The following is a 214671-nucleotide window of genomic DNA, read 5'->3' on the forward strand; positions in this document are numbered from 1 at the left end:
GCGGGCAAACAGCCATTTCAAGCTGCCATTGGCCAGCGCCGTACCTATCAGCGTAGCGCCGGCAAAAATCGCCGGTCGCCATTGCCGTGCCAACAGCAACAGCCCGGTCAACAGCCCGCCAAGAATGAACTGGGTGCGAAAATCGCCCATGCGCGTAATCAGTACCACGCTGCCGTCGAGGAAGGTGCTGCGATGCTCCTGGATCAGTGTCATCAGGCCCTGGTCGAATTCGTGCAGGTACGGCCAACCGAGAAACAAGGCTGCCAGTGCCGCCAGGCTCAGCCCGGCAATTACCCGGGTGCCGTAGCGCATGCTGCGCAAACTGCAGTTGATACTCACACCCAGCAGCAACGCCAGGCCGGCGGAAATCATCCCGGCATCGAGCCAGAAGCCTTCAGGCAGTGGCAAGCGCATCGCCGCGCCTGTCGCCCAGCCAGGTAGCAGGTAGGCCACCGACCAGCCGGCGCCGGCTAGCAGACTGACGGCAATAAAGCGTGGCAGGGGCATGTCGAACATGCCGGCGACCATCGGCAGCATGGGTCGTAGCGGTCCGATAAAGCGACCAACCAACAAGCTGGCGATGCCATAGCGCTGGAAGTAGCTTTCAGCGCCGCCGATCCATTCCGGGTGATGGCGCAGTAGCGGCAGTCGGCGGATGTTCTGATGAAACTTGCGCCCCAGCGTGTAGGAAATGGCGTCACCCAGCAGGCCGCCAAAGAATCCCAGCAGCAGGGTTTCGCCTAGCGACAGGGCGCCACTGCCGGCCAATACAGCCACAGCGAACAGCAACACCGTGCCGGGCACGATGATGCCGGCAATGGCCAGGCACTCCACGCAGGCCACCAGAAAAATCGCCAATCCAAGCCATTGCGGGTTGGCGCCTAGCCAACCGGTAAGGCTGTCGAGCCATTGGCCCATCGTGTCAGTTTCCTTGTGTCAGTAAAAAATAGTCCCGGCCTTCGACTTGCCCCCGACGCAGCGGGTTCCGTGTGCACTGGCGGGCAAAGTCGGCGTCGACGAAACGAAACAGCAGATGTTCATCGCGGCCCGTGGGAATGCCTAGGCGGGTTGTCTGGATAATGTGTTTCACATTGATACCGCAGTCTTCGACGAACAGCTGTTCAGGATCGAAGCGTTTGGCATCCCAGTTCGGTACCTTCAGGCCCAGAGCCTTGCACAACAGGGTCTGCCCGGCGCACAGGCGTTCGACTGGGCGGGGCTCACCGCTGGCGTCGGGGTTGTTCAGTTGCATTTGTGCCAGGCTGTTGTCGTCGGAGATGGCGTCGACAAATGGAAAGGCTGATTTGATCAACACAGCATTGCCGGGCCCGTGAGCGCTGAAGTTCAGCGAGTCACCGCCGCGGGCATAGTACATGTAGATGTGCCCGCCATTGAGGAACAGTGCCTTGCGCTTCTCGGTGTAGCCAAGCGAGGCGTGGCTGCCTTTGTCGCTGAGGTAGTAGGCCTCGGTTTCAATGATTCGCGCCGACAGCCAGTAAGGGCCATGACGGTGGCGGATAACCTTGCCCAGCAGCGCCTTGGCCAAATCCTGCGGGTCGCGGTCGAAGAAGCTGTCGGGCAAGGCCCGGGGCGGGCAGGGGGCGGAGTCAGGCATGCTGGCGGTTTCGCAGTAGTCAGGGGCCGATAATAGCAATTTCTTCCCGGCTTGGAGCGGGCTTGCCCCGCGATCAACTGCGCAGCGCTCGTACGTCTGACCCCTCGGAGTGATCTCAGGGGCAGGCTGGCTTCTACAGGTTTTGTATAAGTGTTTTCGACCATCCGCCTGTCACCGCTGGGCGTCAGGCGGCGTGACAGTTATACTCAGCCGATTTTCCCCTTCGCCAAGACCACTGAGCCCATGACTGAGTCCGTTCTTGACTACATGACCCGCCTGGGTCGCGCTGCCCGCGAGGCTTCTCGCGTCATTGGCCGTGCCAGCACCGCGCAGAAAAATCGCGCCTTGCAGGCCGCTGCCAATGCGCTGGACGCTGCTCGCGACGAATTGTCCGCTGCCAACGAACTGGATCTGGCCGCTGGTCGCGCCAACGGTTTGGAAGCTGCCATGCTCGAGCGCCTGGCGCTCACCCCTGCGCGTATCGACAGCATGATCGTCGGCTTGCGTCAGGTTGCAAGTCTTCCAGATCCAGTCGGTGCTATTCGTGACATGAGCTACCGGCCATCGGGTATCCAGGTCGGCAAGATGCGCGTACCGCTGGGGGTGATCGGGATCATCTACGAATCACGGCCAAATGTGACCATCGATGCGGCCAGCCTGTGCTTGAAGTCGGGCAATGCCACTATTCTGCGCGGCGGTTCCGAAGCGATTCATTCCAACCGTGCCATTGCTGCCTGCATCCAGCGCGGCCTGGCCGAAGCCGGCCTGCCCGCAGCGGTTGTGCAGGTGGTAGAAACTACCGACCGTGAAGCAGTAGGTGCGCTGATCAGCATGCCTGAGTACATCGATGTGATCGTACCGCGAGGCGGCAAAGGCCTGATCGAGCGGGTCAGCCGTGACGCGCGTGTGCCGGTAATCAAGCATCTGGACGGTATCTGCCACGTCTACGTCGCCGAACATGCCGAGCTGGACAAGGCCCGGCGCATCGCTTTCAACGCCAAGACCTACCGTTATGGTATTTGCGGTGCGATGGAAACCTTGCTGGTCGATCAGCGTGTCGCCGCGAACTTTTTGCCGGAAATGGCGAGTCAATTTCGGGAAAAAGGCGTCGAACTTCGCGGTTGCGAGCGCACGCGCGAAATCATCGAAGCGCTGCCGGCCACTGAAGAAGACTGGAACACTGAATACCTCGCCGCGATCTTGTCGATCCGCGTAGTAGACGGCCTGGACCAGGCGATCGAGCACATCAACCGCTACGGATCGCACCACACCGATTCCATCGTTACCGAACACCAGGGGCAGGCCCGGCGTTTCACTGCCGAGGTCGATTCGTCTTCGGTAATGATCAACACCCCAACCTGCTTTGCAGACGGTTTCGAGTACGGCCTGGGCGCAGAGATCGGTATTTCCACCGATAAACTGCATGCTCGCGGCCCGGTCGGCCTGGAAGGCCTGACTTGCGAAAAATACGTAGTGATCGGAGACGGTCAACTGCGTGGACAGGAGTCGATCTGACTTGGCTGAGCGCAAACCGCTCGCCCCAGTCATGACGATGTCGACCGCCCGGCGCATTGGCGTGCTCGGCGGGACATTCGACCCGGTGCACATCGGTCACCTGCGCAGTGCGCTTGAGGTGGCCGAAGGACTGGCGCTGGACGAGCTGCGGCTGATGCCCAATGCCCGCCCGCCGCACCGCAACACGCCGCAGGTATCGGCGCAGGACCGTTTGGCTATGGTCCGCTGTGCGGTGAAAGGCGTGCCGACATTGTCGGTGGATGCACGCGAACTGGCGCGCGACACGCCGTCGTATACCATCGAGACACTCGAGCTGATGCGTGCTGAACTGGCCGCTACGGATCAACTGTTTCTGCTACTGGGTTGGGATGCATTTTGCGGCCTGCCCAGTTGGCATCGTTGGGAAGAATTGCTGCAACACTGTCACATCCTGGTACTGCAACGCCCGGATGCCGACGTCGAGCCACCGGATGCCCTGCGCAACCTGTTGGCCGCACGCTCAGTCAGTGATCCGCAGGCCCTGGTTGGGCCTGCGGGAAATATTGCATTCGTCTGGCAGACGCCGCTTGCGGTGTCAGCCACGCAGATCCGACAGCTGCTGGCCAGCGGCAAGTCGGTGCGGTTTCTGGTGCCGGACGCAGTACTGGCCTACATCGATGCGCACAACCTGTACCGTGCGCCGAACTGAAGGTGCTGCGAAGCGCCTCACACTATTGAGTTGAAAGAGTTTTATATGACCAAGCAAAAACACAGCGCCGTAAGTGCCGAAGAACTGGTCGAACTGACCAAGGCCGCCCTGGAAGATGTGAAGGCCCAGGATGTTCAGGTTATCGACGTGCGTGACAAGCACAGCCTGACCGACTACATGATCATTGCTACTGGTACCTCCAACCGCCAGATCTCGGCGATGCTGGAAAAGGTCCGCGAGCAGGTCAAGGCCAAGGGCGTCCAGCCGCTGGGCGAAGAAGGCAAGGGCGACAGCGACTGGGTTCTACTCGACCTCAACGACGTTATCGTGCACATGATGACTGCCGCTGCCCGTCAGTTCTATGACCTTGAGCGTCTGTGGATGGGTGCCGAACAAAGCCGCGCCGCCGATGGCAAGCACCACAGCCCGGAAAACACCCACGCCTACTCCGACAATCTCAAAGACCGGGAATAAGGAAGGCTCGTGCGTCTGCGACTTATCGCGGTCGGCTCGCGCATGCCCAAGTGGGTCGAGGACGGTTGGCATGAATATGCCAAGCGCCTGCCCTCGGAGCTTTCGCTTGAGCTGGTGGAAATTGCGCTCAATACCCGGGGCAAAAATGCCGATGTCGCTCGCCTGATTCGTCAGGAGGGTGAGGCTATGCTCGCCAAGGTCCAGCCAGGGGAACGGATTGTCACCCTGGAGGTCCATGGCAAGCCCTGGAGTACCGAGCAACTGGCGGTCGAGCTCGACCGTTGGCGGCTGGACTCACGCACGGTGAACTTTATGGTCGGTGGCCCGGAAGGGCTGGCGCCGGAAGTCTGTGCGCGGGCCGAACAGCGCTGGTCGCTGTCGCCGCTGACCCTGCCGCACCCATTGGTAAGGATACTGATCGGCGAACAGCTGTACCGCGCCTGGACCGTGTTGTCCGGGCACCCTTACCACAAATAGACCTGTAAGCCTTTCAATGACGCAGCCGATTCGCCTCAAGGATCACGAGAAAGACGCCCGTATGGTGCGCAGTCGCGTCGTGGTCGGTGCCGTGGCAATCGTCCTGCTGATCTGCGTACTGATCGCTCGCCTGTATTACCTGCAGGTCATCCAGTACGAGTATCACTCGACCCTGTCGGAAAACAATCGGGTGCATGTGCAGCCGATTCCGCCCACGCGCGGGCTGATTTTCGACCGTAACGGGGTGATCATCGCCGATAACCGACCAAGCTTCAGCTTGAGCATGACCCGCGAGCGTTCCGGCGATTGGCAGCAGGTACTCGATGTGATTGTCGAAGTGCTGGAATTGACCCCGGACGACCGTGCCCTCTTCGAGAAGCGCATGCGTCAGGGGCGTCGGCCGTTCGAGCCGGTACCTATCCTGTTCGAACTCACCGAGGAGCAGATTGCCCGCATTGCGGTCAACCAGTTCCGCCTGCCTGGGGTTGAGGTGGTGGCCCAGTTGGTGCGGCATTACCCTCAGGGTGCGCACTTCGCTCACTCGGTCGGTTATGTCGGGCGAATCAACGAGAAAGAGCTCAAGACCCTTGATCCGGTCAACTACAGCGGCACTCATCACATCGGCAAGACTGGGGTGGAGCGCTTCTACGAGTCTGAGCTGCATGGTCAGGTCGGCTATGAAGAGGTCGAAACCAACGCCCGCGGCCGCGTGTTGCGAGTGCTCAAACGCACGGACCCAATTCCTGGCAAAGACATCGTTCTGAGCCTGGACATCAAGTTGCAGGAAGCCGCCGAAGCTGCACTGGCCGGTCGTCGTGGTGCCATCGTGGCCCTCGATCCGAATACCGGTGAGGTCCTGGCGATGGTCAGCCAGCCAAGCTTCGATCCAAACCTGTTCGTGACTGGCATCAGCTTCAAGGCCTATGCCGAACTGCGCGACTCGATCGATCGACCGCTGTTCAACCGTGTGCTGCGCGGACTGTATCCACCGGGCTCGACGATCAAGCCGGCAGTGGCCATCGCCGGGCTCGACAGCGGCGTGGTCACAGCATCGAGCCGGGTGTTCGACCCTGGCTACTACCAATTGCCCAATTACGATCACAAGTATCGTAACTGGAACCGTAGCGGTGACGGCTGGGTCGATCTCGACACCGCGATCATGCGCTCCAACGACACCTACTTCTACGACCTGGCGCACAAGATGGGCATCGATCGCCTGTCGGCCTACATGAATCGCTTCGGTATTGGTCAGAAGGTCTCGCTGGACATGTTCGAAGAATCACCGGGGCTGATGCCTTCGCGCGAGTGGAAGCGTGCGACCCGTCGTCAGGCCTGGTTCCCGGGCGAAACCCTGATTCTTGGTATCGGCCAGGGCTACATGCAGACCACTCCGTTGCAATTGGCCCAGGCGACTGCGCTGATCGCCAGCAAGGGCAAGTGGCACCGTCCACACCTGGCCAAGACCATCGAGGGTTTGCCGCCTGTGGATGAAAACCCGATGGAAGACATTGTCCTGCGCGACAAGTCCGATTGGAACAAGGTCACCCACGGCATGGAGCAGGTGATGCACGGTGCCCGAGGCACTGCGCGCAAGGCTGCGATCGGTGCGCAGTACCGGATTGCCGGCAAGAGTGGTACCGCCCAGGTGGTAGCGATCAAGCAAGGTGAGAAGTACGACCGCAACAAGCTGCAGGAACGTCACCGCGACCACGCGCTGTTTGTCGGCTTCGCTCCGGCGGAAAACCCCAAGATCGTGGTATCGGTGATGGTTGAGAACGGTGAGTCCGGTTCCGGGGTCGCCGCGCCTGTGGTTCGCCAGGTTCTGGACGCATGGCTGCTTGGCCCCGATGGCCGCCTGAAACCTGAATACGCCAACCCGACCATTGTCCAGGAACCGGCCCCGTGATGAGTAATTTCGATCGCATGCTCTCCAGTGAGGATGTGATGCGCCGTCGCGCCAGCTTCCTTCAGCGCATCCATATCGACGGCCCCTTGCTGATCCTGCTGCTGACCTTGGCGGCTGGCAGCCTGTTCGTCCTTTATTCGGCCAGCGGCAAAAACTGGGATTTGCTACTCAAACAGGCCAGCTCTTTTGGCATCGGCCTGGTCTCGATGTTCGTTATCGCCCAGTTGGAGCCACGATTCATGGCACGTTGGGTGCCGCTGGCGTACATCTGCGGGGTGATCCTGCTGGTGGTTGTCGACGTCATGGGCCATAACGCCATGGGCGCTACGCGCTGGATCAACATTCCCGGGGTAATCCGCTTCCAGCCCTCGGAGTTCATGAAGATCATCATGCCGGCGACCATTGCCTGGTACCTGGCCAAGCGCTCACTGCCGCCGCACCTGAAGCACGTCATGATCAGCCTGATCATGATTGGCGTGCCGTTCATTCTCATCGTGCGTCAGCCTGATCTGGGCACCGCCTTGCTGATTCTCGCTTCAGGCGCTTTTGTACTGTTCATGGGGGGGCTGCGCTGGCGCTGGATTGTCAGCGTAATCGCTGCAGCGGTACCGGTGGCGGTGGCAATGTGGTTTTTCGTCATGCACGACTACCAGAAGCAGCGGGTGCTGACGTTCCTCGATCCGGAAAGCGATCCCCTGGGCACTGGCTGGAACATTATTCAGTCGAAAGCGGCCATCGGCTCGGGTGGGGTGTTTGGCAAAGGTTGGCTGCTGGGTACCCAGTCGCACCTGGACTTTCTCCCGGAAAGCCACACCGACTTCATCATCGCCGTGTTGGGTGAAGAGTTTGGTTTGGTGGGTATCTGTGCGCTGCTGCTCATCTACCTGTTGCTGATCGGTCGTGGCCTGGTTATTACCGCCCAGGCGCAAACCCTCTACGGCAAGCTGCTGGCTGGCAGCTTGACGATGACTTTTTTCGTTTATGTATTCGTCAATATCGGTATGGTCAGTGGCCTGTTGCCGGTTGTGGGCGTGCCGCTGCCCTTCATTAGTTATGGTGGAACTTCGTTGGTGACGCTGCTGTCAGCGTTTGGAGTTTTAATGTCGATCCATACGCATCGCAAATGGATTGCGCAGGTTTGAATAAGGTGAAGAATTAAATGCAAGCAATGCGTGGCTGGGCTGCTCGTTGTATGCCCTGGGTTGGCCTGGTAGGTCTACTCGGTGGTGTCCAGCAAGCGTCGGCCGGGGACTATGACGGATCGCCTCAGGTAGCCGAGTTTGTCGCCCAGATGACTCGCGACTATGGTTTTGCCGATGAACAATTGATCGACGTGTTTCGCGAGGTCAAGCGTAAGCAGTCGATCCTTGATGCCATCTCTCGTCCGGCCGAGCGGGTAAAACCCTGGAAAGACTATCGCCCGATGTTCCTCACCGATGCCCGTGTGGCGCGTGGAGTGGACTTCTGGCGTCAGCACGAGGCGACGCTGGCGCGTGCCGAACAGGAATACGGTGTTCCGGCCCAGGTGATTGTTTCGATTATTGGCGTTGAAACCTTTTTTGGTCGAAACACCGGCAATTACCGCGTAATCGACGCGCTCTCCACCTTGGGCTTCGATTACCCACCGCGTGCCGACTTCTTCCGCAAAGAATTGCGTGAGTACCTGTTGCTGGCCCGTGAAGAGCAGGTCGATCCGCTGACCCTGAAGGGCTCTTACGCCGGTGCCATGGGCTTGCCGCAATTTATGCCGAGCAGCTTTCGCGCCTACGCCGTGGACTTTGATGGCGACGGTCACATTAATATCTGGAACAACCCGGACGACGCCATCGGCAGTGTTGCCAGCTACTTCAAGCGCCATGGATGGGTTGCCGGTGAGCAGGTTGTAAGCCGTGCCACCGCCAGTGGTTCGCGTGTCGATGAGGGGCTGACTCCCGGAATCGAGGCGGTCAAGACAGTTGCAGAGTTGCGGGCACTGGGCTGGTCAAGTCATGATGCGCTGCGCGATGATCTGCCGGTCACCGCTTTCCGGCTTGAAGGTGAGAACGGCCCTGAATACTGGCTGGGCCTGAAAAACTTCTACGCGATCACTCGCTACAACCGCAGCGTAATGTACGCGATGGCGGTACATCAGCTATCGGACCTGCTGGTTCAAGCACGGGGCGCCAAGTAATGCGCGTATTGTTTTCTGATACATCTCTCAAACTGATCGGTTGTGCGGCCCTGGGCCTGATGCTGGCCAGCTGTTCTTCGAGCAAGCCTGCACCGCAAAGCACCAATAATGTGGTGCGCGCCAAGCCGGGCCTGGACATCAACCGTGCCCACAAGGATGGCGCACCGTGGTGGGATGTCGATGTCTCCAAGATCCCGGATGCCACGCCGACTGTGCACACCGGTAACTACAAAGCCAACCCGTACACGGTGCTGGGCAAGACTTACTTCCCGATTCAGGAGTCGCGCAATTACCGCGCCGAAGGTACCGCTTCGTGGTACGGCACCAAGTTCCACGGGCAGAACACCGCCAACGGCGAGGTCTACGACCTCTACGGTATGAGCGCTGCACACAAGACCTTGCCACTGCCTGCATACGTCAAGGTTACCAACCTCGATAACCACCGCAGTGTGGTTTTGCGCGTCAACGATCGTGGGCCGTTCTATTCGGACCGGATCATCGACCTGTCGTATGCCGCCGCGAAAAAGCTCGGTTATGCCGAAACCGGCACAGCGCGAGTGCGCGTCGAGGGCATCGACCCGAAACAATGGTGGGCCCAGCGTGGCCAGCAAGCGCCAATGGTGCTGGACCAGCCGCAGGTTGCGCAAACCCAGGCATTGTCGGCCAGCACGGGCACCGTCGAACAATGGACGCCACCGCCGCAACAACATGCCGCGGCGGTGGTGCCGTTGCAGGTAGCCAGCAACAGCGCCCAGGCCAGTAATGGTCTTTACTTGCAGGTCGGCGCTTTTGCCAACCCGGATGCAGCCGAGTTGTTGCGCTCCAAGTTGAGCGGCATGGTCAGTGCGCCGGTTTTCATCAGCTCGATTGTGCGCAATCAGCAGACCCTGCACCGGGTACGCCTGGGGCCGATCAATAGCCAGGGCGAAGCCCAGCAGATGCAGGACAGTGTGCGTCTGGCCAACCTTGGCCAGCCGAAAGTTGTGACGGCAGACTGACCGGGGGGACTGGTCGGTTTGTCATGCAAGCGGGCAGAACAGCCATGTACAATGGTCGTTTTGCTCGCAAGGCCCAGCGCCTGAAGACATTTTGCCCGTATGGGCATGAGCTCATTAGCCATTTCGAGAGACGGATGAACATAACCAGCTTTGCCAAACGCCTTTGCCTGCTTGTACCGCTGATGATCACACCTGCCGCCTTCGCGGCAGAGCAGATGATGCCGTCGCCGCCGCAACTGGCAGCCAAGTCCTACGTGCTCATGGAAGCTTCCAGCGGTAATATCCTGGTCGAGAACAATGGTGACGAGCGTTTGCCGCCGGCCAGCCTGACCAAGCTGATGACTGCCTACATCGCGACCCTGGATATCCGTCGCGGGCAGATCGGCGAGAACGACCCGGTTACCGTCAGCGAAAACGCTTGGCGTACCGGTGGTTCGCGTATGTTCATCAAGGTCGGCACCCAGGTTAGCGTCAGCGACCTGCTGCACGGCATCATCATTCAGTCGGGTAACGACGCCAGTGTTGCGCTGGCCGAGCACATCGCCGGCAGCGAAGACGCCTTCGCCGACATGATGAACAAGACAGCGGCTGATCTGGGCATGACCAACAGCCACTTCATGAACCCGACTGGCCTGCCAAACCCGGAGCACTACTCGTCGGCACACGACATGGCCGTATTGGCGCGCGCAATCATCCACGAAGACCCAGCCCACTATGCGATCTACTCGCAGAAGGAGTTCTTCTGGAACAACATCAAGCAGCCTAACCGTAACCTGCTGCTGTGGCGCGACAAGACCGTCGACGGCTTGAAAACCGGCCACACCGACGAAGCCGGCTATTGCATGGTGTCTTCGGCGGTACGTGATGGCATGCGTTTGATCGCCGTGGTCTTCGGTACCAACAGCGAGCAGGCTCGTGCTGCCGAAACCCAGAAGCTGCTGACCTATGGCTTCCGTTTCTTCGAAACCCAGACCTTCTACCAGAAGGGCACCGAGCTTGCCCAGGCGCAGGTGTGGAAGGGTGCTGCCAACCAGGTCAAAGCCGGTCTGGCTCAAGACCTGACCATGACTTTGCCTAAAGGCCAATTGAAGAAACTGGCTGCAAGCATGACCATGAACCCACAATTGACCGCGCCCATCGCCAAAGGTGACGTGATCGGTAAAGTGGAAGTCAAACTGGATGACAACGTTGTACACAGCGCTGATCTGATCGCGCTGGACGCTGTTGAGGAAGCTGGTTTCTTCGGCCGTGTGTGGGATAGCATTCGTCTATTCTTCTACGGGCTGTTCAACTGATATCGTGACCTGCCACGCCCCCGCCAACTCACGCGGGGGCGTTGTTGTTGCCACGGCTTACGAGGCCGTTACTGCCATGACTGAAGCTGACAAATCGCACAAAATCGAATTCCCTTGCGCCGATTACCCGATCAAGGTTATCGGTGACACCGTGGTCAATTTCAAAGACACGGTAATTGAAATCCTGAAAAAGTACGCCGAGGTCGATCTCAAGACCCTGGCTGAACGTCAGAGCAAGGAAGGCAAGTACACCACTGTGCAACTGCACATTGTTGCCACTGGCGAAGACCAGTTACACAACATCAATAGCGCCCTGCGTGCCACCGGCATCGTGAAAATGGTGCTCTGATGTCGAAAAGCCTCGGCTTTCGCGATTTGGGATTGTTGCCATACGAGCCGGTGCTTGAGGCCATGCGCCGGTTTACCGATCAGCGTGGCCCGCAAACCGGTGACGAAGTCTGGCTGGTAGAGCATCCGGCGGTGTTTACCCAGGGCCAGGCAGGCAAGTCCGAGCACCTGTTGGTGCCGGGGGATATCCCGGTTGTGCAGACCGATCGTGGTGGCCAGGTGACTTATCATGGCCCTGGCCAGCTGGTGGCTTATTTATTGTTGGATGTTCGCCGGCTCGGGTTTGGCGTGCGTGATCTGGTTTCCCGGATGGAACGCTGCCTGATCGAGTTGCTGGCCAGTTACGACGTCGTGGCAGCGGCCAAGGCCGACGCCCCGGGTGTCTACGTCGATGGAGCCAAGATCGCCTCCCTCGGCCTGCGGATTCGCAATGGCTGTTCTTTTCATGGCCTTGCCTTGAACGTGGACATGGACCTTGCGCCATTCCGCCGGATTAACCCCTGCGGGTATGCGGGGCTGGCAATGACCCAGCTGCGCGACCAGGCAGGCTCGATCGAACTCTCTGAGGTAAGGGCAAGGCTGCGCGGGCAGCTGGTCAAGCACCTCGACTATGCTGAGCAGACGACCCTTACGGGCGGAATCTTCTGAATATGACTACTGTTGTGCAAGAACCAGTGCAAAGCGTGACTCCAGCGCCCCGGCCGAAGGTCGAGGCAGGCGTCAAACTGCGTGGCGCGGAAAAAGTCGCGCGTATCCCGGTAAAGATCATCCCTACTGACGAATTGCCGAAGAAACCTGACTGGATCCGCGTGCGTATCCCGGTTTCGCCGGAAGTCGACCGCATCAAGCAATTGCTTCGCAAGCACAAGCTGCACAGCGTCTGCGAAGAAGCGTCTTGCCCGAACTTGGGTGAGTGTTTCTCCGGCGGCACCGCCACCTTCATGATCATGGGTGACATCTGCACCCGTCGCTGCCCGTTCTGCGACGTTGGCCATGGTCGCCCGAAGCCTTTGGATGTGGATGAGCCGAAAAACCTCGCCGTCGCCATTGCCGACCTGCGCTTGAAGTACGTGGTTATCACTTCGGTGGACCGCGACGACCTGCGTGACGGTGGGGCCCAACACTTTGCCGACTGCATCCGTGAAATTCGCGCGCTGTCGCCGGGTGTCCAGTTGGAAACCCTGGTGCCGGACTATCGTGGTCGCATGGACGTAGCCCTGGCGATCACCGCCGAGACGCCACCGGATGTGTTCAACCACAACCTGGAAACCGTGCCACGTTTGTACAAAGCGGCACGTCCTGGCTCCGACTACCAGTGGTCGCTGACCCTGCTGCAGAAGTTCAAGGAACTGGTACCGCATGTGCCGACCAAGTCTGGCTTGATGCTGGGCCTGGGCGAAACCGACGAAGAAGTGATCGAAGTGATGCAGCGCATGCGCGAGCACAACATCGACATGCTGACGCTGGGCCAGTATCTGCAGCCATCGCGCAGCCACCTGCCGGTACAGCGTTTCGTCCATCCAGACACCTTCGCCTGGTTCGCCGAAGAAGGCCTGAAGATGGGCTTCAAGAACGTCGCTTCCGGTCCTTTGGTACGTTCTTCGTACCATGCCGACCAGCAGGCGCATGAGGCCAAGATCAAGCTCTGATCCCGGCTTTGAACAATGCCGATGCCTGCTTGCGAGCGGCATCGGCATTTTTGTTTGTGGGACTTTTGCGCCTTAAACTCATGAGTGAACCGCGCTAGAGTCGAAGGCCAAATTCAGATAAGGAGCTGTCTGGGTGAACGCTGTTTTAGATCATCAAGCGGATGCGTGTAGGGCTGATTCCAGGCTGCCTGCAGCACTGGCGAGCAATGGCCGTATCGCGATCATTGCCCCGGCGGGGCCGGCCCAGATCGACACGTTGAAAGCCATTCTATGGTTCGAAGCACGCGGCTATCAGTGTCGTATTTATCCCGGCGTGACTGAGGCACAAGGTTATCTTGCCGGCGACGATGCCGTGCGCCTGGCGGACCTGCATGCGGCCTTTGCTGCCGATGATGTCGATGCAATCATCTGCCTGCGCGGTGGCTACGGATGCATGCGCTTGCTCGATAAGCTCGATTACGCATTGCTGCGCAAGCACCCCAAGCCCTTTGTCGGTTATAGCGACATTACTGCATTACACAGTGCAATTGCCCGGCATGCCGGCTTCGTGACCTTTCACGGGGCGATGCTCAAGTCTGAACTGTTGGCAAACAAACAGGCGCCGACGGTGTCCTCACTTTTCGAACAGCTCACCGGGCGTTTGAGGCGGGGTGACAAGCTGGAGCATCCACAGAGCCATCCTTTGACCGCAGTCCTCCCAGGCGCGGCGTCAGGGCGCTTGGTGGGCGGTAATCTGGCGATGCTTAGCGCAACCTTGAACACCCCGGCTGAATTTGATTGCCGGGATGGAATTCTGTTCATCGAGGACGTCAACGAGCCCTTGTACCGCATCGACCGGCTGCTCACCCAATTGCGCCTGGCGGGCAAGTTCGAAGGGCTGCGCGGGGTGCTGGTCGGGGACTTTGCCGGGTTGACCGTGCAGATGCTCACACCGCTATTGCGGGAAATATTCGAGCCTTTGCAGGTTCCTGTGTTGGCGGGATGGCACAGTGGTCATTGCGACCCCAATATCACCCTGCCGCTGGGGGCGCAGGTGTATCTGGACGCGGATCAGCGCTGCTTGCGTCTGAAGCAGGATTTGTTCGCTTGAATGCCATCGCGGGCTAAGCCTGCTCCCGTAGAGGTAGATAACCTCTATAGGAGTGGGCTTGCCCCGCGCTCATGACTCAACGCTGATGCAGGCTTTCCAGCAGCTTATGCGTCGGGTAGCCATCGGCCGGCCAGCCCATTGCCTGCTGAGCGTTGCGGATGGCCTTGCGGGTATTGGCGCCGATGATACCGTCGGCGCTACCGGCGTCGTAGCCTTTGGCGCTAAGCAGCGTCTGTAAGTCGACGCGCTCGCTACGGCTTAGAGGCAGGTCATCCTTGGGCCAACTGCCCGCAATGTAGCCGGAGCCATCGAAGCGCTGGCTAAGCAGGCCGACCGCCATGGCGTACGAAGACGAGTTGTTGTACTTGAGGATGGCGCGGAAGTTATCCAGCACCAGGAACGCCGGGCCGCGATAGCCCGCCGGAAGCAGGAGGGCGGCCGACAACTGTTCGCTACCGGCTGGCAGGGTAGTGCCTACAGGTAGCTTCAGCCCCAGTTGCATCCACTCTGAAACGGTTTTGCGTTGTGCCCCATCGGCCAACCAGTAGTCGAAGCCCGGCGCCAACTGCACTTCAAAGCCCCAGGGCTCACCACGTTTCCAGCCCGAGCTTTGCAGGTAGTGCGCGGTGGAGGCCAGGGCGTCGGCAGAGCTGCTCCAGATATCGCGGCGCCCGTCGCCGTCAAAGTCCACGGCATGGGTGTTATAGGTGGTTGGGATGAACTGGGTTTGTCCCATGGCACCGGCCCATGAGCCTTTCATCGCGTCAGGCTGGATGTCGCCGTTCTGCAGAATCTGCAGTGCGGCAATCAGCTGCGCCTGGGCAAAGGCGGGGCGCCGGCCTTCGTAGGCCAGGGTTGCCAGGGATCGGATCACCGATTTGCTGCCTTGGAACTGGCCGAAGTTGCTTTCCATTCCCCATACCGAGACCAGTACGTTGCGGTCTACGCCATAGCGTTGTTCGATCTGGCCCAGCAGCTCGTCGTTTTTACCCAGCAGGCTTTTGCCGTTGCGTACGCGCAGGGGCGACAACGCGCCGTCGAGGTATTCCCACACGGGCCGGGTAAATTCTGGCTGACTGCGGTCGGCCTTGATCACGTCCATGTCGGGCGTGACGCCGAGGAAGGCGCGGTCAAATGTGCTGGGGTTGATACCCGCCTGCAGGGCTTGCTGACGGAAGCCCGCTTGCCATTGGGCAAAGGTTTGTAACGGTTGAATTTCGGTGCTGGTGTCGACAGCCGGATTCGGCACGGTCACAACCGGTGCCGGCTGGGCAGGGGCCAGCGGTAGCGCATCGGCGGCGGTGGGTTTTTCCGCGCAGGCGACAAGCAGGATGAGGCTGGAGGCAGCAATCAGCTGGCGAGGCTGCCAGCGACGGGAAAGACAAAAGGGCATGCACAGTTCCAGGTATTTCAGGTCAGGTGCCGACCATACCATGCCTGTCGAAATCTTGCTTTTATGCAACCAAAAAGTAAGAAGCCTCCCAATCTCTCGATTGGAAGGCTTCGCGGCGGTAGCTGCCTTTGCCTTTGCCTGGTCGTTCCTGGCGGCTGCGGAACAGAGGCTGGGCGATGATTGATTTGGCCTTGTTGGGCCGGGACTTTTTGCTCATGGCAGAAATCCTTTGGGGGTGGGCTTGGGGGCAATATAGGGGCGAACGTGTTGCGGGGCAAGCCTGCTCCTGCAGGGCAGGAATGATGTCACTCTGCTGGTAGTGGCAAGCGCTGCCCGGCCATCAGTAGCGACAATCGACTCAGGCTGGTCCAGGGGGAGCCTTGGGCCTGGCCTTTGATTTGCGCATCGATGCGCTGGGCATCTTGCAGCAGTTGGCTCCAGCGTTGCGCCGAGTGGCGTTGCAGTGCTTTGCTCATGAGCGGTTTGCGCTTGTCCCAGACCGGCGGTCGAGCCTGGCTGAACGCTTTGTCCAGTGGCACGCCCTGGCTGTATTGCTGGGACAGACCCGCCAGCAGGCGCAGTTCCCGGGCCAGGGCCCAGAGAATCACCGGTGGTTCGACACCTTCGCCGCGCAGGCCTTCGAGCATGCGCAGGGCATGCGCGGCTTCGCCATTGAGAATGGCATCGACAAGACCGAAAACGTCAAAGCGAGCACTGTCGGCCACCGCGGCTTGGACGGTCTCGACGGTGATCTGGTTGCCTTCGGCCAGCAGCTTGAGCTTTTCGATTTCCTGCGCCGCTGCCAGCAGGTTGCCTTCCACCCGCGCCGCAATCAGGTCCACGGCATCACGCTGGGCTGACAGTCCAGCCTGCGCCAGGCGCTGATTGATCCATTGAGGTAACTGCTGGGTGTCTACAGGCCAGATCTGGATGAACTGAACCTGCTGACCCTCGACCAGCGCCTTGCCCCACTTGGTTTTCTGCGCGCTGCCATCAAGCTTGGGCAGGCTGATCAGCAGCAAGGTGTCTTCTGCGGGGCGTGAGCAATACTCGATCAGTGCTGCGGCGCCCTTGTCTCCGGGCTTGCCCGAAGGCAGGCGCAGCTCCAGAAGACGGCGCTGGGCGAACAACGACAAGCTGGCACCGGCCTGGAGCAGGGTGCCCCAGTCGAAGTTGGCGTCGGCACTGAACACCTGGCGCTCATCGAACCCTTGCTGGCGCGCAGCAGCACGCACGGCATCTGCGGCTTCCTGGCACAGCAAAGGATCATCGCCACTGATCACATAGACCGGTGCGAGGTTACCTTGCAGGTGTTTGTTGAGCTGGGCTGGGGCGAGTTTCATGGCGGCAGGCGGGGCACCGAAGTGCCCCGTTCAGACTCAGTTGACGGGCAGTTGCAGTGGCGACTGCTGGGGCGTTTCGTCCTGGGCGCGGCGGGCCGCTTCCAGGGCATCGGCTTCAGCCTTGGCGCGTGCGTCGGCTTCCACTTGCAGTTGGTCCAGCTGGGCTGGGGTCAACAGTTGCAGGCGTACCAGCATGTTCTGCACCAGGTCGCGGCGCATTTCTTCGCGGGTTTGCGAAGCTTCCTGGTCACCACCGGTGATGTTGTTGCCGTCATACACGTAGATCTTGCGCACTTCGAGCTTGTCGTTGAGCAAGTTGGTGTCATTGAGACCATTGATGCTGTAGCTGAGTACTGTTGTCAGCTCATACTCGGCACTTCCCGAACCGCCCGTGTAGGTGGCTGCGCGCTGAGTTTCGGCTTCGTTGGTCAAGACCAGCTTGTACGGTGCGCCAGCGTAGACGTTCACGCCGCTGTTTTTCAGGGCCTGACGCAGTTGGGTCACGGTTTCGCCATAGGCGTTACGCGCGCTTACGTCCAGTTCCTTGATGGTCAGTTCACTGGTGCCAGTACCACGCAGCTGGAAACCGCAGGCGCTGAGCATTACCGCCAGGCCTATTACCAGCAAATTGCGTTTGATCATCTTGTTGCTCCCTTGTGGGCCGATTCTGTGTACCGGCCCGCTGTTCATGCGGGCCGGTTGTCCTGTCAGTTGGCGACGATGTTAACCAGCTTACCCGGTACCACGATGACCTTGCGGATGCTCAGGCCTTCGGTGAAGCGCAGCACGTTTTCGTTGCTGCGGGCAGCGGCTTCGACTTCTTCGCGGCTTGCCGCAGCCGGCATTTCGATTTGACCACGCAGCTTGCCGTTGACCTGGATGACCAGCACGATGCTGTCCTGGACCAAGGCGCTTTCATCCACTGCTGGCCAGCCAGCGTCAATGACTGCACCCTGGTGGCCCAGGCGGTGCCACAGCTCATGGCTGATGTGCGGGGTGATCGGCGCCAGCAGCAAGGCGACGGTTTCCAGACCTTCCTGTACCAGGGCGCGGTCCTGTTCGCTGGCTCGCGGGGCTTTTTCCAGCACGTTCATCAGGGTCATCACCTGGGCGATGGCGGTGTTGAACTTGTGGAATTGACCGACATCGGTGCTGGCCTGCTTGATGGCCGCGTGAATGGCACGGCGAATCACTTTTTGGTCGTCGTCCAGCGCAGCGATATCCAGCTTGTCCGGCAGGCCTTGAGTGACATGGGCCTGAGCCAGGCGCCAGACGCGGCGCAGGAAGCGGTTGGAGCCTTCGACGCCGGAGTCGGACCATTCCAGGCTCATGTCGGGTGGCGACGCGAACATCATGAACAGTCGGCAAGTGTCGGCGCCGTAGGCTTCGATCATCGCCTGCGGGTCAACGCCGTTGTTCTTGGACTTGGACATCTTCTCGGTGCCGCCGATCTCGACAGGCAGGCCGTCGGTTTTCAGGCGGGCGCCGATGATCTTGGCCTTGGCGTCACGTTCTACTTCTACGTCAGCCGGGTTGAACCAGTCCTTGCCGCCGTTGCTGGCGACGCGGTAGTAGGTATCGGCGACGACCATGCCCTGGGTCAACAGGTTCTTGAATGGCTCGTTGGAAGTAACCAGGCCTTCATCACGCATGAGCTTGTGGAAGAAGCGTGCATAGAGCAGGTGCAGGATGGCGTGTTCGATACCACCGATGTACTGGTCTACCGGAAGCCAGTGGTTGGCTGCTTTTGGATCGACCAGGCCGCCCTCGTAGTTTGGCGAGGCGTAGCGAGCGAAGTACCAGGACGACTCGACAAAGGTGTCCATGGTGTCGGTTTCGCGCTTGGCTGGCGTGCCGCATTTCGGGCAGCTGCACTCGTAGAACTCCGGCATGCGTGCCAATGGCGAGCCTGCACCGTCCGGTACCACGTTTTCCGGGAGGATGACCGGCAACTGGTCTTCAGGCACCGGTACATCACCGCAGGATGGGCAGTGGACAATCGGGATCGGGCAGCCCCAGTAGCGCTGGCGGCTGATGCCCCAGTCGCGCAGGCGGAACTGGGTGCGCGACTTGCCCAGCTCTTTCTTGATCAGTGCTACTTCGATGGCGTCGAACGCGCCCGGGAAGTCCAGGCCGTCAAACTCGCCGGAATTGATCAGCACGCCGTGTTCACCACAGGCGGCATCCCACTCGGCAGCCACTTCATCGCCCAGGCTGGTGCGAACCACGGCCTTGAGCGGCAGGTTGTACTTTTTGGCGAACTCGAAATCACGCTCGTCGTGGGCGGGAACAGCCATTACTGCGCCGTCGCCGTAGTGCATGAGTACGTAGTTGGCGACCCATACCGGCAGTTTTTCGCCGGTCAAAGGGTGCTCGACGAACAGCGAAGTGGCCAGGCCCTTCTTCTCTTGGGTGGCGACGTCGGCTTCGGCGACGCTGCCGCTTTTGCATTCATCGATGAAGGCTTGCAACTGCGGGTTGCCCTGAGCAGCTTGGGTAGCCAGAGGGTGCTCGGCGGCAACGGCCACGTAGGTGGCGCCCATCAGGGTGTCCGGACGGGTGGTGAAAACCTTCAGTGCCCCGGCGTGGCCGATGCTGGCCTGATCGTACGGGAACTGTACTTCCATGCCGCGGGACTTGCCGATCCAGTTACGCTGCATGGTCTTGACCTGTTCAGGCCAGCCCGGCAGCTCGTCGAGGCTTTCCAGCAGCTCGTCGGCGTAGTCGGTGATCTTGAAGTAGTACATCGGGATTTCGCGCTTCTCGATCAGCGCGCCCGAACGCCAGCCGCGGCCATCGATTACCTGCTCGTTGGCCAGTACGGTCTGGTCAGCCGGATCCCAGTTCACGGTACCGTTTTTACGGTAGATAACGCCTTTTTCGAACAGGCGGGTGAACAGCCACTGTTCCCAGCGGTAGTAATCAGGTTTGCAGGTGGTGACTTCGCGCGACCAGTCGAAGGCCAGGCCCAGGCTCTTGAGCTGGGTCTTCATGTAGTCGATGTTTTCGTAAGTCCACTTGGCCGGCGCGACGTTGTTTTTCATCGCGGCGTTTTCAGCCGGCATGCCGAAGGCGTCCCAGCCCATTGGTTGCAGGACGTTCTTGCCCAGCATGCGCTGGTAACGGGCAATAACGTCGCCAATGGTGTAGTTGCGCACGTGGCCCATGTGTAGCTTGCCGCTTGGGTACGGGAACATCGATAGGCAGTAGTACGACTCCTTGCCTAGCTGTTCACTGACTTCAAAAGACTTTTGCTCGTCCCAGTACGATTGGGCGGCGGCTTCGATTTCACGGGGCTGATAGAGTTCGTGCATGGCTACTTTGCGCTTAGAGATGGGAGACCTTATCCAGGCAGCGGGAAAACCGCTGCATCGGCAATCCGGTGTCAAAAGGGTGAACGACCTAGCATACATGACCGCCGTCCACCGAGGGAAACCCTGATTGCACTGCCAGAGCCGCTGCGGGCCGTTGGTCGCAGCGATCGGCTGCTTTTGCGAGTGACGCTAAGCTCACTTGTGGGGGGAGATATTTTATCTTCAATGAGGTGAACGGATGGGAGAGTCGCAGTTACAAGCAGCGAAACCTGAGCTTTACGAACGGCTGATCGATCGTTTAGGGCTTGCTCTGGATGTCGCCAGAACCTCCGTTCGGTTACGCGATGAAATGCCTGCTGAATTGGAATTGCGTGGCCTTAGCCGCGCTGAATTCGATGTGATCAAAGCCTATCTGGACTCCCTTCCAGGGGCTAGGCATGGATGCGCTGGCGCACAGCTACCAGCGGAGCCGCCGTCTTCGGCCAGAGTTGTCTGGCTCAAGGACAAGACCCGCTCCACCACGACGGCAAAATCCAGGGCGGCGCAGTTCAAATAGCCGTTCGGATTCCCAGGCGCAATACGGAGTGCGCCCCTTCGAAAACCAGGATGATCGGCATCTGGCTATTGTTGCCAGGTGCCGATCCTCTTAGGCTGCGCACCTCCATGGAGGTGACCTGTGCCTATTCGATACTTGATCAAACAATTGATCCTGCCGCCCGGCGTACTGTTCCTGTTGCTGATCGCAGCCTGGTGGCTGCGCCGGTCCTGGCCGCGGTTGTCTGCGCTGTGCTTTGTTCTGGGGTTGGGTGGCTTGTGGGTCATGAGCCTGCCGATCGTCGTCGAGCGTTCCGCGCGTCTACTGGAAACCGAGCCTGCCTTGAGCCAGGAGCAGTGGGCGAGCCTGGCTGAGCATGCCGATGCCATTGTCGTTCTTGGCGCGGGACGAGAGCGTGGCGATCCCGCCTGGGGCAGTGACCAGCCTACTGGGGTTGCCATGGAGCGTATGCGCTATGCCGCGCAGTTGGCCAAGGCGTCGGGTTTGCCATTGCTGACCAGCGGTGGTTTGCACTACGGCACCCCGCCCAGCGAGGCGCAACTGATGGCCGAGGCGCTGCAGCGCGACCTGGGCGTGAGTGTGCGCTGGAAGGAGGAGGGCAGCCGTACTACGTGGGAGAATGCGCAGATGAGCGCAGGGATTCTGTTGCCCCAAGGTATAAAACGGGTGGTTGTCGTGACCCAGGCCTGGCACATGCAGCGTTCGCGCTGGAGTTTCGAGCAGGCGGGGTTTGCGGTGGTGCCGGCACCGGTCGGCTTCCTGGGGCGCGATCATGCCCGACCATTTGGCGGTTGGCTGCCGGAAAGCAAGGCGATGTGGCAGAACGGCCAACTGCTTAATGAAGCAGTCGGCCTGCTCGGGTATCGGCTGTTCTACTAGACGGTCTTGGCGATCCGGCTGGCCAGCAGGGCCCAGCCCAGCAGCAGCACGCTGACTATCACCAGGGGCCATGAGCGCCACTGCAGATACGGCGTAAGTTGCTGCATTGGAACCACTTCACCGTAGAGGATGCCGCGTTCAAACTGCGGAATCTGCGCGGTGATGCGCCCGAATGGATCGATCAGGCCGGTGACGCCGTTGTTGGTGGCACGAATCATCCAGCGGCCTGCCTCCAGCGCGCGCATCTGCGCCATCTGTAAATGCTGCAGCGGGCCGATCGAGGTGCCGAACCAGGTGTCGTTGCTGATGGTCAGGAGGATATCGCTACGGGCTGCAAGGCTTGCGGCGAACTCCGGGTAGACCACTTCGTAGCAAATGTACGGTGCGATCTGATAACCCTTGGCCTGTAGCAGTGGCTGGTCTTCAGGGCCGCGGGCGAAGTCCGACATGGGCAGGTCGAAGAAAGCGATCACACCACGAAGCATGTCCTGCAGCGGCACGTACTCACCGAACGGCACCAACTTCTGCTTGAGGTAGGTACCGTCGCCTTCACCGGTAACGGTGATGCCGTTGTAGTAGCGGCGCTGCTGATGCACCACTTCCCTTATCGGCACGCCGGTGATCAGCGCTGAGTGACGGTCGGCTGCGAAGCTGCCCATCATGTCCAGGTAGCCCTGGGCCTGGTCCTTGAGAATCGGTACGGCGGTTTCCGGCCAGACCAGCAAATCGACAGGCTTGGAGCTGAAGCTCATGTCCCGGTACAGCGCCAATTGGGCGTTGACGTGCTCGGGGTTCCATTTCAGTTCTTGCTCGACATTACCTTGCAGGGCCGCAACCGTCAGGGGCTTGCCGGCCGGCTGAGTCCAGGCGTGGTCTTTGAGCGCCAGGCCCGCACCCCAAGGTGCTAGCAGCAGAACGATGGCCACCGCCAGGAACGATTTGCGTGCACGCAAGCGCGGCAGGTTGCAAAGCAGTGCAGCGGTCAGCGCCAGGCAGAAGGAAATCAGCCACATGCCACCTACTGGCGCCAGGCCAGACAACGGTCCGTCGAGTTGGCTGTAACCGGAATAGAGCCATGGGAAACCGGTAAGGAACCAGCCGCGAAACGCTTCCTGGCCCACCCACAAAGCGGCGAAGCACAAAGCATCGGCCAGGGGGGCTTCATTGCGGCGCAGCCAGCGCGCCCAGATCCAGGCTGGCAGGGCGAAAAACCAGGCTATTGCAGCAAAGAATGCTACGAGTAGGCCGATCGCCAGAATTGGCGTCGCACCCCCGTAGGTGTTGATGCTGACATAGATCCAGCTGGTTCCGGCGGCGTACAGGCCGAAGCCGAAGCACCAACCACGGCCCAGGGCCTGACGTGGCGTCAGCTCGCGCAAGCCGAGGTAGAAGAGTCCGGCCGCCAGCAGTGCCAGCGCCCAGATATCGAACGGCGCCAAGGCCAGTGTGGTGATTGCACCGGCCGCCACGGCCAGCAGGTTACCGGGCCAGCCGGGGCGGGTGATCCAGCGCATGGTTGTCCTTAACGGGTGATAGGTGTCAGTCGCAGCAGGTGTATCCGGCGGCTATCGGCATTGAGAATGCGGAAGCGGTACGGCCCGATTTCGGTGGTTTCGTTGCGTTTGGGCAAGTGGCCGAAAGCGCTCATCACCAAGCCGCCCACGGTGTCGAACTCATCGTCGGAAAACTGGCTGTCGAAAAACTCGTTGAAGTTCTCGATCGGGGTCAGCGCCTTGATCAGGAAGTCGCCACTGGGCAGCGGCTTGATGTAGCTGTCTTCCTCGACGTCGTGCTCGTCTTCGATGTCGCCGACGATTTGCTCAAGCACGTCTTCGATGGTGACCAGGCCTGCCACACCACCGTATTCGTCGATGACGATGGCCATGTGGTTATGGTTGGCGCGGAACTCGCGCAGCAGCACGTTTAGGCGCTTGGACTCGGGCACGAAGGTGGCCGGGCGCAGGAGATCCTTGATGTTGAAGCTGTCGCCGTTTTCCTTGAGGATCAACGGCAGCAAGTCTTTGGCCAGCAGTACGCCAAGGACGTCATCATGGCTCTCACCCACAACCGGGTAGCGCGAGTGCGCGGCGTCGATGATCGCCGGAAGAAACTCGCGGGGCGACTGAGTGGCCTTGATGCTGATCATCTGCGAGCGCGGAACCATAATGTCGCGAACTTGCAGGTCGGCCACCTGAATGGCGCCCTCAACGATGGTCAGTGCCTCGCTGTCTAGCAGTTTGTTCTGGTGGGCTTCGCGCAGCAGCTCAAGCAGCTCCTGGCGGTTTTTCGGCTCATGGGCAAAAGCCTGGGTCAGTTTGCCCAGCCAGGACTTTTGCCCGTTGCTCGATCGATCTTCGCTCATGGCGGTTACTCGTGATCCTTGCAGATATCAGTGTGGGGTGCGTCGTGTTCGTCGTCGGCGTAGGGGTCCGGATGACCCAATTGCGCAAGCAACTCTCGTTCCAGTGCTTCCATTTCCTCGGCCTCATCGTCATCGATGTGGTCGTAGCCCAGCAGGTGCAGGCAACCATGGATAACCAGGTGCGCCCAGTGGGCCTCGAGGGATTTACCTTGCTCGCTGGCCTCGCGCTCGACCACGGCGATACAGATCACCAGGTCGCCGAGCAGAGGAATGTCGAGCATGTCATCAGGAACATCGGCGGGGAAGGACAGTACGTTAGTGGCGTAGTCCTTATGCCGATAGGTGTGATTAAGCTCACGCGCTTCGGTTTCGTCCACCAGGCGAATGGTCATTTCCGAATCGGCAGTACGCTGGCGCAGGGCCAGTTCGCACCAACGCCGGAACTGTTCTTCGCTCGGGTGTGGAGCATCGCTTGCCAGCTGAAGATCGAGCTCAAGCATCGCGTTTGTTGCCTTCGCTGATGTCCTGTTGACGGCTGTCAAAGCGCTCGTAGGCTTCAACGATACGCTGCACCAATGGGTGGCGAACCACATCTTTGGGCTGGAAGTGGGTGAAACTGATACCCGGAACGCCCTTGAGCACGTCGATTACATGCGACAGGCCCGACTTGGTGCCACGAGGCAGGTCGACTTGGGTGATGTCACCGGTGATTACCGCCGTGGAGCCGAAACCGATACGCGTGAGGAACATTTTCATCTGCTCGACGGTGGTGTTCTGGCTTTCGTCGAGAATGATGAAACTGTTATTCAGGGTGCGGCCGCGCATGTAGGCCAGCGGGGCAATTTCGATTACCTGGCGCTCAATCAACTTGGCGACATGCTCGAAGCCGAGCATTTCGTAGAGTGCATCGTAGAGCGGGCGCAGGTACGGGTCGATTTTTTGCGCCAGATCGCCAGGCAGGAAGCCAAGCTTTTCGCCCGCCTCGACCGCTGGGCGTACCAGCAGGATGCGACGTACTTGCTCGCGCTCCAGGGCATCGACTGCGCAGGCTACTGCCAGGTAGGTTTTGCCGGTACCTGCAGGGCCAATGCCGAAGTTGATGTCGTTGCCGAGAATTTCCTTCACATAGAGCTGCTGATTGAGCCCGCGTGGACGAATCATGCCCTTGCGCGTGCGCAGGGAAACACTGACTTCGTTGACGGCCGGGTTTTCCAGCTCCTGCACCGCAGATTCCTGCAGGAACAGGTGAACCATTTCTGGAGACAGCTCAGTGGCCTTGGTCTCGCGATAGAGACGGCGCAGCAGCTGTTCAGCCGAGGAGGTGTGTTTAGGCTCGCCGATCAATTCAAATTGATTGCCGCGGTTGCGGATCTCGATGGCCAGGCGCTGTTCAATCAAGCGCAAATGCTCGTCGAACTGCCCGCACAAATTGGCGAAGCGATGGGCCTCGAAAGGTTCGAGGATGAAACGATGAGGTTCTATGGGTGCGTTCAAGGTCGTTTTTTAGCCGCCCAACGGCAATGGAGATGAACTCAAGGATAACCTTAGCCGCTGCAGGGCGAAAGCGCTGAAACGATCAAGGGTCACCGGGCCTGTATTCAGGCCCGGCAGGACAGCTTATTGCGCCAGCGAGCCGAACAGCGAATGCGGGCGAGCGTCGTCGATGTGGATGTCAACGAACTGGCCGATCAGCTTGGGATTGTCGCAGCGGAAGTTGACGATGCGGTTATTCTCGGTGCGCCCCTGCAGTTGGCCCGGGTCGCGACGGGAGTAATCGGTAACCAGAATGCGCTGTACGGTGCCGACCATTTGTCGGCTGATTTCGAAGCCTTGGGTGTCGAGGCGATGCTGCAAGGCTTTGAGCCGTTCCTTTTTCACCTCTTCCGGTGTTTCGTCGGGCAAGTCCGATGCCGGGGTTCCTGGGCGCGGGCTGTAGACAAAGGAGTAGGAGAAATCGAAGCCGACATCGGCGACCAGTTTCATGGTCTGCTCGAATTCTTTCTCGGTTTCGCCTGGGAAGCCGACGATGAAGTCGGAGCTGATGCAAATACCGGGTACGGCGGCCTTGAGCTTGCGCAGCTTGGACTTGTACTCAAGCACCGTGTGGTTGCGCTTCATTGCCGCCAATACGCGGTCGGCACCTGATTGCACAGGCAGGTGCAGGTGCTTGACCAGTTCAGGTACTTCGGCGTGGGCCTGGATCAGGCTGTCGGAAAATTCCAGCGGATGGGAGGTGGTGTAGCGGATGCGGTCGATGCCATCGACAGCTGCCACCACCCTGATCAGCTCAGCCAGGTCTGCCAGGCGACCGTCGTGGGTCTGGCCGCGGTAGCCATTGACGTTTTGCCCCAGCAGCGTGACTTCGCGAACGCCGTTCTCGGCCAGGTGAATCACTTCGGACAGTACATCGTCGAATGGTCGGCTGACTTCTTCACCGCGTGTGTACGGCACCACGCAGAAGGTGCAGTACTTGCTGCAGCCTTCCATTACCGAGACATAGGCAGTAGGGCCGTCGATACGGGGCTCGGGCAAATGGTCGAATTTTTCGATCTCTGGGAACGACACGTCAACCTGAGGCAGGCGCGTAGTGCGAGCGGCGTCGATCATTTCTGGCAGGCGATGCAGGGTTTGCGGGCCGAATACCACGTCGACATACGGCGCACGCTTGCGGATCGATTCGCCTTCCTGGCTGGCGACGCAGCCGCCGACGGCAATGACCATGTCCGGCTTTTCTTCTTTCAGTTCGCGCCAGCGGCCCAGCTGAGAGTAGACCCGGTCTTGGGCGCGCTCGCGAATCGAGCAGGTATTGAGCAGGATCACGTCGGCATCTTCGGCGCGTGCAGTGACCTCCAGGGCTTGATGTTCACCCAGCAGGTCGATCATGCGCGAGCTGTCGTACTCGTTCATTTGGCAACCGTGGGTTTCGATATAAAGCTTCTTGGCCATGGGAGATCATCAGGTAATTCGAAGAACCGCACATTATAAGGGGGTAGGGTGGCGGTTCCTAGCATTGTCGGTCTGGGGGCTATGTTATAGTTTGCCCATTCTTTACAACCTATGACTGTTCCCGCCTAAATGACCAAGCGCGAAGCTCCTATCTACAAAGTGATCTTTCTCAACCAGGGCCAGGTATTCGAGATGTATGCCAAGCAGATCTATCAGAGCGATCTGTGGGGTTTCCTGGAAATAGAGGAATTTGTTTTCGGCGAGCGTACTCAGGTCGTGGTCGATCCAAGCGAAGAAAAGCTCAAGGCCCAATTCGAAGGCGTGGTTCGCAGCTTTGTGCCGATGCACTCGATCGTGCGCATTGATGAAGTCGAGCGCCTGGGTACACCGAAGATCAGCGAAGCCCGTGGCGTCAGCAATGTGATGCCGTTTCCGATGCCAATGCCGGAAAAGTAAGACCCGGTTTCAGGGGAGTGGCGAGAAGGGCGTGCGTCCTTCGGCAGTCTGCAGTTCCAGCAGGTACTTGCGGAAAATCTGGCCCAGCACCTGGGTTGCCACTTCCAGATCCTCGCGGGGCATTTGCTCCGAGACTTCGTCGGCCAGGTCCAGTGCATCTTCTGCGCCGTTGACAGCCGCCATCTTCAGCACGATGTACGCCTGTACGTTGTTGGCGGCAACGCCTTCACCTTTGAAAAACATGCTGCCCAAGCGGTACTGGGCCTCGGCATGACCTTGCAATGAGGCTTGCTCGAAGTAGCTCAGGGCTTGCTTGAGGTCGCGCGGCGTGTTGGTGCCCTCGTAATAGAACTCGCCCAGTTCGTATTGAGCTTGAGCATCACCGTCGTGCGCAGCCTGCTGGCAGGTGGCCAGGGCTTGAGGCAGATCTTCAGGCTGGGAATTGAGGGTGCAGCGACCCGTAGCCGGAATCAGCAACGAGTTACCGCCTGCGAAGGCCAGCAGGGGCTGAAGAAGCAACAGGCAGCCCAGGGCGAGGGCGCGGCCGGTGCGGTTCATGGGGATCGACTTACCTCTGCAAAGCTGCGGCCAAAGTGTCTGGTGGCACATTATGGGATAAGCAGCGCCTACCTTACAAAGTCTTTACTCGATTTTCTGCTGAGCAACCCTCGGTAGCAGCGGGCTGGCCCTGCGATTGTGCTCTGTCAGCCACATCAGTTCGCGGGGCCAGCCCAGTCCAACCGATTAGTCCTTGAGCTTGGCGAACGCGCGCTCAGCAGCATCCAGGGTAATTTTCAGCTCTGCTTCGCCATGGGCGATCGAGGTGAAACCGGCCTCAAAGGCGCTTGGCGCCAGGTACACGCCGCCTTCGAGCATCAAGTGGAAGAAGCGCTTGAAACGCTCGGCGTCGCTGGCCATTACATCATCGAAGGTGACGATGTCGTCGGCACCACTGAAATACAGGCCGAACATGCCGCCGGCCTGAGTGGTGACGAACGGAATACCGGCAGCATCGGCACGCTGTTGAAGGCCGTCAAGCAGGCGGCTGGTGTAGTCGCTCAGCTCGGCGTGAAAGCCCGGGCGACTGATCAGTCTCAGGGTGGTCAGGCCAGCAGCCATGGCCAACGGGTTACCCGACAGGGTGCCGGCCTGGTAGACCGGGCCCAGCGGAGCAATCTGCTCCATAATTTTGCGCTTGCCGCCGAAGCAGCCTACAGGCATGCCGCCGCCAACGATCTTGCCGAAGGTCGACAGGTCTGGAGTGACGCCGTAATGCGCTTGGGCGCCGCCCAAGGCAACACGGAAACCGGTCATCACTTCGTCGAAAATCAGTACCACGCCATGTTTGTCACACAGCGTGCGCAGGCCTTCGAGGAAGCCTGGCGCCGGTGGTACGCAATTCATGTTGCCGGCCACGGGCTCAACGATGATGCACGCTACCTCTTCGCCGACGTCGGCGAGCATGGTTTCGACCGCGTCGATATCGTTGAACGGCAGGGTCAGGGTGTGCTTGGCGAAGGCTGCAGGTACGCCAGCGGAGCTTGGCACACCTTGGGTCAGCAGGCCGGAGCCGGCTTTTACCAGCAAGCTGTCGGAGTGCCCGTGGTAGCAGCCTTCGAACTTGATGATGCTGTCGCGGCCGGTGAAGCCACGGGCCAGGCGAATGGCACTCATGGTCGCTTCGGTGCCGGAGCTGACCATGCGCACCATTTCCATCGACGGCACGATCGAGCAGACCAGATCGGCCATCTCGGTTTCCATGGCGGTCGGAGCGCCATAGGACAAGCCGTGCTCCAGTTGCTTGCGCACGGAGTCGAGTACTTCTGGGTGGCTGTGACCGAGGATCATCGGGCCCCAGGAGCCGACATAGTCAACGTAGCGCTTGTCGTCTTCGTCGGTGACGTAGGCACCTTCGGCATGTTTGAAGAACAATGGCGTGCCGCCAACGCTCTTGAACGCCCGCACCGGTGAGTTGACGCCACCGGGGATGTGTTTCTGAGCGTTGGCAAATAGAGTTTCGGAACGAGACATGATGGGCTCTCTCAATCAGGCAGATGCAAACAAAGCGTTGAAGGCACGTGCGCGGCGGGTGACTTCCTGTGTGCTGTCAGCGCCGAACAGGCCATGAATCACTGCCAGCAGGTCGACGCCGTGGGCGATCAACGGGGCAGCGTTGTCCAGGTTGATGCCGCCGATCGCACAGATCGGCAGCTTGAGTCGGGCGTGCGCTTGCTCGAGCAGGGCGCTGTCGGCGGCTGGAACGCCCGGCTTGGTCACAGAATTGAAGAAGCGGCCGAAGGCGACGTAGCTGGCGCCTTCGCGAGCGGCTTGCTCGGCGAGGTCCAGCTGGGCGTGGCAGGTAGAGCCGATGATCGCCTCGCGCCCGAGCAGGGTCCGGGCCGGCGTCAATGGGCCATCGGTTTGGCCCAGGTGTACACCCACCCCAAGGCGCGCTGCAAGTTCAGCATCGTCATTGATGATCAGGTGGGTTTTGTAACGGGCGCAGAGTTCAGCCAAGGCCTCGGCTTCGCGCAGGCGGCGGGCCTCATCCTGGCTTTTGTCGCGGTACTGAAGCAAGGTCACGCCGCCTTCGAGGGCTGCTTCGACATAGGGCAGAAACTTTCCGGCCAACAGCTGACTATCAGTGATTGCATACAGACCGCGTAGCTTCATTTCGAGGCCTCGAGCTCAGGAACAGAAATCCAGGGGTAAGCGGCGCGGCACATATTGGCCCTTGCCCAGTTGTTCGGCGTCACGCAGGGTTCGCCAGGTGTAGTCGAGGGCCGAGCGTACGGCACTTTGCAATTGTTCGCCCAGGGCCAGGCGGCCGGCCAGGGCGCTGGCCAGGGTGCAACCCGAACCGTGATAGCTGCCTGGCAGGCGCTGGCAGGTCCAGGTGTGTTGCTGACCGTCGCGGCTGTACAGGCGGTTATGGATTTCGTGCTCGTCACCGTGACCGCCAGTGATCAGCAGGTGTCTGACGTAGGGCAACAGTTTTTCGGCGCATTCATCCGCCGTGCCCTCAGGCAGTTCGGCAAGGATGCGCGCTTCGGGAAGGTTTGGTGTAGCAATGGTAGCCAGCGGCAACAGTCGTTCGCGCATGGCGTAGCCGACCTCATCCTTGCCCAGGCGGCCACCACCGCCAGCACGCAGTACCGGGTCGCAGACCAGCGGTAGATGCGGGTGGGCACTGAGAAGCTCGACAACAGTGTCGACCATCGCCAGTGAGCCGAGCATACCCAGCTTCACCGCGGCTACCGTTGAGTCGGCAAGCACGGCATTGGCCTGGGCCAGTACCCACTCGCGGTCGAGGACACGAAAGTCTGTGACATTGACGGTATCCTGCACGGTCAAGGCGGTCACGGCGGGAGCGGCGTGACACCCTTGGGCGATCAGGGCTTCGATATCTGCCTGCAAGCCGGCGCCGCCACTGGGGTCGTGGCCGGAAAGACAGAGGACAACGGGGCGGGAGCTGTAGGTAGTATTCATGGTGCGCGAGCTTATCATCAATCGCTTTTGACGGGTCTGCCCCCGTGCCGGGCTTTTTTGACCAGGCGGTCAAAGCTCTAGGGTGTAATGCTCTGAAAGTGCCGTGCTAGAGCCTTTTGTGTGGTTTTTTAAGTGGCATCTGGCAGCTTGGAAAAGCTATGCTAGAGTGCTCGAATATACCGATAACGGTTACTGCCGGATCGCGTCGCCTCAAACGGACAGGAGGCTGCTGCGACATGACCGGGACAGACCATGCTGGGGCTGTATGCGCTATTTGCTGATTGTTGTGCTGGGCTGGTTGCCAATGTTGGCCGCAGCGATCGATTTTGATGACTCAACCCGCAGCCTGCCCTTGGGGAGAGTGATGCAGGTGTTCGAGGACCGCGAGGGTAACGCCAGCATTGCGCAGGTGAGCGCCCCCGCGTTCAGTGAGCATTTTCGTACCCATTACGCCGACGTATTGAATGCCGGTTACTCCAAGTCGGTGTTCTGGATCAAACTCGATCTGCGTTATACCGCCCCGCCCGCTGCCGCGCCGCGAAACTGGTTGCTGGAGCTGGCCTACCCGCCGCTGGACCACCTGGAGCTGTACCTGGCTGATAGCACCGGTGCTTTTCGCCTGGCCCAACGCACGGGTGATGCGCTGGCGTATGACAGCCGGCAGATCAAGCAGAACGACTATCTGTTCGAAGTACCCTTCACGCCGGGGCAGGCCACTACGGTCTATCTGCGCCTGCATAGCCAGGGTTCGGTACAGGCACCACTGACGCTGTGGTCCACCGACGCTTATCTGGAGGCGCAACCCACGCGGCTTTATGTACTCGGCCTGATCTACGGCGTGCTGCTGGGGATGTTGGTCTACAACCTGTTCATCTACCTCAGTGTCCGCGATACCAGTTACCTCTATTACATCCTTTACATTGCGTCGTTCGGTCTCTACCAGGTATCGGTCAATGGTGCCGGCGTCGCCTACTTCTGGCCAGATAATCCCTGGTGGGCGAACGCCGCGACGCCTTTGTTCATTGGTGCAGCCGGATTATTTGGGTGCCAGTTTGCCCGCAGCTTTCTGCAAATGGCCCAGCACAGCAAAGCCTTCGATGGCCTGCTAAAGGTATTGATGGCCGGTGGTGCGTTGGTGATGCTGTTGTCGCTGGTCAGCAGCTACGGCATTGCCTTGCGCCTGGCCACTGCCCTGGCGCTGCTGTTCACCGTGAGCATCTTTGCCGCCGGGCTGTATGCCTGGTGGCGCGGCTTGCGCGTGGCGCGCTACTTCATTATTGCCTGGACGGCGTTCTTGCTCGGCGGCCTGGTCAACACCCTGATGGTGCTGGGCTACCTGCCCAACGTATTCCTGACCATGTATGCCAGCCAGATCGGTTCAGCCCTTGAGGTATGCCTGTTGTCGCTGGCATTGGCCGACCGCATCAACAGTATGCGCGACCAACAGGCCCAAGCGCTGCGTGATACCGGCCGGGCGCTGGAGGTACTGAATCGGCAGTTGTCCGACAGCAACCGCTTGAAGGATGAGTTCCTCGCGACGGTAACCCATGAACTGCGCACGCCGATGAATGGTGTGATCGGGTCGCTTGAGTTGATGCAGACAGAGCCCATGGGGCACGCATTGGCCCAGTACCAGCACACCGCCAGTTCAGCTGCCCAGGACATGATGGGCATGGTGGATGACATCTTGATCCTTACCGAGCTGCAGGCCGGACGCTTGAGTGTGCAGAATGCGCCATTCGGCTTGCGCAACATGTTGCAGGAGCTGCGCGCCAAATATGCCGCGGCGGCGTTGAGCAAGGGCTTGTACCTGAATCTGGATGTACCGGCCGATCTACCTGAAATGTTGGTGGGCGACCGCCACAAACTGGCCCTGTGCATCAGCTATCTTTTGGATAACGGGATCAAGTTCAGCCACCAGGGCGGCGTTATGTTGCAGGTCCGCGGGTGCTTGCAGGGCCCTGAACTGTTGGGCCTGGCCATCAGTGTCAGCGACACCGGTATCGGTTTTGACCGTTTGGCCGAGCCGGGCATCTATCAGCGATTCTTCCAGGTCGATGGCTCGATGAGCCGCCAGTACGGCGGTCTGGGCATCGGTCTGGCGATCTGCCGGCAACTGGCCGAGTTGATCGGCGCGCGCCTGCAGCATGAGTCAAGCCCTGGCGTGGGTAGCCGTTTCGAGTTGGGGTTGAGTGTTGCCTTAAGCCAACCGCAGGCACTGGCCAGGATGGGGTTAAATCGCGGCTAGTTAGGCGTATTTGTCACTTTGACCGCAGGGGAGGGCGTGATTCACTGAAATTTCAGTCACCTCCAGATCCAGGAGCCCCCCTGATGAACCTGCACCAGTACGCTGAAACCCACGAAGTCACCAATCAGCCGCCATCGCTCGATGGCGCCAATCTGTATCGGATCGACCTGCCTTTGCAGCAATGGTCGCGGCACTTCGGGGCAGGCTGGGCGCAGGACCGCATTGATGCATACGGGGCACTGGCCGGTGGGCCTTTGATGGCTGCAGGCTTTCTGGCTAATCAGCACAAGCCGCAATTCCATAGCCACGACCGCTATGGTCATCGTATCGATCTGGTGGAATTTCACCCGGCGTACCATGACCTGATGCGTACCGCCATCGAGCACGGCTTGCCATCGCTACCCTGGACCGAGCCACGCCAGGGCGCTCACGTCGCCCGCGCCTCGATGACCTACCTGCACAGCCAGGCCGAAGCGGGCAGCGGATGCCCGCTCACCATGACCTTCGCCGCCGTACCCGCGCTCAAGCTTCAGCCTGAGCTGGCGCAGTATTGGCTACCCAAGGTGCTGGCCACTGAATACGACCCGCGCAATATCGGCGACCGGCACAAGGTCGGGGTAACGCTGGGCATGGCCATGACCGAGAAGCAGGGGGGGACCGATGTGCGTGCCAACACCACACGTGCCTACCCGGTGGGGGCTCCAGGGCCTGGTCAGGCCTACGAGTTGGTCGGTCATAAGTGGTTTTGTTCAGCGCCGATGTGTGACGCATTTCTGACCCTGGCGCAGACCGAAAAAGGTTTGAGTTGTTTTCTGCTACCGCGTCACCGCCCAGATGACGGTCGTAACCAGTTCTATATTCAACGCTTGAAAAACAAGCTCGGCAACTGCTCCAACGCCTCCAGTGAAGTTGAGTTTCGCGGTGCCCTGGCCTGGATGATTGGTGAGGAAGGGCGCGGGGTGCCAACCATTATCGAAATGGTCGCCATGACCCGCTTCGATTGTATGGTTGGCTCCAGCGCTTTGATGCGTCAGGCCTTGACCCAGGCAGCCCATCATTGCGCTCATCGCCAGGTAGGCGGGCGTTTGCTGGCCGAACAGCCATTGATGCAAAACGTCCTCGCGGACCTGGCCCTGGAAAGCGAAGCGGCCTTGGCCTTGAGCCTGCGCATGGGGCGCGCGCTGGATCAGCCGGATGACCCGCAGCAAGTGCGGTTCTCGCGCCTGGTTACAGCCGTGGGCAAGTATTGGATATGTAAACGTGCGCCATCAATGATCAACGAAGCGGCTGAATGCATGGGCGGTGCCGGTTATGTAGAAGACAGCATCCTGCCACGCTTGTACCGAGAGGCCCCGGTGAACTCCACCTGGGAAGGCTCAGGTAACGTCCAATGCCTGGATGTGCTGCGCGCGTTGTCCAAGGAGCCCGGTGTGCTGGATGCCCTGTTCGATGAGCTTGGCGATGGCCATGGCGACCCACGGCTGGCCGTACACATTGGCAACCTCAAGGCTGCGTTCGCCGATACTGGCGATGTTCAGTACCGCGCTCGCCAGCTTACCGAAGATATTGCCCTGGGCCTGCAGGCCAAGCTGTTGCTTGAAGCCGGCAATGCTACTGTCAGCGATGCATTTATCGGCAGCCGTCTGGGCGGCAGTGGCCGCGTTTACGGGGGGCTGCCACGGGGTGTGGATGTTGGCGAAATAGTGGCGCGCTCGACCCCGAACTGGCCGCTCTAACATGCGTGCCTTTGTAAGAATATAAAGGCAAGATGGACACATGCATGTCAGACAGGAAGTACATTGTGAGCCGTACTGATGAAGCCTTCGTTGTCGTAGAAACCGCCGAGCAGGCCGTCGATCGTTTGGCGGCCCTGCATGAAGAGTCCACAGGGGCCCTGAGTCAGGCGCTCAAGCGCTATCTCAAGGACCGCACCGAGCCAACCGCCCAGGAACGCGCATTGTTCCGCTACCCGGAATTGCGTCTGACCTATGAGTACCACGGTGAGGTTCCGGCGATAACCCGTGCCTACGCCAAGGTCCAGTTGCCTGGCACTTATAGTGTGACCGTGACTCAGCCGGCTGCTTTTCGCAGCTACTTGCTGGAGCAACTGAAGCCGCTGATGCGTGATTTCACCGTCACCGTCGAAGTGGGCATTAGCCAACAGAATATTCCTTACCCCTACGTGGTTGAGCAGGGCGACGAGCTGGCTGGCAGCGGGATCACCGCTGCTGCGCTGGCGCGGGTTTTCCCCAGTACCGACCTGTCGGCGGCGACCGATGGCATTGCCGATGGTCTCTATGATTGGGCCAATGTCGATCCGTTGCCGCTGGCGCTATTCGATGCGGCGCGGGTGGATTTCTCCTTGCGCCGCCTGGTGCATTACACCGGCAGCGACTGGCGCCATGTGCAGCCGTGGATCCTGCTGACCAACTATCACCGCTATGTTGACCAGTTCGTTACCCATGGTCTGGAGCGCCTGCGCGAGGACCCACGTTTTGTGCGCATGGTACTGCCGGGTAACGTGATCATTGAAAAGAGCATGGACAACGGTGAGGCCCAGGCGCTGGTCGCAGGCGTGGTCTGGCACCGCTACCAGATGCCGGCATATCACCTGATTGCTGCTGATGGCGATGGCATTACCCTGGTCAACATTGGCGTCGGCCCCTCCAACGCCAAGAACATTACCGATCACTTGGCGGTGCTGCGTCCGCATTGCTGGTTGATGATTGGCCACTGTGGCGGCCTGCGTCAGTCGCAGACCATCGGCGATTACGTGTTGGCTCATGCCTACATGCGCCGTGACGGGATTCTTGATCGGGTGGTGCCGCCACACATTCCTATTCCGGCCCTGGCCGAGGTGCAACTGGCGTTGCAGGAAGCCGCAGCACAAGTTACCGGTGAACGTGGAGAGGAGCTGAAAAAACGCCTGCGAACCGGCACCGTGTTGACCTATGACGACCGTAACTGGGAGCTGCGCTGGGCGCAGGAGCGACCGTTGATCAACCTGTCGCGGGCGGTGGCAGTGGACATGGAAAGCGGCACCATCGCCGCCCAGGGCTATCGCTTGCGAGTGCCGTACGGCACCTTGCTGTGTGTTTCGGACAAGCCTTTGCACAGTGAGATCAAATTGCCAGGTTCGGCCAACGCCTTCTACAACCGGGCCGTCAGCCAGCACTTGAAGATCGGTATCGCCGCACTGGACCTGCTGCGTACCGAGCTGCATTCGCTGCACTCGCGTAAACTGCGCAGTTTCGACGAGCCGCCGTTCCGCTGAGGCCCCATGCCGTTACCCCCACGCTCCAAGCCGCGTAAACCCGCGGCCAAACCCACCGGCCCGCGTCGCCTGCCCAAGGCGCCGCCGGCCGAGCCGCGGTTGATTCTGTTCAACAAGCCCTTCGACGTGCTGACCCAGTTCAGTGACGGCGAGGGGCGCGCGACCCTCAAGGACTTCATCGATATTCCGGGTGTCTACCCGGCTGGGCGTCTAGACCGCGACAGTGAAGGTTTGCTGTTGCTGACCAATGACGGCCAGCTACAGGCGCGCATAGCCGACCCGAAACACAAGCTGGCGAAAACCTACTGGGTGCAAGTCGAGGGCGAGCCAACAGCAGAACAGCTGCAGCGTTTATGCGAAGGTGTCGAACTCAACGATGGCCCCACCTTGCCCGCCGAGGCCCGCCCGCTCGAAGAGCCGCAGCTGTGGCCGCGCAACCCGCCGGTGCGCTTTCGCAAAAGCGTGCCGACCAGTTGGCTGGAGTTGGTGATCAAGGAAGGACGCAACCGCCAAGTGCGGCGCATGACCGCTGCGGTCGGGCTGCCGACCCTGCGCTTGGTGCGCGTGCGGATCGGCGACTGGACGCTGGACGGTCTGGATCAGGGGCAATGGCGGGAAGTGCCTGCCAGGCGCTAGACGCCTTCGATATAGCCGATCACTACGCTTTTGATGATGAAGGCGAGGATACCCAGGCCAAGCACGAAAAACAGAATGAACGTGCCGAACTTGCCGGCTTTGGATTTTTTCGCCAGGTCCCAGACGATAAAACCCATGAAACCAATCAGGATGGTGACCAGGATGGTCATCATCCACTCTTCGAACAACGCAGGATCCATCGGTACTCTCCGGCAAGTTGAGGCGCGCAATTATACGCCTCGCTCGCCAGTCTGACTAACGCAGGTGCGTTAACGGTAGCTCGGTGCTGGCCAGAACCTGGTTGAGCACGAAACTGGAGCGCACGCTGGTCACGCCTTCAATTCGGGTCAAGTGCCCCAGAAGTAGCTTTTGATAGTGGTCCATGTCGGGGACGACTACTTTGAGTTGGTAGTCGGCGTCCATCCCGGTCACCAGGCTGCACTCCAGCACCTGCGGCAGGCTGCGAATCGCTGTTTCGAAGGCTTCGAAACGTTCTGGCGTGTGGCGGTCCATACCGATCAGCACATAAGCCGTGAGGCTCAAGCCCAGTTTCTTTCGATCGAGCAGGGCTACCTGGCGGGAGATGTAGCCGTCGTCTTCCAATTGCTTGACCCGTCGCGAGCAAGGCGAGGGTGACAGGCCGATACGTTCGGCCAGTTCCTGGTTGGAGATGCGTGCGTCGCGCTGCAATTCGGCAAGAATACTCAGGTCGTAGCGGTCCAGTTTGCTCATGGATCATGCCTTTTCTGTTTCGATTGCGTTGAATTATCAATCCTTAGGTAAAAATTGCGCAAGTGCTATTTGAATGAGCAATCTTCGCAATCCTCTGCCGCCGCGCTAACCCTATGATTACACCCAGAATCACTGCCCGGACATTAGTCCAGTGCAGCTGGCCTTATCGGGGCAGCTGCGGCCAGCAACCCAACAGGGTTGTGCTCGGCCCCCGGGCTACACACTGTTCACAAGACAGCGTGAGGTGAGCCGACGTCACAAGCGTCGAGCACGGACAAAATTCTCAAAGGGAGGCCTCAGGTCTCCCTTTTTTATTGCCTGCAATTTTTCATCTTCCAGCCGATATCTCATGCCAGAGGGACTGATAGATGTGTTCAGGTCCATTTTCAAGGCGTCGCGAGGAACTGTATGAAGTCGTACATCTGGCATCTGGCCGGTATTGGTTTGCTTGGCACGAGCCTGTCTGTGTTGGCTGAAGGGCAAGGCGGATCGCCGCTGCAATCGCGCCCGGACGAGGTGCGGCAAACCCAGGAACCGCGTACCGGGTACTACCAGGACATTCCTCGACGTAACGATAGCAATCGTCACTACCAGGCGGGCGGCCCCGGGCAGCGTCCCCATGATCAAAGCTGGCCAGGGCGACCGGATGGGCAGGGTAACGGTTGGGGCCCAGGGCCGCAGTATCGGCCGGGGCATGTGATTGATCGGTTTCCCGAGCAGTACTGGCAGGTGCCTTATCGCGGCCACGACTATTTCTATTCCGGGGGCTATTGGTATCGCCCCCAAGGGCCGCGTTATGTAGTGGTTACACCGCCGTATGGGGCGCGGGTCAACTACTTGCCGGACTATGCCCGTCAAGTATGGGTAGGCGACGCGCAGTTTTTTCTGGCGGCGGGCACCTACTACCAATATTTGCAGGACAGCAACGAATATGTGGTGGTCAATCCGCCGACGTCGGGTAACGGTAATGGCTACGATGTTATTGCCTATCCGGCTGCCGGTCAGCGCCCGGAGCAGCTCGACCGTGACCGCTATGAGTGTCATCGCTGGGCAGTGCAGCAGACTGGTTTTGACCCGGCAACGGCCAGCTATGCACCCGCGGCCCAGGTTGCCCACGGGTATCGACGGGCGTTGGGCGCTTGCTTGAGCGGGCGTGGGTATAGCGTCAACTGACGCTTGGCAGACAGGTGCAACCTGTGGGCGCTCACGTCACCGGATCAGCATGCACCAACACTTCTGCCTTTGGGTACTTGCCTCGAATGGCTGCAGAGGCTTGGACACACAGTGCATGAGCCTCAGTCAGGGGTAAATCGCCCGGCAACTCCAGGTGCACCTGTACGAACCAATGACTACCCGAAACCCGCGTGCGCAGGTCGTGGGCTCCATGTACACCGGGCACGTTGCAAACCAACGTCAGCATTTGCTCACTGATGTCGCCGGGCAGCTCTTGGTCCATGAGGATTGCCGAACTTTCCCGAGCGATCTGCAATGCGCTCCAGAGAATGTACAGGGCGATGCCGAGTCCGAAAAAGGCATCCAGTTGTGGCCAGCCAAAACGTGCCAGCACCAGGGCGATGAGGATGCTGCCGTTGAGCAGCAAGTCGGAGCGGTAGTGCAGCGAGTCGGCGCGAACTGCGGTTGAGCCGGTTGCGCGAATTACCTTTGCCTGAAGCATCAACAACGCCATGGTCAGGACCAGCGACAGCACCATTACCGCGATGCTGATGGTCGTGTCGCCCAGCGGTTGCGGATTTTGCAGGCGCTCGACCGCCTGTACACCAATGAGCACGGCACTGACGCCGATAAAAAGCGCCTGGGCCATTCCTGCCATCGCTTCGGCCTTGCCATGTCCGTAACGGTGGTCGTCATCGGCCGGGCGCAAGGCATAGTGCACCGCCAGCAGGTTGAGGAAGGAGGCGACGCCGTCCAACGCCGAATCGGTCAAGCCGGCGAGCATGCTCACCGAACCGCTCAGCCACCAGGCCACGGCCTTGGTCAGGATCAAAATACTGGCCACCGCCAGTGATGCACGGGTGGCCAGGCGTAGCAGGCGTTGGTGTTCAGCCGAAGGAATCATGCTGCCGTGGGCATCCTTTGAGTATTCAGGCGGCGGGCTTGAGGCCGTACATCGCCAGTTGTTCAACGCTACCTTTGTGCATGATCAGGCGCGGATCGTTCAGCGGCAGGCGCTGGCCCAGTTCGCTCTCGAGGATAGCCTGCAGCTTGCTGTTGTCGACCTTGCCGTCGGCTGTGACCGCCTCGTGGAGTTTTTCCGGAGCAACCTGTGCGGTACGTCCGTGTGGCAGGTAAATGGCGCCGGTGGCGAAGTCGACACCAAAGGCGATTAGCCCAGGCAACACATAGAAGAGGATACCGATGGCGTCCATGGCGGCGATTACCGGGTCGATCTTGCCTTCGATCTGACCTCGACGGTCGGGGTAGAAGAGCGTGCCGCAGGCTGTCAGTTGAGTCAGCAGGGTGGCGACCAGAACGCCGCCAATGACACGAGAAGGAATACGCATGGAAATCTCCGAATGAGGGCCACAACGATACAGGCAAACAGCCGGCATCTACAGCTAAGACCATGATAAGCCGGGCTCGGTTCGCCGTTATACTCGGCGCATTGTTTGAGGGCCACCATGATTTCGTTACCGATCGATGCCGTACTCCCCGCTTTGCGCCAAGCCTTGAGCCAGCGCCATGAGGCCGTACTCGAGGCGCCACCTGGCGCCGGCAAGACCACGCGTGTGCCGCTGGCGCTGCTTGATGAGGCGTGGTTGAGCGGCCAGACCATTCTTATGCTCGAACCTCGACGCCTGGCGGCGCGGGCAGCGGCCGAGCGACTTGCCAGTGAGTTGGGTGAGCAGGTTGGGCAGACCGTGGGTTATCGGATTCGTCTGGACAGCAAGGTTGGGCCCAACACCCGTATCGAAGTGGTCACCGAGGGTATCCTCACCCGCCGCTTGCAGTCTGATCCGGCACTTGAAGGTGTTGGCCTGCTGATTTTCGACGAGTTTCACGAGCGCAGCCTGGATGCCGATCTGGCCCTCGCCTTGAGTCTCAATGGCCGAGAGCTGTTACGCGACGAGCCACCGCTGAAAATCCTGTTGATGTCGGCGACGCTGGAAGGCGAGCGCTTGTCCAGCCTGCTGGATGATGCGCCGGTGATCAGCAGCGAGGGGCGCATGTACCCGGTGGATGTACGCTGGGGGCGGCCATTTCAGCCAGGCGAGTTCATCGAGCCACGGGTCCTCGATGCTGTATTGCAGGCCATTGCTGATGAACACGGCAGTGTTCTGGTGTTTCTGCCTGGCCAGGCGGAAATTCGCCGGGTACATCAGTCTCTGCACGATGCCTTGGGCGCGCGCGAAGACATACTGCTGTGTCCTTTGTACGGCGAGTTGGACCTCAACGCACAGCGTGCCGCCATTGATGCTGCGCCCGCCGGCAAGCGCAAGATCGTACTGGCGACAAATATTGCCGAAACCAGCCTGACTATCGATGGGGTGCGGGTGGTGGTCGACGCCGGGCTGACACGGGTGCCGCGTTTCGATCCTGGCAGCGGTATGACTCGTCTGGATACCCAACGTATTTCCCGGGCCAGTGCCATCCAGCGCGCCGGTCGTGCCGGGCGGCTTGAACCGGGGGTGTGCTACCCACTGTGGTCCGAAGCCCAGCACGATCAACTGGCCGCCTACGGCAGCGCCGAAATCCTGCAGGCCGACCTTGCAGGGCTCGCCCTGCAACTGGCCCGTTGGGGCGTTACCCCGGAGCAGTTGAGTTGGCTTGATCAGCCGCCGCCTGCCGCTTATGCCCAAGCGCTGGACTTGTTGCAGCGTCTGGGAGCATTCAGGGCCGACAGCCCGGACAGTCTAAGTACTCATGGTCAGGCCATGGCCGAGCTACCTGCGCATCCGCGAATCGCTCATCTGCTACTGCGTGGCCAGGATATGGGCTTGGCGGACATGGCTTGCGACGTGGCCGCCTTGCTTGGCGAGCGCGACATCTTGCGCGGTGGCGGCGCCGACCTGCACAGTCGCCTGGCGTTGCTCAGCGGTGAAACGCGCGCAACAAAGGGTGGGCAGGGCGCAGTCCAGCGTGCTCGGCAGCTGGCGCGTCAATACCGCGGCTACCTGCGCGGCAAACCCGGTTCAGCAGTTGCCGATCCCGAACATTCACGCTGGCTTGGCGCCTTGTTGGCGCTGGCTTACCCGGACCGGGTTGCCCAGCAGCGGCGTGCCGGAGGCGGTGAGTATCGTCTGGCCAACGGCCGTGCGGCACTGTTTGCCGAGCCGGACGCATTGATGAAGTGTGCCTGGTTGGTGATAGCGGATTTGGGCAGTCGTCAGGGGCAGCGCGAAGAGCGAATCTACCTGGCCGCCGAGTTTGATCCGGCATTGTTCGACGGGGTCCTGGCCGAGCAAGTCCGTAGCCTGGATATTCTCGATTGGGATGAGCGCGAAAATGTGCTGCGCGCCGAGCGTCAGCGCAAGGTGGGTGAGCTGGTGCTCAGTCGCGAAGCGCTGACTGGGCTGGATGAGGCTGCCCGCGCCCGGGCGCTGCTCGACCTTGTTCGACGCAAGGGCCTGGAGCTGTTGTCGTGGACCCCGGAACTGCGGCAGTGGCAGGCGCGCATTGCCCTGCTGCGCCAACTGGACATGCAGGCTGGCAATGGCAGCGAGTGGCCGGACTTGAGCGACGCTGCCTTGCTGGCGACGTTGCAGGACTGGTTGCAACCGTACTTGGGCAAAGTTACACGGCTTAGCCATTTTTCCCAGCTCGACTTGTCGTCAATACTGCGTAACCTGCTGCCCTGGCCGTTGCCTCAGCGCCTGGATGAGTGGGCGCCGGTACACTTGAGTGTCCCCTCTGGCTCGAATATCCGCCTGGATTACAGCGCACACCCGCCGATTCTTGCTGTGCGCCTGCAAGAGCTGTTCGGCTTGGCTGACACCCCGCGCATCGCCCAGGGTCGACAGCAGGTGTTGTTGCACCTGTTGTCACCCGCGCGGCGCCCAGTCCAGGTGACTCAAGACCTCGCCAATTTCTGGCGTACAACCTATGCCGAAGTGAAGAAGGACTTGAAAGGGCGCTATCCCAAACACTACTGGCCGGACGATCCCCTGGTGGCAGAGGCTACGGCGCGAGCCAAGCCGCGCAAGTGAGTCTGATCAGTCGATTCGCCTGATCAGAAATCGAGGCCCTCGATGGTCGCGCCATCGGCAAATCAATCCACCGGGATCTGGAAATGTTGAAGTGCAGGCGATTTTCGGTTTGCCAATGAAAATCGAAGGTTAGCAATGGCGGCTCTTGATTGCCGCCTGCTTGGGTTCAGGGCGTAGGGGGCTTGCCCTCAGGTTCGCTAACCAGCATGAACAGGCGGAACATCACCACGGTGCTGAACAGCTGCAGGAAACTGTTGGCGCTATCAAGCACCAGTTCGAGCACGGGCGCAGGTTCCGGAATCAGCATCTGGCTCAAGCCGTCGATCAACCACAACGGGGCGAGAACACCGAGAATGCAGGTGAAGATGCGCCAGAAATTGCCGTTGGCCATTTGAAAGCTTTCGCGCATGGCGGCAATCGGCGGCAGGCCGCGCAATACCAGCAGGTATTCGGCGAACACCAGATTGATCATCACCCAGATGCCCGGAATGATGAACAGCGCCGCGCCGGCCATGATCAACAGTGAGCTGAGCATGACCATCAACGCGAACGACGGCCACAAGCGCAGGGCCATTGCCAGCAGGTTGCGCTTGAGCGGGGTGTAACCGTTACTGCGCGTGTCGAGGTAAAGAATCAGCGCAGCGCTGTACAGTGGATAGAACAACAGGCTGGCGAGCATGCCGTAGGCCTGTGATGCGTCTTTACCCAGTTGCTGGTAGAGCAGCTGGGTGAAGAGTGCTTCGAGCACCACCAGAGGCAAGCAAAGCTGGGCGATGCTCAGCAGGTGGCGGCGGAAGAAATACAGGGAGTCACGCAGAACGCTTAGCGGATTCATCGGTCGATAATCGTGTTGGAAAAAATGCAGGGCGTAACTTTAGCCCACTCGGCACCCAACCTGAAAAAAGTTTAATTGCGCCTTGTGTTGATTCCACGGCCTTGGCACCCCATTTTCAGTGAACTTGAATTCCCCGGCTCTTGCGTGAGGTTGCCCATGAACAGTGAAGAACAAACCCTGATCGACGGCTTGTTTGGCCGACTCAGACAAGCCGAAGACCCGGCCGTCCCACGTGATAGCCAGGCCCAGGCGCGTATTGCTGAACATCTGCAGCAGCAACCGGCGGCACCCTACTACATGGCCCAGGCGATTCTGGTTCAGGAGGCTGCGCTCAAGCGCCTGGATGAGCAGAACAAGCAATTGCAGGCCGAACTGAAGCAGGCCAAGGCGCAGGTGGCCGCCGCGCCAAGCAACAACAGCGGTTTTCTGTCGAATATCTTCGGCAGTGGCACACGCGATCCTCAGCCTCAGCAGTCTCAAGCCCCGGCAAGTAGCTCGGCGGGTGGTGGCTGGCGTGAGCCGTCACGCTCGTTCAACCAACCAGGCGTTGCTCCCCAGCAAGGTTTCAATGCCGCACCCGCCCAGGCGCCGGCTCGTGGCGGGGCCAGCAGTTTTCTCGGCGGGGCATTGCAAACGGCTGCCGGTGTCGCTGGTGGGGTGATGTTGGCGCAGGGAATCAGCAGCCTGTTCAACAGTCACTCGCAGCCACAAGAGGTGGCCGAGGTGATCAAGGAAGAGCCACAACCTGCCAGCGATAGCGGCGGTTGGGGGAGTAACGACGATCAGCGCCTGAGCGCTGACAACGGCAACTATGGCAACGATCAGGGTGGTTTCATGGACACTGATTACGGCAGCGATGAGGGTGGATTCTTCGACGGTGATGACAGCTTCGTCTGACTCTGCATACCCGCACCGCCTCCAGGCTGGCATACTGGGCGCCGAAACGGCCCCGGTGTGCGGAGGCCGGCGATAGCGCCACGGCGCCATGAGGAAGAACGGTGAAGAAGATCGCGGTGTTCGCCGACGTGCAAAACCTCTACTACACCGTGCGCCAGGCCTATGGCTGTCATTTCAACTACGCGGCGCTGTGGGCGGATATCAGCCAGCGTGGGCAGATTGTCGAGGCGGTTGCCTATGCGATCGATCGCGGCGACAGCAAGCAGCAGCAGTTTCAGCAGATTCTGCGCAACCTCGGTTTTACGGTAAAACTCAAACCCTATATTCAACGTAGCGATGGCTCGGCAAAGGGCGATTGGGACGTGGGTATCACCCTGGATGTGATCGACGCTGCGGCACGGGTCGACGAAGTCGTTCTGGCCTCTGGCGACGGGGACTTCGACCTGCTGCTCGAGCGGGTCATCAGCCGCCACGGTATCGAAGCTATTGCCTACGGCGTTCCTGGCCTTACCGCCAACTCATTGATCCGCGCTGCCACCCGCTATGTGCCCATCGAGGGCGGTCTGTTGCTTCGGCACTAGGTTTTACAGAGGTTTTGTTTTGGAACGTATTGCTGTCATCGACTTTGAAACCACCGGGATTTCACCCGGTGCCAATTGCCGCGCCACGGAAGTGGCAGTGGTCATGCTTGAGCGCGGGCGTATTGTAGAGCGCTACCAGAGCTTGATGAATGCAGGGCTCCCGGTTCCCGCCTTTGTTGCCGGGCTGACGGGCATCACCACTGCCATGCTGCGTACCGCGCCACCCATTGCGCGGGTGATGAATGAAGTGGCCGAATTTGTCGGTGACACCCCAATGCTTGCCCACAATGCCTCGTTCGACCAGAAGTTCTGGGAGTACGAGCTTACCCAAGTAGGGCGTCGCAGCAGCCAGCGTTTTGCCTGTTCCATGCTTTTGGCGCGCCGCTTGATGCCCGCTGCGCCCAACCATAAGCTTGGCACGTTGACCCGCTGGGCGGGGCTGCCGGATACCGGCACTGCGCACCGGGCCATGGCGGATGCGGAAATGGCCGCCAACCTGGCCCAGCACCTGGCCGGGCAACTGCGTGAACAAGGGGTGAATGCGGTCTCCCACCAATTGTTCTGCAGCTTGCAGAAGGTTCCGGCAGCAAAGATCGCTGAGGCGCTGAAAACCTACCGTTAGTTTTTTTTGCCGTTGTGCTCAAGATGGCCCAGCGGCAAACGCCGATCTGCCGCACTGGAAAGAATGATCGAGGTCTTGCTGAAGCCGAACTGGGCGATGCGGTCGATCAATGCTTCAAGCTCCGGCATTGAGCCCACGGCCGCCTGCATGATCACGCAGGGGTCGCCGGTTACCCGGTGGCATTCGGTCAGTTGCGGAATCTGGGTAAGTTCTTCATACGTCTTCTGGTTGCCGTGATTGGCCAGGCGCAGCTCGATCACGCAACGGATCGGCAGGCCGATCTTCTCTAAATCCACCTTGGCCTGATAACCCGTGATCACGCCACTGCTCTCCAGTTTGGCAACCCTTTCGGCGACCGCCGGGGCGGACAGATTGACCTTGCGTGCGAGCTCTGCAAACGAGGCACGGCCATTTTCCAGCAAGGCGCTGAGGAGCATTCGATCGTACTTGTCCATGGGTTTCCTGAAACCAATAGCGAATCAAAGGTAGGCGGTTGTAAGAACCGTTGTTTCAAAAGTGTATGGCCCATTTAAACAGCTTTTGTAACTTAAGTTTATTCACGTGCCTTTCTAAACTAATCCCCCCTCTACCAGATTTCGAGTCCCCCATGACTGCCTCTCGTCGCTTTCCCTTGGTCCTAATAGGCGCCTTCCTTGCGCTGTACCTGGTATGGGGCTCGACCTATCTGGTTATCCGAATTGGTGTGGAGTCCTGGCCACCGCTGTTGATGGCGGGTGTACGCTTTGTGATTGCCGGTACCCTGTTGTATGGCTTTCTGCGCTGGCGCGGTGTGCCTGCGCCGACCTGGCCGCAATGGCGCGCAGCAGGGGTGATCGGTTTTCTCTTGCTCAGTTGCGGCAATGGCGGGGTGACCTTGGCTGAACATGCCGGGGTTGCATCCGGCGTTGCAGCGCTGGCGGTGGCCACCGTGCCACTGTTCACCTTGGTGTTCGGCCTGTTCTGGGGGCAACGCAACACGCGTTTGGAGTGGGCTGGAATATTTCTTGGGCTGGTGGGTATTGCCATGCTCAACCTGGGTTCGAACCTGCAGGCCAGCCCCATGGGCGCGGCGCTGATTCTGTTCGCTGCCGCCTCCTGGGCGTTCGGCTCGGTCTGGAGCAAGAGCCTGCCGCTGCCTCAAGGGGCGATGGCCAGTGCTGCCGAAATGCTCGTGGGTGGTGTAGCCCTGCTTCTGGGTAGCGCCTTGAGCGGTGAGCGCATGACCCAAATGCCCACCGCTGCCGGTTGGGGGGCGTTGGCGTATCTGGTGTTCTTCGGTTCGATCCTGGCTTTCAGCGCCTATATGTATCTGCTCAAGCATGTACGTCCGGCGGCCGCTACCAGCTACGCCTACGTCAACCCGGCCGTGGCGGTGTTGCTGGGGATTTTGTTTGCCGGCGAGCAAATCGGCTTTGAGGAGTGTGTGGCTATGGCGGTCATCATCAGTGCAGTGGTGCTGATCGGTCTGCCGCAGTGGCGCAAGCCGAAAATCGCGGTCAGCAAGGCGTCAGAGCAGGTGGACGGCGAGCTGTGCAAGTAACCGAGGTTTGTCAGGAAGGTGTCGGCGGAACAAGGTAAACTTGCGCCATTGCTGAATTTCCCTGACGGTACTGCCATGACATTCGCCAAACTTGGCCTGATTGAACCCTTGCTGCGCGCGCTTGAGCGCCTGGACTACAACACCCCGACGCCCGTCCAGGCCCAGGCCATTCCCGCCGTTTTGGCCGGCCGTGACCTGATGGCTGCGGCCCAGACAGGCACTGGCAAGACTGCAGGCTTCGCCCTGCCGCTGTTGCAGCGCCTGACCCTGGAAGGTGCCAAGGTCAGCAGCAATTCGGTTCGCGCCCTGGTGCTGGTACCCACTCGCGAACTGGCCGAGCAGGTACACAGCAACATCCGCGACTACGCCGAGCATTTGCCGTTGACCACTTATGCGGTGTACGGCGGGGTCAGCATCAACCCGCAAATGATGAAGCTGCGTAAAGGTATCGATCTGCTGGTGGCCACGCCGGGACGTTTGCTCGATCTGTTCCGTCAGAATGCGGTGAAGTTCAACCAGCTCCAGGCGTTGGTCCTGGACGAAGCGGATCGCATGCTTGACCTGGGGTTCGCCGAGGAGCTGCGCGCGGTGTACGCCGCGTTGCCGGCTCGCCGTCAAACCTTGCTGTTTTCGGCCACGTTTTCTGATGAGATCCGCTTGCTGGCGGAGCAAACCCTGAATGATCCGCTGAGCATCGAAGTCAGCCCGCGCAACGTTGCTGCAAGTTCCGTGAAACAGTGGATCGTGCCTGTGGATAAAAAGCGCAAGCCGGAACTGTTCAGCCACTTGCTGCGCAAGCAGCGCTGGAAGCAGGTGCTGGTTTTCGCCAAGACCCGCAATGGCGTCGATCAACTGGTTGAGCGCCTGCGCGGCCAGGGTGTGAACGCTGACGGTATCCATGGTGATAAACCTCAAGCGACTCGCCAGCGTGCCCTCGACAGCTTTAAAGCGCGCGAAATCCAGATTCTTGTGGCGACCGACGTAGCGGCACGTGGGCTGGACATCGAAGACCTGCCGCTGGTGGTCAACTTCGATCTGCCGATCGTGGCTGAAGACTACATCCACCGTATCGGCCGCACGGGGCGGGCGGGCAATACCGGTGAGGCGATCTCATTGGTATGTGCCGATGAAGTGCAAATGCTTTCGGCTATCGAGATGCTCACGCGTAAAACCTTGCCGCGCCACGAAGAGCCGGACTTCATTCCTGATCACAAGGTGCCGATGACTGACGCCAGTGGGCAGGTGTTGAAGAAGCCCAAGAAGCCGAAGAAACCCAAGGAAAGCAGCAGCAAGCGCAGCCTAGGGCGCTGGACGGACAGCGGCGATACACCCGCAGCGGCGCCAGCAGCCAAGCCTGTGCGCAAAGTCCCGACGTTCAATACCGGGCCGCGTAAGCGTAAGCCTTGAGATTGTTATCGCGGGGCATGCCCGCTCCTACAGTTATCGGCTGTGGGGGCGGGTCGTGTTGAGCCAATCCAGCACGCCAAGTCCCGCCTTGCGCCCACTGGCAAAGCACGCCGTCAGCAGATAGCCGCCAGTGGGTGCTTCCCAATCAAGCATCTCACCGGCGCAGAACACCCCCGGCATCGCCTTGAGCATCAGTTGCTCATCCATCGCTGCAAAGACAACGCCGCCAGCCGTGCTGATGGCTTCGTCAAGAGGGCGAGGGCGTACCAGCACGATAGGCAGCGCCTTGATCGCCTGGGCCAGCAGTATCGGATCGGCAAACGTTGGCGCATTGGTCAGTTCACGCAACAACGCTGCCTTGACCCCATCCAGGCCCAACTGGCTGTGCAGATGCTTGGCCATCGAGCGCGAGCCACGGGGTTTGCTCAGGGCCTGGTGAATGTTATCCACAGTGCGATTGGGTAGCAGATCGAGGAGCACGGTGGCACTGCCAGTACGGTTGATCGTTTCGCGTATTTGCGCTGACCACGCGTACACCAGGCTACCTTCCAAGCCTTGGCCGGTGACAATGCACTCGCCCAGGCGAGGAATATGGCCGGCGAGGCTGAGGGCGATGTTTTTCAGCGGAGCGCCCGCAAACTTGCTTTTGAGCAGGTCACTCCAGGCATGCACCTCGAAGCCACTGTTGGCTGCCTGCAAGGGCGCAACCTGCACCCCTTTATCCACAAGCCACGGCAACCAGGCAGCGTCGGAACCCAGGCGTGCCCAACTGCCGCCACCCAGGGCCAGGACGGTGGCGGTAGGGGTGAGCGCCAGCTCTCCCTGTGGATAAGAAATCCGCAAGCTGCCGTCGCCATTCCAGCCAAGCCAGCGATGGCGGGTGTGGATAACTACCCCGCCGTCACGCAGACGCTTGAGCCAGGCGCGCAGTAGCGGCGCGGCTTTCATTTCACGGGGAAAGACCCGGCCAGAGCTGCCAACAAAGGTTTCGATACCCAGGTCGTGAATCCACTGGCGCAGGTTATCGGCGTTGAAACCGTCGAGCAGCGTCGCGATTTCATTGGAGCGTTCGGCGTAACGCGATACAAAGGCCGGGTAGGGCTCGGAGTGAGTGATGTTCATGCCGCCCACTCCGGCCAGGAGAAACTTTCTTCCTACCGATGGCATGGCGTCGTAGACATCCACTGCAACGCCAGCCTGAGCGAGTACCTCGGCGGCCATCAACCCGGCGGGCCCGCCTCCGATAATGGCAACGTGTGGGCGATTGGCGCAGGAAGTGTCGGTCATGGTGGGCTGCAAGCTGGAAAAAAGTGCCGGCATTCTACCTCAGCGCGGCCGAGGGAAGCACTGTTCAAAAAACGTACAGTTGCTTCAAGCCCAAGCTGGCAAGGGGTTCCAGTGGCTTTCACTCAGGTTATCCACAGGCGGTTCCACAGTCATTGTGAGTAACCCAGCACCCGACTTGCACTGTGGTGAAGGATGCCGTGGCGGCGCGCCAAGGCGTGACGGTCTTTGCTGTAGCCACCACCGATGACCCCAACGACCGGAATATCGCGGCCCAGGCACTGGCGCAGTACCTGTTCATCGCGGGCGGCGACACCTTCGTCAGTCAGTTGCAGGTACCCGAGTGCATCGTCCTTATGCACATCGACTCCAGCGTCATACAACACCAGGTCCGGGCGGTACAGCGGCAGCAGGTAGTTCAGGGCGTCTTCCACCACCTTCAAGTAGGCTTGGTCGCCCATGCCTCGCGGCAGCGGAATATCCCAATCACTCTGCGCCTTGCGAGCCGGGAAATTCTGTTCGCAGTGCAGGGACACGGTAATTGCGTCTGGGGTGTCGTGAAGAATGCGGGCGGTGCCGTCGCCTTGGTGCACGTCACAATCGAAGATCAGCACCTTGTGCACGCGACCGGCTTCGAGTAGGTAATGACTGATAACCGCCAGGTCGTTGAAAATGCAAAAGCCGGCAGGGTGGTCGTAATGAGCATGATGAGTGCCCCCGGCCAGATGACAGGCGATGCCATGCTCCAACGCCTGCTCGGCGGCCAGCAAAGAACCACCGACTGCCCTTACGGTACGTTGCGCCAAGGCTTCGCTCCAGGGCAGGCCAAGGCGGCGCTGGTCCTCGCGGGATAACTCGCCATTCATGTAGCGCTCGATGTAACCACGGTCGTGGGCCAGGGCGAGAATATCGTTGGGGCAGATCTGCGGGCGCAGCAGCGCCTGGTCGGTAGTTAGGCCGCTTTCGATCAGGTGATCGCGCAGCAGGCGGAACTTGTCCATCGGAAAGCGATGCTCGGCAGGAAATGCCGGACTGTAGTCGTCGTGGTAGATCAGCGGCAGCGGCATGACAAATTCTTGAGCAGAGTAGAGACCGATCTTGCCAGTTGCGGTTGCCCTTGCGCTACTTTGTAGAAAGCACAACTTTCAACAAAGGGCGCTTGCATGCTGGCTTCCTGGACATTCTGGGCGATTCTCTCCGCTGTTTTTGCGGCGTTGACGGCTATTTTTGCCAAGGTCGGCATCAGCGGCATCAATTCCGATTTCGCCACCCTGCTGCGCACCGTGGTGGTGTTGATCAGCCTGGCATTGATTCTCTACGCCACGGGCCAGTACCAGTCGCTGGGATCGATTTCCCCACGCAGCTACGCGTTTCTGGTGTTGTCGGGGTTAGCGACAGGCGCCTCGTGGATTTGTTATTTCCGAGCCTTGCAGTTGGGGCAGGCCTCGCAGGTTGCCCCTGTGGATAAACTCAGCGTAGTGCTGGTCGCCGTGCTGGGCGTAACCTTGCTCGGTGAGAGGCTCGACCTGCGTCAATGGGCGGGTATCAGCTTGATTACTCTGGGCGTAGTGATGCTGGCATGGCGCTGACGCTGAGGGTCGGCAGTATTTTCGGCGGGCGCAAAGCGGGCGCTTGAAGCGCGAGCCTGCCGTAGAAAAACAGGGCCGTCAGCCATGAGCTGAGCCAAACGAAAATGCCTGCCCAGAAGGTGTGCGACATGTAGTGCCAGCCTTGCAATACGCGGGTGGTGCCGTAGACGAAACCCACCAGCAGAATCGCCACCAGAAGTTTACGAGCCTGCTGCCAGCGGTAACGCAGGGCGACAAAGTACAGCGCCAGCAAGGTAAAGCCGCTGGAAGCATGTCCGCCCGGCCAGCATCGTCCCTCACCGGCCTTGCTGAACCAGGTGAAGTTTTCATACCACTCGGTACGCAACTGCGAACCGCCATACAACGTGGTTTCTACCGGACAGTACACGCTGGTATGGCTTTTGAGGTAATGGATCACTGTGGTGCTCAGCGCAAAGGCCACCACCACATAAAGAAAGTCCCGCCGATGCTTGGCGCTCAAGCGCAGCACAGGGGTGATGCGCAAGCTTTGCAGCGCGCGGCTGTTGGCTGCCCGAGGATATTTGGCCAGCAGTGGCCAGATAAATGACAACAGCGCACCGATAATGGCTGCTTCCCCGGTCCAGTTCGGCAGAATTCGCGGCCACTTGTGAGTAACTTTTTCAAACCACTGATTATGCAGGAGCGGGAACTGACCCGTTGTCGGGTCCAGCAACAGGTTACTGATCAGGCGATCCAGCTGGGTCAGGTCAAACAGAACAAAAACCATCCCGGCGAGTAACAACGGAACGCCCAGGTTTGTCAGGTAGAAGGCTTTTCGCGAGGGGGCGTGCATGGTTACGTCCGTGTGCTGTTCAGGAGTTTTTTCCATTCACTGGCATTCATCTGGCCGAGGATTTTCGGTGTGCCGTTCGCGCTGACCGAGACGAACAGTGCACTGGCGTATTCGCTGGAGCGCAGGCCGCCAGGAACCTTCAGTTGGCGTTGCACGTGGTCGATGCAACCGCTATGGGTCACCAGCACCAGATTGTGATTTGGCGACTTGTGTGCCAACGCTGAGTCGGCGAAGTCCTGGTCGCACGCTTTAACCCAGTCTTCACTGCCAATTGCCTTGCCGAAGATAAAGTGTGCGGTCTGTTGCGTTCTGATCTCTGGGCTACTGAGTACCTCGGCGTCGGCAAGCCCGAGTTGCTTTAGACCCGCGCCAACATCACTGGCTGCCTTGCTGCCGGCCACGGTAATGCCGCTCGGATCACCAAGGCAGGCATCGCTTGAGCGGTCACAGCGCTCGGCGTGTCGAATCAGCACGATCACCGCACCCTTGGACCATTCACGGTAAACACCGCTGCTGCGCATTTGATTGTCACTGCCTAAGTCCACAATAAGCGTTCTCGTTGATGCCCATGTGGTGAGGGTGGCCAGCGCGAGCATGATGCTCAGGCCGATGAACATCGTTTTGACAGTGAGTAAACGTCGTCGCTTGAATGATTTCTGCGCGGTGTCTGACAGCATGCGGCTACTCCGTAATGCGGAACTGAATGGGGTGATAGCCGGGGTAGGGTATGCACCACTGATAGGGCCGCACTGTAGGCGGCAGCCCGTGGTGAGCAGGTGAAGTGGATGTGAAAAAAATCTTGAAGTGATGAACGTTATCAAGGGGTTTGTCGAAGTGCCCAAAGGGGGGGCAAGTTGCCGGCCTGTAACTGAATATATGTAACTAGATATATGTAACTTGGCGGTAAATAGAAATATCCTGTTACTCGGAGTAAATAACGTAAATTTGCTTCATTTGATAATTGCTCGTAAATAGCATTGCGCATCATTTTCTGATGCTGGCAATCCTAATGGCACATAAAGCGGAAACAACACGTCGTTCTGATACAGGTCATCTTTACACTGCACTAGGTTTGGCAGTGGCTTCCTGGTCTTCTGTCAGCTTGGCTGAAACTTCTAACAACGCGAGCAACTCTGCAGCGGTGGAGTTGGAAGCCACTGATATCACCAGTACGCATCATGAAACTTTTAAAGTCGATGAAATGTCATCGCCTAAGTTCACCGCGCCACTTCGAGAAACACCCAAGTCAATCACTATTATTAATGAGGCCTTGATCAAAGAGCGTGCTGCAACGTCGCTGACAGATGTATTGCGCACTACGCCCGGCATCACCTTGGGTGCGGGTGAAGGCGGTACGCCACTTGGGGATCGCCCGTTTATCCGTGGTTTTGAAGCCAGTACCGATATTCAGATTGATGGCGTGCGCGACCTGGGGCGGATGTCCCATGAAGCGTTTAACGTCGATTCTGTAGAAATCGTCAAAGGGCCAGGCTCAGCCTATAGCGGTCGGGGCTCAACCGGTGGCTCGATCAACCTGGTAAGCAAGACGGCCAAGGCTGAAGATTTTGTCGCCGGCAGCATTACTATGGGTACCGACCAACTGTGGCGCAACACGGTTGATATCAACCAGTACCTGCCTGAGCAGGACCTGGCTCTGCGTCTTAATGCAATGAAGCACGAAGCCGATACACCGGGTCGTGATGACGTTGAAGTAAAGCGCTGGGGCATCGCTCCAACCATCACTTGGGGTTTGCAAGGTCCTACTCGCGTCACTGCCAGTTACTATCATCTTGAAACCGATGACATTCCCGATCAGGGCCATCCTATTTCGTTGATCACTAACAAACCGGTTAAGGTTGATCGCGACAACTTCTACGGTTTGGTCGATCGTGATTTCCGAAAAACGTCTGCTGATTTGGCGACGTTAATTGTCGAGCACGACTTTAGTGAGCAACTGACGGTACGAAACACCTTGCGGGGTGGTCGTAGCATGCAGAACTATGTGATGAGCCGTCCGGTTTTTGCCAACGTCGGGCAAGAAGAAAGCGGACTGGTGGGGCGTGGCTTCCGCCCGCGAAACGTGGTCAATACGTCACTGATCAACCAGACGGATCTGTTTGGCACTTTCCAAACGGGCGATATCAAGCACACCTATGCCACGGGCTTGGAACTCAGTCGCGAAACCATCACTGACAAAGACAAACACAAGGGAAATAACGGCATTCCCGCGGATCTGGAAAACCCCAACCCCCATGATGGCGGCTGGACACTGTTGCCTGGCACCGGCGAGGTCACCAGCAAGAACCAGACTGAGGTGAAGTCGCTGTATGTCTTCGACACCTTGGGGCTGCACGAGCAGTGGGACCTGAACCTGGGCCTGCGCTATGACGACTATGACGTAAAAAATCGGGTTGCTGGTGGTGCGGAGTCGTCCAGTGAGCTTTGGAACTATCAAGTTGGCGTGGTGTTCAAGCCGCTGCCTAACGGCAGCATCTACCTGTCTTACGGCACGTCGTCCAATCCATCGGGCGAAAACACCCAGTCTGGCGGTGCTGATGGCGCGGGTGCCGGTAACCTGAACGGTAACAAGGCCAATCTGGACCCGGAAAAAGCTCGCAGTGTAGAACTGGGTACCAAGTGGGATGTGTTCAACGAACAGCTGTCCTTGACCGCAGCAGTGTTCCGCACCGAAAAAACCAACGCTCGCATCACGGACCCAATCACTGGCTTCGTGACGCTTGATGGCGACCAGAAGGTAACGGGTATCGAGCTTGGTGCAACTGGGCGAATTACCGATGCCTGGGCTGTCTGGGCCGGGTATACCTACCTGGATGCCGAAGTGGTGAAGTCGGGCGGTGACGGTAGCAACGATGGCAACCAGTCCAAGTTCATCGCACCCAACAGCTTTAGCGTGTGGAGCTCCTACGACATCACTGACCGGTGGACCGTCGGGGCCGGAGCCAACTACATGGATGAGCGCTACATGAACGATGCCAACACGGTCACCATCGATGACTACTGGCGCTACGATGCTATGGTTGGCTACAAAGTGAACAAAAACCTCGACCTGCAGCTCAACGTCCTTAACCTGACCGACGAAACCATCTACGACGCGTCCCATGTCGGACTATTTGCCACTGTGGCACCCGGTCGGTCAGCGGAGATGACTGCAAACTTCAAGTTCTAATTACTCCCGCCCTGAATGACTCGACAGTGATGGTTCAGGCCATGGCTGTCGAGACTGCGAATTTTTTTCTGCATGATCGCCCTGCTTTTTTGAATCTGCCTACTCTGTAAACTGCAGGTGAAGCATTCAGGAGCTGGCAATGACCCCCATACTCGAACTGGAAAGCGCGCGACTCGTGCTGCGCCAATGGCAGGACGATGACCTCGCCGAGTTCGCCGCCATGTGTGCCGACCCTCAGGTGATGCGCTATTTTCCTGCCCCGCTGACGCGCGTGGAAAGCGCGGCGCTTATTGGGCGTATTCGTGGGCATTTCAATGAGTACGGCTTCGGCTTGTGGGCGTTGGAACGCAAGGACTCGGGGGCCTTCATCGGCATGACGGGCCTGCTCAATGTCAGTTTCGATGCTCACTTCACCCCGGCGGTGGAAATCGGCTGGCGCCTGGCTCGGCGGCATTGGGGCTTGGGGTTTGCCAGTGAGGCAGCCTGGACCAGCTTGCGCTGTGCATTCGCCCAACTGGGGTTGGAGCAGGTGGTGTCGTTCACCACCGAAAGTAACTTGCCATCACAAAAGGTCATGCAAGCCATTGGTATGCAGCAGGACGTCGGCGGCCACTTCCTCCACCCCAAGCTTCCGGAGTTTCATCCACTGCGTCCCCATGTGCTGTACCGCATCAGTCGTGCCCAGTGGCAGCAGACCCTGCGCGGCTGAATTGCACAACATACGGGGCAGCTATGACAAACCCTGTATCATTTGTCGCAGTTGCGCATTGCTTTGGAGAATCTTGAATGAGCCACGTGTTGGACGATCTGGTCGACCTGTTGAGTCTGGAAGCTATCGAGGAAAACCTGTTCCGCGGACGGAGCCAGGACTTGGGCTTTCGTCAGTTGTACGGTGGCCAGGTACTGGGTCAGTCGTTGTCGGCGGCCAGTCAGACGGTCGAAGAAGCACGTCACGTGCACTCGTTGCATGGCTATTTTTTGCGTCCGGGGGATGCGGCGATGCCGGTGGTCTATTCGGTAGATCGCGTGCGTGATGGCGGCAGCTTCAGTACTCGGCGGGTGACGGCTATTCAGAAAGGTCAGCCGATTTTCACCTGCAGCGCTTCGTTCCAGTATGACGAAGAAGGCTTTGAGCATCAGACACCGATGCCGACTGTGGTTGGCCCGGAGAATCTGCCCTCGGAGGTGGAGTTGTTCAAGCGCATGGCCGATCGCCTGCCTGAGTCGATTCGCGACAAGATGCTCTGCGCCAAGCCCATCGAGATGCGTCCGGTTACTGAAGAAGATCCGTTCGATCCCAAACCCGGTGACCCGGTCAAGTACATCTGGTTCCGTGCCGACGGCACGTTGCCGGACGTACCGGCGCTGCACAAATACATGCTCGCCTATGCCTCGGATTTCGGACTGTTGACGACGTCGTTGCTGCCTCATGGCAAATCGGTGTGGCAGAAAGATATGCAGATCGCCAGCCTCGATCATTCGCTGTGGTTCCACGGCAACCTCAGGGCTGACGAGTGGCTGCTGTATGCCATGGACAGTCCCTGGGCGGGCAATGCGCGTGGTTTTTCCCGCGGGAGTATTTTCAATCAGGCTGGGCAACTGGTTGCCTCGTCCTGTCAGGAAGGTTTGATTCGCCATCGCAAGGACTGGGCATGAGCCTGACAGCTATCCGCCATTGGGTATTCGACATGGACGGCACCTTGACCGTTGCCGTGCATGACTTCGCCGCGATTCGCGAGGCCCTGGAGATTCCGCCGAGCGACGATATCCTCACCCACCTGGCGGCGCTGCCTGCCGCCGAAGCTGCGGCCAAGCACGCCTGGTTGCTTGAGCACGAGCGCGATCTGGCCATCGGTTCGCAGGCGGCGGTCGGCGCCGTGGAGCTGGTGCGTGAGCTTGCCGGGCGCGGTTGCCAATTGGGTATTCTCACCCGCAATGCGCGTGAACTGGCCCATGTAACGCTGCAAGCCATTGGCCTGGCTGACTGCTTTGCCGAGCAGTATGTGCTTGGGCGGGACGAAGCGCCGCCCAAGCCAGATCCAGGTGGCCTGCTGAAGCTGGCCGAGGCCTGGAATGTGGCGCCAACCGAGATGGTCATGGTGGGGGATTACCGTTTCGATCTCGATTGCGGTCGGGCTGCGGGTTCGCGAACCATCCTGGTCAACCTGCCGGACAACCCCTGGCCGGAGTTGACCGACTGGCATGCGGCGGATTGCCGGGCGCTGCAGGCCTTGTTGCGTCAGGGCTGAAGCCCGGTCAGAAGTCCCAGCGCGTGGTCAGCATTACATTGCGTGGCTCGCCATAGTAGGTGGTGTCGAAGTTGCCCAGGCCACTCAGGTAGCGCTTGTCAAAGACGTTGTTGGCATTGACGGTAAAGCTCAGGTGTTCGTCGTACTGGTAGCGGGTCATCAGGTCGACAAGGGTGTAGCCACCTTGTTTGATATAGGTGTAGTCCTGGGCCGCATAGCTATAGATCTTGCCGTAGAACGCGCTTTGCCAGTTCACCCCGCCACCCACGGTGACTTTGTCCAATACGCCTGGCAGGCGGTAGGTGCTGAACACGCGCACCAGGTGTTCAGGCTTGCTGGTGCTCATCGGGAAGCCGTAGACGTGTTGCTCGTCCGCGTCCCGGGAGCGGGCATAGGTGTAGCCGGCCGAGAGGTTCCAGCCCTCCATCAGTTCGCCCGCCAGCTCCAGTTCCACACCTTTGGTAGTAACACCGCTGGTGGACTTGTAGATACCTTCGCCGGTTTGTGGGTTGGTGCCGATGGACTCGGCGATGTTGTCCTGTTCAATACGGAACACTGCCAGGCTGGCGTTGAGCCTGCCGTCGAAGTAGGCCGCCTTCAGGCCCGCTTCATAACTATCGCCTTCGACCGGATCGAGAGTTGCGCCGTTGCTGTCCTTGTTGCTTTGCGGCTGATAGATCGAGGTGTAGCTGGTGTATACCGAGTAGGTGTCGTCCAGGTCATACACAACGCCCGCGTAAGGTGTGACCACGCCGTGTTGCTTGTAGCTGGTCGAACTGTCCGCGAAAATCGGATTCAAGCCATCGTAGTCATAGTTGTCGCTGTACTTGAACGTACTGACCCGGGTGCCGAGGATTACCGAAAGGTCATCTGTCGGGCGCAGGCGGGTAGCGATGTAAGCACCGTTCTGGCTCTTTTTCTGCTCGTACTTACCGTTCTTGGGGAAGTCAGGCACGGCGAGGTCGCCGTTCCATTCAAAGATACTGCCCGGTACAAGACCGCCGCCGCTGGTATCCCACGTAGCGCCGGTCTGGCGCGAGTTGGAGGTGCTGAAGCCGACCACCAGGTCGTGTTGACGCCCGAACAGTGAGAAGGGGCCGGAAACGTTCACGTCAGCGCTGTTCTGCACCCGGTGGCCTTCCCAGCGCCCCCAGATAATACCCATGCCGTTGCCGGCGCGATCTGGAGAGCCGAAGGCGGATGCCAGGCGCGTGTCGTGGTCGCTCTGCAGCTGGTTGACACTGAACTTGAGCGACCAGTCGTTGGCCAATGCCTGTTCCAGGGAGGCGAAGTAGGTGCGGTTGTCGAAGTCCCGACGGCTCCAATCGGCACCGGTGTTCAGCGACCGCGGAAAATCAGTCCGGCCGCCATCGGTGTAGTACACCGGATTGCCGGTCCATGATGTGCCACGCGGGGTGGTGGTTTGCTGGTCGATGCCAACGGTCAGCAGCGTGTCGGGCGTAATGTCGGCTTCAAGAATGCCGTAATACACCTCTTTCTTTTGCTGGTAGTGATCCTGGTAGCCGTTCTTGTCCTGCTTTGCCCCGACGAAGCGGCCACGCAGCGTGCCAGTGCTGTTCAGTGGACCGGAAACATCGCCTTCGCCGCGGTAGTTGTCCCAGCTGCCAGCACTGCCGGTGATCGAGGCCTGAAACGCTGCGGTGGGCTTTTTACGGATCAGGTTGACCGTGGCAGAGGGGTCGCCGGAGCCTGTCATCAGGCCGGTTGCGCCCTTGAGTACTTCGACCCGGTCGTAGATAGCCATGTCGACATGCGCGGTGCCTTCGCCATACACGCCGTCGTAAATGGTGTTGACGCCGTCGTATTGATAGTTGGTGATCACCAGGCCGCGGCTGGTGAACTCGACCCGGTCGCTGTCGTAGGTCTGGGCGGAGACGCCTGGGGTGTTGTTGAGGACGTCGGCGATGCTCTGGGCACCTTGGTCATCCATCATTTGCCGGGTGACGACGGTGATTGTCTGCGGCGTTTCGCGAATCGACAGCGGCAGCTTGGTGGCGGTACGGGAGGCGGCAGTGGTGTAGGAGCCGGTGTTTTCCGTGGTTTCACCCAGCAGTTGGCCGTTGATACTGGTTGCCCCCAGTTCCAGCGCATTGCCATTGCTGACCGGCACCAGTACATAACCACCGTTGCTCTGACGTTGAGCCTGCAGCCCGCTGCCCTGAAGCAGGCGCGCCAGGCCTTCTTCCACCGAGTAGTTGCCTTGCAGACCAGCCGATTGCTTGCCCTGTGTCTGGCGCGCATCGAACGACAGGGTGATGTTGGTGAAGGTGGCGAACAAACTCAGGTTTGTGCCCAGCGCCCCCGGCGCAATCTGAAAGTTCTTGCTGGCGCTCTGTGCCATGGCTTGGGTAGGTATCAGCGTCAACATTGGCAGCGGCGCCAGGGTCAGGCCAAACAACGCCAGGTGGACGGCGCGAACCAGAGGGCGGGGTGCCCGGGGGCAAGTACGGGACATGCAGGTTTCCTTCGATTGGCGGGGCAGAGTGGCAGCTGAATTTGCTGCTTTAACTGCGTAGCCGAATGAGAATGAAAATCGGAAACCCTGATAAAGGTTTTTTTTCAGGCCGGTTCAATGCTGACCCAATAGCGCGTCAAATAGCGCACCTGAACAGGCAGGGAGGCACTGAGGTTTTCCAGGATGGTGTCGCTGTCGTCGATGCGAAAGGCCCCGGACAAACGCAGGTTGGCAATGCTGTCGGCGCAGCGCAGCACGCCCGGTCGGTAGCGCCGCAGCTCGCTGACAAAGTCGGCCAGCCGCCACTCGATCACCGTCAGCATTCCCTGGGTCCAGGCGCCAGTGCCTGGGGCTGCCAGGTGGGCTGCGCTGAGGTTTTGGCGGTCGAAGCTTGCTGCCTGCCCGGCTTCAAGGCGCAACATGAGCAGGGGGCTATCCATTGGCCGGATTTCCACTGCATGCTCGAGGACGCTCACTTCACTTTTGCCATTGTCGCTGCGCACGCTGAACCGTGTGCCCAGCGCGCGCACGCGACCTTCGGCGGTTTGTACCGCGAAGGGGCGGGCACCCGGATCGCTCGCTGTTTGCACCATGATCTCGCCTTGGTGCAGACGCAACAGACGCTGTTGGCCGTCGTAGAGGATATCCACCGCGCTGTCGCTGTTGAGATGCAACTGGCTGCCATCACTGAGCCTGACTTGGCGGCGTTGTCCTTTTCCGGTTCGCAGTTCGGCCATCAGTGCCTGGCCGGGTGTGCTTTCGTGCACGGCCCAACCGCTAGCGCCAACGGCCATGAGCATGGCCAGGGTTTTAATGACTGCGCGGCGACGTGCGCGTACACCGTTAAGTGTCGGCATGGCGATATCGGCGGGAAGGCTGCCGAACTGGCGCTGCAGTTTTTCTACCCGCGCCCAGGCCTGGGCATGGGCCTGGCTTTTACCCAGCCAGTCTTGCCAGGCCTGCAGCTGGGCGTCATTGGGTTGTCCGGCGTTGAGCTGCACGTACCAGGTTGCAGCGGCTTCCAGGGTGCGGTAATCCAGGGAATGAGCCATTCAGTCGTCCGTCAGCAGCAGGCAATGGGTCATGGCGCGGATCAGGTGCTTTTTGACGGTAGTGACCGAAACGCCTACACGCTCGGCGGTGGCCACATAGTTCAGGCCCTCAAGTTGCACCGCGAGGAAAATACGTCGAGTACGCTCGCCCATGCCATCGAGCAGTGTGTCCACGGCGACCAGGGTCTCAAGGATCAGCAAGCGGGTTTCCGGTGAGTCGGCCAGGCGCTCCGGGCGGTGGGCCAGCTCGGCAAGATACGCCTGTTCCAAGGCTTTGCGTCGGAACTTGTCGATCATCAGTGCATGGGCAATGGCGCCCAAATAGCTACGCGGCTCGCGGATGGTTTGGGCATTACGCGCGGTCAGCACCCGGATGAACGTGTCCTGAGCGAGGTCTGCGGCATCGCTGGAGTTGCCCAGGCGTGAGCATAACCAGCTTTTCAGCCAGCCATGGTGTTCGCTATAGAGCGTATGCAAAGCAGCATGATCGGGAGCGGACATAAACGGTAACTAACGCAGTAACTGATAATTACTCGCATTATTGTAGTTTGTCTGAATATTTCGCAAGAGCTGATGCTTGACCGGTGTGCAGTCCAGGCCAAGACTGGTCAGCTACTTACCGGGTTCAATCAGGAGGTTCGCATGACCAGCAAGGCAATTTATGTGCAGGCGGGCGGCGGCTACGACAAGGTTCAGGTCGGCACCTGCGAGGCGCCAGCACCCACGGCTGGCGAGATTACCGTGCGGTTGCACGCCAACTCGCTCAACTATCACGACTTTGCCGTTGTCAGTGGCATGTGGGGGCCGAGTGAATCGCGCATTCCAATGGCCGATGGTGCCGGTGTGGTAACTGCGGTCGGCGTTGGGGTCAGTGAATTTGCCGTGGGCGACAGCGTGGTCAGTACCTTCTTTCCAGACTGGCTGGACGGCCAGCCCCTGATAGAAGGTTTCGCCACGGTGCCGGGTGACGGCATTGACGGTTATGCCCGCGAACTGGTTACCGCACGCGCTACCTCGTTTACCCATGCCCCCAAGGGTTACAGCCATGCCGAGGCGGCCACGCTGACCACCGCAGGGCTGACTGCCTGGCGGGCGCTGATGGCCGATGATTCGCTCAAGCCGGGCGACACCGTGTTGGTGCAGGGCACCGGCGGTGTTTCGATCTTCGCGCTGCAATTTGCCAAACTGGCCGGAGCCACTGTAATTGCTACGTCGTCCAGCGACGAGAAGCTCGAGCGCCTCAAAGCGATGGGCGCCGACCACCTGATCAACTACCGCAAAACGCCTGCCTGGGGTGAAACCGTGCGCCAGCTCACGGGCAACCGGGGTGTTGATCACGTGATTGAAGTGGGCGGCCCGGCCACCCTTGAGCAGTCGATGATCGCAGCGCGTATCGGCGGGCATATTTCGTTGATCGGTATTCTCACAGGCGTCGCCGGGCAGTTGCCGTTGGTACAGGCGTTGGTGCGCCAGATTCGACTGCAAGGGGTATTGGTTGGCAGCCGGGCGCAGCAACAGGCAATGGTGCGCGCAATCGATGCCAATGGCTTGCGCCCGATAATCGACAAGACGTTTGCTTTGGAGCAGATCGTCGATGCGTTCCGTTACCAGGAAAGTAACCAGCATTTCGGCAAGATTTGTCTGGAGTTCTGACCGCTTTTTTCAGCGAGGCGGCCCGACCTTGGTCGGGCTTGACCTTCGGCAGGTGCCGCTCGTAATCGCTAACTCTCTGCTTTAAAAGACTTTTTACGAAACTTCGTATCACACTCTTTCGTACGAGGTGAATGTTATTTCAAACACCTTGTGTGATATTTTGCCCGCCGCTCGAGAATTCCATGGCGCAGTGCCCAGCCTTGATCGCTGAGCCTGTGACGCATCGCTTCAGGTGCATCCGGTAATAAATATAAATACGCAGTGAGTGTGATCATGAGTGCAAAACCCAACACCGCCATCGGCGGTGCTGCCCCGTCCGTGGCTGAATCATCGGGTCTGGAGGTCAAGCGTCTGACCTTCGTTGAGGCTGTCGCCATGATTGTGGGCACCAACATTGGTGCTGGCGTGCTGTCGATGGCCTACGCCAGTCGTTTGGCCGGTTACTTGCCACTGTTGCTGTGGCTGGCCGTTGCCGGTGTCTTCACCACCATTTCCATGCTTTACGTTTCCGAAACCACCCTGCGTACCCGCAGCCATCACCAGTTGAGTGGCCTGGCGCAACGCTACGTGGGCTCCTTCGGCGCCTGGGCGATTTTTCTGTCGGTGGCGGTCAACAGTATTGGTGCGCTGACTGCTTATATGAGCGGTAGCGGCAGGATCCTCAGCGAGTTCTTCGGGATCAGTCCGGCGCTGGGTAGTCTGCTGTTCTTCCTTCCCGCAGCATTCGTGCTGTACTTGGGCCTGAAGGCCATTGGCAAGGGTGAGAAGTTCATCAGTATCGGCATGGTGTCGATGACCCTGGTGCTGGTAATTGCCACCCTGATCAATGAAAAAACCGACTTCGCCAATCTGTTCGAAGGCAGCTGGATCTACATGATCCCGGTATTCAACATTGCCGTGTTCTGCTTCTCGGCGCAGTACGTGGTACCGGAAATGGCCCGCGGTTTCAGCCACGCACCCAAGCGCTTGCCGGTTGCGGTGATTACCGGAATGGTGATCACCTTTGTCCTGCTGGCTATCGTTCCGATGTCGGTAATTGCCCTCAATGGCCTGGAAAACCAGACCGAAGTGGCCACCCTGGCGTGGGGCCAAGCGCTGGGGCAATGGGCGTTCTACACCGCCAACACCTTTGCGCTGTGCGCCATGATGACCTCCTACTGGGGCCTTGGCGGCAGCTTCCTGACCAACATCTTCGACAAGTTCAAAAGCCTGGGCTCGGAAAGCAATCCCAAAAACCGCCTGTTGGTACTTGCCATTGTTTGTGTGCCACCGTTCATCCTGGCCTACAGCGGCATGGTCGGCTTTGTGAACGCGTTGTACTTTGCCGGTGTGTTCAGTGGCGTGATCCTGTCGATCATGCCAATCCTGATGCTGCGCTCGGCGCGCAAGAATGGTGACATTGTTCCGGCCTGGCAGTGTGGCTGGATCGCTCACCCAGCGATTCAAGTAATGGTAGTTGTCCTGTACCTGTGCAGCATGGCCTATGCGATTGCCAGCGCTCTGGGCTGGTTGCCGGGCGGCTGGTAATACTTCATGTGCGAGCAGTGGTATTGCTGCTGCTCGCAATGATGCTCATCGCGCAACGCGTGAGCACCTCAGTCAGCTGTTGTTCGCCTACCTGAATATCGTTCCACTGAGATTGACCGTAGAGCATGCCGATAACCGCATTGGTGATGAGCGTGATCTCGCCGTCGGGCTTGCCGCGCTGTTGGTACTCCGTGGCAATCGTTGCACTCAGCAGTGCGTAGTAGTCATTGCGCAGTCTGTTGGCCTGTTGCTTGTGTTCTTCGCTGAGGTTCACGAACTCTCGCGTCACCAATATCAATCGGTACTGCTCATGCAAATTGAAGGCGACGAACGCTTGAACAAAGCGCCGTACCCGCTCGGACGTCGTGCTCGCACCTTTCATGCGCCGCTTGGTATCGGCCAGCAAGTCTGCCAGGGCTGCTTCAATCAGCTCGTAGAGCAGGCTCTGCTTGTTTTCGATGTGATGGTACAGCGAGCCGGCATGCAGGCCGACGTAGCTGGCCAGGTCGCGCAGGCCAATTGCCTGAAAACCACGGGTTGCGAACAGCTCTATGGACGCATCCAGCAAACGGTCGCGGGCGCTGAATGGCGTACTGGCTGACACGGCGGCTGCGAGCATGTTGAGCCCCTCGGTAAACAACAACGTTCAATGCAAGGGGGCTGTTGCCGGCCACCCTTGCGTCATTCTGATTCAGCCCGGACTGTGTTCCTGTGGCAGAATCAGTCGCTCGGGAATGCGCTGCACAGCACTTCGCGCCACCAGGTAGTACACCAGGGCAGGCACTGTGAGACCAATCAGCCACGAAATATCGGTACCCCCCAATACCTCGACCAATGGGCCGGTGTAAAAGCTGGTAGCGATGAACGGCAGCTGAATCAAAACCCCCAAGGCATAGATAACGATACCTGCGATGTTCCATCGTCCGTATCGTCCATCTGGATCAGATAGCGCCGGAATGTCATAGCGCTCTTTGGTCACCAGATAGAAGTCGACCAGGTTGATCGCACTCCACGGCGTGAAGAAGGCCAGCAAAAACAGGATGAACGCAGAGAAGTCGTGCAGGAATGAATGCCGTCCCAACAGCGCCAATGCAGTCGCCAGTCCAACCATGAACAGAATGTAGACGGTGCGCAGGCTGCGGGATATTTCCTGGTTGCCGCGAAAGCCGCTGACGATAGTGGCCAATGACATGAAGCTGCCATAGGCATTGAGCGTGGTGATGGTCACCTTGCCGAATACGATGCTGAAGAACAGCAGCGAAGCAACGACACCGCTGGCGCCCATGCCGACGATGTAGGCGACTTCATGGCCGGCAAACTGATCGCCGGCAAGCGCGGCGACGAATACACCGAAGACCATCGAGATTTGTGTGCCGATCACCGAACCCAGGCCGACGGCGAGGAACGTCTTCAAAGTCGAAGTGTTTCTCGGCAGGTAGCGGGAGTAGTCAGCCACATAAGGGCCGAAAGCGATCTGCCAGGATGCAGACAACGAGATCGCCAGGAGAAAGCTGCTCAGGGAGAAGTGCCGGTTGGCGAGCAGTTCGCTGATGTCATGGGCAGACAACAGGCGGTAAAAGAGGTAGAAAAACGCCACCACCCCGATCACGCTCGACAGCCGCCCGATCCAGTGGATGGTGCGATAACCCAGCACCGTCAGCACCACGATCAGTGCGGCAAAAATCAGGATACCTGTGGCGTCACTGACGTTGACCAACTGGCCGATGGCCTGACCTGCCAGCACCGAGCCACTGGCGGAGAAACCGACGTACATCATGCACACCAGTACTATTGGGATCACTGCCCCGTAGACCCCGAACTGTACGCGGCTGGAGATCATTTGCGGCAGGCCCAGCTGCGGGCCTTGAGCCGCATGCAGGGCCATAATCGCGCCACCGAGCAATTGCCCGATGAGCAAGCCGATCAATGACCAGAACACATCACCACCGAGCACCACGGCCAGGGCCCCGGTGACGATAGCGGTGACTTGCAGGTTGGCCCCGAACCAGAGCGTGAACTGGCTGAGCAGCCGACCGTGGCGCTCGGCGTCGGGGATGTAATCGATGGAACGCCGTTCTATATACGTCTTGCGCTGCGCACTTTCTTTGGAGGCGGACATGGCGATTCCTCTCAGGTGTCGTTCGATACGACAACCTTCTGGAGTTTCAACATTAAGGAAGGGGCCTATAGGACAGGCCCCGGTTATTTGCTTGGTTAGCGGTGGGCGTCGAGCAAACTGCGTGAAATGATGATTTTCTGTACTTCCGAGGTCCCTTCGAAAATCCGCAGGATTCGGGCGTCGCGAACATAGCGCTCAAGCGGCAGGTCACGGATGTAGCCGTAGCCGCCGTGCAGCTGTAGCGCAGCGTCGGTGACGAAGCCTGCACATTCGGCGGCGACCAGTTTGGCGGTAGCCGAATCCAGGCTGAAACGTTCACCGCTGTCACGGCGGGCAGCGGCTTTCCAGGTGAGCATGCGCGCGCCTTCCAGCTGTGCGTACATATCCGCCAGACGCCATTGGGTGCCTTGGTAGGCAGCCAGTGGTTTTGACCCGATCTGGCGTTCGCGCACCCAGTTCAAGCTCGCCTGCAGGGCCGCGTTGGCGATGCCCAGCGACATGGCTGCGACTTCCACTCGGCCGCGGTCGAGCACGGCCATCGCGGTGCTGAAGCCAGCGCCTTCCTCGCCCAGCAGGGCCGACTCGGGCAGCCAGCAATCCAGTGCCAGTTCGTAGATCGTGCTGCCGCGCAGGCCCATGGTCTTTTCCGGGCTGGAAAAGCTGATGCCCGCAGTGCCCTGGGGGATCATGAAGGCGCTGATGCCCTTGTGTCCGGCGTCTGCGTCGGTCTTGGCGTACAGCACGATAAAGCCAGCTTCACGGGCGTTGGTGATGTAGTGCTTGCTGCCGCGTATGCGCCAGCCGCCGTCTTCGCGGTGCGCACGGCAACGCATGTCGGCGGGGTTGGAACCGGCAGCCGGCTCGGTCAGTGCAAATGCGCCGAGCAATTCGCCGCTGGCGGCGCGTGGCAGCCACTCCTGCTTCTGCGCCTCGCTGGCGCCGATCAGGATCGAGTCGGTGGCCAGAAAGTGCGCGGTCAAGGCTGATGCAGTCGAGGCGCACGCGCCGGCCACCGCTTCGACCACACGGCTCATGGCCAGGCTACCAATTCCCAGGCCGCCATATTGCTCGGGCAAATTGATGCCCATGCCGCCGAGCTCGCCCAGTGCCTGCAGGCTTTCGGCGCAGAAGGTCTCGGTTTCGTCATAGTGTTGGGCGCGTGGTTGAATAACTTCGCGCGCCAGCTTCTCAGCCGATTCGACCACCGCCTGTTCGACCTGGTCCAGTTCAAAGTTCATGGGAGAGCTCCTGTTTCTGTAGTCCGAACGCCAGGTTGTCGGCACCCAGGCGCGGGGCGAGGGTGGTGGCGTGAGGTTTGTGGCCGTTGAAGAAAACCGGTTGTGGTACCAGCGGCAGCGCTGAACCTTCAGGCCGAATCAGCAGTTGGCGAACCTGCGCCTGCTCGCTTTCGGCAGCTTGAGCCAGGGTCCACACCGGAGACGACGGCACACCGGCATCGAGGAGAATGTCGCACACCTGCTCGACGCTCAGTTGGCGGGTCCAGGCTTCGATTGCACGGCGCAGCGCTGGCTCGTTCAAGGTGCGTTGTGGGTCTGTGGCGAAGCGCTCATCGCTGGCGAGTTCAGGGGTGTTCATGCACTGGCAGAGGCGTTGGAACAGCTTGTTGCTTGCGACCGCGATCACTACCAGGCCGTCGGCAGCGCTGTAGGTATCAAAGGGCGTCGAGACCGGATGGCGGTTGCCCACCAGCCCTGGTGTTACGCCATTGGCGAACAACCCGGACAGGCCGGTCATCTGCAGGCTGAACAGCACGTCGAACATGGCGACGTCGATGTATTGGGCCCCGGGTGCATGACGCTCGCGAGCAAAAAGGGCGGAGCTGATTGCCCAGGCGGCATACACGCCGGCGCACAAGTCACCGATGGACTCGCCGCTGCGGGTCGGGCCTGTTGCGGCAAAACCGGTGACGCTCATCAGTCCGGACATTGCCTGGGCGACAATGTCGTAGGCCGGGTTGCTCGACAGCGGGCCGTGCTGACCGAAGCCGGAGATGCTCGCGTAAATCAGCTTCGGGTTGTATTGCTTGAGGGTGTCGAAATCGATGCCCAGGCGTTGGGTTACGCCGGGACGGAAGTTCTCGACGACGACGTCGGCGTCACGCACCAGCTCATACAGGCGGGCACGCTCGGCACTGACCTTGAAGTCGATCTCGACACTGCGTTTACCTCGGTTGATCAGGCCGAAGTAGACACTCTCTCCGTCTTTGAACGGGCCCAGATGACGGCTGTCATCACCGTGCCCGGGCACTTCGAACTTGATCACTTCGGCGCCAAGGTCCGCAAGCATTGCGGTGCAATGCGGGCCGGCCAGAACGCGGCTCAGATCGAGCACGCGAACGCCTTGGAGCTGTTGGGTAAATGGGCTGCTGGTCATGGTGCAAGCTCCTCGAAAGTGGGGTCAGGCCTTGCTGATCATCGGCAGGTTCAAGCCTTGTTCCTTGGCGCAGTCGATGGCGATCTGGTAACCGGCATCGGCGTGACGCATGACACCGGTAGCCGGGTCGTTGTGCAGGACGCGAGCGATACGCTCGGCCGCTTCGTCGGTACCGTCGCAGACAATGACCATGCCCGAGTGCTGGGAGAAGCCCATGCCCACGCCACCGCCGTGGTGCAGCGAAACCCAGGTGGCGCCGCTGGCGGTGTTGAGCAGGGCGTTGAGCAGCGGCCAGTCGGAGACCGCATCGGAGCCGTCCTGCATGGCTTCGGTTTCGCGGTTAGGGCTGGCCACCGAACCCGAATCCAGGTGGTCGCGACCGATGACGATCGGCGCCGACAGCTCGCCGCTGCGCACCATTTCGTTGAACGCCAGGCCGAGCTTGGCGCGCAGGCCCAGGCCGACCCAGCAGATACGCGCGGGCAGACCCTGGAAGCTGATGCGCTCGCGGGCCATGTCCAGCCAGTTGTGCAGGTGGGCATCGTCGGGGATCAGTTCCTTGACCTTGGCGTCGGTCTTGTAGATGTCGTCGGCGTTGCCCGACAGCGCGGCCCAGCGGAACGGACCGATACCCCGGCAGAACAGTGGACGGATGTAGGCCGGTACGAAGCCTGGGAAGTCGAAGGCATTGCTGACGCCTTCTTCCTTGGCCATCTGGCGAATGTTGTTGCCGTAGTCGAAGGTCGGCACGCCTTGCTTCTGGAACGCGAGCATGGCTTGGACATGAACGGCCATCGACTGTTTGGCCGCCTTGACCACGGCAGCAGGCTCGGTCTGGGCGCGGTCGCGGTACTGCTCCCAGGTCCAGCCGGCTGGCAGGTAGCCGTTGAGCGGGTCGTGGGCGCTGGTCTGGTCGGTGACCATGTCCGGGCGCACGCCACGCTTGACCAATTCAGGCAGGATTTCTGCCGCGTTGCCCAGCAGGGCAATGGAGATGGCCTTGCCTTCGGCGGTGTACTGGGCGATGCGCGCCAGGGCATCGTCGAGGTCCTTGGCTTGCTCGTCGACATAACGGCTGCTGAGGCGGAAATCGATACGGCTCTGCTGGCATTCGATGTTCAGCGAGCAGGCGCCGGCGAGGGTCGCGGCCAGTGGCTGGGCGCCGCCCATGCCGCCGAGGCCCGCGGTCAGTACCCACTTGCCCTGGAGGCTGCCGTTGTAGTGCTGGCGGCCGGCTTCGACGAAAGTTTCGTAGGTGCCCTGGACGATGCCCTGGCTACCGATGTAGATCCAGCTGCCGGCTGTCATCTGGCCGTACATGGCCAGGCCCTTGGCATCCAGTTCGTTGAAGTGTTCCCAGTTGGCCCAATGTGGCACCAGGTTGGAGTTGGCGATCAGCACGCGTGGGGCGTTGCTGTGGGTCTTGAACACGCCAACCGGCTTGCCCGACTGCACCAGCAGGGTTTCGTCATCGTTGAGGTGGGTCAGGCTCTCGACGATTTTGTCGTAGCACTCCCAGTTACGTGCGGCACGGCCAATACCACCGTAGACCACCAGCTCTTTCGGGTTCTCGGCCACTTCCGGGTCAAGGTTGTTCATCAGCATGCGCAGGGGCGCTTCGGTCAGCCAGCTTTTGGCGGTGAGCGTGTTGCCGCGTGCTGCGCGGATTTCGACGTCGCGCTTGCGAGTACGGGTGGTCATGGTCATTGCCTCATTCAGCGGTAGGTGAATGGTGGTAAATCTCATGATGTATGTATGAGCTTATACCAACCTGTATGTACAAGTAGGTGCAAGCAAGGGGCCAAAACCGGATTTGGTCAGGAGCAAAAAAGCATAAAAATATGAAAATCAGTTATAAAACAAGTAGATAGATTTTTTAAAATTTTCATGGTGCGCGAAGCGATACTGAAAAAGTTGTTGCAACTTCAGCGTGAGCGTAGAGAGGTGGGGGAGATTTCGTAACATTTCTGTGCGCAGAAAAAGCGTAATGTCACTTTTCTGCCATCCCAGGCTGGGCCAGTAACAGCGCGAATGCTAATAACCAGAGACGGGTCATCGAGCGACAGGCGGGGGTCGCTCGAACGTTGCTTCAGTTGCCGACCTTACCTTCCAGGCGATAGCGCGAACCTGGATAAACCAGGCGTGCACAGCCAACCTGGCCCTTCGCCGCCCAGGTGCGTCGACGAATCAGCAGGCACGGCTCGTAGCGCTTGATTTGCAGCAACTTGCATTCGGCAGACTTGGCGTGGATGGATTCGACCACATGTTCGCCTTCAGTCAGCGGTGCCAATTGGATCAGGTAGGCGTAAGGGGTGACCTTGGTAAAGTCTTGCTCGAGATAAGCCGGCGCTACCTCGGCGTTCACGAAGCGTTCTTCTATTTGTACGGGCACTTCGTTTTCGAAATGCACCAGCACCGAGTGGAACAAGCGCGTGATCCCTTCAAGCGGGAAGGGCATCGAAGCACGAGCGCGCTCGGGCATTTCTTCGAGCACGATCACTTCGCTGCGATGCTGATGGCCACGGGCAGCAATTTCATCGGCAATATTGTGAATCTCAAACAGTGCCGCACGGCCCTTGGGCTCCGCGACGAAAGTGCCGACACCCTGCGTACGTACCAATGCGCCCTCAATGGTCAACTCGCGCAGTGCCCGATTGATGGTCATGCGACTCACGCCCAGCACATTCAGCAGTTCGCTTTCCGAAGGCAGCTTGGAGTTGGGCAGCCATACGCCGGCGCGAATCTTCTGCATGATGATTTGCTTGACCCGCGCGTACAGCGGCGAGGGGCTTTCGAGCGAGAACGACTCGAGAGATGCATTTTCCTCGTTGGATTTAGGCACGTTGTTTCCTGATGTAAAAAAGAAATTGCTCCGACAAACGTGGAGCGGAGTTTACTCTGCTGTCGCCAATACGCCTATGTGTGCAGGAAGGGGCTGCCTGCGTTGCAGGTAAACTCGCATTTTCGATCCATGAACCTTCTCAATTTGACGTCAGAACATTCCTACTTAGCGAGTTACCAGGATTTCAACGCATTTTTCGCCTGGGTCCAAACCTCTCGGCGTGGCTCCAGCCGCGCTTGGTAATTGGCCCTAAAAAGTTATGCACACCCGGAAGACACTGCGTGAGCAGCCAAATTCGACGCCCGCGATTCGAGGGGGTCGAGGACCGACTGCTTCAAAAAATGCCTTTCAACCAAAAATAATAACGAATGGGGTGAGCAGCATGTCCGTACCTCAACAAACCCAATCAGAAAGTTCCAACGGTGGCCTGCAATCCGGGCTCAAGCAACGTCACATGGCCATGATCGCGCTGGGTGGTGTCATTGGTGCCGGTCTGTTTGTCGGCAGCGGTGTGGTCATCCAGTCGGCAGGGCCTGCAGCGCTGATTTCATTCATGGTCACCGGCGTACTGGTCATCCTGATCATGCGCATGCTCGGCGAAATGGCCTGTGCTTTACCGGCGGTTGGGTCCTTTTACGAATATGCACGCATGGCCTGGGCCGACAGTCCACAGACAAGCCAATTGGCCGGTTTTCTCACCGGTTGGATGTATTGGTATTTCTGGGTGATTGTCGTCGCTGTCGAAGCGGTGGCCGGTGCTTCACTCATTCAGTTTTGGATGCCGGATGTTCCGGCCTGGGCCATCAGCTTAGTGCTGATGATAATTCTGACATTCACTAACTTGTGCTCGGTTGCGTCCTTCGGTGAATTCGAGTTCTGGTTTTCTTCGATCAAGGTCGCAGCAATCCTGGTCTTTCTCTTGCTCGGTGGGTTGTATCTGCTTGGCATGTGGCCGACCGAAACCCATCACGGCTTGAGTTCGATGTTGAGCAATGGCGGCTTCATGCCCAACGGCATCGGGCCGGTGTTGACCGGTGCAGTGGCCGCGACCGGGTTCTATTTCGGGGCCGAGATCGTCACCGTGGCTGCTGCAGAGTCCTCCGACCCGGTTCGCTCGGTCGCGCGGGCAACCAATTCGGTGATTACCCGCGTGCTGTTCTTCTACGTCGGGTCGATCTTGCTGGTGGTCACGCTGGTGCCCTGGAACTCACCTGCGATGCTCACGCCGTACTCCAGTGCGCTTGCCGCCATGGGCTTCGGTTGGACCGCGCACGTGATGAATGCGATCGTGCTGACGGCAGTGTTGTCTTGCCTCAATTCGGGCATCTACGCGTCTTCGCGCATGCTGTTCGCGTTGACCAAACGCGGTGATGCACCGCGGGGCCTGGCCAAGCTGTCTTCGAAGGGCGTGCCGCGCCGGGCGATCTTTTTCGGAACGCTGTTCGGTTATTTGTCGGTGGTCATGTCGTACGTATCGCCGGACACCATCTTCGCCTTTTTGGTCAACTCCTACGGCACTGTAGCGATCTTCGTCTACGTGCTGATCGCCCTCTCTCAGCTGCGCTTGCGGGCCAAGCTTGAGCGTGAGGCACCGGAGAAACTCAAAGTGCGGATGTGGTGTTATCCCTATCTGACCTATGTTGCCATCATCGGCATGCTCGGTATTGTCACCGGCATGGCGTTCATACCCGAGCAACGCATGCCGCTGGCACTGGGCGTGGTCAGTCTGGCGATTCTGTTGTTGGCGTTCCTCAGTCGCAGCATCTGGCGGCGGCTCAAAGGCCTGCCGGCAGTTGTACCGGTGAGTAGCTAAGCGTCACACCCCGCTCAAGTGTGTTCGGCCAAACCGTTCAGTGATTGAACGCTTTGGCCGAACGCACAAGAGCAGTGCTGTTCTGTTTCGTGATGGGGCGTTACGGGCGACCGCTGAGCAAGCGCAGGACTTCATCGAATACCGCGTTGTCCAGGCTACGCGATAAATCCAGCTCAAGGCTGCGGTGATAATAAGCGCTCAGGTCCAGACCCACGCCAAGGGCGTACAACTCAACAGTCCCCTCTTGTTCGATCTGTCGCGTCACTTGCTTGAGGTGCAGGTCGAGGATGTCTTGCTGATTGGTTTGGTGGGTGGCGCTGTCCATCGGGCAGCCATCGCAGATAACGATCAGGATGCGCCGCCGGGCGTCGCGCTGCAGCAGCCGCTGACGTGCCCAGAGAAGCGCTTCGCCATCGATGCCCTCGCGAAAAAGATCAGACTTGAGCAGCGCGGCAATGCTCGGCCGGGCTCGACGCCATGACGTTTCGGCATTCTTGTAGACCACATGACTCAGCTCGTTGAGCCTGCCCGGATTGGCTGGCTGACCCAGGGCGCGCCAGCGCTTCAACGGACGTCCGCCGTTCCATTGGCCAGTGGTGAAACCCAGGATTTCACTGCGAGCCCCCGCCAATTCCAATGCGCGAGAAAAGGCGTCAGCCAGCAAGGCGATGCTTTCGATATGGTTGCGCATGGAGCCGGAGTTGTTGATCAACAGGGTGACCAGGCAATCACTGTGCGGGCGCTCCAGCTCATGGCGAAAAATCTCGCGTTGTTCAGGGCTGATGATCAGACGACTGAGTCGACCGGCATCGATCTGCCCTTCGGTCTGGGCAAACGCCCAGCCATCGCGACGAGGCGCAGCCAGCAGGGCGCCAAGACGCTTGGCCAAGCGTGGCAGATTGAGGCCCTGCGTCGCCAGGCGACGGTCCAGGCGCTGGCGCAGCTCGCGCAACAGATCGGAGCGCACCAGGCGGGTGGCCTCACGCTCGCAATCATGCTCGCGGCTGAATACCTGATAGGAAAAAGTGTCGTTGCTACCGCGTGGATTGCCGTGGGTATCGCCGCTGCTGCTGGATTCTCCCTCGCCATCCTGATCCACATCCAATAACAGCGCGAAGGCCAGATGCACCTTTTCGACGACTTGCGAAACGGTGCTCTCGTCGTCGCCGAGCCGTTCGGCGTCCAGGTCCTCGATCAGCGCCTGTGCCTTGGCGGCAATCAGCAGGGCATGCTCAGTGAACGCCGGTTGATCATGACGACAGCGGCGCATCAGACCGAAGGCGGCGCCGAAGTGGCCGAGCAGGCTCAGGCGAGGCGCTTCAATGAGCATCTCCGTTTGTTCACCGGCGCGGCCGCCACACAGCAAAATCCAGCTCATTTGCGCCAGGGTGAACAGCAACAAGCCAATGTGCCCTTCGGTGTGCCCGGCGTCGAGAAACTGCTGGCTCCACTGCTCGAAGCGCCGCAGCATGTTTCGCCGTGCACCGGGATGACAGTCGGCTACCAACGACTCGACGCGCAGTTGCTCAAGTAACTCGAACACCAGGCGGGCGATGGGCTGCTGTGGAAGAACCTGGCGCACCAGCGCCTGGTCACTGTGTTTCAGGCGCAGCGCCAGGCTATCTGCCACGCCGCGCCAGGCAAGGCTTTCGTCGTGTTCCGGGTTGGGGTGCAGGTGCGGGGCGTGGACCGGAAAGTAGCGTTCCTGTACTTCCAGGCGGCCGCCGCGATAGCGCACGCGCCGCTCGCCGGAAAGCGCCCGCAGCGTCGCTGCGCAGAGTTCCTCGAGTTGTTGCTGACGTTTCTCGCGGCGTAGCGGTGGGGTCATGGTGGTCTTCCTGTGTTCAGGCCAGTGCCAGCAAGGGCAGCGCCGATTCGGCCAGCTCCTGGTCGAAGCAGCGTTGGTAGTATTCGGCGACGATGGGCCGCTCTGCTTCATCGCATTTGTTGAGGAACGACAGGCGGAAGGCCAGCGCCGGGTCGCTGAAAATCTCCATGTTCTCGGCCCAGGAAATAACGCAGCGCGGCGACATCAAGGTCGACAGGTCACCGCTGGCGAAGCCTTGGCGGGTCAGGTCGGCCACTGCCACCATTTGCGTCAGCAAACCTTCGCCATGGCGGGCGAGCAAATGCGGCACCCGCGAGGCGACAATGGCAACTTCTTCGGCCTGCGGCAGGTAGTTCAGGGTGGCGACGATGTTCCAGCGATCCAGCTGCGCCTGATTGAGCACCTGGGTGCCGTTGTAAAGCCCATTCAAGTTGCCCAGGCCAACGGTGTTGGCGGTGGCGAACAAGCGGAACGAGGGGTGCGGATGGATCACCAGATTCTGGTCGAGCAGATTGAGCTTTCCGTCGCGCTCGAGAATGCGCTGAATAACAAACATGACATCCGGGCGGCCGGCGTCGTATTCGTCGAAGATCAGCGCCATGGGCCGGCGCAGTGCCCAGGGCAGGATGCCTTCCTGGAACTCGGTGACTTGCTTGCCGTCGCGAAGGACGATGCCGTCTTTGCCGATTAGGTCCAGGCGGCTGATGTGTCCGTCCAGGTTGACGCGCGTGCACGGCCAGTTAAGCCTCGCCGCGACTTGTTCGATATGGGTCGACTTGCCGCTGCCGTGGAGGCCTTGCAGCATTACCCGGCGATTACGGGTGAAACCCGCGAGAATCGCCAGGGTGACTTCCGGGTTGAAACGATAGGCCGTGTCGATCTCCGGCACATGTTCGTTGGGCGTGAGGAACGTCGGCACACGCATGTTGGAATCGATACCGAACAACTCCCGGACAGGGACCAGGCGGCTGGCAGGTTCGAAGTTCAGGTCGGTCATGAATATCGCCTTTGAGGGCCGGAAAGGAAGTCTTGATTCTAGGAGGGGCGCCGGGGCGGGGGAGGGGCCAGTTAGCGCAACTGAATGCGGCCAGTCTTGTCTGGCGCCATGTTCAGGTGATAACTGGCCCTATGGTCCGGGAGCACGTCGGCTAAGGATGGTCCCGTTAGTCAAGCGCATGGCAGTTGCCGCCGAACAACCTCGAGAGGTCTACCTGATGTCCGCCGATACCCTGACGATCACCCTGGATCCGCAGCTTCTTGAACTGTTTCGCCGTTATCAGGCGCACACCCAGGTCACCCCGGAGTATTACATCGACGAACTGCTGGCCCGGACCCGGCCAACCCTGCAGGCGGTGGTCGAGGCATTGGACGAAGCTGCTGGAGACCCTGAAGCATTGGCCCAGCTGTTTGGTCGCAGGATGGCCAATCTGATGCAGCCGTCGAGTGATCAGGCCAGTGCCTGAAAGCCAATAGCCGACGCGTGTTTGAAGGGGGGGCGAAGCCTGGGCTCGGCAGAAGTTTTGGCTTCTGCGAGCTTCAGGACGTGGGAAGTGTCAGTTGTCGATGATCTCGTTCAGCGCCTGTTCAAGGGTGCTGACCGTGCGTTCGATGTTGTGCAGCTTTTCGAGCCCGAACAGACCAATGCGAAAGGTCTGGAAGTCGGCCGGTTCATCGCATTGCAGCGGCACGCCGGCCGCAATCTGCAGACCGTGGGCGGCAAACTTCTTGCCGGTTTTTATCTCGGCATCGTCGGTGTAGCTGACCACCACGCCGGGGGCCTGGAAGCCGTCTGCAGCCACGCTCTTGATGCCCTTGCTGGTCAACAAGGCGCGAACTCGGTCACCCAGTGCCTGCTGTTCGTCGCGGACCTTGTCGAAGCCGTAGGCTTGGGTTTCTTTCATCACTTCGTTGAAGTGCGCCAGGGCATCGCTGGGCATGGTTGCGTGGTAGGCATGCCCGCCCTGTTCGTAGGCCTGCATGATCTGCAGCCATTTCTTCAGGTCACAGGCAAAGCTGCTGCTCTGGGTATGCTCGATGCGTTCGAGGGCCCGGGCGCTGAACATCACCAAGGCGCAGCATGGCGATGCACTCCAGCCTTTTTGCGGCGCACTGATCAGCAGGTCGATCGCGCACGTGTGCATATCGAGCCAGAGCGCGCCCGAGGCGATGCAGTCCACCACGAACAATCCGCCCACGGCATGCACTGCGTCACCGACGGCGCGCAAGTAGTCATCGGGCAGAATGATTCCCGACGATGTCTCGACGTGAGGCGCGAAGACAATCTGCGGTTTGTGCGTCTCGATGGCTGCCAGTACTTCCTCCAGTGGTGGTGGGGCGAAGGCGGCCTGGCGGCCGGGTTCGACAGGTCGGGCCTTGAGCACCGTGGTGGCGGCCGGAATATTGCCCATCTCCAGAATCTGGCTCCAGCGATAGCTGAACCAGCCGTTGCGTATCACCAGGCATTGCTGGCCGCTTGCAAACTGGCGCGCCACCGCTTCCATACCGAACGTGCCGCTGCCGGGCACCACGGCAACAGCCTGGGCGTTGTACACCTGCTTCAAGGTCGTGGAAATGTTGTTCATCACCCCTTGGAACGTCTGCGACATATGGTTGAGCGAGCGGTCGGTGTATACCACCGAGTACTCGACCAGCCCCTCGGGATCGATGCTGGGATAAAGCTTTGACATGAGTGACTCCTGCGGCAGAAAAGTCAGCGTAAAGCCCTTCCCGCGATGGGTCGGGCGATGCGCCGAGTGTAGCGGATCAACTTGTAGTCAGGAGGTGGGGGTTGGCGCAGGACTGAATTCGCTCTTCATCTGTTCACCTTTGCGCGCGCCGATCCACCAGGCGCAGTAAGCGCTCACCGCGCCTGCGAACAGCACATACAAGCAGGTCGTCCATGGCTGCCCATCGCTGCTGCGCATCAATGCGGTGGCGATCATCGGGGTCAGGCCGCTGGCGAAGATGCCGGAGAACTGATAGACGAACGAGATGCCGGTGTAGCGTACCTTGGCGTCGAACAGCTCACAGAACATAGCCGCTTCAGGGCCGTAGATTGCCGCATAGAGAATGCCGAAGGGCACCACGATCGCAATCCACACCATGAACATATCGCCATTGCTGACCATCATCATCCAGAAGGCGGGGAAGGCAGACAGGGCGGTAATCAGTGAGCCCCAGAAGTACACGCGCGTGCGGCCAATACGATCGGACAAGGCGCCGAACATCGGGATGGTGAAGCACATCACTACCGCCGCCACCATCACCCCGATCAATGCCTGGGAGCGGGGCAGGTTGAGGGTCTGGGTCAGGTAGCTGAGTGAAAACACCCCGAAAACATTGAAAAATACGCCATCGATGTAACGTGCGCCCATACCGGCCAGGACGTTTTTCGGGTACCGCTTCATCATGTCCACGAACGGGATGGCGGCCTCGGCATTGGCGGCTTTGACTTTGGCGAATTCGGGGCTTTCCATTACGTTCAGACGGATCCAGGTGCCGACGAACACCAGCAAGGCGCTGAGCAGAAATGCGATACGCCAGCCCCAGTCGAGAAACTGAGTGTCGCTCAGTACATAGGACAGCAGCCCGACCACGCCGGAGGCCAGGCACAAACCGATGGCCAGGCCAATCTGCGGCAAGCTGGCGTAGAAGCCGCGCTTGTGTTTTGGCGCGTATTCGAAGGCCATCAGCACCGCGCCACCCCATTCGCCTCCCAGGCCGATGCCCTGGACGACGCGCAGCACCAGTAGCAGGATCGGCGCCCAGATGCCGATGGTGTTGTAACTGGGCACCAGGCCAATGAGGAAGGTGGCCACGCCCATGATCATCATGGTCATGATCAGCATGCTCTTTCGGCCGATCTTGTCGCCGAAGTGACCGAAAATCACCCCGCCGATCGGGCGGCTGAGAAAGCCGACAGCAAAGGTGCCGTAGGCCAGCATGGTGGATACCAGCGGGTCATCGCTCGGAAAGTACAACTGATTGAACACAATGCCGGCGACGACTCCGTAAAGGAAGAAGTCGTACCATTCGATGGTGGCGCCTATAACACTGGCAATAACCACCTTGCGCACAGGGCTGGCCGTGGACATGTCATTGTTCCTATTGTTGTATTTATAAGGAAGGTGAGCGCGTTTGCGCGCTGCCTTGAATGTTCCATCAGGATGCGTAGGTGCTCAGTTCCGGCAGCGCCGGCGCCACGCTATGCGGCGTGCGGACGCTGGGCCGTAGACAATCTTCAAGAATCATTGTCGAGGCCTTCTCGGCGATCATTACCACCGGCACATTGGTATTGCCCGAGACCAGGGTCGGCATGATCGAGCAGTCGACCACCCGCAGCCCCTGCACGCCATGAACACGCAAGCGTGAATCCACCACCGCGAGCGGATCGTTACCCATCTTGCAGGTCCCGGAGGGATGAAAGATGGTCGCCCCGTACTGACGGCAGAACTCGAGAATCTGCTCGTCGCTCTGGGTTTCGCTGCCGGGGCGGAACTCACGGCGAATCAGTTGCTTGAGCGGCCCGGTCTCGGCCAGCTTGCGGGTGTAGCGCACCGCGGCAATTACCGTTTTGCGATCCAGTTCGGTGGACAGGTAATTGGGTTGCATCGACGGTGGTTGCATAGGGTCGGTGGAGGTGATGCGTACGTAGCCCCGGCTTTCGGGGCGCAATTGGCAAACCGACATGGTGAAGCCGGAGAAAGGATGCACGCTGCCGCCGGCAGAGTCGGCACTGAGCGTACCGAAGTGATACTGAATGTCGGGGGTGGCGCTTTGCTCCAGTACGCGCGTGAACAAGCCACCCTGGTTGATGCCGATGGCCAGCGGCCCGCTGCGGGTCAATAACCACTGCAGGCCCATGCGCAGTTTACGCAAAGGGGAGCGCAGGTCATCGTTGGTGGTGATTGGCCTTGTGCACTCGTAGATCAAGCGGATCTGCAGATGGTCCTGCAGGTTTTCACCCACGCCCGGCAGGTTATGCACGGCGGCGATATTGAATGTTTTCAACAACTGCGCAGGGCCGATACCGGAGAGTTGCAAGAGCTGCGGCGATTGCAGCGCACCGGCACTGAGGATAACTTCGCGTCTAGCCTTTACACTCAGTGACTGGCCGTTCTGACGGTACTGAACGCCAACTGCACGGGTGCCGTCGAAGAGTATTTTCTCGGCTTGGGCAAGCGACTCTATGGTCAGGTTTGCGCGCCGCTTGGCGGGGTGCAGATAAGCCACCGCAGTACTGCAGCGCAGTCCCTTGCGGGTGGTCAGTTGGTAGTAACCGACGCCTTCTTGCTCACCGCTGTTGAAATCCTGCACATGGGGTACGCCGAGTTCTTTGGCGGCGCCGATAAAGCCTTCGGTGAGTGGATGGCGCGCCTTGATGCTGGATGCCGATAACGGCCCGTCGGTGCCGCGGGTGGGGCCGGGGCCAAGGTCGTTGTTCTCGGCACGTCGGAAGTAGGGCAATACATCGTCCCAGCCCCAGCCGACATTACCGGCGCTGGCCCAGGCATCGTAGTCGGCACGCTGACCACGAATGAAAATGAGCCCGTTGATTGAGCTGCAGCCGCCGAACACCTTGCCGCGCGGCCAGTAGATGCGCCGGTCATTCATGCCGGGGTCTGGATCGGTGTAGAAACCCCAGTTGTACACCGGGTGGAACATGGTTTTGGCATAGCCTATCGGGATGTGGATCCACGGATAGCGATCCGCAGGCCCCGCCTCGAGCAGGCAAACGCTGTATCGTCCATTCTCGCTGAGTCTATTGGCTAGCACACAGCCGGCTGAGCCGGCACCGACAATGACGAAGTCATAGGCACGTGACATCCGAAATCCTCTTCTTTTTATAGTTGTGAACCCGAATTGCACTTGCAAATTAGAACAATACATTCCACTTATATGGGGCCAGATTTAGCGCGTTGATAAGTCCACTGGCGTTTTTTCCACTCAAGGGCGAGTTAATTCATTAATAATTAATGAATTAACTCGCCATGACATTTCATCGGGTAATTGATAATGGAACAAATCAAACCGAAATTGGCAGAGGAACTGCCTGCGCCTGCCAACGCCGAGAGCCCCGATCGCAGCCTGCGCGCCTTGCTGTTGCTGGAAGTACTGGCCAAGGCGGATGTACCGGTGTCGCTGGCGCAGTTGTGCGACCGGCTGACAGCACCGAAGGCCACGCTGCTGCGCATGCTGGTAGCGTTGGAGCGGCTGGGTTTTCTGCTGCGCGAAGTGGACGAGAAGACCTACCTGCTCGGCCCGCGCGCCAGCCGCCTGGGGTTGTCACTGCTGGGCAACCCAGTGGTACTGCAGCGCAGTCGCCGCATTTTGCAGGCACTGGTGCGGCAGTTGGGTGAAACCTGCAACCTGACGGCATTGGATGGCGACAGTGTAATTTACGTCGACCGTGTGGAAACCCACGAACCCTTGCGCCTGCATGTGGAGCCTGGGACCCATGTGCCGTTGCATTGCACGGCCAGTGGCAAGTTATTCCTCGCCGAAATGTCTGCGGACCGGCGCAGAGGCATACTCAAGCAGCTTGAGCTTACGCCGAGCTCCGATCGCAGCATCACCGATTACGATCTGCTGGAATCCGAGCTGGAGCGAATTCGCGCCCGGGGTGTAGGGATAGACAGTGAGGAGTTCGTCAGAGGCATGGTGGCGGTCGCCGTGCCAATCAGAGCTGCCGATGGCCAGTGCCTGGCAGCATTGGCCTGCCATGCGCCCACGGCACGCAAAAGTCTTAACGAGCTGATCGAATACATTCCGCAATTGCAGGCAGCCGCCGCACAATTGGCGCTGTCACTGGCCCTGGATGCTTCTCGCAGCTGAGCCTCTTATGCGCCCAGCTGCGTCGTCGGGGGCTTATAGAAACAGGCCGCTCAAGGGCGAGGACGCGTCGCCGCTGAGCCGCCTTGGCATCCGTCCCGCCAGGTAGGCTTCGCGGCCGGCTTCGACCGCCTTGCGCATCGCCGAGGCCATGCGGATTGGCTCGCGGGCGCGGGCAATCGCGGTATTCATCAGCACCCCGTCGCAGCCCAGTTCCATGGCGATGGCGGCATCCGAGGCGGTGCCGACGCCGGCATCGACGATCACCGGAACCTTGGCGTTTTCCACAATCAAGCGGATGTTGTAGGGATTACGAATACCCAGGCCGGAACCGATTGGCGCGCCCAGGGGCATTACCGCAACGCAGCCGATTTCCTCGAGACGCCGTGCCACCAGCGGGTCGTCGCTGGTGTAGACCATCACCTTGAAGCCCAGGTCGACCAACTGCTGAGCGGCGATCAGGGTTTCACCGATATCGGGGTACAGGGTTTGGCTGTCACCGAGCACCTCGAGTTTGACCAGGTTGTGGCCGTCGAGCAGTTCACGGGCCAGCAAGCAGGTGCGCACCGCATCCTTGGCCGTGTAGCAGCCGGCGGTATTGGGCAGCAGGGTGTAGCGCTGCGGCGAAACCACGTCGAGCAGATTGGGCTGATCGGCCGCCTGGCCAAGGTTGCTGCGGCGTACCGCAAAGGTAACGATCTGCGCCGCACTGGTCTCGATGGCTACGCCAGTCTCGCTCAGGTCTGCGTAATGGCCTGTGCCCACCAGTAAGCGTGAGGCGTAGGGCTGGCCGGCAATGATCAGGGGGTCGGAGGCTGTGCCAGTGCTTGTCATAGAGGCTCCAGTTGGGGGAGGGATGGCGGGTTGACGTGCAACTAACCGCCGCCAATGGCGTGGACGATTTCCACGCGGTCGCCTTGTTTCAAGCGCAGCTCGGCGTACTCGCTGCGTGGGACCACATCAAGGTTGTACTCGATGGCCAGGCGCCGCTCCTGCAACTGCAGGCGGACGAGCAGTTGCGCCAGATTGATGTCCGCGGGTAACCACTGGGCCACCCCGTTGATTTCCACTTCAATCATTCAGGTTCTCTTGTCGATGAGGGTTCTGGTGTTCGCAGGGTGAGGGGATCGACGCGACGCTTTTAGAACCAGTCGCGGCTGCTGCGCTAGTCCAGTGCGGTGATTGAGGGCTGGCATCACGAATGGCCAACAACTGGATCTAACTGCGCGCGCCGCTTGTTCTTAGTTTCTTCTCCAGGGGTGGATCGGGCAGTGCTGCGTTGCGATGCCGAGTACTGCTCCCTCGTATGCGGCTGCCTGGAGCGTGTCTGCTGCCCGGTGACCAACAATAAAAATGCACCAGTCGAGAGGTAAGCATGAAAACAACAGCGCACGAATTCGATGCAGTCGAAGCCCTGGCCAGTGACCGCGCTCACGTCTGGCACCACCTGTCCCAGCACAAACCACTGGAGCAGAACGATCCGCTGATGATCGTTGAAGGCAAAGGCCTACGCGTCTGGGACATCAAGGGCAATGAATACCTGGATGCGGTGTCTGGCGGGGTGTGGACCGTCAACGTTGGTTATGGCCGTGAGAGCATTGCTGACGCCGTGCGCGATCAGTTGGCGAAGATGAATTTTTTCGCAGGCTCGGCAGGCAGTGTTCCTGGTGCGTTGTTCGCCAAGAAACTGATCGAGAAGATGCCGGGCCTGAGCCGGGTGTACTACTCCAACTCAGGTTCCGAGGCCAACGAGAAGGCCTACAAGATTGTCCGGCAGATAGCGCACAAAAAGTACGGCGGCAAAAAACACAAGATTCTATTTCGCGAACGTGACTACCACGGCACCACCATCACGGCGCTGAGTTCTACCGGTCAGTTTGAGCGCAAGAACCAGTACGGTCCCTTCACCCCGGGTTTCGTCGAGTTTCCACACTGCTGCGAATACCGCTCGCAGTTCGGTGAGGTAGCCGACTACGGCCTGCGTGCAGCCCAGGAAATGGAGCGAGTGATTCTTGCCGAAGGGCCGGATACCGTGGGTGCCGTAGTGCTCGAGCCAATCACCGCCGGGGGCGGCGTCATCACCCCGCCAGAAGGCTACTGGGAGGCCATTCAGGCGATCTGCAAAAAGTACGACATCCTCCTGCACATCGACGAAGTGGTCTGTGGTCTGGGGCGTACCGGCAAATGGTTCGGCTACCAGCACTACGGCATCAAGCCGGACATCGTCACCATGGCCAAGGGTGTGGCCAGCGGTTACGCGGCAATCTCCTGCACGGTGACCACCGAGGAAGTGTTCGAAGCCTTCAAGGGTGACGCTGACGATCGCATGGGCTACTTCCGTGACATCAGCACCTTCGGTGGCTGCACGGCAGGCCCGGCGGCCGCACTGGAGAACATGCGGATTATCGAAGATGAAGGCCTGCTGGAGAATGTCACCCACATGGGCGAGTACTTCATGGGGCGCCTGCGCGAACTGCAGGACAAGTATCCGATCATTGGCGATGTGCGCGGCAAAGGCTTGTTCTGTGGCATGGAACTGGTGAAGGACCGCAAGACCAAGGAGCCGGTGGCCGAAAGCGTAGCCATTGCCATCGCTGCCGACTGCATGCGTCAGGGCGTGATGATCGGGCGTACCAACCGCAGCTTCGAGCAATTTAACAATACCCTATGTTTCAGCCCGGCATTGATCGCCACACAGCAGGACCTGGATGTGATTATCGCCGCCCTAGACGCTGCCTTTGGCCGTCTTGCCGCTAATCCATAACGCTTCGAACCTTGAGCAAACCGGCCCCGAGTTACATTGACGGGCCGGTTTTGGCGTGTCTGCGGCGTTAATAGTGGCGCGCCGGATAGTCTTGTCGAGATGTTGTTGCTAGTCTGCTTTGCGATCGCTGCGTCAGCGGTTTGCTGGCAAGAGCATTCTGAAGTGACTGGCCGAGTGGTGTGCGGTACCAGTGCTTGTCGTCCGTTCAGTCGAGGCCGCTATGTTCCAGCTGTTCCATTTGTCCGCCGATAAAACCACCAACTTGCAGCAGCAACTGCGCGAGCAGATCGCTCAAGTCATTCTCAACGGCAATATTCCGCTCGACAGTCCCTTACCCTCCAGTCGCAAGCTGGCCAAACAGTTGAACATCGCCCGAAACACGGTAGTGCTCGCCTACGAACACTTGCTCGACGATGGTTACCTGCTGGCCCGTGAGCGCAGCGGCTACTATGTGAATCCGGACATTCTGGCGCGCAAGGTGGAAACGCCGCGTGTGCAGCAGGATGAGTCGGTGACCACCAAGCCGGACTGGTCACAGCGCCTGGTGATGCAACCGTCGCAGCAACGCAATATGAGCAAGCCGCGGGATTGGCAGAATTATAAATACCCCTTTATTTACGGCCAGTTCGATCCGGCGCTGTTTCCGACCGCCAACTGGCGTGAGTGTTGTCGTGATGCGGTCAGCATTCCGGCGATTCGTGATTGGGCCTCGGATCGCTTCGATAACGACGATCCGTTGCTGATGGAGCAGATCAGAACTCGGCTGTTGCCACGCCGTGGCGTCTGGGTTTCGCCTGAGCAGATCCTGGTCACGGTTGGTGCCCAGCACGCGCTGTACATGCTGGCGCGTCTACTGTTGCGCCCCGACAGTTTGATGGGCATTGAAGAGCCCGGTTACGTGGACGTGCGCAATATCGCCATGCTCAACCCTTCGCGGGTTCAGGCGCTGGCGGTGGACAACCAGGGGCTGATGCTCAGCGATCAGCTCAATGACTGCGACCTTATCTACACCACGCCCAGCCATCAGTGCCCGAGCACCGTGACCATGCCCCTGGAGCGTCGCTACGAGTTGCTGGAGCGGGCCAATGAGCACGATTTTCTGATCATTGAAGACGACTACGAAAGCGAGACCAACTTCAAAGGCAATCCGATCCCGGCACTCAAGAGCCTGGACAAGAATGATCGTGTCCTCTACGTCGGTAGCCTGTCAAAAACCCTGGCCCCCGGCCTGCGGGTTGGCTATCTGGTCGGGCCCGAAGCGCTGATCCGAGAGGCACGGGCGTTGCGGCGGCTGATGGTGCGCCATCCGGCGGCGAACAATCAGCGTTCGGTGGCTCTGTTCCTGGAGCGCGGCTACCACGATGCGTTGATCATGAGCCTGATGCGCGCGTACGAGGAACGTCATGAGCAGATGGGCGCGGCCTTGCGAGAGTACTTGCCGGAGTCGTCCAAGGAACCGAGCTTCGGCGGCTCCTGCTACTGGGTCAAAGGTCCCGATAACCTCGACGCACGACGTCTGCAAAAAGTCGCCGCTGAACACGACATCTTGATTGAGCCCGGCGATATTCATTTCTTTGGTGAGCAACCGCCGCTCAACTACTTCCGTCTCGGGTACTCGTCGATTCCAGCCGAGCGCATTCGTCCGGGGATCAAACTGCTTGCCGAGCTCATCGAGCAGATCAGCTAAGCACTAAGCCCGCCACTGTCCTTGATCACGCCACGTCGAACACCGTTCGGCGGGGGCGTGGCGTGCCCGGTTTTTTTGTGCCCCTGCCAAAACTGGCTTTACCTGCTCACGCATCTGGACCCACTGGCTTAACAGGTGGCTCCCAACTGGTCCTATCTGCCGCTTACTTCCGACTCCTACTCTAGCTCCAAGCCAGCCGGTCCTTGCCTCAACGCAAAGCACGGGCGGCTCGCTCGACCTGCCCCAAAACTCCATCACAACAACAATCGGAGAGATCGGCATGCTTAACGGAGCTAACCCCATCAAGCCCCACGCACTACGCGCCGCCCCCTCGTACCTGGCCATCGGCCCGAGCATTCCGGCTGCACAGCGCACCTGTCCTGAAACCAATTCCTATGCAGCCGTCGCGCTGAAAGGCTGAGCCCCGAGTCATTGGCGGCGCAGCCGCCGTACCTTAAGTAACGAGAGGAAGATCGATATGCCACGCATGACCCCTAGCGAAGCAATGGTAGAAACACTGGTTGCCAATGGCGTCACCGATATCTTTGGCATCATGGGTTCGGCCTTCATGGATGCGATGGACATCTTCGCACCCGCCGGTATCCGTTTTATCCCGGTGGTCCACGAACAAGGTGCCGGGCACATGGCTGACGGCTTCTCGCGGGTCAGTGGGCGTCACGGTGTGTGCATTGCGCAGAACGGTCCTGGGATCACCAACTTCGTCACCGCCATCGCTGCCGCCTACTGGGCGCACAGCCCGGTAGTCGTCATTACCCCAGAAACCGGCTCCATGAGTCAGGGCCTGGGCGGCTTCCAGGAAGCCCAGCAACTGCCGTTCTTCGAGACCATCACCAAGTACCAGGCCCATGTGCCCAACCCTGCGCGCATGGCTGAACTGACCGGCCGCTGTTTCGATCGGGCGATGCAGGAAAATGGCCCGACCCAACTGAACATTCCACGGGATTTCTTCTACGGCGATATCAACGTTGAAATCCCTACGCCGATTCGTATCGAGCGTAGCGCCGGTGGCGAGCAAAGCCTGGCCGAAGCCGCCCAACTGCTGGCGTCGGCAAAATTCCCGGTGATCATCTCCGGTGGCGGTGTGGTTATGGGTGATGCCGTCGAAGCCTGCCAGGCGCTCGCCGAATACCTCGGCGCACCGGTGGTCAACAGCTACTTGCACAATGACTCCTTCCCGGCCAGCCACCAGCTGTGGTGCGGCCCGTTGGGCTACCAGGGCTCCAAGGCAGCAATGAAACTGCTGTCGCGCGCTGACGTGGTCCTGGCCCTGGGTACCCGCCTGGGCCCATTCGGTACCTTGCCGCAGCACGGCCTGGATTACTGGCCAAAGCAGGCGAAAGTCATTCAGATCGACTGCGACTCGAAAATGCTCGGCCTGGTGAAAAAAATCAACGTCGGTATCTGCGGCGACGCCAAGGCTGCAGCGGTCAACCTGCTCGGTCGCCTGGAGAGCCTCGACGTGCTGTGCCTGGAAAACAAAGGGGCGCGCGCCGAGGAAATCGCCAAAGAAAAATATGACTGGGAAACCGAACTGAGCGCCTGGATCCACGAGAAGGACGAGTTCTCGCTGGACATGATCAAGGAGCAAAGCGGCGAAGAAGGCAACTACCTGCACCCGCGCCAAGTGCTGCGCGAACTGGAAAAAGCCATGCCGGCGGATGCCATGGTGTCTACAGACATTGGCAACATCAACTCGGTCTCCAACAGCTACCTGCGTTTCGAGAAGCCACGTTCGTTCTTCGCTGCCATGAGCTTTGGTAACTGCGGTTACGCGCTGCCAACCATCATCGGCGCCAAGGTCGCGGCACCGCACCGCACCGCCATCTCCTACGCCGGCGACGGTGCCTGGGGCATGTCGATGATGGAAATCATGACCTGCGTTCGCGAGAACATCCCGGTTACCTCGATCGTTTTCCACAACCGCCAGTGGGGCGCGGAGAAGAAGAACCAGGTGGACTTCTACAACCGTCGCTTCGTTGCGGGCGAGCTGGAAAACCAGAGCTTTGCCGGCATTGCGCGCTCGATGGGCGCCGAAGGCGTCACCGTCGACCGTCTTGAAGACGTCGGCCCGGCGCTGCAGGCCGCCTGTGAGGCACAGAAGGCTGGCAAGACCACGGTGATCGAGATCATGTGCACACGTGAACTGGGCGATCCGTTCCGCCGCGATGCGCTGTCCAAGCCGGTGCGTTTCCTCGAGAAGTACAAAGACTACGTCTAAGTCGCCAAAGTGACCGGATGATGCCGGACACCTGAAACACTGCCGCGGCGCCTTCGGGCGCTGTTGCAGCTTCGACTGTGAACAATCAGGAATCCAAGCATGTTGAGCACTATTCCTCCGGAATGCCCGGCATTCCTGCTTGACCGCGCCAAGGCGCTGCCGCGCGTGGTCACTGCGGTGGTCAATCCCGTCAACCTGCTCAGCCTCAGCGGTGCCAAGCGGGCGTGCGATGAAGGGCTTATCGAGCCTGTGCTGGTCGGGGACCAGGGGCGCATTCGGGCCCTGGCCGATGTACTGGACTGGGACCTGCACGACCTGCGCATACAGCATGTCAGCGACGAGGTGCAGTGCGCCGAAACCGCCTGCATGCTGGCGGGATCAGGCACTGCGCAAGCACTGATGAAGGGGCATCTGCACACCGATGTATTGCTGCGTGCAGTGCTCAAACGCGAGGTGGGGCTGCGTTCGGCCAGCCGTCTCAGTCATGTGTTTCATATGACATTGCCGGGCAGCAACAAGGCATTGTCGATCACCGATGCGGTAATCAACGTACAGCCAACGATCGTCGACAAGATTCACATCGCCCGCAATGCCATCGAGCTGATGCATGCCCTGGGCTATGAAAAGCCGCGCATGGCGGTGTTGTCGGGTACTGAAGAAGTGGTGGCTAGCATGCCGTCCAGCAAGGATGCCGCAGAGCTTGCCAAACTGGCGACGATCGGTGCCTTGGGCGACGCCTGCGTGGAAGGTCCCCTGGCCTTCGACAACGCGGTATCGCTGGAAGCTGCGCGAATCAAAGGTATCGGCGGTGAGGTGGCGGGTAATGCCGATATCTTGTTGGTGCCGAACCTGGAAGCCGGTAATTTTCTGTTCAAGCAAATGGTCTACTTCATGAGCGCCACGGCCGCTGGCTTGGTGCTGGGGGCGCGGGTGCCGATCATTCTCACCTCGCGTGCCGACCCGCTGGAGGCGCGCTTGGCATCCTGTGCGCTGTCGTCCATTTTTATCGACTATCGTCGTCAGTTGCGCAACCAACTGCAGGCTGCCAGTTGAGCAAGTTCATTTCACCAGGAGAACGATGATGGCTGTGCAACGTTATGGCTTTATCTTCAAGGCACCCGGCATGCAGTTCCTCACCCACAACGGGCAACTGGAATCCGATGCCTTCGCGGCAACCGTGTGTGGTGTTGCCAGCATCGAGGAAGCGGTGCTGGTGGCCCAGGAGTTATTGACCCGGCATGTGCAATTGATCGAATTGTGCGGTGCATTCAGCGAGGCCGACGTCGAGCAGATTCGCAGTGCCATTGATGATCGGGTTCCTGTGGCCGCTGTGCAATACAGTGCCGAAACACGCCAGCGCCTGCAGCAGTTATCCGATTGAGTTGTCGTCCCTTCAATGCGTCGCAGGCTTCAATCTGACGCCTTTTATAAAGGTCTCCCCGGTTACCCACTGACCGTGCCTGCATCAGGCATGGCAGTCGTGGTAACTGCGCCTATGGGCAGCGCAAAGCCAGGCAGCGCGGGGCGTTGCGCGCAGCGGCCGACTGGCCCCTAAGACGGTGTCGACGTGGTCCTAATGAGAAGAAGTTGATTTCTCTAGCATCAAACCCAGTGATTTCATAACCACAGGGTGTAGCTGACACAATGAAAATAAAACAGCATCACACAATCCCGCCTATGCCCAGCCCGTCGCTCGACACGGCCCAGCCCTCGATGTCGTGGCTGGCACGTCGGCAGCAGAAACTCAGCCTGTTGTTGCCGGGCATTCTTGCCTCGGTTGTTGTTGCCGCCAGCGCCACTTTCCTTTCTGAACATTACGGTGCGCCGGTCATGTTGATGGCCCTGTTGCTGGGCATGGCCCTGGGGTTTCTCTCCGAGGAGGGGCGGGCAGTCGCCGGTATTCGCTTTACCTCCAGTACCATCCTGCGCTGTGGCGTGGCGCTGCTGGGCATGCGCATTACCGTGGAGCAAATCCTCTCGCTGGGCGGTACGTTGATGGCGGTGGTGATCGGTGCCGTTTTCCTGACCATCAGTTTCGGCATCCTCTTGTCTCGACTGCTCGGCCAGTCGCGTGATTTCGGTATTCTCAGCGGTGGCAGTGTCGGCATCTGCGGCGCGTCGGCGGCCTTGGCCATTTCTGCGGTATTGCCGCAGGACAAGAACAGCGAGCGCAATATTATTTTCACGGTGATCAGTGTGACCGCACTGAGCACCATCGCCATGATTGCCTACCCGCCTATTGCTCAATGGCTTGGCCTGGACGCCCATCAGGCCGGGATATTTCTTGGCGCAACTATTCATGACGTGGCCCAGGTAGTGGGTGCTGGCTACAGCATGTCGGAGGAAACCGGCGACACCGCAACCGTGGTCAAACTGTTGCGCGTGGCCATGTTGGTACCGATCGTGTTCAGCCTGTCGCTGCTGTTGCGCAAGCGCGGCGATGGCGGTCCGCGCCCGGCGCTGCCGTTGCCGTTGTTCATCATCTTCTTTGTCGTGTTCGTGGCGATCAACAGCAGCGGCATCGCCTCGGCGCAGATCCAGGCCTTTGCCGGCGATGTGTCGCGCTGGTGCCTGGTGACCGCCATCGCCGCGCTGGGGATGAAAACCTCATTGAAGGCACTGTTGGAAGTCGGTTGGCGTCCAGCGACCCTACTGGTCAGTGAAACGTTGTTTCTCGCGGCCTTGATTCTGATTGCGGTCAAATGGCTGGCGTAAGCCTGCACCATGGGTGATGCTCATCACCCCCGCCTGATCTGCCGACTGCCGCCGCCACAGAAACTGTGCGGCGGCAGTCTGGCTTAACCAGCAGTGGAGGCGGTATGAGCCTGCAAGTGCATCTGATTTTTCTGGGTTGTGTGGCCCTGGCAACGGTTGCCCAGAGCCTGACCGGTTTTGCCTTTGGCCTGATTCTGATGGGGTTGATTGCCTCGTTGCACATGGTGCCGCTGACAGAGGTGGCGGTGGTGATCAGCATCCTCACCCTGGGCAATGCCATGGCCACGCTTGGCGGGCCGAAACCGCAGCTGGACCGTGCAGTGCTGATGCCGGTACTGATCAGTAGCCTGCTCGGCGTGAGCCTGGGGATATGGGGGCTGGGTGCGTTGAGCGGCAGCCAGATAACCTGGCTGCGGGTTCTGCTAGGGGTACTGATCGTTGCCGCCAGCTTCATGCTGGTGGTGCAGAACAAGCCGAAGACACGACTGTCGCGACAGCCTTCGTTCTGGCTAGCCGGGGGGCTATGCGGCCTGCTTAATGGTTTGTTTTCCAGTGGCGGGCCGCCGATTGTTTTCCACCTGTATCGCCAGCCCCTGGGTTACGAAATTATCCGTAATACCCTGGTCACCGTTTTCGCCGCCAATGCGGCGGCGCGTCTGGGCCTGGTGGTCGCCCAAGGACAAATGCACATGTCCACGCTGCTATTGAGCGCCGAAGCATTGCCCTTGGTGCTGCTGGTCAGTTGGCTGGTGCGGCGCTATCCGCCGAAGTTGTCGCCGAGGACGGTGCGCTGGATAGTCTTTGTGCTGATGGCGCTAGCAGGCATCAGCTTGATCTGGGGTTCGCTACCGGGGCTTTTGGCGCAGACATCGGCCTAAACACTGACCTCGGCAGGGCTTACTGAGCCAGTATGAACGCGGCGAGGGTCTGCAGGTTTTCCGCGCTCAACTGCGCGTAAGGCGGCATGGGCGTTTGCCCCCATTTCCCGGAACCTCCCTGCTGAATGCTGGCGGCTACCTTGGTCATCGCCTGCGGATCGTTTGCATACTTGGTGGCGACTTGGTGATACGCCGGGCCTACCACCTTGTGATCGAGTGCGTGGCAGGACAGGCACGCATTGTTCTGCAACAGCGCTGTGGCGTCGACGTTCGCAACAGGCGCCTGTACCTTCGGCGAACTGGCAGCCTGCACCTCGGCATCGCTTGCCTGGGCACTGCCGTAGGTCACCGCCAGGTAAGCACCGATAATGCTCACATCCTGATCGCTGATAGGCGCACCGTACACGTGCTGCATCTTGCTGGCTTCTGCCGTCCACTGCGCCAAGGTCATTCCGGGCGGCTGGAAATTGATGTAATCGGCGGAATGGCAGGTCGAGCATTTTTGCTGGGCCAACGGATAACCGGGCAGGCTACTGGGTTTGAGCGCAGCGGTTTCTGGCGGCAAGGTGATCGACAGCGGTGCCGCGTTCGCAACGCCAGCCAAACAAATCTGCGCCGTGCACAGCAAAGTGATCAGACGTTTCATGCAAGCTCCTTCAGGCGACAGTAACGTGGCTGGTTTCGACGACGTGGCGGCGGTAGCCCCCGGGGTTCCAGTCGGCGCGCAGCGGCTGCACCTCGCCTGCCCGGTTAGTGGCACGTACCATCAACTGGGTGGCGCCCTTGTGGGCGAGGGTGACGGGCAGCGTCCATTCACGAAAGGAAAAACGGCCCAGGTCCTGGCCCAGCTGAGCCTCACGCCAGCTTTTGCCACCGTCGACAGAAAGCTGCACCGTGTTGATCCCGTCGCCGCCATCAAAGGCTATGCCTTTGAGCACCACCGGTGTATCGAGCGGCAACACATCGCCTTGCTTTACGCTGGTAATAAAGCTGCGCACCGGCATTTTCGAAATCGGCTTGGTTTGCGCCGCCGTGGTACCGGGTGCAATGCACAAACAGTCGTTGTCCGGTACGCGGTAACCTTTGGCCATGAAGAAACCGTCGTAGGTGTGATCGAGCACTTCGATCTCGCTCAGGTGCTTGACCCAGTAGGTGCCGAAATAACCGGGCACCACCAGACGGATCGGGTAACCGTTGAGGAAGGGCAGGTCGGTGCCGTTCATTGACCAGGCGATCATCGGCTCACCGCCGAGGGCATGACCAATGTCCAGGGCCTTGATGAACTCCGGGGTGCTCGCCAGCACGGGTTTATCCAGCCCGCGAAAGGTCACTTGCCTGGCGTCGGCCTTGACCCCGGCCTTCTCCAGCACTGCCTTGAGTGGAACCCCAAGCCAGCGGGCATTGCCCATTGAGCCATTACCCAACTGCGCGCCGAACACCCGCGGCATCGAGAAACCACGGCTGTTTCCCGAGCACTGATTGACGGCCACCACCTCCACCGGCTCGGCGAGTGCTTTGAGCTCAGCGAGAGAAAGTGACAGCGGCGTTTGCACCGAGCCCTTGATCGTCAGGCGGTAGGTGTCTGGATCGATGCTGGTGGGGAAGTTAGCCAGGTGATAACGCACGAAAAACGCATCATTGGGCGTGATCGGCCCCTCGTTGAACACGGCGAATGGCGTTTCCAGATGCGGCGGACGCGTGGTCACCAAGGTCAAGGGTCGCTTCTGCGGGTACTGCACCAGCGGCCGCGGGCCGGCGGCGAAGGTCACTTCTTCGGCATTGGAGGCGGATGATCCGGCTTTGCCGGCCGCGTTAACCAGATTCGCCAACGGCGAGGCTGCAAACGCTAGGGTGATGGCGTCGCGCAGTACACGTCGACGGCTTGGCTTGCTGTTGTCTATAAAACTGAACTTCATTCTGCACGCTCGGGGGCCAAGTTGGGTTCAGGAGTAATGCCTCGCAAGACTATGGTCGGGCGCCCGTGGGGGGAGGGGTAGGTCCAATTCGTGGTTGGCTGTTGGGCCTCGGCGTTCATTGACCGCTGAAGTGAGCGCAACTATGATGCGCAAACCTACCGACCGGTAGGTAGCAGTTAAATTAACGGATTGAAATGATGAACACCGTGCAATCGGAACAGGTGCCACTGAAGTTGGCGATTGGCTTGGGAGTAGTGGGCGCCTTGGGCCCTTCGGCTGTCGACATGTACCTTTCAAGCCTTCCGGAAATTGCCCGTGATTACCACGCAAGCTTTGCGGGCGCTCAGCTCACCCTGACGTTTTTCCTCCTGGCCATGGGCGCAGGACAACTGTTGTTTGGGCCGTTCGTCGATGCCTACGGACGCAGACGCCCCCTGCTGATTGGCCTTGTGTTGTTCATCCTGTGCTCGCTGGGTTCGGCGTGGGCACCGACACTCAACACCTTGATTGGCTTTCGCTTTGTACAAGGCCTGGGCTCTGCGCTGACATTGGTGGTGATCATGAGCATGGTTCGAGATGTTAGCCAGGGGGCGACAGCGACCAAACTGTTCGCGCTGCTGATGACCATCGAGGGCGTGGCACCCATTCTGGCCCCGGCGCTGGGTGGCTTTATCGACACCTGGTTTGGCTGGCGTGCGGTAATGCTCACCCTTGCGATTCTGGGCGTAGCGGTGTTGCTGAACAGCTGGCTGAACCTCCCGGAAACCCTAGCAACGGACAAGCGCGAGCCGCTGAAACTGACTTCGGCGTGCCGCATTTACGTGAAGATCGCCAAGGATCGCCACTTTCTGTTGCCTGCCCTTGCGGTGGCCGCAGTGTTCTTCTTCCTCTTTGCCTACATCGGCGGCGCAACGCTGGTGTATCAAGAAACCTACGGGCTGAGCGCGCAGTCGTTTGGCATCCTGTTTGGCGTGACAGGCTTTGCCATCTTGTTTGGCGCCATGCTCGCCGGCAGACTCATCACCACCCTAGGCATGAACCGGCTGACCTTACTGGGTGTAGGCTGCATGGCGAGCGGCGCCCTCATCACCTTGCTGGCAACCGCCACCAACGTCGGCTTACCCGGCATTGCGGCAGGCATGGCCTTGGCACTGTTTGGCCTGGGCATTGCCGAATCGACACTGATGTCACTGGTAATGTCCTCCCAGGAACGCGCGCTGGGCTCCACCGCCGCCTTGTTGGGCGCCATTCAACTGTCCATCTCATCGAGTGCCACACCGCTATCGGCAGTCGTTCTAAACTACGGCCCCCTCGCCTGGACGAGCCTCCTGGTAATCAGCGCACTGCTCGTGTGCCTGCTGACCTGGATAAGCCTACCCAAAGGCAGAAACGCCACATTCAGCCTTGCCGGCCACTGACAAGAGCCATTGATGACCACGACAACCCTGACACCAGCCGCTGAACGAATCGTACAACTTGCCCTGCAACACTTCGCCGATCGCGGCTACGACGCAGCCTCACTGAACGACATCGCCGTCAGCGCCGGAATCAAAAAAGCCTCGCTGTACGCGCACTTCACCAGCAAGGATGACCTGTATACCGCCGTGCTCAATTGCGCTTTGAAAAGTGAGCGGGACTATGTAGACGCACAATTTTCCACGCCAGAAAACGGCCAGACGCCGGGCGAGCAGTACATCGACAACCTGCAACGTCGCTACAGCGAAAGTTGCGCGTTGCGCTTTTTACTGCGGGCAGCGTTTTACCCACCGGCGTCGATCGAACAGCGCGTTAAGTCGGGTTTTGAGGGGTATTTGGCCGGGATTCGTGAGCGTTTTCAGGCTTCGCTTGAGGGGGCTTATCCGGCTATGGGATTGCAGAATGTTGAGCTGGTAGCTGAGGCTTATTTGGCGTTGATTGATAGTCTGCATGTTGAGCTTATCTATGGGAATGATGAGGCGTATGGGCGGCGTTTTGATGCGTTGCGGCGATTGATTAGGGTTGTGGGGGGGCTTTGCTTGCGGGGGGGGGGGCGTGGGTAGGTAGGTTGGCTGATTGATTGTGAGTTTGCGTGGTGTGGGTGGTTTGTAGGTGTGTTGTGACTGATGGTGATTTTTGGGAAAGTCAGAAGGCACAAAGCCTCGAATAATCGAGGCTTTGTGTGGAATTGGTGGGCCGGGGTAATCTGAACAGGCTTCATAATTAATTGATTTATAAGGCTAATATCCGGTTTGTTTTTTTGTTGGAATACCTTTTGGAATACCTTCGTCAGAGACTCATAACAATTAGGTCCGCCGAGGTGATGCTTCTTGTCGAGCTGAAGGATCGCGTGGAGGAGGTCGCTTTGCTTGATGGCATGTCTATACCCCCGCTCAGATCACTCTGCGTCTGGCTCAAGGCGAATGGATTAGTTCTCTTCTGGCTTCCCCTGAGAAACTCTGAGAGCCGTGGTCTTCTTTATCTGAAGAGGTATTTTCTTAATCCCAGCGGAGATGTCAGTGATCGCTTCACTGCCAGGCCGGCTTTGTAGTACTGATCGAGACTCAAGGTCGTTCGTATTTTTTTCAAGGGAGACAGAATTCTTCTCTTCCGGAAGCTCCTTTGGGCGTAGACCCGCGAGATTATTCGTTGCCGGATCATGAGGGGCAGCTACGAGCACAAAGGTGGACTCCAAATAATCTTCTGGCAGCTGCAGGCGCTCCGAGTCAATCCTAGACGTATATTCAGTTGAGCTTGATTGATTCTCTGTCGGTGACTTTTGCGAACAAAACGGGCTCTCTGTGGCAGGCTCTTTTAGGGCCTGAGTGGAATCGCCCACTGGTATGGCGTGATTAAAGAGCTCGCTTGGTAGTAGGGTGCTCTGGCCTTTCACGATTGCTTCGGCATCGACCATTATCTGCTTGCACCGCTTGTCGATCCTGCGTTGCTGATCCTGGGTGACGGGTTCTGTTGAAGGCGCGACATCTTGCAGCAGGATCTCCAATCGACACACTCGTGCAATGCTGACATCCAGCAACTCCCTCAGGGTTTTGTTGGTCTCTTTGTATTGGGCAGTGTTATTTTTTGAGTTTCTCAGCAGCTCTTTGTGCGTCTTTTTTTCTTCGTTGAGCGTCGTCTCAAATCTTACATGGGCATCCAGCTCACCAGAGATCAACCTGCCGAGCATCTCGGCTGCAGTGACCTTTTTCTTCTTGGCTAGCCACGCCAGCTGATTTTTCACATCGACTTTGAGCTTGAAGGCATATGTCTTTCGGCCCTTCTCGTTGTCTGAGGCGTTGGATTTAAACTTCCTCCATGCGTCCTTCATTTGCCCAATGAGCAATATGCCCTCTCTCGTGCTCTCCAGCTCCTCCCCGATCCGAAGGAGCTGATCGTTCCTTAAGGGGTGACGTTGCTGGTCTATTTCCCCTTTCCCTTGCAGATATTTGTGAGCCCATTCCTGCTGTTTTTGATCATTGCGATCTAGCCATGTAAGTCCAAGCGACCTCTGACCCATACCCCCATCCTCCCCCAATTGTTGATGCCAGTCTGCAGCATTATACCTTGTGATTGATCACGTGATGCTGTCACGTGACTGCATCACGACTTGGAAAAAAACAGTCTGTAAATATTGCGATATAATAGGCCGCTGTAGCCGATATTACGGTGGTGTCAGCGTGTTTTTATCTGCATTATTTTGTGAAGTGAAAGGGCTTGGGCCCGAGGGGAAGTATTTCCTGGTGCGCTTCATCCAGCGCTTTGGAATAGCTGAGACGGTCGACCTTGGTGTGAAGGCCTTGGCAAAGCAGTTTGGGCTCTCAGATCGCCAGGTGTCAGGAGCGCTGACCACTTTGGTGGCGCTCGATGTAATGAGCTTCTCGTCCACTCCCGAGGGCAAGGGGCGCCCCAAAAGGTGCTACCAACTCAAAGAGGATTTTTACAAGAAGCTCGAAAGCATTACCGCGTTTACAGAAACGCAGCATGAGGTAGCTATCGGCAGTTTGCTTAGGCACGAAAGCAAGAAGGTCTGCCAAGCAAGCGAAAAACCCGAGGAGCAGAACGACGAGGTGGGTCTGCTGACTGACCTACGGAGTAAAAAACAGCCTGATCGGCTCACTGTCGTGAATCGACTGTTGCTGAGTGTGTTGTTGTGCCGCGCTGACCGTTTCGGGGTGGTCAAAGATCTGGGCTTCGCGACGCTCTGTAAGCTCACTGGGCTCAATAAGGAGCGACTTAGGCACAGGCTCGGGCGGCTGATCGACCAGGGCTTGATAAGGACCTACGTGCCTGGGGCAACGAATCCAATCTTCGCGCGTAAAATGAAAAGTATCTACTACCTGAATCTTGACCATCCAGAGCTAGCGGGCGTGGGAAGTGCCACTTCAATTCTGGTGTGCATGCATGGGGCGCATAAAATCGATGATGTGATGCATGCATATCGCGTTCGAAGGGAGGTTTATTGTCCCAACGAGGCGAGCCGTGCACTTAATCAAGGCACAAAATACGAGCAGTTTGTTAGGCACTTTGCGACCTTGAAAGAGCCGGCATTTGAATTGTTACAGGTCATGGTGGAGCGGTACGCTGCATATCTGCTCTCAAGGTATTGGTCCGACCTGCTCCCCGGCTTTACAAATAAACGGATTGTCGACCTGGGGTTGCGTGAGTTGATCAGCATGGACTTTCGGCCTTCAACGCAACCACCAGAATTCGATGGTGACGGCACCACATGTTCGGGTAGGGAACAGTTCATCGATGTGTTAGATGAGCTCTGTCACTGGGCTTATAGATTGGCGTTTTGGATCAAAACGTTTTTTGGGGAGATCCCCAACGTACCGTTCGATTGTATGGATTTCGTCATCATTCCTCAGCCGATAGAGGATGGCTATATTCGCATTGCGTTGCTTGCTCTGCCCCGCTCATTAGCTGGGTGGAGCGGTTGCCTAGTCGTTGCTGCTGATGCTGCGGGGGGGGAGGTAGGGTACTTCCCCATCGAATCTGACATCCCCATTGAGCATCGATACAACTATGGCTTGCTGACTGCACCAGGCCGGGCCCGGCCGGGCCGGCCAATGGCGAGGTGATTAAGTAGTTTTTTACAGGCTTTGCGAATCCTCTGAACGAATATGAGGAGCCCGTTCATGAGGATCATCCGTCTGGAAGAGGTTAAAGACTGCACCGGCTTGGGCCGGTCCACGATCTATAAGTACATCGACAAAGGAGCATTCCCAAAGCCGGTCTCGCTGGGTGATCGGTGCGTTGGCTGGGTGGAAAGTGAGGTACACGACTGGATTCTGGCTAGGATTAAGGCACGCGACTCGGCCGAGGGGTAGCCGTATGACTCGTAGGCATCTGGGGTGAGCTTTGGGTGCCTGTTACAAGCAATCTCAATACGCCATGGCAGGGGAAGCCCCTGCCATGGCGCTTTATGTCTCGTCAGCCGGTTGCCGTGGTGGCACCTCAGACAACTCCCCCGGTAGGCTCATAGCCAAAGTCTCAATAGATGGGGGAATGTGGTTTCCAATAGGCCTGCTTTTCTGGGCAGTGCCTTCCTTGGTTAAGCTGGTTTTATTGATATAGCCATATTCAATCAACTACTACCTTCCAATAGTCTCAAGCAGAGAACGTCTCAGCAGTAAAAAATTACTCAGTGAGTACTTGGTGTGATCATCACCCAACCAGGTACTCAACCATGCATTCACTCAACCCTACCTCCTGCACCCACGTGTCACAGTCTCAAGCCTCGATCCTGATCGAGCGACTCGTTCAGTCCATTGAGCGTACTGACAGACCTGCCTTCGAGATCATTCAGTCTCCATCGGGATACGAACGGGTACAGAAGACCAGGCTCTCCAAATACTTCGACTCCATGCAGCAGATGGTTTACCTCTTCGATGATCGTCACGCCTACGTCTACAGCGAACACCTGCGAGCCTTCTGGCAAGCCTGTCAGGACATTGGCCTGGAGCGTAGTCCTGCAGGCCTGATCTGCCTGAATGAGCAAGGAACGGGATACCTAGATTTCCACCACTCTATGAACGTGCTGGTCGCTCGGATTCGTCAGATTATCCGAAGCAAGGAGTTCAAGCGTAAGGAGAATGACCGTCGCTATGAGGCCACCCAGAAGCAGGCCATGCTTACTGAGTATGTGGGGCGGGTACTGGATCGCTATTCCCGTACGGTTGTGGTACGGGTTGACCTGCACTACCAAGCGATAGCACAAGCACGTCTGCGTATCGAACATGTGTTCGAAGATCTGGATTTTCTGGTCCGAGCGAGGGAGCGTAATCCGATCTTCAAGCACGAGACGGGCTATATCTGTTCAGTTGAGCAAGGAGAGGACAAGGGGTTTCACGTCCATGCAGCCTTCTTCTTCAATGGTGCTGAGGTACGTAGCGACTTTAATAAAGCGAGGGAGATTGGTGAGCTGTGGAAGCAGATCAGCCGTGGGCATGGGTACTGCTACCGCTGCAACGATGACAAGGACCGTTACGGCGATGAGGTCGGTATTGGGACGATCAGGCGAGTTGACACTCAGGCGTGTGGCAAGGTTACCAAGGCCATGCACTATCTCGCCAAGGACACTCAGCATCTACGTATCAAGCCGGCAGGGGCACGAACCTTTCGCACTGGTCGCGTTCGATGGGCAACTGCTTGAGTGCTATCGATCAGTCGATGGTTATTCCCCATTTCTGAGCAAATTTCCTATTTTCTGACTGGCTGATTGCCACTACAGTGGTGCCCTTTTACTAGGAGGGCACCATGGCATCAGTGATTGAAGTGACTAAGGATGTGATTTACGAGCTGTCAGGCGAGAAGGTAAACATCCCGGCAGATTTGATTGTTCAGTCTTCATTTGAGTTGGTGGAGGCTCCCAGATTCAAGGGGGGTGGTGAAACCTATGCAACGTTGTTCACCGGGACTACCCGGGCTGGGGCTGTCGTATGGCGTGTCACGACTGATTACGGCTTCTCAACTCCAACCGTCGACGCTGTCGAGTTGGTAGAGTGCCCTGAAGGTATCGAGATTATTCAGAGCTTAGCTATTGAGATCGTAGACATCGGTGCAGACGTTGATGGATAGTGACTGCCCCAATCCCAACATACTGCCGAACTACAGCGCTTCAACGCGCTGGTAGGCTCGTATTCAGCAGGGGCAACATATTCACAACCGTATATGGGCTTGTCTGTAGCAACGGTCATTCAGCGGCTTGGTCGACATCCCGGTAATTCGTGCTAATACCCGCATAGTGACGAGCTGGCTGTACAGGCCGAGGTCTTCTATAGAGCTAGCTGCCTCTGCAAATCGGCTACCAAGGGCTTTGATGATGGCGATCATAATCGGATCATAGTTCGAGAATTGTCTGAGTAGAGCCAGAGTTTTCGACTCTAATCCAAATGTAAGGGGCTGGAGGGAGTCGGTGGCTTTGTAACGTGGTCTATGAGCGCGCACCCGATAAGCCAGGCAGATATCTCAGATCAGGAATCCACTGATCGCGTCCAGCTTTACGACGATCAGGGCTCAGGCTAAGGTGGTAGCATAATGACATGATGTTTCTGGCATTTGTCTACGGAAGGTTCTTGATCAGCTGTAGTGATACTACCGCCTTTCCATTCCGAATTTGTTGTGCCCTGAAAAACGCGTACCGAGCAAGGTGCTGTCATAGATCGCCAGCAGGATTGGCAATTGACGCATCAATGTGGGTGTTGCAGGCGTCCCGAACATCAAAAAATTGCTAAATTGAAGGCGGAAAGTATGGATTTTTCGACGCTGTTGCATCTATGGAGTGCAGCAAGCTCCGAGCAGCTGATCGCACCCAAAATGGTAGTTGGCTTCGTTTTCATTTTATGCGCTTGGTACTTTGTCCGTTATTTTTGTCGATCCTTCAAACTTAGCAGTCAGCTGAAAAGTCTCACTAAACGCGTGCAGGGTGTGAAAGCGCTCGGCCCGTCTCAACGGCGCTCTGAGTTGGAGCGTCTGTTCAGTGGCACCAAGCTGGAGCACTCCTGGCGTGAGTACGCTGAAACGCTGCACGATCAGTTCGAGCTCAAGGAAGGCGAACAGGTACTTGTCCGATCGCGAGCCACCGCCGGAGCTGCGCACTTCTTCTCACCGCAAAGTGTGGTTGATACCCCGCTGGGGACCGAATTCTATAAACACCTGCCTGGTATTTTGACCGGCATCGGGATTGTCGGAACTTTCTTCGGCTTGATGCTAGGTCTTCAGCACTTTGACCCGAGCACGCCTGAACAGGTTAACGCCAGCGTCGATAAGCTCTTGAAAGACGTGCTGTTCGCCTTCATCGGCTCTTTCATTTCAATCATGGCCTCCATCGCCGTCACGCTCACTGAAAAGTGGCGTCTGGGGCACTGCTACAAGCTGCTTGAGGCATTCAACGAAACAGTCGATGGGCTTTTCGACAGTGGTGTTGGTGAGGAATACCTGGCTGAGCTCGTGCGTTCAAGTGCTGAAAGTTCGGTGCAAACACGTCAGCTAAAGGACAGCCTGGTTACTGATCTGCGGGAAATGTTACAGAACCTCGTTGATACCCAGGTCCGTGAAAGCCTCAAATTGGCAGATACCTTGTCAACGACGTACCGTGACTCTGGGCAGCTGTTGGCCGATCAGGTGAGCGGTGCGATCGAGAACAGCCTCAAGTCGCCGCTTGAAGCCATCGCGGGTGCAGTGCAGGCCGCCAGTGGCGATCAGTCCGGGCAGGTACAGAACCTGCTTCAGGATGTTCTGGTTGCCTTCATGAGCAAGCTGGAAGGTACGTTCGGCCAACAGTTCAATGGCCTACACGAGTTGATGGGCCAGTCAGTTGCTGCCATGCAGTCGATGCAGCAAGGCTTCTCGACCCTGATCCAGGATATGCGTTCGGCTAGCGAGTCCTCGAATCAAAGCAGTTCGGCCATGATTGCCCAGCTACTGGCCGATATGCAGGCAGGACAAAACGCCATGCAAGCGGGGATGAATGAGATGCTCGCCAATCTTCAGGCTTCGGTTGCCCGTATCGGCAACGAAGGGGAGGGGGCTGGCGCTCGAATGGCCGAGCAACTGGAGAAGCTGTTCGCTCAAAGCGAGGCTCGCCAACAGGCAATGGCTGAGAATCTCCAGGCTTTTGTCGAGTCGATCAAGCAGAGCATCGGCCAAGGCCAACAGGAAACCATGGCCAAGATTGCAGGCTCTGTCGAGGTGCTGGGTGATCAGCTCTCGGCCGTCTTCAAGCAACTGGAGCATGGTCAGCAGCAGATGGATAAATCCACCCGTGCCGCCCAGGCTGACTTGCACCAAGGTACCCGCGACCTGGTGGGTGGCCTCGACGAGCAGGTCAAGGCTTTGCTGCAGACGGTTTCCGAGCAACAGAAGTCTGCCCAGGACACCGTCAATGCATTGAGTGCCCAGACTGAGCAGCATCTGCAAAGTATGCAGCTGGGTGCGGATAAGATGCGGGCGGCGGCTGAGCGATTTGAAACCGCCGGACAAAGCGTTGCTCGAGCCAGTGAGTCGACTGCTGGTCTGATGGGCACAGTCCAAGGCGCAGGGGCTGAGCTTGCGCAGGCGTCGCGTGAGCTGAACACCGTTGTCGCGGACTACCGGAACAATCGTGAAGCGGTAGCGAAAACGCTCGCTGTCATCGAAGGGGTCGTTGCCAGTGCGCAAGGGGAAGCCAGCGGTCGCAGCCAATATCTCCAGGACCTGAAGGTTCAGAGCGAGCGGATGCAGGCGCTTAACCGCGAAGTGTATGAATACCTCGAAAACATCAGTGGTGTGCTGGGTAACGGCTTCAAGGAATTCGGTGAAGGCATGGACCGGGCGTTGAGACAAACCTTGGGTAGCCTCGACACCGAGCTCGATAAAGCAGTCAAGAGCCTCGCTGGCGGTGTGGAAGGGGTCAAGGAAAGTCTCGAAGACTTCAGCGACATCATGGAACGCATCAGGCGGTAACGGAGGCTAGTCGATGTTTGGTAAGCAAATGCCTTCGGTTGCCCGTTCCAAGGACGAGGGAGAGAAGCCTTTCTGGATTTCCTTCGCTGATTTGATGACCGCGATGATGATTTTGTTTCTTGTGGTCATGGTGGCGGCTTTGAGTTCCGTGACGCAGCGTATCAACCAGGCGGAGCAGGGGGAGAAGCAGCGTAGCAAGGACATCAGTCAGATTTGTGAGCACCTGAGCCTCAAAGCGAAGACTGCCAGCAAGACCATCGTCGTGGACTGCAAGGACAACCGGATCAGTTTCGGCGATGCTGGCCGTTTCGGGCATAACCAGTACGCGCTGAGCAGCGATGGCCAATCGGCACTTCAGGAGGTCGTGCCTATGATTCTGGACGCGGCTAACAGTGAAGAGGGGCGTAAGTGGTTCAAACAGGTTGTGATCGAGGGCTCGACCGACACCGACGGCTCCTACCTTTATAACTTGCACCTGTCGCTGCAGCGTTCGGAGTGGGTGATGTGCAGCTTGCTCGATAGTCGCAGCCCGCTCCAGGTCGGTTTGTCGCCAGAGCACCAACAGCAGATCAGATCGACGTTTCTGGCGGGCGGCGTGTCGTTCAACAACGCAAAGGACACCAAGGAAGAAAGCCGGCGAGTGGAGTTGCGTATGCAGTTCTTTGGCTTGAAGGAGAAGGAGGGCAATCTCAAGCCTGATGTGCCGGTGTTCACTAACACTGATGTGGAAAAATGTCAGTTGGCGATGAATCGATGACCAGCTCAATCGTGAGGCTTTCCGCCGCCATTAGCCACAGTCTGTCAGCTCATCGCACGGCGCTGGCCCCAGAACCGTTGGAGCGTTTCCCCCGTCTGGCTGCTGCGGGGGGCGATCTTTACGAGCGATTCGAGCGCGCTGAAAAGGCCTTGCCGCCCCCCGAAGAAAAGCGCCGTGCTGCGATAAGCAAGTTTCGCAATGTACTGCCACTCAACGCCTCGGAATGGCGCTTGGTGTTCGCCGGTCTTTCAGACAAGAGTGAGCGAGTCGGGCCAATACTGGACGATGATCAGCTTTACGCCCGGGTGCACGAAGAAGTGCATCAGCGTATCGAAAAGCGAAGGCTGAGCCGCCGGGATTGGTTGGCGCTGTGCTTCAGCTACTTTGGTTACGACGCCGCTACGCCTGCCCAGAACGCCAATTGGTGCCTGTTGCGCGAAGATGTCCAGCTCGGTTTCGAATGTGTTAGAGACCAGCAAAAGCGCGAGAAGGAATGGGTACAGATCGTTCAGCAACATCAGGAGCTTTTCTCCGAGCAGGCAGGTGCCAGGCTGGGTGACCAGATGTTCAAGGGTGAAATCAGCGACCTTTCGGCATTGCAGACGATTGCGCAGATCCCTGACAGCAGTTGGCTGTGGCGCAGGATTTTTACCGTACTGATTTCTCGCATTTTCATGCTGGATGACGCTGAGTTCTCTCTGCGCTTGGCCGACCTGATCGACATCGGCCGGCAGCACCCGCGGTACATGAACGACATCCTGAGTGCATGCCTGTCGCGTTACCACTTGGCAGCTTATCGAGAGAAGCCGTCGTCGCTGCTCAAACAACGCGCGCTCGACAATTGGGGCAGCCCACAGATCCGCTCCAGACAAAACAGCTGGCTGCAGTATGTCGATAAAGACGTCTGTGCGATGGTCGTGGCATGGTTCGCGAAGGAAGATCTGGAGCACTTCTTCAACTTGTTGAAGGGAGACTCCGAGGTTGATCAGTCGCGATTGTATTACTGGCTAAGATTTGCCAACCAAATGAGCTACACCCGGATCGTCATGGGCTCGGATGCCTGGAATGACCGCGGGCAGGACTTTGTCCATTTCCGTGAGAAGAACAAGGGGCGCTTGAGCAAGCTGGTCGGTGGTCCTGGGCACAACAATGCCGTTGTCATGCAGATTGGGGACTACTTTTTCGTGGAGTTTTCTGGAACGGGTAATGCCTGCTTTGTGTACAAAGCGGACGATTCGCCGTTTAACCCAGACAAATTCCAGCTTGAACTCGCCAAAGAACTCAAGCAGCGCCATCGAACGATAGAGTGGATGATTCATTCACCTGCGCCTGGCCGCCCAGACCGCATCGAGGGTTGGCTAAGCAAGTTCGATGACAAGCTCGGAAAATTGGGCATTCGCGTTCAAACTCAGGCCGGAGCGTCAGGAGCAACCAAACCGATCGCTTTTGAAGACCAGGTCCGTGACGCCTTGAAGTCGGTCAAGCACAAGGTCTATGACCAGCGCGGGCGCGGTGGTGCGTTTCAGGTCCAGCTTGATGACAATGATCTGGCGGCCGTTGCTACTCTCCAACGCCTGGGTTTCAAGCCCGTCAACCACCAGCCACTCCGGTTCTGGAGACAGTAATGCTCAAGCGTTTGCTCAAAGGCATTGGCCTGCAGCCGAATTCGGCGTTAGAAAATACTGAGCCTGTTTTTTCCGTTGAGGAGCAGGGCATTTGTTATCCCCTGAGCTTGGCGGAGAATACGGAGTCCTGGCCGCTGGCAAGTTATCTGGACCAGTTGGAAGAAGAGGAGTTCGTCTCTCAACTCAGCGATCGCTGGTTGCTGACGTGGGATGAGCTGTACCGGCTGCTGGATGAGCCAGAGCACGTAACAAGTTTGCCTCTATTGGGGTTGCCGCCACAGACAGCCCTCATCCCTCAATTGAGCAGCCAAGGCAGCCTTGCCTCCGACGATTTCAAAGTCTCCGTCAGTGGCTGGCGTGACCCGCAGTCCAATGCCAATGTGCAAGTGCAGCGTACGGGGGCCATCGTTCATTATCACGGAAACACGGAAATTCTGCCTGAGGTGTCCTGGAAACTGACCTGTGCGGTACGACAACTTTATCTGGCACAACAAAATGAGCCAGGTGAAGTAACCAACCAGATCGGCTGGGCCAGCATCAGAAAGCTGGCGCGCAAGGCGGGTGCCGGTATGGATGGCTTCTTGGATAAGACCGTCGTTGTTAAACCTGAAAGCCTGCGGCTCAATCCGCGGAAATCGACCGTAGGTGATACCCCGGTTATTGAGCTGCAACCTAGCTTCGAAGGTCAGCCAGCAAACTGGCTTGAGAGTTTCGACGGTGCCAATCAGGTTCAGGACCGATATCGGGTGACCGGTGATGATGGATCGTTGACCCACGTCCTGATTGAGCCTGAAGTCAAATCTGTACTGGACTATGTGCGCTCGTTGCCCGGGCGTCGGGTCGCTGGGGATGATGCTCTTTCCTTCGTCCGCAACCCTTACAGCGCACTCGGCGATAGTGCCGCACAAGTGCTGGATGCGCAGAGCTATGAAGACGAACTGGCCGAGGCCGGGATTTTCTTTCACCGCTTTCATCTGGAGCCCAAACTGGATGAAGCGGGGCGGCACATTGAGCAGGTAAACCTGACGCTCGAACCCATCTCGCCAACCCCGCAGCCGCCCATCGAAGTTGAATTCAAAGCGGCTTATGAACTCGCGCCGTTCGTGCATGAGTTGCAGCTGAAATTGGCCGCTGGCATGCCGGCCGGTTTCTGGCAGGGCTATGAACTGGAGCTTAGCGATTTTGATTTACGCCAGCTGGCGGGTATCAACGACCTGCTTAAGCGTTGGCAAAACGAAGCGGCGGGTATCGAGTTCGACTCCGTCCTGGACCTGTCGCTATACGGCGACCGAGTGACGGGCATCGGGGAAGCGGAAAAAATTACTTCGCCATTCCTGGTCAAAGAGGCGACCGAGAACTGGCTGCCGAAGGATGTGGCGGCGCTGGGCATTGATGCAGAAATTCTTGGGCGCTGGGATCCTTCCGACCGTGCTCAATTTGAAGCGTTTGAGCAGCGGCTGGACGAAGCTCGCGCTGCCGGTGATGAAACAGTCTGTTTGCCAGAGTCCGAAACACCGCTGTCGATTGCCGCGGCCGAGCAACTGTTTGATGCCTGGTCGAAGAAGATCGCCCCTGTCGAGACCAGCCTGGTCCAGCAGCAGGAGAAGGTTGGCCGCGCCGTACTGCAAATCGGCCACAACATTGACGAGCCGACCTACGTTCAGATTCGCCAGGCAGCCTTGCGCGCCGCTTTGGACGCGACGCCAGAGTTGCCCGGCTTGCTCAAGCCTGAGGTCGTATTGCGTGAGCACCAGCTTCAAGGCGTCGCGTGGTTGCAGCATTTGTTCCGCTTGTCCCCCACGGACGTATCAGGTTGCTTGCTCGCTGATGACATGGGGCTTGGAAAAACGATCCAGTTGCTCACCTTCCTGGTCTGGTACCTGGAAAAGTATCCACAAGACAAGCCGACACTGATCGTCGCCCCGGTTTCGTTGCTTGATAACTGGGAGCGTGAGCTTCACCGGTTCTTCTTCGCTGACGCACTGCCAGTGCTGAAGCTGTATGGCTCAGCCTTGAGTGCAGTGAAGTTCAAGAAGGAAGAAATCCCTGCGGACTTGAAAGCAAAAGGCATTAAGAACCTGCTGCGCCCAGGTTGGATGGGCGATGCCCGAATCGTCCTGACGACTTACGAGACACTGCGTGATCAGGAGTTTTCCCTGGCGCGCCAGCAATGGTCCATCGTTGTGTGTGACGAAGCTCAGAAGCTGAAGAACCCAGCTGCACTGGTGACTCAGGCGATCAAAGCCATTCCGGCTAGATTTCGAGTGGCGTGTACCGGTACGCCCGTCGAGAACACGCTGATCGATCTCTGGTGTCTGTTCGATTTCATTCAGCCAGGTTTTCTGGGCGGTTTGAACCAGTTCGGTCGCGAGTATCAGCGCCCTATCGAAGCCGCATTGGAGCGCGATACGGTTGCACTGGAGCGCCTCCGAGGTCTTATCGAACCGCAGACTTTGCGCCGAACCAAGCAAGACATTGCCAAAGACCTGCCTGCCAAAATCGAAGACATGGCATGTCGTTCACTTAGCATGCATGCCTTGCAGCGCAATCTGTACCTGTCGGAAATATCCGCGTACAGCCAGAAGCAGCAGATCGAAGAAGAGCTCGATCAAAAGACCTCCGGCATGCTTGGGTTACTGCACAAGCTCAAGCTGATTTGCGCCCACCCGTATAGCGTCCAGCCAGACAAGCGATTGCGTGACAACTCGCCGAAGCTGCAGTGGTTGATGCAGACGCTTGAGTCGATCAAAAGAGCTGGAAACGGTGACAAGGTCATCGTCTTTACCGAGTTGCGTGATATCCAGCGGGAGTTGCAGCACTCGATCCAGGAGCATTTCGGCTTTCGGGCAACCGTTATCAACGGCGATACCAGTACCAGCAGCCAGAGCGCCAATAGCCGACAGAAGCTGATCGACCAATTCCAGGAGCTGCCGGGCTTCGCCGTCATTATCCTGTCCACTATTGCGGTCGGGTTTGGGGTGAACGTGCAGGCGGCCAACCACGTCATTCACTTCACCCGTTGCTGGAACCCGGCCAAGGAAGATCAAGCGACGGATCGGGCCTATCGGATTGGGCAAGAGAAGGATGTGTATGTGTACTATCCAACGGTTCGGGATGCGACGATGCCGACGTTCGAAGCAACGCTGGATGAGTTGCTGAGTAAGCGACGAGCGTTGGCGCGGGATATGTTGAGTGGGGCTTCGGACATCCAGGCTTCGGATTTTGAGGCGTTGCTGAAAACGCGATGAGGCCCGATTTGGTAGAAATCAATGTTCGGCGATATGTCGATTATGGGTACAGGTACGTTCATCCGCGCGTTTGCAAATATGCAAGAAACAGCGTGCTGGCGCTTGCCTCGCGCATTAGCGTCAGTACCATCTGAGTGGATTATTTACCTGTGCGCACGTCCAGTGTTGGCACCGAAAGCTCAGCGGCTTACTGTGCGCGGAATCCAGAGCGACCGCCCGCCGACTACGACACCATGGGTCATTCACTGGTTATATGGGACAGGGACCAAAAATAGGGTCGATATGCTGGCCCGATGAAACCGAAGTCGATAAGGTTCGCTAATTAGCCGCAGGTAAAGCTTCCGCTTCGCTACAGATATCTGTCGCCCCCCTGTCTGGCGCTCGTGCCCTTGGCAGTTACCGAGGGCGCAACAGGCGTCGCCTGCGCACTTACTCTTTACCCCAGTCAGGATTGCCAATGGCTATCAAGAAATCCGATCTTTACTCTTCCCTCTGGGCCTCGTGTGACGAGCTGCGCGGTGGGATGGATGCCAGCCAGTACAAGGACTACGTCCTGTTCATGCTGTTCATCAAGTACATCTCCGACAAGTACGGCAATTCGGATGACTTCGCGCCGCCGGTCAACATCCCGGCGGGAGCCAGCTTCAAAGACATGATCGCCCTCAAGGGTAAGGCCGACATCGGCGACAAGATCAACACGCAGATCATTCAACCGCTGATCGACGCCAACGCCCGGCTTGCGCGCAGTGACTTCCCCGACTTCAACGACCCAAACAAGCTCGGCGAAGGCGATGCGATGGTGCAGCGTCTGACCAACCTGGTGGCTATCTTCGAGAAGCCTGAGTTGGATTTCTCGAAAAATCGCGCTGAGAACGATGACATTCTCGGCGATGCCTACGAATACCTGATGCGTCATTTCGCCAGCGAAAGCGGCAAGAGCAAGGGGCAGTTCTACACCCCGTCCGAGGTCAGCCGCGTCATCGCCCAAGTCATCGGCATCAGCCCGACCAATGCCGTGGCCAAGACGAGTGTCTATGACCCGACTTGCGGCTCAGGTTCGCTGTTGCTGAAAGTGGCCGACCAGGCGGGTACGCACATCACCCTGGAAGGGCAGGAGATGGACGTGACCACCGCCGGTCTCGCTCGCATGAACATGATCCTGCACGACTTCCCGACCGCCAACATTCTGCAGGGCAACACACTGTCCACGCCCAAGTTCAAGGATGGTGAGCAGCTGCGTACCTATGACTACGTAGTGGCCAATCCGCCGTTCTCGGTCAAGAGCTGGAGCGTCGGGTTGACGCCAGCCAATGACCCCTATCAGCGCTTTGCCTGGGGCGAGCCACCGGCCAAACAGGGCGATTATGCCTTTTTGCTGCACATCATTCGTTCGCTGAAAAGTACCGGTAAAGGCGCCTGCATTCTGCCCCACGGTGTACTGTTTCGCGGCAATGCCGAGGCAGTGATCCGTGAGCAACTGGTGCGTTCCGGCTACCTCAAAGCCATTATCGGCCTGCCGGCCAACCTGTTTTTCGGCACGGGTATTCCCGCTTGCATCCTGGTGTTGGACAAGGAAAACGCTAGTGCGCGCAAAGGCATTTTCATGATCGATGCCGCCAAGGGCTTTATCAAGGACGGCCCGAAGAACCGCCTGCGCGATCAGGATGTGCACAAGATCGTCGATACCTTTATCCGGCTGGATGAAAGCGACTCGCGCTATGCCCGCATGGTGACCTTCGACGAAATCAGCGACCCGAAGAACGACTTCAACCTCAACCTGCCGCGTTACATCGACAGTACCGAACCTGAGGATATTCAGGACATCGACGGCCATTTGCGCGGTGGCATTCCCGAGCGTGATATCGACGCCTTTGACAGCTACTGGCAGGTGATGCCAGCGCTGCGCGCGGCGTTGTTCAAGCCGGCCAGCCATCCCGGTTACTTTGAGCTGGTCAGCCCTGAGGTGAAATCGGTCATTTTCGGCCATCCGCAGTTCAATGCCTTCAAAGCAGGCGTGGATAAGCTGTTCAACCAATGGCTGGCGGACAGCACCCCTCAGTTGAAAAGCTTTGCAGTCAACAGCCACCCTAAAGAGCTGATTGCCACACTGTCCGAAGACCTGCTCATTGCCTTCGCCAAAGCACCCTTGCTCGACCATTACGACATCTATCAGCACCTGATGGACTACTGGGCCGAGACCATGCAGGACGACTGCTACCTGATCAGTGCCGACGGCTGGAAGGCCGCCGCTAAAGCGCGTGAAATCCTCAAGGTAAAGGATAAGAGCAACAAGCTGGGTTGGGCTGAGAAGCATGACTACTGCCAAGGCAAGCGCCGCTTCAAGTCGGACCTGATTCCGGTCGAGATTCTGATTGCCCGCTATTTCATGGCCGAGCGCAACGCTATTGAAGGCCTTGAAGCCCGGCTTGCCAGCGTTGAGCAAAGCATGAGTGAAATGCTTGAAGAGCACAGCGGGGAAGATGGCTCGCTCAGCGAAGTGGTCGAAGGCGAGGGTGACAAGCAGAAGGTCACCGCCAAAGCGATCAAGACACGCCAACGCGAGATTGGCATGGATCCGGATTATGAGGATGAGTTCAAGGTGTTGGCCGAATACGACGCCTTGATTGATCAGCAAAGCAGCCTTAAGGCCAAGCTCAAAAAGGCTGAGGAAGACCTCGAGAACAAGATCCACGCGAAATACCCGCTGCTTGGCGAGGACGAGATCAAAAGCTTGGTGGTGGATGAAAAGTGGGTCGCCACCCTGGCCGCTGCCGTACAGGGCGAACTCGACCGAGTCTCTCAGACTCTGACCGGACGCATCCGCGAGCTGAGCGAGCGCTACGCCACACCGCTGCCACAGCTCACCGATGAAGTGGCCATGCTTGCCAGTCGTGTGGAAGAACATCTGAAAAAGATGGGGGCGGTATGGCAGTGAAGGCGGGCTATAAGAAAACGGAAGTGGGGGTAATTCCAGATGATTGGGATGTCTCTACGGTCGGAGCAGAATTCGAAATTAAACTCGGCAAGATGCTTGACTCGGAAAAGAACGTCGGAGTACCTAAGCCCTACCTAGGTAATAAATCGGTTCAGTGGGGGCGAATTGACCTCAGTGACCTTCCAACTGTTCCGATGACTCGTGCAGACCTTGAAAAATATCGCCTTCGAGATGGTGATTTGCTGGTGTGCGAAGGTGGTGATGTCGGTCGTGCTGCGCTTTGGAATTCGCCGTTGGAGGAATGTTATTACCAGAAGGCCCTTCACCGTTTGCGACCCCTTCGCGGTTTCGATTCACGGCTCATGGTCGAGTTACTTCGTCAGTGGTCTGATCGTGGACTGCTCGCGAATTATGTAACTCAGACCAGCATCGCGCATCTTCCCCGTGAGAAGTTCATGGGAGTACCTATGCCTGTTCCTCCCGTCCCAGAACAACGTGCCATCGCGACGGCATTGAGCGATGTGGATGCGCTGCTGAGCGCGTTGGAGCAGCTTCTCGCCAAGAAGCGCGACCTCAAACAGGCCGCCATGCAACAGCTCCTCACCGGCCAAACCCGACTACCCGGTTTCCACGGAGAGTGGGAGTTTAAGGCACTTGGCGACCTCGCAGATATTCGGAGCGGCGGCACGCCAAGCACTGCAGAGCCGAAATTTTGGGATGGAGAGGTCCTCTGGTGTACTCCGACCGATATCACGGCACTCAAGGGACGTAGATATTTGTTTGAGACTAGTCGCAGAATCACTGAGCTTGGGCTGAAATTCAGCTCGGCAGAGAAAATTCCTGCTAACTCAGTCGTTATGACATCGCGAGCCACAATCGGCGACTGCGCTATCAATACCGTTCCGGTTTCTACGAATCAGGGGTTTAAGAATTTCGTTCCGTTTCATTATGTAGACGTAGACTTTCTCTATTATCTGCTCACGACGCAAAAGCAGGGATTCATCAGTCTCTGTGGAGGCAGCACATTTCTTGAAATCGGAAAAGGGCAGCTCGTTACATATGAAGTTCGGCTCCCGCTCGACAAAGGCGAACAAACCGCCATCGCCGCCGTGCTGTCCGATATGGACGCCGAACTGGAGGTATTGGAACAGCGCCTAACCAAAACCCGCACCCTCAAGCAAGGCATGATGCAAGAGCTGCTAACCGGAAGAACCCGACTGCTATGACCAACCTGAGCATGGAAGCGACTAAACTGCTGCGGACCACTGAGCTCTCCAGCAAGATCATCAGCGTTTACGAACTGCTCATGGATTCTGCGCTGGATATTCCCCGGTACCAGCGCCCCTACAAGTGGACCGGCAAGAACATCAATCAACTGTTCTCCGATATCGCCATCCATAAGGACAAGTCGGCTTACCGCCTGGGCACTATTGTGTTTCACCACGAAGGTGGGACCAGGAACATCGTCGATGGCCAGCAGCGGACCATAAGCCTGCTGCTGGCGGTCCGTGCGCTGATCCAGCGGAACAAAGAAGAAAAGCTCAAACGCAAAGACCTGCAGGAGCGCTTGCTCAAACTTGAACAAGCGATGGTGAACCCAAGCTTTACCAGCGAGATCTCGCAGAAGAACATCCACAGCAATTACCTTGAGGTGGCCCGCATTGTTTCCCGTGCGGACTTCACCGAGGCGCATATCGATTTCTTCCTGAACAAGTGTCAGGTCGTTGCCGTGGCGCTGAACGATGTGTCGGAAGCCTTCCAGTTCTTTGACTCGCAGAATGCGCGGGGCCGGGACCTGGAACCCCATGATCTGCTCAAGGCTTACCATCTGCGTGAGTTCAGCCCGCGTGACGAGCAGTTGAAGGCGGCCACGGTGGCGCGCTGGGAAAACAGTGATACCGATGAGTTGGCCACGCTGTTTTCGCAGTACCTGTACCGCATCCGCAGTTGGTCGAAAGGGGTTTCGGCGCGTTACTTCAGCAAGGACGACAGTGACTTATTCAAGGGCGTAAACATCGACACGGTGACCAGCTACCCCTATGTGGAGCAGCTGCGTATCGCCCACCATTTTGTCGATAACTACAACGGGCAGTACGAGCGCAAGATCGACTCGCGCGAGCTTGGTTTTCCCTTCCACCTGGATCAGATCATCATCAATGGCCGGCGCTTCTTTGAGCTGATCAGCCACTATCAGGGCAAAGTGGCGCGGATCAGCGCCGAGTCTTGGAACGGACATGAGCTGGTGGGTGCTGAAGGGCTCGATGGCTATGCGCAAACCATCATGAAAACCCTCAATAGCTACCCGGCAAGAACCCGCACCGGCGATTGCTACGTACGGGCGATGTTCGATTGCCTGCTGATTTACTACATCGATAAGTTCGGTCACGCGGATATTTCCCGCGCCATCGAGAAGATTTTCATCTGGGCGTATAGCCTGCGCCTGAAGATGCAGGTGGTGCAGCTGGCCAGCATGGATAACCATGTGTTGGAGAACAATCTTTTCAGGTTGATCAAGGAAGCCACACGTCCCGCTGACTTTATTAACTGCACCCTGCCGGTATTGAGTGGCCAGAAGTCAACCAGAACCGGTGAGATCGAAGCTCTGTTCAAGGCGATGAAATACTATGAGTAGGGAAATCAGTCAGCTCTCCATCAAGGCGCTGCTCAGCGGTCGGGATGAGTACGTCATCCCGATGTATCAGCGCAATTACGCCTGGGAGGAGGGCGAAATCACGCAGCTGATTCAGGACGTGATCGATTACCTGCCGAAGAAGGGCGAAAACGCGCGCAATTATTACATTGGCACCTTGGTGGTGTATGAGCGCCCGGATAGCAAAACACCGGTGTTTGAAACCATTGACGGCCAACAGCGGCTGACGACCCTGTCGTTGCTGACGTCGTATCTGAAAAACACCAAGGCTGTCGAGCTTGCCTGGTATTCAAACCTGAGTATCCACTTCGATAGCCGCGAGCATTCGCGCGCAACCTTTGCGGCTATCTTCGAGAAGAAGTTCAATGACGACCCCGCAGAGGTTTTGACTAAGAAGCAGATCAATACCGGCATCCTCAATGGCTATCGCCTTATCCACAAAGTCTTGCCGCAGAAGCTGAATGAGAACGGAGTTTCACCTCAGCAATTCGCCGACTACTTGTTTGGCTACGTGCAAATCATGCGGGTGAAAGTGCCGGCGGATACGGACCTGAACCATTACTTCGAGATCATGAATAATCGCGGTGAGCAGCTGGAAAAGCACGAGGTGCTCAAGGCGCGGATGATGGAGCAGTTGCAGGGCTGCGAGCAGAGTCAGAATTGCCTGCATGCAGTATGGGAAGCCTGCGCGAACATGGAGCGCTATGTGCAAATGGGCTTCACGCCTGGCCAACGTGGCAGCATTTTTGGCGAAGGGGACTGGGGACAGTTTCAACTCGCTGACTTCGATTCGCTTCGGGCTGCACTGCACAAAACTCAGGAGGTGACTGCCCGGCAGGACACTCGCATGACTCTTGATCAGATCATTGCCAAGGTCCCGGTCGCTGCGAAGCAGGGTGAGTCAGGTGAGGAGGCGCCAGATCGCTTCAACACGGTGATTAATTTTCCCAACTTTCTGTTGCATGTACTGCGTGTCCAAACGCGAGCGGACATCCCATTGGATGACAAACGCCTGCTCGATACCTTTGAGGCTCATGTGCTCAAGCAGCCAGACCCTGTTGCGGCAGTGAAGCGTTTTACCTTTAGCCTGCTGCGTTGCAAGTATCTGTTTGACCAATATGTGATCAAGCGCGAGTTCATCAAGGGCTCGGATGGTTGGAGTCTCAAACGCTTCAAGTGGAACAAAGGTGGCGATCACAGTAGCGCCGGACGGGGGAGTTATGTGAATACCTTCGGCGAAGAGGACGGCAATGAAGGCATCAACCGCCGCATCCTGATGTTGCTGTCAGCATTTCATGTTTCTACGCCAACGCTGGTTTACAAGCACTGGCTGAATGCGGCGCTGTTTCACCTGTTTTACGCTGAGCAGATTGAGGCTCAGGTTTATCTGCGGCACATGGAGTCGGTAGCAAAGGCGTTTGTCTTTGATCGCTTTCTGGCCCAAGAGGCAGGCCTGGATTACTTTGCGATGATCTATACCAATCGGGGCGCCTGTCAGACACGCCGCGAAAGCATTGCGGCAGAGACGGTGGAGTCTCGGTTGACGTTCGGCAATATCGAAAACAACCTGATTTTCAACTTCCTGGACTATCTGCTTTGGCTTGAGCTCGGGACGAATGACAAGGTTAAATCCTATGAGTTCACCTTCCGTAGTTCGGTGGAGCATTACTACCCTCAACATCCGCTAGACGGACAGGTGCAGCTCGATGCCGACACGCTCAATTCGTTCGGCAATCTATGCCTGATCAGCCACAGCAAGAATTCTCGACTGAGCAATTTCATGCCCGCGGCCAAGAAAGAGTTTTATAAGAACAACACCATCGATAGCGTTAAACAGTATTTGATGATGGAAACAGAATCTTGGGATGCCGACGCCATACGCGCCCACTCCGAAAAAATGAATAACGTGTTGCTCAATAGCCTCGTCAGCAAACACGAATCCGAGTAAACCCTGCAGGATGCACCTGATGATTCAACAACCTCGCTCCGAACGTCGCACCCAGAATCGTATTGTGGCCTTGTTTACGGACAAGTCGCGGCCTGATTGTCTTGGATACGACTACCTGGGTGAGTGGAGCAAGCGTGGGCAAAATCGCAATATTGAAGTCGAGCTGTTGCAGGCAAACCTGAAGCAGCGGGACTACTCCGGTGCGCAAATATCAGCAGCGTTGCAAAGGCTGATGACTGCGGCTGATTCCACTGGCATCACGCTTTATCAGGCTAATTTGCGTACCTACCAGTTGCTTCGTTACGGCGTGCCAGTGCAGGTGGCTGTTGGTCAGGCCCATGAGACGGTGCATCTGGTTGATTGGGAGAATCCTGAACGCAATGACTTTGCCATTGCCGAGGAAGTGACCTTGTGCGGTGGCCATGAGCGCCGCCCTGATTTGGTGATCTACCTGAACGGTATCGCTATCGGCGTGATTGAGCTCAAGCGCAGTTCGGTTGAGGTGGCCGATGGCATTAACCAGCTGATCACCAACCAGGAGGAAATCTTCAACAAGGGTTTCTTCAGTACAGTGCAGTTGGTCTTCGCTGGCAGTGACTCTCAGGGCTTGCGCTACGGCACGGCGACTACTCGCGCCGAGTTCTTTGTCGAGTGGAAGGCGTCTTCCCTGAACGCTGGGCCTGAAGAGCTGAATACCCTGCGGGAGATGCCTGCTCGCTACCAAGTGCTAACGGGTGCAGAAGTGCCACAGTCTGGTTATTTGCTGGACGACCCGCTGGCGCAGATGTGCGAGAAGTCTCGTTTACTCGATCTGATTCGCAACTTCATCATCTTCGATGCGGGTATCAAGAAGGTGCCGCGCCCTCATCAATACGCTGCAGTGAAGGCCGCGCAGGAGCGGGTTCGGCGTAAAGAGGGTGGGGTTATCTGGCATACCCAAGGCAGTGGTAAGAGCATTCTGATGGTGCTGATCGCCAAGTGGTTGCTGGAGCATGATCCTGAGGCGCGCATTCTGGTCATCACGGATCGCGATGAGCTGGACAAGCAAATATCCGGGGTGATGCGTAATGCCGGGGTAATCGGCAACGACTCGCCCTCGCCACGTATTACCTCCCGTGCCGATCTTGTGCAGAAGCTTTCCGCTACCTCGCCGCGCTTGCTCTGTGCGCTGTTGCACAAGTTTGAGCCAGATCTGAGCGTGCCGCCACCGCCCATGCATGGGCGCTTCTATGTATTTGTGGATGAATGCCACCGCACCCAAGGCGGTGACATGAACAAGCAAATGAAGCAGTGGCTGGCCAATGCCCTGTTTATTGGCTTTACTGGTACACCGCTGCTGCGCAAGGACAAACAGACTACGCGCGATGTGTTCGGCACTTACATCCACACCTACAAATTCCACGAAGCCGTGGCGGACAAGGTGGTGCTGGACCTTAAGTATGAAGCACGCGACGTACCGCAGCGTTTGACCTCGCAAAAGGCCATCGATGCCTGGTTCGAGCAGAAAACCAAAGCATTGAACAACTACCAGAAGTCGATCTTGCGCAAGCGCTGGGCGACCATGGAAGCGCTTATGAGTGCCGGCGAGCGCAAGCAGCGCATCATCGCCAGTATCATTGAGGACTTCAGCCTGAAGCCGCGGCTGAATAACGACCGGGGTACCGCCATTCTGGTGGCAGCCAGCATCTACGATGCCTGTCATTACTTCCGCTTGTTTGAGACCACATCGTTTGGCCCTTACTGCGGCATCATTACGTCCTATGAGCCGAACCACAACGCGATCTCCCGCGAGCCCGCACAAAGCGATGAGCGCTATAAGTTTGATACCTATACGCAGTACGTACTGAAGCCCGGTCAGACCACCACCGTTTATGAAGAAGAGACCAAGCGTCGCTTCATTGAGGAACCGGCCAACCTGAAGCTACTCATCGTGGTCAGCAAGCTGCTGACTGGCTTCGATGCACCCAGTTGCTCCTACATCTATCTGGATAACGAGCTGCGGGACCATAACCTGTTCCAGGCAATTTGCCGCACCAACCGACTCGACGGCGATGATAAGGACTTTGGCTATATCGTCGACTTCAAAGAGCTGTTCGGCGACGTGCAAGATGCCATTTCGGTGTACACCTCTGACGAGTTAGATGTCGACGCAGGTAGCGGGGGCAATAACAACGTTGAGCTGAAGAATTGGCTGGTCGAAGGGAAGAAGCAACTGGACGCTGCCCGAGAGGCATTGAGCTATTTGTGCGCCCCCGTGGCGCCGCCACGGGAGGTTGAGCAGTTTATCCATTACTTCTGTGGTTCTGCCGCTAACGCCAATGGGCTGGATGAGACCGAAGCACTGCGGGTGTCCTTCTACAAGACGGTGGCTTCATTTGTGCGGGCGTTTGCCGATTTGGCGCAGAACCTCACCGAAGCTGGTTACTCGGCTGCTGAAGCGGGAAGGCTGCAAACTGAGGTGCAGTTCTATGCAGACCTGCGTGAGGCGATCAAGAAACATTCCGGCGAAGAGTTGGATATCAAGCCATTCGAAGCGGACATGCGGCATCTGCTCAATACTTATATTCAGGCAGACCACGCCGATCCGATGAGCACGGTCGATAATTTTTCGCTGGTTGAATTGATCGTTCAGACTGGCGTTCACGATGCCATCGCCAAAAAGCTCAACGCCAAAGGCAACCTCTCCAAGGGGGCGATTGCCGAAGGCATTATCAACAACGTGCGCAAGACCATCATTCGTGAACAATTGACAGATCCGAAGTTCTACGAGGGTATGTCGCAGTTGCTTGAGGATCTGATCAAACAGAGTCGTGAAGATGCTGCCGCTTACGAGGAGTTTTTGCGCAAGGCCGAGGCGCTGGTCAGACAGTTGGGGCAGAAAGGACCAGGAAACTCTCCGGAAGCACTTAACGGCCACAGGGAAGCTACTGTGCTTTTTAACAACCTCGACAGAATTGCAACGACCACCTTCCAGTGCCCGATGGATGAAGAGGCAAAGGTGAAACTGGCTTTGGATATTGATCTGGCGATGCGCGGATCGGCCCCTTCATCCTGGCGAGGAGACCCTGCGCGGGAAGCGCAGGTTCTTAACGCGCTGTTCCCTTTGATGGGGCGTGACCGTGTAGCGACCTCGGCAATATTCGAGATCATCAAGAACCAACAGGGCTATTGATGAGCGAGATTATTGAGCTGGGCGATATTTCAATTTCGGTGACCAGGAAAGACATCAAGAATGTCCACCTGAGTGTGCACCCGCCCGAGGGGCGGGTAACGTTAGTTGCCCCAACAAGCACGCGGCTTGAAGTCGCTCGGGCTTATGCTATTTCCAGGCTGGGCTGGATTCGCGAGCAACAGAGCAAACTGGAGGCGCAGGCGCGTGAAGCGCCGCGTCAGTTTGTGGAAAGAGAAAGCCACTATGTTTGGGGCCGACGTTACCTGATGGTGGTTAACCACCAAGACGCCAAGCCATCGGTGGTGCTCGACCACAAACGCATCACCTTAACTGTTCGCCCCGGCAGTGATGCGCATAAGCGCGCCGAAGTGATACACGAATGGCAGAAGCTGCAACTGCACGCCGTGGTGCCAGTGTTGATCAGGAAGTGGGAGCGCAAGCTGAAGGTTAAGGTGGCTGGTTATTACCTGCAGCGGATGAAAACCAAATGGGGTAGCTGTAACCATCAAGCAGGGAACATTCGACTGAACACCGAGTTGGTGAAGAAGCCGAAAGACCTGCTTGAGTACGTGATCGTCCACGAGATGGTTCACCTGCTTGAGCCCACCCACAATGAGCGCTTTATCTCCATCCTCGGGGAGCATTTTCCAACCTGGCGCGAGGCCCGCGCCGAGTTGAATGAGTTGCCGCTGGCTGCGGAGGTTTGGAAAGAGTGACGCTGCTTAAGCCCTCAAACCAGCGCTCCACAGCCGTCAGCGAAAGCCACCTCCAACGCTTCTTTTTTTCTTGGATCGCTATAAATCGGAAGGACCTGCCACGTTTCTCACTTAACCAGTTACCTGTGGACGTCAACCACCAAGGACTTTGGTGATGGCGGCGATGGTGTCGGTAGCAGCCGACGCTGAGCAATAGTGCTGAATGCAAACAAAAAATAAGTGGCTGGGAGGGGGGCGATGACCGCCCTAGCATCAGCCAAGGGCAGTCAAGCGGATGGTGTGAGCCTAAGATTTACAGATAACCCCGTTCGGCCAATGACACGCAGCCTTCAACGCCCACGACGACATGATCCAATAGTCGGGTGCCGACCATGTTCAGAGCGTTCTTGAGGGTGGAAGTCAGGGTATGGTCGGCTTGGCTGGGTTCGGGATCGCCCGAGGGATGGTTATGGACCAGGATCACGGCCGCAGCGTTGTGCTCCAGAGCGATCTTGACCACTTCCCGTGGATACACGCTGGCACCATCCAACGTGCCTCGGAACAGTTCTTTGAAAGCAATAACTCGGTGCTTGGTATCGAGCAGGAGCAAAGCAAAGACTTCGTGCTCATGGTATTGCAGCAGTGTTTGTAGATGGCTGAATACTTGCTTCGGCTCAGTCAAGGCCCGGCCTTTAGACAGCCGGCTCATCGCCAGTTGTTGTGCCATCTGCAGGATGTCAGCTTCGGTGACCGGGGATTCCATGACATAGGTACCGGTATCTTCACCGGCTCTGAGCTTGTGATATTTCATGGGTACTCTCCTGAGTTGGAAGACCTTGGGTTATGTTGGAAGTTTGATCAGTGGGCGCGAACGGAGTGGTCACTGCCGCTTTGGAGGGATTTAGATTCCAGCTTTTGTGCCAGTGAGGTTTTGGCCGGGGCCGCTGGTTTTAGTGCTGCTTCTTCCTTGCCGGGCTGACCTTCAGTTGCGGGAAAGAATTCCTCGACGATGGCGCCGTTGTCCTCCTCACTGTCTTCAAAGGCCCCATTGTTAAAGCCCTGCTGGGCCGCGTGATCCAAGGCGCTCTGATCAAAGCCCGAAGCTTGGCGGGTTTCCTCCAGCTGATTGGCTGCCAGTAAGGCATCTTCAATACTCAGGCCGTTGCGAACCGTGATGTCCACGTAGAAGATCGGCGTGCCATGGCTCTGCCGGGTGGACTTACCGCGCAGGCGTAGCTCCAGTGGCAGGCAGGCCAGGCGATTGCCGGAGATAGCCTGGAAATAATGCAGGCGTGCCACCAGGGTGCGGATGCTGTTGAAACCGGTGGTTCGAAATACAAAGCTGCCCAGCGGATCATCGTCGCCGATCACCACGTTTAGCCGGCCGTAAGGCTTGCAGGCATTGCCTTGGGCCAGTGAGCAGCCATCCGGTGAAGGGCAGGGCAGCGACTGGATGCCGTCCTTGGTCAAACGCTTGCAGGTGTCCCCATTGCCGACGCACAGCGGCCGGCCGGTGTTACGGTCGAACAGGCTGTAATCCGCGCGAAAGTTCAGGTCCGGCTCGTTGAACAGTAAACGGATCGGAATGCTGCGCAATTTACCATCCTGGCCATTGCGCAGTTCCTCATTGAGCGGGTGCAGCAGCCAGCCGTCGCGGCTTTGTACCTGCGAGGTGATGGTAAATTGATCATCTTTCTCCGGCAGTCGTTTGCCGTTTTTCTCGACGACCTTGCCGATGGAAATACGCCCGAGTAGAGGAGGGGTGATCACTAAACCTTTGAGCATGGTGGTTTTCCTTGGTCTGGAAATAAAAAAGCCACTAGGACGTAAATGGTCCTAGTGGCTTGGGTGACGAGGAATGGTTCAACTGATCAGAAAGCGGCGACTGCCAGTTTTGATCTTGGGGTAGCGGGCCTGCAGGTAGGGTTTATCCTTGAGCATCTGTTCGACATCCAGACCAATGCTGTCCTTGGGCTTTTTCCAACTGATGTAGCCCTCGGTAAACTCCGCACGGGTGGCTGCCCCCATGGCCTGCTGCAGGACTTGTTTGAGCTGCGCCTCACGCGTCTCCTGCTGAGCAATGCTCTGGCGAACAGCCTTTAGCTCCAGGTAGGTGCTGGCCAACTCCGTGTGCTGACTGAAGTCCAGGGTCTCACCGTTGTCCTCGGGATAGAGGCAACGCAATGCCGCCTCTGCCGAGTCCGTGCCATCGGCCGGTGGCGGGGTGTCACTGACCACGTAATCCCAGAACAGCCGCTCCAGGTCGATCAGCCGAGCAATAAGTGACTCGTCGCGTTCGATGCGATGGATCTCCAGATGCTGACCACCAAGCAGCACCGCGACATCGGCCGCTTGTTTGCCCGTCACGGCCAACTGGTGCATGACCTGCAACTGTATATACTCCGGCACGCCCTCTTTCCAAAGGCGCGCACCGTTTATGCCAGCAGTTTTACATTCGATGATCTGCACATCGTCAGCGCCGATAACCTCGCGGTCGATGTTGGCCAGCATCCAGGGCAGTTTTGGATCTGGATGCTGCAGCACGGCATTGATACGTCGTACTCGGTTGCCGCTGCGCTTGCTGTAATGCCAGGCGACGATGGGCTCCAGTACATTGCCCCAGTAGGCTGGGCCTTCTTCATCCTGCGGGTCCAGCTTGGGCAGTGACGTATCACGGCCGGTTTTCTCCAGCCACAGTTCCAACTGCGACTTGTGGGGATTCAGGCCGACCGCGGCGGCTGCATCCGAGCTGCCGATGCCCTGTTTGCGTACCGCTAGCCAATCTACATGAGGTAACTCTTTGGTGCTGATCAGGCGCAGTGCCGGGCGAGACCTGCCGTTGCTGCTCATCGGAGTAGCTTTCATAGCGTTCACCTTGCGGACATAAAAGCCCCCGACCAGCGGCAAGGCTGATCGGGCTTTATGGGGGGGAAAGACGTTAAACGATCAGGCGACCAGTTGCAGGGCTGTGTCCAGGGCGCGTTGCTTGATCTGCGCCCCTTGACCGAACCAGGCCGAGTCCATGCGGTATTCATTGCTGCGGGCGCGGCGTTCGTGGTCGACGTACTCGGTCACCGCGTTGAGAAGACCCCAGACGGTGCCGCTGGCAGAGACCAGCTGACTACCACGGCCACGGCCTTCGTACAGCTCTTGGACCTTGCGCAGAGCACGTTCGTTGGGCAGTACTTCCGGTAATGTGGAGGTCGGATTGGTTTCGCACAGCACGTTCATGAAGAAGCCCAGCGCTTCATGCCATTGCACCTTGCGCTCGGCCAGTGCACGCATACGGTACATAAACTCATCCCACTGGGAGACGGCGATGCCAAGTTGCGTCTTAACTGCCTTCGGATCGAAACGAGTGTTGTGCGGCACTTTGATCGCCCGGCTGGTACCGTCCAGAGCGATGGTCAGGGTGTTGTTGCACACCACGCGCACGGTGGTCGGCGTTGCGGTGGTGGCCAGGGTACCGTCGCAGGAGGTCGCCAGCAGCAGATAGCCATTCACCTGGTCGTTGCCTTTGAGCGCAGCGCCTTGCCCGGTACGCGCCAGCGCCCAGAACTTGCGCCCACCCTTGAGTACGCCGGCCGTTTCCAGCTCGTAGCCAGAGACTTCGGTGAGCTCTCGGTAAAACTCCAGCACCTCGCGGGGTTGCACGGTGTGGTAGCGCTGGGAGACTACAGACAGTGGTGCCTTGGTGTCGGAGCGGAAGAGCACCTTCTGCTCCGGAAAGGAGTGGATGGCACCCAAGTGGCCGACCGTATCCGACTTGAAGTGCACGGGGCTTTCCTGGATCTGCCAGTCCATGCCAGCTTCGCGTTGCCAGACTTCGAGTGGTTGCTTCTGTGTGAGCTGATTACCCAGGCCATGCCAGGGAGCAGCGCCAGCGTAGGCCATAGTTTCGACGAGATGAGCCATGGTTGAGGTTCCTTTGGGTGCAAGCCGGCATAACGCGCCGCGCACTGCGCAGCACCGTTCCGACGATATAGATAGAAAGAAGTGGTAGGGCTAGGTCAGGCTAGGTTGAAGCGGTGGCCGCAGAGCAGGCAGAGGTTGTTGGCCAGGACGTGTCGGTCGAGCGACTCGCCCAACTGAGCGCCGAGTGCGCAGCCTCCGGCACCGCCTGCCAGGCCGCCAAGGATGGTGCCCGACAAGGACCCGAGGGTGATGCCGACTGGCCCGGCGAGCGCGCCTAGCGCTGCGCCAGCCTGACCACTGGCTAGGGCGGCGCTGACACCACGCGCAACACCGCCCACGGTGCCGATGGCGGCGCCGACTTTCATGGCGTGATGGAACGAGGCGATTTTAGGGGAGTGGCAGAGAGGGCATTGCAATGACATGGGATGAATCTCCTTGGGGGGGATGTCATTGCAGTAATGTGTGGCTGAGATTTTTTTGAATCGAAATTGGTGTATGTAGTACATGCTCTGAGGAGTGTCAGGGATGCAGCAGTGGGCGGCAAATGGTGGACTCTTGTTGCTTTGACTTCCTACAGGCAAAGCATTCGCGCATATTCAAACGCGCGTGAATGCCTTCAACTCAGTGTAAGCTGCAAGCGGAATCACTTGGTTTGTCATCGCGGGCTTGGATGTGGTCTGCCTAAGCAACCACCGGATAACAAGCATCACCCCATAGCGTTTCCGGGTTATCCAGCATCAGCAAAATAATCACCGGCACCAGCTTGCCGAGCAGGTTAGCGCAGTCACGCAGTTGATCCCGGTTGACGCTGCTGTTCCAGGTTGCGCCCCCGTGCATTACCTGGTTACGCAATGTGTAGATTCGATTGAATAGAACACCGAGTACTGCTGAGGTATTGCGGTTGGCCAACGCTTGCTGCGCTGCTCGCCGACCGCTGGCAAAGCGCTCAGTCCACTGTTGCTCGCTGATCTTGCCGTTCTGGTTATCCCAGAAGCTCTGAAACACGAAGGGGTTGTCCAGCAACGCGCGAATGCTGCCTGAGAACTCGGACCAGACCAAGTTTTCGATCAGGTTGGCCGTGTCTAGCGCACAGAGTTTGTCCAGGAACGCCTTGAACGTGGACTGCTCGGAAAGACGGAACTGCTCATCGATATCCGTGGCGTAGGCAGAGTTGAAGGCGATCCACAGAAAGATAAAGCGCCCATCAAGATCATCCGCCTGCTCGGCGCGATTCAGCCAGCTTAATGCTCGATGAACGCGCAAGGTGAGGTTGGGATGATGGCCTTCACGTTCCTGGCGGTGGCGGGTCTTGAGTGTTTGATAGTCCATGAAAGGCCAATCCTTGAGGTCGTGGGCGGTCCGTAAGCAGGCAACATGTGTATTGAAAACCTGCTTAGGTTATGGCTATTTGATACTGCTAGCAAGGCGGCCTGCATGACGGCAGGACCCGCGCCCAGGTGCGTCAGTCATTCATCAGCCACGGCCTCAACTCCTTGAGGTTGCTCACCACAATTTGCTGAGCCTCAGGGCTGGTCGCCAGGTTGCGCGGGTCGATCTGATAACGCTGCAACACATACTTCACCAACGCCCTGCGGCTGGGTACCAGCAATTGCCCTTGGGTCATGCCGAAGTCGGTTTCGATTATCGCCTTCTGCGCTTCGTTCAATCGCCCATCGGGTTTGAAGATCACCGGAACTTCGACGTTCCAGTCTTCATCCAGCTCCCGTGTGTTCGGCGATTCGTCGAGCAGGTCCGGCTGACCGCGCAGACGGCTGAGCACGAAGTCGCGGTACTGCCCGTTCTTTTCGCAGTAGGCCCGCACATGCCAGCGCATACCGGTGTACACCAGCGTGTGAGGGGCGATGAGGCGAACCTCTACGTTTGGGGTATTGAACGACACGTACTCGGTTTCCAGGCGCAGGCCTTCGCGGCAAGCCTTGAGCAAGGGGCGCAGAATCTCTGGTCGGATGGGGCGATCCGGCACTTCCAGCACCTTGGTGTGCGCATAGGCCAGTGCCAGTCCGTCGATATGAGGTGCCCGTTCATTGTTCTGGTAAAGCAGGTGCAAATAGGCGCTGGCACTGTCGTCGATGAACAGGGGTTTGAACTGCTTGCTTGGCACATACCCCTTGAGCTGCTTGTCATATGTCAAGTTTTTGGGCGCATGCTCAGTGATATAGGTATTGATGTCCTTGGACGCCTGCTGGCGGCTGATGCCAAAGCTCTGCATCAAGTGCCCCGTGGTCAGCCTGCCTTCCCACCAGGCGACAGTCTCGATCAAGCGATAGCGAAGTGCCAGGTCCCAGCGTACCTGTTCGATGGATTGCTTGCGTTTCATACCCTCTCCATGTGCGCGAATACTTTACCTGTATAAGTCTACATTATAGACCTGTCGTTAATCACTACATATCGTGTGTCTGTCTTCGAAATAAATTGAAGTCACGAAAGGAAGTGGACATGACTATGTCTGAAGTGGTTTCGACAGGGGCTTTGGTGTTGATCGGGGTGATCCTGGCGGTGCTACTGATGCAGTACCTGAGGTTGCGTGAGCTCTGGCAAATGGCGCTTGGCTTCCAAAAAGACGTGCGTTGGGCGCGGATTTGGGAGATGGAAAACCGGGAGCTGCGTTCGGCACTGCGAGCAGAGAGAGAGCAAATCGAGCAGTTGCAAAGAAAACTGGCGATTTTGCAGGAATTGATCCCTGCAGAGGGATAAGGGAAAGGATATGAACAGACTTGAACGTATCAAAGGCTGCCTGCTGGGGGGCGCTGTCGGCGACGCGCTTGGTGCCCCCGTGGAGTTTTTTGAATGGCCAGCCATCGAGGCCAGGTTCGGTCCGCAGGGCATCATTGATTTTTCCGCGGCTTACGGCATCACCGGCGCCATCAGCGACGACACGCAGATGATGCTGTTCACCGCAGAAGGCTTGCTGCGGGCTTATGTGCTCGGCAGTTCGCGGCAGGCATGCCACGTTCCCAGTATTATTCACCACGCGCTGCTGCGCTGGCTGATGACCCAGGATTACCCTTCGGCGATACCAGTCGTCACAGATGGCTGGCTGATCAAGCAAGTGGAGCTCTGGTCTCGTCGCGCCCCAAGCACAACCTGCCTGAGTGCACTCAAGGCCAGCGCGCGGCTTGGGGCGGTTGCCGAAAACAACAGCAAGGGCTGCGGCGCCTTGGTACGTGTTGCACCCTGCGCATTCTTTGCCAACGCATTTGACTACGCAGCGCAGTCTGGGCGCCTGACGCATGGGCATCCGACGGGCTACTTGGCGGCTGGACTATTCGCCGACATTCTTCAACGTGTTGTCGATCGACAAGACAGCCTAGAACACGCGGTAACTCAAAGCTTGGCTAAATATGGGCAAGTACCTGGTATGGACGAAACGTGCAGCCTCATCGAGCGCGTGCTGTTTTTCTACTACGAGGGCTATACACCCACCCCGCGACGCATTGGCGCTCTTGGCGGTGGTTGGGTCGCCGAAGAAGCGCTGGCGATTGGGTTGTGGTGCGCGCTGACAGCACGCTCACTCGAAGAGGGGGTGATCACTGCGGTTAATCACAGTGGCGACAGCAACAGCATAGGGCTTGTCGCCGGGCACTTATTGGGTGCGCAGTATGGTGCCGCTGCCATTCCTGCCCGCTGGTTTGAGCGCTTGGAATTACGCCAGGTGATCGTGCAAGTCGCCGAGGATCTTGAGCGCATTCCGCGTGATTACTGTGGGATTGGCGGCGCTTTCGATCAGCAGATCGAGCGGGATTATCCCGGTAGTTGAACGCACTGAAAGTAATGAGTTTGCACAGGGACTAAGGAGCTTAAAAAATGCCCATCAAACCCAGGCCCTTCACCTATGAATGTGAAGGATGCGGTTGGACGAAAACAGTGGCGCCGCAAAGTGATGCACTGAGGCCCGGAGAGTGGTTTGACCAGTGCCCAAAGTGTGGGAGCAAGGCACTGAAGATGCGCAGTGCAGGGTGGTTTGAGGGGGCGGTAGCAAAGTTTTTGGCGCGACAGCGATTCTGAATCGTGGATGACATGTCGCGAATTGAAAGGCTTACCACATTAGGTCGAGTGCTCATGAGCAGTAACGAAGTCAAATCACAAAGGGTTGGCCCCGTTATCCAGTAGGAGCGCTGACGCACCTAGGTAGTACTGTGGCTGATCATGGCTATATGGCATTATTTGTGAGTGTTTGAAATGTTGCAGTGCAATGATGCGCTGTCCTTGGACGATTATGCGATAGGGGTATCGGTTTATGGATCAAGCACAGCTGCAACTCGATCAGCTGGAGGTCGAGTGCAGGCGGCTCACTGAGCAGCGGGCGGAGGTCGCGCCGCGAAAACCGCGCATTGCTGCCTGGGGGGTTGTCAAGGCAGGCAAGAGTTCATTGCTCAACATGTTGAGTGGCCATGCGCTGCAGGAGCATTTCGAGACGGGGGTGGTTCGCACAACGCGAGTGAACCAGGAGTTGGAACTCGAGCATTACGTACTAATCGATACACCCGGTCTGGGCATTGATCACGACGATAGCCAGGAAGCAATGGAGGGACTCGACTTAGCTGATGTTCTCTTGTTCGTTCATGCGCCTCCGGGTGAGCTGGACGAGGAGGAAGTCGATCTACTGATGAAACTGCGTAATGCCTACGGCGATGCTATCGAACAGCGGCTGGTGCTGGTGCTCAGTCACCTGGACAAGGATCAGAATGGCTCCATGGCTGAGGTACGTGAGCGTATCGAGGCGCAGGTGCAGCGTTGTCTAGGTATCAAACCGGCTTGTTTCGAGGTTTCTAGTACCCGCTATCGTCGAGGTGTAGAGATTGGTCGTGAAGGCTTGCAGGGCAAGAGTGGCATTCCCGCCCTGGCATTGCACCTGAACGCGCTGTCGCGCGAGCTGGGTACGTCGTTGATGGCCGTGCGCCAAAAACGTCTGGACCAGCGCAGCCTCCAGCTGAGTGCAATGCTCGATGAGGCGATCGAGCGTGAGCAGGGTTTGATCCAAGCACTGAACGCGCCATATGCCAACAAGGCCAATGCCTTTGTCGGACTTATGAGTGGGATGATAGGTAGCTTCGCCGACAAGACTGCCGAGATCAAAAAAGCGCGCGAAAAGCTTAATAGCCTTTAAGTCAAGGAGACTAACAATGCCCCTACCATGGTTGATCGGCGTCGCTGCGGCGGCCGCCGTGACGGCGATCGTCAAGTCAGTGTCGGATGACAGTCCATCTTCAAACTCCTCGAGTTCCAGTTCTGCCGATAGCGAGCGACGAAAGCAAGAGCGGGCAGCACAGCGCGAACGTGAGCGGCAGGGTTTGAAAGACCGCGTCTCGAACCTGGAAAAGGATCGGCGCGAGCAGTTGAAGCTGCAGGTAAAAAATGCAGCACAGGCCCTCGGCAAGAAATCGGTACCGATATCGGCCGCTATGACGGCTGATGGGGCCAGTACCGTTGGGTTTGGTTTCAGTCCGTTTGGCGTGCATCCGTTCATTGGCCAGTCGGCCACTCAGATGGAGCAGACTATTAGCAGCACGCAGTTATCGAGTTCCGCCTACGGTGCCGCTATGAAGGTGATCCTACGGGCCAACTCGAGCGTCTCTGTCGAAGAATCTAAGCAATTCCTCATGCACCTGAACGTCCTAGAGAAATTGACGTCGGCTATCGATACCGACGAGGCGGATCAGCAGACGCTTACTCAACTCCAGGTTTCGGCTGCGCGAATCAAACGTCTGCAGCAACTTAAATCCGAGGTCGAGCAACAAGCATGAGTGAGTCCATGACAACGGTTACCCGTGACGACCTGATGAGTGCGTTTGAACGGCTGAAAGTCCAGTTCGAACATCAGAAAAGTGACATCCAGGCGAAGGAGCGGCGCTTCGATGAATTGCGCCTGGCATTCGTCGGGCAAATTACTCAACACACCGAGACGATGCTTGGTTCGGTTAACAATGACAATCCGCTACGCAACCTGGCCGAAAGCCTGTCGATGCGTTTGTCCGATCAGTTCAACGTATGGCGACAGCAAGTCGACGCCCGGGCCAAGGGAACAAAATTCCGTGAGGGCTTCAACGATTCGTTGCTTGTTTTCGTTTATGGCAAGGTCAAATCCGGCAAGAGCTCATTGGGGAATTACGTGGCCTGGGGGCACAGTGAGCCTACGCCGCAAATGAAGGCGCTGAGAGTTCAACCGCAGTACTTTTCAGCCGAACAGACATCGGTTAAAGGTGGTGACAAGCAGAAAGAAGCCGAACATAACTTGCAGTTTCGCGTTGGCGCGACCGAGGCGACCAGTTCGATCCAGGGGTTTCGTTTGCCAGGGTTGACTTGGGTCGATTCTCCCGGCTTGCATTCGGTCAACCAGGTCAATGGTGATCTGGCCAGGGAGTACGTCGAGCATGCTGACCTGATCCTCTACACCATGAACTCCCAGGCACCGGGTCGGGCGTCCGATATGGACGAAGTGGGTGAGCTGCTGCACGACAACAAATCAGTGATGATTTTGCTGACGGGCAGCGACACCACCGAGGAAGACGAGGACGATGACGGCAACTGCGTGTGCGAGATCGTCATGAAGTCTCGGCTGGATCAGCAAAAGCAGGTCGATTATGTAAGTCGTGAGCTGTCCTGCCTTCATACCCGTGCGACCGATTTGACCCAAATCGTGCCTCTGTCCACGCGATTCGCCGAAACACACCCGTCGGCTTTCGCTGATAGTGGCGTGGACATACTGTTCCAGAAGCTCGCGAACATCTGCCGTAGCGAAGCACTGGCGCTCAAACTGGCCACTCCGATGAACAACTTGCGCAGTGCCATTCGTGAGACGGCGCAAGATCTCTCCCTGGTGGAGGAACTGGTAAAGGACTTTGATCTCAAGATCCAAGGCCAAGACAAGGCTATCGGTCAGGATTTGCAGAACCTGGGCCTGCAAGGCACGGCCCAGATGCGCAGCTACGTCAATCAGCTATTTGCTGCCGGAAACCGCGACAAACTGGAAGGTAAACTGCGAGAGAAACTTGTTCGAGTCATAGGTGAACTTGCCGATGAGGCGATGAACCGGATCGGTGAGAAGCAGCGCGATGGATTGCAGAGCGCTTTCGATGCAAGCCGTTTGAGTGCCCTTCCCGAGTACCGCGAAGTGACGGTGGAGAAGGAATACATGTCCGGTACCGAAAGCGGCACCAAGACTGCCTGGGGAGTAGGTGGGGCTATTGCGGGTGGCTTGATCGGCTTCTTCGTAGGTGGCCCTGCGGGGGCTGCGGTCGGGGCGTCACTCGGCAGTGCAGCAAGCACTGTAGGTCGTAGTGCACAGGCCCGGTATGAAACACATCAGGTGGTCATCGGCGACAACCTTGAGGAGCAACGCCAGGCCGCTCTCGACGCTTACGCTAACGCCGTGCCTACCTTGTTGACAGGTCATGTGCTGGGACTCTATGAACCCGTGCGCGACAGTATGCTGCGTTACTGTAAGGCGCTCGACACTGAGATGACCAATTTGATCGACCAACTGGGCCCCCTTGGCGAGAATACCCTGCAATGACTCAGCAATCTCCGATGTCCCAAGTGTTGTCCCTCTACGAAAATGTGGACGGACTTTGCGAGACGTATAACCCTTCGGCTGTGCCGGCGATCCGCAAGATGGTTGCCGCCAGGAAGGCCAGTGCCGAAGCGACCATTATGGTCTATGGCGTCTACAACGCCGGCAAGAGCACGCTGATTAATGCGTTGCTTGGGGTTGAGAAGGCCAGGGTAGCCGATACTCCGGAAACCGACAGAATCCAGGGCTACCGCTGGGGCGACTTCGAAATTCTTGATACACCCGGCATCGATGCACCGCAGGCTCACCAGCAGGTTACGCGTGAGCAGCTGTATGGAGCCGATGTGGTGATCTTCGTGGTCAATCCATTGGGGGTGGTTGAGGAGCAAGGTACGCTATTGGCGCTGCTGGAGCTGGTTGCTCGCAACAAGAAAATCTTTCTGGTACTCAATCGTAAGAATCCTCTCGATCCACTAGAAGCTGCGCGAATCAAGGATCAACTGCGCGAACGTATCCAGCAATTGGCAGCGGAACGAGGCCTGCAGCAGGTGCTGAGCCATATCCCCATGCTGGAGGTCAATGCTCGCTCGGCACTCAAGGCCAAACTCGAAGGTAAGGATAATCTGCTGCAGAACTCGGGTTTTCCGAAGTTTGAGAGCGAACTCAATAGTTTCTTTGCATCGGTAGAGCACCGCGAGATAATTTCGGGGGTTGCCACCGAGCTGATCGCGTTTCTTAATGAAACGCTCAGTCTTCTCGATAAGCGACGCGACCACGCTTCGGGTGCGCGCATCGACGCGTTCTACGCTCAGATCGCTCGCCGTGAGATTGACGTTCGCACAGTGCTGAAGGCCCTGGTGGAAGCCAAGGCTGCCAATATCGCCAAGACCGCTGTGATGACGATCAACCAGAATCCCGAGGGGGCCCAAGGCAAGATCGACGCTCTAATCAGACATTCGAACGAGCAGGTTTGTGCTGAGCTCGACGCTGAACTGAAGCGTCTGGCACTCGATGCTGCTGCATTGCTCGAAGAGATGCTCGAAGAAATCCGTGTTCAGCAGAAAGACATGGGCGTCACGGTGGAACTGAATGTGCCCGGCTTGTCAGGAACCGAACAGGGCGAGGCTTCACGCAATTCTATCGACCTGGATATGCTGGAAACGGGTGTCCGGCAGGCCGGCACAATGCTCAAGGCGGAGCACTTCGTCAGCGCAATGAAGTTGGGCAAGGAATGGCTGCCAACGCTGTTCAAGGGTATTGGGCCAGTAACGATGGGTAAGCTCGCCGAACAAGTTGTCGGCAAAGTCCTGCCCGCCATTGGCATCGTTTTCCAGGTTGGCAAGATGCTCTATTCGGTCTTCGCCGGCGATCCGGAGCAGCAACGCCTTGAGGCGCAGGCCCGCCACGAAGAGCAGGAACGTGAACGTCGAGACCAGGCGATCCGTAGTCTGGGCGAAGAGATTGCCTGGGAGTTCTCGCGGGCGATGACTCAGGCGGTGGAGGACAATATCCGAAACAACTTCGCTCTGGTCAACGAGAAGCTCAAGGTATTGCGTGGCAGTCTCAATCAGGCGGAGTGCAAGCTCAGCGAAGATCGGGAACGGATCGTTCAGTGTCAAGCAGCCCTGGGTAGCTATGCCTTATAGCCGCCGGCCATTCTCCTGCAGCCGCTGCATGGAATGCTGCATACGAGTCAATCTACTTTCCGAAACTGCCATGATGGACCGTGGCGATGGGGTGTGTAGGTATTTGGATGAGGTAAGCGGGGACTGCCTTGTTTATGAAAATCGGCCCGATATCTGTCGGGTGGACAGGCAGTACGAATTGCACTATCAGCGGACGATGACGTGGGATGTGTTCGTCGAGGTCAATGAGGCGGCGTGCAGGAAATTACAGTCGATGTAAATGATATGAGAACGAGCTTTCACTTCTTTAACGTCGGGCTCTAGCTGCCCTGTGAAAGCTTTGTTGTGTTTACCATTTGAGTGTTCAAGGAGGCGGTATGGTGGAAGTAATGGATCGGCATCAAGATGCCATCGATGATGTAATTCGGGACGCTGTAAGAGGCTCCGGAAAAGTCAATATCATCGTCGCCGGTAAAACGGGGGTCGGTAAAAGCACACTGATCAACTGTGTATTTCGTGGCCACTTGGCAAAAACAGGCTCAGGACAACCTGTCACTCAGCAGATTGAAGAAATTTCCAAGGAAGGCCATCCGATAACGATTGTCGACAGTAAAGGTCTGGAGCTAAAGGACTACCAACAGATTCTGTCTGATCTTGATGGCTTTCTTGTAGAGCGAGCTGATCACCATGATGAAAACAAGCATATACATGCAGCTTGGATTTGCATTCAGGAGGGTGGCGACCGAATTGAGCAGGCAGAAATAGATCTCTGTCAATTATTGATTGGAAAATCTATTCCTGTGGTGGCGGTTGTTACCAAAAGCATGTTTGGCAAGGACATGGAGTTCCATAAAAAAGTCAAAGAGTTGTTGCCCGGCGCACGCGCTGTTGTTCGGGTTCGTGCGCAGACGCAGGAGTTCGAGGATGATGATGGCAACCTCATAAAGCTCAAGGAAAAGGGTGTTGATGAGCTGATTTATGAGTCTGCGAGGCTCATTCCCGAGGCAAAAAAGCGTGCATTCGCCAATGCATTGAGCTCGCGGCATCAATCTTCAATGAAAATAAAAATCGAGCAGGCCGAAAAGGAAGTGCTTATTGCTAGCGGGTTGGCAGCGGCGGCAGGCGCCACGCCGATTCCCTTTTCCGACTCTTTTGTGCTGGTACCGATTCAGGTCGGGATGCTGGCCAAGATTGGCGTGACGTTTGGTATGGAAGTCAGCACCAGTGCGTTGACCACCCTGGTGGCATCGGCGCTGGGTTCGAGTGCAGCGAGCTTGTTAGGGCGGGCGGTCGTGACTGGTTTGCTTAAGATGATTCCAGGTGTGGGAAGTGCGGTAGGTGGCACTATTGCCGCAACAACGGCAGCCACGCTGACGAAAGGTTTGGGCGCGGCCTACATCTCGGTGTTGACGGATTTCTGCAATAACAACCCAGGCAAGGAACTTAATATCAGTTTGATCGGTGATGAGTTGAAGAGAAAACTCTCACTCAAGTAGTGTGCGACTTCTATGTCGACCTGCCAGGGATCTGACAGGTCGACAAGCGGCTCCGGAGTTTCAAAGCTAATACTTTCTCTAAGATGATGCTTTTCGGATGAACATAGTGTTTGATGAAATGGCGGATGGCCCAGGTTCAATGGCTGTTATCTCTGACCGAGAAGCACTGGTTTTCTCCGACACTGAGCCGTGGATCAGCGTATTGACACGACTTTTCTGTCTCTACTTTCTTTGATAGCTGCTACCGACAGGCTGCCAGTTGCCGCCTCTTGGATGTGCTCACTCCACCATGCCATCATCGGGCGTCTGCGCTCAATGTAGTCGGCTCGGTTGTAGGCGCTGCGTACCTCATCTTTATCGACGTGGGCTAGCGCAACCTCGATTAACTCAGGATCCCAACCGCGCTCATTGAGGATGGTACTCGCCATTGAGCGCATACCGTGACTGACCAGGCGCCCCTCGAAACCCATACGTTTCAGCGCCATGTTGGCGGTCTGGCTGTTGCAATGGGTGCGAGGGTCTCGGTCTGCAGGGAAAACGTACTCCCTATGTCCACTATAGGGCTTGATCGCTTCCAAGATCGCCAAAGCTTGTTCAGTGAGCGGAATGATGTGTATCCGACGTTTCTTCATGCGCTCGGCCGGTATCGTCCAGATCTTCTTTTCGAAGTCGATATCAGCCCAACGGGATGTGGCTGCCTCGGCTGGACGGGTCATGGTGTGAAGTTGCCACTCAATTAGGCAGCGCGTAGTTCTTTTTATGCTGGCATTGGCAATTGCCACCATGAGCTCTTTCAGCTCATCGGGTGCAAGGGCCGCCATATTTTTCTTTTTGGGCTTTTTAAAGACGGCTCGAATGCCACTGAGCGGATTCGCGTGAATCAATCCCGAGTTGACGCCGTAGGTCATGATTTCATTGAGGCGTTGGGTCAGACGTTTAACGGTTTCGAGGCTGCCCTTCGTCTCGAGGGGGCGAAGCAAATTTATGACTTTAGGGGCAGTGATAGCAGAGATTGGGGTGGTGGCCAGATCAGGAAAAACATGAAGCGTGAGCGAGCGCCAAATATCTTCAGCGTACGCTGGGGTGACAGAATCCTTTTTGAGCTCGAACCACGCTGTCGAGATATTTTCGAAAGTATGTTCCGTGGCTGCTTTTTTCGCATGTCGCTCCGCGTCGCGTTTCTCTTTGGGGTCCAGCCCCTGTGCAACGAGCTCTCTTGCTTCAACGGTTCTCTTGCGGGCTTGCGCCAAGCTAACCTCTGGAAAGGTGCCCAGCCCCATGTTGACCCGTTTTTTTGTCACGGGTTGGATGTAGTTGAAATTCCATAGTTTTGAGCCATTGATTCTCACTCGCATCTGTAGGCCGTTGCCATCCGTGAGTATATAGTCCTTTTCCTTAGCTTTTGCGGCTTTCACTTTTACGTCTGAAAGGCGCGTGGCTTGGGCCCCCATGGTGTATTCCAGTGCTGTTTATGTATTCCAAAAAATAGCAGGTGAGAGCCTGGAATACCACTTGGAATACACGAAATCGTAGATGGTCTCGGACGTTGATGGATGCTCTAGGACCCTAAGCCCTTGTGTTTACTGGATTTCAGGCACAAAAAAAGACGCCCGTGGACGTCTTTAGATGTTGAAGTGGTGGAGCCGGGGGGATTTGAACCCCCGTCCGCCAGTGCTCCGCTTTCGGTACTACATGCTTAGCCGTGTCTATTGAGTTAATCCGCAGCCGCCCGACGGGCAGGGTGCTTTGGACGAGTTGTGTAAGTTTTAGCCGATTCGTCCACAACGTACTGCACGGCGATCCTGTTCTGTATGACAATCACTTCGGGTTTACAGGCATCCCCTAGTGATTGCTGGAGCCGAAGCTACCAGGAGAGCGGGCTCAGCTGCTTACGCAGCGAGAGCGTAACCCTCGTAGTTTTCGTCATTGGCAACTATAGAAAGTTGCAACAGTGGATTTACGAGTTCTGTTACCAACTCGGCATGCACCTAGAGTTTCACTACCGGCGTCGAATCCTAATCGGCCCCATGTGTTGCGCTCTAGCTGTAGCGTTTTTCAACGCTTGTGGGCGAGTATACGCCATCGGTCAGGCGACGTCGACTGCTGCTCTGGCGTCGCATGGCTCAAGGTTACTGGCTGCTGCCGCCGTTGCTGCTTTTGTCAGCTTTTTCCAGGGTGTCCAGGGCTTTGGTGGTGATGGCAATACAGTCTTTGGTGTTGCCCGCTGCCTGTGCAGCCTTGGCTTCCTTGACTTGATCCTTGATTTCATCACCACTGCTTTCGGCCATGGCGCCGGTGGTAGCGGTGGCATCGTCGATTTTCTGCAGGTTCAGTGCACACAGGTCTTCAGCCGCAAACACAGGTGAGGCAAGCAGTGCGGCGGTAAGGAACAGTCCGGAAATCGCAGTACGCTTCATGTGAATCTCCTTGGCGGGAAGGGTCTCGGGAGGAGGCCTTATTCGATGGACTCCGCCGCTTGCCAGGGGTTCAGGTGAATGTGGTCATCGGTCGATATTGCCTGGAGGGCGCAGTTCAGGCTGCACTGGATGTGCCGCCTGAACTGCGTTGCTGCGGGGTAGGCGTTAGGCGATCCGTGGACGGGTCACGCGATCTACCAGGTACACCAGGCCGTGATAATCAATCCCGCCATGGTTCGACAGGCCGATCTCACAGGTGCGGCTGGTGGATATACCTTCGCTGCAATATTGCACGGCATCTTTGAGGCTGCGCAGTGAGTGGGCATTGAGTTCCGGCGTGGTGAAGCCTTTGTCGCCAGCAAAGCCGCAACAATGAATGCCTTCCGGGATCACCACCTCTTTGCTGCAACGCCGGGCCAGGTCGATCAGTGCCTGGCTTTCACCCAGGTGCTGGGTGCTGCAGGTCACGTGTACAGCGATCGGCTCGTCCTGCGGGGTGAACTCCAGTTTGTCGAGCAGGTGGCTGCGAATAAAACGTACAGGGTCGTAGAGGTCCAGGCGGGTGTCAGCCAGATCCTGAACCAGGCGCAGGGTGCACGGGCTGGTGTCGCAGTAGATCGGGTCGAGACCACCACGACTGGCCAACAGCAAGGCGTTGAGCATTTCCTGGCGTTTGTGTTCGGCCTGTTCGGCATAGCCCTTGGAGGCGAACGGCTGACCACAGCAGAGGCTGTCGGCGTTGTCCGGGAACACCACCTGGTAGCCGGCTTTTTCCAGCAGGCCGCGGGTTTTGTCCAGCAGCGAGGTTTGCTCGTGGTCGGCTGCTGCCGGGCCCATTACCCGTGAGACGCAGGCGGCAAGGTAGACCACGCGAGGGCGTGCGTCGTTGCTGGCGGTAGGCAGTTGCAGCGACTTCAGCGGCTGTGGCATGGCCGCTGTCCATTGCGGCACACGGCCGTGGCTGAGCTTGCTCAAGCTTGCGCTCATGCGGCTCAGACGTGGCGCGCCGAGTAGCTTGCGTGCGCCGTTGGCGGCGCGCAGGGTCAGGCGAGCACCGCTGAGGGCGGTGTGGAAGTTCTCCGCCAGCCAATCGGCTGTTTTCACATGGTCGGCGGTTTGGCCGCGCAACTTTTTTACCAGTTCGCCGGTGTTGATACCTACCGGGCAACGTTGGGCACAGAGTCCCGTAGCGGCGCAGGTGTCGATGCCTTGGTACTGATAGTCGCGCTCAAGTTCCTGGGTGTCTTCGCCGGCCCGTTTCTTGGCCTGGATATCGCGCCACATGACGATGCGCTGGCGTGGGCTGAGCGTCAGGCCTTTGGAAGGGCACACGGGCTCGCAGAAACCACACTCAATGCATTTGTCGACGATTTCGTCAGCGGCTGGCAGCGGCTTGAGGTTTTTCAGGTGCAATTGAGGGTCGTCGGTCAGCACCACCCCAGGGTTGAGGATGCCGGCCGGATCAAGCAAACGCTTGAGCTGCCACATCAATTGGTAGGCATCACTGCCCCATTCCAATTCAACGAAGGGAGCCATGTTGCGCCCGGTGCCGTGTTCGGCTTTGAGCGAACCACCATATTCCACCGCCACCAGTTGCGCGACGTCGTCCATGAACGCTGAGTAGCGCGCCACTTGTTCAGGCGAGTCAAAGCCCTGGGTGAAGACGAAATGCAAGTTGCCTTCCAGGGCGTGGCCGAACAGGATCGCTTCGTCGTAGCTGTGTTTGTCGAACAACTCAATCAGCCGGTTCACACCTTCGGCGAGCTTTTCGACGGGGAAGGTTACGTCTTCGATGATCACCGTGGTGCCGGTCTCACGTACTGCACCGACCGCTGGGAAGGTGTCCTTGCGAATCCGCCAGAGCTGGTTGTAAACCACGGGGTCTTCGCTGAAATCGACCTGCTTTTCGACCGGGAATTCAGCGATGGAAGCGCTGATGTGCTGCAGTTGTTCATGCAGCAGCGTCTGGGTTGCCGCACGCGATTCGATGAGCAACGCGCAAGCACCCGGCGACAGGCTTTTCACCCAGGTCGGCATGCCCTTCATGTTTTCCACCGAGCGCAGGCTGCGGCGGTCAAGCAGTTCAACGGCCGAGACTGGCTGTTGTTTGAGCACCGGCACTGCTTTGCAGCAGGTCTCTACATCCGGGAAGACGATCAACGCGCTGGCTTTGTGCGGATGGTCCGGCACGGTGTCGTAGGTCACGGCGCTGATAAAGCCGAGTGTGCCCTCGGAGCCGACCATCAGGTGGGTGAGAATGTCTAACGGTTCGTCGTAGTCGACCAAGGCATTCAGGGACAGCCCAGTGGTGTTCTTCAGGCGATACTTGTGGCGAATTTTTGCTGCCAGGTCGGTATTGGCGCGGGTTTGCCGGCCAAGCTCAGCGAGCTGCTCAAGCAGGGCAGCGTGGGTCTCACGCAAGCGGCTGACGCTTTCTGGTATTTCGCTGTCGAGCAAGGTGCCGTCTGCCAGCAATAGGCGCATGCCGGCGAGGGTGTGATAGGTGTTTTGCGCAGTGCCGCAGCACATGCCGCTGGCGTTGTTGGCGACGATGCCGCCGATCTTGCAGGCGTTGATCGAGGCCGGGTCCGGGCCGATCTTGCGCCCGAACGGTACCAGCCAGGCGTTGGCCTGGGCACCGATGACGCCTGGTTGCAGGCGAATCTGCGTGCCGCCGTGGCGAATGTCGTGGCCATTCCAGTTATCGCCCAGCACCAACAGCACCGAGTCACTTACCGCCTGGCCGGACAAGCTGGTGCCTGCCGCGCGGAAGGTTACCGCTACTTTTTCGGCGTGTGCGGCCTTGAGCAGGCTTACGACTTCGTCTTCGCTCTCGACGCGAATCACCAGTTTTGGGATCAGCCGGTAGAAACTGGCGTCGGTGCCGAAAGCCAGGGTCGAGAGCGGGTCGTCAAAGCGTCGCTCGCGGGGGATCAGGTGTTCAACCGTGTCGAGGAACGCGGCGGGCAGACTCATGCAAACTCCTCGCGAGGCCACGGCGTCTGGTGCGCCGTATACCTCGGTCAATCAGGCGGTGATTGGTGCGGGCGTGAGTGGAATCACGCGCCCAGTTCGCGTACCAACGAGTCACGGGTGATCTCGCTGATGGTTTTGGCGCCGGTCAGCACCATGGCCACGCGCATTTCTTTCTCGAACAGATCCAGCAGGTTCTTCACGCCGGCTTCACCCGCGGTGGCCAGGGCGTAAAGGAATGCTCGGCCGATCAATACGGTGTCTGCGCCCAGGGCAATCATGCGCACCACATCGAGGCCGCTGCGAATGCCAGAGTCGGCAAGAATCTTCAGATCGCCTTTCACCGCGTCGGCGATTGCCGGCAGGGCGCGCGCGCTGGACAGTACGCCGTCGAGCTGGCGACCGCCGTGGTTGGAGACGACGATACCGTCGGCACCGAATTTCACCGCATCCTTGGCATCTTGCGGGTCAAGAATGCCCTTGATTACCATTGGGCCATCCCAGAACTCGCGGATCCACTCCAGGTCTTTCCAGGAAATCGACGGGTCAAAATTGTTGCCCAGCCAACCGATATAGTCGGCAAGGCCCGTCGGGCTGCCACGGTAGGTGGAGATGTTGCCCAGGTCGTGCGGCTTGCCCAGCAGGCCGACGTCGATGGCCCATTGCGGATGGGTCATGGCCTGCCAGACGCGACGCAGTGGTGCGTTCGGGCCGCTCATGCCGGAGTGTGCGTCGCGGTAGCGGGCGCCAGGCACCGGCATGTCTACGGTGAATACCAGGGTGGTGACACCGGCAGCCTTGGCACGCTCCAGGGCGTTGCGCATGAAGCCGCGGTCTTTGAGGACGTACAGCTGGAACCACATCGGGCGGTCGATGGCCGGGGCAACTTCTTCGATCGGGCAGACCGACACGGTCGACATGGTAAACGGGATGCCTTTGGCCGCCGCTGCGCGAGCTGCCTGCACCTCGCCGCGGCGGGCGTACATGCCGGTCAAGCCGACCGGTGCCAGTGCCACCGGCATGCTCAATTTCTCGTTGAACAGATGCGTCTCAAGGCTCAGCTCGGACATGTTTTTCAGCACGCGCTGACGCAATGCAATGCTGGCCAGGTCTTCAACGTTGTGGCGCAGCGTGTATTCGGCGTAGGCGCCGCCGTCTGCGTAGTGGAAGAGGAACGGCGGCAGCTTGCGTTGGGCGGCTGCACGGTAGTCGGTAGAGGCAGAAATGATCATGTGGTCTCGCTGCGTCGATTGAAGGAGCGGATGCCGGGCGCATTTCAGTGCGCCCGACCTCTGTCACTTTAGTGAACCAGCATGCCGGTCAGCCAATAGGCCTGGATCAAGGTAATCAGGCCGACGATGGTGGCGAAGAACAGGCTGTGCTTGAGCGTGAAGCGGAACAGGTCCGATTCTTTGCCGACCAGGCCGGTGGCTGCGCAGGCGACGGCGATCGATTGAGGCGAGATCATTTTGCCCGTTACGCCGCCGCTGGTGTTAGCCGCGACCAGCAAGGTGTCGTTGACGCCGATCTGGTGCGCAGTCGTTGCCTGCAAGGAGCTGAACAGTGCGTTCGACGAGGTGTCGGAACCGGTCAGGAATACGCCCAGCCAGCCAAGGAACGGCGAGAAGAACGGGAACGCTGCGCCAGTACCAGCCAGTACCAGGGCCATTGTCGACGACATGCCCGAGTAGTTGGTGACAAAAGCGAAGGCCAGCACCATGCCGATCGACAGAATCGGCCAGCGCAGCTCAAAGAGGGTTTCTTTAAAAGTGGTCAGACCAGTTTTGAAGTTGATCTTCAACACCAGCATGGAGATCAGCGCCGAGAAGAAAATCGCGGTGCCGGTGGCAGAAATCGGGTCAAGCTTGAATACCGCAGGGATCGCCGTAGGGGTGGCGACGATTGGCGCGGTCTTGATCACCAATTGGTCAAGGTGCGGAATCGCGAAGTTGAACACCCAGCTGTACATCGAGCCGCCAGCCGCGAAGGCCGCCTTGAACGGTTTCAGGGTCCAGATGGTGACCAATACGGTGAGAATCAGGAACGGTGACCAGGCTTTGAAAATCTCGCCGAAGCTGTAAGGCGACGGTTGGCTGCCACCGCCATTGACCACCGCAGCGCCAACGCTGCCGGTAGCGCTGGTGAACGAGCGCTTAGGCTGCCAGACCTTGAGGAACAGGGTCAGGGAAATCAGACTGGCCAGGGCCGAGGTGATGTCCGGCAGTTCCGGGCCAATGAAGTTCGAGGTGAAGTACTGGGTAACGGCAAAGCTCAGCCCGGCTACCAGAGCGGCAGGCCAGGTTTCTTTCACCCCGCGCAGGCCGTCCATCATGAATACCAGCCAGAACGGTACGAACAGCGAAAGCAGCGGCAGTTGGCGGCCGGTCATCGCACCGATCTTGAACGCGTCGATACCCGTTACCTGGCCGGCAACGATGATCGGAATGCCCAAGGCGCCGAACGCCACTGGCGCGGTGTTGGCAATCAGGCACAGGCCTGCGGCGTATAGCGGGTTGAAACCCAGGCCTACCAGCAGGGCAGCGGTAATGGCTACAGGGGCACCGAACCCAGCTGCACCTTCAAGGAAGGCACCGAAGCAGAAGCCGATCAGCAGCACCTGCAGGCGTTGGTCGTCGGTGATCGACAGTACCGAGCTGCGGATGACTTCGAACTGACCGCTCTTGACCGTCAGTTTGTAGAGGAACACCGCGGCAACGATGATCCAGGCAATCGGCCACAGGCCATAGGCAAAACCGTATCCGGCGGCGGCAAGCGCCATGTCGGCGGGCATCTGGAAGGCGAAGATCGCTACCAGGATCGACAGGCCCAGCGTGATGCTGCCAGCCACGTGACCCTTGAGGCGGAACACTGCCAAGGCAAGGAAGAAGAATACGATCGGGATGACTGCCGCGAGTGCGGACAGGCCAAGACTACCAAGCGGACTGTAGAGCTGTTGCCAGGTTTGCATATGGGGTGGCCCCTAATTGTTGTTGGTCAGCATTGATATTGGATAATTGGTAAGACCAATTTACAATGTCGAGGCGCTAGGTTAAAAGCCTCTCTGTGGGTGTGTCAATTTGTCCCAAGAAATCTTTTGTAAGCCTGAAGGGTGGATAGCGGGTCTGAGCGGCACGGAAAGTTGCCATCTGATGGGTGTCGGCAAGGTGCGGATAGGCCAGAATAGACAGCCCCGAACGCACTCGGGATTGTGGAGAGCATGTGATGGTTTTTGATCAAGTCCGCCAACGCCGTTTGTCCGACGATATTGTCGACCGGCTTGAGGGGATGATTCTTGAGGGCACGCTGACGGCCGGGCAGCGCCTGCCAGCTGAACGGGCATTGGCCGAGCAGTTCGGCGTGTCGCGGCCTTCGCTGCGTGAGGCCATCCAGAAACTGGTGGCCAAGGGACTGCTGGTCAGTCGTCAGGGTGGTGGCAACTACGTGTCTGATTCCCTGGGTGCCACGTTCAGCGATCCGTTACTGCAACTGCTGGAAAGCAACCCTGAAGCGCAGCGCGATTTGCTGGAGTTTCGGCATACCTTGGAGGCATCGTGCGCGTATTACGCGGCGATGCGTGCGACCGAGCCCGATCGTCAGCGGCTCAAGGCAGCGTTTGATGCCCTGCAGGATTGCTACACCCGCCAGGATGAAGTCAGTCGGGCCGAGGAGGGGGCGGCCGATGCTCGCTTCCATCTAGCGATTGCCGAGGCCAGCCACAATGCCGTGTTGCTCCACACCATTCGTGGTCTTTTCGATTTGCTCAAGCGTAACGTGGTGACCAACATCGGCGGCATGTACAAACAGCGCGAGGAAACGCGCGACATGTTGATCAATCAGCACCGCGATCTTTACCTGGCAATCGTCGAAGGGCGTGCCAATGATGCGCGAGAAGTCTCCAGCCAGCACATTTTGTATGTGCAGGAGGTGCTCGACGAGGTGCGCCAGGAAGTGCAGCGAACGGCGCGTGCGGAGCGGCGTAGCGGACGTTGAAGCAATCGCGGGGCAAGCCTGCTCCTACCAGAATCATACAACCCCGGTGAGAGCGGGCTAGCCCCGCGATGAGAAGGCCGGTTCAGACTGAAATCAGTCTTCCTTGCCTTTGTTGCGTACCGCGCGTTGCAGTTCGCGGTTGGAATCGCGCTCGCGCTGGGTGTCGCGCTTGTCGTATTCCTTCTTGCCCTTGCCCAGTGCGATCTCGCACTTGATCAGGTGCTTGCTCCAGTAGATCGACAAGGCCACGCAGGTGTAGCCCTTTTGCTGCACGGCAGCATACAGGCGTTCCAGCTCGCGTCGATTGAGCAGCAGTTTTCGGGTGCGTGTAGGGTCGGCGATGACGTGCGTACTGGCAGCCGTCAGTGGCGTGATATGGCTGCCCATCAGCCAGGCCTCGCCATCTTTGAGCACCACATAGCTGTCAATCAGATGCGCCTTGCCGGCACGCAGACTTTTTACTTCCCAACCGGACAGGACCAATCCGGCCTCGAACTTGTGTTCGATGAAGTAATCGTGTCGCGCCTTTTTATTCTGCGCGATGGTCCCTGTCGGATGTTTCTTTTGTTTAGCCATAGGGGCGGCATTATAGGCAGTCGTGACGCTGTCGGCTACGGGGTAGCAGTGCGCTTGAGCCTGCGAGTTGAATCCCGGACAATGCGCGCTCTTTTTTTCCACAGTTGAGCGTGTTGATGTCGACGGACAAGGTTTCTGTCCATGGTGGCTGGGCCAGTCGCTGGGTATTTGTACTGGCGGCAACCGGCGCCGCGGTAGGTCTGGGGAGTATCTGGAAGTTCCCCTACATGGTCGGCGTCTATGGTGGCGGTGCTTTTGTTCTGGTATTCCTCGCCTGTATTGCCCTGATCGGCATACCTGTGATGCTGGCCGAGACCCTGATTGGTCGTCGCACCCGGCAAAGTCCAGCCAACGCCCTGCGCGATCTGGCGCTGGAGGCCGGGCATTCGCCGCGCTGGTCGTGGTGGGCATTTGCCGGAATGGTAACGGCGCTGCTGATCTTGTCTTTCTACAGTGTGGTGGGCGGTTGGTCGTTCGACTACATCATCAGCATGGGCAAGGGCGACTTTCAGGGCGTTACGGCTGATCAAGTCGGCGGCTACTTCAAAGACGTAATCAGCGACCCTTGGCGGCTGGTGCTCTGGCACACCCTGTTCATGCTGCTTTCGGCCCTGGTCATTGCCCGTGGCGTGGTGGCGGGGCTGGAGAAAAGCCTGCGAATCATGATGCCGCTGTTGTTCCTGCTGCTGGTGATCCTGTTGGGCTATAGCCTGACCACCGGGCACTTTATGCAGGGCCTGCATTTCATGTTCGACTTCGATACCTCGCGTCTGCTCGATGGCTTGCTGCCTGCCATGGGGCATGCCTTCTTCTCGCTGAGTGTCGGTGTCGGTTCGCTGTTGATCTATGGGGCCTACATGCCCAAGGATGCGTCTATCGGTGGCACCATCGTCGCGGTAGCACTGCTGGATACTTTCGTTTCGTTGCTTGCCGGTCTGGCCTTGTTTCCTATCGTGTTCGCGGCCGGGCTCAACCCCAGTGAAGGGCCTGGCTTGATGTTTGTTGCCTTGCCATTTGCCTTCGGAAATGTGGCCTTTGGCCAATTGATGGGCGTCGTATTCTTTGTTTTAGTAGCAGTGGCAGCCTGGAGTTCGGCGATTTCTCTGCTCGAACCCATGGTGGCTTACCTGGTGGAACGTACCGGAGTTCGGCGCGGCTGGATCACCACTTGGCTGGCATTCAGTTGCTGGCTGGTTGGCCTGGGGACAGTGTTTTCGTTCAATATCTGGCAGCAGGCACGCTTTTTCGTGAACGACGACAGCGGTTTTCAGCTCTACCAATGGGGTGTAAGTGGTGGGCTGGACTTCTTCGGCGTTATCGACTTTTTCACCTCGCGGATCATGTTGCCGCTGGGTGGTTTGTGCTTTGTGGTATTCGCAGGTTGGATCATGGGGCGAGACGCGGTGCGCGATGAGTTGGCGATGCGCAGCCCGCTGCTGTTTGCTCTGACCTTCTTCTTGATGCGCTATGTGGCGCCCCTCGGCATTCTGATTGTATTTGCCGCTCAGCTTTGGAAATGATGCTCGGATGACTACCCATATTCAACGCTCGGCCTTACTGCCCTATCCCGCCCAGGCGCTGTACGACCTGGTCAATGATGTTGCGCGGTATCCGGAGTTTCTGCCGTGGTGTTCCTCCACCACCGTGCTGGAAGAGAGCGACACGCTGATGCGTGCCAGTCTGGAAGCGGCCAAGGGTGGCATGAGCCAGAAGTTCGTCACCCGCAATGTGCTGGTGCCGGGGCAATCGATTGAGATGAACCTGGAAGAGGGGCCGTTCAATCAGTTGCACGGCTTGTGGGTCTTCAAGCCACTGGGTGAAAAGGCCTGCAAAATCAGCCTGGATCTGTCTTTCGATTACGCCGGGCCATTGGTGCGGGCAACGTTGGGTCCGATCTTCAATCAGGCAGCCAACACCTTGGTGGATGCATTCTGTCAGCGAGCCAAGCAACTTGCAGGTTGAAGTGGTCTACGCCACGGCCGAGCAGCAGTGGCTGCTGACGGTGGACGTTGCCCCCGGCACCACGTTGCGTGAAGCCGTGCGCTTGTCGGGTGTTGCCGAGCAGGTGCCGGGACTGGATATAAACGCGTGCCCGCTCGGCATCTTCGGCAAGGTGGTCCGCGATGCTGATCAACAGGCGGTTGTGGCGGGTGATCGAATCGAACTGTACAGGCCCTTGCTGATCGACCCCAAGGAGGTGCGCAAGCAGCGGGCCGACAAGGTGGCAAGGGTGTTCAAGAAGGCCAAGCGCTGAAACACAAAAAAGCCCGGAAGATCCGGGCTTTTCTTTGCCTGCAATAGGGTTATTGCGGCGAGGTTTCGATCGGGGCTGGGGTCGGTACTGGAATCGCTTCGATAGTATCGACTTCGCGCTGGATCTTTTCTTCCAGGGAGCCTGGCTTGGCCGGGGTTTCCTCGGGTTGTTCTGTAGGCTCGGTGGTACCTGGCTGTGCTGGGCTGACACTGGTGTCGCCGCTGCCGCCGAGGATTTCCTGGTCGCGGCTGACGCCCGGCATGAAGTCGCCGGACAAGCTCACCAACTGATCACTTTCATTGAAGAAAATACTCATGCGTTCCTGCTGGCGTTGACCGCCGCCAGGCTGCAGGCTGTACAGGTAATCCCAACGATTGGTATGGAATGTATCCTGGATCAGGGGGTTGCCCATGATAAACCGTACTTGCCGACGGGTCATTCCGGGGCGTAATTGGTCTATCATGTCTTGCGTGACGACATTGCCCTGCTGGATGTCGATTTTGTAAACCCCGGGGAACGAGCAACCGGCGAGTGCGAGCAGTCCCACAAAGGTGAGGCTGGTTAGCAAGAGCTTGGTGTTTTGCATCGGTGGGCGACTTCCACTATCTTGGCTGGACAACGTAAACCCCGATCATACCCGTATTCAGAGAAGCTGCGAAGCAGCATCGGCGAGAAAGCTGACCATGGTTGAAAATAGCGAACTGCGCAAAGCCGGTCTCAAGGTGACACTGCCTCGAGTTAAAATTCTACAGATGCTCGACTCTACCGAGCAGCGTCACATGAGTGCTGAGGATGTCTACAAGGCGCTGATGGAGGCGGGCGAGGATGTCGGTCTGGCCACGGTTTACCGTGTTCTGACCCAGTTCGAAGCCGCTGGCCTGGTCGTGCGCCACAACTTCGACGGCGGTCATGCCGTGTTCGAGCTAGCCGACGGTGGCCACCACGACCATATGGTCAACGTGGAATCTGGCGAGGTTATCGAGTTCTTCGATAGCGAAATCGAAAAGCGCCAGAAAGAAATCGTCGCCGAGCATGGCTTCGAACTGGTTGACCATAATCTGGTCCTGTACGTGCGCAAGAAAAGATAAGTAACACTTCTTGCCGTACAGCATCGAAGGCGACCCAAGGGTCGCCTTTGTGCTTTCTGCGCTCAGGCTTTGCTGGTGACCACCATTTTGCGAGCGTGAGCCAGAGATTCCTTTGTCAGATCGATGCCGCCGAGCATTCGGGCGACCTCTTCTATGCGCTCACGTTTGCCCAGGCTGGCCACGGCCGTGTGAGTGGCTTCGCTGTTGCGCACTTTATGCACAAACAGGTGGTGGTGGCCTTGAGCGGCGACCTGCGGCAGGTGCGTTACCGTCAGCACTTGGCCGCGCTCACCCAGGCGTCGCAGCAGTTGCCCGACGATTTCGGCGGTTGGGCCACCGATACCCACGTCGACTTCGTCGAATACCAGCGTCGGAATGCGCGAGGTTTGCGCGGTAATAACCTGGATGGCCAGGCTGATCCGTGACAATTCACCCCCGGAGACAACCTTGGCCAGGCCTTTGAGGGGTTGGCCGGGGTTGGCGCTGACCAGCAGCTCGACCTGCTCCAGGCCATGTGGCGACAGTTCATCGCCCGCATTTACATGCAATTCGATGCGGAAACGGCCGCCGGGCATGCCCAGGCGCTGAATCTCCTGCTCGACCGCGGCGGACAATTGACCGGCAGCCTGACCGCGCAGGGCGCTGAGCTCGCTGGCCTTGTCCTGATAGTGGCGCGCAAAAGCGGCCAGTTCTTCGCCCAGGCGCTCGATCGATTCGTCGCTGGCATTGAGGCCTTCAAGCTCTTCCATCAATTGTTGCTGAAGGGTGGCCAGTTCGGTGGGGTGCACGCGGTGCTTGCGGGCAAGGGTATAGATGCTGTCGAGCCGCTCTTCGAGCTGTTGCAGGCGCGCGGGGTCGGCGTCGAAGTGATCAAGAAAGCGATTGAGCTCGCCGACCGCTTCTTCGACTTGAATTTGGGCGCTGGCAATCATATTGGCAGCCTCGCCGAGCGCCTTCGGTGCATTTTGCACCGCGGTCAGGCGGTTGAGGCTGGCGGTCAGGGCGCTGAGCACATTGCCTGAGTCGTTCTCGCTGCAGTGGTCGATCACCTGGCGGCAAATGCCGAATAGCGCCTCGGCATTGGTCAGGTTCTTGTGTTCCTGCTCCAGTTGCTCCAGTTCATTCTCGCCCAGGCCGAGGTTGTCGAGCTCTTCGAGCTGGTAGCTGAGCAACTGCTGCTGTGCTCGTTGCTCGTCACCGGAGTTGGACAGTCGCTCCAGCTCCTGGCGAGTTTGCCGCCAGCGTTGGGCTGCCAGCTGTACCTGGCGGGCGAGGTCGGTAGCGCCTGCGTATTCGTCCAGCAGGCGGCGATGGGTGTCGGCCTTGAGCAGCGACTGGTGCTCGTGCTGGCTGTGGATATCGATCAGCAGCTCGCCGAGGGCCTTGAGGTCGCCGAGCGGGCAGGGCGTGCCATTGATGTAGCCACGGCTGCGACCTTCGGCAGTGATTACCCGGCGCAGGATGCACGGGCCATCGTGGTCGAGGTCGCGTTCGGCCAGCCACGTGCGGGCTTCGGGGATATCGATGAGGTCGAAGGTGGCCAGGATGTCAGCCTTGTCGGCGCCGGGGCGCACCACGCCGCTGTCGGCGCGATCACCCAGGGTCAGGCCCAGGGCATCGAGCATGATCGATTTGCCGGCCCCGGTTTCACCGGTAATGACGCTCATCCCGCGCGCGAGTTCGAGGTCAAGGTGTTCGACGATGGCGTAGTTGTGTACGGACAGGTGCACCAGCATTGGGGCGGCTCCCAGGCGTTAAGTCTGGTTATTTATACAGTGTTTTTAAATCCGCTGACAATGGTTGTGCTTAGTTCGATTTGGTTATCAGGGGGGCGTTCTGATTGCGATGGGTTATGAACGAATCTACCCGCTCCTGCATGGCAGCCCTTGAACCTGGGTTTTACGACCCCATATAGCCGGCAGAAGCGCGAGTTGAGCTCGCTGACACTATTCGAGAGGAGAGATTTTATGGCTGACGAACAGCTGGATGAACAGAATCTGAACGCCGAAGATGCAGGCGCACAAGAGCTGAGCGCCCGTGTGCAGGTGCTCGAAGAGCAGCTGGCGGCGGCCCAGGATCAATCCCTGCGCACCACTGCCGACCTGCAGAACGTGCGTCGTCGTGCCGAGCAGGACGTCGAGAAAGCGCACAAATTTGCACTGGAAAAATTCGCCGGTGACCTGTTGCCGGTCATCGACAGCCTCGAGCGCGGTCTGGAACTGTCCAGCCCTGACGACGAAAGCATTCGCCCGATGCGCGAAGGCATTGAGCTGACCCTGAAAATGTTCCACGACACGCTCAAGCGCTACAACCTTGAGGCTATTGACCCGCACGGCGAACCGTTCAACGCCGAGCAGCACCAGGCCATGGCCATGCAAGAAAGCGCCGAGGTCGAGCCAAACAGTGTGCTCAAGGTGTTCCAGAAGGGCTACCAGCTCAACGGTCGCCTGCTGCGCCCGGCCATGGTTGTGGTCAGCAAGGCACCGGCAGCGGTTTCGCCGTCGATTGACGAGCAGGCTTGAAATCGTTTCGAGCGCCCCCATTTAGGTGTCAAGCATTCAAGTATTACCGCAGGTAGCCACCACTGCTGCGGCAACAAAATTCAAGTTTCGGGAGAGTTAACATGGGCAAAATTATCGGTATCGACCTGGGGACCACCAACTCCTGTGTCTCCATTCTGGAAAACGGCAACGTAAAGGTTATCGAGAACGCTGAAGGCGCTCGTACCACGCCGTCGATCATCGCTTACGCCAACGATGGCGAGATTCTGGTTGGTCAGTCGGCCAAGCGTCAGGCTGTTACCAACCCGCACAACACTCTGTACGCAGTAAAGCGTCTGATCGGTCGTCGTTTTGACGAAGATGTCGTGCAGAAAGACATCCAGATGGTTCCGTACAAAATCGTCAAGGCTGACAACAACGACGCGTGGGTTGAAGTAAACGGCCAGAAAATGGCACCGCCACAAATTTCGGCTGAAATCTTGAAAAAGATGAAGAAAACCGCCGAAGACTACCTGGGCGAGCCTGTTACCGAAGCGGTCATCACCGTTCCGGCCTACTTCAACGACAGCCAGCGTCAGGCTACCAAGGATGCCGGTCGCATCGCGGGTCTGGACGTAAAACGTATCATCAACGAGCCAACCGCAGCTGCTCTGGCTTACGGTATGGACAAGGCTAAAGGCGATCACACCGTGATCGTTTACGACCTGGGTGGCGGTACCTTCGACGTTTCGGTTATCGAAATCGCCGAAGTCGATGGCGAGCACCAGTTCGAAGTATTGGCCACCAACGGTGACACGTTCCTCGGTGGTGAAGACTTCGACATTCGCCTGATCGACTACCTCGTCGACGAGTTCAAGAAAGAAAGCGGCATGAACCTCAAAGGTGACCCGCTGGCAATGCAGCGCCTGAAAGAAGCTGCCGAAAAAGCCAAGATCGAGCTGTCTTCGAGCCAGCAGACCGACGTCAACCTGCCGTACATCACTGCAGATGCCACCGGTCCTAAGCACCTGAACGTGAAGATCTCCCGCGCCAAGCTGGAGTCGCTGGTAGAAGATCTGGTTCAGCGCACTATCGAGCCTTGCCGCATCGCCATGAAAGATGCCGGTATCGACGTCAGCAAGATCGACGACGTTATCCTGGTTGGCGGTCAGACTCGTATGCCGCTGGTGCAGAAAGCTGTAACCGATTTCTTCGGTAAAGAAGCACGTAAAGACGTCAACCCTGACGAAGCTGTTGCCATGGGTGCTGCAATCCAGGGTGCGGTATTGGCCGGTGACGTGAAAGACGTGCTGCTGCTGGACGTCAGCCCGCTGACCCTGGGTATCGAAACCATGGGTGGCGTGATGACCGCGCTGATCGAGAAGAACACCACTATCCCGACCAAAAAGTCGCAAGTGTTCTCGACTGCCGATGACAACCAGAGCGCTGTGACCATTCACGTGCTGCAAGGTGAGCGTAAACAGGCTGCGCAGAACAAGTCCCTGGGCAAGTTCGACCTGGCCGAGATTCCACCAGCACCACGTGGCGTGCCACAGATCGAAGTAACCTTCGACATCGACGCCAACGGCATCTTGCACGTAGGCGCCAAAGACAAGGCTACTGGCAAGACTCAGTCGATCGTGATCAAGGCCAACTCGGGTCTGTCTGACGAAGAAATTCAACAGATGATCCGCGACGCCGAAGCGAACTCGGAAGAAGACCGCAAGTTCGAAGAGCTGGCCGCTGCCCGTAACCAGGGTGATGCACTGGTTCACTCGACTCGCAAAATGGTCGCTGACGCCGGTGACAAGGTCACTGCCGAAGAGAAAACTGCAATCGAAGCTGCAGTAGTTGCCCTGGAAGCCGCCATCAAAGGCGACGACAAGGCTGCTATCGATGCCAAGGTTGAAGAGCTGTCGAAAGTGTCGGCTCCAGTTGCTCAGAAAATGTACGCCGAGCAGCAGGCCGAACAGCCACAAGCTGGCGCGCAGCAGGCTGAAGAACCTAAGCACGACGACGTCGTCGATGCCGAGTTCGAAGAAGTCAAAGACAACAAGTAATTACTACAGGTTGTCGGCCGGTTGACTGCTTTGTAGTGGTTGGCTGGTAGGATGTCGCCGCGCGGGGGCTTGCTCCCGCGTTGGCGTGTCTGGAATACCCGAATTTTTACAGCATCTGTCAGGCCTCCTGGAGGTAGACGAGGCGGGTGCTGGCGGCACGGCGCGAAATGCGCAGAGGTTTGCCGAACGTCCTCAAGAGTGAAAAGACTTATGGCAAAGCGTGACTATTACGAAGTTCTGGGAGTTGAACGCGGCTCCAGTGAAGCGGACCTGAAAAAGGCCTATCGCCGCTTGGCGATGAAGCATCACCCGGACCGTAATCCTGATGACAAAGAGTCGGAAGAGAAATTCAAGGAGGCCAACGAGGCCTATGAAGTTCTTTCCGATGCCAGTAAGCGCGCAGCGTATGACCAGTACGGTCATGCCGGTGTCGACCCGAGCATGGGCGGTGGCGGTGCCGGATTTGGCGGCGCGAACTTCTCCGACATTTTCGGTGACGTGTTCAGCGATTTCTTTGGTGGCGGCCGTGGCGGCTCGCGTGGCGGCGCCCAGCGTGGCAGCGACCTGCGGTATACGCTGGAACTGAACCTCGAAGAGGCTGTGCGCGGTACCACGGTCAATATTCGCGTGCCGACACTGGTCAACTGTGAGCCGTGTGATGGTTCCGGTGCCAAGAAAGGCTCTTCGCCTTCAACCTGTCCGACCTGTGGTGGTATTGGCCAGGTGCGCATGCAGCAGGGCTTTTTCTCGGTGCAGCAAACCTGCCCGCGTTGCCATGGCCAGGGCAAGATCATTACCGATCCTTGCAACGCCTGCCACGGCGAAGGTCGTATCGAAGAGTACAAGACCCTTTCGGTCAAGGTCCCGGCTGGCGTCGATACTGGCGACCGTATCCGTCTTTCCGGCGAAGGCGAGGCGGGTTCCCATGGTGGCCCGACTGGCGATCTTTACGTTGTGATCAACGTGCGTGAGCACGATATCTTCCAACGTGATGGCAAGCATCTGTATTGCGAAGTGCCGATCAGCTACACCGATGCTGCACTGGGTGGCGAGCTGGAAGTGCCGACGCTCGATGGTCGGGTCAAGCTGAAGATCCCGGAAGGCACGCAAACCGGTAAGCAGTTCCGTTTGCGTGGCAAGGGTGTAGCACCGGTTCGTGGTGGTGGTGCGGGTGACCTGATGTGCCGTGTTGCGGTCGAAACGCCGGTCAATCTCAGTCGCCGTCAACGCGAACTGCTTGAAGAACTGCGCGACTCGCTGGAAGGTGACAGTTCCCACTCGCCCAAGGCCAGCGGCTGGTTCGAAGGTGTAAAGCGCTTCTTCGGCGACTTGTAAGAAGGAATAGGGCATGCGACGTATAGCAGTAATGGGTGCAGCAGGGCGCATGGGTAAAACCCTGATCGAGGCTGTGCAGCAAACGCCGGGCGCTGGTCTGACCGCGGCGATTGATCGCCCGGACAGCACGCTGGTCGGCGCTGACGCCGGTGAGCTGGCGGCGCTGGGACGAATCGGTGTGCTGTTGTCTGATGATCTGGCCAAGGTTGCCGAGGAGTTCGATGTACTGATCGACTTCACGCACCCTTCAGTAACCCTGAAGAACCTGGCGTTCTGTCGCAAGGCAGGCAAGGCCATGATTATCGGCACCACCGGTTTCAGCGTTGAAGAAAAGCAGCTGCTGGCGGAAGCGGGCAAAGACATCCCAATCGTCTTCGCTGCCAACTTCAGTGTCGGCGTCAATCTCAGCCTTAAGCTGCTGGATATGGCCGCTCGCGTGCTGGGTGATGATGTGGACATCGAGATCATCGAAGCCCATCACCGTCACAAGGTCGATGCACCTTCGGGTACGGCGCTGCGCATGGGTGAGGTTGTGGCTCAAGCGCTTGGGCGTGACCTGCAGGAAGTGGCGGTCTATGGCCGTGAAGGCCAGACCGGTGCGCGTGACCGCAAGACCATTGGCTTTGCCACTGTACGTGCTGGTGATGTGGTCGGTGATCACACCGTGCTGTTCGCTGCCGACGGTGAGCGTCTGGAAATCACCCACAAGGCTTCCAGTCGCATGACCTTTGCCAAGGGTGCGGTGCGTGCAGCACTCTGGCTCGATGGTCGCGAGCCTGGCTTGTACGACATGCAGGACGTTCTCGACCTGCGTTGATAGCCCCGCCCCTCCCTGTGGGGTGGTTTTGCCCCCGTGATTGCGACCGTCCAGTTACGTCGCGTCGCGGGGCAAGCCCGCTCCTACAGGTGTCTTGAAGTCCTGCTGTCGCATTCTTGCGCGTTTCAGGCACATCAGTGGTAGACCAAAAAAGCGCTTTTCTGTAAGCTACAGCTTTAGTGTGTCCACTAAAAGCGCGCAGATAATTCGACGAAGAAAGCGGGGTGACGTGTCTATACGTCATTCCGCTTTTTTGCAACCTGCGATCGCCCCTTCAGGCTTTATTTTTGGGAGGTCTTCTTGACTAAGCCAGCCATACTCGCCCTTGCCGATGGCAGCATTTTTCGCGGTGAGGCTATTGGAGCCGACGGTCAGACCGTTGGTGAGGTGGTGTTTAACACCGCAATGACCGGCTATCAGGAAATCCTGACTGACCCTTCGTATTCCCAACAGATCGTTACCCTGACCTATCCGCACATCGGTAATACCGGCACTACGCCGGAAGATGCCGAGTCCGATCGGGTCTGGTCGGCTGGTCTGGTCATCCGTGACCTGCCGCTGATTGCCAGCAACTGGCGTAACACCCTGTCGCTGTCTGACTACCTCAAGGCCAACAATGTTGTCGCCATTGCCGGTATCGACACGCGTCGCCTGACCCGCATCCTGCGTGAGAAGGGCGCGCAGAATGGCTGCATCCTGGCCGGCGACAACATCACTGAAGAGGCGGCGATCGCCGCTGCTCGTGGCTTCCCGGGCCTCAAGGGCATGGACCTGGCCAAAGTTGTCAGCACCAAGTCCAGCTACGAATGGCGCTCCAGCGTCTGGGAGCTGAAAACCGACAGCCACGCGACCATCGACGCTGCCGATCTGCCTTACCACGTGGTTGCCTACGACTACGGCGTCAAGCTGAACATCTTGCGCATGCTGGTTGCCCGCGGTTGCCGCCTGACCGTCGTGCCGGCGCAAACCCCGGCCAGCGAAGTATTGGCGCTCAACCCGGATGGCGTGTTCCTGTCCAACGGCCCTGGTGATCCGGAGCCATGCGACTACGCCATCCAGGCGATCAAAGAGATTCTGGAAACCGAGATCCCGGTTTTCGGTATCTGCCTGGGCCACCAACTGCTGGCTCTGGCTTCCGGCGCCAAGACCATGAAGATGGGCCACGGTCACCACGGTGCCAACCACCCAGTCCAGGACCTGGACACCGGTGTGGTCATGATCACCAGCCAGAACCACGGTTTTGCCGTCGACGAAGCAACCCTGCCGGCCAACGTTCGCCCAATTCACAAGTCGCTGTTCGACGGTACCCTGCAAGGTATCGAGCGCACCGACAAGAGCGCGTTCAGCTTCCAGGGTCACCCTGAAGCAAGCCCAGGCCCGACCGACGTCGCGCCACTGTTCGACCGTTTCATCGATGCCATGGCCAAGCGCCGCTGAGCATCTGGCGAGAAGGCCCTGGACCGGTGCAAGCCGCGTTCAGGCGCCGCCCCCAAGATTGTTCAATGCGGCTTGCCGACTGACCTGCGGAATTGAGTGACAACCCATGCCAAAACGTACAGACATTAAAAGCATCCTGATTCTCGGCGCTGGCCCGATCGTTATCGGCCAGGCCTGTGAATTCGACTACTCCGGCGCCCAGGCTTGCAAAGCCCTGCGTGAAGAGGGTTACCGCGTCATCCTGGTGAACTCCAACCCGGCCACCATCATGACCGACCCGGCCATGGCCGACGCCACCTACATCGAGCCGATCAAGTGGCAGACCGTTGCCAAGATCATCGAAAAAGAGCGTCCAGACGCGTTGCTGCCGACCATGGGTGGCCAGACTGCCTTGAACTGCGCACTGGACCTGGAGCGCGAAGGCGTTCTGGAAAAGTTCGGCGTGGAAATGATCGGTGCCAATGCTGACACCATCGACAAGGCCGAAGACCGCTCGCGTTTCGACAAGGCAATGAAGGCTATCGGCCTGGAGTGCCCGCGCTCCGGCATCGCCCATAGCATGGAAGAAGCCAACGCAGTGCTCGAGAAGCTTGGCTTCCCGTGCATCATCCGTCCGTCCTTCACCATGGGCGGCACCGGCGGCGGTATTGCTTACAACCGTGAAGAGTTCGAAGAAATCTGCGCCCGTGGTCTGGACCTGTCGCCGACCAAGGAGCTGCTGATCGACGAGTCGCTGATCGGCTGGAAAGAGTACGAGATGGAAGTGGTCCGCGACAAAAAGGACAACTGCATCATCGTCTGCTCCATCGAGAACTTCGACCCGATGGGCGTGCACACCGGTGACTCGATCACCGTTGCTCCAGCGCAGACCCTGACCGACAAGGAATACCAGATCATGCGCAACGCCTCGCTGGCGGTGCTGCGTGAGATCGGCGTCGAAACCGGTGGTTCCAACGTTCAGTTCGGCATTTGCCCGGACACCGGTCGTATGGTCGTGATCGAGATGAACCCGCGGGTATCGCGTTCCTCGGCCCTGGCCTCGAAAGCCACCGGATTCCCGATCGCCAAGATCGCGGCCAAGCTGGCCATTGGTTACACCCTGGATGAGCTGCAGAACGACATCACTGGCGGTCGCACCCCAGCGTCTTTCGAGCCGTCCATCGACTACGTAGTTACCAAGCTGCCGCGTTTCGCCTTCGAAAAATTCCCGAAAGCCGATGCGCGCCTGACCACCCAGATGAAATCCGTGGGTGAAGTCATGGCCATTGGCCGCACCTTCCAGGAGTCCCTGCAGAAAGCACTGCGCGGCCTGGAAGTCGGTGTATGTGGCCTGGATCCGAAAGTCGACCTGGCCTCGCCGGAAGCTGGCAGCATTCTCAAGCGCGAGCTGACAGTTCCTGGCGCCGAGCGTATCTGGTACGTGGCTGACGCCATGCGTTCGGGTATGACTGTCGACGAGATCTTCGACCTGACCATGATCGACCGCTGGTTCCTGGTACAGATGGAAGACCTGATCAAGGAAGAAGAGAAGGTCAAGACCCTGGCGCTGTCGTCTATCGACAAAGACCTGATGCTGCGCCTCAAGCGTAAAGGCTTCTCCGACCAGCGTCTGGCCAAGCTGCTGGGCATCACCGACAAGAACCTGCGTCGTCACCGCCACAAGCTGGAAGTGTTCCCGGTCTATAAGCGTGTCGACACCTGCGCCGCCGAGTTCGCCACAGATACCGCTTACCTGTACTCGACCTATGAGGAAGAGTGCGAGGCCAATCCGTCGACCCGTGACAAGATCATGATCCTCGGTGGCGGCCCTAACCGTATTGGTCAGGGTATCGAGTTCGACTACTGCTGCGTTCACGCGGCACTGGCTCTGCGTGAAGACGGGTACGAGACCATCATGGTCAACTGCAACCCGGAAACCGTCTCCACCGACTACGACACCTCCGACCGCCTGTACTTCGAGCCGCTGACGCTGGAAGACGTGCTGGAAGTGGTGCGGGTCGAGAAGCCAAAAGGTGTGATCGTCCACTACGGCGGCCAGACCCCGCTGAAACTGGCTCGCGCCCTGGAAGAAGCCGGCGTGCCGATCATCGGTACCAGCCCAGATTCCATCGACCGCGCCGAAGACCGTGAGCGCTTCCAGCAGATGGTTCAGCGTCTGAACCTGCTGCAGCCGCCAAACGCCACCGTGCGCAGCGAAGACGAAGCCATCCGTGCTGCCGGTGTGATCGGTTACCCGCTGGTGGTTCGTCCTTCCTACGTGCTGGGTGGTCGTGCCATGGAGATCGTCTACGAACTGGACGAACTCAAGCGCTACCTGCGTGAAGCGGTGCAAGTGTCCAACGACAGTCCGGTGCTGCTTGACCACTTCCTCAACTGCGCCATCGAAATGGACGTCGATGCGGTCTGCGACGGCACCGATGTGGTTATCGGCGCGATCATGCAGCACATCGAGCAGGCGGGTGTTCACTCCGGTGACTCGGCGTGCTCGCTGCCACCTTACTCGCTGCCGGCCCATGTTCAGGACGAAGTCCGTGAGCAGGTCAAGAAAATGGCCCTGGAGCTGGGCGTTGTCGGCCTGATGAACGTGCAGTTGGCCCTGCAGGGTGACAAGATCTACGTGATCGAAGTCAACCCGCGTGCTTCGCGTACCGTGCCATTCGTTTCCAAGTGCATTGGCACGTCCCTGGCGATGATCGCTGCCCGCGTAATGGCTGGCAAATCGCTCAAGGAAATCGGCTTCACCAAGGAAATCATTCCTAACTTCTACAGCGTCAAAGAAGCGGTGTTCCCGTTCGCCAAGTTCCCGGGTGTTGACCCGATCCTCGGCCCAGAGATGAAATCCACGGGTGAAGTCATGGGCGTGGGCGACAGCTTCGGTGAGGCCTTTGCCAAAGCCCAGATGGGTGCCAGTGAAGTGCTGCCAACTGGCGGTACTGCGTTTATCAGCGTGCGTGACGACGACAAGCCACAAGTGGCCGGTGTCGCTCGTGACCTGATCGCCCTGGGCTTCGAAGTGGTTGCCACTGTCGGCACTGCCAAGCTGATCGAAGCGGCTGGCTTGAAAGTGCGTCGTGTGAACAAAGTGACTGAAGGTCGTCCGCACGTGGTCGACATGATCAAGAACGACGAAGTGTCGCTGATCATCAACACCACCGAAGGTCGTCAGTCGATCGCTGACTCCTACTCAATTCGTCGCAATGCGTTGCAGCACAAAATCTACTGCACCACCACCATTGCGGCCGGTGAAGCTATCTGCGAAGCGCTGAAGTTCGGTCCGGAAAAGACTGTTCGCCGCTTGCAGGATCTCCATGCAGGACTCAAGGCATGACTAAATACCCAATGACCGTCCAGGGCTTCAAGGCCCTGGAAGAGGAGCACGCATTTCTGAGCAAGGTCGAGCGTCCACGCTTGAGCCAGGCTATCGGTGAGGCGCGTGAGCTTGGTGACCTCAAGGAAAACGCTGAATACCATGCTGCTCGTGAAGAGCAGGGCATGGTCGAGGCGCGTATCCGTGACATCGAAGGTCGTCTGCAGAACTCGGTGGTGATTGACGTCACCACCATTGCTCATACCGGTAAGGTAATCTTCGGTACCACCGTTGAAATCGCCAACGTTGAGACTGACGAAAGCGTGAAGTACAAGATCGTTGGCGAAGATGAAGCTGATATCAAGGCCGGCAAATTGTCGGTTGGCTCGCCCATCGCCCGTGCCTTGATGGGCAAGGAAGAGGGTGACGTGGTAGCAGTTAAAACCCCTAGCGGTCTGGTTGAGTACGAGATTGTCGAAGTCGCACATATCTGATCATCGCCGCGGCTTTGCCGCGGCCACGGTAATCTGGCAACTGACCCAGGTATTCTGGGTCGGTGGCCTGTGGATGTTGCATTTCGGTCTGCTGCCGGCGTTGGGCAAGATAGGCCTGGCGCCATTGCTGATCGAAGATATCGGCAGCCTGATGGCATCACTACTGGTGGCGTTTGCGGCGTTTTGCGCAGGCGTACAAAGTTTGGTGCTGGTTCAGGCGCAGGGCTTGTCCAGTATTTGGCGGGACGTGCGAGGTCAGTTACTGCTTATGGCGATGCTGGCGTGTGTGGCGTATTTCGCCGTGCGCGTGGGATTGCCCCAGGAGCTACGCTGGCAATTGTTCTGCTATCTGGTATTGGGGCTGACCGGCTTGTTGCTGGTCATGCAGCCCGTGCCGGGCAGGGCGCGCCAGGCGCGCCACTGACCGGGGCGAACATCACTTGTAGCGATGGATGTTCGAAAGCTGCTTGTTTGGCTGTGGGTTGCGGCGGTAGATCAGCGCTTTTTTGCCGATGGTCTGTACCAGTTCGGCGCGACCGGCCTTGCACAGTGCAGCGATTGCGGCAGCACGTTCTTCACGATCTTCCGAACGAATCTCTACCTTGATCAACTCATGATCAACCAGAGCGCGTTCGAGTTCGGCGATAACGCCCTCAGTCAGCCCATTGCCTGCCACAATCAGAACTGGCTTCAGATCGTGGCCAATGGATTTGTACTGTTTCTTCTGCTCGTTATTGAGCGGCATAATCTGACCCTTGTGTCTGATTCTGTAAAAATGGCGGCCATTTTACCCGAGGGCCCGTGGATCCGCCCAGTTAATCACGACCCTAATCATCGAGGTGCCCAATGGCGCGTTCCAAGACAAGCCTTGGCTGGCTAAAAGAACACTTCAACGATCCTTACGTCAAAAAGGCGCAAAAGGACGGATATCGCTCGCGTGCGAGCTATAAATTGCTGGAAATCCAGGAAAAATACCGCCTGATTCGCCCGGGAATGAGCGTGATCGACCTCGGGGCGGCGCCTGGGGGCTGGTCGCAGGTTACCAGTCGTCTGATTGGCGGTCAGGGTCGCCTGATTGCGTCTGACATCCTGGAAATGGACAGCATTCCGGATGTTACCTTCATTCGCGGCGATTTTACCCAGGATGAAGTGCTCGCCCAAATTCTTGAGGCCGTCGGTAATTCACATGTAGACCTTGTGATTTCCGATATGGCCCCCAATATGAGTGGTACGCCTGCCGTAGACATGCCCAAAGCCATGTTTCTGTGCGAGTTGGCCCTTGATCTGGCAACCCGGGTGCTCAAGCCTGGTGGTGATTTTGTGATCAAGATCTTCCAGGGCGAAGGATTTGACGTGTATCTGAAAGATGCGCGTAAAAAATTCGACAAGATCATAATGCTTAAACCTGATTCCTCACGGGATCGCTCTCGCGAGCAGTACATGCTGGCGAGAGGTTATCGCGGCGAGTAAGGCTTCAGGCCGGTGACTTCCAGGGTGTCCGATAGTTTTTTCCAATCGGCTGTCCTGCCTGACCTGGATGAACATCGTGTAGTCTAGGTTTCACAAAGGGTTACAGACGGCGCCTGCAGATGTGTAGGTTATGTAGTAAGTTAGGCCGGTGAATATCATGCGAGGCACGGCTGCGCCGTCAGCCGGCTTCAGAGGGTAGCTAATTGAACGATATGGCAAAGAACTTGATCCTGTGGTTGATCATCGCAGCCGTCCTGGTGACGGTGATGAACAACTTCTCCAGCCCGAATGAGCCGCAGACCCTCAACTATTCCGACTTCATTCAGCAGGTCAAGGATGGCAAGGTCGAGCGCGTTGCGGTCGACGGCTATGTCATTACTGGCAAGCGAACCGATGGCGACAGCTTCAAGACCATCCGTCCGGCAATTCAGGACAATGGCCTGATCGGTGACCTGGTCGACAATCACGTTGTGGTCGAAGGTAAGCAGCCTGAGCAGCAGTCCATCTGGACACAACTGCTGGTGGCGAGCTTCCCGATCCTGGTGATCATTGCTGTATTCATGTTTTTCATGCGCCAGATGCAAGGTGGTGCAGGTGGCAAGGGCGGGCCGATGAGTTTCGGCAAGAGCAAGGCGCGCCTGTTGTCGGAAGATCAGGTCAAGACCACCCTGGCCGATGTCGCAGGTTGCGATGAAGCCAAGGAAGAAGTCGGTGAGCTGGTCGAGTTCCTGCGCGATCCGGGCAAGTTCCAACGCCTGGGTGGCCGTATTCCTCGTGGTGTTTTGATGGTCGGTCCCCCGGGTACCGGTAAAACCTTGCTGGCCAAGGCAATCGCCGGCGAAGCCAAGGTGCCGTTCTTCACCATCTCCGGTTCGGACTTCGTCGAAATGTTCGTCGGTGTGGGTGCCAGCCGTGTTCGCGACATGTTCGAACAGGCCAAGAAGCACGCCCCCTGCATCATCTTCATCGATGAGATCGATGCCGTTGGTCGTCACCGTGGCGCTGGCATGGGCGGTGGTCACGATGAGCGCGAGCAGACCCTCAACCAGTTGCTGGTTGAGATGGACGGCTTTGAAATGAACGACGGCATTATCGTTATCGCTGCAACCAACCGTCCCGACGTACTCGACCCGGCGCTGCTGCGTCCTGGCCGTTTTGACCGTCAGGTTGTGGTCGGTCTGCCGGATATCCGCGGTCGTGAGCAAATCCTCAAGGTACATATGCGCAAGGTGCCGGTCGGCGAGAACGTCAACCCAGCGGTAATTGCGCGTGGTACGCCTGGTTTCTCCGGCGCCGACCTGGCCAACCTGGTCAACGAGGCTTCGCTGTTCGCTGCGCGTGGTGGTAAGCGCGTCGTCGAAATGAAAGAGTTTGAGCTGGCCAAAGACAAGATCATGATGGGCGCTGAGCGCAAGACCATGGTCATGTCCGAGAAAGAGAAGCGTAATACTGCCTACCACGAAGCGGGTCATGCCATTGTCGGTCGTGTCGTGCCTGAGCATGATCCGGTCTACAAGGTCTCGATCATTCCTCGTGGGCGTGCCTTGGGCGTCACCATGTTCCTGCCTGAGGAAGATCGTTACAGCCTGTCCAAGCGTGCCTTGATCAGTCAGATCTGCTCGTTGTATGGCGGCCGTATCGCCGAGGAAATGACACTTGGTTTCGATGGTGTAACCACCGGTGCCTCCAACGACATCATGCGCGCCAGCCAGATAGCGCGGAACATGGTCACCAAGTGGGGGCTTTCCGAGAAGCTCGGTCCGCTGATGTACGCCGAGGAAGAAGGCGAGGTGTTCCTGGGTCGCAGTGCCGGTTCCCAGCACACCAGCGTTTCCGGCGAAACGGCCAAGCTGATTGACTCCGAGGTGCGCAGCATCATCGATCAGTGCTATGCCACCGCCAAGCAGATCCTCACCGACAACCGTGACAAGCTCGACGCCATGGCAGATGCCCTGATGAAGTACGAAACCATTGATGCCGAGCAGATCGACGACATCATGGCCGGGCGTACGCCGCGTGAGCCGCGAGATTGGGAAGGTGGGTCAGGCACTTCGGGCACCCCTGCGCAACAGGGAGATCGTCCGGAATCGCCGATCGGCGGCCCAGCGGCGCAAATCTAAGGGCTCTTATGACCTCACAGCAGTACCCAACCCGGTTGCCTTGCGGCAACCGGGTTCTTGATTTGTCTCGTACCCATGTCATGGGTATTCTCAATATCACGCCTGATTCCTTTTCCGACGGTGGCCGCTTCAACCAGCGGGATGCAGCCTTGCGTCATGCTGAAGCAATGGTCGCTGCCGGTGCCACTCTGATCGATATCGGTGGTGAGTCCACTCGACCTGGCGCCCGTGCTGTTTCTGCGCTTGAAGAGCTCGAGCGGGTCGCGCCCATGGTCGAAGCGATCAATCGCGAGTTGGATGTCATTATCTCGGTCGATACCTCGACGCCTGCGGTCATTCGCGAATCGGCCAGGCTCGGTGCCGGATTGATCAATGACGTGCGCTCACTCAGTCGCGATGGTGCCCTCGATGCAGCTGCGGCAACCGGCTTGCCGGTTTGTCTCATGCACATGCGTGGCGAACCCGGCGATATGCAGGACAATCCGCATTACCAGGATGTCACCGCTGAAGTGGCGAGCTATCTTGAACAAAGGATGGCGGCCTGCGCGGCGGTGGGTATCGAAGCCGACAAGATCATCCTCGATCCCGGCTTTGGCTTTGCCAAGACGCTTGCGCACAACCTCAGCCTGTTCAAGCACATGGAAGCCCTCTATCGCCTTGGGCGGCCATTGCTGGTCGGTGTATCGCGCAAGAGTATGATAGGGCAGGCCCTCGATCGTCCGGTCGAGCAGCGGCTTTACGGCAGCCTTGCACTGGCTGCGCTGGCGATGACCAAGGGTGCAAGCATCCTGCGTGTTCATGATGTCGCCGAAACCGCAGATGTAGTGCGAATGATTGCAGCGGTGCAAGCCGCAGAATAAGTGTGATGGAGCATCTATGAGCAAAAAATACTTTGGGACCGACGGTATTCGTGGTCGCGTTGGTGAGTACCCGATCACCCCGGATTTCATGCTCAAGCTCGGTTGGGCGGCAGGCATGGCCTTTCGCAAACAGGGTGCTTGCCGGGTGCTGGTTGGCAAGGACACGCGCATTTCCGGCTACATGTTCGAATCCGCCCTGGAAGCCGGTTTGTCTGCCGCCGGTGCAGACGTCATGCTGCTCGGGCCGATGCCAACGCCGGCTATCGCCTACCTGACCCGCACATTCCATGCCGAAGCGGGCATCGTTATCAGTGCCTCGCACAATCCCCATGACGATAACGGCATCAAATTTTTCTCCGGGCAGGGTACCAAGCTACCGGACGATATTGAGTTGATGATCGAAGAGTTGCTCGATCAGCCGATGACTGTTGTCGAGTCGAGCAAGCTGGGCAAGGTCTCGCGAATCAACGATGCTGCCGGGCGCTATATCGAATTCTGCAAGAGCAGTGTCCCGACCAGCACCGACTTTGCCGGCCTCAAGCTGGTTGTCGACTGTGCTCATGGCGCTACCTACAAGGTTGCACCAAGTGTGTTTCGTGAGCTTGGGGCAAATGTCACCGTGCTGTCGGCGCAGCCGGACGGCCTGAACATCAATGAGAACTGCGGATCGACCCATATCGAGTCGCTGCAGGCGGCTGTGTTGGTGGGGCATGCAGACCTGGGTATTGCCTTCGACGGTGATGGTGACCGGGTGTTGATGGTCGATCACACCGGGGCAATTGTCGACGGCGACGACCTGTTGTATATCATTGCTCGTGACTTGCATGAGCGCGGCAAGCTCAACGGTGGCGTAGTTGGCACCCTGATGAGTAACCTGGGCCTGGAGCTTGCGCTCAAGGACCTGGATATCCCCTTCGTGCGTGCCAAGGTTGGCGACCGTTACGTGATGGCCGAGCTACAAGAGCGTGAATGGGTGCTCGGTGGCGAAAATTCGGGGCACGTCGTGTGCTTCAGCCACACCACCACTGGTGATGCGATCATTGCGGCGTTGCAGGTGCTGCTGGCCCTCAGGCGTCGCGGTGAGACCCTCGCGCAGGCCCGCCAGTCGCTGCGCAAGTGCCCGCAGGTGTTGATCAATGTGCGGTTTGGTGCAAGCAAGGTCGATCCGCTGGAGCATCCTGCCGTGAAAGAAGCCAGTGCCCGGGCAACCGAGGAAATGGCCGGGCGTGGGCGCGTGTTGCTGCGCAAGTCCGGTACAGAGCCATTGGTGCGTGTCATGGTCGAAGGCGACGATGAAAATCAGGTTCGCGCGCACGCCGAAACCCTGGCGAAACTGGTAAGTGACGTTTGCGTTTGAAATACGCTTGCCAGCAGTGATCGGGTTGGGTAACATCTGCGCCCACTTTGACCGACGAGGTACAGCATGCGTCGCCGTATGGTAGCTGGTAACTGGAAGATGCACGGTACCCGCGCCAGCGTCGCTGAGCTGATCAAGGGCTTGAGTAATTTGGCCCTGCCGAGCGGTGTTGAGGTCGCGGTGTTTCCTCCCTCGCTGTACATCAGCCAAGTGGTTGATGGGTTGCAAGGTAAGTCGATCACCGTTGGCGCTCAGAATTCTGCGGTACAGCCTGAGCAAGGCGCATTGACCGGTGAGATTTCACCAAGTCAGTTAGCTGAGGCAGGTTGCGAACTGGTACTGATTGGGCACTCGGAGCGCCGCCAGATCATTGGCGAGAATGACGAAGTTCTCAATCGCAAGTTCGCTGCAGCACAGGCTTGTGGTTTGAAGCCGGTGCTCTGTGTAGGGGAAACCCTCGAAGAGCGCGAAGCGGGAAGAACGCTTGAGATTGTAGGGCGTCAGCTAGGTAGCATCATCGAGGAGTTCGGTGTTGAAGCCTTCGCCAAAGCGGTGATTGCCTATGAGCCTGTATGGGCCATTGGTACAGGGCTGACAGCCACGCCACAGCAAGCGCAGGATGTGCATGCAGCCATCCGCGCCCAACTGGCGGCAGAGAATCCTGAAGTAGCACAGAATGTGCAGCTTCTATACGGCGGCAGCGTGAAGGCGGCCAATGCGGCTGAGCTGTTCGGCATGCCGGATATCGATGGGGGGCTCATAGGTGGAGCGTCCCTGAACGCAGACGAATTCGGTGCAATTTGTCGCGCCGCAGGAAACTGAAAAATGCTGGAAACAGTCGTTGTAGTTTTTCATCTGTTGGGCGCACTGGGTTTGGTAGTGCTGGTGCTGTTGCAACAGGGTAAAGGTGCGGAAGCGGGTGCATCTTTCGGCGCAGGTGCTTCAAATACTGTGTTCGGAAGCCAAGGTTCTGCTACCTTTCTTAGTAAGTTTACTGCTATACTAGCTGCCTCTTTCTTCTTAACTGCTCTTGGGTTAGGATACTTTGCTAAAGAGAAAGCTCATGAGCTGACTCAAGTAGGGTTGCCAGATCCAGCGGTTCTGGAAGTGAAGCAGCAAAAACCGGCAACAGATGATGTACCGGTGCTCCAAGAGCAAAAGGGCGCAGCCACTAACACTGGCGATGTTCCTCCCGCTCAAGAGCAGAAGTAACGGGTTTCAAAGTAGTATTGCCGAGGTGGTGGAATTGGTAGACACGCAACCTTGAGGTGGTTGTGCCCATAGGGTGTAGGGGTTCGAGTCCCCTTCTCGGTACCAATTGAAACAAGATAGCCCGCTACAGCGGGCTTTCTTGTAGGTGGAGGTTAGATTGACCCTGTTAGGGTTCGGTCTTATACTTTCGCCCCAGCTTTGTCGCGGGGTGGAGCAGTCTGGTAGCTCGTCGGGCTCATAACCCGAAGGTCGTTGGTTCAAATCCAGCCCCCGCAACCAGTATCAGCGGAGCCCCTTTTTCAGGGGCTTTTTCTTGGCTGAACAGTCATAGCGCCGGTATTCAACGGCGTATCAGGGATGGGCGCTTTGCCCATTTTTTATTTGCATAGCATGCACGAGGGGGTTCAGGTGTCGAGCAAGCTAGAACAGTTGCAGGCCTTGTTGGCCCCGGTGGTCGAGGCTCTTGGCTATCAATGCTGGGGGATCGAATTCATCTCTCAAGGCAAACATTCGGTACTGCGTATTTATATCGATAAAGAGGATGGAATCCTGGTTGATGACTGCGCAATTGTCAGTCGTCAGATCAGCGGTGTCCTTGATGTCGAAGATCCGATCAGTTCCGAATATACCCTTGAAGTGTCCTCTCCTGGCATGGAACGCCCACTGTTCACTTTGGAACAGTACGCTTCGCATGCCGGCGAACAAGTTAAGATCAAGCTGCGTACGCCCTTTGAAGGTCGTCGTAACTTTCAGGGCCTTCTCCGTGGCGTGGAGGAGCAGGATGTGGTCGTTCAAGTCGATGACCAAGAGTTCCTGTTGCCGATCGATTCGATCGACAAGGCCAACATTATTCCCAGTTTTGACTGAGACGTGCCGGATCCCGCGGACCGCGTGGATCCAATGGCTTGCGAAAGGCGAGGCGTACGATGAGCAAAGAAGTACTGCTGGTTGTTGAGTCGGTATCCAACGAAAAGGGCGTACCGGCCAGCGTAATTTTTGAAGCGCTGGAAGTGGCTCTGGCCACTGCAACCAAAAAGCGTTTTGACGACGAAGTAGACCTGCGTGTGGAAATCAACCGCCACACCGGTAGCTACGAAACCTTCCGTCGCTGGACGGTCGTCGAAGAAGCGGATCTGGATGATCCAGCAATCGAAGTCTGGCCGGCGAAGATCAAGGATTCTCATCCTGAAGCGAAAGTCGGCGACGTAATCGAAGAGAAGATCGAGTCGATCGAGTTCGGTCGCATTGCCGCCCAGACCGCCAAGCAAGTCATCGTCCAGAAGGTCCGTGAAGCCGAGCGCGCTCAAGTGGTAGATGCCTACCGCGAGCGTCTGGGCGAGATCATCTCTGGCACGGTCAAAAAAGTTACTCGAGACAACGTCATCGTTGACCTGGGCAACAACGCTGAAGCGCTGTTGGCCCGCGAAGACATCATCTCTCGCGAGACTTTCCGTGTAGGTGTGCGTCTGCGCGCCCTGCTCAAGGAAATTCGCACCGAGAACCGTGGTCCACAGCTGATCCTGTCGCGCACTGCGCCACAGATGCTGATCGAGCTTTTCCGCATCGAAGTGCCGGAAATTGCCGAGGGCCTGATCGAAGTTATGGCCGCGTCCCGTGATCCGGGTTCGCGCGCCAAAATCGCCGTACGCTCCAAGGACAAGCGCATTGATCCACAAGGTGCCTGTATCGGCATGCGTGGTTCGCGGGTCCAGGCAGTGTCCGGTGAACTGGGCGGCGAACGTGTGGATATCGTCCTGTGGGATGATAACCCTGCGCAGTTCGTCATCAACGCAATGTCGCCGGCTGAAGTCGCGGCGATCATCGTCGATGAAGACGCCCACGCCATGGACATCGCAGTGGGTGCCGACAACCTGGCCCAGGCGATCGGTCGTGGCGGCCAGAACGTGCGTCTTGCCAGCCAGTTGACCGGCTGGACCCTGAACGTGATGACCGAATCGGACATCCAGGCCAAGCAGCAAGCTGAAACCGGTGACATCCTGCGCAACTTCATCGACGAGCTGGAAGTCGACGAAGAGCTGGCCCAGGTGCTGGTCGATGAAGGCTTCACCAGCCTGGAAGAGATTGCCTACGTACCGTTGGAAGAAATGCTCAACATCGACGGCTTTGACGAAGAAATCGTCAACGAGCTTCGTGCTCGCGCCAAGGATCGCTTGTTGACCAAAGCCATCGCTACTGAGGAAAAGCTGGCAGACGCCCATCCGGCCGAAGACCTGCTCTCGCTTGAGGGTATGGACAAGGATTTGGCGATGGAACTGGCGGTGCGCGGCGTAGTTACCCGCGAAGACCTGGCCGAGCAGTCGATTGACGACCTGCTCGACATCGACGGCATCGACGAAGAGCGTGCCGGCAAGTTGATCATGGCCGCCCGAGCCCATTGGTTCGAGTAATTAGGCGCGGCCTGAGGAGAGAAGTGCATGACGCAAGTCACGGTGAAAGAATTGGCCCAAGAGGTCGCTGCACCGGTAGAGCGCCTGCTGCAGCAGATGCGTGAGGCAGGTCTGCCGCACACCGACGCCGGTCAGGTAGTGACCGATAATGAGAAGCAGGCTCTGCTGGCTCATTTGAAGAGCAGCCACAAGGCGAAGGTGGAAGAGCCGCGCAAGATTACCTTGCAGCGCAAGACCACCAGCACCCTGCGTGTTGCCGGTAGCAAGAGCATCAGCGTAGAAGTACGCAAGAAGAAAGTATTCGTTCAGCGCAGCCCGGAAGAAATTCAGGCCGAGCAGAAGCGTGAGCTGGAAGAGCGCCGCGCAGTAGAGAACGCTGCTCGCGAGAAAACCGAGTCCGAAGCACGTCAGCGTGCAGCGGAAGAAGCTCGTCGCCAGCCAGCCGCTGCTGCACCTGCTCCGGCAGCTGCTGCTCCGGCTGCCCCGGCACCTGCTCCGGTTGCAGCGCCTGCAGACGCCGCTCCGGCACCGGTTGCCGACCGCAAGAAAGACGACGTGCGTCGCAACGATAAGTCGCGTGACGACGATCGTCGTGGTGGTGAGCGCCGTAACGAAGCGCCACGCGTTTCGGTAAAGGTCAAGGAAAAGGAAAAGGCGCCAACTCCGCGCGCTGCTCCGCGTACCACCGACGAAGAAAGCGATGGTTTCCGTCGTGGTGGTCGTGGCAAGGGCAAGCCGAAGAAGCGTAATGCTCACGGCTTCCAGAGCCCGACCGGCCCGGTTATCCGCGACGTACAGATCGGCGAGACCATTACGGTTTCCGATTTGGCTAACCAGATGTCCGTTAAGGGCGCTGAAGTCGTCAAGTTCATGTTCAAGCTGGGTACCCCAGTGACCATCAACCAGGTGCTCGATCGCGAGACCGCTCAACTGGTTGCTGAAGAACTGGGCCACAAAGTTACCCTGGTCAGTGATACTGCCCTGGAAGACTCCCTGGCCGAATCGTTGAAGTTCGAAGGCGAGACTTCTGCCCGTGCACCTGTTGTGACCGTAATGGGTCACGTTGACCACGGTAAGACCTCGCTGCTCGACTACATTCGTCGTGCCAAGGTTGCTGCTGGCGAGGCCGGTGGTATTACTCAGCACATCGGTGCATACCACGTAGAAACCGATCGCGGTATGGTTACTTTCCTCGACACCCCAGGTCACGCCGCGTTTACTGCAATGCGTGCCCGTGGTGCCAAGGCCACCGACATCGTGATCCTCGTGGTCGCGGCGGACGATGGTGTGATGCCGCAAACCCGTGAAGCCGTCCAGCATGCCAAGGCCGCTGGTGTTCCACTGGTTGTAGCGGTGAACAAGATTGACAAGCCGGGCGCCGATCTCGACCGTATCCGTAACGAGCTGTCTGTCGAAGGCGTTACCTCCGAGGAGTGGGGTGGTGACACTCCTTTCGTCAAGGTATCGGCGAAGATGGGTACCGGTGTCGACGAGCTGCTCGAAGCCGTTCTGCTGCAAGCCGAAATCCTCGAGCTCAAGGCTACCCCGTCGGCCCCAGGTCGCGGTGTTGTAGTCGAGTCGCGTCTGGACAAGGGTCGCGGTCCGGTTGCTACCGTTCTGGTTCAAGACGGTACTCTGCGCCAGGGCGACATGGTCCTGTGCGGTTCGAACTACGGCCGTGTACGTGCCATGCTCGACGAAAACGGCAAGCCTGTTAAGGAAGCCGGTCCGGCTATCCCGGTCGAGATCCTCGGTCTGGACGGCACTCCGGATGCCGGTGACGAGCTGTCGGTAGTGGCTGACGAGAAGAAAGCCCGTGAAGTTGCCCTGTTCCGTCAAGGCAAGTTCCGCGAAGTCAAACTGGCTCGCGCGCATGCTGGCAAGCTCGAAAACATCTTCGAGAACATGGGCCAGGAAGAGAAGAAAACCCTCAACATCGTTCTCAAGTCCGATGTACGTGGTTCTCTTGAAGCCCTGCAAGGTTCCCTGAGCGGCCTTGGCAACGACGAAGTACAGGTTCGCGTGATTGGTGGCGGTGTCGGTGGTATCACCGAGAGCGACGCCAACCTGGCCCTGGCTTCCAATGCAGTACTGTTCGGCTTCAACGTTCGTGCCGATGCTGGCGCACGTAAGATCGTCGAGCAGGAAGGTCTGGATATGCGTTACTACAACGTGATCTACGACATCATTGAAGACGTCAAGAAAGCCTTGACCGGTATGCTCGGCAGCGATGTTCGCGAGAACATCCTCGGTATCGCCGAAGTGCGTGACGTGTTCCGTTCGCCTAAGTTCGGCGCCATCGCAGGCTGCATGGTCGTGGAAGGTGTGGTTTACCGCAACCGTCCGATCCGTGTACTGCGCGAAGACGTTGTTATCTTCGAAGGCGAGCTGGAATCGCTGCGTCGCTTCAAGGACGATGCGTCCGAAGTGCGTGCCGGCATGGAATGCGGTATCGGCGTGAAGAGCTACAACGACGTCAAAGTCGGCGACAAGATCGAAGTCTTCGAAAAAGTCCAAGTCGCTCGTACGCTTTAAGCATCGAGTATGGGAAGCGCGAAACGCCCGTCGCAAGGCGCTCGTTAGCGGTTCTGAACGCAACGCCCGGTCAGGCTCAAGCCTGACCGGGCGTTTGCCGCTTTAGTTACAGGTAGCAAAAATGGCCAAAGAATATAGCCGTACCCAACGCATTGGCGATCAGATGCAGCGCGAGCTGGCTCAACTGATTCGTCGCGAAGTCAAAGACCCACGCGTCGGCCTGGTGACAATCACCGCCGTCGACGTCAGCCGCGATGTCGGTCACGCCAAGGTGTACATCACCGTCATGGGCGATGACAGCGCTGAAGACATCAAGCAAAGCGTTAAAGTGCTCAATTCAGCCGCAGGTTTCCTGCGTATGCAGTTGGGCAAGGAAATGAAGCTGCGCAGCGTGCCGCAATTGCATTTCCACTACGATGAGAGCGTTACGCGTGGCGCCCATCTATCGGCGCTGATCGAGCGTGCTGTTGCCGAAGACAGCCAGCACCAGACTGCCGAAACCCCGGACACCAAGGAGTAAGCGGTGGCCCAGGTCAAACGTATTCGTCGTAACGTCAGTGGCATTATCCTGCTCGACAAGCCTTTGGGGTTCACCTCCAATGCCGCCTTGCAGAAGGTTCGCTGGTTGCTCAATGCCGAAAAGGCCGGGCACACCGGTAGCCTCGACCCGTTGGCCAGTGGCGTTCTGCCGTTGTGCTTCGGCGAGGCCACCAAGTTTTCCCAGTACCTGCTCGACTCTGACAAGGGGTACGAAACGGTGATGCAACTGGGACAGACCACCACTACCGGCGATGCTGAAGGCGAGGTGCTGAAGACACGGGACGTGACCGTCGGTCGCACCGATGTCGAAGCGGTTTTGCCACAATTTCGTGGTGAAATCAGTCAGATACCGCCGATGTACTCTGCCCTTAAACGCGATGGCCAGCCGCTGTACAAGCTTGCTCGTGCAGGGGAAGTAGTGGAGCGCGAGGCGCGTTCTGTTACTATTAAGCGCTTGGAGTTGCTCGAGTGCGAAGGCACCCGGGTACGCCTCTCGGTCGGTTGCACCAAAGGTACCTACATCCGCACGCTGGTCGAGGATATCGGCGAGCAGTTGGGGTGTGGCGCCTATGTCGCCGAACTGCGTCGCACTCACGCCGGGCCTTTTGAACTGGCCCAGACCGTGACCCTCGAAGAACTTGAAGCGGTTCACGCTGAAGGTGGCAACGAAGCAGTCGATCGCTTCTTGATGCCTTCGGACAGCGGTCTGCAAGACTGGCCTTTGCTGCAGTTCTCTGAGCATAGTGCTTTTTACTGGTTGCATGGCCAACCGGTCAGGGCTCCCGAAGCGCCGAAGTTCGGCATGGTTCGGGTGCAAGATCAAAACGGTCGCTTCATTGGTATCGGTGAAGTGAGCGAAGACGGGCGCATTGCGCCACGTCGTTTGATTCGGTCGGAATGATCGAAACCTTCAGTTTCAGGCCTTAGCCTGGAACTGGTGGTAAAGAGGATGGCTGTTAATAGGCATGGTCACGCCTCACTTTATGAATACAGGGATTTGTCCCTGGCCTATTGGAAACCGTTTGTTCGGTTTCCCTTGATTTGGAGAAGCCAGATGGCACTCAGCGTTGAAGAAAAAGCAAAGATCGTTGGCGAATACCAGCAAGCAGCCGGTGACACCGGTTCGCCAGAAGTGCAGGTTGCACTGCTGACCGCCAACATCAACAAGCTGCAAGGCCACTTCAAGGCCAACGGTAAAGATCACCACTCCCGTCGTGGTCTGATCCGTATGGTTAACCAGCGTCGTAAGCTGCTGGACTACCTGAAGGGCAAAGACGCCACTCGTTACAGCGCCCTGATCGGTCGCCTGGGTCTGCGTCGCTAATAGCGGCCTGGCCAGTGGTGTGCGCGGCGTGCTGTATTCATCGCTTCCGATGCCTGGCATCGGGAGCGATGAGTACGCCGCGCGTATCTATGAGGTTGGTTGTTTGCCTCGCCTAAGCGGTTTACCGCAAGGGCAGGGCAGGCTTCCAGCCTCTAGTTTTATCTGGACTGCCAACAGGGCCGATTCCCTGTTCTGCCCAAGAATTCGCAAGAACCAGTTCCCCCAGAGCCACTGAAGAAGGTAGGAAACCGTGAACCCGGTAATCAAGAAATTTCAGTTCGGTCAGTCGACCGTAACCCTCGAGACGGGCCGTATTGCTCGTCAAGCGTCCGGCGCCGTATTGGTCACTGTCGATAACGATGTCACCGTGCTGGTGACCGTGGTCGGTGCCAAACAGGCTGATCCAGGCAAAGGCTTCTTCCCCCTGTCCGTTCACTATCAGGAAAAGACCTACGCCGCCGGCAAGATCCCAGGTGGTTTCTTCAAGCGTGAAGGCCGTCCTTCCGAGAAAGAAACCCTGACCTCGCGTCTGATCGACCGTCCGATCCGTCCGCTGTTCCCAGAAGGTTTCATGAACGAAGTGCAGGTTGTCTGCACCGTCGTTTCCACCAGCAAGAAGACCGATCCGGACATCGCTGCGATGATCGGTACCTCGGCTGCCCTGGCAATCTCCGGCATTCCGTTCGAAGGCCCGATTGGCGCTGCGCGCGTTGCTTTCCACGAAAGCACCGGCTACCTGCTGAACCCAACTTACGAGCAACTGGCTGCTTCTAGCCTGGACATGGTCGTTGCCGGTACTTCCGACGCCGTACTGATGGTTGAATCGGAAGCCAAAGAGCTGACCGAAGACCAGATGCTGGGCGCCGTACTGTTCGCTCACGACGAGTTCCAGGCTGTTATCCAGGCGGTAAAAGAACTGGCTGCCGAAGCTGCCAAGCCTACTTGGGATTGGACTGCCAAAGCCGAGAACACCCCACTGCTGAGCGCCATCCGTGGCGAGTTCGGTGCTGCGGTTTCCGACGCCTACACCATCACCGTCAAGGCCGACCGTTATGCTCGTCTGGGCGAGCTGCGCGATCAGGCGATCGCCAAGTTCTCCGGCGAAGAAGGTCAGCCAGCGGCTTCCGAAGTCAAAGAAATCTTCGGTGAAATCGAATACCGCACCGTTCGCGAAAACATCGTTAACGGCAAGCCACGTATCGACGGTCGCGACACCAAGACCGTACGTCCGCTGAACATCGAAGTCGGTGTTCTGCCAAAAACCCACGGTTCGGCCCTGTTCACCCGTGGCGAAACCCAGGCACTGGTCGTTGCGACCCTGGGTACTGCCCGTGATGCCCAACTGCTGGACACCCTCGAAGGCGAGAAAAAAGACCCCTTCATGCTGCACTACAACTTCCCACCGTTCTCGGTAGGTGAGTGTGGTCGCATGGGCGGTGCTGGTCGCCGTGAAATCGGTCACGGTCGTCTGGCTCGCCGTTCGGTTCAGGCTATGCTGCCTGCCGCCGACGTGTTCCCGTACACCATCCGTGTAGTATCGGAAATCACCGAGTCCAACGGTTCCAGCTCCATGGCTTCGGTCTGCGGTGCTTCCCTGGCACTGATGGATGCCGGTGTACCGATGAAGGCACCGGTTGCCGGTATCGCCATGGGTCTGGTTAAAGAAGGCGAGAAATTCGCTATTTTGACCGACATCCTCGGTGACGAAGACCACCTGGGCGACATGGACTTCAAGGTTGCTGGTACCGCTAAAGGCGTTACCGCACTGCAGATGGACATCAAGATCAACGGCATTACCGAAGAGATCATGGAAATCGCCCTGGGCCAAGCCCTGGAAGCGCGCCTGAACATCCTCGGCCAGATGAACCAGATCATTGGTCAGTCCCGTAGCGAGCTGTCGGAAAATGCTCCGACCATGATCGCCATGAAGATCGACACCGACAAGATCCGTGACGTCATCGGTAAAGGTGGCGCGACCATTCGTGCAATCTGCGAAGAGACCAAGGCTTCGATCGATATCGAAGACGACGGCTCGATCAAGATCTTCGGCGAAACCAAAGAAGCTGCTGAAGCTGCCCGTCAGCGCGTTCTGGGTATTACCGCTGAGGCCGAGATCGGCAAGATCTACGTCGGTAAGGTAGAGCGCATCGTTGACTTCGGTGCCTTCGTTAACATCCTGCCGGGCAAGGACGGTCTGGTTCACATCTCTATGCTGAGCGATGCTCGCGTCGAGAAAGTGACCGATATCCTCAAAGAAGGTCAGGAAGTTGAAGTACTGGTACTGGACGTGGACAACCGCGGCCGTATCAAGCTGTCGATCAAGGACGTTGCTGCTGCCAAGGCATCCGGCGTTTAAGAACGTAGCTTAAGAAAAAGGACCTTTCGGGGTCCTTTTTTTATGCCCGGAAAATTACCTTGCGGACTTGCATCTTGCATGCAGGATTTTTCCACGGCTTGCAAATTGCACGATTGGATTTTTCGCGAGATTTTATAAATCATTGATTTATAAAAGAAAAAATAATTCAAAAACCTGGCACAAGCTCTGCAACGGTATTCATACACCTGCTGCCAGGATTCACGGCGCAGATTTTTCGAAAAACAGGAGTGTCTCGTATGAAGAAGTTCGCTATTGCTGCCGCTACTGCCACCGCTCTGACGCTGACCATGGCCAACGCGGCGTTTGCCCAACAAACCGCCCAGGCTCCGATGACCCTAGCTGCCGGTGAAATGACCAAGGCAACTGAAGCGGGTTCTGACACCTGGATCACCACCAAGGTCAAAGCTGATCTGATGACTGAAAAAGGCGTACCAGGCACCGATATCAAGGTAGAGACCAACAAAGGCGTTGTCTCCCTCTCTTCGGACGTAGCTGTCACTGCTTCGCAGAAAGAAATGGCAGTAGCAATTGCCAAGAAAATCAAAGGTGTTCAAGCCGTTTCGGCTGACGGTCTGAAAGCCGAGTAAGGTTTGTCCCGACTCGCTGAGCTTTTAAGGTTCATGCGAAAGACCAAAAGGACTTGGTCACTCAAAGCCCCGGCACTTATTGCCGGGGCTTCTTTTTGATCGCGGCGCAGGCCTGACCCTAGTGGCTCACTCGGCATCCAGATGCAGTGGCGTGATCACTCGGCCATCGGCTTCAGCTTGACCTAGGCTGGCATCGATAAAGTACACCCGGTCATCCTCAAGCTTACCTTTATCGACCAGGTAGTCCTTGATGCTGCTGGCCCGGGCCTGGCCCAGTTGGCGCAGCAGCAGCGCGCTTTCGCCCCAGGATTTGAGCACTGCGTCGCGCAACTGGTTGCTGCGTTGCTCACGGTCCAGTTGCTCCCACTCAGCCGGTGGCTGCTGTTTCATACGGGTGCGGTAGATACCTTCGAGCATGGCCGGCTTATCGCTCTCAGGAACAGTCAGGTCCGATGCCTGGGCGGGAACCTTGTCGCCACGACGTTGGAGAATCTTGTAGTAGGTGCTCTGATACTCACGTTCCAGGCGCTGCTGGGCAATCAACGGCCCGTCACTGCTCTGGGCGCTGGTGCCTTCAATCTCCAGGCGCAGGGCAGGGCGTTCCTTGAGCGCCGCTGCCAGCTTGTCCAGGGCGCTCTGTGCGTCGGGTGCCAAGTCGCTGGAGCCTGCGGCGAAGGCGACGTTACCGAGGTCCTGGGCATCACCGCCGCTGATCAGTCCACCAATGAATTTGAACGGCGCCTGGGCCGCACGCAGCACCAGGTTACGCAGGGTTTGCCAGACGATCGGCATCACGCTGAACTGCGGGTCGTTCAAATCGCCGGTAACGGGCAGCTCGATGGAAATCTTGCCGTCGGTATCCTTGAGCAAGGCCACTGCCAGGCGAATAGGCAGGTCGACTGCATCCGGGCTGTCGACCTTTTCACCGAGTTGCAGTTGTTCGACCACCACCTTGTTTTCGGCCTTGAGCTTGCCCTGGGTGATGATGTAATGCAGATCGATGTTCAGGCGGCCCTTGCGGATACGGAACCCGGCGAATTTACCCGAGTAAGGTGTCAGGGTGGTCAGCTCGACACGCTTGAAGCTGGTAGCGATATCCAGGCTTGCCATCGGGTCGAAGGGGTTCAATGCACCTTTGATGGTCACAGGCGCATAACGATCGACCTTGCCCTTGATGTCGACTTTGGCCGGTTTGGGCTGGCGATTGTCGATCGTACCGATTTGCCCGTTCAACTGCTGGATAGCAGTCGCGAAGTTGGGAGTCAGGCTGAAGTCGGCGAAGTTCGCCGAGCCGTCGTTGATGTCGATGGCGCCGATACGAATACCCAGCGGCTTGTCGCTGCTGGCCGGTGCTTGGCTTTTTGCCGGGGCATTGCTTTGCGCGGTGGCTGGCTGTGGAATCAACAGGTCATCGACGTTGGTGGTGCGGTCTTCGTTGATCATGAAGCGTGCGTAGGGTTGCTTCAAGCTGACTTTGCCAATGCTCAGCGTATCGCCATGACGATAGGACAAGCCGTCCAGGTTCAGTTGCTGCCATTTGACGAAGTCGCGATTCTTGATCGTATCCAGCGTGTGCAACTGGTTGACCTGTGCCTTGCCATCAATGTTGAACGCCAGTGGCTCGGTACTCTTGAGGTCAACATTGAGGTCGCTGCCGAGCATGCCGCTACGTAGTTCAAGGCGGATGAACGGGCTGATATAGGCTTGGGCGATTCGCAGGTCTATGTCCTGGGTGTTGACCTTGAGCTTCGCGCTGACAGGTGACAGGTTGACCTCACCGGCTGCCTGCAATTTGCCTTGTTTGCCCACGCCGGTATCGAGCTTGAGGTTGAAAGGCGACTGATTGAGGCTGTCGAAGTTCTGCAGATCCAGGTTCAGCGGCCCGACATCCAGGGCTACCGGCTCTTTTTGAGAGCGGTCGGCCAGATGAACTTTATAGTTGCGCAGTTGCACGTCCTTGAGCAGTACTTGCCAAGGCTTTGCGGGCTCGGCAGGGATTTTCTCCTGACTGTCAGGTTCGGCAGCAGCGGGTTCGGCTTTGTCTTTTGCCGTAGGCTTGGCCGGCTGACTGGCGAACAGTTTTTGCCAATCAAGTTGGCCATCTACCTCCAGGGCTGCCCAGGTTTCGAGCCGTTCACTGCGGATTTTGCCGATCGTGACAACTTGCTTGGCGAGGTCGATTGACGTTTCGCTGACATCCAGGCGAGCCAGGCGCGCGAGCGGCCTACCGTCCGGTGCCTTGATGGCAAAAGGCGCAATGCTCACCGAGGTGTTGTCCAGCAACAGTTCGGTTTCTTTCGAGAGATTCAGTTTGTAGTGGGTGTCGAGGCTTACCACGCCTTCTTCCAGCACCAGCGGCACGGCGTCGCGTACATACGGCCAGAAGGCTTTCATCTTGCCGTCAGTGACCTTGAGGGTACCTTCAGAGGCGATGGGTACCAGGCTCAGGGTGCCGCTCCAGTCGATGCGACCACCTGCCGGCCCGATGGCAACCAGGGTCATATCACTGCTGTCATCAGGCAGCGTGCTGAGGTTCTTGAGTTCCAGATTCATCGAGTCGTACAAGAACTCGATGGGTTCGCTGGGGCGCAAGTCCTGGAAGTGCAGGTAGCCTTCGTGGAGCTTTATGCTGCCGATGCGCAATGGGAAAGGATCGCTGGCTGGCTCATCAGCTTTTGGTTCGCTGGGCGGCAATTTGAACAGTTGTGTGAGATTCAGCGTGCCATCTTTGGCGAACAGCAACTCGGTGTGGGGCTTGTCCAGCTCCACGCCAGCAAGGTGCAGGGCGCCAGTCCACACGCTGTCGAGCTGCAGGTTGGCGTACAGTCGCTCGAAACCGACCTGTTCCTTGCCCGGCTCGCCTATCTGCAGGCCCCAGAGTGTCAGCTCGAGGCTGAACGGGTTGAGCTCTATACGCTGCAGATGGGCAGGTACCGTGGCGTAGTTGGCCAACTGCTGGTTGGCGATGCGCAAGGCAACACCTGGGAGAATCAGAAAGCCAAGCAGGCTGTAAAGGGCCAAGGCGGCCAACATGGCGCCGATGGCGCGTTTCAATCCTTTGGGCATGTGCGGCGTCGTCTATCTGTCACGGAGGTGCTTGGAGTATGGCACGTAAAATCGGTTCCGAAGGTAGCGCGGAATATCCGCTTTTTTCTTTCAGAGCTGCAAAATCAAGGTCTTGAGCGGTGGCTGAGCGTCCTGTGACGGAAAGTCGCTGGCCGGTGACAGCACCTGACAGTCGCGCACCGGCCGGCCTGCTTTTTCGGCGCAACGCAGTACTTGCTCGCGCCAATCGGTGAGGCTGACTCTGGCCAGGTTGTTACAACAGATCAGCACGCCATCCTCGGCAGTGCTAAGCAGCGCGGGCTTGAGCAGGCTTTGATAGTCACGTAACAAGTCGACGGTCCCGAACGCGCTCTTGGCCCAGGCAGGCGGATCGAGAAACACCAGGTCGAACTGGCGCTGTTCCAGGCGCGGGTAGGCTGGCAGCTTGTGACCACGGCGCTGGCTGATGGGCAAACCGGCGAACTGGCGAATGGCTGGAAAGTAATCGGATTGGATGAAACTCATCGGCACTAACTGTGGGTTAAGCGCAGCGTTTTCCTTGCCCACCGCCAGATTGCCCTCGGCAAAGTCCAGATTGCATACCTCGCTGGCACCACCCGCTGCAGCACTAAGTCCTACACCACAGGTATAGGCAAAAAGATTGAGCACGCGTTTCCCGGCACTGTGTTGTTTTACCCAGCCGCGAGCGTTGCGCAGGTCGAGAAACAGTAGAGGGTCCTGCCCGCCATGGCGGCCACGGACACGGTAGTTCAGGCCCCACTCGTGGCCGACATGATCCGCCAGGGCCGCTTCGCTGGCCTGGTACACCGGGTCACGGCGGTCAATGCGGCTGTTACCTTGGGAGCGGTCGTTGTAGACCAGCAGAAGCTCGAGCCCCAGTTGCGTTTCAATCGAGGCGTGAAGTTCGAGCAAGGCGCTGGTTTCCAGCGTCTGGTGGAAGCTCTGCACCAATAGTTGCGGGCCGTAACGGTCAATGGTCAGGCCGCTGGCGCCCTCCTGGCTGCCGTGAAAAAGGCGATAGCAGTCGGTGCCTTGGGCATGCAGTTCAGCGATAAGACCCTGGCGGGCGTCGAGGGCGGCGCGCAGCGCCTGATTCAAGAGGGACATGCACGTGGCCTTGGTTTGCGGACGTGCAGTTTATCAGCTCATGCCATAGGCGGGGCCGTTGCGGCCCCGGCTACATTCTAATTTCAGCGCTCGATTGCCAGTGCCACACCCTGACCGCCGCCGATGCACAGGGTAGCCAGCCCCTTGCTCGCATCACGCTTGATCATTTCGTGCAGCAGCGTCACCAATACGCGGCACCCCGAGGCACCAATCGGGTGACCCAGCGCTATCGCGCCGCCGTTGACGTTGACCTTGCTGGCATCCCAGTCCAATTCCTTGCCCACCGACAATGCCTGGGCAGCGAAGGCTTCGTTGGCTTCGATCAGGTCCAGATCACTTAGCGCCCAACCGGCTTTTTCCAGGCAGCGACGTGTGGCACTGACCGGGCCGATGCCCATGATTGCCGGGTCGACACCGGCATTGGCGTAGGCCTTGATTCGCGCCAGGATCGGCAGCCCCAGTTGCTGGGCCTTGGCAGCACTCATCAGCATCACGGCAGCGGCGCCATCGTTGAGGGACGAGGCGTTGCCGGCGGTGACGCTGCCATCTTTCTTGAAGGCAGGCTTGAGCTTGCTCAGGGACTCGGCAGTGGTGCCGGCGCGCGGTTGTTCGTCAGTGGCAAAGGCAATCGGATCGCCTTTGCGTTGCGGGATCAGGATCGGGGTAATTTCGTCGACGAAGCGCTGCGCTTCGATGGCTGCGACAGCCTTTTGCTGGGAAGCGGCAGCAAAGGCGTCCTGTTCTTCACGGCTGATGCCGTATTTTTCCACCAGGTTCTCGGCGGTGATACCCATGTGGTAGTCGTTGAAGGCATCCCACAGGCCGTCGCTGATCATGCTGTCGATCAGGCTACTGTGGCCCATGCGCAAACCTGTGCGGGCGCCTGGCATTACGTAGTTGGCCAGGCTCATGTTTTCCTGGCCGCCAGCAATGATGACTTCAGCATCGCCGCAGCGAATGGCCTGGGTGGCCAGGTGCAGGGCCTTGAGCCCGGAACCGCAGACTTTGTTCAAGGTCATGGCCGGCACGGCGTGGGGCAGGCCTGCCTTGATCGCGGCCTGGCGCGCAGGGTTCTGCCCGGCGCCCGCAGTCAGCACCTGGCCGAGGATAACCTCATCGACCAGCTCGGCGTCGATGCCGGTTTGGGTCAGCAACTGGCGGATCACGGCAGCGCCGAGATCCACTGCGGGAATGGCGGCCAGCGCTCCTTGGTAGCTACCGACAGCTGTACGGGTGGCGGCAACAATAACGACATCTTGCATGGCGCAGGTCCTCACTCTTATTCATTTTGGTGTCAGAACAGCACAAGCCCATCGGGCCTTGATCGGCCGTCATGGTGGCATAGATGCGCGGCTTACGGCCATTGGCGAGCCGGCTGGTGGCTTTCAGTCGATACCCATGCGTCGCCGTGCCCTATGCGCAGAGCCATCACGCATGGCCCAGCGCAGGACGGGGGCAGTGGTCTTTATCCCCAGGCGAAGCACGCCGCGCTGCCACGTCGGTTGCTGGAGTTGCAGCATGTCGCTGGCCCATTCCGGTAGCAGGTCAATGCCTGCATGCAGCATCAGACGCCCTACCGGCTTGGCCAGACGGCTGGGGGCCGGGGCATCGAGCAGCACTTGTACCACCTCGTGGCTGCGCTCATCGCAGTGCAGGTGAGGGCGCATTGCTTGCAGGTAGTCGCTTACCTGTTGGCACGAGCGTGGTACGTCACGAGCACCCAGGCGCTCTGCAATCAGGGCAATCTCGGCGTAATAGGCATCTTGCTCGGCAACTGGCAGGTGCGGGTTGCGGTAGCGCAGGTGGGCGGCAAGAAAGCTGCTGACCTCCGCCACATGCACCCACGTCAGCAGGTCGGGGTCACTGGCAGCGTAAGGGCGACCGTCAGCGGAGGTGCCGACTACCTGCAAGTGAATGGTCCGGACCTTTTCGATCAACCAGTTGGCATCGCGGCTGGAGCCGAAGGTGGTGCCAGAGATGAACTGGCTGGTACGGCGCAGGCGCCCCAGCAAGTCCTGGCGGAAGTTGGAATGATCCCAGACCCCGGCCAGGGCCAGGGGGTGTAACAGCTGCAGAAGCAAGGCACTGATACCGCCGACCAGCATGCTGGGAAAATCGCCGTGTACACGCCAACTGATGCTTTGCGGGCCGAATAACCCTGGATCACCCTTGGGGGTTTCCAGATCAAGCTGTCCCAGGGACAAGCCGGTCAGGCTCATCACCTGGGTTTCGATACGGCGGCGAATCATTTCCATAGCTACCTTGTGATACGGCAGCCGGTAGAACTGCCGCTTACTGGTTTAGGCGTTTGTCGATCAGGCCCTGGACCACGCTGGGGTCGGCCAGTGTCGAAGTGTCACCGAGGTTTTCCAGTTCGTTACAGGCGATCTTGCGCAGGATCCGCCGCATGATCTTGCCTGAACGGGTTTTCGGCAAGGTTGGTGCCCATTGAATCAGGTCGGGTTTGGCAAAGCTGCCAATCTCCTTGCTGACCAGAGTTAGAAGCTCCTGCTTGAGCGTGTCGTCCGAATCAACGCCATTCATGGGGGTAACAAACGCATAGATACCCTGGCCCTTGAGATCATGAGGGTACCCGACCACGGCGGCTTCTGCGATGGCGTCATGCAAGACCAGTGCGCTCTCGACTTCAGCGGTGCCTATCCGGTGTCCCGACACGTTGATCACATCATCGACGCGGCCAGTTATCCACAGGTCGCCATCTTCGTCACGGCGAGCACCGTCCCCGGTGAAGTAGTAGCCGGGTAGCGGTTTGAAGTAAGTGTCGATCATCCGTTGGTGATCGCCATAGACGCTGCGGATCTGCCCAGGCCAACTGGCTTTGATCGCCAGTAGGCCACTGCCGGGCCCATCGATCAGTTTGCCCTTGTCGTCGAGCAACACCGGTTGCACACCGAACATCGGCTGGGTAGCACAGCCGGGCTTGACGCGTCGGGTGCCAACCAATGGAGTAATCATGATGCCGCCCGTTTCGGTCTGCCACCAGGTGTCGACTATCGGGCACCGTTGCTCGCCCACGGCATTGAAATACCAAATCCAGGCTTCCGGGTTGATGGGCTCACCGACACTGCCAAGCAGGCGCAGGCTTTTGCGTGAAGTGGATTTGAGCGGTGCTTCGCCTTCTCGCATCAGGGCGCGCAGGGCGGTGGGTGCGGTATAGAAGATGTTCACGTTGTGTTTATCCACTACCTGCCAGAAGCGCGAGGCATCGGGGTAGTTGGGCACGCCCTCGAACATCAAGGTGATAGCGCCATTGGCCAGGGGACCGTAGACGATGTAACTGTGACCGGTCACCCAGCCGACATCCGCCGTGCACCAGAACACTTCGCCGTCGCGGTAGTCGAACACTGTCTTGAAGGTCAGTGCAGCCTGTAACAGGTAACCACCCGTGGTGTGCAGCACGCCCTTGGGTTTTCCGGTGCTGCCGGAGGTGTAGAGGATGAACAGCGGGTCTTCTGCATCCATTGGCTCGGGAGGGCAATCCCCGTCTACGTGGGTGATCGCCTGGTGATACCAGAGGTCGCGGCCCTCACGCCAGTCGATCTTGCCTGCGGTACGCTGGATCACCACCACACTGCTCACCTCCGGGCAACTGAGCAGGGCCTTGTCGACGTTGTTCTTCAGCGCCACGGTCTTGCCACCGCGAACACCTTCATCGGCAGTGATGACCGTGCGGCAGTCGGCGTCGAGAATACGATCACGCAGTGCATCGGGCGAGAACCCCCCAAACACGACCGAATGGATCGCTCCGATGCGACTGCACGCGAGCATGGCGTAAGCGGCCTCGGGGACCATAGGCATATAAATACATACCCGATCCCCTTTCTTCACGCCGCGCTGCTTGAGCACATTGGCCAGGCGGCACACATGGCTGTGCAGTTCACGGTAGGTGATGACGCTGGAGTCGGCAGGGTTGTCGCCTTCACGGATAATTGCGGGCTGGTCGCCGCGCGAAGCCAGGTGACGATCGATACAGTTGTAGCTGACGTTGAGTTGAGCGTCCTTGAACCATGTCGCTTGACCGGTCTTCATGTCGCTTTGCTGGATGCAACTCCAAGGCCTGATCCAATCCAAGATGCTGGCTTGTTCGGACCAGAAGCTATCAGGGTCTTCGATCGATTGGCGGTACAGGCGCTCATAGTCGGCCTGGTTCAGTTGCGCCGCTTTGCTGACGGCATCGGCGTGGGGGTAGGCGCTGATATCGAACATGGCGGGGTCCTGTCCTGAATGTTTTTGTCAGGACAGTGTAGCCGGTACCCCTGGCGGTGTTCGTCCGGCCAGGGGTACCGCAGGCGATCAACCGCGGTGACGGCTGCGGAAGAAGTTGATCAGACCTTGGGTCGAGGCATCTTCAGCTGCCTCCTCGATGCCGCCGGTGAGGCGCTGATAGACGCCTTTGCCCAGCTCCTTGCCGAGCTCCACGCCCCATTGGTCGAAGGCGTTGATGCCCCAGATCACGCTCTGGACGAAAACCTTGTGCTCGTACATCGCAACCAGGGCGCCGAGACGACGCGGGCTGATACGTTCAACGACCAGGGTGTTGCTCGGTCGATTGCCCGGAATCACTTTGTGCGGCGCCAGCTTTTGCACTTCGGCTTCGCTCAAGCCTTTCTGGCGTAGCTCGGCTTCTGCTTCGGCGCGGGTCTTGCCGAGCATCAGTGCCTGGCTTTGCGACAGGCAGTTGGCATACAGCCACTGGTGGTGGTCGGCAACCGGGTTGAAGCTGACCACCGGGACGATGAAGTCGGCAGGAATCAATTGCGTGCCTTGGTGCAACAACTGATGGTAAGCATGCTGGCCGTTGCAACCAACGCCGCCCCAGATTACCGGTCCGGTGTCGTGGTTTACCGGGGTGCCGTCCTGGCGAACACTCTTGCCATTGGACTCCATGTCCAGCTGTTGCAGGTGCTTGGTGATGTTACGCAGATAGTGATCGTACGGCAGGATCGCATGGCTTTGCGCACCCCAGAAGTTACCGTACCAGACGCCTAGCAGGGCCAGCAGCACCGGCATGTTCTGCTCGAAGGGCGCGTTCTGGAAATGCTGGTCCATGGTGTAGGCACCCGACAGCAGTTCCTTGAAGTTGGCGGTGCCGATGGCCAGGGCAATGGGCAAACCAATGGCCGACCACAACGAATAACGACCGCCTACCCAATCCCACATCGGGAAGATGTTCTCTTCGCGAATACCGAAGGCCACCGCAGCTGCCTTGTTACTCGACACGGCAATGAAATGCTTGTACAGCTCGGCTTCCGAGCCGCCCTGCGCCAGGTACCAAACCCGGGCCGCCTGGGCGTTCTTGAGGGTTTCCAGGGTATTGAAAGACTTCGACGAAACAATGAACAACGTGGTTTCAGCGCGCAATTTCGCCGACAGTTCGTGGAACTCGCTGCCATCGATGTTCGCCAGGTAGTGGCAACGCACGCCACGCTGGGCGTAGGGCAGCAGCGCTTCGGAAACCAGTTCGGGGCCGAGGAACGAGCCACCGATACCGATGTTCACCACATCGGTGATCGGCTTTTCGCTGTAACCGCGCCACAAGCCGTCATGAATGCGGCCGACCAGCTCAGTCACCTGATTGAGGACTTTGTGCACCTCGGGCATCACGTTGACGCCGTTGACGTTCAGCTTGTCGCCTACGGGTCGGCGCAAAGCTGTATGCAGGGCCGGGCGGTCTTCCGAGGCGTTGAGGATCTCGCCGGCAAACAGCGATGTGATGGCTTCTTGCAAACCCACTTCTTTGGCCAGCTTGACCAGCAGATCGCGAGTTTCGCTTTTGATCAGGTTCTTCGAGTAGTCGAGGAACAGGCCGCAAGTGCTCAGGGACAGCTGGTCGAAACGCTGCGGATCAGCATTGAATGCATCGCGCATGCTGAAGTCCTGCATGGCATCGCGGTGCTGCTGGAGCGCCTGCCACGCAGGCAAGGTCGTTACATCATGAGGGGTGCGGTAATACGCCATCGCTGCAGGTTTCCTTATTGCGTGAACTGCGTTGGACACTGGAGATAACGACCTGTTTGCAGGCTGCTGCGCATTATAGGCACGCAGCCTGGTTGCAAGGGCATCCCAGTTTATTGCTACTCGGCGTCGAGATTCAGATGCAGGTTGTCGATCAGGCGGGTTGCGCCAAGAGCAGCGGCAACCAGGATCACCAGATCACGGTCTTCAACTGTGGCCGGGTGCAGGGTCAATGCCTGGCGGATTTCCAGGTAGTCCGGGCGAAAGCCGGCTTGCGCAAGATGCGCCTGGCCCTGGGCAATCAAAGCAGGGTAATCACGTTGACCTTGCTGGATAGCCTTGGCCATCTCACTGAGCAGGCGATAAATCGCAGGCGCAGTTTCACGCTGTGTTTCGTTCAGATAGCCATTGCGTGACGACAATGCCAGGCCGTCGTCGGCGCGCACGGTAGGCTCGCCAATGATCTGGATCGGCATATTCAGGTCACGCACCAGCGCGCGAATGACCGCCAGTTGCTGGAAGTCCTTCTGGCCGAACACTGCCAGATCGGGCTGGACCATATTGAATAGCTTGCAAACCACCGTTGCCACCCCTTCAAAGTGGCCAGGGCGGCTGGCGCCGCATAGCCCTTCGGAGAGTTGTGGGACGCTGACGCGGGTCTGGCCGTTCATGCCATCGGGGTACATTTCCTCGACAGTGGGAGCGAACAGCAAGTGGCAACCGGCCTGGAGCAGCTTCTCCTGGTCGGCGGCGAGGGTTCGCGGGTATTTGTCCAGGTCTTCGCTGGGACCGAACTGCAACGGGTTGACGAATATGCTCGCCACGACGAAATCGACGCGCTGCGCCGCCTTGGTCACCAACGCGGCATGCCCGCTGTGCAGGTTGCCCATGGTCGGCACGAAACCGATGCGCTTACCCTCGCTGCGCGCACGCGCCACGGCGGCACGCAATTCCCGGACGGTCTTGACTGTATTCATGCACTGAACCCGTGTTCGCTGCCTGGGAAGCTGACGTCCTTGACGGCTGCTACATAGGCGCTGAGCGCACTTTGGATATCGCTCTGGCCGGCCATGAAGTTCTTCACGAATTTCGGTACACGACCTGTCAGCGACAAACCGAGCATGTCATGCAAAACCAGTACTTGCCCGTCAGTCGCGCTGCCGGCGCCGATGCCAATGACAGGAATGCTGACCGCCTGGGTGATTTCAGCCGCCAACTCGCTTGGTACACATTCGAGCAGCAGCATTGCCGCACCGGCTTGTTCGAGCGCGATAGCGTCGGCACGCATTTGCCGCGCCTGGTTTTCCTGGCGGCCCTGCACCTTGTAGCCACCGAGGATATTGACGGTCTGTGGGGTCAGGCCCATGTGGGCGCAAACCGGCACACCGCGTTCAGCCAGCAGGCGGATGGTTTCCGCCAGCCAGGCTGCGCCCTCGACCTTGACCATATGGGCGCCTGCCTGCATCAGCGCGCCGCTGTTGGCGAACGCCTGTTCGGTGGTGGCGCAGGCCATGAAGGGCAGGTCAGCGAGAATCAAGGCGCCTTCATTGCCGCGTTTTACACAGGCAGTGTGGTAGGCCATCTCGGCGTTGGTCACGGGCAACGTGCTGTCATGACCCTGCAGGACCATGCCCAGCGAATCACCCACCAGCAATATGTCCACGCCGGCACGGCTGGCGGCCTGGGCAAAGGTCGCGTCATAGCAGGTCAGCATGGCTATTTTCTCACCCTTGGCCTTGAGGCTCTGCAGGGTGGTCAGGGTTACATCTGGCATGAAAAGGAATCCTCATTCAGGCGCTGTGAAAAACGACTGCGTACAACGCGTGTATTCATCTTCTGGAACAGCACATCATCGATCGTGGTGTTTGGGTTACGACCTGTTCCAGGCCTATATACGCCTTTTTGTGGCGCGCACGCGCCATTGGACGCCTATAGTCGTGAGGGAGGGGGCTTAAGTCAATTACCCTGTTACCGCATTGTTACGAATGCACTGTTACGGGCGTTACCCTGTGGGGGGACGCCCGGTTACAAGCGTTCCAGGCCGACGAACGGGCAATCTGCCAGCAACTGCTCGAGGCTGCGCTGATCAGCCAGGACGAAGTCGGATGGGACCAATTCTGCCAATGGGTAGAGAACGAATGGTCGTGCGTGCATGTGGTAATGCGGAACCTTGAGGCGCGGGATATCGATCATTTGATCGCCATACAACAAGATATCCAGGTCCAGGGTGCGCGGACCCCAGCGCTCCTTGCGTTCGCGGCCTTGGGCGGCTTCGATGGCCTGCAGCCCGTCGAGCAGCTCCAGCGGCGCCATGGAGCTGTCCAGGGCTGCTACGGCATTGGTGTAGCGTGGCTGGCCGGGTGACAGCGATTCGCTGCTATAGAAAGCAGAAACAGCTGCCACTGATGAGCCCGGTAGCTCGCGCAGCGCGTTGATAGCGCTGCGCAGTTGCTCCAGGGGCTCGTCCAGGTTGCTACCCAGGCCGATGTAAACGCGCTCCATGCTTATTCGCCTGCGCCGCCATCTACACGCTTGCGCTTGCTCGGGCTGCGCTTGCGTTTGCGCGGGGCTGCACCGGCGCCTTCATCACGGCTGCCCAGGTCACGGATCATGTCGCGCCGCTCGCTGTCATTGCAGTCTTGATAGTCGGTCCACCATTGACCGAGGCCATCGGTTTCTTCGCCTGCGCTTTCGCGCAATAGCAGGAAGTCATAACCGGCACGAAAGCGAGGGTTATCGAGCAGCAGGTCGGCGCGCTTGCCGCTACGACGTGGCAGGCGCTCTTGCATGTCCCAGATCTCGCGAATCGGCAAGGTGAAACGTTTGGGAATCGCGATACGCTGACATTGCTCGCTGATCAGCTCGTGCGCCGCTTCATTCATTGCCGGAATAGGCGGCATGCCACGGCTTTGCAGGCGCAAGGCGCGACCTGGCAAGGCGGGCCACAGCAGGGCGGCGAACAGGAAGGCTGGCGTCACCGGTTTGCCCTGCTTGATGCGCAGGTCGGTGTTCACCAACGCCTGGCTGATCAGGGTGTGGGTGTAGGTTGGATTCTCTTCCAGTGCTTCGGCGCTGGCAGGGAACAGAGGATCGAACAAATGCAGGTCGACCAGCATTTCAAAGGTGTCGGCGGCGTATCCGGAGAGGAACAACTTGAGTGTTTCCTCAAACAGCCGGGCTGCCGGAATTTCGCGCAGCATCGGCGCCAGGTCGCGGATCGGCTGTACGGTGTGTTTCTCGATGCCGAAATTGAGCTTGGCGGCGAAACGCACGGCGCGCAGCATCCGTACCGGGTCTTCCTGGTAACGCTGGGTAGGATCACCGATCAGGCGGATCAGACGGTTGCGGATATCGTGTACGCCGTTGGCGTAGTCCAGAATGCGCTCGCTGACCGGATCGTAATACAAGGCGTTGATGGTGAAGTCGCGACGTTGTGCGTCTTCTTCCAGGGTGCCATAGACGTTGTCACGCAAAATTCGCCCGCTCTCGTTACGCGACGAGGTATGGGTGTCTTCTGCTTCGCTGTCCGGATGGTTGGCGCGGAAGGTGGCAACCTCGATGATTTCGCGACCGAAATGGATGTGAACCAGCTTGAATCGACGACCGATGATGCGCGCGTTGCGAAACTCTGCGCGAACTTGCTCGGGGGTGGCGCTGGTAGCGACATCGAAGTCCTTGGGGGTGATCCCCAGGAGTTGGTCGCGCACGCAGCCGCCGACCAGATAGGCCTGGTAGCCAGCATTTTGCAGGCGCTCGACGATGCTCACCGCATGACGACTGAATTGGCCACGTTGCAGCGAGTGTTGACCGCTATTGATCACTTCAGGCGTGGTGCGCTTGTGGTGCGGACCACGTACGGGAGGACGGAACGACTGGAACAGCTTCTTCAGCATGGGATGCACTGTTTGAAGGAATGTTCGGCCAAAAACGAAGAATGGCCGCATGATGGGCGGGGATTCTAGCATTTACTCGGGGGATGGTGTAGGCGGTAGCAAATAGGGGTGTTGCGAGGGGGAGAAACTACAAGGGGAGCCGAAGCTCCCCAAGAAGTAGTTGCGTGCTCTTATTATTTTTTTGCCGGGCTTTTTGTTTTTGTTGAGCGCCCTATCCACAAAACGCAAAGCTTGTGGACGATCTCCCTAACCGGGATTCAAGAGCAAACGGATTGCTTTGGTCGCTGACGTTGTAATGATCATGTGATCCAACCAGTTCAGGCCCTGCTTGAGTGCAGTTTTTATTGTTCTCTGCCTGGTTGTGGGGCAAGCCCCAAAAACAACTCCTCTCCAAAAGAATCAGTTAGCTGCGCCTCCGCCGTCTTGTTCTTATTGTGCGTGAGCCGATTCGTCTTATTTTTATTGTATTTTGCAGTGCTTGTTATTGTTCTTGTACCAAACATATAGCAGGTGCCGTGCCAACTTTTGCAAAGCCTAGTAAAACAAGGGGTTAGAGGGTTTTGGGGGTAGCGAGCAGGCAAAAAAAAGCCGGGGCTTCGTTACCTTTAGCCCCGGCTTTTGTTACGAGATTGAGTCAAGGTAACAGTTTTTTCACATTTGCCTGTGTTACCGCCTTGCGCCTCGGTGACAGCTGAAAGGGATCAGCTGTCGCTGGTTGCTCCGCTCTTGCGCCGCGGGATACCCAGGCGCTGCCGGCGTTCCCACAAACACTTGCGGCTGACGCCCAGTTTGCGTGCCAGCTCGGTTTCGGTCATGTGGTCTTGATGCTCGAGTACGAAGTGCTGGAAGTAGTCTTCCAGAGACAGGTCTTCGGTGGGCTCATGACTTGTACTGCTTGGCGTGCTGCCGTTTCCTGGCAGCGCGAACGGATCGTCGTCTTCCAGATCGCTCAGTTCGATATCGATGCCCAGCAGGTCTGCGGAAATTTCCGGGCTCTCGCAGAGAATCACCGCCCGCTCGACGGCGTTTTCCAGCTCGCGGACGTTACCCGGCCAGGAATAGTGACGAATGGCCTGCTCGGCATCGTGACCGAAGCGCAAGTCAGTACGGCCCACGCGCGCACTTTGGCGGGCGAGGAAAGCATTGGCGATTTCGTTGACGTCGGCGCCGCGCTCACGCAGGGCGGGCAGCTTGAGAGCGATTACGTGCAGGCGGTAGTAAAGGTCTTCACGGAACTGGCCGATCTTGGCCAGGCTCTTCAAATCACGGTGGGTTGCTGCAATGAGGCGCACGTCAACCTTTTGCGACTGCACCGAACCTACCCGACGAATCTCGCCTTCTTGCAGAACGCGTAGCAGACGAGCCTGTGCCTCAAGTGGCAGCTCGCCAATCTCGTCGAGGAACAGTGTGCCGCCGTCGGCTGCTTCGACCAGGCCGGCACGTCCGGCACTGGCACCGGTAAAGGCACCTTTTTCGTGGCCGAACAGTTCCGACTCGATCAGGGTTTCCGGAATGGCAGCGCAGTTCACCGAAATCATCGGCGCCTTGGCGCGCCGCGAGAGGTTGTGCAAGGCGCGCGCAACCAACTCCTTGCCGGTGCCCGACTCGCCCTGGATCAGCACATTCGAGTCTGTAGGTGCGACCTTGCGGATCTTGCTGTACAGATCCTGCATGGGAGGGCAGGAACCGATAATGCCGATCTCGCCATTGGCGGCGTTGCTACTGCCTTTGTCCGCGGTAGCAGGCTTGCCATTGGCACGCGCTTCGACGGCAGCGGCGGGTGCGTTCTGGCGGTCCCGCAGGATACGCGCTACTGCCTGGAGCATTTCGTCATGATCGAAAGGCTTGGCGATGTAGTCCACTGCGCCCATCTTCATCGAATCGACGGCAGAGCGCAGGCTGGCGTAGCTGGTCATGATCAGCACCGGTGTACCTTGGCCAAGCTTGATCAGTTCGGTACCAGGTGCACCCGGCAGGCGCAGGTCACTGACAATCAGGTCGAAGGTGGCAATGCTGAAGCGCTCCTGGGCTTCCTGCACAGATCCGGCCTCGCTGACCTGGTACTGGTTGCGCTCCAACAATCGGCGCAAGGCCGAGCGGATAATGGTTTCGTCTTCGACGATCAGAATGTGCGGCATTGATTCAATTCTCTCGACGGTCTCAGTTCACAGCGGACGTCGCTACGACATGACGTGGCAGGGTCACTCGGATCCGGGTGCCACGCTGGCTTTGGGTATCGGCCGGGCTGTCGATGGTGATTTGTCCATAATGCTCTTCCACGATGGAATAGACCAGAGCAAGCCCCAGTCCGGTACCTTCGCCCGGGTCCTTGGTAGTGAAGAAGGGTTCGAACAGACGATCCATGATGTTTTTCGGAATGCCGCTGCCTTCGTCCTCGACGATCAGGTCAACGGTATGCTCGCTCGCTTCGCTCTTAACGCGCACGGCGCTGCCGGGCGGTGAAGCGTCGCGAGCGTTGGACAGCAAGTTGATCAGGACCTGGGCCAAGCGTTGCGGGTCGCCATCGACCCAGTGCTCGGGGTCGCACAGGTTGAAGAACTGCACTTCGAAATTGCGCCGGTTCAAGGCCAGCAAGCCAATGGCATCCTGGGCCACTTCAGCCAGGCACACCGGCTCGTCGCTTTGTTGATGGCTGCCAGCATGGGCAAAACTCATCAACGATTGGACGATGCGTGAAATGCGTTTGGTTTGCTCAAGAATCTGGCTGCTCAATTCGGTGATTTCGCCGTCATCCTCGCGCTCTTCGCGCAGGTTCTGCGCCAGGCACGCGATTCCGGTAACCGGATTGCCAATTTCGTGGGCCACCCCGGCGGCCAGGCGACCGATGCTGGCCAGTCGTTCCGAGTGCACCAGCTTGTCTTCCAGGGCCTGGGTTTCAGTGAGGTCTTCCACCAGCACCACCAGGCCGCTGTTACCTGGCGCCAAAGGTTCATCAATGGCCGCTTTGTGCAGGTTAAGCCAGCGGGTCTGGCCATCCAGGCCCAGCCGTTGTTTGTGCAAGTGCTCATCGGGAATATTGGTGAAACCCAGCAACAATCCACGCCAGGGCTCACCGATTGTGGCCAGGCGCGAGCCCACCACACGCTTGGCGGGAATGCCAGTGAGCTCTTCCATGGCCTTGTTCCACATCAGGATCTCCTGATCCTTGGCCAGCGAGCAGACGCCCATCGGCAGTTCCTGCAATGTTTGGCGATGGTAGCGGCGCAGGGCGTCGAGCTCGGCTGCAAGACCGGTCAGGCGCGAGTGATAGTCTTCCAGTCGGCTTTCGATGAAGTGAATGTCTTCGGTAACATAGTTTTCGTTACCGGACTTGTAGGGCAGAAAGGTCTCGACCATGTCCTGGGCCACGCTCGGCCCCATCAAGCCCGAGAGGTTGGCTTCAATACGATCGCGCAGACGGCGCAAGGCGTAGGGGCGGCGCTCGTCGAATGGCAGGTAAAGATCGCGTAACGCCTGTTCCACTTCCTTCTGCGCAGCCTTTGCACCCAGAGGCTTGGCCAGTTGGGTGGCAAATTCCTGCGGGGACGCGGCGTGCAGTTCACGCCGTTGCGGACGCCGCACGTTATCCACAGCGCACGCCTCGGCAGCGCTGACTTCTTCGCTGCTGGCGTTGGTGAACAGTGAAATCAGGGTGAACAGCAACACGTTGGCTGCCAGCGAGGCAATAGCTGCCATGTGCCAACTGGTGTCGTCGAGCACATAGATCATGTTCAGCAGCGGAATGTAGAAACCTTGCAGATTGCCCACCAGCGGCAACAGCATGGTTACCATCCACACCAGAATCCCGGCGAGCAAACCGGCAATGAAGCCCCGGCGGTTGGCGGTCGGCCAGTAAAGTACCGACAGCACGCCGGGCAAGAACTGCAGTGTGGCGACGAAGGCAACGATACCGAGGTTGGCGAGGTCTTGCTGGCTGCCCAACGTCAGGTAGAACCCGAAGCCTGCGGCGATGATGGCGACGATCAGTGCGCGGCGGGTCCACTTCAGCCAGCGATAGATGTTGCCCTCGGCCGGTGGTTGGTACAGTGGCAGTACCAAGTGGTTCAGGGCCATACCCGAGAGTGCCAGCGTGGTAACGATGATTAAACCACTCGAGGCCGATAGCCCGCCGATATAGGCAAGTAACGCTAGCGCTTGGTTGTTGGCCGCAATACCCAGACCCAAGGTGAAGTATTCCGGGCTGGTGCTGGCGCCCATCTTCAAACCGGCCCAGAGGATCAGCGGTACAGCCAGACTCATCAGCAGCAGAAATAGCGGCAGCCCCCAGCTGGCGCTGACCAGCGAGCGAGGATTGAGGTTCTCGGTAAAGGCCATGTGGTACATGTGCGGCATAACGATTGCCGAGGCGAAGAACACCAGCAGTAGGGTTCGCCAAGGACCTTCTTGCAGCGGCGTATGCAGAGCAGCCAGGGCGGTCTGGTTTTGCAGCAGCCAGACTTCCAGCTGGTGCGGACCACCAAACACCCCGTACAGCGCATACAGGCCAATGCCGCCCAGCGCCAGGAGTTTAATCACCGACTCGAAGGCAATGGCAAAAACCAGGCCTTCGTGTTTTTCCCGCGTGGCAATGTGGCGAGAACCAAAAAAGATGGTGAACAGGGTGATCAAGGCGCAGAAAGCCATGGCCACCCGGGCCTTGACCGGCTCACCGGTAAGAATACTGATGGAGTCGGCTACTGCCTGGATCTGCAACGCCAACAAAGGCAGCACGCCAATCAACATGAAAATCGTGGTCAGAGCCCCCGCCCAAGTGCTGCGAAAGCGGAAGGCAATCAGATCAGCCAGTGACGACAGCTGATAAGTGCGGGTGATCTTGAGAATGGGATAAAGCAATACTGGCGCAAGCAGAAAGGCGCCAGAAACGCCTAGGTAGCAGGCGAGAAAACCGTAACCGTACTGGTAGGCGAGGCCCACCGATCCATAAAACGCCCAGGCACTGGCATAGACACCCAGCGACAGCGTATAGGTCAGGGGGTGGCGAATGATTGAGCGCGGGATCATGCCGCGTTCACTGACCCACGCTACGCCGAACAGCACCAACAGGTACGCGGCGCTGATCAGGATCATCTGGGTCAGACTAAAGCTCATCGGCATCACGTTGGCTCTGCAGGATAAAGGTCACGACGATCAGGATCAGCCAGAGCAGGTAAGGGCGATACCAGGCACCGGTTGGCTCGATCCACCAGTCCATGATGGCCGGGGAGAACAGATAGATCCCCACGACCAGAAGCAGGACCAAACGATAGATATACATGCTGGCCTCAAAGGTTAGGGCGCGCTTGGGCTGGACTTATTATTGGCGCAAATGGCTGAGCCGATGGTAACGGATGGGCTGGCGCCTGCAAACGGCCTCGAGCGTTTTAGCCAAAGTTTTGAATTTATTGGTCTTTTACAGCCGCTGCGTGCCCAATCGCGGGTCACTCACAATACGGACGCGTCAGTGAAGGTCTGCCTCCGGCACGCTCTGGCGGCGGGCTATGGCGCCGGGGTTCCAGTGCCGGGCGGCGTGAGCCAGTACTTCGGCTGGCTTGGCCTGTTCCATCGCAGCATCGGTGCGCTGGCCCAGTGCGCGCAAGGCACGCAGGATCAGCGGTGTGGCTTGCTCGGTAGGCAGTGGTGCAGAGCGATAGCTTTTGCCAAGCTTGTGGCCATCAGGCTGAGTAATGAGCGGTACGTGCAGGTAACGCGGTTGCGACAGACCCAGTAGTTCCTGCAGGTATAGCTGGCGCGGGGTGTTGTCCAGCAGATCAGCGCCGCGCACGATATCAGTTACCCCTTGCCAAGCGTCATCGAGCACGACAGCCAGTTGATAGGCATACAGCCCGTCGCGACGGCGTATGACAAAGTCACCCACCTCTTGCCCCAGGTGTTGTTCGAACGCCCCCTGGACGCGATCTTCGAACCGGTAGATCAACTCCGGAACACGCACGCGAATCGCGGCCTCCTGCTGCCCGTGGCCGGCGTTGCGGCACAAGCCTGGATATATGCCGTTGTAGCCTTCCAGCTGTTTACGCGAACAGGTGCAGGCATAAGCCAGACCTTGGCGAAACAAACGCTCAACCACCTCGGCATAGGCGTCGTGGCGCAGGCTTTGATAAACCACTTGGCCGTCCCATTCCAGGCCGTAGCTTTCCAGGGTGTGCAGGATCGCTGCCTGGGCGCCGGGCGCTTCGCGGGGAGGATCGATATCTTCCATGCGCAATAGCCAGGTGCCACCGACTGCTCGGGCATCGAGCCAGGAGGCGAGGGCAGCGACCAGCGAGCCGAAGTGCAGGAATCCGCTTGGAGTGGGGGCAAAGCGTCCGATGTAGCGAGGAGTGTTCATGCTCATGAGGCAATCGATACAGCCATGAATGAAGCGGGGCGCCTTAAGCGCCCCGTTCTGGTGAAATCAGGCCTTACCGACCTGTTTCTCTTTGATTTCCGCCAGGCTCTTGCAGTCGTAGCACAAGTCTGCGGTTGGGCGGGCTTCCAGTCGGCGAATACCGATTTCCACACCGCAGCTTTCACACCAGCCGTATTCGTTGTCTTCGATCAGTTGCAGGGTTTTGTCGATCTTCTTGATCAGCTTGCGTTCACGATCGCGGTTACGCAACTCGAGGGCAAACTCTTCTTCCTGGCTGGCGCGATCGGCCGGGTCCGGGAAGTTGGCTGCCTCGTCTTTCATGTGGTCCACAGTCTTGTCTACGCCTTCCATCAGCTCCTGCTTCCAGTTCTTAAGGAGCTTGGTGAAATGCTGGCGCATGGGTTCGCCCATGTATTCCTCACCCTTTGCTTCTTTATAGGGTTCGAAGCCGCGAACGAGTTGACTACTTTGTTGCTTTTCTTGGGTGGACATGAATAGACCGCCTCTCACTCTTCTAATCCATTGCGCAGGCTGCTCCATCTCCGGCGCCCGCCGGCCCTGCGACTGCGAGCCGCCGAACTTACCAGATCGAATCGGGGTGCGCTACTCCCAGGTGCCTTCGTTGTTGACAGCAGGTTTAGCCACACGTTCGACTCGGTGCGCAGGTAGAATCATTATTCTAGACCTATTTGAGAGAAGGTTGATGGCCCACTCCTACAGTGCGCGCAGCCGCGCCATAGAACCCTTTCACGTAATGGCCCTGCTGGCTCGTGCCAACGAACTGCAAGCCAGCGGGCGTGACGTGATCCACCTTGAAATCGGCGAGCCGGACTTCACCACTGCCGCACCGATCGTCGAGGCCGGTCAGGCGGCCCTGGCTGCCGGACATACGCGCTATACCGCTGCGCGTGGCTTGCCGGCCTTGCGTGAGGGCATTTCCGGCTTCTACCAGCAGCGTTATGGTTTGAGCATCGACCCAGAGCGAATCCTTGTTACCCCTGGTGGCTCCGGTGCTTTGCTGCTGGCTAGCAGCTTGTTGGTCGACCCGGGCAAGCATTGGTTGCTGGCGGACCCTGGTTACCCGTGCAACCGGCACTTTCTGCGTCTGGTCGAAGGTGGCGCACAGTTGGTGCCTGTCGGGCCAGAGGTCAACTATCAACTGACGCCCGACCTGGTTGAGCGCTATTGGGATCAGGACAGCGTTGGCGCGTTGGTGGCTTCTCCAGCCAACCCGACCGGCACCGTGCTTGATCGTACCGAGCTTGCTGGCCTGTCGGCGGCGACCCGCGCCCACAATGGCCACTTGGTGGTCGATGAGATCTATCACGGTCTGACCTACGGCATGGACGCTGCCAGTGTGCTGGAAGTCGACAATGATGCCTTTGTCCTAAATAGCTTTTCCAAATATTTCGGGATGACCGGCTGGCGTCTCGGCTGGTTGGTCGCCCCGCCCGCAGCCGTAGGTGATCTGGAGAAGCTGGCGCAGAACCTGTACATCAGCGCGCCGAGCATGGCCCAACATGCCGCGCTGGCGTGTTTCGAGCCGCAAACGTTGGCCATTCTGGAAGAACGCCGTGGCGAATTTGCCCGCCGTCGGGACTACCTGTTGCCAGCGCTGCGTGAACTGGGCTTCAAGATTGCCGTGGAGCCTCAAGGCGCCTTTTATCTGTATGCCGACATAAGTGCCTTTGGGGGTGATGCCTTCGCGTTCTGCCAGCACTTCCTGGAAACAGAACATGTGGCCTTTACGCCAGGTCTGGACTTTGGTCGCTATCAAGCCGGACATCATGTTCGCTTTGCTTACACCCAAAGCCTGCCGCGCCTTCAGCAAGCTGTAGAGCGAATAGCCCGTGGATTGCGGAGCTGGCAAGGCTGATGCGATTTTCCCCAACACTCGAGACTGCCCGACTGCTGCGCCGCTATAAGCGCTTCCTGGCCGATATCGAGCTGGCCAGTGGTGAGCAGATCACCATCCACTGTCCTAATACCGGCTCAATGCTCAATTGCATGGTGGAGGGGGGGCAAGTCTGGTTCAGCCGATCCAATGACCCCAAGCGCAAATTGCCTGGCACCTGGGAAATCAGTGAAACCCCGCAAGGGCGCCTGGCATGTGTGAACACCGGGCGGGCCAATGCGTTGGTTGAGGAGGCCCTGCGTGCCGGGGTTATAAGTGAACTGGCCGGCTTTACCGGGTTGAGGCGCGAAGTTGCTTATGGCGAGGAACGCAGCCGCATCGATTTTCGCCTGGAATTTGCCGAGGGGCCCGCTTATGTCGAGGTCAAGAGTGTGACGCTCGGTTTTGACGGCTCAGCGGTGGCAGCCTTTCCAGATGCCGTGACCCAGCGCGGCGCCAAGCATTTGCGCGAGCTGGCGGCGTTGGCCCGACAAGGGATTCGCGCCGTACAGCTTTACTGTGTAAATCTCAGCGGTGTGGAGGCTGTCAGGCCGGCCGAAGAAATTGATGATGCCTATACGCAAGCATTACGTGCAGCGGTAGCAGAAGGCGTTGAGGTGCTGGCCTACGGTACGCGGATTGATGGTGAACAGATCTACATCGATCGAGCATTACCGGTTTTGCTCACTTGATAAGCCAGATGCCCTGGTTGTCTTCAAGGCAGTCCAGGGCGTCCAGGTGCTCACCAGCGCAGGGGCCGGCCACACATTCGCCGGACTCGATCAGAAACAGGGCACCATGGTGACCGCACGCCACCAGGCTGCCACTGCTGTCGAGAAACTGATCGGGCTCCCAGTTCAGGGCTATTCCCCGGTGCGGGCAACGATTGCGATACAGGTAGACCTTTCCTGTGCGGCGCACGGCAAACAATGCGCTGCCGTTGACGGTAAAGCCGCGGCTTTGACCTTCGCTCAATTGCTCGGTTAAACAGAGAAAGTGCATAACGGGCGGTACCTGGATCAGTCTCGGCGTGGTGCTTGAACACAAACAATCATCGGAGTGTTCGCGTTTGCTTAATGTGCCGGACGCTTTATACCGTGTGGCCTTGGCTGATTCCAGGCAAAAAAAGACCCGGCAAAGTGCCGGGTCAATAACCGTGATTAGCCTGATGAGGAGATAATCTGAGAGTCCGAACCAGGGGCTTTCAGCTTATCCAACCAGTCTCGCGACCAGTTGTGATAATCATAACGATTCTCATTACGATGTCAACTGTCCTCTTTCGAAATGCTCAAATATTTTTCTGAACAGGCTTGGCATCGAGCTGCTGGTTCAAGGCTTCCTTGCGGTCGGCCGGAATTTCATTCCAATGCACACCAAGCAAGGCGCCCTCGATCGCGTAGAGCAGCACCTTCGACGCTCTAAAGCCTCTAGTACGTACAGCCTTGTAGGCATTCACTGCACCCAGACGACGTAGATCCGAAGCACTGTGGATGCCGACCGCATGCAACCACTGCGCAGAAGTCTTGCCTAGGTTTTTCAGATGCTGGAGTTCATCGTTCATCAAGCCTCCTTGCGACGGCTGAACGGGTCTTCAGAAGGAATCGCTGGCGGGTCAATGAGCAGTGTAGCGGCACTTGGAAAATACGCGGCGTTTTGCCATCCGTAGGCCGACAGGTAGCCGTGCGCCCCCGCCAGCGCTTGGCTGGCGGGGGCTGTAGCAGGGGCGTTAGCGGGTTTTGTAGCGCAAGCGAGTGCCGAAATTTACCGACATGAGAATTTCGTCGGCGCTCAACTCAACCGGGAAATAAGTACCGGAGATTTGTGCGTGCGCCAGGCTTGCGCCTTCCAGCGGGTTTTCTCGCAGGTCCAGGCCACGCAGATCGGCGGCGCGGAAATAGGCATCGGTGAAATCGATGCCGGTGGTATCGAGCTCGCGTAAGTCGAGGCCGCGAAAATCACCGCCGCGAAAATCGATGTGGGTGTCCATGGGTTTTTCGCGATTGAAACTGGCGATCTGTTCGTCATGCACCAGCGCATACAGCGCGCTGTCCAATTGCCTTGGCTGATTCATGAAGGCGCCTCCCTGTTGGACTTATGATGACACTATAGTGCCATCACTGCGGAGGCGCCTGGGTTCAGGCGGGAAGTGTCGACTGCTTCACGTCCCGAATGAATTACAGCCCAGGTAGGCGCTGGCGAATTTGCTCGACCAGCAGGTCGAGGCTTCCGCTTTCATTGGTTTCGACGCGTTTGCTTTGCAGCAGCTCTTCGGCGCTTAGCGGGTCGCGGTTTGCTTGCTGGGCTTGCACCACGTCCAGGGTTGCATCGGACGGGTCGTCGTTGTCAGCCTGGCGCTGTGCCAACCAGCTGGCGATCACCGCCTGAGGTGCGTTGCAGTCAATAATCAGGAATGGCACGCCGGTTTCGCTGGCCACGTGGGCCGCAGCCTGACGTTGTTCCTGCTTGAGGTAAGTGGCGTCAATGACTACCGGGAAGCCGGCGCGCAGCACGGTTTCGGCCAACTGGTGCAAGCGCTGGTAGGTGGCCTGGCTGGCGTCTTCACTGTAAATGCCGGCCTTCAGTTGGCCTGCACTGTCGCTAGCCTGCTCACCGTACATGCGTTTGCGCTCTACATCCGAGCGCAGGCGAATCGCCCCCAGTGCATCGACTAGACGCATGGCTACGTGGCTCTTGCCAACGGCAGAAACGCCATGGGTGATAGCCAGGAAGCGTGAAGGAATAGCACTGTAGCTTTCTGCCAGGTTGGCGTAGTTGCGATAGGTGCGCAGGGTGGTGGCGCGCGCCACGGCATCGGCACCGGTTGGCATGCTGAACAAGGCAACCTTGGCCCGCACCAGCGCACGGTAGGCTTTGTAGAAGTTCAGCAGTTCCAGGCCGGCATAGTCACCGGTCAGTTCCAGATACTGACTGATAAAGCGGCGCGACAGTGACTTCAGGCCACGGTCTTCCAGGTCCATTGCCAGGAAAGCAGCATCGGCATAGACATCGGTCAGGCGGAAGGGCTCGTTGAACTCGATGCAGTCGAAGATCACCACCTTGCCGTCGATCAGGGTGGCGTTGCCCAAGTGAATATCACCGTGACACTCGCGGATAAACCCTTCAGCCTTGCGCGCTTCGAGCAGGCCGTGCAGGCGCTTGAAGCTGTCCTGTGCCCAGGCTTGCAGTGCGTCGAGTTGAAGCAGATCGGCCTTGTCGCTCAGGAATGGCCGGATCTGCTCGAAGTTCTGTTCCACCGGCATCATCACGCTGTCTGGCGTGCCCAGCGGATGCTCCACTGCAACCTTGGGGGCGTTCAGGTGGAACTCGGCGATCTGCCGGGCCATCTGGTCGATGTGTGCGGCGGTCAGTTCACCATTGGCTTGCAGAGTGCTGAGCATCTGCTCCTGAGGGAACTGGCGCATCTTCAGGGCGTACTCGATCGGTTCGCCTTCGCCGCCCAGTTGCGGTGCCTCGGCACTTCCGCAGATCGGCAACACGTCCAGATACAAACCTTCGGTCAGGCGCTGGTTGAGGCGCAACTCCTCGGCACAAAAGTGCGCGCGCTGGGACAGCTCGGTGAAATCGAGGAAGCCGAAGTTCATTGGCTTCTTGATCTTGTAGGCATAGTCGCCAGTCAGCAGCACCCAGGAGATATGCGTCTCGATGAGCTGGAACTCTCTCACCGGGTGAGGGAACAGGGCGGGGTTCTGTAGCGCGGTGATCAAAGCTTGGCTCACGGGCGATCCTTCTGGGTCTTGGTGATTTCGAGTGGGCCATTATGGCGGCTAGCGAGGCTGGTGCAAACCGCCGGAGGGCGTCTGTCGATGATCAATAAAGTGCGTATAATCCGCCGCCATGACTCGAACCCGATCCCCCCGTACCCCGAAAAAACGTCCGTCTGGCCGCTCCCGCGCCTGGCTGGGCTGGGCCATCAAGCTCAGCCTGGTCGGTCTCGTGGTGCTGGCCGGCGTTGCGATTTACCTCGATGCAGTGGTCCAGGAGAAGTTCTCCGGCAAGCGCTGGACCATCCCGGCCAAGGTTTACGCACGGCCATTGGAGCTGTTCGTCGGACAGAAGCTGAGCAAGAGCGACTTTCTCATCGAACTCGATGCCCTGGGCTATCGCCGCGAAAGCGTGGCAAATGGTCCAGGCGCTGCTGCGGTCAATGGCAACACCGTCGACCTCAACACCCGTGGTTTCCAGTTCTATGAAGGCATGGAACAGGCTCAAGCGGTGCGTGTGCGTTTCTCTGGCGACTATGTTGCCGGGCTAAGCTCGATCAATGGCTCAAAGCTCGACGTGGTTCGGCTAGAGCCGCTGATGATCGGTGGTCTGTATCCCAAGAACCTGGAAGACCGCATCTTGATCAAGCTCGATCAGGTGCCGCCGTATCTTCTGGAAACCCTGGTTGCCGTTGAAGACCGCGACTTCTATAGCCACTTCGGCGTATCGCCGAAGTCGATCGCTCGTGCGGTCTGGGTCAACACTTCGTCAGGTGCGATGCGCCAGGGTGGCAGTACCCTCACGCAACAGTTGGTGAAGAACTTTTACCTGACCAACGAACGCAGCCTGAGCCGCAAGCTTACCGAGGCCATGATGGCCCTGCTGCTCGAGCTGCACTACGACAAGCGCGAAATCCTCGAGGCCTACCTCAACGAGGTGTTCGTCGGCCAGGATGGTCAGCGGGCAGTGCATGGTTTCGGCTTGGCCAGTCAGTTCTTCTTCAGCCAGCCGCTGTCCGAATTGAAGTTGCATCAGGTGGCGTTGCTGGTGGGCATGGTCAAGGGGCCTTCCTACTACAACCCGCGCCGTTACCCGGAGCGTGCAACGGTACGGCGTAACCTGGTACTGGATCTGTTGGCCGAGCAGGGCGTAGCCACGCCTGAAGCCGTCGCTGCTGCGAAGAAAATGCCACTGGGTGTGACCAAGCGTGGAAGCCTGGCCGACAGTTCGTTCCCGGGTTTCCTCGATCTGGTCAAGCGCCAGTTGCGCCAGGACTATCGAGACGAAGACTTGACTGAAGAAGGCCTGCGCATCTTCACCAGTTTCGACCCTATCCTGCAGATGAAGTCCGAATCGGCCATGGCTGATACCTTCAAGCGCCTGGCGGGTCGCAAAGGTGCCGACGAGGTCGAAGCCGCGATGGTTGTGACCAACCCTGAAACCGGTGAGGTGCAGGCGTTGATCGGTAGTCGCCAGGCAGGTTTTGCCGGATTCAACCGGGCCATTGACGCCGTGCGGCCGATCGGCTCGCTGGTCAAACCTGCGGTTTACCTGACGGCCCTGGAAAAACCGAGCAAGTACACGCTTACCAGTTGGGTTCAAGATGAGCCGTTCTCGGTGAAAGGCGCAGATGGTCAGGTGTGGCGGCCGCAGAACTACGATCGGCGCTCTCATGGCACCATTTATCTGTACCAGGGCCTGGCTAACTCCTACAACTTGTCGACGGCCAAGCTCGGCCTGGAACTGGGCGTGCCCAATGTGCTCAAAACCATTGGGCGCCTGGGTGTAAATGTCGATTGGCCGGCGTATCCATCGATGATGTTGGGCGCTGGTGGTATGTCGCCAATGCAGGTCGCAACCATGTACCAGACCCTTGCCAACGGTGGCTTCAATACACCGATGCGCGGCATTCGCAGTGTACTGACCGCCGAAGGCGAGCCGCTCAAGCGCTATCCGTTCCAGATCCAGCAGACCTTCGATCCGGGGGCCATCTACCTGGTCCAGAACGCCATGCAGCGGGTCATGCGCGAAGGTACCGGGCGGTCGGTCTACAGTGTGTTGCCAAGTTCGCTGAATCTGGCGGGCAAGACCGGTACCAGTAACGATTCACGTGACAGCTGGTTTGCAGGTTTCAGCCAGGATCTGCTGGCGGTGGTCTGGCTTGGCCGTGATGACAATGGCAAGACGCCGTTCACCGGTGCCACGGGTGCACTGCAGGTCTGGACCAGCTTCATGCGCAAGGCCGACCCCTTGCCGCTGGACATGCCGCTGCCTGACAACGTGGTGCAAGCCTGGATCGATCCACATACCGGGCAGGGCTCTGACAGCAGTTGCCCGGGCGCAGTACAGATGCCGTATATTCGCGGCAGTGAGCCGCCTGCTGGCGCCCCTTGTGGCGGCACGCAGGACCCCGCCGAGTCTGTAATGGACTGGGTTAAAGGCTGGATGAATTAAGCACTAGGCAAAGAGGGTGTGAAGTGAACAAGTGGTTGTTTCCTGCCTTGACGGCACTGGCTTTGCTCAACGGTTGTGCCAGCGTACAGCGCGGCTCAATTCCCGTGGTCGATTCGAGCACGCGCGTCTCCAACAGCGAGCGGGTCACGGCTAACCGTGGCGCTCCGGTCAATGCTGGCTCTCGCCAGGCCCAGGCCGTGCCGCAGGATTCCGGCGTTACTGTCATGGTTCCGCAAGGTGCTGGCGCAGCGCCGATTCAAACATTCCCGGCCTCTACAGCGCCGGCCTCGATCAGCACCGGCCCGATCACGCCGGGGCCAAGCAGCTCGGCACCTTTCGACAGCGGTTCGACCAATGCCGGTAGCTATGTTATGCCCAGCACTACGGCGCCCAGCGCTCCTAGCGGCATTCCGCGCAGCGCAGCTGCCAGCGGCGGCTTGTCGGCTGACGAGCAGCTTGACGGCCCTGTCCTAGCGCTGCTTACCACCGCCCAGCAACAGCAGGGTAGTGGTGACTACAATGGTGCATCCTCGAGCCTTGAGCGTGCCCAGCGTATTGCCCCGCGCGAGCCGCAAGTGCTTTACCGTCTGGCCCAGGTGCGATTGGCGCAGGGAGACGCTGCCCAGTCCGAGCAATTGGCCCGTAGGGCGCTGACTTACGCCAATGGTCGCCCGGACCTGCAAGCAGGGCTTTGGGGAATTATTGCGCAGGCGCGTGAAAAACAGGGGGATTCGGCCGGTGCAGCATTGGCACGGCAGAAAGCCCAGGTGAATCTGTAATGGACCCGCGCATCCTCGATATTGCCGATCACCTGCTGCTGATCGAACACGAACTGCGCAATCAGGGCTGGTGGAGCGACGTATCCCCTAGCGCTCAGGCGTTGGCCAGCACTGTGCCTTTTGCCGTCGATAGCATGAACTTCGATCAGTGGCTGCAATGGATTTTCCTGCCGAAAATGAAAGAAATCCTCGAGCAGGGCCTGGCGCTACCCAGTGCGTCCGGCATTCTGGTCATGGCTGAAACGGTTTATATCGATCGCCCGGACGAAAGCCGCGAGCTACGCAGGCTGCTAGCAGAGTTTGACCAATTGATCAGTCCATCTGCCTGAATTTCCCTCTTTTCCCCCTTGGAGCCACAGATTGTGGCTCTTTTTGTTTGTATTCTTTGCTTTTCTGCTGCGCTTGCCTGTATTAGTGGTGGCTGTGATTAGTCCTCGCTAAAAATTGGCAATAATTTTTCTTGACTTGCGAGCGCCGAAAAATAAGAATCCAGATTCCGCTGTAGAGGGACTGCCAGAAGCAGACCCGCTAAGCAGATCATGAGGCGCACACCCGCGCCGACCTGTTACACCCCGCAACGCGTTACCTCGCGCTGGGTGGGAAAACCCCGCAACACTCTGGGGCGCTCCCAATACTTGCTCAGTCAGTGCTGACGTAGTCGGCGATTCCGTCGCTCATGCTCTGCTTGGCAGTAAACCTATTAAGACCCGTCCACCGTGGGCGGTATTCTGGCGTTTTAGAGGTGAACAACGTGGAGCTTTTATCTGGCGCTGAGATGGTCGTCCGCTTTTTGCGTGACGAAGGCGTTAAGCACATCTATGGGTACCCTGGTGGTGCTCTCCTGCATGTTTACGATGCCCTGTTCAAAGAGCCGGAAGTGAATCACATCCTGGTTCGTCACGAGCAGGCAGCAACCCATATGGCGGACGGCTATGCCCGTGCCACCGGCAAGGCCGGCGTGGTACTGGTAACTTCCGGCCCAGGCGCGACCAATGCCATTACCGGTATTGCCACCGCGTACATGGACTCCATTCCGATGGTCATTCTGTCCGGTCAGGTGCCTAGCACTATGGTCGGTACCGACGCCTTCCAGGAAACCGACATGATCGGTATTTCCCGGCCGATCGTGAAACACAGTTTCATGATCAAGCATGCTTCGGAAATCCCGGAGATCATGAAAAAGGCGTTTTATCTCGCCCAGTCGGGTCGTCCAGGCCCGGTGGTCGTCGATATCCCGAAAGACATGACCAATCCGGCAGAAAAGTTCGAGTACGTTTACCCGAAAAAGGTCAAGCTGCGCTCCTACAGCCCAGCCGTTCGCGGTCACTCGGGGCAAATCCGCAAGGCAGCGGAAATGTTGTTGGCTGCTAAGCGCCCAGTGGTTTACGCCGGCGGTGGCGTGATTCTCGGTGGTGGCTCCGCTGCCCTGACTGAAGTCGCGCAAATGCTCAATCTGCCGGTTACCAATACCTTGATGGGCCTGGGTGGCTATCCGGGTACCGATCGCCAGTTCCTCGGCATGCTGGGTATGCACGGCAGCTACACCGCGAACCTGGCCATGCACCACGCCGATGTGATTTTCGCGGTGGGTGCACGCTTTGACGACCGCGTCGTCAACGGCCCGGCCAAGTTCTGCCCGAACGCCAAGGTTATCCACATCGATATCGACCCGGCGTCGATCTCCAAGACCATCAAGGCCGACGTGCCGATTGTGGGTCCGGTCGATAGCGTGCTGACCGAAATGGTCGCCATCTTGCGCGAAATTGGCGAACAGCCAGAAAAAGCTGCCATGGATGCCTGGTGGAAGCAGATCGAAGAGTGGCGTGGTGACCGCGACATGTTCCCTTATGAAAAGGGCGACGGTAATGTCATCAAGCCGCAGACTGTAATCGAGACCCTGTGTGAAGTGACCAAAGGCGATGCCTTCGTTACCTCGGACGTTGGTCAGCACCAGATGTTCGCGGCGCAGTACTACCGCTTCAACAAACCCAATCGCTGGATCAACTCCGGTGGCCTGGGCACCATGGGCTTCGGTTTCCCGGCGGCCATGGGTATCAAGCTGAACTTCCCGGATCAGGACGTTGCCTGTGTGACCGGTGAGGGCAGTATCCAGATGAACATTCAGGAGCTGTCGACCTGCCTGCAGTACGACCTGCCGGTAAAAATCGTCAACCTGAACAACGGTGTCTTGGGCATGGTCCGCCAGTGGCAGGACATGGCCTACAACAGCCGTCACTCGCACTCCTATATGGAATCGCTGCCTGACTTCGTCAAGCTGGCTGAAGCCTATGGTCACGTGGGCATTCGCATCACCAGCCTGAAGGATCTCAAGCCCAAGCTCGAAGAAGCGTTCGCCATGAAAGACCGCCTGGTGTTTATCGACATCCAGGTCGACAACAGCGAACACGTCTACCCGATGCAGATCAAAGACGGCTCTATGCGCGACATGTGGCTGAGCAAGACGGAGCGTACCTAATCATGCGGCACATTATTTCCCTGCTGTTGGAAAACGAACCCGGTGCCCTGTCTCGCGTCGTTGGTCTGTTCTCGCAGCGTAACTACAACATCGAAAGCCTGACTGTAGCGCCTACCGAAGATCCGACCTTGTCGCGTCTGACGTTGACCACAGTCGGTCATGATGAGGTGATCGAGCAGATCACCAAAAACCTGAACAAGCTGGTTGAAGTCGTCAAGCTGGTCGACCTCTCGGAAAGCGCGCACATCGAACGTGAACTGATGCTGGTAAAGATCAAGGCCACGGGCGCACAGCGCGCCGAGATCAAGCGCACCACCGATATCTATCGTGGGCAGATCGTCGATGTCAGCAGCAGCGTCTACACCGTGCAGTTGACTGGCGCCAGCGACAAGCTTGACAGCTTCATTCAGGCCATCGGTACCGCGTCCATTCTCGAAACAGTGCGCAGTGGCGTCACCGGCATTGCCCGTGGCGACAAAGTGCTCAGCATCTAAATCAAAAAATTAGCTATGGCCTTATCGGGCCGAGATAACAGGGGTATTTCATGAAAGTTTATTACGATAAAGACTGCGACCTTTCGATCATCCAGGGCAAAAAAGTTGCCATCATCGGTTACGGCTCCCAAGGCCACGCGCAAGCGTGCAACCTGAAAGACTCCGGTGTGGATGTCACTGTCGGTCTGCGTAAAGGCTCTGCTACCGTTGCCAAGGCCGAAGCCCACGGTCTGAAAGTTGCTGACGTTGCAACTGCTGTTGCCGGTGCCGACCTGGTCATGATTCTGACCCCGGACGAGTTCCAATCCCAGCTGTACAAGAACGAAGTCGAGCCGAACATCAAGAAGGGCGCCATCCTGGCCTTCTCCCACGGTTTCGCCATCCACTACAACCAGGTTGTGCCGCGTGCTGACCTGGACGTGATCATGATCGCGCCAAAAGCGCCAGGTCACACCGTACGTTCCGAGTTCGTCAAAGGTGGCGGTATTCCTGACCTGATCGCTATCTATCAGGATGCTTCGGGCAACGCCAAGAACGTAGCGCTGTCGTACGCTGCCGGTGTTGGTGGCGGTCGTACCGGCATCATCGAAACCACCTTCAAGGACGAGACTGAAACCGACCTGTTCGGCGAACAAGCCGTACTGTGCGGCGGTACCGTTGAGCTGGTCAAAGCCGGTTTCGAAACGCTGGTTGAAGCTGGCTACGCGCCAGAAATGGCCTACTTCGAGTGCTTGCACGAACTGAAGTTGATCGTTGACCTCATGTACGAAGGCGGTATCGCCAACATGAACTACTCGATCTCCAACAACGCCGAATACGGCGAGTACGTCACCGGCCCTGAAGTTATCAACGCCGAATCCCGCCAGGCCATGCGCAACGCTCTGAAGCGCATCCAGGACGGCGAATACGCCAAGATGTTCATCAGCGAAGGTGCTACTGGCTACCCATCGATGACCGCCAAGCGCCGTAACAACGCCGCTCACGGCATCGAAGTCATCGGCGAGCAACTGCGCTCGATGATGCCTTGGATCGGTGCTAACAAAATCGTCGACAAGGCCAAGAACTAATCTTGTACTGATGCGATGAAAACGCGGCTTCGGCCGCGTTTTTTCGTTTAGACGGTCAGCTTCTGGTATAAAGCTTCATCGTCTGCTGTCGAACCCTCGTCGCAGACATCTGTCGAAACTTTCCACACCGTTGCAAGGTAATGTCCATGAGCGAACGTCCCGAAGAGCCGAACAAGGCCTCTGACGCCGAAAGCCTGCTACCGATCGATGAGCATGTTGAAGAAGGGCATGACGCCGAAGGACGCAAGGTTCGGCATCGCGGCATCTATCTACTGCCCAACCTGTTCACCACCGCGAACCTGTTCGCCGGTTTTTACTCCATCATCAACTCCATGAGTGCCCAGGCTGCCCTGAGTGCTGGTGACCCACGCGAAGCGAGCAAGTATTTTGCGTTTGCCGCTATCGCAATCTTTGTTGCCATGGTGCTCGACGGCCTTGATGGTCGCGTTGCCCGTATGACCAATACCCAAAGTGCCTTTGGCGCCGAGTACGACTCGCTGTCGGACATGGTCGCGTTCGGTGTTGCTCCGGCGCTACTGGCATTCGGCTGGGCGCTGGGCGACATGGGCAAGGTCGGCTGGATGGTTGCCTTCATTTATGTTGCGGGCGCGGCGCTTCGACTGGCTCGCTTCAATACCCAAGTGGGCAAGGCCGACAAACGCTACTTTATCGGTCTGGCCAGTCCGGCAGCAGCCGGCGTGGTTGCGGGTACTGTCTGGGCTTTCAGCGACTACGGTATTCAGGGCTCCAAGTTGTCGTTCCTGGTGGCACTGCTGGTTGCGGCGGCAGGCATGCTGATGGTTAGCAACATTAAGTACAACAGCTTCAAGGAGCTGGATCTCAAGGGGCGTGTACCGTTCGTAGCGATCCTGGCGGTGGTGTTGGTGTTCGCTGTAGTCTTCAGTGATCCACCGCGCATTCTGCTGCTGGTGTTCCTTGGCTATGCGGCGTCCGGGCCGGTGCAGTACTTGCTGCGTATTCGTCGCCGGAAAAACATCGAGTGATGTAATTTCGCTCGGGCTCCGTAGTCTACTGGTGCATCAGTCCTCCAGTTCTACGGAGCCTTCATGCTTATCAAACTGTCCAAAGCATCTGCTTGCAAAGAGGCGGATGTCACTCCCGAATCTCTTTATGTATCACGCCGCGCCATGCTGGGTGGGTCGCTGGCTGCCCTGGCAGTAACTGCGTTGCCGCGCTGGGCGGGAGCTGCGCAAATGTCGCGATACGCTGACGTCGAGGCGGGCAGGGCGCCCGGCTGGTTCAACGAAAAGCTTGCCGCAACGCAATGGCAAGCCGTCACTGCGCCGGGGGAGGCCATTACCCCATTCAAGGACTCGACTCACTACAACAACTTCTACGAGTTCGGTACGGATAAAGGTGACCCTGCTGCGAATGCCAGCAGCCTGAAAACCGAGCCTTGGACCGTGGTCGTCGATGGTGAAGTAGGTAAGCCTGGGCGATACGCCCTGGAAGACTTCATGAAGCCCTACCAGCTCGAGGAGCGAATCTATCGTTTGCGCTGCGTTGAAGCCTGGTCGATGGTCATACCTTGGCTCGGTTTTCCACTTTCGGCGTTGCTCAAGCAGGTGGAGCCAACGTCCAAGGCGCGCTTCATTCGGTTTGAAACGCTGCAGGATCCCAAAAGCATGCCTGGACAGCGCTCCAACTTTGCCCTGATCGACTGGCCTTATATAGAAGGCTTGCGTATGGATGAGGCGATGAATCCGTTGGCAATTCTGGCAGTGGGAATGTATGGGCGAGAGCTGCCCAATCAGAATGGTGCGCCGCTGCGCTTGGTGGTGCCGTGGAAATACGGCTTCAAGAGCATCAAGTCCATTGTGCGCATCAGCCTTGTGGAGCAACAGCCGCATACAACGTGGCAAGCAATTGCGCCCGAAGAGTATGGCTTCTATGCCAACGTCAATCCCGAGGTCGACCACCCGCGCTGGACTCAGGCGCGAGAGCGACGTTTGCCGAGTGGATTGTTCAGTCCCAATGTGCGACCTACGCAGATGTTCAACGGTTACGCCGAGGAAGTGGCGGGTCTGTACAGTGGGCTCGATCTGCGGAAAAACTATTGATGCGCTACCCACTGTTTCGACTCGGCATCTTTGTCCTGGGCTGTATTTGGCCACTTTGGTGGCTGTACGAGGCCGCCATGAACGCGCTGGGGCCAGACCCTGGAAAAATCCTGGTTGATCGATTGGGGCTGGGGGCGTTGATCTTCCTTCTGATCACCTTGGGCATGACGCCGTTGCAGCGTCTGACAGGATGGGCGGGGTGGATCGTTTCGCGTCGACAGCTTGGGTTGTGGTGCTTCGCTTATATAGTGCTGCACATCACGTCCTATCTGGTTTTCGTTTTGGGATTGGACTGGGGGCAGTTGGGCGTGGAACTGAGCAAACGGCCCTACATCATTGTTGGGGCGCTGGGGTTCATCGGCCTACTCGCTTTGGCACTGACTTCCAATCGCTATAGTCAGCGGCGCTTGGGCGCACGCTGGAAGAAGTTGCATAAATTGGTCTATGTGATTCTTGCTCTGGGTTTATTGCACTTTCTCTGGATTGTGCGCGCGGATCTAAAGGAGTGGAGTGTTTATGCGGCTATTGGCGCTGCATTGTTGGTGTTACGTATCCCTGCTGTTGCCCGGCGAATTCCGCGCTTGATAGGCCGAAAAGCAACGTCTGCATCGAAAGCGTAAATTAGCCCTTGACGTGCGATTTAATCTCTCTATAATTCGCCCCACTTCCGGCGTAGTCGGAACGGAAAACTCCTTGAGATTCAATGAGTTAGATGTTTCAGGTAGTGCTGGAAGTGCTTCGATCGAAAGATCGGCAGTGGTGAAAAAGGTGGTTGACAGCGAATTGAAACGCTGTAGAATTCGCCTCCCGCTGACGAGAGATCGCAGCGAGTTAAGCGGTTGAAGTTGAAAGAGAAATTCTGAAAAACTTCAAAATAAGCGCTTGACACACTCTGAGGAAAGCGTAGAATGCGCGCCTCGGTTGAAGCGAAAGACTTCAGCCAACGCTCTTTAACAATCGAATCAAGCAATTCGTGTGGGTGCTTGTGACTCAGACTGATA

At 58.3% G+C, this 214671-nt stretch carries 186 protein-coding genes, 2 tRNA genes, 1 other RNA gene and 1 pseudogene (1 of these 190 cut by a window edge); 108 read left to right on the plus strand and 82 right to left on the minus strand.

Going from position 1 to position 214671, the window contains the following annotated elements:
• A protein-coding gene (locus H8F21_RS10970) for a bifunctional DedA family/phosphatase PAP2 family protein (RefSeq protein WP_203479784.1) crosses the window boundary here: on the minus strand, positions 1–918 show its 5' portion. Its footprint begins 399 nt before the window's first position; only the first 918 of its 1317 coding nucleotides appear in the window; it begins with the start codon at positions 916–918; the stop codon falls past the left edge of the window.
• A 4-nt stretch (positions 919–922) separates the two neighbouring features.
• Positions 923–1615, minus strand: a complete 693-nt coding sequence (locus H8F21_RS10975; RefSeq protein WP_203479785.1) for a DNA-3-methyladenine glycosylase — start codon at positions 1613–1615, stop codon at positions 923–925.
• Positions 1616–1858: 243 nt separating this feature from the next.
• Between H8F21_RS10975 and H8F21_RS10980 the strand changes: the two genes are divergently transcribed.
• The 13 genes from H8F21_RS10980 (at position 1859) to H8F21_RS11040 (ending at position 14225) form a co-directional block, all read left to right on the plus strand.
• Positions 1859–3130: a glutamate-5-semialdehyde dehydrogenase gene (locus tag H8F21_RS10980; protein WP_203479786.1), complete on the plus strand. Its 1272-nt coding sequence runs from the start codon at positions 1859–1861 to the stop codon at positions 3128–3130.
• A gap of 31 nt (positions 3131–3161) precedes the next feature.
• Entirely contained in the window at positions 3162–3818 is a 657-nt protein-coding gene (gene nadD / locus H8F21_RS10985) for a nicotinate-nucleotide adenylyltransferase (RefSeq protein WP_408004473.1), read from the plus strand.
• A gap of 45 nt (positions 3819–3863) precedes the next feature.
• Positions 3864–4292 carry a ribosome silencing factor gene (gene rsfS / locus H8F21_RS10990; protein WP_203479787.1) on the plus strand — a complete coding sequence of 143 codons (429 nt, stop codon included), beginning with the start codon at positions 3864–3866 and terminating at the stop codon, positions 4290–4292.
• A 9-nt stretch (positions 4293–4301) separates the two neighbouring features.
• On the plus strand, positions 4302–4769 hold the full coding sequence (gene rlmH / locus H8F21_RS10995) for a 23S rRNA (pseudouridine(1915)-N(3))-methyltransferase RlmH (protein ID WP_136474330.1): 468 nt from the start codon (positions 4302–4304) through the stop codon (positions 4767–4769).
• Between the two features lie 16 nt (positions 4770–4785).
• Positions 4786–6675 (plus strand): penicillin-binding protein 2, encoded by a 1890-nt coding sequence (gene mrdA / locus H8F21_RS11000; RefSeq protein WP_203479788.1) that lies wholly within the window; start codon positions 4786–4788, stop codon positions 6673–6675.
• A gap of 38 nt (positions 6676–6713) precedes the next feature.
• Entirely contained in the window at positions 6714–7817 is a 1104-nt protein-coding gene (gene rodA, locus H8F21_RS11005; RefSeq protein WP_203479820.1) for a rod shape-determining protein RodA, read from the plus strand.
• 17 nt (positions 7818–7834) lie between these two features.
• Complete coding sequence (gene mltB / locus H8F21_RS11010; protein WP_203479789.1) at positions 7835–8845, plus strand: lytic murein transglycosylase B; 1011 nt, start codon at positions 7835–7837, stop codon at positions 8843–8845.
• Positions 8845–9843, plus strand: coding sequence for a septal ring lytic transglycosylase RlpA family protein (locus H8F21_RS11015; protein ID WP_203479790.1), 999 nt, complete (start codon positions 8845–8847; stop codon positions 9841–9843). Before mltB ends, H8F21_RS11015 begins: the two co-directional genes overlap by 1 nt.
• 134 nt (positions 9844–9977) lie before the next feature.
• Positions 9978–11138 carry a D-alanyl-D-alanine carboxypeptidase family protein gene (locus H8F21_RS11020; protein WP_203479791.1) on the plus strand — a complete coding sequence of 387 codons (1161 nt, stop codon included), beginning with the start codon at positions 9978–9980 and terminating at the stop codon, positions 11136–11138.
• Positions 11139–11214: 76 nt separating this feature from the next.
• Positions 11215–11487 (plus strand): DUF493 domain-containing protein, encoded by a 273-nt coding sequence (locus tag H8F21_RS11025; protein WP_038606559.1) that lies wholly within the window; start codon positions 11215–11217, stop codon positions 11485–11487.
• Positions 11487–12134: a lipoyl(octanoyl) transferase LipB gene (gene lipB / locus H8F21_RS11030; protein ID WP_203479792.1), complete on the plus strand. Its 648-nt coding sequence runs from the start codon at positions 11487–11489 to the stop codon at positions 12132–12134. The genes H8F21_RS11025 and lipB overlap by 1 nt, the downstream gene beginning before the upstream one ends.
• Positions 12135–12136: 2 nt before the next feature.
• A complete protein-coding gene (gene lipA / locus H8F21_RS11035; RefSeq protein WP_136474337.1) occupies positions 12137–13135 on the plus strand; it encodes a lipoyl synthase in 999 nt (332 codons plus the stop codon).
• A 133-nt stretch (positions 13136–13268) separates the two neighbouring features.
• Positions 13269–14225 (plus strand): S66 peptidase family protein, encoded by a 957-nt coding sequence (locus tag H8F21_RS11040; protein ID WP_203479793.1) that lies wholly within the window; start codon positions 13269–13271, stop codon positions 14223–14225.
• Between the two features lie 76 nt (positions 14226–14301).
• Here the strand turns inward: H8F21_RS11040 and H8F21_RS11045 are convergent, their stop codons facing one another.
• From H8F21_RS11045 to leuS, 5 genes are all read right to left on the minus strand, one after another.
• Complete coding sequence (locus tag H8F21_RS11045) at positions 14302–15618, minus strand: lytic murein transglycosylase (RefSeq protein WP_203584332.1); 1317 nt, start codon at positions 15616–15618, stop codon at positions 14302–14304.
• A 61-nt stretch (positions 15619–15679) separates the two neighbouring features.
• Positions 15680–15835, minus strand: coding sequence for an alternative ribosome rescue factor ArfA (arfA, locus tag H8F21_RS11050; protein WP_136474340.1), 156 nt, complete (start codon positions 15833–15835; stop codon positions 15680–15682).
• An 88-nt stretch (positions 15836–15923) separates the two neighbouring features.
• On the minus strand, positions 15924–16961 hold the full coding sequence (gene holA, locus H8F21_RS11055; RefSeq protein WP_136474341.1) for a DNA polymerase III subunit delta: 1038 nt from the start codon (positions 16959–16961) through the stop codon (positions 15924–15926).
• 36 nt (positions 16962–16997) lie between these two features.
• Positions 16998–17603: an LPS-assembly lipoprotein LptE gene (locus H8F21_RS11060; protein ID WP_203479795.1), complete on the minus strand. Its 606-nt coding sequence runs from the start codon at positions 17601–17603 to the stop codon at positions 16998–17000.
• A gap of 65 nt (positions 17604–17668) precedes the next feature.
• Entirely contained in the window at positions 17669–20275 is a 2607-nt protein-coding gene (gene leuS, locus H8F21_RS11065) for a leucine--tRNA ligase (RefSeq protein ID WP_203584333.1), read from the minus strand.
• Between the two features lie 238 nt (positions 20276–20513).
• On the opposite strand from leuS, the gene H8F21_RS11070 reads away from it, so the two are divergent.
• Positions 20514–20831 carry a hypothetical protein gene (locus H8F21_RS11070; RefSeq protein ID WP_203584334.1) on the plus strand — a complete coding sequence of 106 codons (318 nt, stop codon included), beginning with the start codon at positions 20514–20516 and terminating at the stop codon, positions 20829–20831.
• Between the two features lie 120 nt (positions 20832–20951).
• The gene (locus H8F21_RS11075; protein ID WP_203479798.1) at positions 20952–21710 is read left to right on the plus strand and encodes a YdcF family protein; all 759 of its coding nucleotides are present in this window, start codon (positions 20952–20954) and stop codon (positions 21708–21710) included.
• Here the strand turns inward: H8F21_RS11075 and lnt are convergent.
• The 5 genes from lnt to miaB all read right to left on the minus strand — a co-directional run bounded on the left by lnt (position 21707) and on the right by miaB (position 27018).
• Positions 21707–23224, minus strand: a complete 1518-nt coding sequence (gene lnt / locus H8F21_RS11080; protein ID WP_203584335.1) for an apolipoprotein N-acyltransferase — start codon at positions 23222–23224, stop codon at positions 21707–21709. The genes H8F21_RS11075 and lnt overlap by 4 nt on opposite strands.
• Positions 23225–23232: 8 nt before the next feature.
• Positions 23233–24072, minus strand: a complete 840-nt coding sequence (locus tag H8F21_RS11085) for an HlyC/CorC family transporter (RefSeq protein ID WP_203479800.1) — start codon at positions 24070–24072, stop codon at positions 23233–23235.
• Between the two features lie 5 nt (positions 24073–24077).
• Entirely contained in the window at positions 24078–24572 is a 495-nt protein-coding gene (ybeY, locus tag H8F21_RS11090; protein ID WP_203479801.1) for an rRNA maturation RNase YbeY, read from the minus strand.
• On the minus strand, positions 24565–25566 hold the full coding sequence (locus H8F21_RS11095) for a PhoH family protein (RefSeq protein ID WP_203479802.1): 1002 nt from the start codon (positions 25564–25566) through the stop codon (positions 24565–24567). The genes ybeY and H8F21_RS11095 overlap by 8 nt, the downstream gene beginning before the upstream one ends.
• Before the next feature lie 123 nt (positions 25567–25689).
• Positions 25690–27018, minus strand: a complete 1329-nt coding sequence (gene miaB / locus H8F21_RS11100; protein ID WP_203479803.1) for a tRNA (N6-isopentenyl adenosine(37)-C2)-methylthiotransferase MiaB — start codon at positions 27016–27018, stop codon at positions 25690–25692.
• A gap of 129 nt (positions 27019–27147) precedes the next feature.
• Between miaB and H8F21_RS11105 the strand changes: the two genes are divergently transcribed.
• Complete coding sequence (locus tag H8F21_RS11105; protein ID WP_038606593.1) at positions 27148–27474, plus strand: DUF1820 family protein; 327 nt, start codon at positions 27148–27150, stop codon at positions 27472–27474.
• A 9-nt stretch (positions 27475–27483) separates the two neighbouring features.
• Here the strand turns inward: H8F21_RS11105 and H8F21_RS11110 are convergent, their stop codons facing one another.
• The 4 genes from H8F21_RS11110 to H8F21_RS11125 all read right to left on the minus strand — a co-directional run bounded on the left by H8F21_RS11110 (position 27484) and on the right by H8F21_RS11125 (position 30963).
• Positions 27484–28032, minus strand: a complete 549-nt coding sequence (locus H8F21_RS11110) for a tetratricopeptide repeat protein (protein ID WP_203479804.1) — start codon at positions 28030–28032, stop codon at positions 27484–27486.
• 186 nt (positions 28033–28218) lie between these two features.
• A complete protein-coding gene (gene hemL / locus H8F21_RS11115) occupies positions 28219–29505 on the minus strand; it encodes a glutamate-1-semialdehyde 2,1-aminomutase (RefSeq protein ID WP_203479805.1) in 1287 nt (428 codons plus the stop codon).
• Positions 29506–29520: 15 nt separating this feature from the next.
• Positions 29521–30147: a thiamine phosphate synthase gene (gene thiE, locus H8F21_RS11120; RefSeq protein ID WP_203479806.1), complete on the minus strand. Its 627-nt coding sequence runs from the start codon at positions 30145–30147 to the stop codon at positions 29521–29523.
• A 15-nt stretch (positions 30148–30162) separates the two neighbouring features.
• Entirely contained in the window at positions 30163–30963 is an 801-nt protein-coding gene (locus tag H8F21_RS11125) for a hydroxymethylpyrimidine/phosphomethylpyrimidine kinase (RefSeq protein WP_136474354.1), read from the minus strand.
• Between the two features lie 265 nt (positions 30964–31228).
• Between H8F21_RS11125 and H8F21_RS11130 the strand changes: the two genes are divergently transcribed.
• The 4 genes from H8F21_RS11130 (at position 31229) to H8F21_RS11145 (ending at position 37121) form a co-directional block, all read left to right on the plus strand.
• Positions 31229–33211 (plus strand): sensor histidine kinase, encoded by a 1983-nt coding sequence (locus tag H8F21_RS11130; RefSeq protein ID WP_203479807.1) that lies wholly within the window; start codon positions 31229–31231, stop codon positions 33209–33211.
• Between the two features lie 83 nt (positions 33212–33294).
• Entirely contained in the window at positions 33295–34947 is a 1653-nt protein-coding gene (locus H8F21_RS11135; RefSeq protein WP_203479808.1) for an acyl-CoA dehydrogenase family protein, read from the plus strand.
• A 32-nt stretch (positions 34948–34979) separates the two neighbouring features.
• A complete protein-coding gene (gene amn / locus H8F21_RS11140) occupies positions 34980–36485 on the plus strand; it encodes an AMP nucleosidase (RefSeq protein ID WP_408004472.1) in 1506 nt (501 codons plus the stop codon).
• Positions 36486–36554: 69 nt separating this feature from the next.
• Positions 36555–37121: a pseudouridine synthase gene (locus H8F21_RS11145; protein WP_203479821.1), complete on the plus strand. Its 567-nt coding sequence runs from the start codon at positions 36555–36557 to the stop codon at positions 37119–37121.
• Here H8F21_RS11145 and H8F21_RS11150 read toward each other — a convergent pair.
• Positions 37118–37321 (minus strand): DUF2788 domain-containing protein, encoded by a 204-nt coding sequence (locus H8F21_RS11150; RefSeq protein WP_045182665.1) that lies wholly within the window; start codon positions 37319–37321, stop codon positions 37118–37120. The two genes, H8F21_RS11145 and H8F21_RS11150, sit on opposite strands and share 4 nt — an antisense overlap.
• 55 nt (positions 37322–37376) lie before the next feature.
• Positions 37377–37853 carry an Lrp/AsnC family transcriptional regulator gene (locus tag H8F21_RS11155; protein ID WP_136474359.1) on the minus strand — a complete coding sequence of 159 codons (477 nt, stop codon included), beginning with the start codon at positions 37851–37853 and terminating at the stop codon, positions 37377–37379.
• A 408-nt stretch (positions 37854–38261) separates the two neighbouring features.
• Here H8F21_RS11155 and H8F21_RS11160 point away from each other — a divergent pair, with 408 nt between their 5' ends.
• The gene (locus tag H8F21_RS11160; RefSeq protein ID WP_203584336.1) at positions 38262–39026 is read left to right on the plus strand and encodes a DUF6515 family protein; all 765 of its coding nucleotides are present in this window, start codon (positions 38262–38264) and stop codon (positions 39024–39026) included.
• A gap of 31 nt (positions 39027–39057) precedes the next feature.
• Here H8F21_RS11160 and H8F21_RS11165 read toward each other — a convergent pair whose 3' ends face one another.
• Both H8F21_RS11165 and H8F21_RS11170 read right to left on the minus strand, forming a co-directional pair.
• Positions 39058–39930 (minus strand): cation diffusion facilitator family transporter, encoded by an 873-nt coding sequence (locus tag H8F21_RS11165; protein ID WP_203479811.1) that lies wholly within the window; start codon positions 39928–39930, stop codon positions 39058–39060.
• A gap of 25 nt (positions 39931–39955) precedes the next feature.
• On the minus strand, positions 39956–40375 hold the full coding sequence (locus H8F21_RS11170; RefSeq protein ID WP_136474362.1) for a polyribonucleotide nucleotidyltransferase: 420 nt from the start codon (positions 40373–40375) through the stop codon (positions 39956–39958).
• A 117-nt stretch (positions 40376–40492) separates the two neighbouring features.
• On the opposite strand from H8F21_RS11170, the gene hrpB reads away from it, so the two are divergent.
• Positions 40493–43018 carry an ATP-dependent helicase HrpB gene (gene hrpB / locus H8F21_RS11175; RefSeq protein WP_203584337.1) on the plus strand — a complete coding sequence of 842 codons (2526 nt, stop codon included), beginning with the start codon at positions 40493–40495 and terminating at the stop codon, positions 43016–43018.
• A gap of 166 nt (positions 43019–43184) precedes the next feature.
• On the opposite strand, the gene H8F21_RS11180 is transcribed toward hrpB, so the two are convergent.
• A complete protein-coding gene (locus tag H8F21_RS11180; protein WP_203482387.1) occupies positions 43185–43853 on the minus strand; it encodes a YciC family protein in 669 nt (222 codons plus the stop codon).
• A 156-nt stretch (positions 43854–44009) separates the two neighbouring features.
• Between H8F21_RS11180 and H8F21_RS11185 the strand changes: the two genes are divergently transcribed.
• The 3 genes from H8F21_RS11185 (at position 44010) to H8F21_RS11195 (ending at position 45953) form a co-directional block, all read left to right on the plus strand.
• Positions 44010–44750 carry a DUF2076 domain-containing protein gene (locus tag H8F21_RS11185; protein ID WP_203482389.1) on the plus strand — a complete coding sequence of 247 codons (741 nt, stop codon included), beginning with the start codon at positions 44010–44012 and terminating at the stop codon, positions 44748–44750.
• Positions 44751–44851: 101 nt separating this feature from the next.
• Complete coding sequence (locus H8F21_RS11190) at positions 44852–45331, plus strand: LabA-like NYN domain-containing protein (RefSeq protein ID WP_136474367.1); 480 nt, start codon at positions 44852–44854, stop codon at positions 45329–45331.
• Between the two features lie 19 nt (positions 45332–45350).
• Positions 45351–45953, plus strand: coding sequence for a 3'-5' exonuclease (locus tag H8F21_RS11195; RefSeq protein WP_203482391.1), 603 nt, complete (start codon positions 45351–45353; stop codon positions 45951–45953).
• Here the strand turns inward: H8F21_RS11195 and H8F21_RS11200 are convergent.
• Positions 45950–46408 carry an Lrp/AsnC family transcriptional regulator gene (locus H8F21_RS11200; RefSeq protein ID WP_203482393.1) on the minus strand — a complete coding sequence of 153 codons (459 nt, stop codon included), beginning with the start codon at positions 46406–46408 and terminating at the stop codon, positions 45950–45952. The genes H8F21_RS11195 and H8F21_RS11200 overlap by 4 nt on opposite strands.
• A gap of 152 nt (positions 46409–46560) precedes the next feature.
• On the opposite strand from H8F21_RS11200, the gene yedA reads away from it, so the two are divergent.
• Both yedA and H8F21_RS11210 read left to right on the plus strand, forming a co-directional pair.
• Positions 46561–47493: a drug/metabolite exporter YedA gene (gene yedA / locus H8F21_RS11205; RefSeq protein WP_203482395.1), complete on the plus strand. Its 933-nt coding sequence runs from the start codon at positions 46561–46563 to the stop codon at positions 47491–47493.
• A gap of 75 nt (positions 47494–47568) precedes the next feature.
• Positions 47569–48900: a DEAD/DEAH box helicase gene (locus H8F21_RS11210; protein ID WP_203482398.1), complete on the plus strand. Its 1332-nt coding sequence runs from the start codon at positions 47569–47571 to the stop codon at positions 48898–48900.
• Between the two features lie 33 nt (positions 48901–48933).
• Here the strand turns inward: H8F21_RS11210 and H8F21_RS11215 are convergent, their stop codons facing one another.
• Together H8F21_RS11215 and H8F21_RS11220 are read right to left on the minus strand one after the other, a co-directional pair.
• Positions 48934–50187, minus strand: coding sequence for a TIGR03862 family flavoprotein (locus H8F21_RS11215; RefSeq protein ID WP_203482400.1), 1254 nt, complete (start codon positions 50185–50187; stop codon positions 48934–48936).
• Between the two features lie 149 nt (positions 50188–50336).
• Positions 50337–51251 (minus strand): histone deacetylase family protein, encoded by a 915-nt coding sequence (locus H8F21_RS11220; protein ID WP_203482402.1) that lies wholly within the window; start codon positions 51249–51251, stop codon positions 50337–50339.
• Between the two features lie 96 nt (positions 51252–51347).
• Here H8F21_RS11220 and H8F21_RS11225 point away from each other — a divergent pair, with 96 nt between their 5' ends.
• On the plus strand, positions 51348–51773 hold the full coding sequence (locus H8F21_RS11225) for an EamA family transporter (RefSeq protein WP_203482404.1): 426 nt from the start codon (positions 51348–51350) through the stop codon (positions 51771–51773).
• On the opposite strand, the gene H8F21_RS11230 is transcribed toward H8F21_RS11225, so the two are convergent.
• Positions 51739–52587, minus strand: coding sequence for a phosphatase PAP2 family protein (locus H8F21_RS11230; RefSeq protein ID WP_203482414.1), 849 nt, complete (start codon positions 52585–52587; stop codon positions 51739–51741). The two genes, H8F21_RS11225 and H8F21_RS11230, sit on opposite strands and share 35 nt — an antisense overlap.
• A gap of 2 nt (positions 52588–52589) precedes the next feature.
• On the minus strand, positions 52590–53264 hold the full coding sequence (gene pmrG / locus H8F21_RS11235) for a lipopolysaccharide core heptose(II)-phosphate phosphatase PmrG (protein ID WP_203584338.1): 675 nt from the start codon (positions 53262–53264) through the stop codon (positions 52590–52592).
• A gap of 332 nt (positions 53265–53596) precedes the next feature.
• Between pmrG and H8F21_RS11240 the strand changes: the two genes are divergently transcribed.
• From H8F21_RS11240 to H8F21_RS11255, 4 genes are all read left to right on the plus strand, one after another.
• Complete coding sequence (locus H8F21_RS11240) at positions 53597–55774, plus strand: TonB-dependent receptor (RefSeq protein ID WP_203584339.1); 2178 nt, start codon at positions 53597–53599, stop codon at positions 55772–55774.
• A 139-nt stretch (positions 55775–55913) separates the two neighbouring features.
• The gene (locus tag H8F21_RS11245; protein ID WP_203482418.1) at positions 55914–56483 is read left to right on the plus strand and encodes a GNAT family N-acetyltransferase; all 570 of its coding nucleotides are present in this window, start codon (positions 55914–55916) and stop codon (positions 56481–56483) included.
• Positions 56484–56560: 77 nt separating this feature from the next.
• Entirely contained in the window at positions 56561–57430 is an 870-nt protein-coding gene (tesB, locus tag H8F21_RS11250) for an acyl-CoA thioesterase II (RefSeq protein WP_136474379.1), read from the plus strand.
• Positions 57427–58023 (plus strand): HAD family hydrolase, encoded by a 597-nt coding sequence (locus tag H8F21_RS11255; RefSeq protein ID WP_203584340.1) that lies wholly within the window; start codon positions 57427–57429, stop codon positions 58021–58023. Before tesB ends, H8F21_RS11255 begins: the two co-directional genes overlap by 4 nt.
• Positions 58024–58030: 7 nt before the next feature.
• Here the strand turns inward: H8F21_RS11255 and H8F21_RS11260 are convergent, their stop codons facing one another.
• From H8F21_RS11260 to H8F21_RS11270, 3 genes are all read right to left on the minus strand, one after another.
• The gene (locus H8F21_RS11260; RefSeq protein WP_203584341.1) at positions 58031–60499 is read right to left on the minus strand and encodes a TonB-dependent siderophore receptor; all 2469 of its coding nucleotides are present in this window, start codon (positions 60497–60499) and stop codon (positions 58031–58033) included.
• A 104-nt stretch (positions 60500–60603) separates the two neighbouring features.
• On the minus strand, positions 60604–61551 hold the full coding sequence (locus H8F21_RS11265; RefSeq protein ID WP_203584342.1) for a FecR domain-containing protein: 948 nt from the start codon (positions 61549–61551) through the stop codon (positions 60604–60606).
• Complete coding sequence (locus H8F21_RS11270) at positions 61552–62052, minus strand: sigma-70 family RNA polymerase sigma factor (RefSeq protein ID WP_203482425.1); 501 nt, start codon at positions 62050–62052, stop codon at positions 61552–61554.
• Positions 62053–62193: 141 nt separating this feature from the next.
• On the opposite strand from H8F21_RS11270, the gene H8F21_RS11275 reads away from it, so the two are divergent.
• Positions 62194–63204: a zinc-dependent alcohol dehydrogenase family protein gene (locus H8F21_RS11275; RefSeq protein ID WP_203584343.1), complete on the plus strand. Its 1011-nt coding sequence runs from the start codon at positions 62194–62196 to the stop codon at positions 63202–63204.
• Between the two features lie 273 nt (positions 63205–63477).
• On the plus strand, positions 63478–64731 hold the full coding sequence (locus H8F21_RS11280) for an aromatic amino acid transport family protein (protein ID WP_203482428.1): 1254 nt from the start codon (positions 63478–63480) through the stop codon (positions 64729–64731).
• Positions 64732–64735: 4 nt separating this feature from the next.
• On the opposite strand, the gene H8F21_RS11285 is transcribed toward H8F21_RS11280, so the two are convergent.
• The 6 genes from H8F21_RS11285 to hutC all read right to left on the minus strand — a co-directional run bounded on the left by H8F21_RS11285 (position 64736) and on the right by hutC (position 72086).
• The gene (locus tag H8F21_RS11285) at positions 64736–65350 is read right to left on the minus strand and encodes a TetR/AcrR family transcriptional regulator (protein WP_203543328.1); all 615 of its coding nucleotides are present in this window, start codon (positions 65348–65350) and stop codon (positions 64736–64738) included.
• A 72-nt stretch (positions 65351–65422) separates the two neighbouring features.
• A complete protein-coding gene (locus H8F21_RS11290) occupies positions 65423–66850 on the minus strand; it encodes a purine-cytosine permease family protein (protein ID WP_203584344.1) in 1428 nt (475 codons plus the stop codon).
• Positions 66851–66945: 95 nt separating this feature from the next.
• Positions 66946–68088: an acyl-CoA dehydrogenase family protein gene (locus H8F21_RS11295; RefSeq protein ID WP_203584345.1), complete on the minus strand. Its 1143-nt coding sequence runs from the start codon at positions 68086–68088 to the stop codon at positions 66946–66948.
• Entirely contained in the window at positions 68078–69244 is a 1167-nt protein-coding gene (locus H8F21_RS11300) for a CaiB/BaiF CoA transferase family protein (RefSeq protein WP_203584346.1), read from the minus strand. Before H8F21_RS11300 ends, H8F21_RS11295 begins: the two co-directional genes overlap by 11 nt.
• A gap of 24 nt (positions 69245–69268) precedes the next feature.
• Complete coding sequence (hutU, locus tag H8F21_RS11305) at positions 69269–70945, minus strand: urocanate hydratase (RefSeq protein WP_203584347.1); 1677 nt, start codon at positions 70943–70945, stop codon at positions 69269–69271.
• Between the two features lie 388 nt (positions 70946–71333).
• Entirely contained in the window at positions 71334–72086 is a 753-nt protein-coding gene (gene hutC / locus H8F21_RS11310; protein ID WP_203584348.1) for a histidine utilization repressor, read from the minus strand.
• A gap of 382 nt (positions 72087–72468) precedes the next feature.
• On the opposite strand from hutC, the gene H8F21_RS11315 reads away from it, so the two are divergent.
• Entirely contained in the window at positions 72469–73899 is a 1431-nt protein-coding gene (locus tag H8F21_RS11315) for an amino acid permease (RefSeq protein ID WP_203482739.1), read from the plus strand.
• 100 nt (positions 73900–73999) lie between these two features.
• On the opposite strand, the gene H8F21_RS11320 is transcribed toward H8F21_RS11315, so the two are convergent.
• Positions 74000–75727, minus strand: coding sequence for a cobaltochelatase CobT-related protein (locus H8F21_RS11320; RefSeq protein ID WP_203584349.1), 1728 nt, complete (start codon positions 75725–75727; stop codon positions 74000–74002).
• 16 nt (positions 75728–75743) lie between these two features.
• Positions 75744–76724 (minus strand): AAA family ATPase, encoded by a 981-nt coding sequence (locus tag H8F21_RS11325; protein ID WP_203482737.1) that lies wholly within the window; start codon positions 76722–76724, stop codon positions 75744–75746.
• A gap of 157 nt (positions 76725–76881) precedes the next feature.
• On the opposite strand from H8F21_RS11325, the gene H8F21_RS11330 reads away from it, so the two are divergent.
• On the plus strand, positions 76882–77190 hold the full coding sequence (locus H8F21_RS11330; RefSeq protein ID WP_236042976.1) for a hypothetical protein: 309 nt from the start codon (positions 76882–76884) through the stop codon (positions 77188–77190).
• A gap of 90 nt (positions 77191–77280) precedes the next feature.
• Here H8F21_RS11330 and H8F21_RS11335 read toward each other — a convergent pair whose 3' ends face one another.
• From H8F21_RS11335 to H8F21_RS11345, 3 genes are all read right to left on the minus strand, one after another.
• Complete coding sequence (locus tag H8F21_RS11335; protein WP_203584350.1) at positions 77281–78414, minus strand: aminotransferase class V-fold PLP-dependent enzyme; 1134 nt, start codon at positions 78412–78414, stop codon at positions 77281–77283.
• 87 nt (positions 78415–78501) lie between these two features.
• Positions 78502–79821: an MFS transporter gene (locus H8F21_RS11340; RefSeq protein ID WP_203482735.1), complete on the minus strand. Its 1320-nt coding sequence runs from the start codon at positions 79819–79821 to the stop codon at positions 78502–78504.
• A gap of 67 nt (positions 79822–79888) precedes the next feature.
• Positions 79889–81553 (minus strand): GMC family oxidoreductase, encoded by a 1665-nt coding sequence (locus H8F21_RS11345; protein ID WP_203584351.1) that lies wholly within the window; start codon positions 81551–81553, stop codon positions 79889–79891.
• A 189-nt stretch (positions 81554–81742) separates the two neighbouring features.
• Between H8F21_RS11345 and H8F21_RS11350 the strand changes: the two genes are divergently transcribed.
• Positions 81743–82561, plus strand: coding sequence for an IclR family transcriptional regulator (locus H8F21_RS11350; protein ID WP_203584352.1), 819 nt, complete (start codon positions 81743–81745; stop codon positions 82559–82561).
• 33 nt (positions 82562–82594) lie between these two features.
• Here the strand turns inward: H8F21_RS11350 and H8F21_RS11355 are convergent, their stop codons facing one another.
• On the minus strand, positions 82595–83392 hold the full coding sequence (locus H8F21_RS11355) for a thiazole synthase (protein ID WP_203482732.1): 798 nt from the start codon (positions 83390–83392) through the stop codon (positions 82595–82597).
• Between the two features lie 41 nt (positions 83393–83433).
• A complete protein-coding gene (gene thiS / locus H8F21_RS11360) occupies positions 83434–83634 on the minus strand; it encodes a sulfur carrier protein ThiS (protein WP_203482743.1) in 201 nt (66 codons plus the stop codon).
• A 299-nt stretch (positions 83635–83933) separates the two neighbouring features.
• Between thiS and H8F21_RS11365 the strand changes: the two genes are divergently transcribed.
• From H8F21_RS11365 to H8F21_RS11400, 8 genes are all read left to right on the plus strand, one after another.
• Complete coding sequence (locus H8F21_RS11365) at positions 83934–85322, plus strand: aminotransferase family protein (protein ID WP_203584353.1); 1389 nt, start codon at positions 83934–83936, stop codon at positions 85320–85322.
• A gap of 220 nt (positions 85323–85542) precedes the next feature.
• Positions 85543–87009 carry a MocR-like pyridoxine biosynthesis transcription factor PdxR gene (pdxR, locus tag H8F21_RS11370; RefSeq protein WP_203482730.1) on the plus strand — a complete coding sequence of 489 codons (1467 nt, stop codon included), beginning with the start codon at positions 85543–85545 and terminating at the stop codon, positions 87007–87009.
• A gap of 280 nt (positions 87010–87289) precedes the next feature.
• Complete coding sequence (locus tag H8F21_RS11375) at positions 87290–87430, plus strand: hypothetical protein (RefSeq protein WP_168198426.1); 141 nt, start codon at positions 87290–87292, stop codon at positions 87428–87430.
• Between the two features lie 57 nt (positions 87431–87487).
• Entirely contained in the window at positions 87488–89248 is a 1761-nt protein-coding gene (gene xsc / locus H8F21_RS11380; protein WP_051270569.1) for a sulfoacetaldehyde acetyltransferase, read from the plus strand.
• 99 nt (positions 89249–89347) lie between these two features.
• Entirely contained in the window at positions 89348–90301 is a 954-nt protein-coding gene (locus tag H8F21_RS11385; RefSeq protein WP_203584354.1) for a bifunctional enoyl-CoA hydratase/phosphate acetyltransferase, read from the plus strand.
• A gap of 28 nt (positions 90302–90329) precedes the next feature.
• Complete coding sequence (locus tag H8F21_RS11390) at positions 90330–90629, plus strand: DUF6506 family protein (protein WP_203482727.1); 300 nt, start codon at positions 90330–90332, stop codon at positions 90627–90629.
• 296 nt (positions 90630–90925) lie between these two features.
• Entirely contained in the window at positions 90926–91963 is a 1038-nt protein-coding gene (locus tag H8F21_RS11395; RefSeq protein ID WP_413243033.1) for a YeiH family protein, read from the plus strand.
• A gap of 104 nt (positions 91964–92067) precedes the next feature.
• Positions 92068–92841, plus strand: a complete 774-nt coding sequence (locus H8F21_RS11400; RefSeq protein WP_203482726.1) for a sulfite exporter TauE/SafE family protein — start codon at positions 92068–92070, stop codon at positions 92839–92841.
• 19 nt (positions 92842–92860) lie between these two features.
• Here the strand turns inward: H8F21_RS11400 and sorB are convergent, their stop codons facing one another.
• Together sorB and sorA are read right to left on the minus strand one after the other, a co-directional pair.
• Entirely contained in the window at positions 92861–93487 is a 627-nt protein-coding gene (sorB, locus tag H8F21_RS11405) for a SorB family sulfite dehydrogenase c-type cytochrome subunit (RefSeq protein ID WP_203584355.1), read from the minus strand.
• Positions 93488–93497: 10 nt separating this feature from the next.
• Positions 93498–94757 (minus strand): SorA family sulfite dehydrogenase catalytic subunit, encoded by a 1260-nt coding sequence (gene sorA, locus H8F21_RS11410; RefSeq protein ID WP_203584356.1) that lies wholly within the window; start codon positions 94755–94757, stop codon positions 93498–93500.
• A 197-nt stretch (positions 94758–94954) separates the two neighbouring features.
• Here sorA and H8F21_RS11415 point away from each other — a divergent pair, with 197 nt between their 5' ends.
• Together H8F21_RS11415 and H8F21_RS11420 are read left to right on the plus strand one after the other, a co-directional pair.
• Entirely contained in the window at positions 94955–96175 is a 1221-nt protein-coding gene (locus H8F21_RS11415) for a multidrug effflux MFS transporter (RefSeq protein ID WP_203584357.1), read from the plus strand.
• Positions 96176–96187: 12 nt separating this feature from the next.
• Positions 96188–96796, plus strand: coding sequence for a TetR/AcrR family transcriptional regulator (locus tag H8F21_RS11420; RefSeq protein ID WP_203584358.1), 609 nt, complete (start codon positions 96188–96190; stop codon positions 96794–96796).
• Positions 96797–97161: 365 nt separating this feature from the next.
• Here H8F21_RS11420 and H8F21_RS11425 read toward each other — a convergent pair whose 3' ends face one another.
• On the minus strand, positions 97162–98250 hold the full coding sequence (locus H8F21_RS11425) for a hypothetical protein (RefSeq protein WP_203584359.1): 1089 nt from the start codon (positions 98248–98250) through the stop codon (positions 97162–97164).
• Between the two features lie 160 nt (positions 98251–98410).
• Between H8F21_RS11425 and H8F21_RS11430 the strand changes: the two genes are divergently transcribed.
• From H8F21_RS11430 to H8F21_RS11495, 14 genes are all read left to right on the plus strand, one after another.
• Complete coding sequence (locus H8F21_RS11430; RefSeq protein WP_203584360.1) at positions 98411–99814, plus strand: hypothetical protein; 1404 nt, start codon at positions 98411–98413, stop codon at positions 99812–99814.
• A 57-nt stretch (positions 99815–99871) separates the two neighbouring features.
• Entirely contained in the window at positions 99872–100063 is a 192-nt protein-coding gene (locus H8F21_RS11435; protein WP_203584361.1) for a helix-turn-helix transcriptional regulator, read from the plus strand.
• 359 nt (positions 100064–100422) lie between these two features.
• The gene (locus H8F21_RS11440; protein ID WP_203584362.1) at positions 100423–101388 is read left to right on the plus strand and encodes a YagK/YfjJ domain-containing protein; all 966 of its coding nucleotides are present in this window, start codon (positions 100423–100425) and stop codon (positions 101386–101388) included.
• A gap of 104 nt (positions 101389–101492) precedes the next feature.
• A complete protein-coding gene (locus H8F21_RS11445) occupies positions 101493–101813 on the plus strand; it encodes a hypothetical protein (RefSeq protein ID WP_203584363.1) in 321 nt (106 codons plus the stop codon).
• 672 nt (positions 101814–102485) lie between these two features.
• The gene (gene zorA1, locus H8F21_RS11450) at positions 102486–104678 is read left to right on the plus strand and encodes a type I Zorya anti-phage system protein ZorA1 (RefSeq protein WP_203584364.1); all 2193 of its coding nucleotides are present in this window, start codon (positions 102486–102488) and stop codon (positions 104676–104678) included.
• A 13-nt stretch (positions 104679–104691) separates the two neighbouring features.
• Positions 104692–105435, plus strand: coding sequence for a type I Zorya anti-phage system protein ZorB1 (zorB1, locus tag H8F21_RS11455; RefSeq protein WP_203584365.1), 744 nt, complete (start codon positions 104692–104694; stop codon positions 105433–105435).
• Positions 105432–107060, plus strand: a complete 1629-nt coding sequence (gene zorC / locus H8F21_RS11460) for a type I Zorya anti-phage system protein ZorC (RefSeq protein ID WP_203584366.1) — start codon at positions 105432–105434, stop codon at positions 107058–107060. The genes zorB1 and zorC overlap by 4 nt, the downstream gene beginning before the upstream one ends.
• Positions 107060–110308 (plus strand): type I Zorya anti-phage system protein ZorD, encoded by a 3249-nt coding sequence (gene zorD, locus H8F21_RS11465; RefSeq protein WP_203584367.1) that lies wholly within the window; start codon positions 107060–107062, stop codon positions 110306–110308. Before zorC ends, zorD begins: the two co-directional genes overlap by 1 nt.
• 457 nt (positions 110309–110765) lie before the next feature.
• Positions 110766–113243: an HsdM family class I SAM-dependent methyltransferase gene (locus H8F21_RS11470; protein ID WP_203584368.1), complete on the plus strand. Its 2478-nt coding sequence runs from the start codon at positions 110766–110768 to the stop codon at positions 113241–113243.
• Entirely contained in the window at positions 113234–114469 is a 1236-nt protein-coding gene (locus H8F21_RS11475; protein ID WP_203584369.1) for a restriction endonuclease subunit S, read from the plus strand. The genes H8F21_RS11470 and H8F21_RS11475 overlap by 10 nt, the downstream gene beginning before the upstream one ends.
• Entirely contained in the window at positions 114466–115875 is a 1410-nt protein-coding gene (locus H8F21_RS11480) for a DUF262 domain-containing protein (RefSeq protein ID WP_203584370.1), read from the plus strand. Before H8F21_RS11475 ends, H8F21_RS11480 begins: the two co-directional genes overlap by 4 nt.
• On the plus strand, positions 115868–117841 hold the full coding sequence (locus H8F21_RS11485) for a DUF262 domain-containing protein (RefSeq protein WP_203584371.1): 1974 nt from the start codon (positions 115868–115870) through the stop codon (positions 117839–117841). The genes H8F21_RS11480 and H8F21_RS11485 overlap by 8 nt, the downstream gene beginning before the upstream one ends.
• A gap of 19 nt (positions 117842–117860) precedes the next feature.
• Positions 117861–121013 (plus strand): type I restriction endonuclease subunit R, encoded by a 3153-nt coding sequence (locus tag H8F21_RS11490; protein WP_203584372.1) that lies wholly within the window; start codon positions 117861–117863, stop codon positions 121011–121013.
• Positions 121013–121729, plus strand: coding sequence for a M48 family metallopeptidase (locus H8F21_RS11495; protein WP_203584373.1), 717 nt, complete (start codon positions 121013–121015; stop codon positions 121727–121729). The genes H8F21_RS11490 and H8F21_RS11495 overlap by 1 nt, the downstream gene beginning before the upstream one ends.
• A gap of 292 nt (positions 121730–122021) precedes the next feature.
• On the opposite strand, the gene radC is transcribed toward H8F21_RS11495, so the two are convergent.
• The 7 genes from radC to H8F21_RS11530 form a co-directional block, all read right to left on the minus strand.
• Entirely contained in the window at positions 122022–122519 is a 498-nt protein-coding gene (gene radC / locus H8F21_RS11500; protein ID WP_203584374.1) for a RadC family protein, read from the minus strand.
• Positions 122520–122566: 47 nt separating this feature from the next.
• Positions 122567–123493: a recombination directionality factor gene (locus H8F21_RS11505; protein WP_203584375.1), complete on the minus strand. Its 927-nt coding sequence runs from the start codon at positions 123491–123493 to the stop codon at positions 122567–122569.
• A gap of 78 nt (positions 123494–123571) precedes the next feature.
• Positions 123572–124573 (minus strand): YqaJ viral recombinase family nuclease, encoded by a 1002-nt coding sequence (locus tag H8F21_RS11510; protein ID WP_203584376.1) that lies wholly within the window; start codon positions 124571–124573, stop codon positions 123572–123574.
• An 81-nt stretch (positions 124574–124654) separates the two neighbouring features.
• Positions 124655–125623: a DUF932 domain-containing protein gene (locus H8F21_RS11515; RefSeq protein ID WP_203584377.1), complete on the minus strand. Its 969-nt coding sequence runs from the start codon at positions 125621–125623 to the stop codon at positions 124655–124657.
• Positions 125624–125718: 95 nt separating this feature from the next.
• Positions 125719–126045, minus strand: a complete 327-nt coding sequence (locus H8F21_RS11520) for a hypothetical protein (RefSeq protein ID WP_203584378.1) — start codon at positions 126043–126045, stop codon at positions 125719–125721.
• A 259-nt stretch (positions 126046–126304) separates the two neighbouring features.
• Positions 126305–126952 (minus strand): HEPN domain-containing protein, encoded by a 648-nt coding sequence (locus H8F21_RS11525; protein ID WP_203584379.1) that lies wholly within the window; start codon positions 126950–126952, stop codon positions 126305–126307.
• Positions 126953–127085: 133 nt separating this feature from the next.
• Positions 127086–127961, minus strand: coding sequence for a WYL domain-containing protein (locus H8F21_RS11530; protein WP_203584380.1), 876 nt, complete (start codon positions 127959–127961; stop codon positions 127086–127088).
• A gap of 119 nt (positions 127962–128080) precedes the next feature.
• Between H8F21_RS11530 and H8F21_RS11535 the strand changes: the two genes are divergently transcribed.
• The 7 genes from H8F21_RS11535 (at position 128081) to H8F21_RS11565 (ending at position 136275) form a co-directional block, all read left to right on the plus strand.
• Positions 128081–128338: a hypothetical protein gene (locus H8F21_RS11535; protein ID WP_102886100.1), complete on the plus strand. Its 258-nt coding sequence runs from the start codon at positions 128081–128083 to the stop codon at positions 128336–128338.
• 10 nt (positions 128339–128348) lie between these two features.
• Positions 128349–129401: an ADP-ribosylglycohydrolase family protein gene (locus H8F21_RS11540; protein ID WP_203584381.1), complete on the plus strand. Its 1053-nt coding sequence runs from the start codon at positions 128349–128351 to the stop codon at positions 129399–129401.
• Between the two features lie 480 nt (positions 129402–129881).
• Complete coding sequence (locus tag H8F21_RS11545) at positions 129882–130751, plus strand: GTPase (RefSeq protein ID WP_203584382.1); 870 nt, start codon at positions 129882–129884, stop codon at positions 130749–130751.
• Positions 130752–130767: 16 nt separating this feature from the next.
• Positions 130768–131388, plus strand: coding sequence for a hypothetical protein (locus H8F21_RS11550; RefSeq protein ID WP_203584383.1), 621 nt, complete (start codon positions 130768–130770; stop codon positions 131386–131388).
• Positions 131385–133157, plus strand: a complete 1773-nt coding sequence (locus H8F21_RS11555; protein WP_236042979.1) for a dynamin family protein — start codon at positions 131385–131387, stop codon at positions 133155–133157. Before H8F21_RS11550 ends, H8F21_RS11555 begins: the two co-directional genes overlap by 4 nt.
• Positions 133154–134800: a GTPase gene (locus tag H8F21_RS11560; RefSeq protein WP_236042980.1), complete on the plus strand. Its 1647-nt coding sequence runs from the start codon at positions 133154–133156 to the stop codon at positions 134798–134800. Before H8F21_RS11555 ends, H8F21_RS11560 begins: the two co-directional genes overlap by 4 nt.
• Before the next feature lie 356 nt (positions 134801–135156).
• Positions 135157–136275 (plus strand): GTPase, encoded by a 1119-nt coding sequence (locus tag H8F21_RS11565; protein WP_203584384.1) that lies wholly within the window; start codon positions 135157–135159, stop codon positions 136273–136275.
• A 194-nt stretch (positions 136276–136469) separates the two neighbouring features.
• Here H8F21_RS11565 and H8F21_RS11570 read toward each other — a convergent pair whose 3' ends face one another.
• From H8F21_RS11570 to H8F21_RS11595, 6 genes are all read right to left on the minus strand, one after another.
• Positions 136470–137726: an integrase domain-containing protein gene (locus H8F21_RS11570; protein WP_203584385.1), complete on the minus strand. Its 1257-nt coding sequence runs from the start codon at positions 137724–137726 to the stop codon at positions 136470–136472.
• A gap of 184 nt (positions 137727–137910) precedes the next feature.
• Positions 137911–138302: a transfer-messenger RNA gene (gene ssrA, locus H8F21_RS11575) on the minus strand.
• A gap of 102 nt (positions 138303–138404) precedes the next feature.
• Positions 138405–138692, minus strand: a complete 288-nt coding sequence (locus H8F21_RS11580; RefSeq protein WP_203482746.1) for a hypothetical protein — start codon at positions 138690–138692, stop codon at positions 138405–138407.
• A 165-nt stretch (positions 138693–138857) separates the two neighbouring features.
• Positions 138858–141668, minus strand: coding sequence for an FAD-binding and (Fe-S)-binding domain-containing protein (locus H8F21_RS11585; RefSeq protein ID WP_203482747.1), 2811 nt, complete (start codon positions 141666–141668; stop codon positions 138858–138860).
• An 83-nt stretch (positions 141669–141751) separates the two neighbouring features.
• Positions 141752–142897 carry an FMN-dependent L-lactate dehydrogenase LldD gene (gene lldD / locus H8F21_RS11590; protein WP_203482748.1) on the minus strand — a complete coding sequence of 382 codons (1146 nt, stop codon included), beginning with the start codon at positions 142895–142897 and terminating at the stop codon, positions 141752–141754.
• Positions 142898–142965: 68 nt separating this feature from the next.
• Positions 142966–144633, minus strand: a complete 1668-nt coding sequence (locus H8F21_RS11595) for a lactate permease LctP family transporter (protein ID WP_203482749.1) — start codon at positions 144631–144633, stop codon at positions 142966–142968.
• 254 nt (positions 144634–144887) lie between these two features.
• On the opposite strand from H8F21_RS11595, the gene H8F21_RS11600 reads away from it, so the two are divergent.
• Complete coding sequence (locus tag H8F21_RS11600; RefSeq protein WP_203482750.1) at positions 144888–145655, plus strand: GntR family transcriptional regulator; 768 nt, start codon at positions 144888–144890, stop codon at positions 145653–145655.
• Positions 145656–145748: 93 nt separating this feature from the next.
• Here the strand turns inward: H8F21_RS11600 and smpB are convergent, their stop codons facing one another.
• Positions 145749–146231 (minus strand): SsrA-binding protein SmpB, encoded by a 483-nt coding sequence (smpB, locus tag H8F21_RS11605; RefSeq protein ID WP_203544004.1) that lies wholly within the window; start codon positions 146229–146231, stop codon positions 145749–145751.
• Between the two features lie 116 nt (positions 146232–146347).
• Between smpB and H8F21_RS11610 the strand changes: the two genes are divergently transcribed.
• The 3 genes from H8F21_RS11610 to H8F21_RS11620 are packed head-to-tail and all read left to right on the plus strand — an operon-like array spanning position 146348 to position 148485.
• A complete protein-coding gene (locus H8F21_RS11610) occupies positions 146348–147751 on the plus strand; it encodes a sodium-dependent transporter (protein WP_203482752.1) in 1404 nt (467 codons plus the stop codon).
• A 7-nt stretch (positions 147752–147758) separates the two neighbouring features.
• On the plus strand, positions 147759–148193 hold the full coding sequence (locus H8F21_RS11615) for a type II toxin-antitoxin system RatA family toxin (RefSeq protein ID WP_136474425.1): 435 nt from the start codon (positions 147759–147761) through the stop codon (positions 148191–148193).
• Positions 148156–148485, plus strand: coding sequence for an RnfH family protein (locus tag H8F21_RS11620; RefSeq protein ID WP_203482753.1), 330 nt, complete (start codon positions 148156–148158; stop codon positions 148483–148485). Before H8F21_RS11615 ends, H8F21_RS11620 begins: the two co-directional genes overlap by 38 nt.
• A gap of 49 nt (positions 148486–148534) precedes the next feature.
• On the opposite strand, the gene H8F21_RS11625 is transcribed toward H8F21_RS11620, so the two are convergent.
• Positions 148535–149071 (minus strand): outer membrane protein assembly factor BamE, encoded by a 537-nt coding sequence (locus H8F21_RS11625; RefSeq protein ID WP_203584386.1) that lies wholly within the window; start codon positions 149069–149071, stop codon positions 148535–148537.
• 97 nt (positions 149072–149168) lie between these two features.
• Here H8F21_RS11625 and fur point away from each other — a divergent pair, with 97 nt between their 5' ends.
• Entirely contained in the window at positions 149169–149573 is a 405-nt protein-coding gene (gene fur, locus H8F21_RS11630) for a ferric iron uptake transcriptional regulator (protein ID WP_136474428.1), read from the plus strand.
• A gap of 62 nt (positions 149574–149635) precedes the next feature.
• Here the strand turns inward: fur and recN are convergent, their stop codons facing one another.
• The gene (recN, locus tag H8F21_RS11635) at positions 149636–151309 is read right to left on the minus strand and encodes a DNA repair protein RecN (protein ID WP_203482769.1); all 1674 of its coding nucleotides are present in this window, start codon (positions 151307–151309) and stop codon (positions 149636–149638) included.
• A 231-nt stretch (positions 151310–151540) separates the two neighbouring features.
• On the opposite strand from recN, the gene grpE reads away from it, so the two are divergent.
• From grpE to H8F21_RS11675, 8 genes are all read left to right on the plus strand, one after another.
• A complete protein-coding gene (gene grpE / locus H8F21_RS11640) occupies positions 151541–152095 on the plus strand; it encodes a nucleotide exchange factor GrpE (RefSeq protein WP_136474430.1) in 555 nt (184 codons plus the stop codon).
• 101 nt (positions 152096–152196) lie between these two features.
• Positions 152197–154113 carry a molecular chaperone DnaK gene (gene dnaK / locus H8F21_RS11645; protein ID WP_136474431.1) on the plus strand — a complete coding sequence of 639 codons (1917 nt, stop codon included), beginning with the start codon at positions 152197–152199 and terminating at the stop codon, positions 154111–154113.
• A gap of 210 nt (positions 154114–154323) precedes the next feature.
• Positions 154324–155448 carry a molecular chaperone DnaJ gene (gene dnaJ / locus H8F21_RS11650; RefSeq protein ID WP_203482768.1) on the plus strand — a complete coding sequence of 375 codons (1125 nt, stop codon included), beginning with the start codon at positions 154324–154326 and terminating at the stop codon, positions 155446–155448.
• Positions 155449–155461: 13 nt separating this feature from the next.
• Complete coding sequence (gene dapB, locus H8F21_RS11655; RefSeq protein ID WP_136474433.1) at positions 155462–156265, plus strand: 4-hydroxy-tetrahydrodipicolinate reductase; 804 nt, start codon at positions 155462–155464, stop codon at positions 156263–156265.
• A 300-nt stretch (positions 156266–156565) separates the two neighbouring features.
• Entirely contained in the window at positions 156566–157702 is a 1137-nt protein-coding gene (gene carA, locus H8F21_RS11660) for a glutamine-hydrolyzing carbamoyl-phosphate synthase small subunit (RefSeq protein WP_203482767.1), read from the plus strand.
• Positions 157703–157808: 106 nt separating this feature from the next.
• Positions 157809–161030 carry a carbamoyl-phosphate synthase large subunit gene (gene carB / locus H8F21_RS11665; protein WP_203584387.1) on the plus strand — a complete coding sequence of 1074 codons (3222 nt, stop codon included), beginning with the start codon at positions 157809–157811 and terminating at the stop codon, positions 161028–161030.
• Positions 161027–161503 carry a transcription elongation factor GreA gene (gene greA, locus H8F21_RS11670; protein WP_136474436.1) on the plus strand — a complete coding sequence of 159 codons (477 nt, stop codon included), beginning with the start codon at positions 161027–161029 and terminating at the stop codon, positions 161501–161503. The genes carB and greA overlap by 4 nt, the downstream gene beginning before the upstream one ends.
• Positions 161481–161927 (plus strand): MFS transporter, encoded by a 447-nt coding sequence (locus H8F21_RS11675; RefSeq protein ID WP_203584388.1) that lies wholly within the window; start codon positions 161481–161483, stop codon positions 161925–161927. Before greA ends, H8F21_RS11675 begins: the two co-directional genes overlap by 23 nt.
• A 12-nt stretch (positions 161928–161939) precedes the next feature.
• On the opposite strand, the gene yhbY is transcribed toward H8F21_RS11675, so the two are convergent.
• Positions 161940–162248: a ribosome assembly RNA-binding protein YhbY gene (yhbY, locus tag H8F21_RS11680; protein WP_010222973.1), complete on the minus strand. Its 309-nt coding sequence runs from the start codon at positions 162246–162248 to the stop codon at positions 161940–161942.
• A 101-nt stretch (positions 162249–162349) separates the two neighbouring features.
• Between yhbY and rlmE the strand changes: the two genes are divergently transcribed.
• From rlmE to H8F21_RS11760, 16 genes are all read left to right on the plus strand, one after another.
• On the plus strand, positions 162350–162973 hold the full coding sequence (gene rlmE / locus H8F21_RS11685; protein ID WP_203482764.1) for a 23S rRNA (uridine(2552)-2'-O)-methyltransferase RlmE: 624 nt from the start codon (positions 162350–162352) through the stop codon (positions 162971–162973).
• 212 nt (positions 162974–163185) lie between these two features.
• Positions 163186–165093 carry an ATP-dependent zinc metalloprotease FtsH gene (gene ftsH / locus H8F21_RS11690; RefSeq protein ID WP_203482763.1) on the plus strand — a complete coding sequence of 636 codons (1908 nt, stop codon included), beginning with the start codon at positions 163186–163188 and terminating at the stop codon, positions 165091–165093.
• An 8-nt stretch (positions 165094–165101) separates the two neighbouring features.
• Positions 165102–165953 carry a dihydropteroate synthase gene (folP, locus tag H8F21_RS11695; RefSeq protein WP_203482762.1) on the plus strand — a complete coding sequence of 284 codons (852 nt, stop codon included), beginning with the start codon at positions 165102–165104 and terminating at the stop codon, positions 165951–165953.
• Positions 165954–165969: 16 nt separating this feature from the next.
• Positions 165970–167310, plus strand: coding sequence for a phosphoglucosamine mutase (gene glmM / locus H8F21_RS11700; protein ID WP_203482761.1), 1341 nt, complete (start codon positions 165970–165972; stop codon positions 167308–167310).
• Positions 167311–167376: 66 nt separating this feature from the next.
• The gene (gene tpiA, locus H8F21_RS11705) at positions 167377–168132 is read left to right on the plus strand and encodes a triose-phosphate isomerase (RefSeq protein WP_203482760.1); all 756 of its coding nucleotides are present in this window, start codon (positions 167377–167379) and stop codon (positions 168130–168132) included.
• Positions 168133–168135: 3 nt separating this feature from the next.
• Positions 168136–168522 carry a preprotein translocase subunit SecG gene (secG, locus tag H8F21_RS11710; protein WP_136474441.1) on the plus strand — a complete coding sequence of 129 codons (387 nt, stop codon included), beginning with the start codon at positions 168136–168138 and terminating at the stop codon, positions 168520–168522.
• Positions 168523–168541: 19 nt separating this feature from the next.
• A tRNA-Leu gene (locus H8F21_RS11715) sits at positions 168542–168627 on the plus strand.
• Positions 168628–168724: 97 nt separating this feature from the next.
• Positions 168725–168801, plus strand: a tRNA-Met gene (locus tag H8F21_RS11720).
• Between the two features lie 129 nt (positions 168802–168930).
• Positions 168931–169389, plus strand: a complete 459-nt coding sequence (gene rimP / locus H8F21_RS11725) for a ribosome maturation factor RimP (RefSeq protein WP_168198507.1) — start codon at positions 168931–168933, stop codon at positions 169387–169389.
• Between the two features lie 59 nt (positions 169390–169448).
• On the plus strand, positions 169449–170930 hold the full coding sequence (gene nusA, locus H8F21_RS11730; RefSeq protein ID WP_203482759.1) for a transcription termination factor NusA: 1482 nt from the start codon (positions 169449–169451) through the stop codon (positions 170928–170930).
• 27 nt (positions 170931–170957) lie between these two features.
• Positions 170958–173465: a translation initiation factor IF-2 gene (gene infB / locus H8F21_RS11735; RefSeq protein WP_203584389.1), complete on the plus strand. Its 2508-nt coding sequence runs from the start codon at positions 170958–170960 to the stop codon at positions 173463–173465.
• 121 nt (positions 173466–173586) lie between these two features.
• A complete protein-coding gene (rbfA, locus tag H8F21_RS11740) occupies positions 173587–173985 on the plus strand; it encodes a 30S ribosome-binding factor RbfA (RefSeq protein WP_203482757.1) in 399 nt (132 codons plus the stop codon).
• 3 nt (positions 173986–173988) lie between these two features.
• On the plus strand, positions 173989–174906 hold the full coding sequence (gene truB / locus H8F21_RS11745) for a tRNA pseudouridine(55) synthase TruB (RefSeq protein WP_203584390.1): 918 nt from the start codon (positions 173989–173991) through the stop codon (positions 174904–174906).
• 153 nt (positions 174907–175059) lie between these two features.
• Positions 175060–175329: a 30S ribosomal protein S15 gene (gene rpsO / locus H8F21_RS11750; protein WP_203482755.1), complete on the plus strand. Its 270-nt coding sequence runs from the start codon at positions 175060–175062 to the stop codon at positions 175327–175329.
• A 250-nt stretch (positions 175330–175579) separates the two neighbouring features.
• A complete protein-coding gene (gene pnp, locus H8F21_RS11755; RefSeq protein ID WP_136474447.1) occupies positions 175580–177685 on the plus strand; it encodes a polyribonucleotide nucleotidyltransferase in 2106 nt (701 codons plus the stop codon).
• Positions 177686–177942: 257 nt separating this feature from the next.
• The gene (locus H8F21_RS11760) at positions 177943–178293 is read left to right on the plus strand and encodes a BON domain-containing protein (protein WP_136474448.1); all 351 of its coding nucleotides are present in this window, start codon (positions 177943–177945) and stop codon (positions 178291–178293) included.
• A gap of 126 nt (positions 178294–178419) precedes the next feature.
• Here the strand turns inward: H8F21_RS11760 and H8F21_RS11765 are convergent, their stop codons facing one another.
• The 15 genes from H8F21_RS11765 to dksA all read right to left on the minus strand — a co-directional run bounded on the left by H8F21_RS11765 (position 178420) and on the right by dksA (position 199194).
• On the minus strand, positions 178420–181359 hold the full coding sequence (locus H8F21_RS11765; RefSeq protein WP_203584391.1) for a DUF748 domain-containing protein: 2940 nt from the start codon (positions 181357–181359) through the stop codon (positions 178420–178422).
• Between the two features lie 90 nt (positions 181360–181449).
• On the minus strand, positions 181450–182466 hold the full coding sequence (locus H8F21_RS11770; protein WP_203584392.1) for a class I SAM-dependent rRNA methyltransferase: 1017 nt from the start codon (positions 182464–182466) through the stop codon (positions 181450–181452).
• An 83-nt stretch (positions 182467–182549) separates the two neighbouring features.
• Positions 182550–183728: an acetyl-CoA C-acetyltransferase gene (locus H8F21_RS11775; protein WP_203482717.1), complete on the minus strand. Its 1179-nt coding sequence runs from the start codon at positions 183726–183728 to the stop codon at positions 182550–182552.
• A 123-nt stretch (positions 183729–183851) separates the two neighbouring features.
• A complete protein-coding gene (locus tag H8F21_RS11780) occupies positions 183852–184721 on the minus strand; it encodes an oxygenase MpaB family protein (protein ID WP_203543997.1) in 870 nt (289 codons plus the stop codon).
• A 37-nt stretch (positions 184722–184758) separates the two neighbouring features.
• The gene (gene acs, locus H8F21_RS11785; protein WP_203584393.1) at positions 184759–186693 is read right to left on the minus strand and encodes an acetate--CoA ligase; all 1935 of its coding nucleotides are present in this window, start codon (positions 186691–186693) and stop codon (positions 184759–184761) included.
• Between the two features lie 87 nt (positions 186694–186780).
• The gene (gene pgi, locus H8F21_RS11790; RefSeq protein WP_203482714.1) at positions 186781–188445 is read right to left on the minus strand and encodes a glucose-6-phosphate isomerase; all 1665 of its coding nucleotides are present in this window, start codon (positions 188443–188445) and stop codon (positions 186781–186783) included.
• Between the two features lie 116 nt (positions 188446–188561).
• The gene (panC, locus tag H8F21_RS11795) at positions 188562–189419 is read right to left on the minus strand and encodes a pantoate--beta-alanine ligase (RefSeq protein WP_203482713.1); all 858 of its coding nucleotides are present in this window, start codon (positions 189417–189419) and stop codon (positions 188562–188564) included.
• Complete coding sequence (gene panB / locus H8F21_RS11800) at positions 189416–190216, minus strand: 3-methyl-2-oxobutanoate hydroxymethyltransferase (RefSeq protein ID WP_203543995.1); 801 nt, start codon at positions 190214–190216, stop codon at positions 189416–189418. Before panB ends, panC begins: the two co-directional genes overlap by 4 nt.
• A 251-nt stretch (positions 190217–190467) precedes the next feature.
• On the minus strand, positions 190468–190944 hold the full coding sequence (gene folK / locus H8F21_RS11805; RefSeq protein ID WP_203584394.1) for a 2-amino-4-hydroxy-6-hydroxymethyldihydropteridine diphosphokinase: 477 nt from the start codon (positions 190942–190944) through the stop codon (positions 190468–190470).
• Positions 190945–190946: 2 nt separating this feature from the next.
• Entirely contained in the window at positions 190947–192335 is a 1389-nt protein-coding gene (locus tag H8F21_RS11810) for a polynucleotide adenylyltransferase PcnB (RefSeq protein WP_203482710.1), read from the minus strand.
• Between the two features lie 701 nt (positions 192336–193036).
• Positions 193037–194473 carry a sigma-54-dependent transcriptional regulator gene (locus tag H8F21_RS11815; RefSeq protein WP_203482709.1) on the minus strand — a complete coding sequence of 479 codons (1437 nt, stop codon included), beginning with the start codon at positions 194471–194473 and terminating at the stop codon, positions 193037–193039.
• Positions 194474–194495: 22 nt separating this feature from the next.
• Complete coding sequence (locus tag H8F21_RS11820) at positions 194496–197450, minus strand: sensor histidine kinase (RefSeq protein ID WP_203584395.1); 2955 nt, start codon at positions 197448–197450, stop codon at positions 194496–194498.
• Positions 197434–197610, minus strand: a complete 177-nt coding sequence (locus H8F21_RS11825) for a hypothetical protein (RefSeq protein ID WP_003250005.1) — start codon at positions 197608–197610, stop codon at positions 197434–197436. The genes H8F21_RS11820 and H8F21_RS11825 overlap by 17 nt, the downstream gene beginning before the upstream one ends.
• A gap of 183 nt (positions 197611–197793) precedes the next feature.
• Complete coding sequence (gluQRS, locus tag H8F21_RS11830) at positions 197794–198681, minus strand: tRNA glutamyl-Q(34) synthetase GluQRS (protein WP_203584402.1); 888 nt, start codon at positions 198679–198681, stop codon at positions 197794–197796.
• Positions 198682–198747: 66 nt separating this feature from the next.
• Entirely contained in the window at positions 198748–199194 is a 447-nt protein-coding gene (gene dksA / locus H8F21_RS11835) for an RNA polymerase-binding protein DksA (RefSeq protein WP_203482707.1), read from the minus strand.
• A 211-nt stretch (positions 199195–199405) separates the two neighbouring features.
• Here dksA and H8F21_RS11840 point away from each other — a divergent pair, with 211 nt between their 5' ends.
• Positions 199406–200578 (plus strand): pyridoxal phosphate-dependent aminotransferase, encoded by a 1173-nt coding sequence (locus tag H8F21_RS11840; protein WP_203584396.1) that lies wholly within the window; start codon positions 199406–199408, stop codon positions 200576–200578.
• Entirely contained in the window at positions 200578–201288 is a 711-nt protein-coding gene (gene sfsA, locus H8F21_RS11845; RefSeq protein ID WP_203584397.1) for a DNA/RNA nuclease SfsA, read from the plus strand. Before H8F21_RS11840 ends, sfsA begins: the two co-directional genes overlap by 1 nt.
• Here the strand turns inward: sfsA and H8F21_RS11850 are convergent.
• From H8F21_RS11850 to H8F21_RS11865, 4 genes are all read right to left on the minus strand, one after another.
• On the minus strand, positions 201281–201598 hold the full coding sequence (locus H8F21_RS11850; protein ID WP_203482704.1) for a Rieske (2Fe-2S) protein: 318 nt from the start codon (positions 201596–201598) through the stop codon (positions 201281–201283). The genes sfsA and H8F21_RS11850 overlap by 8 nt on opposite strands.
• 286 nt (positions 201599–201884) lie before the next feature.
• Positions 201885–202157, minus strand: a complete 273-nt coding sequence (locus H8F21_RS11855; protein WP_203482703.1) for a TfoX/Sxy family protein — start codon at positions 202155–202157, stop codon at positions 201885–201887.
• Positions 202158–202322: 165 nt separating this feature from the next.
• Entirely contained in the window at positions 202323–202667 is a 345-nt protein-coding gene (locus H8F21_RS11860) for a pentapeptide repeat-containing protein (RefSeq protein WP_203482702.1), read from the minus strand.
• 103 nt (positions 202668–202770) lie between these two features.
• On the minus strand, positions 202771–204333 hold the full coding sequence (locus H8F21_RS11865; protein WP_203482701.1) for a bifunctional aminoglycoside phosphotransferase/ATP-binding protein: 1563 nt from the start codon (positions 204331–204333) through the stop codon (positions 202771–202773).
• A gap of 118 nt (positions 204334–204451) precedes the next feature.
• On the opposite strand from H8F21_RS11865, the gene mrcB reads away from it, so the two are divergent.
• The 9 genes from mrcB (at position 204452) to msrQ (ending at position 214290) form a co-directional block, all read left to right on the plus strand.
• Positions 204452–206773 (plus strand): penicillin-binding protein 1B, encoded by a 2322-nt coding sequence (gene mrcB / locus H8F21_RS11870; RefSeq protein WP_203482700.1) that lies wholly within the window; start codon positions 204452–204454, stop codon positions 206771–206773.
• A gap of 23 nt (positions 206774–206796) precedes the next feature.
• On the plus strand, positions 206797–207552 hold the full coding sequence (locus H8F21_RS11875; protein WP_203543989.1) for a tetratricopeptide repeat protein: 756 nt from the start codon (positions 206797–206799) through the stop codon (positions 207550–207552).
• Entirely contained in the window at positions 207552–207881 is a 330-nt protein-coding gene (locus H8F21_RS11880) for a YqcC family protein (RefSeq protein WP_203584398.1), read from the plus strand. Before H8F21_RS11875 ends, H8F21_RS11880 begins: the two co-directional genes overlap by 1 nt.
• Before the next feature lie 422 nt (positions 207882–208303).
• Positions 208304–210028, plus strand: coding sequence for an acetolactate synthase 3 large subunit (locus H8F21_RS11885; protein ID WP_136474471.1), 1725 nt, complete (start codon positions 208304–208306; stop codon positions 210026–210028).
• 2 nt (positions 210029–210030) lie between these two features.
• Positions 210031–210522 (plus strand): acetolactate synthase small subunit, encoded by a 492-nt coding sequence (gene ilvN, locus H8F21_RS11890; protein ID WP_010223016.1) that lies wholly within the window; start codon positions 210031–210033, stop codon positions 210520–210522.
• Between the two features lie 50 nt (positions 210523–210572).
• Entirely contained in the window at positions 210573–211589 is a 1017-nt protein-coding gene (ilvC, locus tag H8F21_RS11895) for a ketol-acid reductoisomerase (protein WP_203482697.1), read from the plus strand.
• A 146-nt stretch (positions 211590–211735) separates the two neighbouring features.
• Positions 211736–212593: a CDP-diacylglycerol--serine O-phosphatidyltransferase gene (pssA, locus tag H8F21_RS11900; RefSeq protein WP_133216259.1), complete on the plus strand. Its 858-nt coding sequence runs from the start codon at positions 211736–211738 to the stop codon at positions 212591–212593.
• 63 nt (positions 212594–212656) lie between these two features.
• Positions 212657–213670, plus strand: coding sequence for a protein-methionine-sulfoxide reductase catalytic subunit MsrP (gene msrP, locus H8F21_RS11905; RefSeq protein WP_203482696.1), 1014 nt, complete (start codon positions 212657–212659; stop codon positions 213668–213670).
• Positions 213670–214290 carry a protein-methionine-sulfoxide reductase heme-binding subunit MsrQ gene (gene msrQ, locus H8F21_RS11910; RefSeq protein WP_203543988.1) on the plus strand — a complete coding sequence of 207 codons (621 nt, stop codon included), beginning with the start codon at positions 213670–213672 and terminating at the stop codon, positions 214288–214290. Before msrP ends, msrQ begins: the two co-directional genes overlap by 1 nt.
• 80 nt (positions 214291–214370) lie before the next feature.
• Here msrQ and H8F21_RS11915 read toward each other — a convergent pair.
• Positions 214371–214671 (minus strand): annotated as a pseudogene (locus H8F21_RS11915) (hypothetical protein); the annotation flags it as partial.

It is taken from the genome of Pseudomonas arcuscaelestis (assembly GCF_016881005.1).
Taxonomy (GTDB): domain Bacteria; phylum Pseudomonadota; class Gammaproteobacteria; order Pseudomonadales; family Pseudomonadaceae; genus Aquipseudomonas; species Aquipseudomonas arcuscaelestis.

Coding starts and splice junctions, on each gene's coding strand:
- H8F21_RS11445 (WP_203584363.1), top strand. CDS start 101,493: ATGGCATCAGTGATTGAAGTGACTAAGGATGTGATTTACGAGCTGTCA.
- lipA (WP_136474337.1), top strand. CDS start 12,137: ATGACTACTGTTGTGCAAGAACCAGTGCAAAGCGTGACTCCAGCGCCC.
- H8F21_RS11545 (WP_203584382.1), top strand. CDS start 129,882: ATGGATCAAGCACAGCTGCAACTCGATCAGCTGGAGGTCGAGTGCAGG.
- H8F21_RS11180 (WP_203482387.1), bottom strand. CDS start 43,853: ATGAATCCGCTAAGCGTTCTGCGTGACTCCCTGTATTTCTTCCGCCGC.
- H8F21_RS11340 (WP_203482735.1), bottom strand. CDS start 79,821: ATGTCCACGGCCAGCCCTGTGCGCAAGGTGGTTATTGCCAGTGTTATA.
- H8F21_RS11420 (WP_203584358.1), top strand. CDS start 96,188: ATGACCACGACAACCCTGACACCAGCCGCTGAACGAATCGTACAACTT.
- hemL (WP_203479805.1), bottom strand. CDS start 29,505: ATGTCTCGTTCCGAAACTCTATTTGCCAACGCTCAGAAACACATCCCC.
- H8F21_RS11060 (WP_203479795.1), bottom strand. CDS start 17,603: ATGATCAAACGCAATTTGCTGGTAATAGGCCTGGCGGTAATGCTCAGC.
- H8F21_RS11210 (WP_203482398.1), top strand. CDS start 47,569: ATGACATTCGCCAAACTTGGCCTGATTGAACCCTTGCTGCGCGCGCTT.
- yedA (WP_203482395.1), top strand. CDS start 46,561: ATGACTGCCTCTCGTCGCTTTCCCTTGGTCCTAATAGGCGCCTTCCTT.
- H8F21_RS11495 (WP_203584373.1), top strand. CDS start 121,013: ATGAGCGAGATTATTGAGCTGGGCGATATTTCAATTTCGGTGACCAGG.
- thiE (WP_203479806.1), bottom strand. CDS start 30,147: ATGAAGCTACGCGGTCTGTATGCAATCACTGATAGTCAGCTGTTGGCC.
- miaB (WP_203479803.1), bottom strand. CDS start 27,018: ATGGCCAAGAAGCTTTATATCGAAACCCACGGTTGCCAAATGAACGAG.
- H8F21_RS11540 (WP_203584381.1), top strand. CDS start 128,349: ATGAACAGACTTGAACGTATCAAAGGCTGCCTGCTGGGGGGCGCTGTC.
- radC (WP_203584374.1), bottom strand. CDS start 122,519: ATGAAATATCACAAGCTCAGAGCCGGTGAAGATACCGGTACCTATGTC.
- amn (WP_408004472.1), top strand. CDS start 34,980: ATGGACACATGCATGTCAGACAGGAAGTACATTGTGAGCCGTACTGAT.
- H8F21_RS11515 (WP_203584377.1), bottom strand. CDS start 125,623: ATGGCTCATCTCGTCGAAACTATGGCCTACGCTGGCGCTGCTCCCTGG.
- H8F21_RS11240 (WP_203584339.1), top strand. CDS start 53,597: ATGGCACATAAAGCGGAAACAACACGTCGTTCTGATACAGGTCATCTT.
- H8F21_RS11780 (WP_203543997.1), bottom strand. CDS start 184,721: ATGGAAATGATTCGCCGCCGTATCGAAACCCAGGTGATGAGCCTGACC.
- H8F21_RS11585 (WP_203482747.1), bottom strand. CDS start 141,668: ATGAGTCTGCCCGCCGCGTTCCTCGACACGGTTGAACACCTGATCCCC.
- sorB (WP_203584355.1), bottom strand. CDS start 93,487: ATGAAACGTCTGATCACTTTGCTGTGCACGGCGCAGATTTGTTTGGCT.
- H8F21_RS11020 (WP_203479791.1), top strand. CDS start 9,978: ATGAACATAACCAGCTTTGCCAAACGCCTTTGCCTGCTTGTACCGCTG.
- holA (WP_136474341.1), bottom strand. CDS start 16,961: ATGAAACTCGCCCCAGCCCAGCTCAACAAACACCTGCAAGGTAACCTC.
- infB (WP_203584389.1), top strand. CDS start 170,958: ATGACGCAAGTCACGGTGAAAGAATTGGCCCAAGAGGTCGCTGCACCG.
- H8F21_RS11295 (WP_203584345.1), bottom strand. CDS start 68,088: ATGAACTTTGAACTGGACCAGGTCGAACAGGCGGTGGTCGAATCGGCT.
- tpiA (WP_203482760.1), top strand. CDS start 167,377: ATGCGTCGCCGTATGGTAGCTGGTAACTGGAAGATGCACGGTACCCGC.
- mltB (WP_203479789.1), top strand. CDS start 7,835: ATGCAAGCAATGCGTGGCTGGGCTGCTCGTTGTATGCCCTGGGTTGGC.
- H8F21_RS11840 (WP_203584396.1), top strand. CDS start 199,406: ATGGCCCACTCCTACAGTGCGCGCAGCCGCGCCATAGAACCCTTTCAC.
- H8F21_RS11315 (WP_203482739.1), top strand. CDS start 72,469: ATGTCCGTACCTCAACAAACCCAATCAGAAAGTTCCAACGGTGGCCTG.
- xsc (WP_051270569.1), top strand. CDS start 87,488: ATGCCACGCATGACCCCTAGCGAAGCAATGGTAGAAACACTGGTTGCC.
- H8F21_RS11015 (WP_203479790.1), top strand. CDS start 8,845: ATGCGCGTATTGTTTTCTGATACATCTCTCAAACTGATCGGTTGTGCG.
- H8F21_RS11855 (WP_203482703.1), bottom strand. CDS start 202,157: ATGAACGATGAACTCCAGCATCTGAAAAACCTAGGCAAGACTTCTGCG.
- rpsO (WP_203482755.1), top strand. CDS start 175,060: ATGGCACTCAGCGTTGAAGAAAAAGCAAAGATCGTTGGCGAATACCAG.
- ybeY (WP_203479801.1), bottom strand. CDS start 24,572: ATGCTTGAGCTCGATCTTCAGCTGGCAAGCGATGCTCCACACCCGAGC.
- zorB1 (WP_203584365.1), top strand. CDS start 104,692: ATGTTTGGTAAGCAAATGCCTTCGGTTGCCCGTTCCAAGGACGAGGGA.
- lldD (WP_203482748.1), bottom strand. CDS start 142,897: ATGATCATTTCTGCCTCTACCGACTACCGTGCAGCCGCCCAACGCAAG.
- greA (WP_136474436.1), top strand. CDS start 161,027: ATGACTAAATACCCAATGACCGTCCAGGGCTTCAAGGCCCTGGAAGAG.
- H8F21_RS11580 (WP_203482746.1), bottom strand. CDS start 138,692: ATGAAGCGTACTGCGATTTCCGGACTGTTCCTTACCGCCGCACTGCTT.
- H8F21_RS11385 (WP_203584354.1), top strand. CDS start 89,348: ATGTTGAGCACTATTCCTCCGGAATGCCCGGCATTCCTGCTTGACCGC.
- zorC (WP_203584366.1), top strand. CDS start 105,432: ATGACCAGCTCAATCGTGAGGCTTTCCGCCGCCATTAGCCACAGTCTG.
- H8F21_RS11255 (WP_203584340.1), top strand. CDS start 57,427: ATGAGCCTGACAGCTATCCGCCATTGGGTATTCGACATGGACGGCACC.
- pdxR (WP_203482730.1), top strand. CDS start 85,543: ATGTTCCAGCTGTTCCATTTGTCCGCCGATAAAACCACCAACTTGCAG.
- mrcB (WP_203482700.1), top strand. CDS start 204,452: ATGACTCGAACCCGATCCCCCCGTACCCCGAAAAAACGTCCGTCTGGC.
- H8F21_RS11490 (WP_203584372.1), top strand. CDS start 117,861: ATGATTCAACAACCTCGCTCCGAACGTCGCACCCAGAATCGTATTGTG.
- H8F21_RS11760 (WP_136474448.1), top strand. CDS start 177,943: ATGAAGAAGTTCGCTATTGCTGCCGCTACTGCCACCGCTCTGACGCTG.
- H8F21_RS11045 (WP_203584332.1), bottom strand. CDS start 15,618: ATGCCCTTTTGTCTTTCCCGTCGCTGGCAGCCTCGCCAGCTGATTGCT.
- H8F21_RS11600 (WP_203482750.1), top strand. CDS start 144,888: ATGGTTTTTGATCAAGTCCGCCAACGCCGTTTGTCCGACGATATTGTC.
- H8F21_RS10980 (WP_203479786.1), top strand. CDS start 1,859: ATGACTGAGTCCGTTCTTGACTACATGACCCGCCTGGGTCGCGCTGCC.
- H8F21_RS11620 (WP_203482753.1), top strand. CDS start 148,156: ATGCATTCTGTCAGCGAGCCAAGCAACTTGCAGGTTGAAGTGGTCTAC.
- H8F21_RS11850 (WP_203482704.1), bottom strand. CDS start 201,598: ATGCACTTTCTCTGTTTAACCGAGCAATTGAGCGAAGGTCAAAGCCGC.
- dksA (WP_203482707.1), bottom strand. CDS start 199,194: ATGTCCACCCAAGAAAAGCAACAAAGTAGTCAACTCGTTCGCGGCTTC.
- H8F21_RS11345 (WP_203584351.1), bottom strand. CDS start 81,553: ATGTCACGTGCCTATGACTTCGTCATTGTCGGTGCCGGCTCAGCCGGC.
- H8F21_RS11220 (WP_203482402.1), bottom strand. CDS start 51,251: ATGCCGCTGCCGCTGATCTACCACGACGACTACAGTCCGGCATTTCCT.
- folP (WP_203482762.1), top strand. CDS start 165,102: ATGACCTCACAGCAGTACCCAACCCGGTTGCCTTGCGGCAACCGGGTT.
- H8F21_RS11130 (WP_203479807.1), top strand. CDS start 31,229: ATGCGCTATTTGCTGATTGTTGTGCTGGGCTGGTTGCCAATGTTGGCC.
- H8F21_RS11470 (WP_203584368.1), top strand. CDS start 110,766: ATGGCTATCAAGAAATCCGATCTTTACTCTTCCCTCTGGGCCTCGTGT.
- dnaJ (WP_203482768.1), top strand. CDS start 154,324: ATGGCAAAGCGTGACTATTACGAAGTTCTGGGAGTTGAACGCGGCTCC.
- H8F21_RS11440 (WP_203584362.1), top strand. CDS start 100,423: ATGCATTCACTCAACCCTACCTCCTGCACCCACGTGTCACAGTCTCAA.
- rbfA (WP_203482757.1), top strand. CDS start 173,587: ATGGCCAAAGAATATAGCCGTACCCAACGCATTGGCGATCAGATGCAG.
- smpB (WP_203544004.1), bottom strand. CDS start 146,231: ATGGCTAAACAAAAGAAACATCCGACAGGGACCATCGCGCAGAATAAA.
- secG (WP_136474441.1), top strand. CDS start 168,136: ATGCTGGAAACAGTCGTTGTAGTTTTTCATCTGTTGGGCGCACTGGGT.
- H8F21_RS11085 (WP_203479800.1), bottom strand. CDS start 24,072: ATGAGCGAAGATCGATCGAGCAACGGGCAAAAGTCCTGGCTGGGCAAA.
- panC (WP_203482713.1), bottom strand. CDS start 189,419: ATGAATACAGTCAAGACCGTCCGGGAATTGCGTGCCGCCGTGGCGCGT.
- H8F21_RS11395 (WP_413243033.1), top strand. CDS start 90,926: ATGCCCAGCCCGTCGCTCGACACGGCCCAGCCCTCGATGTCGTGGCTG.
- H8F21_RS11230 (WP_203482414.1), bottom strand. CDS start 52,587: ATGCACGCCCCCTCGCGAAAAGCCTTCTACCTGACAAACCTGGGCGTT.
- H8F21_RS11815 (WP_203482709.1), bottom strand. CDS start 194,473: ATGCCGCACATTCTGATCGTCGAAGACGAAACCATTATCCGCTCGGCC.
- H8F21_RS11320 (WP_203584349.1), bottom strand. CDS start 75,727: ATGACCCCACCGCTACGCCGCGAGAAACGTCAGCAACAACTCGAGGAA.
- dapB (WP_136474433.1), top strand. CDS start 155,462: ATGCGACGTATAGCAGTAATGGGTGCAGCAGGGCGCATGGGTAAAACC.
- H8F21_RS11335 (WP_203584350.1), bottom strand. CDS start 78,414: ATGTCAAAGCTTTATCCCAGCATCGATCCCGAGGGGCTGGTCGAGTAC.
- H8F21_RS11325 (WP_203482737.1), bottom strand. CDS start 76,724: ATGACCGACCTGAACTTCGAACCTGCCAGCCGCCTGGTCCCTGTCCGG.
- nadD (WP_408004473.1), top strand. CDS start 3,162: ATGACGATGTCGACCGCCCGGCGCATTGGCGTGCTCGGCGGGACATTC.
- H8F21_RS11560 (WP_236042980.1), top strand. CDS start 133,154: ATGACTCAGCAATCTCCGATGTCCCAAGTGTTGTCCCTCTACGAAAAT.
- H8F21_RS11150 (WP_045182665.1), bottom strand. CDS start 37,321: ATGGATCCTGCGTTGTTCGAAGAGTGGATGATGACCATCCTGGTCACC.
- H8F21_RS11615 (WP_136474425.1), top strand. CDS start 147,759: ATGACTACCCATATTCAACGCTCGGCCTTACTGCCCTATCCCGCCCAG.
- rsfS (WP_203479787.1), top strand. CDS start 3,864: ATGACCAAGCAAAAACACAGCGCCGTAAGTGCCGAAGAACTGGTCGAA.
- H8F21_RS11275 (WP_203584343.1), top strand. CDS start 62,194: ATGACCAGCAAGGCAATTTATGTGCAGGCGGGCGGCGGCTACGACAAG.
- H8F21_RS11110 (WP_203479804.1), bottom strand. CDS start 28,032: ATGAACCGCACCGGCCGCGCCCTCGCCCTGGGCTGCCTGTTGCTTCTT.
- H8F21_RS11185 (WP_203482389.1), top strand. CDS start 44,010: ATGAACAGTGAAGAACAAACCCTGATCGACGGCTTGTTTGGCCGACTC.
- recN (WP_203482769.1), bottom strand. CDS start 151,309: ATGCTGGTGCACCTGTCCGTACACAACTACGCCATCGTCGAACACCTT.
- yhbY (WP_010222973.1), bottom strand. CDS start 162,248: ATGCCGCTCAATAACGAGCAGAAGAAACAGTACAAATCCATTGGCCAC.
- hrpB (WP_203584337.1), top strand. CDS start 40,493: ATGATTTCGTTACCGATCGATGCCGTACTCCCCGCTTTGCGCCAAGCC.
- pssA (WP_133216259.1), top strand. CDS start 211,736: ATGAGCGAACGTCCCGAAGAGCCGAACAAGGCCTCTGACGCCGAAAGC.
- H8F21_RS11425 (WP_203584359.1), bottom strand. CDS start 98,250: ATGGGTCAGAGGTCGCTTGGACTTACATGGCTAGATCGCAATGATCAA.
- zorD (WP_203584367.1), top strand. CDS start 107,060: ATGCTCAAGCGTTTGCTCAAAGGCATTGGCCTGCAGCCGAATTCGGCG.
- H8F21_RS11770 (WP_203584392.1), bottom strand. CDS start 182,466: ATGTCCCTCTTGAATCAGGCGCTGCGCGCCGCCCTCGACGCCCGCCAG.
- grpE (WP_136474430.1), top strand. CDS start 151,541: ATGGCTGACGAACAGCTGGATGAACAGAATCTGAACGCCGAAGATGCA.
- sfsA (WP_203584397.1), top strand. CDS start 200,578: ATGCGATTTTCCCCAACACTCGAGACTGCCCGACTGCTGCGCCGCTAT.
- tesB (WP_136474379.1), top strand. CDS start 56,561: ATGAGCCACGTGTTGGACGATCTGGTCGACCTGTTGAGTCTGGAAGCT.
- H8F21_RS11260 (WP_203584341.1), bottom strand. CDS start 60,499: ATGTCCCGTACTTGCCCCCGGGCACCCCGCCCTCTGGTTCGCGCCGTC.
- H8F21_RS11810 (WP_203482710.1), bottom strand. CDS start 192,335: ATGCTGAAGAAGCTGTTCCAGTCGTTCCGTCCTCCCGTACGTGGTCCG.
- H8F21_RS11135 (WP_203479808.1), top strand. CDS start 33,295: ATGAACCTGCACCAGTACGCTGAAACCCACGAAGTCACCAATCAGCCG.
- sorA (WP_203584356.1), bottom strand. CDS start 94,757: ATGAAGTTCAGTTTTATAGACAACAGCAAGCCAAGCCGTCGACGTGTA.
- H8F21_RS11880 (WP_203584398.1), top strand. CDS start 207,552: ATGGACCCGCGCATCCTCGATATTGCCGATCACCTGCTGCTGATCGAA.
- H8F21_RS11390 (WP_203482727.1), top strand. CDS start 90,330: ATGGCTGTGCAACGTTATGGCTTTATCTTCAAGGCACCCGGCATGCAG.
- H8F21_RS11160 (WP_203584336.1), top strand. CDS start 38,262: ATGAAGTCGTACATCTGGCATCTGGCCGGTATTGGTTTGCTTGGCACG.
- fur (WP_136474428.1), top strand. CDS start 149,169: ATGGTTGAAAATAGCGAACTGCGCAAAGCCGGTCTCAAGGTGACACTG.
- folK (WP_203584394.1), bottom strand. CDS start 190,944: ATGGAGCGCGTTTACATCGGCCTGGGTAGCAACCTGGACGAGCCCCTG.
- H8F21_RS11535 (WP_102886100.1), top strand. CDS start 128,081: ATGACTATGTCTGAAGTGGTTTCGACAGGGGCTTTGGTGTTGATCGGG.
- H8F21_RS11330 (WP_236042976.1), top strand. CDS start 76,882: ATGGTCCCGTTAGTCAAGCGCATGGCAGTTGCCGCCGAACAACCTCGA.
- H8F21_RS11565 (WP_203584384.1), top strand. CDS start 135,157: ATGGTGGAAGTAATGGATCGGCATCAAGATGCCATCGATGATGTAATT.
- H8F21_RS11105 (WP_038606593.1), top strand. CDS start 27,148: ATGACCAAGCGCGAAGCTCCTATCTACAAAGTGATCTTTCTCAACCAG.
- H8F21_RS11480 (WP_203584370.1), top strand. CDS start 114,466: ATGACCAACCTGAGCATGGAAGCGACTAAACTGCTGCGGACCACTGAG.
- H8F21_RS11775 (WP_203482717.1), bottom strand. CDS start 183,728: ATGCAAGATGTCGTTATTGTTGCCGCCACCCGTACAGCTGTCGGTAGC.
- H8F21_RS11820 (WP_203584395.1), bottom strand. CDS start 197,450: ATGCCGATGAGCTTTAGTCTGACCCAGATGATCCTGATCAGCGCCGCG.
- dnaK (WP_136474431.1), top strand. CDS start 152,197: ATGGGCAAAATTATCGGTATCGACCTGGGGACCACCAACTCCTGTGTC.
- H8F21_RS11860 (WP_203482702.1), bottom strand. CDS start 202,667: ATGAATCAGCCAAGGCAATTGGACAGCGCGCTGTATGCGCTGGTGCAT.
- H8F21_RS11570 (WP_203584385.1), bottom strand. CDS start 137,726: ATGGGGGCCCAAGCCACGCGCCTTTCAGACGTAAAAGTGAAAGCCGCA.
- ilvC (WP_203482697.1), top strand. CDS start 210,573: ATGAAAGTTTATTACGATAAAGACTGCGACCTTTCGATCATCCAGGGC.
- hutU (WP_203584347.1), bottom strand. CDS start 70,945: ATGACCACCCGTACTCGCAAGCGCGACGTCGAAATCCGCGCAGCACGC.
- glmM (WP_203482761.1), top strand. CDS start 165,970: ATGAGCAAAAAATACTTTGGGACCGACGGTATTCGTGGTCGCGTTGGT.
- carB (WP_203584387.1), top strand. CDS start 157,809: ATGCCAAAACGTACAGACATTAAAAGCATCCTGATTCTCGGCGCTGGC.
- H8F21_RS11270 (WP_203482425.1), bottom strand. CDS start 62,052: ATGTCCGCTCCCGATCATGCTGCTTTGCATACGCTCTATAGCGAACAC.
- H8F21_RS11355 (WP_203482732.1), bottom strand. CDS start 83,392: ATGACAAGCACTGGCACAGCCTCCGACCCCCTGATCATTGCCGGCCAG.
- arfA (WP_136474340.1), bottom strand. CDS start 15,835: ATGAGCAAAAAGTCCCGGCCCAACAAGGCCAAATCAATCATCGCCCAG.
- H8F21_RS11245 (WP_203482418.1), top strand. CDS start 55,914: ATGACCCCCATACTCGAACTGGAAAGCGCGCGACTCGTGCTGCGCCAA.
- H8F21_RS11170 (WP_136474362.1), bottom strand. CDS start 40,375: ATGCGTATTCCTTCTCGTGTCATTGGCGGCGTTCTGGTCGCCACCCTG.
- H8F21_RS11825 (WP_003250005.1), bottom strand. CDS start 197,610: ATGTATATCTATCGTTTGGTCCTGCTTCTGGTCGTGGGGATCTATCTG.
- H8F21_RS11300 (WP_203584346.1), bottom strand. CDS start 69,244: ATGACCAGCAGCCCATTTACCCAACAGCTCCAAGGCGTTCGCGTGCTC.
- lipB (WP_203479792.1), top strand. CDS start 11,487: ATGTCGAAAAGCCTCGGCTTTCGCGATTTGGGATTGTTGCCATACGAG.
- panB (WP_203543995.1), bottom strand. CDS start 190,216: ATGCCAGATGTAACCCTGACCACCCTGCAGAGCCTCAAGGCCAAGGGT.
- H8F21_RS11225 (WP_203482404.1), top strand. CDS start 51,348: ATGCTGGCTTCCTGGACATTCTGGGCGATTCTCTCCGCTGTTTTTGCG.
- H8F21_RS11485 (WP_203584371.1), top strand. CDS start 115,868: ATGAGTAGGGAAATCAGTCAGCTCTCCATCAAGGCGCTGCTCAGCGGT.
- H8F21_RS11350 (WP_203584352.1), top strand. CDS start 81,743: ATGGAACAAATCAAACCGAAATTGGCAGAGGAACTGCCTGCGCCTGCC.
- zorA1 (WP_203584364.1), top strand. CDS start 102,486: ATGGATTTTTCGACGCTGTTGCATCTATGGAGTGCAGCAAGCTCCGAG.
- H8F21_RS11475 (WP_203584369.1), top strand. CDS start 113,234: ATGGCAGTGAAGGCGGGCTATAAGAAAACGGAAGTGGGGGTAATTCCA.
- H8F21_RS11375 (WP_168198426.1), top strand. CDS start 87,290: ATGCTTAACGGAGCTAACCCCATCAAGCCCCACGCACTACGCGCCGCC.
- H8F21_RS11550 (WP_203584383.1), top strand. CDS start 130,768: ATGCCCCTACCATGGTTGATCGGCGTCGCTGCGGCGGCCGCCGTGACG.
- H8F21_RS11610 (WP_203482752.1), top strand. CDS start 146,348: ATGTCGACGGACAAGGTTTCTGTCCATGGTGGCTGGGCCAGTCGCTGG.
- H8F21_RS11555 (WP_236042979.1), top strand. CDS start 131,385: ATGAGTGAGTCCATGACAACGGTTACCCGTGACGACCTGATGAGTGCG.
- H8F21_RS11215 (WP_203482400.1), bottom strand. CDS start 50,187: ATGACCGACACTTCCTGCGCCAATCGCCCACACGTTGCCATTATCGGA.
- H8F21_RS11435 (WP_203584361.1), top strand. CDS start 99,872: ATGAGGATCATCCGTCTGGAAGAGGTTAAAGACTGCACCGGCTTGGGC.
- gluQRS (WP_203584402.1), bottom strand. CDS start 198,681: ATGAACACTCCTCGCTACATCGGACGCTTTGCCCCCACTCCAAGCGGA.
- H8F21_RS11200 (WP_203482393.1), bottom strand. CDS start 46,408: ATGGACAAGTACGATCGAATGCTCCTCAGCGCCTTGCTGGAAAATGGC.
- H8F21_RS11400 (WP_203482726.1), top strand. CDS start 92,068: ATGAGCCTGCAAGTGCATCTGATTTTTCTGGGTTGTGTGGCCCTGGCA.
- pgi (WP_203482714.1), bottom strand. CDS start 188,445: ATGGCGTATTACCGCACCCCTCATGATGTAACGACCTTGCCTGCGTGG.
- H8F21_RS11365 (WP_203584353.1), top strand. CDS start 83,934: ATGAAAACAACAGCGCACGAATTCGATGCAGTCGAAGCCCTGGCCAGT.
- nusA (WP_203482759.1), top strand. CDS start 169,449: ATGAGCAAAGAAGTACTGCTGGTTGTTGAGTCGGTATCCAACGAAAAG.
- ilvN (WP_010223016.1), top strand. CDS start 210,031: ATGCGGCACATTATTTCCCTGCTGTTGGAAAACGAACCCGGTGCCCTG.
- leuS (WP_203584333.1), bottom strand. CDS start 20,275: ATGCACGAACTCTATCAGCCCCGTGAAATCGAAGCCGCCGCCCAATCG.
- msrP (WP_203482696.1), top strand. CDS start 212,657: ATGCTTATCAAACTGTCCAAAGCATCTGCTTGCAAAGAGGCGGATGTC.
- rodA (WP_203479820.1), top strand. CDS start 6,714: ATGCGCCGTCGCGCCAGCTTCCTTCAGCGCATCCATATCGACGGCCCC.
- H8F21_RS11025 (WP_038606559.1), top strand. CDS start 11,215: ATGACTGAAGCTGACAAATCGCACAAAATCGAATTCCCTTGCGCCGAT.
- H8F21_RS11265 (WP_203584342.1), bottom strand. CDS start 61,551: ATGGCTCATTCCCTGGATTACCGCACCCTGGAAGCCGCTGCAACCTGG.
- H8F21_RS11165 (WP_203479811.1), bottom strand. CDS start 39,930: ATGATTCCTTCGGCTGAACACCAACGCCTGCTACGCCTGGCCACCCGT.
- H8F21_RS11525 (WP_203584379.1), bottom strand. CDS start 126,952: ATGGACTATCAAACACTCAAGACCCGCCACCGCCAGGAACGTGAAGGC.
- H8F21_RS11505 (WP_203584375.1), bottom strand. CDS start 123,493: ATGCTCAAAGGTTTAGTGATCACCCCTCCTCTACTCGGGCGTATTTCC.
- H8F21_RS11070 (WP_203584334.1), top strand. CDS start 20,514: ATGGGAGAGTCGCAGTTACAAGCAGCGAAACCTGAGCTTTACGAACGG.
- H8F21_RS11285 (WP_203543328.1), bottom strand. CDS start 65,350: ATGCTCGCAGCCGCCGTGTCAGCCAGTACGCCATTCAGCGCCCGCGAC.
- H8F21_RS11415 (WP_203584357.1), top strand. CDS start 94,955: ATGAACACCGTGCAATCGGAACAGGTGCCACTGAAGTTGGCGATTGGC.
- H8F21_RS10975 (WP_203479785.1), bottom strand. CDS start 1,615: ATGCCTGACTCCGCCCCCTGCCCGCCCCGGGCCTTGCCCGACAGCTTC.
- H8F21_RS11625 (WP_203584386.1), bottom strand. CDS start 149,071: ATGCAAAACACCAAGCTCTTGCTAACCAGCCTCACCTTTGTGGGACTG.
- H8F21_RS11510 (WP_203584376.1), bottom strand. CDS start 124,573: ATGAAAGCTACTCCGATGAGCAGCAACGGCAGGTCTCGCCCGGCACTG.
- H8F21_RS11290 (WP_203584344.1), bottom strand. CDS start 66,850: ATGTCCGCCTCCAAAGAAAGTGCGCAGCGCAAGACGTATATAGAACGG.
- H8F21_RS11280 (WP_203482428.1), top strand. CDS start 63,478: ATGAGTGCAAAACCCAACACCGCCATCGGCGGTGCTGCCCCGTCCGTG.
- H8F21_RS11530 (WP_203584380.1), bottom strand. CDS start 127,961: ATGAAACGCAAGCAATCCATCGAACAGGTACGCTGGGACCTGGCACTT.
- H8F21_RS11155 (WP_136474359.1), bottom strand. CDS start 37,853: ATGAGCAAACTGGACCGCTACGACCTGAGTATTCTTGCCGAATTGCAG.
- pmrG (WP_203584338.1), bottom strand. CDS start 53,264: ATGCTGTCAGACACCGCGCAGAAATCATTCAAGCGACGACGTTTACTC.
- H8F21_RS11595 (WP_203482749.1), bottom strand. CDS start 144,633: ATGCAAACCTGGCAACAGCTCTACAGTCCGCTTGGTAGTCTTGGCCTG.
- H8F21_RS11125 (WP_136474354.1), bottom strand. CDS start 30,963: ATGAATACTACCTACAGCTCCCGCCCCGTTGTCCTCTGTCTTTCCGGC.
- H8F21_RS11765 (WP_203584391.1), bottom strand. CDS start 181,359: ATGCCCAAAGGATTGAAACGCGCCATCGGCGCCATGTTGGCCGCCTTG.
- H8F21_RS11520 (WP_203584378.1), bottom strand. CDS start 126,045: ATGTCATTGCAATGCCCTCTCTGCCACTCCCCTAAAATCGCCTCGTTC.
- ftsH (WP_203482763.1), top strand. CDS start 163,186: ATGGCAAAGAACTTGATCCTGTGGTTGATCATCGCAGCCGTCCTGGTG.
- msrQ (WP_203543988.1), top strand. CDS start 213,670: ATGCGCTACCCACTGTTTCGACTCGGCATCTTTGTCCTGGGCTGTATT.
- acs (WP_203584393.1), bottom strand. CDS start 186,693: ATGTTCGATATCAGCGCCTACCCCCACGCCGATGCCGTCAGCAAAGCG.
- lnt (WP_203584335.1), bottom strand. CDS start 23,224: ATGCGCTGGATCACCCGCCCCGGCTGGCCCGGTAACCTGCTGGCCGTG.
- mrdA (WP_203479788.1), top strand. CDS start 4,786: ATGACGCAGCCGATTCGCCTCAAGGATCACGAGAAAGACGCCCGTATG.
- rlmE (WP_203482764.1), top strand. CDS start 162,350: ATGGCGCGTTCCAAGACAAGCCTTGGCTGGCTAAAAGAACACTTCAAC.